Origin of the sequence: Paenibacillus wuxiensis (genome assembly GCF_040195695.1) — a bacterium.
Classification (GTDB): domain Bacteria; phylum Bacillota; class Bacilli; order Paenibacillales; family Paenibacillaceae; genus Paenibacillus_B; species Paenibacillus_B suaedae.
Genome location: NZ_JBEFZI010000010.1, coordinates 57,672 through 288,357, shown reverse-complemented (window position 1 = coordinate 288,357; position 230,686 = coordinate 57,672). Strand labels below are relative to the sequence as shown.

At 48.2% G+C, this 230,686-nt stretch carries 200 protein-coding genes, 1 tRNA gene, 1 pseudogene, 4 riboswitches and 1 other annotated feature; of the genes and pseudogenes, 45 read left to right on the top strand and 157 right to left on the bottom strand.

The window, feature by feature from the left end; all coding sequences use genetic code 11:
* Positions 1-11 precede the first annotated feature (11 nt).
* A complete protein-coding gene (locus ABN764_RS23605; RefSeq protein ID WP_065293526.1) occupies positions 12-620 on the bottom strand; it encodes a Maf family protein in 609 nt (202 codons plus the stop codon).
* Between the two features lie 280 nt (positions 621-900).
* A complete protein-coding gene (locus tag ABN764_RS23600) occupies positions 901-2,265 on the bottom strand; it encodes an SPOR domain-containing protein (RefSeq protein ID WP_446673265.1) in 1,365 nt (454 codons plus the stop codon).
* Between the two features lie 177 nt (positions 2,266-2,442).
* Here ABN764_RS23600 and ABN764_RS23595 point away from each other — a divergent pair, with 177 nt between their 5' ends.
* Positions 2,443-2,679 (top strand): hypothetical protein, encoded by a 237-nt coding sequence (locus ABN764_RS23595; RefSeq protein ID WP_021254213.1) that lies wholly within the window; start codon positions 2,443-2,445, stop codon positions 2,677-2,679.
* Positions 2,680-2,830: 151 nt separating this feature from the next.
* On the opposite strand, the gene murC is transcribed toward ABN764_RS23595, so the two are convergent.
* The 3 genes from murC to ABN764_RS23580 all read right to left on the bottom strand — a co-directional run bounded on the left by murC (position 2,831) and on the right by ABN764_RS23580 (position 8,324).
* Positions 2,831-4,201, bottom strand: coding sequence for a UDP-N-acetylmuramate--L-alanine ligase (gene murC / locus ABN764_RS23590; RefSeq protein ID WP_021254212.1), 1,371 nt, complete (start codon positions 4,199-4,201; stop codon positions 2,831-2,833).
* Between the two features lie 7 nt (positions 4,202-4,208).
* Entirely contained in the window at positions 4,209-5,594 is a 1,386-nt protein-coding gene (locus ABN764_RS23585) for a bifunctional folylpolyglutamate synthase/dihydrofolate synthase (protein WP_072731581.1), read from the bottom strand.
* 93 nt (positions 5,595-5,687) lie between these two features.
* The gene (locus tag ABN764_RS23580; protein WP_268627629.1) at positions 5,688-8,324 is read right to left on the bottom strand and encodes a valine--tRNA ligase; all 2,637 of its coding nucleotides are present in this window, start codon (positions 8,322-8,324) and stop codon (positions 5,688-5,690) included.
* A gap of 190 nt (positions 8,325-8,514) precedes the next feature.
* Positions 8,515-8,807 (bottom strand) — a binding site (T-box leader).
* Positions 8,808-8,971: 164 nt separating this feature from the next.
* On the opposite strand from ABN764_RS23580, the gene ABN764_RS23575 reads away from it, so the two are divergent.
* Positions 8,972-9,136: a YszA family small membrane protein gene (locus tag ABN764_RS23575; protein ID WP_162833933.1), complete on the top strand. Its 165-nt coding sequence runs from the start codon at positions 8,972-8,974 to the stop codon at positions 9,134-9,136.
* Positions 9,137-9,235: 99 nt separating this feature from the next.
* On the opposite strand, the gene ABN764_RS23570 is transcribed toward ABN764_RS23575, so the two are convergent.
* The 3 genes from ABN764_RS23570 to hemL all read right to left on the bottom strand — a co-directional run bounded on the left by ABN764_RS23570 (position 9,236) and on the right by hemL (position 13,257).
* On the bottom strand, positions 9,236-10,789 hold the full coding sequence (locus ABN764_RS23570; RefSeq protein WP_446673264.1) for a LysM peptidoglycan-binding domain-containing protein: 1,554 nt from the start codon (positions 10,787-10,789) through the stop codon (positions 9,236-9,238).
* A 143-nt stretch (positions 10,790-10,932) separates the two neighbouring features.
* Positions 10,933-11,820 (bottom strand): RluA family pseudouridine synthase, encoded by an 888-nt coding sequence (locus ABN764_RS23565; protein WP_446673263.1) that lies wholly within the window; start codon positions 11,818-11,820, stop codon positions 10,933-10,935.
* Positions 11,821-11,952: 132 nt separating this feature from the next.
* On the bottom strand, positions 11,953-13,257 hold the full coding sequence (gene hemL, locus ABN764_RS23560) for a glutamate-1-semialdehyde 2,1-aminomutase (protein ID WP_072731586.1): 1,305 nt from the start codon (positions 13,255-13,257) through the stop codon (positions 11,953-11,955).
* A gap of 78 nt (positions 13,258-13,335) precedes the next feature.
* On the opposite strand from hemL, the gene ABN764_RS23555 reads away from it, so the two are divergent.
* Positions 13,336-14,013 (top strand): Crp/Fnr family transcriptional regulator, encoded by a 678-nt coding sequence (locus ABN764_RS23555; protein WP_021252320.1) that lies wholly within the window; start codon positions 13,336-13,338, stop codon positions 14,011-14,013.
* A 116-nt stretch (positions 14,014-14,129) separates the two neighbouring features.
* Here ABN764_RS23555 and hemB read toward each other — a convergent pair whose 3' ends face one another.
* From hemB to ABN764_RS23490, 13 genes are all read right to left on the bottom strand, one after another.
* Positions 14,130-15,134, bottom strand: coding sequence for a porphobilinogen synthase (gene hemB, locus ABN764_RS23550; protein WP_446673262.1), 1,005 nt, complete (start codon positions 15,132-15,134; stop codon positions 14,130-14,132).
* Position 15,135: 1 nt separating this feature from the next.
* Positions 15,136-16,722: a uroporphyrinogen-III C-methyltransferase gene (cobA, locus tag ABN764_RS23545; RefSeq protein ID WP_446673261.1), complete on the bottom strand. Its 1,587-nt coding sequence runs from the start codon at positions 16,720-16,722 to the stop codon at positions 15,136-15,138.
* Between the two features lie 5 nt (positions 16,723-16,727).
* Positions 16,728-17,660: a hydroxymethylbilane synthase gene (gene hemC, locus ABN764_RS23540; protein ID WP_446673260.1), complete on the bottom strand. Its 933-nt coding sequence runs from the start codon at positions 17,658-17,660 to the stop codon at positions 16,728-16,730.
* 38 nt (positions 17,661-17,698) lie between these two features.
* Positions 17,699-18,343 (bottom strand): precorrin-2 dehydrogenase/sirohydrochlorin ferrochelatase family protein, encoded by a 645-nt coding sequence (locus tag ABN764_RS23535; RefSeq protein ID WP_174811001.1) that lies wholly within the window; start codon positions 18,341-18,343, stop codon positions 17,699-17,701.
* A gap of 3 nt (positions 18,344-18,346) precedes the next feature.
* The gene (gene ccsA, locus ABN764_RS23530; RefSeq protein ID WP_021252325.1) at positions 18,347-19,174 is read right to left on the bottom strand and encodes a cytochrome c biogenesis protein CcsA; all 828 of its coding nucleotides are present in this window, start codon (positions 19,172-19,174) and stop codon (positions 18,347-18,349) included.
* Between the two features lie 27 nt (positions 19,175-19,201).
* A complete protein-coding gene (hemA, locus tag ABN764_RS23525; RefSeq protein WP_174811270.1) occupies positions 19,202-20,587 on the bottom strand; it encodes a glutamyl-tRNA reductase in 1,386 nt (461 codons plus the stop codon).
* A 196-nt stretch (positions 20,588-20,783) separates the two neighbouring features.
* Positions 20,784-21,323, bottom strand: coding sequence for an S-adenosylmethionine decarboxylase (locus tag ABN764_RS23520; protein ID WP_446673259.1), 540 nt, complete (start codon positions 21,321-21,323; stop codon positions 20,784-20,786).
* A 151-nt stretch (positions 21,324-21,474) separates the two neighbouring features.
* Positions 21,475-21,873 carry an adenosylmethionine decarboxylase gene (gene speD, locus ABN764_RS23515; RefSeq protein ID WP_021252328.1) on the bottom strand — a complete coding sequence of 133 codons (399 nt, stop codon included), beginning with the start codon at positions 21,871-21,873 and terminating at the stop codon, positions 21,475-21,477.
* A gap of 338 nt (positions 21,874-22,211) precedes the next feature.
* Entirely contained in the window at positions 22,212-22,796 is a 585-nt protein-coding gene (locus ABN764_RS23510; protein ID WP_021252329.1) for a hypothetical protein, read from the bottom strand.
* Between the two features lie 157 nt (positions 22,797-22,953).
* The gene (gene yihA, locus ABN764_RS23505; protein ID WP_021252330.1) at positions 22,954-23,547 is read right to left on the bottom strand and encodes a ribosome biogenesis GTP-binding protein YihA/YsxC; all 594 of its coding nucleotides are present in this window, start codon (positions 23,545-23,547) and stop codon (positions 22,954-22,956) included.
* A 122-nt stretch (positions 23,548-23,669) separates the two neighbouring features.
* Positions 23,670-26,006 (bottom strand): endopeptidase La, encoded by a 2,337-nt coding sequence (gene lon, locus ABN764_RS23500; RefSeq protein ID WP_174808179.1) that lies wholly within the window; start codon positions 26,004-26,006, stop codon positions 23,670-23,672.
* A gap of 96 nt (positions 26,007-26,102) precedes the next feature.
* Complete coding sequence (gene lonB, locus ABN764_RS23495; RefSeq protein WP_446673258.1) at positions 26,103-27,839, bottom strand: ATP-dependent protease LonB; 1,737 nt, start codon at positions 27,837-27,839, stop codon at positions 26,103-26,105.
* A 102-nt stretch (positions 27,840-27,941) separates the two neighbouring features.
* Positions 27,942-29,357, bottom strand: coding sequence for an alanine/glycine:cation symporter family protein (locus ABN764_RS23490; protein ID WP_021252333.1), 1,416 nt, complete (start codon positions 29,355-29,357; stop codon positions 27,942-27,944).
* Positions 29,358-29,644: 287 nt separating this feature from the next.
* Between ABN764_RS23490 and ABN764_RS23485 the strand changes: the two genes are divergently transcribed.
* Complete coding sequence (locus ABN764_RS23485; protein WP_268627299.1) at positions 29,645-30,706, top strand: M23 family metallopeptidase; 1,062 nt, start codon at positions 29,645-29,647, stop codon at positions 30,704-30,706.
* Between the two features lie 27 nt (positions 30,707-30,733).
* On the top strand, positions 30,734-31,138 hold the full coding sequence (locus tag ABN764_RS23480) for a bactofilin family protein (RefSeq protein ID WP_268627300.1): 405 nt from the start codon (positions 30,734-30,736) through the stop codon (positions 31,136-31,138).
* Between the two features lie 116 nt (positions 31,139-31,254).
* On the opposite strand, the gene ispG is transcribed toward ABN764_RS23480, so the two are convergent.
* From ispG to ABN764_RS23455, 5 genes are all read right to left on the bottom strand, one after another.
* The gene (gene ispG / locus ABN764_RS23475; protein WP_021252336.1) at positions 31,255-32,352 is read right to left on the bottom strand and encodes a flavodoxin-dependent (E)-4-hydroxy-3-methylbut-2-enyl-diphosphate synthase; all 1,098 of its coding nucleotides are present in this window, start codon (positions 32,350-32,352) and stop codon (positions 31,255-31,257) included.
* A 43-nt stretch (positions 32,353-32,395) separates the two neighbouring features.
* Complete coding sequence (gene clpX, locus ABN764_RS23470; protein ID WP_021252337.1) at positions 32,396-33,643, bottom strand: ATP-dependent protease ATP-binding subunit ClpX; 1,248 nt, start codon at positions 33,641-33,643, stop codon at positions 32,396-32,398.
* 13 nt (positions 33,644-33,656) lie between these two features.
* A complete protein-coding gene (gene clpP, locus ABN764_RS23465) occupies positions 33,657-34,253 on the bottom strand; it encodes an ATP-dependent Clp endopeptidase proteolytic subunit ClpP (RefSeq protein ID WP_021252338.1) in 597 nt (198 codons plus the stop codon).
* 354 nt (positions 34,254-34,607) lie between these two features.
* Positions 34,608-35,894, bottom strand: a complete 1,287-nt coding sequence (gene tig / locus ABN764_RS23460; RefSeq protein ID WP_065292018.1) for a trigger factor — start codon at positions 35,892-35,894, stop codon at positions 34,608-34,610.
* Positions 35,895-36,066: 172 nt separating this feature from the next.
* Entirely contained in the window at positions 36,067-37,017 is a 951-nt protein-coding gene (locus ABN764_RS23455) for a hypothetical protein (RefSeq protein WP_268627301.1), read from the bottom strand.
* 258 nt (positions 37,018-37,275) lie between these two features.
* On the opposite strand from ABN764_RS23455, the gene ABN764_RS23450 reads away from it, so the two are divergent.
* Positions 37,276-37,352, top strand: a tRNA-Arg gene (locus ABN764_RS23450).
* 175 nt (positions 37,353-37,527) lie between these two features.
* Here ABN764_RS23450 and ABN764_RS23445 read toward each other — a convergent pair.
* The 3 genes from ABN764_RS23445 to ABN764_RS23435 form a co-directional block, all read right to left on the bottom strand.
* Entirely contained in the window at positions 37,528-37,656 is a 129-nt protein-coding gene (locus ABN764_RS23445; RefSeq protein ID WP_260612424.1) for a hypothetical protein, read from the bottom strand.
* Positions 37,657-37,752: 96 nt separating this feature from the next.
* Positions 37,753-38,103 carry a carboxypeptidase gene (locus tag ABN764_RS23440; RefSeq protein ID WP_315747169.1) on the bottom strand — a complete coding sequence of 117 codons (351 nt, stop codon included), beginning with the start codon at positions 38,101-38,103 and terminating at the stop codon, positions 37,753-37,755.
* A gap of 15 nt (positions 38,104-38,118) precedes the next feature.
* Entirely contained in the window at positions 38,119-38,421 is a 303-nt protein-coding gene (locus tag ABN764_RS23435; protein WP_021259076.1) for a hypothetical protein, read from the bottom strand.
* 216 nt (positions 38,422-38,637) lie between these two features.
* Here ABN764_RS23435 and asnB point away from each other — a divergent pair, with 216 nt between their 5' ends.
* Positions 38,638-40,485 carry an asparagine synthase (glutamine-hydrolyzing) gene (gene asnB / locus ABN764_RS23430; RefSeq protein ID WP_446673257.1) on the top strand — a complete coding sequence of 616 codons (1,848 nt, stop codon included), beginning with the start codon at positions 38,638-38,640 and terminating at the stop codon, positions 40,483-40,485.
* A 100-nt stretch (positions 40,486-40,585) separates the two neighbouring features.
* Here asnB and ABN764_RS23425 read toward each other — a convergent pair whose 3' ends face one another.
* The 4 genes from ABN764_RS23425 to ABN764_RS23410 all read right to left on the bottom strand — a co-directional run bounded on the left by ABN764_RS23425 (position 40,586) and on the right by ABN764_RS23410 (position 44,736).
* Entirely contained in the window at positions 40,586-41,893 is a 1,308-nt protein-coding gene (locus tag ABN764_RS23425) for a homocysteine synthase (RefSeq protein ID WP_174808175.1), read from the bottom strand.
* Positions 41,894-42,167: 274 nt separating this feature from the next.
* On the bottom strand, positions 42,168-42,827 hold the full coding sequence (locus ABN764_RS23420; protein WP_446673256.1) for an XTP/dITP diphosphatase: 660 nt from the start codon (positions 42,825-42,827) through the stop codon (positions 42,168-42,170).
* Positions 42,811-43,596, bottom strand: a complete 786-nt coding sequence (gene rph, locus ABN764_RS23415) for a ribonuclease PH (RefSeq protein WP_021252346.1) — start codon at positions 43,594-43,596, stop codon at positions 42,811-42,813. The genes ABN764_RS23420 and rph overlap by 17 nt, the downstream gene beginning before the upstream one ends.
* Positions 43,597-43,677: 81 nt before the next feature.
* Positions 43,678-44,736 (bottom strand): GerMN domain-containing protein, encoded by a 1,059-nt coding sequence (locus tag ABN764_RS23410; RefSeq protein WP_446673255.1) that lies wholly within the window; start codon positions 44,734-44,736, stop codon positions 43,678-43,680.
* Positions 44,737-45,006: 270 nt separating this feature from the next.
* Here ABN764_RS23410 and ABN764_RS23405 point away from each other — a divergent pair, with 270 nt between their 5' ends.
* Positions 45,007-45,552 (top strand): phosphatidylglycerophosphatase A family protein, encoded by a 546-nt coding sequence (locus ABN764_RS23405; protein WP_021252348.1) that lies wholly within the window; start codon positions 45,007-45,009, stop codon positions 45,550-45,552.
* A gap of 1 nt (position 45,553) precedes the next feature.
* Here ABN764_RS23405 and ABN764_RS23400 read toward each other — a convergent pair whose 3' ends face one another.
* From ABN764_RS23400 to ABN764_RS23360, 9 genes are all read right to left on the bottom strand, one after another.
* Positions 45,554-46,531, bottom strand: a complete 978-nt coding sequence (locus ABN764_RS23400) for an MBL fold metallo-hydrolase (protein ID WP_446673254.1) — start codon at positions 46,529-46,531, stop codon at positions 45,554-45,556.
* A gap of 94 nt (positions 46,532-46,625) precedes the next feature.
* Positions 46,626-47,363: a class I SAM-dependent methyltransferase gene (locus tag ABN764_RS23395; protein ID WP_036590195.1), complete on the bottom strand. Its 738-nt coding sequence runs from the start codon at positions 47,361-47,363 to the stop codon at positions 46,626-46,628.
* 202 nt (positions 47,364-47,565) lie between these two features.
* On the bottom strand, positions 47,566-48,726 hold the full coding sequence (locus ABN764_RS23390; RefSeq protein ID WP_446673253.1) for a glycosyl hydrolase family 8: 1,161 nt from the start codon (positions 48,724-48,726) through the stop codon (positions 47,566-47,568).
* A gap of 222 nt (positions 48,727-48,948) precedes the next feature.
* Positions 48,949-49,140 carry a hypothetical protein gene (locus ABN764_RS23385; RefSeq protein ID WP_446673252.1) on the bottom strand — a complete coding sequence of 64 codons (192 nt, stop codon included), beginning with the start codon at positions 49,138-49,140 and terminating at the stop codon, positions 48,949-48,951.
* Positions 49,141-49,172: 32 nt separating this feature from the next.
* Positions 49,173-50,225, bottom strand: coding sequence for a Gfo/Idh/MocA family protein (locus ABN764_RS23380; protein WP_446673251.1), 1,053 nt, complete (start codon positions 50,223-50,225; stop codon positions 49,173-49,175).
* An 86-nt stretch (positions 50,226-50,311) separates the two neighbouring features.
* Positions 50,312-51,031, bottom strand: coding sequence for a ThuA domain-containing protein (locus ABN764_RS23375; protein ID WP_446673250.1), 720 nt, complete (start codon positions 51,029-51,031; stop codon positions 50,312-50,314).
* A 168-nt stretch (positions 51,032-51,199) separates the two neighbouring features.
* Positions 51,200-52,168 (bottom strand): sugar phosphate isomerase/epimerase family protein, encoded by a 969-nt coding sequence (locus ABN764_RS23370; protein WP_021252354.1) that lies wholly within the window; start codon positions 52,166-52,168, stop codon positions 51,200-51,202.
* Between the two features lie 56 nt (positions 52,169-52,224).
* Entirely contained in the window at positions 52,225-53,307 is a 1,083-nt protein-coding gene (locus tag ABN764_RS23365; RefSeq protein WP_021252355.1) for a Gfo/Idh/MocA family protein, read from the bottom strand.
* A 102-nt stretch (positions 53,308-53,409) separates the two neighbouring features.
* The gene (locus ABN764_RS23360; protein ID WP_090513566.1) at positions 53,410-54,177 is read right to left on the bottom strand and encodes a sugar phosphate isomerase/epimerase family protein; all 768 of its coding nucleotides are present in this window, start codon (positions 54,175-54,177) and stop codon (positions 53,410-53,412) included.
* 201 nt (positions 54,178-54,378) lie between these two features.
* On the opposite strand from ABN764_RS23360, the gene ABN764_RS23355 reads away from it, so the two are divergent.
* The 4 genes from ABN764_RS23355 (at position 54,379) to nagA (ending at position 58,172) form a co-directional block, all read left to right on the top strand.
* Positions 54,379-55,248: a helix-turn-helix domain-containing protein gene (locus ABN764_RS23355; protein WP_446673249.1), complete on the top strand. Its 870-nt coding sequence runs from the start codon at positions 54,379-54,381 to the stop codon at positions 55,246-55,248.
* Positions 55,249-55,406: 158 nt separating this feature from the next.
* Positions 55,407-56,264 carry a MurR/RpiR family transcriptional regulator gene (locus ABN764_RS23350; RefSeq protein ID WP_021252358.1) on the top strand — a complete coding sequence of 286 codons (858 nt, stop codon included), beginning with the start codon at positions 55,407-55,409 and terminating at the stop codon, positions 56,262-56,264.
* An 8-nt stretch (positions 56,265-56,272) separates the two neighbouring features.
* Positions 56,273-57,001, top strand: a complete 729-nt coding sequence (gene nagB / locus ABN764_RS23345; protein ID WP_174807769.1) for a glucosamine-6-phosphate deaminase — start codon at positions 56,273-56,275, stop codon at positions 56,999-57,001.
* Entirely contained in the window at positions 56,994-58,172 is a 1,179-nt protein-coding gene (gene nagA, locus ABN764_RS23340; protein ID WP_021252360.1) for an N-acetylglucosamine-6-phosphate deacetylase, read from the top strand. The genes nagB and nagA overlap by 8 nt, the downstream gene beginning before the upstream one ends.
* A 289-nt stretch (positions 58,173-58,461) precedes the next feature.
* On the opposite strand, the gene ABN764_RS23335 is transcribed toward nagA, so the two are convergent.
* On the bottom strand, positions 58,462-58,686 hold the full coding sequence (locus ABN764_RS23335; RefSeq protein ID WP_005547175.1) for a helix-turn-helix domain-containing protein: 225 nt from the start codon (positions 58,684-58,686) through the stop codon (positions 58,462-58,464).
* Positions 58,687-58,926: 240 nt separating this feature from the next.
* Entirely contained in the window at positions 58,927-59,817 is an 891-nt protein-coding gene (locus tag ABN764_RS23330; RefSeq protein WP_446673248.1) for a YhcN/YlaJ family sporulation lipoprotein, read from the bottom strand.
* Between the two features lie 336 nt (positions 59,818-60,153).
* Here ABN764_RS23330 and ABN764_RS23325 point away from each other — a divergent pair, with 336 nt between their 5' ends.
* Positions 60,154-61,164: a ketoacyl-ACP synthase III gene (locus tag ABN764_RS23325; protein ID WP_251490003.1), complete on the top strand. Its 1,011-nt coding sequence runs from the start codon at positions 60,154-60,156 to the stop codon at positions 61,162-61,164.
* A gap of 225 nt (positions 61,165-61,389) precedes the next feature.
* On the opposite strand, the gene ABN764_RS23320 is transcribed toward ABN764_RS23325, so the two are convergent.
* From ABN764_RS23320 to ABN764_RS23275, 10 genes are all read right to left on the bottom strand, one after another.
* Positions 61,390-62,418 (bottom strand): DUF4340 domain-containing protein, encoded by a 1,029-nt coding sequence (locus ABN764_RS23320; RefSeq protein WP_446673277.1) that lies wholly within the window; start codon positions 62,416-62,418, stop codon positions 61,390-61,392.
* Between the two features lie 5 nt (positions 62,419-62,423).
* Entirely contained in the window at positions 62,424-63,812 is a 1,389-nt protein-coding gene (locus ABN764_RS23315; protein ID WP_446673247.1) for a GldG family protein, read from the bottom strand.
* A gap of 3 nt (positions 63,813-63,815) precedes the next feature.
* Entirely contained in the window at positions 63,816-64,523 is a 708-nt protein-coding gene (locus ABN764_RS23310; protein ID WP_446673246.1) for an ABC transporter permease subunit, read from the bottom strand.
* Positions 64,510-65,460, bottom strand: coding sequence for an ABC transporter ATP-binding protein (locus ABN764_RS23305; RefSeq protein WP_174810603.1), 951 nt, complete (start codon positions 65,458-65,460; stop codon positions 64,510-64,512). The genes ABN764_RS23310 and ABN764_RS23305 overlap by 14 nt, the downstream gene beginning before the upstream one ends.
* A gap of 236 nt (positions 65,461-65,696) precedes the next feature.
* On the bottom strand, positions 65,697-68,066 hold the full coding sequence (locus ABN764_RS23300) for a histidine kinase (protein WP_446673245.1): 2,370 nt from the start codon (positions 68,064-68,066) through the stop codon (positions 65,697-65,699).
* Positions 68,067-68,075: 9 nt separating this feature from the next.
* Positions 68,076-68,660, bottom strand: a complete 585-nt coding sequence (gene kdpC, locus ABN764_RS23295) for a potassium-transporting ATPase subunit KdpC (protein WP_446673244.1) — start codon at positions 68,658-68,660, stop codon at positions 68,076-68,078.
* 183 nt (positions 68,661-68,843) lie between these two features.
* Entirely contained in the window at positions 68,844-70,853 is a 2,010-nt protein-coding gene (kdpB, locus tag ABN764_RS23290) for a potassium-transporting ATPase subunit KdpB (protein WP_446673276.1), read from the bottom strand.
* Positions 70,854-70,947: 94 nt separating this feature from the next.
* On the bottom strand, positions 70,948-72,627 hold the full coding sequence (kdpA, locus tag ABN764_RS23285; protein WP_446673243.1) for a potassium-transporting ATPase subunit KdpA: 1,680 nt from the start codon (positions 72,625-72,627) through the stop codon (positions 70,948-70,950).
* A gap of 54 nt (positions 72,628-72,681) precedes the next feature.
* Positions 72,682-72,759, bottom strand: coding sequence for a K(+)-transporting ATPase subunit F (kdpF, locus tag ABN764_RS23280; RefSeq protein WP_227775128.1), 78 nt, complete (start codon positions 72,757-72,759; stop codon positions 72,682-72,684).
* A gap of 300 nt (positions 72,760-73,059) precedes the next feature.
* Positions 73,060-73,237, bottom strand: a riboswitch (cyclic di-AMP (ydaO/yuaA leader).
* A gap of 14 nt (positions 73,238-73,251) precedes the next feature.
* On the bottom strand, positions 73,252-73,659 hold the full coding sequence (locus ABN764_RS23275; protein ID WP_028533775.1) for a hypothetical protein: 408 nt from the start codon (positions 73,657-73,659) through the stop codon (positions 73,252-73,254).
* 70 nt (positions 73,660-73,729) lie between these two features.
* A riboswitch (cyclic di-AMP (ydaO/yuaA leader) is annotated at positions 73,730-73,919 on the bottom strand.
* Between the two features lie 376 nt (positions 73,920-74,295).
* Here ABN764_RS23275 and ABN764_RS23270 point away from each other — a divergent pair.
* Positions 74,296-74,688, top strand: a complete 393-nt coding sequence (locus ABN764_RS23270) for a hypothetical protein (protein WP_072731626.1) — start codon at positions 74,296-74,298, stop codon at positions 74,686-74,688.
* 193 nt (positions 74,689-74,881) lie between these two features.
* Here the strand turns inward: ABN764_RS23270 and ABN764_RS23265 are convergent, their stop codons facing one another.
* The 12 genes from ABN764_RS23265 to ABN764_RS23210 form a co-directional block, all read right to left on the bottom strand.
* A complete protein-coding gene (locus tag ABN764_RS23265) occupies positions 74,882-75,181 on the bottom strand; it encodes a hypothetical protein (protein WP_174811030.1) in 300 nt (99 codons plus the stop codon).
* Positions 75,174-75,479, bottom strand: a complete 306-nt coding sequence (locus tag ABN764_RS23260) for a hypothetical protein (RefSeq protein WP_174811029.1) — start codon at positions 75,477-75,479, stop codon at positions 75,174-75,176. The genes ABN764_RS23265 and ABN764_RS23260 overlap by 8 nt, the downstream gene beginning before the upstream one ends.
* Complete coding sequence (locus tag ABN764_RS23255) at positions 75,479-75,823, bottom strand: alpha-helical endospore appendage domain-containing protein (protein WP_065294202.1); 345 nt, start codon at positions 75,821-75,823, stop codon at positions 75,479-75,481. Before ABN764_RS23255 ends, ABN764_RS23260 begins: the two co-directional genes overlap by 1 nt.
* Positions 75,824-75,847: 24 nt before the next feature.
* The gene (locus ABN764_RS23250; RefSeq protein ID WP_174811028.1) at positions 75,848-76,135 is read right to left on the bottom strand and encodes a nucleoside-diphosphate sugar epimerase; all 288 of its coding nucleotides are present in this window, start codon (positions 76,133-76,135) and stop codon (positions 75,848-75,850) included.
* Between the two features lie 47 nt (positions 76,136-76,182).
* A complete protein-coding gene (locus ABN764_RS23245) occupies positions 76,183-77,565 on the bottom strand; it encodes a glycosyltransferase family 2 protein (RefSeq protein WP_174811027.1) in 1,383 nt (460 codons plus the stop codon).
* 62 nt (positions 77,566-77,627) lie between these two features.
* Complete coding sequence (locus tag ABN764_RS23240) at positions 77,628-78,737, bottom strand: GT-D fold domain-containing protein (protein WP_446673242.1); 1,110 nt, start codon at positions 78,735-78,737, stop codon at positions 77,628-77,630.
* Positions 78,738-78,802: 65 nt separating this feature from the next.
* Positions 78,803-79,795 (bottom strand): dTDP-glucose 4,6-dehydratase, encoded by a 993-nt coding sequence (rfbB, locus tag ABN764_RS23235; RefSeq protein WP_446673241.1) that lies wholly within the window; start codon positions 79,793-79,795, stop codon positions 78,803-78,805.
* Complete coding sequence (locus ABN764_RS23230; protein ID WP_072731633.1) at positions 79,792-80,523, bottom strand: sugar phosphate nucleotidyltransferase; 732 nt, start codon at positions 80,521-80,523, stop codon at positions 79,792-79,794. The genes rfbB and ABN764_RS23230 overlap by 4 nt, the downstream gene beginning before the upstream one ends.
* 122 nt (positions 80,524-80,645) lie before the next feature.
* A complete protein-coding gene (locus ABN764_RS23225; RefSeq protein ID WP_315747153.1) occupies positions 80,646-81,635 on the bottom strand; it encodes a glycosyltransferase family 2 protein in 990 nt (329 codons plus the stop codon).
* A gap of 195 nt (positions 81,636-81,830) precedes the next feature.
* Positions 81,831-82,661 (bottom strand): glycosyltransferase family 2 protein, encoded by an 831-nt coding sequence (locus ABN764_RS23220; RefSeq protein WP_446673240.1) that lies wholly within the window; start codon positions 82,659-82,661, stop codon positions 81,831-81,833.
* 203 nt (positions 82,662-82,864) lie between these two features.
* The gene (locus ABN764_RS23215; RefSeq protein ID WP_446673239.1) at positions 82,865-87,472 is read right to left on the bottom strand and encodes a WIAG-tail domain; all 4,608 of its coding nucleotides are present in this window, start codon (positions 87,470-87,472) and stop codon (positions 82,865-82,867) included.
* Between the two features lie 93 nt (positions 87,473-87,565).
* Positions 87,566-88,726 (bottom strand): glycosyltransferase family 4 protein, encoded by a 1,161-nt coding sequence (locus ABN764_RS23210; protein WP_446673238.1) that lies wholly within the window; start codon positions 88,724-88,726, stop codon positions 87,566-87,568.
* Between the two features lie 151 nt (positions 88,727-88,877).
* Between ABN764_RS23210 and ABN764_RS23205 the strand changes: the two genes are divergently transcribed.
* On the top strand, positions 88,878-89,975 hold the full coding sequence (locus ABN764_RS23205; RefSeq protein WP_446673237.1) for a YheC/YheD family endospore coat-associated protein: 1,098 nt from the start codon (positions 88,878-88,880) through the stop codon (positions 89,973-89,975).
* A gap of 160 nt (positions 89,976-90,135) precedes the next feature.
* A complete protein-coding gene (gene asd / locus ABN764_RS23200; protein ID WP_021252702.1) occupies positions 90,136-90,954 on the top strand; it encodes an archaetidylserine decarboxylase in 819 nt (272 codons plus the stop codon).
* 136 nt (positions 90,955-91,090) lie between these two features.
* Here asd and ABN764_RS23195 read toward each other — a convergent pair whose 3' ends face one another.
* From ABN764_RS23195 to ABN764_RS23170, 6 genes are all read right to left on the bottom strand, one after another.
* Complete coding sequence (locus ABN764_RS23195) at positions 91,091-92,419, bottom strand: Spo0E family sporulation regulatory protein-aspartic acid phosphatase (protein ID WP_446673236.1); 1,329 nt, start codon at positions 92,417-92,419, stop codon at positions 91,091-91,093.
* 82 nt (positions 92,420-92,501) lie between these two features.
* The gene (locus ABN764_RS23190) at positions 92,502-93,824 is read right to left on the bottom strand and encodes a Spo0E family sporulation regulatory protein-aspartic acid phosphatase (RefSeq protein WP_446673235.1); all 1,323 of its coding nucleotides are present in this window, start codon (positions 93,822-93,824) and stop codon (positions 92,502-92,504) included.
* Positions 93,825-93,874: 50 nt separating this feature from the next.
* Entirely contained in the window at positions 93,875-94,105 is a 231-nt protein-coding gene (locus ABN764_RS23185) for an aspartyl-phosphate phosphatase Spo0E family protein (RefSeq protein WP_021252699.1), read from the bottom strand.
* Positions 94,106-94,311: 206 nt separating this feature from the next.
* The gene (locus tag ABN764_RS23180) at positions 94,312-94,506 is read right to left on the bottom strand and encodes a hypothetical protein (RefSeq protein ID WP_044354291.1); all 195 of its coding nucleotides are present in this window, start codon (positions 94,504-94,506) and stop codon (positions 94,312-94,314) included.
* A gap of 13 nt (positions 94,507-94,519) precedes the next feature.
* Positions 94,520-95,785 carry a helix-turn-helix domain-containing protein gene (locus ABN764_RS23175; RefSeq protein ID WP_446673234.1) on the bottom strand — a complete coding sequence of 422 codons (1,266 nt, stop codon included), beginning with the start codon at positions 95,783-95,785 and terminating at the stop codon, positions 94,520-94,522.
* 285 nt (positions 95,786-96,070) lie between these two features.
* A complete protein-coding gene (locus ABN764_RS23170) occupies positions 96,071-96,856 on the bottom strand; it encodes a helix-turn-helix domain-containing protein (protein ID WP_028533760.1) in 786 nt (261 codons plus the stop codon).
* Between the two features lie 309 nt (positions 96,857-97,165).
* Here ABN764_RS23170 and ABN764_RS23165 point away from each other — a divergent pair, with 309 nt between their 5' ends.
* From ABN764_RS23165 to ABN764_RS23155, 3 genes are all read left to right on the top strand, one after another.
* Positions 97,166-98,461, top strand: a complete 1,296-nt coding sequence (locus ABN764_RS23165) for an aminotransferase class I/II-fold pyridoxal phosphate-dependent enzyme (RefSeq protein WP_021252696.1) — start codon at positions 97,166-97,168, stop codon at positions 98,459-98,461.
* A 236-nt stretch (positions 98,462-98,697) separates the two neighbouring features.
* Positions 98,698-100,893, top strand: coding sequence for an ABC transporter ATP-binding protein (locus ABN764_RS23160; RefSeq protein ID WP_446673233.1), 2,196 nt, complete (start codon positions 98,698-98,700; stop codon positions 100,891-100,893).
* Entirely contained in the window at positions 100,886-101,491 is a 606-nt protein-coding gene (locus ABN764_RS23155) for a DUF1854 domain-containing protein (protein WP_446673232.1), read from the top strand. Before ABN764_RS23160 ends, ABN764_RS23155 begins: the two co-directional genes overlap by 8 nt.
* Positions 101,492-101,570: 79 nt before the next feature.
* Here ABN764_RS23155 and ABN764_RS23150 read toward each other — a convergent pair whose 3' ends face one another.
* The 11 genes from ABN764_RS23150 to ABN764_RS23100 form a co-directional block, all read right to left on the bottom strand.
* Positions 101,571-102,581: a hypothetical protein gene (locus ABN764_RS23150; protein ID WP_446673231.1), complete on the bottom strand. Its 1,011-nt coding sequence runs from the start codon at positions 102,579-102,581 to the stop codon at positions 101,571-101,573.
* Positions 102,571-102,747 carry a GapA-binding peptide SR1P gene (locus ABN764_RS23145; protein ID WP_446673230.1) on the bottom strand — a complete coding sequence of 59 codons (177 nt, stop codon included), beginning with the start codon at positions 102,745-102,747 and terminating at the stop codon, positions 102,571-102,573. Before ABN764_RS23145 ends, ABN764_RS23150 begins: the two co-directional genes overlap by 11 nt.
* Positions 102,748-103,092: 345 nt before the next feature.
* Positions 103,093-104,358, bottom strand: a complete 1,266-nt coding sequence (locus ABN764_RS23140; RefSeq protein WP_446673229.1) for an ABC transporter permease — start codon at positions 104,356-104,358, stop codon at positions 103,093-103,095.
* Positions 104,355-105,140 carry an ABC transporter ATP-binding protein gene (locus tag ABN764_RS23135; RefSeq protein WP_446673228.1) on the bottom strand — a complete coding sequence of 262 codons (786 nt, stop codon included), beginning with the start codon at positions 105,138-105,140 and terminating at the stop codon, positions 104,355-104,357. The genes ABN764_RS23140 and ABN764_RS23135 overlap by 4 nt, the downstream gene beginning before the upstream one ends.
* Positions 105,141-105,306: 166 nt before the next feature.
* Positions 105,307-106,716, bottom strand: a complete 1,410-nt coding sequence (locus ABN764_RS23130; protein ID WP_446673275.1) for an ABC transporter substrate-binding protein — start codon at positions 106,714-106,716, stop codon at positions 105,307-105,309.
* 158 nt (positions 106,717-106,874) lie between these two features.
* Positions 106,875-108,200 carry an ABC transporter substrate-binding protein gene (locus ABN764_RS23125; RefSeq protein ID WP_446673227.1) on the bottom strand — a complete coding sequence of 442 codons (1,326 nt, stop codon included), beginning with the start codon at positions 108,198-108,200 and terminating at the stop codon, positions 106,875-106,877.
* 16 nt (positions 108,201-108,216) lie between these two features.
* Complete coding sequence (locus tag ABN764_RS23120; protein WP_446673226.1) at positions 108,217-109,599, bottom strand: ABC transporter substrate-binding protein; 1,383 nt, start codon at positions 109,597-109,599, stop codon at positions 108,217-108,219.
* 117 nt (positions 109,600-109,716) lie between these two features.
* Entirely contained in the window at positions 109,717-111,183 is a 1,467-nt protein-coding gene (locus ABN764_RS23115) for an ABC transporter substrate-binding protein (protein WP_446673225.1), read from the bottom strand.
* Between the two features lie 194 nt (positions 111,184-111,377).
* Complete coding sequence (locus tag ABN764_RS23110) at positions 111,378-112,763, bottom strand: ABC transporter substrate-binding protein (RefSeq protein ID WP_174810473.1); 1,386 nt, start codon at positions 112,761-112,763, stop codon at positions 111,378-111,380.
* Positions 112,764-112,953: 190 nt separating this feature from the next.
* A complete protein-coding gene (locus ABN764_RS23105; RefSeq protein ID WP_446673224.1) occupies positions 112,954-114,339 on the bottom strand; it encodes an ABC transporter substrate-binding protein in 1,386 nt (461 codons plus the stop codon).
* A gap of 264 nt (positions 114,340-114,603) precedes the next feature.
* A complete protein-coding gene (locus ABN764_RS23100) occupies positions 114,604-115,890 on the bottom strand; it encodes a DEAD/DEAH box helicase (RefSeq protein WP_446673223.1) in 1,287 nt (428 codons plus the stop codon).
* A gap of 172 nt (positions 115,891-116,062) precedes the next feature.
* On the opposite strand from ABN764_RS23100, the gene ABN764_RS23095 reads away from it, so the two are divergent.
* Positions 116,063-116,320, top strand: coding sequence for a DUF2573 family protein (locus tag ABN764_RS23095; protein ID WP_174809916.1), 258 nt, complete (start codon positions 116,063-116,065; stop codon positions 116,318-116,320).
* 147 nt (positions 116,321-116,467) lie between these two features.
* Here the strand turns inward: ABN764_RS23095 and ABN764_RS23090 are convergent, their stop codons facing one another.
* The 3 genes from ABN764_RS23090 to ABN764_RS23080 form a co-directional block, all read right to left on the bottom strand.
* Positions 116,468-117,244, bottom strand: coding sequence for an SDR family NAD(P)-dependent oxidoreductase (locus tag ABN764_RS23090; protein WP_065291526.1), 777 nt, complete (start codon positions 117,242-117,244; stop codon positions 116,468-116,470).
* 111 nt (positions 117,245-117,355) lie between these two features.
* Complete coding sequence (locus ABN764_RS23085; protein ID WP_021252682.1) at positions 117,356-117,808, bottom strand: chemotaxis protein CheX; 453 nt, start codon at positions 117,806-117,808, stop codon at positions 117,356-117,358.
* Between the two features lie 188 nt (positions 117,809-117,996).
* Entirely contained in the window at positions 117,997-118,371 is a 375-nt protein-coding gene (locus ABN764_RS23080) for a hypothetical protein (RefSeq protein ID WP_446673222.1), read from the bottom strand.
* Positions 118,372-118,837: 466 nt separating this feature from the next.
* Here ABN764_RS23080 and ABN764_RS23075 point away from each other — a divergent pair, with 466 nt between their 5' ends.
* Together ABN764_RS23075 and bluB are read left to right on the top strand one after the other, a co-directional pair.
* Positions 118,838-120,943 (top strand): acyltransferase family protein, encoded by a 2,106-nt coding sequence (locus ABN764_RS23075; RefSeq protein WP_446673221.1) that lies wholly within the window; start codon positions 118,838-118,840, stop codon positions 120,941-120,943.
* 283 nt (positions 120,944-121,226) lie between these two features.
* Positions 121,227-121,889, top strand: a complete 663-nt coding sequence (gene bluB, locus ABN764_RS23070) for a 5,6-dimethylbenzimidazole synthase (protein ID WP_174809918.1) — start codon at positions 121,227-121,229, stop codon at positions 121,887-121,889.
* Between the two features lie 103 nt (positions 121,890-121,992).
* Here bluB and ABN764_RS23065 read toward each other — a convergent pair whose 3' ends face one another.
* Positions 121,993-123,318: a glycoside hydrolase family 125 protein gene (locus ABN764_RS23065; protein ID WP_044357371.1), complete on the bottom strand. Its 1,326-nt coding sequence runs from the start codon at positions 123,316-123,318 to the stop codon at positions 121,993-121,995.
* Between the two features lie 313 nt (positions 123,319-123,631).
* Between ABN764_RS23065 and ABN764_RS23060 the strand changes: the two genes are divergently transcribed.
* Positions 123,632-124,591, top strand: a complete 960-nt coding sequence (locus ABN764_RS23060) for a zinc dependent phospholipase C family protein (RefSeq protein ID WP_446673220.1) — start codon at positions 123,632-123,634, stop codon at positions 124,589-124,591.
* Positions 124,592-124,653: 62 nt separating this feature from the next.
* Here the strand turns inward: ABN764_RS23060 and ABN764_RS23055 are convergent, their stop codons facing one another.
* Positions 124,654-126,222 carry a Ppx/GppA phosphatase family protein gene (locus ABN764_RS23055; RefSeq protein ID WP_446673219.1) on the bottom strand — a complete coding sequence of 523 codons (1,569 nt, stop codon included), beginning with the start codon at positions 126,220-126,222 and terminating at the stop codon, positions 124,654-124,656.
* Between the two features lie 398 nt (positions 126,223-126,620).
* On the opposite strand from ABN764_RS23055, the gene ABN764_RS23050 reads away from it, so the two are divergent.
* Both ABN764_RS23050 and ABN764_RS23045 read left to right on the top strand, forming a co-directional pair.
* Positions 126,621-128,168, top strand: a complete 1,548-nt coding sequence (locus ABN764_RS23050; RefSeq protein ID WP_446673218.1) for a Ppx/GppA phosphatase family protein — start codon at positions 126,621-126,623, stop codon at positions 128,166-128,168.
* 78 nt (positions 128,169-128,246) lie between these two features.
* Positions 128,247-130,379, top strand: a complete 2,133-nt coding sequence (locus tag ABN764_RS23045) for an RNA degradosome polyphosphate kinase (protein ID WP_446673217.1) — start codon at positions 128,247-128,249, stop codon at positions 130,377-130,379.
* 185 nt (positions 130,380-130,564) lie between these two features.
* Here ABN764_RS23045 and ABN764_RS23040 read toward each other — a convergent pair whose 3' ends face one another.
* A complete protein-coding gene (locus ABN764_RS23040; RefSeq protein WP_446673216.1) occupies positions 130,565-130,999 on the bottom strand; it encodes a helix-turn-helix transcriptional regulator in 435 nt (144 codons plus the stop codon).
* 147 nt (positions 131,000-131,146) lie between these two features.
* Here ABN764_RS23040 and ABN764_RS23035 point away from each other — a divergent pair, with 147 nt between their 5' ends.
* Complete coding sequence (locus ABN764_RS23035; RefSeq protein WP_446673215.1) at positions 131,147-131,998, top strand: hypothetical protein; 852 nt, start codon at positions 131,147-131,149, stop codon at positions 131,996-131,998.
* Between the two features lie 140 nt (positions 131,999-132,138).
* Here the strand turns inward: ABN764_RS23035 and ABN764_RS23030 are convergent, their stop codons facing one another.
* Positions 132,139-133,452, bottom strand: a complete 1,314-nt coding sequence (locus tag ABN764_RS23030; protein ID WP_315747135.1) for an MFS transporter — start codon at positions 133,450-133,452, stop codon at positions 132,139-132,141.
* A 324-nt stretch (positions 133,453-133,776) separates the two neighbouring features.
* On the opposite strand from ABN764_RS23030, the gene ABN764_RS23025 reads away from it, so the two are divergent.
* Both ABN764_RS23025 and ABN764_RS23020 read left to right on the top strand, forming a co-directional pair.
* Positions 133,777-134,679: a LysR family transcriptional regulator gene (locus ABN764_RS23025; protein ID WP_021252672.1), complete on the top strand. Its 903-nt coding sequence runs from the start codon at positions 133,777-133,779 to the stop codon at positions 134,677-134,679.
* A 57-nt stretch (positions 134,680-134,736) separates the two neighbouring features.
* On the top strand, positions 134,737-135,549 hold the full coding sequence (locus tag ABN764_RS23020) for a histidinol-phosphatase (protein ID WP_446673214.1): 813 nt from the start codon (positions 134,737-134,739) through the stop codon (positions 135,547-135,549).
* Between the two features lie 294 nt (positions 135,550-135,843).
* Here ABN764_RS23020 and ABN764_RS23015 read toward each other — a convergent pair whose 3' ends face one another.
* The 7 genes from ABN764_RS23015 to ABN764_RS22985 all read right to left on the bottom strand — a co-directional run bounded on the left by ABN764_RS23015 (position 135,844) and on the right by ABN764_RS22985 (position 142,893).
* Positions 135,844-136,926 carry a DMT family transporter gene (locus ABN764_RS23015; protein WP_446673213.1) on the bottom strand — a complete coding sequence of 361 codons (1,083 nt, stop codon included), beginning with the start codon at positions 136,924-136,926 and terminating at the stop codon, positions 135,844-135,846.
* Between the two features lie 88 nt (positions 136,927-137,014).
* Entirely contained in the window at positions 137,015-137,767 is a 753-nt protein-coding gene (locus tag ABN764_RS23010) for a metallophosphoesterase family protein (protein WP_065291538.1), read from the bottom strand.
* 144 nt (positions 137,768-137,911) lie between these two features.
* The gene (locus ABN764_RS23005) at positions 137,912-138,802 is read right to left on the bottom strand and encodes a metallophosphoesterase (protein WP_446673212.1); all 891 of its coding nucleotides are present in this window, start codon (positions 138,800-138,802) and stop codon (positions 137,912-137,914) included.
* A gap of 305 nt (positions 138,803-139,107) precedes the next feature.
* Complete coding sequence (locus tag ABN764_RS23000; protein ID WP_021252667.1) at positions 139,108-139,470, bottom strand: hypothetical protein; 363 nt, start codon at positions 139,468-139,470, stop codon at positions 139,108-139,110.
* Positions 139,471-139,680: 210 nt separating this feature from the next.
* Complete coding sequence (sdhB, locus tag ABN764_RS22995) at positions 139,681-140,445, bottom strand: succinate dehydrogenase iron-sulfur subunit (protein ID WP_021252666.1); 765 nt, start codon at positions 140,443-140,445, stop codon at positions 139,681-139,683.
* Between the two features lie 2 nt (positions 140,446-140,447).
* Positions 140,448-142,205, bottom strand: a complete 1,758-nt coding sequence (gene sdhA, locus ABN764_RS22990) for a succinate dehydrogenase flavoprotein subunit (protein ID WP_021252665.1) — start codon at positions 142,203-142,205, stop codon at positions 140,448-140,450.
* Positions 142,206-142,221: 16 nt separating this feature from the next.
* Positions 142,222-142,893 carry a succinate dehydrogenase cytochrome b558 subunit gene (locus tag ABN764_RS22985; RefSeq protein WP_021252664.1) on the bottom strand — a complete coding sequence of 224 codons (672 nt, stop codon included), beginning with the start codon at positions 142,891-142,893 and terminating at the stop codon, positions 142,222-142,224.
* A 329-nt stretch (positions 142,894-143,222) separates the two neighbouring features.
* Here ABN764_RS22985 and ABN764_RS22980 point away from each other — a divergent pair, with 329 nt between their 5' ends.
* A complete protein-coding gene (locus ABN764_RS22980) occupies positions 143,223-144,128 on the top strand; it encodes a LysR family transcriptional regulator (RefSeq protein ID WP_021252663.1) in 906 nt (301 codons plus the stop codon).
* A 108-nt stretch (positions 144,129-144,236) separates the two neighbouring features.
* A complete protein-coding gene (locus tag ABN764_RS22975) occupies positions 144,237-145,001 on the top strand; it encodes a hypothetical protein (RefSeq protein ID WP_446673211.1) in 765 nt (254 codons plus the stop codon).
* 91 nt (positions 145,002-145,092) lie between these two features.
* On the opposite strand, the gene ABN764_RS22970 is transcribed toward ABN764_RS22975, so the two are convergent.
* On the bottom strand, positions 145,093-145,776 hold the full coding sequence (locus ABN764_RS22970) for a potassium channel family protein (RefSeq protein ID WP_446673210.1): 684 nt from the start codon (positions 145,774-145,776) through the stop codon (positions 145,093-145,095).
* Between the two features lie 39 nt (positions 145,777-145,815).
* Entirely contained in the window at positions 145,816-147,174 is a 1,359-nt protein-coding gene (locus tag ABN764_RS22965) for a TrkH family potassium uptake protein (RefSeq protein WP_021252660.1), read from the bottom strand.
* A 59-nt stretch (positions 147,175-147,233) separates the two neighbouring features.
* Positions 147,234-147,392: riboswitch (cyclic di-AMP (ydaO/yuaA leader) on the bottom strand.
* A gap of 248 nt (positions 147,393-147,640) precedes the next feature.
* Here ABN764_RS22965 and ABN764_RS22960 point away from each other — a divergent pair.
* Positions 147,641-149,341: a CPBP family intramembrane glutamic endopeptidase gene (locus ABN764_RS22960; RefSeq protein WP_446673209.1), complete on the top strand. Its 1,701-nt coding sequence runs from the start codon at positions 147,641-147,643 to the stop codon at positions 149,339-149,341.
* 16 nt (positions 149,342-149,357) lie between these two features.
* Here ABN764_RS22960 and ABN764_RS22955 read toward each other — a convergent pair whose 3' ends face one another.
* From ABN764_RS22955 to ABN764_RS22910, 10 genes are all read right to left on the bottom strand, one after another.
* Positions 149,358-149,510, bottom strand: a complete 153-nt coding sequence (locus tag ABN764_RS22955; RefSeq protein WP_174811464.1) for a hypothetical protein — start codon at positions 149,508-149,510, stop codon at positions 149,358-149,360.
* 6 nt (positions 149,511-149,516) lie between these two features.
* Positions 149,517-150,788, bottom strand: coding sequence for an ABC transporter substrate-binding protein (locus tag ABN764_RS22950; protein ID WP_446673208.1), 1,272 nt, complete (start codon positions 150,786-150,788; stop codon positions 149,517-149,519).
* A gap of 138 nt (positions 150,789-150,926) precedes the next feature.
* Positions 150,927-152,171: a response regulator transcription factor gene (locus ABN764_RS22945; RefSeq protein WP_072730658.1), complete on the bottom strand. Its 1,245-nt coding sequence runs from the start codon at positions 152,169-152,171 to the stop codon at positions 150,927-150,929.
* Positions 152,152-153,906 carry a cache domain-containing sensor histidine kinase gene (locus ABN764_RS22940; protein ID WP_446673207.1) on the bottom strand — a complete coding sequence of 585 codons (1,755 nt, stop codon included), beginning with the start codon at positions 153,904-153,906 and terminating at the stop codon, positions 152,152-152,154. The genes ABN764_RS22945 and ABN764_RS22940 overlap by 20 nt, the downstream gene beginning before the upstream one ends.
* 246 nt (positions 153,907-154,152) lie before the next feature.
* Positions 154,153-155,907 carry an amylo-alpha-1,6-glucosidase gene (locus ABN764_RS22935; protein WP_446673206.1) on the bottom strand — a complete coding sequence of 585 codons (1,755 nt, stop codon included), beginning with the start codon at positions 155,905-155,907 and terminating at the stop codon, positions 154,153-154,155.
* A gap of 3 nt (positions 155,908-155,910) precedes the next feature.
* Positions 155,911-157,494 (bottom strand): aminomethyl-transferring glycine dehydrogenase subunit GcvPB, encoded by a 1,584-nt coding sequence (gene gcvPB / locus ABN764_RS22930; protein ID WP_446673205.1) that lies wholly within the window; start codon positions 157,492-157,494, stop codon positions 155,911-155,913.
* A gap of 6 nt (positions 157,495-157,500) precedes the next feature.
* Positions 157,501-158,976 (bottom strand): aminomethyl-transferring glycine dehydrogenase subunit GcvPA, encoded by a 1,476-nt coding sequence (gcvPA, locus tag ABN764_RS22925; protein ID WP_446673204.1) that lies wholly within the window; start codon positions 158,974-158,976, stop codon positions 157,501-157,503.
* A gap of 37 nt (positions 158,977-159,013) precedes the next feature.
* Entirely contained in the window at positions 159,014-159,796 is a 783-nt protein-coding gene (locus ABN764_RS22920) for an SDR family NAD(P)-dependent oxidoreductase (protein WP_446673203.1), read from the bottom strand.
* A gap of 39 nt (positions 159,797-159,835) precedes the next feature.
* Entirely contained in the window at positions 159,836-160,648 is an 813-nt protein-coding gene (locus tag ABN764_RS22915; protein WP_021252651.1) for a carbohydrate ABC transporter permease, read from the bottom strand.
* A 16-nt stretch (positions 160,649-160,664) separates the two neighbouring features.
* A complete protein-coding gene (locus tag ABN764_RS22910) occupies positions 160,665-161,585 on the bottom strand; it encodes a carbohydrate ABC transporter permease (RefSeq protein WP_065291550.1) in 921 nt (306 codons plus the stop codon).
* 806 nt (positions 161,586-162,391) lie between these two features.
* On the opposite strand from ABN764_RS22910, the gene ABN764_RS22905 reads away from it, so the two are divergent.
* On the top strand, positions 162,392-163,033 hold the full coding sequence (locus tag ABN764_RS22905; RefSeq protein ID WP_446673202.1) for a hypothetical protein: 642 nt from the start codon (positions 162,392-162,394) through the stop codon (positions 163,031-163,033).
* An 87-nt stretch (positions 163,034-163,120) separates the two neighbouring features.
* On the opposite strand, the pseudogene ABN764_RS22900 reads toward ABN764_RS22905, so the two are convergent.
* The 3 genes and pseudogenes from ABN764_RS22900 to trxA form a co-directional block, all read right to left on the bottom strand.
* Positions 163,121-163,426: pseudogene (locus tag ABN764_RS22900) on the bottom strand (phosphoenolpyruvate hydrolase family protein); the annotation flags it as partial.
* A gap of 109 nt (positions 163,427-163,535) precedes the next feature.
* Complete coding sequence (uvrC, locus tag ABN764_RS22895; protein WP_446673201.1) at positions 163,536-165,683, bottom strand: excinuclease ABC subunit UvrC; 2,148 nt, start codon at positions 165,681-165,683, stop codon at positions 163,536-163,538.
* Between the two features lie 189 nt (positions 165,684-165,872).
* Positions 165,873-166,193 (bottom strand): thioredoxin, encoded by a 321-nt coding sequence (gene trxA / locus ABN764_RS22890; RefSeq protein ID WP_005551049.1) that lies wholly within the window; start codon positions 166,191-166,193, stop codon positions 165,873-165,875.
* Positions 166,194-166,440: 247 nt separating this feature from the next.
* On the opposite strand from trxA, the gene ABN764_RS22885 reads away from it, so the two are divergent.
* Positions 166,441-166,590 (top strand): hypothetical protein, encoded by a 150-nt coding sequence (locus tag ABN764_RS22885; protein WP_005551050.1) that lies wholly within the window; start codon positions 166,441-166,443, stop codon positions 166,588-166,590.
* A gap of 158 nt (positions 166,591-166,748) precedes the next feature.
* On the opposite strand, the gene dnaI is transcribed toward ABN764_RS22885, so the two are convergent.
* The 6 genes from dnaI to ABN764_RS22855 all read right to left on the bottom strand — a co-directional run bounded on the left by dnaI (position 166,749) and on the right by ABN764_RS22855 (position 175,009).
* Positions 166,749-167,696, bottom strand: coding sequence for a primosomal protein DnaI (dnaI, locus tag ABN764_RS22880; protein ID WP_021258533.1), 948 nt, complete (start codon positions 167,694-167,696; stop codon positions 166,749-166,751).
* Between the two features lie 30 nt (positions 167,697-167,726).
* Entirely contained in the window at positions 167,727-169,241 is a 1,515-nt protein-coding gene (locus tag ABN764_RS22875) for a DnaD domain protein (RefSeq protein ID WP_446673200.1), read from the bottom strand.
* 274 nt (positions 169,242-169,515) lie between these two features.
* Positions 169,516-170,322, bottom strand: a complete 807-nt coding sequence (locus ABN764_RS22870; RefSeq protein ID WP_446673199.1) for a phosphotransferase — start codon at positions 170,320-170,322, stop codon at positions 169,516-169,518.
* Positions 170,323-170,408: 86 nt separating this feature from the next.
* Positions 170,409-172,253 (bottom strand): S9 family peptidase, encoded by a 1,845-nt coding sequence (locus ABN764_RS22865; RefSeq protein ID WP_446673274.1) that lies wholly within the window; start codon positions 172,251-172,253, stop codon positions 170,409-170,411.
* A gap of 242 nt (positions 172,254-172,495) precedes the next feature.
* Positions 172,496-174,235 (bottom strand): ribosomal protection-like ABC-F family protein, encoded by a 1,740-nt coding sequence (gene abc-f / locus ABN764_RS22860; protein ID WP_446673198.1) that lies wholly within the window; start codon positions 174,233-174,235, stop codon positions 172,496-172,498.
* Between the two features lie 480 nt (positions 174,236-174,715).
* Positions 174,716-175,009: a YuiB family protein gene (locus tag ABN764_RS22855; RefSeq protein WP_268626045.1), complete on the bottom strand. Its 294-nt coding sequence runs from the start codon at positions 175,007-175,009 to the stop codon at positions 174,716-174,718.
* A gap of 250 nt (positions 175,010-175,259) precedes the next feature.
* Here ABN764_RS22855 and hemQ point away from each other — a divergent pair, with 250 nt between their 5' ends.
* Positions 175,260-176,012 carry a hydrogen peroxide-dependent heme synthase gene (gene hemQ / locus ABN764_RS22850; protein ID WP_446673197.1) on the top strand — a complete coding sequence of 251 codons (753 nt, stop codon included), beginning with the start codon at positions 175,260-175,262 and terminating at the stop codon, positions 176,010-176,012.
* A 217-nt stretch (positions 176,013-176,229) separates the two neighbouring features.
* Here the strand turns inward: hemQ and ABN764_RS22845 are convergent, their stop codons facing one another.
* Complete coding sequence (locus tag ABN764_RS22845; RefSeq protein ID WP_021252640.1) at positions 176,230-177,426, bottom strand: NAD(P)/FAD-dependent oxidoreductase; 1,197 nt, start codon at positions 177,424-177,426, stop codon at positions 176,230-176,232.
* 515 nt (positions 177,427-177,941) lie between these two features.
* Here ABN764_RS22845 and ABN764_RS22840 point away from each other — a divergent pair.
* Together ABN764_RS22840 and ABN764_RS22835 are read left to right on the top strand one after the other, a co-directional pair.
* The gene (locus tag ABN764_RS22840) at positions 177,942-178,949 is read left to right on the top strand and encodes an NAD(P)/FAD-dependent oxidoreductase (RefSeq protein ID WP_175560775.1); all 1,008 of its coding nucleotides are present in this window, start codon (positions 177,942-177,944) and stop codon (positions 178,947-178,949) included.
* A gap of 63 nt (positions 178,950-179,012) precedes the next feature.
* Complete coding sequence (locus tag ABN764_RS22835) at positions 179,013-179,276, top strand: hypothetical protein (protein ID WP_139070670.1); 264 nt, start codon at positions 179,013-179,015, stop codon at positions 179,274-179,276.
* A gap of 20 nt (positions 179,277-179,296) precedes the next feature.
* On the opposite strand, the gene ABN764_RS22830 is transcribed toward ABN764_RS22835, so the two are convergent.
* A complete protein-coding gene (locus ABN764_RS22830) occupies positions 179,297-179,446 on the bottom strand; it encodes a sporulation histidine kinase inhibitor Sda (protein WP_028533731.1) in 150 nt (49 codons plus the stop codon).
* Positions 179,447-179,717: 271 nt separating this feature from the next.
* Positions 179,718-180,380, bottom strand: coding sequence for a YheC/YheD family protein (locus tag ABN764_RS22825; RefSeq protein WP_021252637.1), 663 nt, complete (start codon positions 180,378-180,380; stop codon positions 179,718-179,720).
* A gap of 197 nt (positions 180,381-180,577) precedes the next feature.
* On the opposite strand from ABN764_RS22825, the gene ABN764_RS22820 reads away from it, so the two are divergent.
* The 4 genes from ABN764_RS22820 (at position 180,578) to ABN764_RS22805 (ending at position 183,536) form a co-directional block, all read left to right on the top strand.
* Complete coding sequence (locus ABN764_RS22820; RefSeq protein ID WP_028533730.1) at positions 180,578-180,784, top strand: hypothetical protein; 207 nt, start codon at positions 180,578-180,580, stop codon at positions 180,782-180,784.
* 170 nt (positions 180,785-180,954) lie between these two features.
* A complete protein-coding gene (locus ABN764_RS22815; RefSeq protein WP_021252635.1) occupies positions 180,955-181,635 on the top strand; it encodes a response regulator transcription factor in 681 nt (226 codons plus the stop codon).
* Positions 181,632-183,026 carry a sensor histidine kinase gene (locus tag ABN764_RS22810; protein ID WP_446673196.1) on the top strand — a complete coding sequence of 465 codons (1,395 nt, stop codon included), beginning with the start codon at positions 181,632-181,634 and terminating at the stop codon, positions 183,024-183,026. Before ABN764_RS22815 ends, ABN764_RS22810 begins: the two co-directional genes overlap by 4 nt.
* Positions 183,027-183,137: 111 nt before the next feature.
* The gene (locus tag ABN764_RS22805; protein ID WP_021252633.1) at positions 183,138-183,536 is read left to right on the top strand and encodes a DUF2871 domain-containing protein; all 399 of its coding nucleotides are present in this window, start codon (positions 183,138-183,140) and stop codon (positions 183,534-183,536) included.
* Positions 183,537-183,672: 136 nt separating this feature from the next.
* On the opposite strand, the gene ABN764_RS22800 is transcribed toward ABN764_RS22805, so the two are convergent.
* Complete coding sequence (locus ABN764_RS22800; protein WP_028533728.1) at positions 183,673-183,894, bottom strand: hypothetical protein; 222 nt, start codon at positions 183,892-183,894, stop codon at positions 183,673-183,675.
* A 265-nt stretch (positions 183,895-184,159) separates the two neighbouring features.
* The gene (locus tag ABN764_RS22795) at positions 184,160-184,519 is read right to left on the bottom strand and encodes a HesB/IscA family protein (protein WP_021258546.1); all 360 of its coding nucleotides are present in this window, start codon (positions 184,517-184,519) and stop codon (positions 184,160-184,162) included.
* Between the two features lie 267 nt (positions 184,520-184,786).
* Here ABN764_RS22795 and mqnE point away from each other — a divergent pair, with 267 nt between their 5' ends.
* Positions 184,787-185,893, top strand: coding sequence for an aminofutalosine synthase MqnE (mqnE, locus tag ABN764_RS22790; RefSeq protein ID WP_021252630.1), 1,107 nt, complete (start codon positions 184,787-184,789; stop codon positions 185,891-185,893).
* A 239-nt stretch (positions 185,894-186,132) separates the two neighbouring features.
* On the top strand, positions 186,133-187,206 hold the full coding sequence (locus ABN764_RS22785) for an NAD(P)/FAD-dependent oxidoreductase (RefSeq protein ID WP_446673195.1): 1,074 nt from the start codon (positions 186,133-186,135) through the stop codon (positions 187,204-187,206).
* 45 nt (positions 187,207-187,251) lie between these two features.
* Here the strand turns inward: ABN764_RS22785 and ABN764_RS22780 are convergent, their stop codons facing one another.
* Entirely contained in the window at positions 187,252-187,506 is a 255-nt protein-coding gene (locus ABN764_RS22780; RefSeq protein WP_021252628.1) for a YuzB family protein, read from the bottom strand.
* A 91-nt stretch (positions 187,507-187,597) separates the two neighbouring features.
* On the opposite strand from ABN764_RS22780, the gene ABN764_RS22775 reads away from it, so the two are divergent.
* A complete protein-coding gene (locus ABN764_RS22775) occupies positions 187,598-187,843 on the top strand; it encodes a NifU family protein (protein ID WP_021252627.1) in 246 nt (81 codons plus the stop codon).
* Positions 187,844-188,040: 197 nt separating this feature from the next.
* Here the strand turns inward: ABN764_RS22775 and ABN764_RS22770 are convergent, their stop codons facing one another.
* The 10 genes from ABN764_RS22770 to ABN764_RS22725 all read right to left on the bottom strand — a co-directional run bounded on the left by ABN764_RS22770 (position 188,041) and on the right by ABN764_RS22725 (position 198,859).
* A complete protein-coding gene (locus ABN764_RS22770; protein WP_446673194.1) occupies positions 188,041-189,183 on the bottom strand; it encodes a glycerate kinase in 1,143 nt (380 codons plus the stop codon).
* Between the two features lie 135 nt (positions 189,184-189,318).
* Positions 189,319-190,587, bottom strand: a complete 1,269-nt coding sequence (locus tag ABN764_RS22765; RefSeq protein WP_021252625.1) for a GntP family permease — start codon at positions 190,585-190,587, stop codon at positions 189,319-189,321.
* A gap of 229 nt (positions 190,588-190,816) precedes the next feature.
* Positions 190,817-191,974: a sugar diacid recognition domain-containing protein gene (locus ABN764_RS22760; protein ID WP_072730675.1), complete on the bottom strand. Its 1,158-nt coding sequence runs from the start codon at positions 191,972-191,974 to the stop codon at positions 190,817-190,819.
* Between the two features lie 149 nt (positions 191,975-192,123).
* Complete coding sequence (locus ABN764_RS22755) at positions 192,124-192,906, bottom strand: SDR family oxidoreductase (RefSeq protein WP_021252623.1); 783 nt, start codon at positions 192,904-192,906, stop codon at positions 192,124-192,126.
* 237 nt (positions 192,907-193,143) lie between these two features.
* A complete protein-coding gene (locus ABN764_RS22750; protein ID WP_021252622.1) occupies positions 193,144-193,989 on the bottom strand; it encodes a MetQ/NlpA family ABC transporter substrate-binding protein in 846 nt (281 codons plus the stop codon).
* Positions 193,990-194,204: 215 nt separating this feature from the next.
* Positions 194,205-194,870 carry a methionine ABC transporter permease gene (locus ABN764_RS22745; protein ID WP_021252621.1) on the bottom strand — a complete coding sequence of 222 codons (666 nt, stop codon included), beginning with the start codon at positions 194,868-194,870 and terminating at the stop codon, positions 194,205-194,207.
* Positions 194,870-195,895 carry a methionine ABC transporter ATP-binding protein gene (locus ABN764_RS22740; RefSeq protein ID WP_021258552.1) on the bottom strand — a complete coding sequence of 342 codons (1,026 nt, stop codon included), beginning with the start codon at positions 195,893-195,895 and terminating at the stop codon, positions 194,870-194,872. The genes ABN764_RS22745 and ABN764_RS22740 overlap by 1 nt, the downstream gene beginning before the upstream one ends.
* Positions 195,896-195,922: 27 nt before the next feature.
* Complete coding sequence (locus ABN764_RS22735) at positions 195,923-196,057, bottom strand: hypothetical protein (protein WP_268626013.1); 135 nt, start codon at positions 196,055-196,057, stop codon at positions 195,923-195,925.
* A gap of 86 nt (positions 196,058-196,143) precedes the next feature.
* Positions 196,144-196,286: riboswitch (SAM riboswitch) on the bottom strand.
* A 78-nt stretch (positions 196,287-196,364) separates the two neighbouring features.
* A complete protein-coding gene (locus tag ABN764_RS22730) occupies positions 196,365-197,060 on the bottom strand; it encodes a Cthe_2314 family HEPN domain-containing protein (RefSeq protein WP_021258553.1) in 696 nt (231 codons plus the stop codon).
* A gap of 5 nt (positions 197,061-197,065) precedes the next feature.
* The gene (locus ABN764_RS22725) at positions 197,066-198,859 is read right to left on the bottom strand and encodes a UbiD family decarboxylase (RefSeq protein ID WP_072730678.1); all 1,794 of its coding nucleotides are present in this window, start codon (positions 198,857-198,859) and stop codon (positions 197,066-197,068) included.
* Between the two features lie 306 nt (positions 198,860-199,165).
* Between ABN764_RS22725 and ABN764_RS22720 the strand changes: the two genes are divergently transcribed.
* On the top strand, positions 199,166-199,300 hold the full coding sequence (locus ABN764_RS22720; protein WP_265332122.1) for a hypothetical protein: 135 nt from the start codon (positions 199,166-199,168) through the stop codon (positions 199,298-199,300).
* Positions 199,301-199,477: 177 nt separating this feature from the next.
* Here ABN764_RS22720 and ABN764_RS22715 read toward each other — a convergent pair whose 3' ends face one another.
* Together ABN764_RS22715 and ABN764_RS22710 are read right to left on the bottom strand one after the other, a co-directional pair.
* Entirely contained in the window at positions 199,478-200,404 is a 927-nt protein-coding gene (locus tag ABN764_RS22715; protein WP_268626015.1) for a COX15/CtaA family protein, read from the bottom strand.
* Positions 200,405-200,699: 295 nt separating this feature from the next.
* Entirely contained in the window at positions 200,700-201,038 is a 339-nt protein-coding gene (locus ABN764_RS22710; RefSeq protein ID WP_021252616.1) for a thioredoxin family protein, read from the bottom strand.
* A gap of 226 nt (positions 201,039-201,264) precedes the next feature.
* Here ABN764_RS22710 and ABN764_RS22705 point away from each other — a divergent pair, with 226 nt between their 5' ends.
* Positions 201,265-202,536 (top strand): DUF2515 family protein, encoded by a 1,272-nt coding sequence (locus ABN764_RS22705; RefSeq protein ID WP_268626016.1) that lies wholly within the window; start codon positions 201,265-201,267, stop codon positions 202,534-202,536.
* 73 nt (positions 202,537-202,609) lie between these two features.
* On the opposite strand, the gene ABN764_RS22700 is transcribed toward ABN764_RS22705, so the two are convergent.
* From ABN764_RS22700 to ABN764_RS22600, 21 genes are all read right to left on the bottom strand, one after another.
* Positions 202,610-204,847, bottom strand: coding sequence for a helix-turn-helix transcriptional regulator (locus ABN764_RS22700; RefSeq protein ID WP_446673193.1), 2,238 nt, complete (start codon positions 204,845-204,847; stop codon positions 202,610-202,612).
* Positions 204,848-204,965: 118 nt separating this feature from the next.
* Positions 204,966-206,615, bottom strand: coding sequence for an extracellular solute-binding protein (locus tag ABN764_RS22695; RefSeq protein WP_446673192.1), 1,650 nt, complete (start codon positions 206,613-206,615; stop codon positions 204,966-204,968).
* A gap of 196 nt (positions 206,616-206,811) precedes the next feature.
* Positions 206,812-207,720, bottom strand: coding sequence for a carbohydrate ABC transporter permease (locus ABN764_RS22690; protein WP_446673191.1), 909 nt, complete (start codon positions 207,718-207,720; stop codon positions 206,812-206,814).
* Positions 207,721-207,731: 11 nt separating this feature from the next.
* The gene (locus ABN764_RS22685; protein WP_446673190.1) at positions 207,732-208,721 is read right to left on the bottom strand and encodes an ABC transporter permease; all 990 of its coding nucleotides are present in this window, start codon (positions 208,719-208,721) and stop codon (positions 207,732-207,734) included.
* 252 nt (positions 208,722-208,973) lie between these two features.
* Positions 208,974-210,581 carry an acyl CoA:acetate/3-ketoacid CoA transferase gene (locus ABN764_RS22680; RefSeq protein WP_446673189.1) on the bottom strand — a complete coding sequence of 536 codons (1,608 nt, stop codon included), beginning with the start codon at positions 210,579-210,581 and terminating at the stop codon, positions 208,974-208,976.
* Positions 210,578-211,321 (bottom strand): 3-oxoacyl-ACP reductase FabG, encoded by a 744-nt coding sequence (fabG, locus tag ABN764_RS22675; RefSeq protein ID WP_036619097.1) that lies wholly within the window; start codon positions 211,319-211,321, stop codon positions 210,578-210,580. The genes ABN764_RS22680 and fabG overlap by 4 nt, the downstream gene beginning before the upstream one ends.
* A 25-nt stretch (positions 211,322-211,346) precedes the next feature.
* Positions 211,347-212,291, bottom strand: coding sequence for an intracellular short-chain-length polyhydroxyalkanoate depolymerase (gene phaZ / locus ABN764_RS22670; protein WP_174807898.1), 945 nt, complete (start codon positions 212,289-212,291; stop codon positions 211,347-211,349).
* A complete protein-coding gene (locus ABN764_RS22665; protein ID WP_174807899.1) occupies positions 212,288-213,349 on the bottom strand; it encodes a 3-oxoacyl-ACP synthase in 1,062 nt (353 codons plus the stop codon). Before ABN764_RS22665 ends, phaZ begins: the two co-directional genes overlap by 4 nt.
* Entirely contained in the window at positions 213,327-213,635 is a 309-nt protein-coding gene (locus ABN764_RS22660; RefSeq protein ID WP_028533714.1) for a hypothetical protein, read from the bottom strand. The genes ABN764_RS22665 and ABN764_RS22660 overlap by 23 nt, the downstream gene beginning before the upstream one ends.
* Entirely contained in the window at positions 213,632-214,648 is a 1,017-nt protein-coding gene (locus ABN764_RS22655) for a branched-chain amino acid ABC transporter permease (protein WP_028533713.1), read from the bottom strand. The genes ABN764_RS22660 and ABN764_RS22655 overlap by 4 nt, the downstream gene beginning before the upstream one ends.
* Positions 214,648-215,514: a branched-chain amino acid ABC transporter permease gene (locus tag ABN764_RS22650; protein ID WP_021252604.1), complete on the bottom strand. Its 867-nt coding sequence runs from the start codon at positions 215,512-215,514 to the stop codon at positions 214,648-214,650. The genes ABN764_RS22655 and ABN764_RS22650 overlap by 1 nt, the downstream gene beginning before the upstream one ends.
* 29 nt (positions 215,515-215,543) lie before the next feature.
* A complete protein-coding gene (locus ABN764_RS22645; RefSeq protein WP_142545981.1) occupies positions 215,544-216,248 on the bottom strand; it encodes an ABC transporter ATP-binding protein in 705 nt (234 codons plus the stop codon).
* Positions 216,226-217,092, bottom strand: a complete 867-nt coding sequence (locus ABN764_RS22640; protein WP_446673188.1) for an ABC transporter ATP-binding protein — start codon at positions 217,090-217,092, stop codon at positions 216,226-216,228. The genes ABN764_RS22645 and ABN764_RS22640 overlap by 23 nt, the downstream gene beginning before the upstream one ends.
* A 15-nt stretch (positions 217,093-217,107) precedes the next feature.
* On the bottom strand, positions 217,108-218,487 hold the full coding sequence (locus tag ABN764_RS22635; RefSeq protein ID WP_446673187.1) for a substrate-binding domain-containing protein: 1,380 nt from the start codon (positions 218,485-218,487) through the stop codon (positions 217,108-217,110).
* A gap of 139 nt (positions 218,488-218,626) precedes the next feature.
* A complete protein-coding gene (locus ABN764_RS22630; protein WP_174807900.1) occupies positions 218,627-221,983 on the bottom strand; it encodes an AfsR/SARP family transcriptional regulator in 3,357 nt (1,118 codons plus the stop codon).
* Positions 221,984-222,086: 103 nt separating this feature from the next.
* On the bottom strand, positions 222,087-223,751 hold the full coding sequence (locus ABN764_RS22625; protein WP_446673186.1) for an AMP-binding protein: 1,665 nt from the start codon (positions 223,749-223,751) through the stop codon (positions 222,087-222,089).
* On the bottom strand, positions 223,720-224,901 hold the full coding sequence (locus tag ABN764_RS22620) for an acetyl-CoA C-acetyltransferase (RefSeq protein ID WP_446673185.1): 1,182 nt from the start codon (positions 224,899-224,901) through the stop codon (positions 223,720-223,722). Before ABN764_RS22620 ends, ABN764_RS22625 begins: the two co-directional genes overlap by 32 nt.
* Before the next feature lie 340 nt (positions 224,902-225,241).
* Positions 225,242-227,221 carry a methyl-accepting chemotaxis protein gene (locus ABN764_RS22615; RefSeq protein WP_446673184.1) on the bottom strand — a complete coding sequence of 660 codons (1,980 nt, stop codon included), beginning with the start codon at positions 227,219-227,221 and terminating at the stop codon, positions 225,242-225,244.
* A gap of 269 nt (positions 227,222-227,490) precedes the next feature.
* The gene (locus ABN764_RS22610) at positions 227,491-229,161 is read right to left on the bottom strand and encodes a putative polysaccharide biosynthesis protein (RefSeq protein WP_446673183.1); all 1,671 of its coding nucleotides are present in this window, start codon (positions 229,159-229,161) and stop codon (positions 227,491-227,493) included.
* 139 nt (positions 229,162-229,300) lie between these two features.
* Positions 229,301-229,777 (bottom strand): DUF456 domain-containing protein, encoded by a 477-nt coding sequence (locus tag ABN764_RS22605; RefSeq protein WP_446673182.1) that lies wholly within the window; start codon positions 229,775-229,777, stop codon positions 229,301-229,303.
* Positions 229,778-229,822: 45 nt separating this feature from the next.
* Complete coding sequence (locus ABN764_RS22600) at positions 229,823-230,557, bottom strand: Cof-type HAD-IIB family hydrolase (protein WP_446673181.1); 735 nt, start codon at positions 230,555-230,557, stop codon at positions 229,823-229,825.
* Positions 230,558-230,686 lie beyond the last annotated feature (129 nt).

The window sequence follows — 230,686 nt, the reverse complement described above, 5'->3', positions numbered from 1 at the left end:
GGCAGCGCCCATTACGGGATGATAATGCCATACGAAGCCAGCATATCGCTAACAAGCGACAACGGCAATCCAACTACGTTGAAATAACAGCCTTCAATTTGCGTGACAAGTGTTGAGCCAATTCCTTGAATCCCATAGGCCCCTGCCTTGTCCATTGGTTCACCAGTTGCAACATAGCGATGTATCTGTTCATCTGTCCATGGCTTCATATGGACTGTGGTTACACCATGCGCAACTTCTGTATGTTCGTCCGCTGAATCAATCATCGCCACGCCGGTATACACCTTGTGCGATCTTCCCTGCAGCCTAGTCAACATACGAACCGCATCCTCTTCATTCACTGGCTTGCCCAGCACTTCGCCATCCAAGACGACAATGGTGTCTGAACCGATGACAATACCGTGCTCACCAGCCGCCTTGCGGACATCTGCTACCGCCTGTGCCTTGCGCAGTGCCAGCGTCTCAACAATACAGTCAGGATCCAGATTGGGATCCACTGTCTCGTCTGCATCGCTAGGATGTACGACATAAGGAAGACCGAGTGAACGGACAAGCTCTTGTCTCCGTGGTGAGGAGGAAGCCATTACGATCGTTGGTCGCTCGAATTTGGATATACTCATTTTCGTAGTCGCTCCTCGCCATTTTTTGACACTGTTCTATTATACGCGTAACTGGCTGTCGAAACAAACATTCAAATGATGATCTTTGCAAGATTTAGATGAACAATTTATGGTAATCTATGCAACGATCCCAAATTCATGCAGTTTTCTATCCTTCCCCTCACAACAATGCGAATGCAAGTTCTTATATACAAAACAGAGCCCCTTCAAAGAGCTACGCTCCTATCAAAAGACTCTGTTCCCAACAATATAATTGGCATGTGATCTATTCCGCTCTCAGCTACACCTTCATCGTACCCAACCAAACCGCCTCTGCATTCCGATAATGCATAACCGCCTGCTGGATACTCCATAAATGCGAGGACGAAGGCTGCTTATTATACTCATTCACTGCACTGATTGCTGTGTTCATGCTCTGAACCAGCTCCGTCCAAGCTTTCTTGGACTGGTCGGGAATCCCTTTTTGCACGTTGCTCATTTGCTGTGTCCACTTCTGATGCTCCTTCCGAAGCTGTTCCGTGATCTCTTGAGTGAATGCTTCGGTATTGATTTTTTCTAAATACGCAATCGATTGAGACATTAACCATTCATTCACCACGTCACTTTGGCCTAAAAATTGCTCCACGGAGGCTGAGTCACCTTGGAATGCCAACTTTGTAATCGCCGGACGGTTCAAGGTTCTCACATACAAGTCCACCTGCTTGTTCTTCAGCAACGCACTCAACCCCATCGCATCCTCCTTCGAAGGTGCGATCGCGGCATACACGCGATGCTGCTCTGACTTCTCCTCCATCGCAGCCAGCCCGAGTTCTCTCAGCTCCGTCGCTGCCTTCTGAGCCCCTTCTTCCTGAGCGAACACACCATATTGCAGCATGTAAAACACTTTCTCTGGAATATTCACATCCGTCACATACAGACCTGCTGCGGCTGCAGCCGAATTCCCTCCATTGCTAGTAGATGAGGACTTGCTTCCTGAATCCCCTGCCTTCAACGTCCCCTGTTCGTTCAATGCTGTGTCCTTAGATGCTGGCTCTCCACCTTTTCCTTGCTTATCATTCGCGAATACTGGAATAGCATCACTTGGATTAGGCATCGATACTTCGCCCTTGAATAGAGACAGAGCGAGAAATCCGAACAAGGCACCCGTTGCGAGCGCGCCCGCAACGGAAGCAACGACTCTCCACACCGGGGGCTTGCGAGAACGTGTATGAATACCATGCCATAACAACTCGCCTTGATCACTAAGTGAACTAGAGGCAGGATCTTCAATAGAGGTTGGGATCGCATAACCGTTCTTCGGAATGTCATATTCAGGCTGACGATCCGACTCCCGAATCCAGCGCTCCACTCGTTCATCTTCGCTCTCTACCTTTTCTTGTTCCCGGTCATTGTTCGGAGCATCTATTTCGACCTTTTCTATATGATGCCGATTCTCTATAGGAGTTGATTCACTATACTCTTCAAGTTCTGATACGCTCGCCTGCTCAACTGAAGCCCCATTCACAATCGTACCATCAGACATCTCCTCCCAATCTGTAAGCCGCTCTTTCTTCTTGCTCGCCTCTATGCCCTGAATCTCATGTTTATCCTTCACAGGCTGGGAATCATCGAATCGAAACGTCATCTTCGTTCGCATGTTGGTCATATCCGAACACCTACCTTGTCCTATTGGTTACTAGTAGATTTATGCTAGATTCGAATCCAATAGAACCTACCTTACAAATTATTGGCTAGAAAGTGCGTCCGTCCTCCTATATGCGTCCTATCAAATCTTGCAACGCTAGCATATGATATATAATCCCGCAGCAAAGGAGGGAATAGAATGAACAGCAAGAAAAGCAAGAAAAGTAACTTGCGTTTGACCCCAGCTGAGGTACGTCGATTCGTTAGACGAAATATCGGCCGTCGCGTGATTGTCGTTCTGTTTACTGGAGAAGTACTGGTTGGCAGAATCTTATCCTCGGGGCTTATCTCCTTCCGATTACGTGTACAGCGCCGGGGCTTTTTCTTTATTCGTCGTATTCTATTTGCAGCTGTAGTTGCTATTAGACTTGTGTAATCCACTCAGACAAAGACAATAAGTCAACAGAAAAAAAGATCGAGCGAAGGGCCAAAATCCTGACCCCCAGCTCGATCTTTTCTTGCTATTCTAGTTGTTTACAGACTTACATCCCATTGTGGGGAACATTGCTGACTCACTGCCAGAGATACTACGATTTCAGTGCCTCGGTTAAGTCACGCGCTGTCTTCCAAATATCACCTGCACCCATTGTGATTACCAAATCTCCGGACTTCACAATTGATTTCAGATGCTCTAATGCATCATTCTTATCCGCAATGTACTGTGCGTTGCTGTTGCTGTTTTCGCGAATCCGGTCAACCAGTTTCGAAGAGTGTACCCCTTCAATCGGCTTCTCCCCAGCTGGAGAGTAGATATCTGTCAGAATCAGTTCATCTGCACCCTCAAATGCCCGGCTGAACTGATCGAACAGGAAATAAGTCCGCGAATAACGCTGCGGCTGGAATACGGCAACAATACGACGGTTTGTTGCTTTGGCAGCAGTAAGTGTTGCCTCAATCTCCGTCGGATGGTGAGCATAGTCATCTACAACAAGTACGCCCTGCTCTTCCCCAATTACTTGGAAACGGCGCTTAGCGCCAATAAAGTCCACGATGGCAGCAGATGCCTGTTCAAACGGAATGCCTGCACGCATAGCAACAATAATGGTCGCCATTGCATTCAACACATTATGCGTACCTGGAATAGACAATTGTACTGTGCCAAGCGCCTTGCCTTGATGATTCATCGTAAAGGTCATGCCGCGATCTTCCGCGATAATCTCTGTAGCTGTATAATCAGCCGCTTGCTCAATGCCGTATGTCACAACACCTGCGCCCAAGTTTGGAAGCATAGAGCCAACAATTGGATCATCCGCACACACTACAGAGCATCCTTCCGGATTTACTTGTGACAGGAACTGTACATAAGCTTCCTTCAATCGCTCGAAATCCCCGCCATAATTCTCTAAATGATCTGCCTCTATGTTAAGTACAACCGCTATATGAGGGTGATAATTCAAGAAGGAGCCATCACTCTCATCCGCCTCAGCTACTACATATTCACTATTTCCTGCTTGGGCGTTCGTTCCTAGGTTCGTCACTTCGCCGCCAATAATATAAGTCGGATCTACGCCACAGCGTTCCATGACAAAAGCAATCATGGAAGATGTCGTCGTCTTCCCGTGAGCACCAGCTACAGCGATGCCTTTCTTAGCATTCAGCAAGCGCGCCAGCATCTGTGAGCGGTGAATGACTGGAATCCCTTGCTGTTCAGCTGCAACTCGCTCTACATTATCTTTCGGACAAGCCGTAGAGTATACTACTGTGTCTGCGTTCTGAACATAGGCAGGGTCATGCCCGATATGTACAGTCGCTCCCTTTTTGCGTAACTTTTCCGTCAAATCCTGTTCGGCCACATCGGACCCCGTGACGGTGTACCCCATTTCCAGCATGACACGAGCGATGGCGCTCATCCCATAGCCCCCGATGCCGATAAAATGAATATGTTCCGTCGTATTCAAAACGAACTCACCAACCCTTTTCAGATTCGGTCCGATGCAGAACGAAAGAACGCACGTCTGCAATCAGATATAATGTCCCCGTAACTACTGCTAAATCTCCTGGCTCTGTCATCGCTTGTAGCTGTTCCAAAGCCTTATGCCAATCCGGCTCTACAAGAATGGTTGGACATTGTATATCGCCCTCGCCCTCCATCACTTGCTCGGCAATATGTTTCAAGCTCTCCGCATCCATCTTCTTGCGGAAATCTGGTTCTGTAAAAATAACGGTATCTGCTAAAGGTAGTATATGTCGTAGAACATCGGGATGATGCTTTGTCGACAGCATACCCATCATAATATGAAGCCGTTCATACCGGTACGTATCGCGCAGCGCTTGTGCAAGCGTCGCTGCCCCCTCCGGATTATGCGCTCCATCGAGCAGCATGCGAGGCTTCTCGCATACCATCTCTAAGCGCCCTGGCCATGCTGCACGCTTCAGTCCTTCTTGCGTGGTAGCATCCTCTAACATGAAAGCCATATATTGTCGCAGCACTTCAAGCGCCATTAATGAGGCGGCCGCATTCTTCAACTGATGTGCCCCGTTCATCGTGAGCGACATTCCTTCCATCGAACGGAATGGGCCGAAGAATGTGAAGTTCTGTTCATTTTCAATCGCATGGAGCAGTTCCACCCGGAACTGTTCGTTCATGACATACAGCGTAGATTGGTTTTTCTCAGCAGCCTGCTTAATCACTTCAAGCGCCTCTGGCTGCTCCACCGTCGTCACCGCTGGCACCCCTGGTTTAATAATTCCTGCTTTCTCAGCAGCAATCTTCTCAATCGTATCCCCAAGTATGTCCATGTGATCATGGCCGATATTCGTAATAATCGATACGATCGGTGTCACGATGTTCGTTACATCAAGCCGTCCGCCAAGTCCTGTTTCCCATACGACGACATCCGGGAACGTCACTGTCGCATAGTACATAATGGCGAGCGCAGTTGATACTTCAAACGTCGTCGGCGAACCGAGCGGCGTTTGTGCGATTTCATCCACCAACGGCTTCAGCTTGTTCACAAGTTGAAGCAGCGTATCTTCAGGAATGTCCTCGTTGTTGTACTTTAAACGATTCGTATACTTTTCAATATAAGGAGAAGTAAATGTGCCGACATCATATCCGTTAGCAAGCAAGACACTTGTTAACATCGCACAGGTCGAGCCTTTACCATTTGTGCCCGCAACATGAATGAACTTCAAGCGACGGTGCGGAGAACCTAACCGCTCCATCAACAGTTCGATCCGATCCAATCCAGGACGGATTCCAAAAGGAATTAAAGAATTAATCCAATCAATTGCGTCTTCTACCCGAACAAAAGGAAAATCGGTTGCTTCCGTCTCGCTTGTCGTAGGCATAGTTCCTCATCCTTTATCAGATGTCATTAAACGACCGAACCGGCATGAGACAGCCCTCACGTCCGGATCGGTCGTACATATCGCACAGGTTGTTTACGCTTCTTTCAATTCGGTAATACGCGCCAATACTTTGTCTCTCTTCTCACTGTAATCACGCTGCTTGGCACGCTCTTCATCAATGACCGAAGCAGGCGCCTTCGCGATGAAACCTTGATTAGCAAGCTTCTTATCGACGCGCTCCACTTCTTTGTTCAAGTGCTCGACTTCTTTTTGAAGACGTGCAATCTCCTGATCAATGTCAAGAAGGCCAGCGAGCGGCAAGTACAACTCGGCTCCTGTCACAATAGCGGTCATCGCTTTGTTCGGAGCAGCAGCTTCTATGCTTACCTCCAGCTTCGAAGTACCGCAGAAGCGTTCCACGAACTCAAGGTTGTTCGTAATGTTCGCTTCTACCATTCGATCAGTCGGCTTCACAATCAATTCTACCTTCTTGCTCATCGGAACGTTCACTTCAGCACGAATATTGCGTACTGCGCGAATCATATCCATAAGAAGTGTCATCTCGCGAACCGCCTCAGGCGCTTCGAATTCAGCACGGTATACTGGCCATTCCGCAAGTGTTACCGTCTCGCCGGAGTGCGGCAGATGCTGCCAAATTTCCTCTGAGATGTACGGCATGAACGGATGGATCATGCGCATTGTATGGTCAAGCACGTAAGCCAAAACGGATTGCGTCTTCTTCTTCGCTTGCTCATTCGAGCCATACAAGCTAAGCTTCGCAAATTCAATATACCAATCGCACAGATCATCCCAGATGAAGTTATTGAGTACACGGCCTGTTTCTCCAAACTCATAAGCATCCATCAAGCGTGTAATTTCTCGGGCAGTCTCGTTCATACGGTGGAGAATCCAGCGGTCAGCTGTGCCCAATTCGCCTGTGATGTCGATATCCGCATAAGTGAACCCTTCCAAGTTCATCAGAGCAAAACGGGATGCATTCCAAATCTTATTGGCAAAATTGCGAGCCTGTTCTACACGTTCCCAGCGGAAGCGCAAGTCTTGGCCTGGTGTACTGCTCGTCGAAATCATGAAGCGCATTGCATCAGCACCGTACTTCTCGATAACTTCAAGCGGATCGACACCATTCCCAAGCGATTTGGACATTTTCTTACCATCAGCATCACGCACCAAGCCGTGCATCAGCACATCCTTGAACGGAATTTCGTCTGTAAATTCCAACGCCGTAAAGATCATGCGGGATACCCAGAAGTAAATGATGTCATAGCCTGTAACGAGTACATTCGTTGGATAGTAGCGCTTCAGATCTTCTGTCTGTTCCGGCCATCCAAGTGTGGAGAACGGCCACAATGCAGAGCTGAACCATGTATCGAGTACATCTTCATCCTGCTTCAAGTGGTTGCTTCCGCATGACGTACATGCAGTCGCGTCTTCTTCTGCAACATGAATGTGTCCGCAATCCTCACAGTACCATGCAGGGATGCGATGTCCCCACCATAGCTGGCGAGAAATACACCAGTCGCGTACATTCTCAATCCAATGCAAATATGTCTTCTCGAAGCGATCAGGCACAAAATTAACACCTTTGCCAGACTTCTGTGCTTCGATTGCACGCTCCGCGAGCGGCTTCATCTTCACGAACCATTGCGTAGACAAATACGGCTCTACAACTGCGCCGCTGCGCTCGCTGTGACCAACTTGATGCACATGATCTTCAATCTTGATCAGCACGCCTTGTTCTTGCAAATCCTTCACGATCTGCTTGCGGCAATCTGCACGATCAAGCCCTTGATATTGACCAGCCAGTTCGTTCATTTTACCGGACTCATCCATTACCGTAATTTGCGGCAGTTGATGGCGGAGTCCCATTTCGAAGTCATTCGGATCATGGGCTGGCGTAATCTTAACCGCACCACTTCCGAAGTCTTTATCTACATAATCATCAGCAATGACCGGAATCTCTCTGCCAACAATCGGCAGTACCAGCATTTTGCCAATCATATGCTTATAGCGCTCATCCTTAGGGTGTACAGCTACTGCTGTATCGCCAAGCATCGTCTCTGGACGTGTTGTCGCCACAGTGATTGTGCCGCTGCCATCCTTCAGAGGATATTGCAGGTGATAGAGATGCCCCTGCACTTCCTTATATTCAACTTCGATATCAGACAATGCCGTACGTGCTGCCGGATCCCAGTTGATAATATACTTACCGCGGTAGATGAGACCTTTCTCATAGAGCTTCACGAATACTTGGCGAACCGCACGAGACAGACCCTCGTCCAGCGTAAAGCGCTCACGGGAGAAGTCCAATGACAGTCCCATCTTCGCCCATTGCTCACGAATCGTATTCGCATACTTCTCTTTCCAATCCCATACACGCTCCAAGAATGCTTCACGCCCAAGATCATAGCGTGTGATTCCTTCTTCGCGCAGCTTCTGCTCTACCTTCGTCTGCGTTGCAATACCTGCATGGTCAGAACCTGGAAGCCACAAAGCATCATATCCTTGCATCCGCTTGAAACGAATCAAAATATCCTGCAATGTAAAGTCAAGTGCATGACCAATATGCAGCATACCCGTAACGTTCGGAGGCGGGATTACGATTGTGAACGGTTCAGCATCCTTGCGTTCACCTGCTTTAAAATACTCGCCTTTCATCCAGAAATCATACCATTTCTGCTCCGCTGCCTTCGGATCATACGTCGTAGGCATAGACAGTTGCTCTTGATTCTCTGTCAAGCAAATCCCTCCGTTACATAATCATGAGTATCTAATCGACAATGTTCAGCCTATATAATCGAAGCAAATCATACTGCTCGATCCATGCATGCTTCTCTAAGCGTATAGCTCGGTATTTGCAAGGACAATTCGCTTACGTAGGCAAATAAAAAAACCTTACGCCGCAAAGGACGAAAGGTTTAGCTTCCGTGGTACCACCTTTATTCCGCTCCCAGTAAAGATCCTTACATCTTACAGATCGTGTGAGCGGCACTTCAGTTGCAAATAACGGCTGCGGCCGGCCTATTCTAGCGTATCCGGAACATGATGAACATCGTGTTCATACATTACCGTGACACGTTCAAAAGGGCAACTCCCAGGTGACTTCAGCGCGGGACAATCCTGCAGGCGTTGCACCGTGTCGCTCTGCTCTCTGTAAGGGGCCAATCGCTTACTAATCCTGTTCATAGTCTTTCAATCAGATCTTTATAAAAATAAACAATAACATTTACGATATATTGTACCTTCGCATACCGAGCGAGTCAATAGACGAAGCACAAAAGGATACTAACAAATGCTTTCCCTATTAGTCATATCCTGTTTTTCATTTTTCATAACATGTACTATAGGAGGTGTTTTACATGGAACGGTGGTGGTGTCGTGTTCGAGGTTCCATTAAAGGGGTTCTTTTCCCCATCATTTGCTTGCAATTTGTTCGCACGTTGCTTCTGCCAACAGCATTTGACGTATTTTTGCTATTTGTATTATTCCTCATCTTCATTGGATTTTTGTGGGATGTATATTGAAGCTTGTACTCTTGTACAACTGCATGCAGACACAAAGAAACCCGTCGCTCATTGAGCCATACGGGTTTTTTGCCTATCTAATAGGAAATGGAGATATCGTTACGAGGTAGGAATATACAGAACTTGCCCTTCGGATATATCCGATTCCGCTAAGCGGTTGTAGAGCGCAATTTCTCTCGAGTTCATGCAATAGCGGTCAGCAATTGTATCGAGTGTTTCAGAACGCTGCACAATACACAAGCGCACCTTCTTGAAAGCCCGCTCATCATCAATACGCTGCAGGAATAGCGACTGCCACTTTACTTCCTCACCAGTTGTCTCCTCATTCATTGCTGCTAGCTGCGCTGCCTCTTCTTCCTTCTGGATACGTTCCAGTTCTTGAGACTCCCGCTTCTTCTGCAGCAACGAACTGAATCCAACTGGTTCCGCTGCTTCCGGCTCACTCGCTTTCGACTTGCCGATTGCAACCTTCATCTCCTGCTTGGCAGTTGCTGGAACATCCTCCGGCTCATTCAATGGAGCAGCTGCTTCAATATCGTCCCGCTCCACTTCCTGATTCGAGGCGAGCGATTCACCTTCACCCTCTGATTGAACAGCTGCATCTACTTCGATGGATTGCACACTTTCCTTTCTCGCAACAGGCTCATTCGTATTTGCTTCATTCGAGAGGGTCGGTGAATGAGACTCCAACTGAGTCATTTTCGCTTCTGGCTCGTGTTCTGCGCTATCCGTGGCAGCACTTGCTCTGCCCGGCGCTCGCCCTGCTTCGCCTTGCCCCTCGGCACTCTGAACCTCTAACCGCTCCTCCTCATCTCGCGTCTCTCTGGCCCACTGAGAACCACTCCATGTGAGCGGAATACGTTCAGATTGGGGAGAATCTCCATCAAATGCATCATGATTGGTCTGTGCAGGCAGCAGCCTCTCCCCTTCGAATTCGCGAACCTCCACGTCTTCAGCAGCTCGATCGAAGTTCTCTTCCAACTCTTCTTCTGCCTGATCCTCCATCTGTTCCTCTGCCTGTTCTTCTGTTTGTTCTTCTTGCTCCTGTTCCTCTGAAGCCCTAACAGGACTGAAATCTCTATAATCAGCTTCTGTTTCTACTTTCGATTCAGTCGCAACTTCCGATTCAGTTGCAACTTCTTCAGTCACATGCTCTGCTGATTTCGTGAACGCCGGTGTATATGTACCGTAGTCACGCAGCCACGCTGGCTCTTCCCCATCGTGCTCGAGCTCCGTTTGATGTACAACTGTAAATTGCTCCGGCTCCCAAGCCGCTGGCTCTATACTTTCCATTGAGATGCCGCGCAGCGATAAAATTCCTGTAATATTTAATGTACGTGTTGATAAAAGGTCTACATCGAAGTGCTCAATATCGACCGAAATATCATCCAAGCTGCGCACCCGATTTAAGGGGAGTGTGATTTCAACAGGGATCCAATGCTCAAGCGAATGACTGCTACGCAGTTCATCAGCACCTACATATGCCCCAGCCAGCAGCAAGCTGCCACGCACTGTCACCTGGTCACCAGCAGGAATGACCTGAATGTGCGGTGTCAACTCCACTTCTTCCAATTGATCAATGCCGACCACTTCGTCGGACAAGTGCACACGTTCATAAATATCAAAGCGCAATCCATATGATTCTTCGTTCACAGACCGCTCCTCCTCCCGCAGTTCATATGCCATCTTCCCTTGTGACCAGCGTACATGCGATATGGCAACGATGTTAAGCTACAGTCGCAAAGTCAGACTCGTATCACTACTTCATCTATATGGGAGGAAAGAGAGGAGCATGACTATATTTTTTGCCGCAAGCGCAACATGTCCTCAGGCCACGGGGCTTCTACAACAATCTGTTCTCCTGACAGCGGATGGATGAAGCGCAAACTCTCCCCATGAAGCGCTTGTCTGCTAATGAGCTTGCCATCGCCCCCATATTGCGTATCTCCCGCAAGCGGATGCCCCTTCGCACTCATATGCACCCGAATTTGATGTGTCCGCCCCGTCTCCAGCGTTAGGCGCACGAGGGACAGTTCTGAGCCGGGCTGCAGTGTTTCATAGTGGGTAATCGCAGGAGCTCCGCTATCGCTTACCCGATATTTGCCGCGATGATGACGATCCTTCCCTATTGGCGCATCTACCGTTCCAGAAGCCGGCGTCAGCGTTCCCTGAACAATCGCATGATAGATGCGCTCAATCTTCTTCTCGCGCATCATCTCATCCAGAATCACTTGTGTACACGGCTGCTTCGCGTACAGCACCGGCCCGGTTGTATCAACATCTAAGCGATGTATATGCAGCACCTTGGAAGCCTGCCCCGTCCATACATAGTGGCATGCCACAGCATGGGCAAGACTATCCCGCCTCTTATCCTGCTCCGGTGTCGTTGGATGAACCGCCATACCTGCAGGCTTATATACTACCAAGCAAGCATCATCTTCATACAGCACCTCGGCAGGTGCGTCAGCGGGCTCATAAGCATCCGATTCAGCAACAAACCATTTCACACGCAGCCTATCTCCTGCAGTGCGAATATCTCCCGCATGATTCATTCTATGAACGAATTTTTTTGGCAAACGCAGCTCGCTGATCAGCCATGCCAGTGTAGATTGTTCATCTTGAAGCGAAGCTTTGCCGGGCATGAATTCTATCCATTCTCCTTGGCGTCTCCAATATCGTGTCACGACGCATCTCCTCCGTTCCTATCCATTTCAAAGCCCGGCGCTCCACTTCTAACGCGGAATCGCCGGGCTCGTATTCGTCCTATTTATGTGTATAGATTGACCATACCATCCTATATTCAAGCCTGCATATACTTAGATTGATTTCTTTAGTGCAGCATAGTTGGCTTGGATTGTAAATTCAATGTCCTCATCGGTATGAGCCGCCGACACAAACATCCCCTCGAATTGCGAAGGCGCTACATTAACCCCTTCATCGAGTAGATGCTTAAAGTACGTACGGAACAGCTCTTGATTGGATGTGCGAGCCGTATCAAAATTCGTTACCGGCTCATTCGTAAAGAACGGGCATACCATCGAGCCAACACGGTTGATTGTACACGGCACTCCCAGTTCTTGCGCATTGCGGATAAAGCCTGCCTCAAGCTTGGCACCCTTACGATCCAATTCCGCATACACCTCCGGCGTAAGTAAAGACAATGTCGTATAACCGGCAGCCATCGCCAGTGGGTTGCCGCTAAGCGTACCTGCTTGATAGATCGGGCCACTCGGTGCAATTTGCTCCATGTACTCGCGTTTGCCTCCGTATGCACCTACTGGCAGTCCACCCCCGATAACCTTGCCGAAGCAAGTCAAGTCCGGTGTGACGCCAAACAACCCTTGCGCACAGCTGTAGCCCACACGGAATCCTGTCATAACCTCATCGAAAATAAGCAGACTTCCATATTGCTCCGTCAAATGCCGCAGGCCTTCCAAGAACCCTTCCTGAGGCGGTACAACCCCCATATTGCCTGCAACCGGCTCTACAATGACACAGGCAATATCTTCGCCATATCGATCAAAGGCCAGCTTCACTGCTTCCAGATCATTATACGGAACCGCAATCGTATTGCTGGCAACCCCTTCAGGCACCCCCGGGCTGTCTGGTAGTCCCAATGTCGCTACACCCGAACCAGCCTTGATGAGCAGGCTGTCTCCATGACCATGGTAGGAGCCCTCGAATTTCACAATCTTACTCCGCTTTGTAATACCGCGCGCCAATCGGATTGCACTCATCGTCGCTTCCGTTCCGGAATTCACCATACGAACGATGTCTACGGAAGGTACACGCTCACATACCAGTTTCGCCATAGCCGTCTCAATCTCCGTAGGCGCACCGAAGCTTGTCCCCTTCGCTGCCGTCTCTTGGATCGCACGCACAACTTCGGGATGCGCATGACCCATAATTAGCGGTCCCCATGAGCATACATAATCTACGAATACATTGCCATCGATATCATACAGCCGGGATCCTTCCGCCCGTTCAATATAAGCGGGTGTCAGACCGACGGATTTGAATGCGCGTACAGGGCTGTTCACACCGCCAGGTATGTATTTCTTCGCTTCTGCAAATGCTGCCTGCGAACGTGTGTCTACACGGCCAGATTTTTTTTCAGACATGTTGGTTGCTCCTTCTTATTTATTCCTCTGTTCTATGTTACACTAATAAAAAATCGGCTTGGCAAAGAGGGGAAAGTCATGATTGAATTGCTCAAACGCGTCCCACTGTTCTCTGATTTGACTGATGAACAGCTGGAAATCGTATCGTCCATCACATCCCGCCGGGAGTATGCCCCACATACGATCTTGTTCCAGCAGGGAGATCCAGGGCACACATTCTGCATCGTATTTCGCGGTGCCGTCAAAGTATACACATCCAACAAGAAAGGCCAGCAGAAGATCCTCTCTGTCTTTCAGAGCGGCGACAACTTCGGCGAGCTTGCGCTTATTGATGGCAAGCCGCGTTCTGCAACAGCAGAGACATTGGAGGATACGGTTCTCTTTACCGTCACATCCGAGAGCTTCCACTTACTGCTGCGCGCCCACTACGATATTGCGAAGCAGGTTATGATTCAACTATGCGGTCGACTGCGCTCGACGAACGGATATGTCTATGACTTAACGTTCTTAGATGCACCAAGCCGCATCGTAAAGAACATCGTTCGCATCGCTCAGCAGCAAGGCGAGCGCCGCGGAGATAAAATCTACATCCGTGCCGCCTTCGACGCTGATGCCATGTCAGGTCTTGCTGGCGTACATCGGAACGTATTAGAACAAGTGATTCGTGATCTCGAGCATCAGCGTATCCTGACGCTGCAGCCGACCGAATACACGCTGGACGTATCCCGACTGTTCCAGAGTCCTTACGTTAGCTAGCTCCATACATCGGGTAGACAAGCTCCCCGTCGGCACATTCAACGAACTTTGCCACGGGGAGTTTGCTATTTATACAGAAGTCGCTTCTTTTAAATCAAGCCCCACTGCAACAATTGTTACGCTCGCTCAGACAGCCAACGTGCAGCATCCTTCGCATGATACGTAATAATCATATCTGTTCCCGCGCGCTTCAGACCAAGCAGCAGTTCGCTCACAATAGCGCGTTCATCAACCCATCCAAGCTTGCTCGCTGCCTTCACCATAGAATACTCGCCGCTCACATTGTAAGCCACTAGCGGCAAATCGAATTGATCCTTCATCACACGGATAACATCCATGTATGCCATGGCTGGCTTCACCATAAGCATGTCCGCGCCTTCCAGAACGTCCTCTTCTGCTTCACGAATTGCTTCGCGCACATTGGCAGGATCCATCTGATAAGTCTTGCGATCACCGAATTGAGGCGCGGAATGAGCCGCATCTCGGAATGGACCATAGAATGCCGATGCATACTTCACCGAATAGGACATGATCGGCACATCATGATAACCTGCCTCATCAAGACCTGCACGAATCGCATGCACGAATCCATCCATCATATTGGATGGCGCTATAATATCAGCCCCCGCTTCTGCTTGAGACACCGCCGTACGCACTAAGTACTCGAGCGACTCGTCATTATCAATCTCGCCTACCTCGCATCCATTCACTTCATGCACATGAACCATTCCACAATGCCCATGATCGGTATATTGGCATAGACATGTATCCGCAATAATAAGCAGGTTAGGGTGAGCCGCCTTAATTCGTCTTGTCGCTTGTTGGACGATTCCATCCGCGTCGAATGCAGAGCTTCCGACAGCATCCTTCGAAGCTGGGACACCAAACAGCACAATAGCTGGTATACCCAATTGAACAATTTCGTCTATTTCTTCTTCCATACGGTCAAGGGAGAAATGATAAACTCCCGGCATGGAGCTAATCTCTTCCTTAATCTCCGTACCATGCGTCACAAATATAGGCATAATCAAGTCATTGACTGTCAATTCAGTCTCGCGAACCATATTGCGGAGAGCTGCCGTCTTCCGTAGGCGGCGTAATCTTGTAGTTGGAAATACCATGTTAGCAACCTCCTTGAATGTGTATATGCGCCTTGTCAGCACTGCTAAGTCTGCACATCTCGTCCACCATACTGTTAATGGTAGATCGTTCTGCGACTGCAGCAACCTGCAAGCCTGCATCACGCGCCGTGCGCGCTGTAATCTCCCCGATGCACACCACTTGAGCGCCACCAAGCTTCGCTACAGGGTCAGGAACCCCCATGCGTTCGAGTGCGGCGATCAGGTTCGTAACCGTCGAGGAACTTGTAAACGTAATCAGATGAATCGCGTTCTCTTCCAGCAATTCCACTAAATAAGGATCATCGTACTCCGGCAGCACGGTCTCGTACAAATCCACCTCATCCACAAGAAGGCCATGCTGCTGCAGCATCTCCTTCAGCCAAGGGCGCGCCAGATCACCCCTCGCAAGTAGCACGCGCTCTTCTGGCGAGATTAATGGACGAAGGGCATCCCATACCCCTTCTTGGCTATACTGAGCAGCAGATACATCTGGCTGCACTCCATATTCGCGAAGCGCTTCAGCAGTCTTGGGGCCTACCGTTACGATTCGTACATTCGCCCATTGGCGAATATCCTGCCCTTGCTCCTGCAAGTGTTGGAACCAATACTTGACGCCATTCACACTCGTCAGAACTAGCCATTGATATTGCTGTGCATGGATAAAAGCCTGATGAATCGCTTGCTGTTTCCCAAGAGAGACGGGTGCCCGCATCTCAATGACGGGATATTCATACGTCTCCCCTCCAAGCTGTTCAATGGGCTTAACAAGCTCGCTAGCCTGCGAACGGCTCCTCGTGACAAGTACTCTCTTACCGAACAGCGGGAGCTCCTCTGCCCAAGCTAGCTGTTCTCGCAGCTTCACAACATCCCCTACGACAATGACTGCCGGCGACTCGAAGCGAGCACGCTCTGCCTCATCCGCAATCGTCGCTAGAGTCCCTACGAGCGTGCGCTGCTCAGCCCTTGTTCCCCAGCGCACTAATGCAACAGGCGTATCCGCTGCCCGCCCATGACTCATCAATCGTTCGGCAATTACACGCAGCTTGCCGATACCCATAAGGAACAGCAAAGTTCCAGCACTTTGGGTCATCTGCTCCCACTCGATGAACTCATCCAACTTGTCCGGGTTCTCATGGCCTGTCACTACACAAAAGGAAGACGCATAATCCCTGTGAGTCACAGGGATGCCTGCATATGCAGGAACCGCAACAGCAGAGGTGACCCCTGGAACGATCTCATACGGAACTCCATGCTGCTTCAGTACAGCTGCTTCTTCTCCCACTCTTCCGAACACACAAGGATCGCCCCCCTTTAAGCGAACGACCTTGTTTCCTTCCTGTGCTAGATCAGCAAGCAATTGGTTAATATCCGCCTGCTTCATCGCATGTCGATCAGGCAGCTTGCCCACATAGATCCTACGAGCTCCCTGCTTCATATATCTGAGCAATTGAGGGCTAGAGAGACGATCATAGACAACAACATCCGCTTCCTGCAGACAATTCAAGCCTTTGACCGTTATCAACCCTACGTCACCTGGCCCAGCGCCTACCAGATAGACAATACCTATTTCAGAGGAATGCCGTTCCATTCATATCAGCCCCTTAATTGGGATAGCATTTGTTCCGCTCCTCGGTTCAGCAGCCGCTCAGCAACTGCAATGCCAAGTTCCTCTGGTTGTCCACCTTCCATTGTGTCACTCAAAATCATATTCTCTTCCGCAGATCCAACAAGACCTGTTAAGCGTATCGTGTCATCTGCCTTATGAAGCTCTGCATACGCTCCAATTGGCACTTGGCACCCGCCATTCAAGCGGCCTAAAAAAGCCCGCTCCGCCTGAACGGTACGAGCAGTATCTACATCGTGATAACGCGCAAGCAGCGACAATACTTCCTCATCATCTGCACGGCATTCAATCCCCAATGCCCCTTGCCCTACCGCTGGGAGACACAGTTCTGTCGGCAAATAGGATGTGATACGATCCTGCCATCCCATCCGATGAAGTCCTGCTGCAGCAAGAACGATTGCATCGAATCCTTCCGTCTCTAGCTTCTTCAACCGTGTATCAATATTGCCGCGCAATGGCTCGATCTGCAAATCCGGTCTATGCGCCTGCAATTGACAAGCTCTGCGCAGACTGCTCGTTCCTACCTTCGCACCTATAGGCAAATCCTCAATCGAGGTGCCAGACTTCATAATCAAGCAATCTCTTGGATCTTCCCGCTTGGGCACAGCGCCAACCGTCAGTCCATCCTGAAGTTCCCAAGGCATGTCCTTCATGCTGTGAACCGCGATATCCACTTCCTTATCAATTAACGCTTGTTCAATCTCCTTCACGAACAACCCTTTGCCTCCAACCTTGGACAAGGTGACGTCCAGGATGCGATCTCCTTTCGTTACGATCTTCTTAATTTCGAATCGGAACGGAAGGTTGTTCTCTTTGCAAATGGTCTCCAACGCCGCAATCACATGCCCGGTCTGCGTCAATGCCAAGGCGCTCTGCCTTGTCCCAACAATGATAGTACGCATCTAGTTGCCCCTCCTGCTTGCCTAAATTATTCATTCATTTATTGATATTGGGCGAGCCACGCCATGACCCAGTCCTCCCATTTGGGAAGTGTGACATTACATTCATAGGCCCGCCAGCATTCTTCTGCATAGTGCCGCATTGCTCGCTGGCGATCTACCGTGTCTGGCAGCACATCATGCGAAGCCTTGCGTGCGTGCAGCAGCATCTCTGCTACTTGCGCCAACTCATCATCCATTAACTTGGACAGCTTGGCTAATATGCTTCTCGTCAAGGTTGGACTAGCGCCGCCAGTCGATACAGCGAGATGGACATCTCCGTGCTGCACCGTCCCAGGATTGGCGAAGTCACTCTGTTCCGGACTATGAGCAATATTGATGAGCGCCCCATAGCGCCTTGCTTCCTCAGCTACTCGCTCATTCACTTCACAATGATCTGTCGCAGCAAATACAAGCAGCGCTCCAATGGCGTCCCCCTCTTCATACTCTCTTGCGATATGAACAATGCTGCCTTCATGGACAAAGTGCCAAAGCTCTGCAGTCAATACGGGACTGACCACTTTCACTTCAGCACCACTCGCCAGCAAGTGACGAACCTTGCGCGCAGCTACCTTGCCACCGCCAATCACCGTACATGGCTTGCCAACAAGCTTCAGCATAATCGGATACAGAGGGGAATCTCCCATTCGCTACACTCCAATCCAGCGATGAAATGTCGACAATGAATTCAATGCGAAATTGAGCATCATTACCGCATAACATCCTAAATTCAACAAAGAAAGTCGAAATCCTGTTGAATCATTACGCGAGCGTTTCACAATATAAGAGCCATAGAATAAAAGCGCTAATAACGTAAACCATATCTTAAAATCAATCAGCAATTCCGTACGATTGTCGAGCAGAATAGCCCCAACTGCTACGGCAAGCGACAGTAAAATCATCGGAATGCCAATTACGACAGCTAGAAACGAAAAGCGTTCAATTCGTTCAAGACTAGGCAAGCGCCGCACCGCGTCAGACCATTGCTTAGCCTTCAACTTATGATGGAGAAATACATACATGCCCGCGAATACGGCACTAATCGTTAAGGCCGCGAAACCAAAGGCTACAAGCGAGATATGGAAAGAGAGCAAATTACGCATCATCTCCCATTCCTTCATCGATGCAGGCATTGTCGGGTCGTTAAGCATGTTCACGAGCAATAAGGCAAACCCAATAAGATTGACGAAAAAAACGATAAATTCGATATGAAAGAACCTGCTAATGACAATGGATACGGTCACGAGGAACCATGAAAACAAAAACATAAATTCAAAACTACTAAAAACGGGCACATCCTGATGCCTCACCATTCTTACAATCAAGAAGATCGTCTGAAGTACCCATACAAAAGTAAGAAGCCCTGCGCCCATCCGCTTCGCTTTCCGATTGACTCCTACCACATCGGAAAAATAAAACAGAAGGCTCAGGGCGTATGTGTAGATAATCGCATCGTAAATCCAACTATTCGTAACCATCGATGCCTGCCGCCTCCTGTTCTTCCTCTACCATGTGACGGCTGCCCAAGACAGCACAGACTTCCCCCGCTCGGGTTCCGTATTTCGATTCACGGTGACTTGGGATGAGGGCTGTTCCTTGCCTCGCTCCTCCTTGCCACCCGCTTCTGGCTGCTCCAGTGCGAAAATTTGCGAAAATAACCGCAATGCCTCGTCCCCATTTTTCTCAGCGGCGAGCTCTTTAATTTGATTAATTGGGTCGTGCATCATTTGGTTCAACATGCTCTTCGTCAGACGGCGTATCAATTTTTCTTCCCGTTCAGACAGCTCGGGAAGCTTATTGAATAAGCTTTGCAGCGTATCCTGGTGGATACGTTCTGCTTTGGACTGTAAAGACCGAATCATCGGAGTTACACCCAGCATTTTGAGCCAATGACGATGCTCCTCGAGTTCATCTGCGATGAAAGCTTCGATCTTCGCCGCTTCCTTGCGGCGACGTGCCAGATTGCTCTCCACAATACCTTGAAGATCATCGATATCATATAAGAATACATTCGACACGTCACTAATCGCCGGATCCAAGTCACGCGGCACGGCAATGTCAATGAAGAACAGTGACCGAGATTTGCGCCTGCTCATCGCCCGCTTCACATCATCCGCTGTCAGTACATATTCCTTCGAACCCGTTGAGCTAATCACAATATCAGCCTCAACCAGCATCTGTTCGGCCGCATCAAGCGTACCTGCCCGGCCGTTAAACTGTTTCGCCAGCTCTTCCGCGCGAGATAGGGTACGGTTTGCTACCATTACCTCCGCAGCCCCGTTGGCATATAAGTGCTTCACAGTCAGCTCGCTCATTTTGCCTGCGCCTAGAATGAGTACCTTCTTTCCTTGGAACGATCCGAATATTCGCTTGCCAAGCTCCACTGCGGCATAGCTGACCGATACCGCATTTTCGTTAATGCTTGTTTCGGCATGTGCTCTCTTCGCGAGTGTTATCGCCTGCTTAAATACGGTATTCAGCCACGTCCCGGTTACCCCTTCATTTTGCGCGAACAAGAAGGCATTACGGATTTGGCCTAAAATTTGCGTTTCGCCGATGACCATGGAATCCAAGCCGCAGCTGACCCGGAACAAATGCTCGACAGCCTGATCATCTTCATATATATAGAGGTACGGTGTAAATTGCTGTCTGGAAATGCCGAACCACGTCTCCATAAAGCTGCGGATGAAGTGACCGCACATGTGCAATCTGTCGACAACCACATACAGTTCTGTGCGATTGCATGTCGACACCATCACGCATTCGAGCACGCTCTTCGTCTGTCTCAATTGTCTCAGCGCCTCTTGCCAATCACTTTCGGGCACCGCAAACTTCTCCCGAATTTCTACGGGCGCCGTACGATAGTTCATGCCGACGACGATGATGTGCATTCATTTCACCTGCTTTTCAAAATTTAGTACATTCTCAGATGATAATCATTATAACATAGATCAACAAGAACATTCGTTCGTAATTTGAAAATATTATGAAATGCATGTCAAATTTTAGTTTGTACGGGCTAACTGCACCTTATACTATCATTGCAACGCCCCAATGTCATTCTTTTTTTATGTACTTTTTGCCAGTTCACTTCGGTGTAAAATTAGATTCCAGCACTTCCTTCAAATCTTTGTCTGCGCTAACCAGTTCTTCACGCTTGGATGCGACCCATCCCCCGCTGCTGTTATAGGCGAGCGCATAGCTGTCATAGAGTCGGTTCATTGCCTCAGCGCTCATGCTGATCATCTCTTTTTCACTGTCCGTTAATGGGCGATCGCCATTTAACTGCATCAATGTGATGGTTTCTACAACCTTATTCAGACTTGGCAGCTCTGGCAGCTGCTTCTTCCCTGCCGCACGAACCAGTCTTTCATGTGCAAATGCTGCTGAATAAGCAACAAGCTTCAATTTTTGAAGTGGTTCTGTCGAGTCATATCGCGCCGCTTCCTGCAATGATCCTTTTAACAGGTTCGTTTGAAATTGAGCTACTTCGTACAGCATTTTAAGCGGATCGGACGCTTCTGCCTTCGGAGAGAATAAGTTGTACACTTGAATGGAAGGCCATATTAACAGCATGAACAACACAACCATCCATACGATACCGCCTCGAAATCGTCTAGGTCTCATCAGCATTCTCCTACTATATATGATTATGTATATAGCTTATGGAGCAACAAGTGGACAAATAACCGAGCTATGAGGTTGACTCTCTATAAGAATAAAAAAAGCCCGCTCCACCCTGTGCCAAGCACGAGGATGAGCGGGACTTTATTGTCGTTTATACCAATTCGGATACTTTCATATCCGGAGTAACCACTTGCAATTCGCCTAATCCGCGAATAAGTTTCTTCGCGTACGTTTTCTCCGGTTTCAACACAGAGACCAGGTAATCAATGGCTAGCTGCGGGTCTACTGTTTCTCCGCAAGTGTAACAATCGATTGCTGCAAATCCACGTTCAGGATAAGTGTGGATTGAAAGATGACTTTCTGACAACATAACTAGAACTGTTGCCCCTTGTGGGTCAAACTGTTTAGATTGAACAGACAAGACCGTTGCACCACACGCTTCAGCGGCTTCTACCAGTTGTGCTTCAAGCAATTGAGCATTGTTCAGCAAATCGAAGTCGACTCCCCACGTGTCAACAGCAACATGTCTTCCGAAAGTTGAGTATTCCATCTTTCGGTTCCCCCTTCCTAGGAATAAAATGTTTGAAAAAATAATTTCATCCGCTAGGACCTACGTCATTCACTTCCCGAGGGAAAAATCTCTCGCAACATGCAATGTCCTGAGTGAATCCTGGTTCCTATATTGTTTTCAACGAGATTAAAAATAACATCTTACTCACATAAATGCAACACTTTTTTATCCACTTATCCCCTGACTATTCCATTTTCCCTGTCTACTATATGGCGAAAGCCTCTAATAGGTGTCTAGTACGCCCGCCCAATATTCGCTGCAGAACAAAAAAAGAACTTAAGGCATACGCCTTAAGTTCTTTCATATTCAAGTGCCGCTCAGGCTTCCAAGATGAACAATTGCTTTGCCAGTGCTGTTAGCTGCTGATCTACAGCTTGAACCTCATCTGCTGACAGGCTTCGATTGCGCTTATCGAGCAAACTGTTGATGCGCTCCTTAATACTCGCAATTCGTATTTCTACATGTTCGTTACGGTACATGTTATGCAAGTCCTGCACCGTATCCTTATGTTCGAAAATAACGCGAGGCTCTTCCTTCTGCTCTACAATCTTGCGAACAGCCCCATCTGCGTAATAATAAGTGATTGTAAATCCCGCAAAAATCCGATTGACTACCGCTTCGCCACGGAATGTCGCCACAAGCTTATGCATCACTTGTGTCAATTTCGGATGAACCAAGCGGCAAGACGTTACACAGACATACCGATTGCCTTGTTTCTCGAACAGGAATATGATCTCATCACCCTGGCCGTCCTCAAGAACCACCTCTTGATTACCGTTTTCTAATACTTTCACCCGCCCCACAATAGATTGCTTCGCGAGCGATTGCACAAATCGGGTCAATTGAGCTTCCGTTAACTGTAAACTGGCTTTCACATACTCTGTGGCTAACCGCCGAGCCATAAAAACTCTCCTTACCTGTATTCAACATATAATATTTATACATGTTTATTATACTACAGGGAGAATATGAATTCCTGTTCATGAGCCGCCATTTTATGGTGCATTTCGCAAAAAAACGGACTGAGGCCGGAACTACCCCGCTTTTTATCCAACATGCTTACGAATTAACGCTTGCATGCTGATTAATAATGTCCCATAACTCTTCACGGCCTTGTCCTGTCTCCGCGGAGAACATGACAAACGGAGCATCCGATGACAACCCAAGGGTGGTACGAACTTGCTTCACATGCTTCGGAAGATGGTTTCTCGATATTTTATCTGCCTTCGTCGCAACCACACATACCGGGACGCCGTAATGCGTAAGCCAGTCATGCATCATGCAATCGTCTGCTGTAGGCGCATGGCGCAAATCAACAACCAGCAGCACAAGGCGAAGTGTCTCACGCTCTTGGAAGTACGCTTCAATCATGCGTCCCCACGCAGCGCGCTGCGTCTTCGATACCTTTGCATACCCGTATCCCGGTACGTCCACGAAATACATATTGTCATTAATGCGATAGTAGTTCAACTGCTGTGTCTTACCCGGCTGCGAGCTTGTACGCGCCAAGTTCTTGCGCATAATCATACGATTGATTAACGATGACTTCCCTACATTCGATCGGCCTGCCAGACCAATCTCCGGGAACCCGTCATCTGGATACTGTGCAGATCCAACAGCACTAATAATAAATTCAGCATTTGTTATTTTCATACGCGATTATCCTCACCTTACATTCTGTTCTGTCTATTGTACAATTGTACACGATTCCCGTCATTTCACAAAAAAAAGAAAAACGGATGCGCTGCACGCGCATCCGTCTTGTTGCTATGCCATTATGATGAAGTCGCCTCCAGCAACGCATGCTGCAGCACTTCATCCATATGAGCTACTGGTATAAAGGTCAGCTCCCGCCGTACTGTATCTGGGATATCCGCTAGATCGCGTTCATTGTCATGTGGGAACAGAACCGTCTTGATTCCTGCACGAAGCGCGGCCAGCGACTTCTCTTTCAATCCACCAATCGGGAGTACTCTCCCGCGCAATGTAATCTCACCGGTCATTGCAACATCCTTGGATACATATCGATTAGTGAACGCCGATACAAGTGCCGTCGCAATTGTGATTCCGGCGGAAGGGCCATCCTTCGGAATCGCTCCTTCAGGGACATGGACATGAATATCCAGCTTCTCATGGAAGTCGGGCTCCAATCCCCACTGCGCCGCCTTCGAGCGGATGTAGCTAAATGCAGCCTGTGCAGACTCCTTCATGACATCGCCTAGCTTGCCTGTCAATTGCAGCTTGCCGGAACCAGGAACAACGGTAACCTCAATATTAAGCGTATCCCCTCCCGCTTCGGTCCACGCAAGACCTGTCACCGTTCCTATCTGATCATCTTGTTCTGCCAGACCATAGCGATATCGAGCTACACCTAAATATTCGGATAATTGCTGGGCGTGAATCTGTATGTCTTCCACCTGTTCAGATACAATTCGCTTTGCAGCCTTGCGGCATAGCGCAGCCAATTGCTGTTCCAGTTGGCGAACTCCTGCTTCACGTGTATATTCACGAATCACTTTCAGAAGGCAGTCCTCTTGAACCGTCAGCTGATTCGCCTGCAATCCATGGGCTTCCTTCTGCTTCGGAAGCAGATGCCTGTTCGCGATTTCCAGCTTCTCAAGCTCCGTATATCCAGACAAGGACAGCAGTTCCATCCGATCCAGCAGCGGACGCGGTATATTGTGAACCGCATTGGCAGTTGTCACGAACAGAACCTTGGACAGATCGACCGGGAGCTCAACGAAATGATCACTGAATGCATTATTCTGTTCTGGATCCAATACCTCCAGCAGTGCAGACGCCGGATCCCCACGGAAGTCAGATGCCATCTTGTCGATTTCATCAAGCAGCATTACTGGGTTCATCGTGCCCGCATTTTTAAGCGCCTGAACAATTCGTCCTGGCATTGCACCTACATAGGTACGACGATGACCGCGAATCTCCGCCTCGTCACGCACCCCACCTAACGAGATACGAACAAATTTCCGTTCAAGCGATTTCGCAATTGACCTTGCAAGCGACGTTTTCCCGACACCCGGAGGGCCAACAAGGCATAGAATCGGCCCTTTCATTTCTTTGACTAGCTGCTGTACAGCCAAATATTCAAGGACACGTTCCTTCGGCTTCTCAAGTCCATAATGATCGGCCTCCAGAATGGATTCTGCCTTGCTCAGATCCAGATCATCCTCCGAGAGCTGAGCCCACGGAATCTGAAGCAGCCAATCGATATAGTTTCGAATCACTGAACCTTCTGCGGAAGAAGCCGGCATTTTCTCCAATCGATCGATTTCTTTGCCGATTTTCTCACGAACTTTATCCGGAGCCTCGAGCTCCTTCAATTGGGCACGCAGCTCCTCGGCCTCGCCCGTGCGGCCTTCTTTATCTCCCAATTCCTTCTGGATCGCCTTCATTTGCTCACGCAAATAGTATTCCTTCTGTGTCTTCTCCATCTGCTTCTTCACGCGCTGGCCAATCTTCTTCTCCATCTCCAGCACTTCGCTCTCATTATTGAGCAGCTCAAGCAGCTTATGCAGACGAGCTTTGCTATCCACCGTCTCCAGAAGCGCCTGTTTATCTTTGAGCTTGATGGACAAGTGGCTGGCGATTACATCCGCCATCCGACCCGGTTCTTCGATGTCCGTTACGGAAGCTAGTGTCTCTGGCGACACCTTCTTCGACATTTGCACATAGTTCTCGAACTGGGTCAATGCCATGCGCATGAGCGCTTCTGTCTCTGAAGGATCACCCGACGTCTCTTCATGCAATACATGCACCTGAACCTCATAGAACTCCTCATTAGGCACATATTCAACGATCTCAGCGCGCTCAACACCCTCAACAAGCACACGTATTGTGTTATTAGGCAGACGTAACATTTGACGAACCTTCGCTATCGTGCCTATACGGAAAATATCATCCTGAGAAGGCTCCTCGATGCTGACCTCTGACTGCGTGCACAACAGCAGCAATTGATCTTCCAGCATCGCATGTTCAAGTGCCCGTACCGACTTATCGCGCCCCACATCCAAGTTCAACACCATGCTCGGGTACACGAGCAAGCCTCGTAGCGGGAGCAGAGGCAGGCGGCGGTCTTTGTTCGATTTAAGCCCCATCGTTCGGCACCCCCATGGCTATCATGATCTATCTAGTACATTGCATCCAACATTTTATCAAATGTTCAAGTAAAACACCAATTTTCCACAGGCCGATCAGCTATAGCTGCTCCCATCAGAAGAACTGCTATTCTTCTCCGATCCTTCTGCATGCAGCAACGGCAGCGAGGTGCCCGCGGCACGTTCGAACGGTTGCGGCTTATGCTGTGCATCTCCCTTCCATTCACTGCCGAATGCATGTTGGAAGCCTTCCTCAATGTGTTCGACGGGTATGACTTGCACTCCATCCAAGCCTGCGAAGATATCCTGCCAATTCTCCTTCGGAATAAGCACGCGAGTTGCTCCTGCTTGAAAAGCCGCTTCCACCTTGGCAAGTACGCCGCCGACCGGCTTAATGCGCCCATGAAGACTGATTTCACCTGTCATCGCAAGCTTATTGTCCACAGGCCATCCATTCAATGCTGATGCGATGGCTATCGCCATTGCCATGCCCGCGGATGGACCATCTACTGGCGATCCGCCTGGGAAGTTAATGTGCAAATCGAAGTTGGATGTCTCATGTCCCAGGCTGCGAAGCACGGTCAATACGTTCTCAATAGACCCCTTCGCCATACTCTTGCGGCGCAGCGTTCGGCTTCCACCGCCCAGCTCTTCTTCCTCGACAACACCCGTAATTGTATACTTGCCGTGCCCACTCTTCACGCGGATCGCACTCACTTCAATTTCCAGCAGAGCTCCCATGCTAGGACCGTACACAGCCAAGCCATTCACGAGACCAACCTGTGGTTCTGCGGGAACTTTGCGATCAGGACGCGGAGCAATCTGGCTGCTGTTGGCAACCCATTCTACATCAGCCGCATCAATCGATGTCCGCCCTTCTGACATCACCAGTCCAGCCGACAGTTGGACAATATTCACCGCCTCACGCCCATTGGTCGCATACTTTTTCACCATATCTACCGCTTCTGGCGAGTGCGGGAAGCCAATTTTCTTCAGCCCATTTTCTGCAATAGCTCCGATTTCATCAGGAAGCAGCGGCCTGAAGTAGATTTCCATACAACGTGAACGAAGCGCTGGCGGGAGTTCTTGGGAAGAACGGGTCGTCGCTCCCACAAGCCTGAAGTCCGCAGGCAATCCATTTTGAAAAATATCGTGAATATACGAAGGTACATTCGAGTCTTCCGAATTGTAATAAGCGCTCTCCAAAAATACTTTACGATCTTCAAGTACCTTCAACAGTTTATTCATCTGTATCGGATGAAGCTCACCAATCTCATCAATAAACAGCATGCCCCCATGTGCCTTCGTCACCGCTCCCGGCTTCGGCTGTGGAATCCCAGCGACTCCCATCGCACCAGCACCTTGATAAATTGGATCATGAACCGAGCCTATTAATGGGTCGGCGATGCCACGTTCATCAAATCTTGCTGTCGTCGCATCGATTTCAGTGAACTTGGATTCCATTGTAAATGGCGAGCTTGCATTCTTCTTCGCTTCCTCCAGCACTACTCTCGCAGCAGCCGTCTTACCTACGCCTGGTGGGCCATAGATGATCACATGCTGCGGGTTCGAACTGCACAAAGCAGCTTTGAGCGCCTTCAATCCATCTTTCTGCCCAACAATATCACTCATGATCGCAGGTCTTGTCTTCTCTGCTAGCGGCTTCGTCAGGGAAATAGACCTTAGCTTGCGCAGCTTATCCATCTCCTTGCGCGATTCTCGATCAACAGCTGTGCGATTTCCTTTCTGACTGCGCAGCAGATTCCAGAAGTATATGCCAATAACTACGGCAAAGAACGCATTGATCAGCATCAATATTACGCTTAAATTCATCGTTTCATCCTCCCATAACGCCCTCGCAAGGACAAAAAAATCCGGCAAAGTTTACTACTTGGTAGTATTACCCTTTGCCGGATGCATTATAAGCGTATGTGATTATGAGTTATTATTTCTTTCCCAACATTCTGCATGCTTCAGTCCTGGAACAGAATCTGCATAGAAGACTGGCTCCTCGCCACGCTTACGCTGACCCATATAATCTTTCAAAGCCGCAAATGCCACTTTACCAAGCAGCATAATGGAAATGAGATTAATAAACGCCATGAAGCCCATGAACAAGTCTGCCAAATTCCATACTAGGGTCATCTTCGCAACAGAACCGAAGAGAACCATCGCTATGACACCTAGTCGATAGGCAAGCATCCAACCCTTTTTCTTCGTAATGAATTCGATGTTGCTTTGACCGTAATAGTAGTTTCCAATCAGCGAAGTAAATGCGAATAAAAAGACAGCTAAGCCAATAAAAATGTGCGCCCAATCTCCAACCTGAGCCGCAAGCGCATGTTGAGTCAATCGAATGCCGTTCTGCTCGCCCGTCGTTGAAATCCCGGAGAACAGGATAATGAACGCTGTTGACGAACAAACAAGCAATGTATCGACGAATACCCCAAACGACTGGATCAAACCTTGCTTGACTGGATGACTAACATGGGCTGTCGCCGCCGCATTGGGAGCACTACCCATTCCGGCCTCGTTCGAGAACAGACCGCGTTTAATCCCGTTCATCACCGCTGCGCCTACGCCGCCAGCCAGCGCCTCTCCAAATCCAAAGGCATTTTGAATAATAGAAGCAAACACGCCCGGAATTTCTCTAAAATTCACGAACATGACGAACAAGGCAATCGCTATATAGGCTAGCGCCATGATCGGAACTACAGTCGCAGAAACCTTAGCAACCCGCTGAACCCCACCGAATATCGTCGGGATGACAAGAACTGCCAAGATAACCCCCATCCAAATCGGATCCAAGTTAAATATATCCTGGAATGCAGCACTTGCTGTGTTGGCCTGTACAGAATTAAAAACGAATCCGAAACTGAAAATAATGAGGACTGCAAAAATAATGCCTAGCCAGCGTGCGTTCAACGCCCGTTCCATATAGTAAGCTGGGCCGCCTCTGAAATCCTTGCCATCGCGCACTTTATACACTTGTGCCAATGTGGATTCGACGAACCCCGAAGCCGCGCCAATAATGGCAATCATCCACATCCAGAATACAGCGCCAGGGCCACCTAACGAAATGGCAATAGCGACTCCGGCCAAATTCCCCGTACCAACACGCGAGGCCGTACTCATTGCGAATGCCTGGAAGGAGGAAACGCCTTGTTTCTCACCGGAAGACTTTCCTTTATCCCGCCCCAACATAAGACGGAATGTTTCTTTAATCGCGGAAAGCTGCACGAAGCCTGTTCGGAATGAAAAATATAATCCTGCTGTTATCAGGACAAATATAAGCATCAAATACCACAAATCATTAAACTTTCCGATCCAATCCTGAATTTGATCGATCAATATATCGCACCTCTCTTATTGTCTAGTCCTGTTGCACGCTATATGTTAACTTTGCTAACACGTACTATCTGATTGTAGCCTAAATCGCAGGCAATGGCAAAATGTTTTTTATCATTTTTCAATTTGTGATAAAATTTACCTTTTCGTTATTCGACACAAACCGATTTTTATGTCGAATCGTTGCATTATCTACTTACTTTTCACCGAAAATCATGTACAATAGGAATGTTATGTAAACGTTTCTAGCTTATTTTACCTTTGTGTCGTTAAGGAGGAATCCTTGAATTATGACGAAATCAAACGATCGCCACTGGACGTGGATGCTCATGCGAGGACCAAATCGGCCAGTTATTCAATACAGTATTCCAACTGTTGTGGTTAAACTTGTCATGTTTATTGTCATTGGCGGGATTAGCGCATTACTTTTATCGTTAGTCATTCAACGATTTACCATGCATGATATTGTTGCTCGTCATGAACAATTACAGCTTGAACTGCAGGAGAAGAATCAACTGTTAGCAGAGATGGACAAGCAATTATCCATTATTACCGCTTCTTCCAACGATATGAAACAGAAAATGGACAGAATCTCACAATGGGAACAGCAATTGCAATCCTATTTACAAGTCCCATCTGGCGCTAACCCTCCAAAGAATAGCAAGCTATCACCTGGCACGGGTAAGCCCAATTCTATGTCAACCAAGCGCGACACGGCATCCTTGCCTTTGCCGCTAGGTGGTGAGTATATTATGCTTCCTGCATCTAAGTTGTCGACGCTTCGTTCTGCCGCTACAGAAGTGAACAGCAGCGACCAAAAGCCTGTCTCACCACTTGAAGCATGGGAGAACGCGAATAAGCAGCTCCATCATATGAATAAGAAGTGGCAGGATTGGGAGCGAACAATGCCTCCTCTATTAAAGAATGCCGAAGCCTTCCAGCAGCAGTTGAACGCTACTCCAACCTTATGGCCAACAGGTAGCACACGAATCACCTCTCTTTTCGGAGAACGCAGTGATCCGTTTCAACGCAATGAAGCATTCCATGCTGGATTAGATATAGGCGGAGATACAGGCGATCCGGTCTACGCTACTGCCGAAGGGGTCGTCATTGATTCCGACAGGGATGAGCTGAAGGGGAATTATATCATCGTGAATCATGGCAGCGGACTTACTACACGTTACTTGCACCTAAGCGAGAGAGTTGTGGCCAGCGGAGATTCGGTGAAAAAAGGGACACTAATTGGCAAAATCGGTACAACAGGTCGGAGCACAGGACCTCATCTACATTTCGAAATTCGTAAGAACGGACAGCCTATTGATCCAATGACTTATGTAAACACTCCTGAATAAGATTTTTATATAAGAAAGGAGCACGATATGTTCGCCAAATCCTCTGGCAAAAAAATTAGCGGAACCGACACCTTAATTGGACAGGCTACTACATTTGAAGGAAAGCTTGTATGCGAAACTGACCTACGGATCGAGGGAACCATTACTGGTGATGTTCATTGCAGTCAGAACGTAATTATTGGAGAGTCGGGCAAAGCCTATTCCCATATTCAAGCTTCCAGCCTAGTTATCGCAGGGTTCATGCAAGGTGATGTCAACGTCACAGAAAGTGTCATCATCGAGAGCTCTGGCAGATTGGAAGGCAATGTATTGTGCCAATCCTTCATTATCAAAGAAGGCGGCAAATTTAATGGAAACAGCAAAATGCAGCAAAATGTTCCCTCACTAACCAATGCTCCTATCGCTGAGGTTACTAACTCGTCTGACACATGAACGAGATCATTGAATTAGAAACTTGGATACAGACAAAAAAAAACACCCACATGCGCCACTGCTGCATGTGGGTGTTCTTGTATCATACGATAACAAGATAGCTTCTTATATTTCGATTAGTGCTTACGCCCTGGAATCTGACCCGTACGCTCATATTCAGCGACGATATGGTCGATTTCCTTCTTCAACTCAGAGACAAGCTCTGCCTCCGGTACTTTACGAATCATTTCTCCGTAGCGGAACAACAGCCCTTCACCACGAGCTCCAGCGATGCCGATATCCGCTTCACGAGCCTCGCCCGGACCGTTTACCGCACAACCAAGCACCGATACCTTAATTGGAACTTTCACTTTGGAGATATACTCCTCTACTTCGTTCGCAATCGAGAATAAATCGATGTCAAGTCGACCGCATGTTGGACATGATACAAGTGTAGCTGCATTAGAAATCAAGCCGAAACACTTCAGCATCTCACGCGCAACCTTCACTTCTTCTACTGGATCCGCACTCAAGCTGACACGAACCGTCGAGCCAATTCCAAGTGATAACAAGGCTCCGAGCCCTGCCGCACTCTTAATCGTCCCTGAGAACAGTGTTCCAGCTTCTGTAATCCCTAAGTGAAGCGGGTACGGAATTACCTCAGCAGCCTTTGTATAAGCAGCGATGGCCATAGGCACATCTGATGCCTTCAACGAGACAATAATATCGTGGAAATCAAGTTCTTCTAAGATTCCGATATGGAATAGGGCACTTTCGACCATCGCCTCTGGCGTTGGATATCCATACTTCTCGAGCAGGTGGTTCTCCAGCGATCCTGCATTAACACCGATTCGAATCGGAATGCCGCGCTCTTTGCACGCCTTCACGACTGCTTCCACTTTCTCACGGCGCCCAATATTGCCCGGATTGATCCGAACCTTGTCAATACCGTTCTCAATCGCCTTCAAAGCGAGCCTGTAGTCAAAGTGAATGTCAGCAACGAGCGGAATCGAGATACGCTTCTTAATCTCCTTAATCGCATCCGCTGCTTCCTCATTGTTGACCGTAACCCGAACAAGCTGGCATCCAGCTTCTTCAAGTCGATGAATTTCCGCAACAGTGGCTTCTACATCTGCCGTCTTCGTCGTGCACATGCTCTGAATGACAACCTCATTGTTGCCGCCAATCGTTACATCGCCCACTTTTACAGCTCTAGTCTGATGTCGCAAATACATGATACATTCTCTCCCATGTCGGAAACGGACGGAAAAGCGCCTATTAGGCGCTTTCCTCTTGTTTCTTATCTGTCGTCAGTTCCGGAATCATTCGTTCTTTTACTACTTGCTCCGTAATGACACATGTTGTTACATCATCGCGCGATGGCACTTCATACATCACGTCAAGCATAATGCCCTCGATGATGGCACGCAATCCACGCGCTCCAGTGTTGCGCTTGATCGCTTCGCGAGCAATGGCTTCCAGTGCACCAGACTCGAAGTCAAGCTTCACATTGTCCATCTCAAGCAATTTCTGGTACTGCTTCGTCAGCGCATTCTTCGGCTCACTCAAGATACGAACCAATGTATGCTCATCAAGCGGCTCCAACGTCGAGATGACTGGAAGACGCCCAACAAATTCAGGAATAAGTCCGAATTTCAGCAAATCCTCCGGAAGTGTCATCGTCAAGTATTCGCCAGGCTTCAAATCCTTCTGACCACCATCAGCATTGAAGCCAATAATTTTCTTCCCTACACGACGCTTGATAATTTGCTCGAGTCCGTCAAACGCACCGCCGCAAATGAACAAGATGTTCGTCGTATCAATTTGAATAAATTCTTGGTGAGGATGCTTACGGCCACCTTGCGGTGGAACAGAAGCAACGGTTCCTTCCAAAATTTTCAGCAATGCCTGCTGTACCCCTTCGCCAGATACATCGCGTGTAATCGAAGGATTCTCGGATTTGCGAGCTACTTTATCGATTTCATCGATGTAAATAATACCGCGTTCCGCCTTCTCTACGTCATAGTCTGCCGCTTGGATCAGCTTCAGCAGAATATTTTCAACATCTTCGCCCACATAACCTGCTTCTGTAAGCGATGTGGCATCCGCAATTGCGAATGGCACGTTCAAGATTTTAGCCATGGTCTGCGCCAAGAGTGTCTTACCGGAACCAGTAGGCCCCACAAGCAAGATGTTACTCTTCTGCAGCTCAACATCCTCAATCTTGTTCTGGGTGTTAATCCGTTTGTAGTGGTTATATACCGCTACGGACAACGACTTTTTCGCTATTTCTTGACCAATGACATATTGATCCAGAATCGCACGAATTTCCTTCGGCTTCGGTATATCCTTCAGATCAACTTCCTCTTCGTGACCGAGCTCTTCCTCTACAATCTCATTGCACAGCTCGATGCACTCGTCACATATATATACGCCAGGACCGGCAACCAACTTGCGTACTTGCTCCTGCGACTTGCCGCAGAACGAGCACTTCAATTGCCCCTTCTCATCATTAAATTTAAACAATCGGTGTCCCCCCTTACTTGAGCCCCGGGCTTGCCGGATGTAAAACTTGGTCAACAAGACCGTATTCTTTCGCTTCATCAGCGCTCATGAAGTTGTCACGATCCGTATCGCGTTCAATCTTCTCAATCGGCTGACCTGTGCGATCCACATATATTTGGTTCAGCTTATGTCTTGTCTTCAAGATCCAGTCCGCATGAATCTTAATGTCGGACGCTTGACCGCGCACGCCACCCAGCGGCTGGTGAATCATGATCTCACTGTTCGGCAGAGCAATACGCTTGCCTGGCGCCCCAGCCGTCAGCAAGAGCGAACCCATACTTGCAGCCAAGCCTACGCAGATTGTAGATACGTCAGGTTTGATATGCTGCATCGTATCGTAAATTGCCATGCCGGCCGTAACTGAACCGCCCGGTGAGTTGATATACAAGAAAATGTCCTTCTCTGGATCATCTGCTTGAAGGAACAACAACTGCGCAATGACGCTGTTCGCTACGTCATCATCGATGGCGCTGCCCAGAAAGATAATGCGATCTTTCAGCAGACGCGAGTAAATATCATAAGAGCGTTCGCCGCGATTTGTCTGTTCGATGACCATCGGGATTAAATTCATGGTACCGACCTCTTTTCTTTACATAGCTTTACATTTCTATTCTAACATTTTCTGAACGTGGTGTCATTTTTACACCGATTACCATTATTCTATGTGCGGCAAATGCCCGTAATCCCTGCAAATAAGCTCTATATTCGTGACTTCTCGCGGGTCGGAATCGCCTAATATGTTACATACTGATTATGTACACCCAATTGCTGGGTGGTGAAACGTTATGTAGTAAATCAAGAACTTACAATCCAGCAAACTTTCACCAGACAGGTGGTAAAAAATAAGGCACGCCCTTAAAAAGTAACGTGCCTTATCCTGTTACGCCGCTCTCACATGCATGATGCAGTTGCAGCCGATATGCAATTAATTCTTGCTGTTGTCCACAATGAACTTAACTGTTTTGCGAAGAGCTGCCTCTTCACGCAAGTTTTCAATCGTGCCGTTCTTCTCCAAGATGGAGCGGATTTCGTCCGCAGAACGTTGGTAAGAAGCTGCCATTTTATCAAGCTCTTCTTGCAGCTCTTCTTCGGAAATTGTGATGTTCTCTTCTTTCGCGATTTGCTCAAGAACGAGGTTGTTTTTCACACGCTTGTCAGCCTCTTGTTGCATTTGCTCGCGCAAGTCTGCAATCGTTTGGCCAGACAATGTCAAGAACATATCCATGTTCATGCCTTGCATGCGAAGACGGTTGTCCAAGTCTTTAACCATGTGCTGAATTTCAGTCTCGATCATCGCACGTGGAATTTCTACTTCTGCATTTGCAGATGCTTTTTCAACGAGCTCAGCTTCACGAGCTGCTTCCAGTTCGCGTCCTTTGCGCTCTTTCAACTGTTTTGTAAGATCAGCTTTGTACTCATCCAAAGTTTCGAACTCGCTAACATCTTTAGCGAACTCATCATCAAGCTGTGGAAGCTGCTTGCGCTTGATTTCATGAACTTTCACTTTGAATGTTGCAGGCTTGCCAGCCAAGTTCTCTGCATGGTAGTGCTCAGGGAATGTAACTTCAACATCTTTGAAGTCGCCTGTTCCAAGGCCAACCAATTGATCTTCGAATCCAGGAATGAACGTGTTAGAGCCAAGCTCCAATGTGTAGCGCTCGCCTTTGCCGCCTTCAAATGCTTCGCCATCAACGAATCCTTCGAAGTCCATAACAACGCTGTCGCCTTTTTGTGCTGTTTCTTCGTCAACGATAACGAGTTCAGCATGACGCTCTTGCAGACGCTTCAATTCAGCGTCAAGCTCTTCTTCAGTAACTTCAGCTTCCTTAGCTTCCACTTCAAGACCTTTGTAGTCGCCAAGCTTCACTTCAGGTTTAACTGTTACTTTTGCTTTGAACTTGAACGTTTTGCCTTTTGCAAATTGTTCAACTTCGATTTCCGGCTGATCAACCGGTTGGATGTTTGTTTCTTTTACAGCTTGTGTGTAAACTTCGCCCAAGATGATGTCAATCGCATCTTGATACAAGCTTTCAACACCATATTTTGCTTCGAAAATTGGGCGAGGTACGCGACCTTTGCGGAAGCCAGGAACGTTAACACGCTTGGACACTTTTTTGAATGCCAAGTCCAATCCTTCTGCTACGCGATCTTCATTAACCTCTACTTCCAATACCCCAATGTTCTTCTCTATTTTTTCCCAAGTTGCTTTCATTTTATGCCTTCCCCTCCAAAAAAAGATCATGGCTAGAGTGTACCTAACATAACACGTCCAGAATAACCATTTTAGTATAGCCGACTACGATAACTTTTTCAAGGAGGGCGTCATTCCCACATTCGGCCTTCTACGAAAGCGCTATCGACCGTTCATTGCTTAGCCTCAGATCCTATGACTGTACGCGCAATGATCGATTTAAGGATCGGAGCGCTAGCTCATATTGCACACGCAGTTCATTCGTGATACCGTACAGCTGCTTCACTTCCACTTCTTCGTCGACACGCAGCATTCGAGCCACGATGAAATGCAGCGCCGCCGCCCAAGCGTTCGAATCCTCTTGCCCATGCCCGCACAACTGTTCATAGGATGGAGAACCGTATATATGCTTCAAATACTGCTGCCATATCTCCTGAGCAAAATAAGCGAGAGAAGGCTCTCTTACAGAAGCAGCCTCGTTCACACGCACCGCTGGTGCCTTGGCGGCCTCTGGGAACCCCGAATTATCAAGCGGAGTATCCTCTATTTGTACGACCAGCGACTCCTGCCCGCGAGGGAAGCGGATTTCTCCATGCATTCCCCGTCTCTTCATAACTTGAAGAATTCCGAATTGAAGCAAGGAGTTAAGGTTCTCCTCTTTGAGCAGTTTAGCCAAAGCTTCATCAACACCCGGATCTTCTGCTGCTGCAAGCTGCTCAAGAATAAGGAGCTTGCGGTCATCCATCTCTCCCTCTACAAGGGTAGCAAACAATCGCTCTGTATATTGTCCGTCCGCATTCAGCTTCTGCTGGAATTGGCGTCGCAGGATATCTTGTTCGGTCTCTTCAGTCTCCTCTTCCGGTGTGGACTCCGGCCAACTGGCTATTCCCTCAGCCATATTCAAATCACGAGCAGCACGTTCTGCCTCCGGGAACGCCGACACGAGCCATTGCAGCAGCGCGTCCCACTCTTCCCGAATCCGTTCGTCCTCACCATCACATGTCAGCAGGAATTGAAGAAGGGCAATTGCTTCGCCGTAACGCTCAGATTCCAGCATCCGTGTCAGCTCAATTTGGTAGTAATCATGAGTTTTCGGAAACAGGATGACATTATTCTTTGCCGGCTCTTTGTAATCTTCTGTCATACGAACACCTGCTTTCTGTACTGCGCCTATGTATTACGATAATCTCTCCTATGTATGCAGCTCGTTCTCCCTCAATTAGGTGAGCTTCTTATATGATGCATTATATCATATTCACTCTTTATCCTGCGCGGTCACCATATGTGCTTTCCTGATACTCGAACTGTAAAAGATATGTAAATTAATATTTTTTCATTTTCCTATTGCTAAGAGTCAATTTCTTTGATACAATCATTTATGTTCTAAATTTAACTTATTCATGTCCCAGTAGCTCAGCTGGATAGAGCAACGGCCTTCTAAGCCGTCGGTCGGGGGTTCGAATCCCTCCTGGGACGCCATTCATTTGCTTACTAATATACATGAACATGCCTCACAGAACCTTTTATTGGTTGGTGAGGCTTTTTTTCCCACTCACATCGATCCCAGAATACCTCTGCATGAGAGGCTCTGCTTATCGCAGAGCCTTGTATAATTGCCGCCCTCTTTTGATACAGAACTTACTTATTTACTTATTTACTTATTGTGAAACTCCCAATGGTTCTTCTCGCCTGGATGCTTGAAGTTTTTCGATAGTACGGCATCCGCATGTTTCTTCTGATGGGCATATTTATTGCCCTTGTTTTGCTTGAATTGCTCTGACATCGTTTCTCACCTCCCTTCATCGTTCCTTGATCATTTCTTTCCACGAAGCCGATGATAAGAAAGCGAACCATTTCCGCTGCATGATAACGGATAGCATTACGTGTCTAATTGAAACAACTCATCCACCGCTGCTCGAACTTCTGTGGAACCTAAGACAGCATCAACAATCGAATCGCGATCACTGCAGCTGATTTCGTTATTGCTTATAATGAATTCCTCCGCAGCAATTTCCTCGAAGGCGTTATGCAAATTGTTGTCATACCAATCTGCTTCATAATGCGCATCATTGTGCAGCAGGCGAACAATTTCATAGCCGCCATTACGTACAGGGGCGACATATGCCAGCAGCGGTGTCTGCTTCTCATCATCCGGGATGAGGCCAATCTCGGCGCACAACCGCCCTTCGATTTCTACAGGACGACGAAATTTTGCAGCTTTAAATTCCATTATGGTCATCTCTCCTCACTTCAACATTTGCTCCACAAATCGCTTTGTTTCAGAAGTCCCGATTGCGTATATGTAGGCATATACTCTGTTCAAGTGGAGCTGATAAGGGACGTTAATCCTATCATTCGTTTGGTTCGTCACTAACATGATGTTATCCCACATTCCATCTGTCTCAGCGTCATCCACTTCATTCAGCAGCCTTTGCAGCTTGTCCCTCTCTGCCTCATTCGCGTAGACAACGAATTCATAATTCCCTGCATCTTGTTCTGCCACAACAGAACGCTGCTGCACGGATACATAATAAGGTTGTCGCTCCATTCAGCCCCTCCTTTTCTCCTTGGAGCCAATGCTTCTTTTAGTCCTGCTTTTCATGCAGCTTTAGTTCTGCTTATATGTGAAGCTTTTTTTATCATCTCCCGATGGACATACATCTTATGCCGATTTGCGCATACCCATGGTATTATCTCAATCTTCCAGCATGCCGGTGCTCGTTCTTCCGGATGGACAGATTGGTGCGGAAAGGATGAACGTAACATGTGTGGAATTACAGGATGGATTGACTGGAACCGTGATTTGACCCAATGTTCTGGCGTTGTCGAACAAATGACCGCAACATTATCCTCTCGTGGGCCGGATGCGAAGGGAACATGGTTAACCAGTTCATGTGCGCTGGGGCACCGGCGCTTATCTGTCATTGATCCCGCGAATGGCGCCCAGCCGATGATTCGGCACACGGAGCAAGGGGTGTTTGCCATTGTATATAATGGCGAACTGTACAATATGATGGAATTAAGAACGGAATTAATCAGCCGCGGGCATTCATTTGTCACGCAGTGTGATACGGAAGTGCTGCTTGTTGCCTATTTGGAGTGGAAAGAGGCTTGTGTTGAACGATTTAACGGTATCTTTTCCTTTGCAATATGGGATGAAACGGAAAGACATCTGTTCATAGCTCGTGATCGGCTCGGGGTGAAGCCATTGTTCTATTCACAGGGCGAGGGCTGGTTCGCATTCGGTTCTGAGCCTAAATCATTGCTTGCTCACCCGGACATCGAACCGGTTATCGGGCTGGAGGGAGCCGCTGAATTATGGATGATTGGTCCCGCTCGAACCCCGGGACACGGTATATACCAAGCGCTATCAGAACTGCGGCCAGGCCACACCTTGAAGTACAGTCCGGATGGTCTTAGAATTCATTGCTACTGGAAGCTGGAGAGCATCCCGCATGAAGAGGACGCCGAGCAGACAGCTAGACATGTGCGTGAGCTGCTGGAGGATACCGTTAAGCGGCAGCTCATCTCTGATGTACCCGTCTGCACCTTGTTATCTGGCGGGCTGGACTCCAGTGCGCTGACGGCCCTTACCGTTCAACATTACGAGCGGCATAATCTTGGCCAAGTGCATACGTACTCGGTCGATTATGTTGATAACGATCTGTACTTCCAATCCCATGCATTTCAGCCCAATGCCGATGAGCCCTGGATTTACCGTATGGTGGAGGAACTTGGCACAACCCATCATTGGATCAAATTCGATACCCCTGAGCTTGTCGCCTCCCTAGAACAGGCTGTGAAGGTTCGTGATTTGCCAGGCATGACCGATATTGATGGTTCTCTCCTCTTATTCTGTAAGGAAATCAAGCAAGGCGCCACTGTCGCTCTCTCCGGCGAGGCGGCCGATGAAGTATTCGGCGGATATCCTTGGTTCCATCGAGAAGATGCCCTGAATGCCGGTACCTTCCCGTGGGCACTAGCTACCCCACTGCGTTCCAGCCTCCTGAAGCCTGAAGTCGCTTCCTTGCTTCGCGCAGAGCAGTACGTAGCCGATCGGTATGCAGATGCCGTTCGCGAAGTCCCTGTGCTGCCTGGCGAAGATGCACAAGCCGCCAAGATGCGGGTCATGTCCTATCTCAATATTACCCGCTTCATGCCTACCTTGCTGGATCGCAAGGACAGAATGAGCATGGGGGTAGGATTAGAAGTTCGTGTACCTTATACAGACCACCGCCTCGTCCAGTATGTATTCAACATTCCATGGAGCATTAAGACATATGGTGGGCGAGAGAAGGGTCTGCTTCGCAAAGCACTTGAAGGCGTATTGCCGGAAGATGTGCTGTACCGCAAGAAGAGCCCTTATCCGAAAACCCACAATCCGAACTACTTGAATACCGTTCGTCGTCTTGCATTGGAGCGGCTGGATGACACATCATCCCCACTCCATCAATTTGTGAATGTGGAGCGAATCCGCAGTATCGCAGCCTCCGAGGAAGCGAGCTCGAACTTTCCTTGGTTCGGTCAACTGATGTCCGGCCCTCAATTATTTGCTTATTTGCTTCAAATGGACACTTGGCTGCGAGAATACCGCATTCGTGTAGCATGGTAACCTGAAACCTGAAGCCCACAAGAGCTCCTTCATCCAATAAAAAGAAGACACACGGGATACGCAGCAGCGTATCCCGTGTGTCTTTGTTTTTTATGGCTTCTTATTTGACAGCAGCAGGCTGACTTGCACGGATCGCCTGATCCAAATCAAATAATATATCGTCAATGGATTCCGTACCGATAGATAAACGAATAAGTCCTGGATTTACACCTGCAGCAATTTGCTCATCTTCACTCAATTGCTGATGCGTTGTGCTGGCAGGATGGATAATGAGCGACTTCGAATCACCAACATTCGCAAGATGAGAGAAGAGCTTGACGTGATTGATCACTTGGCGTCCTGCTTCGATTCCGCCCTTAATCTCAAATGTTAAGATGGCACCCTGGCCCTTCGGCAAATACTTCTGTGCAAGCTCATAAGATGAATGGCTTGACAAACCACTGTAGCTGACCGACTGTACACCTTCATGTGCTTCAAGGAACTGAGCAACCTTCAATGCATTCTCACTATGGCGCTCCATACGCAGGTGAAGCGTCTCTAGCCCTTGAAGAAGCAGGAATGCGTTGAATGGAGAAATGGCAGCACCCATATCGCGCAGCAATTGCACACGGGCCTTAATAATGTATGCGATTGATCCAACAGCATCCGTATATACAACCCCATGATAGCTAGGATCCGGTTCTGTCAATCCCGGGAACTTATCATTGGCAGCCCAATCGAACTTGCCTCCATCTACGATTACCCCGCCAATCGAGGTGCCATGACCGCCAATGAACTTCGTTGCGGAATGAACTACAATATCCGCACCATGCTCAAGGGGGCGAAGCAGGAATGGGCTTGGGAATGTATTGTCTACGATGAGCGGAATACCATGATCATGTGCGATATCGGCTACTGCCTCAATATCGAGAACATCGCCCCTAGGGTTGCCGATGACCTCCGCATACAGCGCCTTCGTCTTGCTCGTAATCGCCTTGCGGAAGTTTTCCGGATCGCTGGAATCAACGAACCTAACCGTAATGCCGAGCTTCGCTAATGTTGTTGAGAACAGATTATACGTTCCGCCATACAGACTCGTCGCAGAGACAATCTCATCCCCTGCTCCCGCGATATTCAATATAGCGTACGTAATCGCAGCCTGACCAGAGGCAGTGGCCAGCGCCGCTGCACCGCCTTCCAAGGCAGCGACTCGCTTCTCAAACACATCTGTTGTAGGATTCATCAACCGTGTATAAATGTTGCCAAATTCCTTCAGAGCAAATAAGTCCGCAGCATGATCAGTATCCTTGAACGCGTAAGACGTTGTCTGATACAGCGGAACCGCGCGGGACAACGTAGTCGGGTCAACCTCCTGTCCTGCATGCACAGCTAAAGTTTCCAATCCGAATTCACGTGGATCTTTACTCATCTTCAACCAATCCTCCTTCGCCTTATTGCACATTATTTTCTCATATTTTTCCGTTGTTGGAAAGTATAAATCCTGAGTATTTTGATATGAAAAAAAGGACAACTTAACTAACTATGTAGTCAGGTGCCCTCCGATGCTTGTTATCCCGTTGTAAATAGGTTAAAAATGCTTCTGTGCGTTTGTTCTCTACAAGAGGAACATACATTATGCAGCTATGTAACATGCAGTAATCAGGATTCAGCATGCGGATCAAGATGCATCTTGCGGCTACCCGCTATACTTCCGCTTGCTCCGCCTTCATCACTTCAAGCAGCTTGCGAATCGCGTTGCCGCGATGGCTAATGCTCTGCTTCTGCTCTGGAGACAGCTCCGCCATCGTCTTGCCGTATGCAGGAACATAGAAGAGCGGATCGTAGCCAAATCCATGCTCTCCACGCGCTTCATCAATGATGAATCCATCACATGTGCCCGTGACATCGACATACCGCTTCTCTGCTGGATCATACAGCACGAGGCAGCAGACGAATTGAGCCGCACTCCGTACATGCTCTGCTACTTCTCCCAGCTCCTCATATTCTGTACGAGATTTCGGCAGCTTCTCCAATTCTTCGAGAAGCTTGGCATTGTTCGCCTTCGTATCGCCATGCCCACCAGCATATCGTGCAGAATACACGCCGGGGGCACCCTCTAAGCGATCCACACAAAGTCCTGAATCATCAGCAAGAACAGGAAGTTGAATCGCTTCAGCGACTTCCTGCGCCTTCTTCAGCGCGTTTGCCTTGAATGTATCTCCGTCTTCTACTACTTCAGGCAATTGCGGATAGTCTGCCATGCTGAGCACACGCTTGCCAAGCGAGGCGAAAGCAAGCTGAAATTCCTTCAGCTTGCCTTGGTTGCTCGTCGCAATAATGATCGTATCACTTGCTAGATGCATGACCGGCTGCCTCCCCACGCTCCAATGCTGCCCGTGCAGCGATCTTGTCTGCAATCGGGCCGAGTGCTTCCTTCTGCATCTCAACAAGCTCCAAGATCCCTTTCTCCGCGCTAGCAAGGAGTTGGTTAAGCTCTTCACGTGAGAACGGACTCTCTTCCCCCGTACCTTGTACTTCAACGAACTTGCCTTGTCCTGTCATCACAACATTCATATCGACCTTCGCTGAAGAATCTTCTTCGTAATTCAAGTCAAGAAGCGTATTTCCTTGAATGACACCAACGCTAACCGATGCAAGGAAATCTGTAATCGGGTATTTATTCAATGAATGCTGGTTCGCCACTTTATGAATCGCCATTGCCATCGCAATAAAGGAACCGGTGATGGAAGTGGTTCGTGTACCACCATCAGCCTGAATAACGTCGCAATCAAGCGTAATTGTTCTCTCACCTAATGCATGCAAATCAACAACCGAGCGTAGAGCCCGACCAATCAGCCGTTGAATTTCCATCGTACGACCGGTTAACTTGCCCCGGTTCGCTTCACGCTGGTTGCGTGTCTGCGTTGCACGTGGGAGCATCGAATACTCTGCTGTAATCCAGCCCTTGCCTTGCCCCTTCATAAAAGGAGGAACTTTCTCGTCAACCGTAGCCGTGCACAGCACCTTCGTGTCGCCTACTTCGATGAATACAGATCCTTCTGCGTACTTGTTTGTGTTTGTTCGAATCGTAACCGGGCGGAGTTCATCCGCCTTGCGTCCGTTGCTTCTCATTTAATAGTGCCTCCTACATTTCCACTGTCGTCCGTAAAAAGTAACATCCCCTATTCTACCAAAGAGCTTGGCGAAAAGCATCTATCCTTTCCAAGCCATATTTACAACAGGCCGCGTGACCGGCTCCGAATAGTTTATCTTGTCTGTTCCTTGAATATCCATATTGCCGTTTATTTTCAACTGAACCTTCTTCACACCTTGCCGTTCAGTAAGCGATAGAACAACCGCCTTCACCAATTCTGCTGGAACTTGATCCCCTTTTTCGAACATCGTATCAGCGAGATCCACTGTTAGTGTATCGCCATTAGACGTAATATCATTAATTTTCGTTTCTTTGGTCATGACCATGTTCATCGCTTTCTTATTCAACGGCCCGGATATCATCTGTTCCAGTGTTGCTCTCACTGAATCCGATGATGGCTCAACCAGTCTAGTCACAGGAATAAAATAGGCCTTCCCCTCTTCACTGTAACTGGAAAAATACAACGTAACCGGCATGGAGCGCAGATAATTGACCGACAAATCCTTCTCTAAATTAATTCCTAATTGTCTGGAAAGCGGCGTATCCATTGGGGTGTGGTCTACTGGCATCTCAGACAGCTTCTTAGAATCCATCCATAATTGCACCTGATCTACATTCGGCAGAGAAGTAAGCGTCCACGTGATAGACTCCATCACCTTACGCTCATCGTTCTTGTCGTAAGTGGCAAACTCCTTCGATAATTCCACAAATGCAGTCCTCTGCTCCGGCTTGAGCGTTACCTTCAAGCTCGTCCCCTTCGGCAGCGTGGCCGTAAAGCCTGGAGGCAGCATTCCCTTATGCACCCCGTCCTTCACCAGCATCTCCAGTGACGCCTGCGCCACTACCGCCGGATCCTCGGAAGTCCATTGATACGATATTGGAGCCAAGTAGCCATGGCGATCCTGTGCATATATCGTCATATTCGCTTGCTGCTGCGCTGCATCCATTGGATTAACAGTTAATTCGCTCTTACCATCTGCTGCAGTCATCATCTTAGCCTCAACATCTGCTGGCGGCGGATCGATCGCACCGCTCGTGCCATTGCAAGCTGTTAATAGCAAGGGCAGCGTCAGTACTGCTGCCAGTACACCTTGTCGGAAATATTGTGTCCGCACCATAGGCGAAGCAACCTCCTCTATGCATCTATCGTGTGATCAGCGGGAGCCTGTCTATTATGTAAAGCGGCATAAGGCGTCCCTTCGTCATACACCTATATATACGAGAGGGCTGTCCAAAACATGACGAGGTTTCTATATTGCAACGAGAAAATACAAGAGAAAGAGAGTAAGGAAAGCAGGGATTGGGTATATCATTGTCGTATACTTTCCTCATGCAATGGTGCAAAATGATAGGTATAGGAATGATGACAAGAGATAGAGGTGACTTCCGTGACAGATCATAAACATACTGCCAAGGCGTATAGCCTAGACAGTGAGAAAGTCGAAGCTGAGACACGCGAGTGGCTGCGCAAACGGGGAGTTCGCGTAGAAGAAATTGCAGAGTTGGTCATGTTCTTGCAACAAAAATATTTCCCTGAATTGACAATCGACTATTGTATCTACAATGTGGAGCAGGTGCTGCGAAAGCGCGAAGTTCAAAATGCGGTTCTGACCGGTATCCAGCTTGATATCATGGCAGAAGAGGGCAAGCTCACACCTGCGCTGCAGGAAATGATTGAGAATGACGAGGGACTGTACGGTGTGGATGAAATTCTAGCCTTCTCCATTGTTAATGTATATGGAAGCATCGGATTCACCAATTACGGATATGTCGATAAACTGAAGCCAGGAGTCTTGGAACGATTAAACAATAAGGATAGCGGGCAGATCCATACGTTCCTTGATGATATCGTAGGCGCCATTGCCGCTGCGGCAAGCAGTCGAATTGCTCACCGCAAGCAGGCGGAACGCGAGCAAGAAATGCAATCTTTGTAGTTTATGATGACTTCCACAGCATGAACTCGCCAGCAGCAGAAGTAGTCATCGCTAAGCCGCGCCGTTGAAGTTCGACGAGATGAGCTAGAGTCTCGCCCATTGCAAAGCGGAATTGGTGCACAGTTAGACGTTCCAGCGTACCGAAGCTGGCACAGCACAGCTCGTAGGCTGTCATCGGCTTGTGGAGCACGTCCTGCATCTCCTGCAGACGTGCTTCATGATGCTGGATTAACTCTTCCGCACGACTCCTGAAATGTTGGAATGGATGCCGATGCCCTGGAAGCGCCAGTTCTACATCCAGAGCAGCAAGACGCTCAAGCCCGATGAGGAAGGACTGCAGTGGCTCGGGATCACTATTCGGCATGAAGCTGACATTCGGCGTTATTTGCGGCAGAACGTGATCACCGCACAATATTATGCGCTCTTCCGCATGATAGAAACTCATCTGGCCTGGAGCGTGCCCTCCTGTCTCAAGTGCCTGCCAAGCATCATCCCCTAGCGTCACCAAATCTCCATCCCTAATGAACGATATTTCGGGCAGCGGGGTTACCTGGGGAATGAAGCTATCCATATGAACTCCGATGGATTCCACTACCGCTATCGGCGCCCCATGCTTACGGTACAACTGCTGCATGTCCACAGTCATAGGAGATCTCCCATCCCACAGTCTCTCAACGTGATTCCAGCCTATTTCCGACAACCATACGGGTAAGGACAACTGCTGCTGAAGCCAGCCGGCAATCCCGCTATGATCTGGATGGTAATGCGTCAGCACAATGGAAGCCGTGTTGCCAGCATGAATGTCCATTTCCCCCATTAAGCTGACCCATGCACTCTCTGTCTCATTGTTACGAAGCCCCGGATCAATGATAGTCCAGCCTGCTGAGCCATGAAGCAAATAGGTATTCACCCACCGAAGTGAGTTAGGGAGCGGCATTCTGGCTACATAAATATTCGCATTCACCTGCTGCAACTTCATTACTTGTTCCCCCTCATCCACAGATTGAGTCACATTTAATCATCTATACCGGTCTAATGCACCCATGTTATCGCTGCCAATTGCTAGTTCGGACTTACTCCGGACGTGTTCCAACCATGATGAGTCGAGAAGAAACGGCTTCATTGTATAAGGAACCATCATACCCACCATATACCTTCTCCATTTGCAACCCTGCCTCTTCAATCATATGATGGAAATCGCCTAATTCATACAGTCTAACACGCTCCTCATAATGGCGCTGTTCCCCTGTGCCCTCATCCGTCAATGTAATTTCCTTCTTCACGAATCCATTCTCAATATGCCGCTTCTCTTGAATCCATGTCCCTTTATCTTGGCGCTCAGATACTGGAACCAGATGCTGCATAACATAGCTCGGATTTAAGAAGTCTATAATAAATTGCCCGCCCGGCCGGAGCACCCGATGAATTTCATGGAATACCTGGCCGTTGTCTTCATCTGCTTGGAAATATCCAAAAGACGTAAATAAATTCACAACGGCATCAAACGCCCCCTCCACTGGCAGCTCTCTCATGTCCCCTGCCAAGAAGGTTACGACATGCTCTTCATCCAACTTCGCCGCCTCTCGTAGAAGCACCTCAGACAAATCTACTCCTGTCACCTTGTACCCAGCTTCCGCGAGCGCCAGTGAGTGCCTGCCCATCCCACAGCATAGATCCAGCACAGAGGCTGCTTCGGGCAGCTCCAGCCACTTCATCATCCGATGCACTTCTTGTGCGGCCCCTTGAAAATCACGATGTTTATATACAACCAAATAGTCGCGACCGAAACTCCGCTCGTACCATTCTTTCATACCTGTCACCTCAATTTATTTCTCCATTTCATTGTATCGAGTTAGGATCTAAAAGCAATGTTTCCTACAGCATTACCTATTTCTATTATGTAAAAGGACCGCCCAACAGATAAGTGACTATCTGCCAGGGCAGTCCCTTTCCTATAACCTAAACCAGTTCATCTATCATTGAATCTACTTGTGGATTTCGTTTCCGTTTACTTCACTTTCCCTTGATTTCATTCTTCTTGCTCCCTACAGGATTGACTTCCGTCAACAATACTTGCAGCTGGTCGAATGAGAAGGCACTATTGTCCTTCTCTTCAACGAAACCGCCGAAATTCGGCGAGGAGGAACGCTGCACGGCAAATGCATACATTCTCCGCTTCAATTGCTCCGCAAGTCCATGCTCATTCTTCAGCTGGAGGATCCGAACAGCAAGCGCATAAACTGATGGAGATTCAAAGGTTTCTCGGACACTCCCATCCTCTGCGTATACACTCGGGATCTTCCCTTTGTGGAGGCTCCATTCCTGTTTCAGAAATCGGATTGTCGCACTTACATCCTCGCCTTCTTCCGCCAAGTACAACGCAGTGTATAAGGAATCGATCATATTGATGGATCCCGTTGAGGAATAACCTTGATCAGGTGTCCAGTACGTCTTGAACAACCCGTTCCCAAGCGAGCCCTTCTTCATTAGCTGCAAACTGTTATTCCGAACCGTCTCCCACTTCTTATCGAACACAGCCAGCATTCCCATCGTATGAATATCCATATAGGAGATCGTTGCACGGTCTGAGCGGGATTTATACTTCCAATCATAATGGTCGAACATGTAGTCCTTGCTCACATTGCCATCCAACAGCGTCTTGCTGATTTCCTTCGCGATCCGTCTTGCTTCCTCGACCCCCCATAATTGATCCGCATCGAGCAGTGCCCGAGCAATACGCAGATCATCGACCGCCGCATTAACGTCAGTCTGTTCATGCTTAGGGGAGTAGCGCCAGCGGACGTAGCCTTTCTCAGCTAATAGACGCCGCTGCAAGAACGCGAGCTGATTATCGAACAGGTTACGATTGTTCATCTGTACTGCATACAACATCATCAGCCCTGTTGATTCTGAGAGCATCTGATGATTGGCTGCTTGATGCTCTGACTCGGGCAAGTCGTCACGCAAATTCGTAAAGATTCCGCCATCGCTGCTCATCATGTGTTTCGCGACAAACAACAGGAGCGGCGATTGCTGCTCCGTTAGCTGCAGAGGAACAGCAGCAACCTGTTTCGTGTCTGAATACCACATATCCGCAGCAACCCATATTAATACAATGAATAAGGCGCCCCCTATGATTTTTACACCTATCGATCGATTTCTCTTCAAATTCATTGGAGATGGCTCCTCCCTTAGTTTCCGTTATTTCCTTCTCCGCTGAATCGCTCTCCATATAAGTACAGTGATTGCAAATAGCGCACTCCAAAGACAGCCTCTATCTCAAATCGAACCCAGATCTGATCGTCAGTACGGAACGATTTGCATTCCAAGGAGATGGCATTATATGAATGCATCCATCCTTCTCAGGATGCCATACTTTCCCCGCTAGTGTCCACCCTACGGCGGGCCGGTGAAGATAAAATGCTTGTCCTGCTGCTGGGCAAACTGGAACTCCGACGCCTTCACGGCAAAATAGGCAACACGGCTTCCCGGCAATTGACGCAAGTTGTCACACCATGAACCAAACGTAATTTTTAGGATGTGCTTGTTGAACACAAAAAAACCTGAGAACAAATGAGCGTACAGCACATTTGTTCTCAGGTTTACATCAGCATGAATGGCTATAGAGACAATCTTACTTCTTGGCCAAGCTTCGCCGATTCATAAATCGCATTTAGTATGCGGATCATGTCTACACCCTGTTCTGGTGTGAATATCGGATCAGCTTTTCCTAATATCACATCGACAAAGTGATCCACATTCTCCTTATGTCCTGATCCGTCTGTAAATCCTTCCGGCTTCATGTTCATATGCTTGCCAGCTGCAACTGTGAACATCTGAAGCTCATTATCATGCAGGCTGAAGCCAGCTTGTGTCCCGCGCAGCTCCACGAACGATTGTTCCTTCTCGATATGTGAAGCCCAGCTTACTTCCAGCTGGAGCGTCGCCCCATTGTCAAAGCGAATGAATCCAGTTGCCAAATCTTCCACATTGAACGTATCCCGACTCCCTGATGGAGCAGCCTTATCCATGAAATGGCCGTATGTCGCTCCTGATACTGCAACTGGCTTCGGATTGCCCATCAGCCAGATGGCCAAGTCGATCATATGCACACCCAAATCGATCAGAGGCCCTCCTCCAGATTTGGATTTGGTTGTGAACCAGCCTCCTGCACCTGGAATGCCATATCTGCGCACCCAGCCGCATCTTCCCGTGTATATCTGCCCCATCTGTCCTTCATCAATGTACTGTTTTAGAAATTGAGAACGCGAGCGGAAGCGATTATTCCGCATGACCATCAGCACTTTGCCCGACTTCTCGGCAGCCTGCTGCATACGTACCGCATCTTCTGGATTCGTCGCATCAGGCTTCTCGCAGAATACGTGCAACCCTTTTTCTAAGGCAGCAATCGCAACTGGAGCGTGCAAATAGTTCGGGGAGCAAATATCTACAATATCCAACTCCTCGTGTTCAAGCATCTCCTGCCAGTCTTCATAGACTCGAACCTGACCAATTTGATCCGCAACTTCGCAAGCAGATGGCTTATGCGGATCGCATACAGCGACGATCTGAACATGCGGATTTGAGAGAAATGCAGGCATATGCGCCCCACGGAATATGTTGCCTGTTGAAACAACTCCGACGCGTAATGGTTGTGATTTAAATGATGTCATGTTTATACCCACTCTTTCTTTCAAATTACATTAGGCTGTATGATGATATCTCAACGAAATCCGTGCATGTTGTCTAACTTGTCCCATTAATTCAATGGTTCAAGCGGCTGAGCGTTGCCATACTTCGGATATGTGCGTTCCGACGGCTTAGCCCACTTCACCGCATTGGCGATGACACGACGGATTTGCTCATTGTAATAGGTCGGATATGTCTCATGGCCTGGACGGAAGTAGAAGACTTTGCCCATGCCGCGCTGATAGCAGCAGCCGCTGCGGAATACTTCTCCGCCAGTAAACCAGCTGACGAATACAAGCTCATCCGGTGCCGGAATGTCGAAGTGCTCGCCGTACATTTCTTCCGCTTCAAGCTCAATATACTCCCCAATTCCTTCTGCGATCGGGTGCCCTGGAGCTACGACCCACAACCGTTCCTTGTCGTTCGCTTCACGCCATTTCAAATCACAGCCGGTTCCCATAAGCTTTTTGAAAATTTTCGAGAAATGACCGGAATGAAGTACAATTAGCCCCATCCCGTGGAGCACGCGTTGATAGACACGCTCTACAATCGCCTCGTCCACCTCTTCGTGTGCCTTATGCCCCCACCAAATCAATACGTCTGTCTCATTCAATACTTCCTCAGTCAACCCATGTTCAGGCATATCGAGCGTTGCATAGCGCACATGAAACTCCTGACCCAGTCCCTCGCCGATCGCTGTATGAATCCCTTGCGGATAAATATCAGATACGGTCTTGTTGTGTTGTTCATGTCTGTATTCATTCCAGATCGTTACGTTTTGTTTTGTCATCGCTGCATGCTCCTTTGTCCATTCATATAGATAAGCTCATTACTGATATCATCTTATTTAGTCATCTTATTTAGAAAAGCAATCGCACCTTCCATTCATCCATCGATGCACGAGAACGAGGAAGATGCGATGCCTATATCACGTTACTTGGCGTGCATGATTTGAGGCCTAGACCCACCACATCTCGCCAATCGGTTCCTTCATTAAGATCGGCTTCAAATTCTCAACAGCTTTCGTGAAGCCCTCATCGACGGACATCAATCCATCCTCATGCTCTATGCTCACAACATAGTCATAACCGACAAGGCGAAGGGCACTAATTATATCAGCCCACGTCTTCGTATCATGACCATAACCAACAGTGCGGAACTGCCAAGCGCGATCCAACATCATCGTATAAGACTGCATATCTGTTATCCCGTGCTTATGGATGTTCACAGGATCAATGGTCGTATCCTTGGCATGGAAGTGATGAATGGCATTCGCCTGCCCCAGAATACGGATTGCCTGTACCGGATCTATGCCTTGCCACCACATATGGCTCGGGTCAAGGTTCGCTCCGATTGCCTCGCCTGCCGCTTCGCGGAGACGAAGCATCGTACCTGGCGAGTGAACGGAGAAGCCGCCGTGCAGCTCGAGTCCGATCTTCAAGCCGCGTTCAGTGGCTAACTTGCCCACCTCTGTCCAGTATGGAATAACCTTTTCCTTCCACTGCCAGTCCAGAATTTCCTGATAATCTGTAGGCCATGGTGCCACAGGCCAGTTCGGGTATTTCGCGCCTTCATGGTCACCCGGGCAGCCGGAGAAGCCGTTCACAACTGGCACTTCCAGCTTTGCAGCGAGATCCAGCGTCGCCATGAAATCTTCATGATACTGCTTCGCAATATCCTTCTGTGGGTGAAGCGGATTGCCGTGACAGCTTAGCGCACTAATCGTCAGGCCTCGGGAAGCAACAGCTTCCTTAAATGCCTTAAGCTTCGCCTCACTAGCTAACAGTTCATGCGGGTTGCAATGCTTCGCGCCTGGATACCCGCCAGTCCCTATCTCAACAGCTTCCACACCTTTAGCTGCTACTGTATCCAATGCCTCTTCTAATGGCAATTGTCCGTACAGAACTAAGAATACGCCTAATTTCATGAATGTTCTTTGCCTCCTTCGGTACGATTCATGTGCATTCGTGCTGCTTATTCCGATTAGTCAAAGTAAATTGCTTTGCCTGTGCGCGAGGATTCGTAAATAGCTTCCAAAATCTCAGAAACGACGCACGCTTGTTCCGGCGTAATGATTGGCGTCTTGTCATTTTCAATCGCATCAATCCACATATGCATCTCTACATCTGGCGGATTATCAGAATCACCTTCATAGAAATCAACGCCACTTGCAGTCAAATGGAATTTTTGATCGTACAGTTGGCCGTGTCTTTCCCCGTTAATCGTCAAGCCGTCATTCATATCTGCGCCGCCTTCTGTACCGCATAGCGTGCACTTCGCTTCGATATTGGATGTTACGTTAAGCGCCCAGCTGGATTCCAAAATAACTGTTGCTCCGTTCTTCATCACAATCATCCCGAACGCGGAATCTTCAACCGTGAACTTCGCTGGATCCCATGAACCCCAAGCGTTTGCTGCATTCTCACGGCCGCTCAACTTATGATAAGCCTTGCCAAGCACGATATGCGGCTCGTAGTTGTCCATCATCCACAACGTCATATCCAGCGAGTGTGTACCGATATCGATAAGCGGGCCTCCGCCTTGCTTCTCTTCATCCAGGAACACGCCCCATGTAGGAACCGCGCGGCGACGAATCGCATGCGCTTTGGCGAAATAAATCTCACCCAAGGTGCCCTCTTCACACAGCTTCTTCAAATAGCGGCTGTCACTGCGGAAGCGGTTATTGTAGCCTACTGTAAGCTTCTTGCCTGTACGCTTCGCCACTTCAACCATGCGGCGTGCATCTTCCGCCTTCTTCGCCATTGGCTTCTCACACAATACATGCTTATCGCTCTCCAGCGAAGCAATTGTAATCTCTGCATGGGAATCATTCGGCGTACATACATGAACGATGTCGATGCTCTTATCTTCCAATACAGCCTTATAATCGGTATAGACTTTAGCATCCGGTGTGCCGTACTTTTCCTTCGCCTCAACCGCACGCTCCTCAACAATGTCGCAGAATGCTACCATTTCAACATTTTTCAGCTTGGCCAAGCTAGGCATGTGCTTGGCATTGGCAATGCCGCCGCATCCGATAATCGCAATTTTATATACTTTTGACATGAATCTATTCCTCCCGAGTTTAGATTGATGGTGTAGGTCATGTATTCAACCGTACTATGTGTAGAGGTCGTACCTCTTGAAGTTTTCTCTTGAAGTCTTCTATTAAAGTCCGAGATTGTCCTTAATCCATTGACGGCTTCCGCGCACGCTATCAAGTGGTGCACGCTGACAATCATCCTGCTCTACGATAAGCCATTCCGTTCCTGCTTCTCGAGCAGCTTGAGCTACACCCACTAAATCGAGTTCACCCTGACCAAGCTCCATTGTCATTGGCTTGCCGTCTCCATCATATTTGAGATCCTTATAATGAATGAACGGAACACGACCTGAATATTGAGCGATTACTTCCAACGGGTTGAAACCACCATGCTTCACCCAACAAACATCCAGTTCCGCGAAGAGACTGTCTTCAGGCAGCTTGCCGAACAGCAAATCAAAAACCGTCTCCCGCCCAATCTTAGCTTCAAATTCATATCCATGATTGTGATAGCCCAGCTTAATTCCATGCGCTGCAAGTCGCTCTGCAACAGCTGCAAGCGCGCGAACCGACTCTTCCAAGATGTCTTCATCGGCTTCGTGCAGCTTCGGAATTCCCGGACAAATAATGTTCCGGTTGCCAATGGCAAGATTCATTTCAATTTGCTCATCTAGGTGTTCAGTCAATTGCTCGATGCTGACATGAGACCCGGCCGCCTTCAAATTCAGGCGCTTCAGTTCACCTGCTAATTTCTCCGGCGCCAATCCGCCGTAGCCGGCAAATTCTACACCTTCATAGCCCATAGCCGCCACTTGCTCCAGTGTTCCGATAAAGTCTTTTTGCATCTCATCGCGCAATGTATAAAGCTGTACTCCAATTTTCAATGGATCCACCTCATTTTGTATAAATCGTTATGAACGATTATGATATCGGCTTACTTTTTGAAAAGGTTTTCAATGAACTGATTTCATTGTGCCACATTGCTTTCGGGGTGTGAATGAAGGATATCCTTTTAACATGAACAATCTTGCTATCTTTGCTATACTCTTTGTAAAGAGCGTAGACACCTATATATGGACATGATGGAGGAGAATATGTCGCAATCTGCTATCAATCAAGAAGAATTTACGATTATGTACTCCGGGCATGCGAGACACACGAAGCCATTCACTCTCGTCATCCCCAAGCTGGAGCATTACCTCATTCGCATACAATTGGAAGGCAATGCTCATGTCTGGATGAATGATCAATATACGGAAATTACACCTGGCGATATGCTCATGCTGTCACCGGGCTCTCATTATGATTTGAAAATAGGGTACCGCCACCCCGAATCAGGCATCCCTCACAAAAAAGTGCACAGCCTCGACTACTACTTCATATTGAATGGTCCATGGATACAAGCGTGGTGGAACCAGATTACCACTCACGGCAAGGTAGACATCGGAATCGACGATCGTCTTCTGTCGATATGGCGGGAGATTATGCAGGAGCAGCGCCTCTATGGAAGCCACAACATGAACGATATTGTTAGACACCTAAGCTTTGCTTACTTCCGCATGTTGGAGAGAACCTTAAATGAACGCGCACATCCCTCTTATTTGAATCGCAATCGCAGTGAGCAGGTCGCCCATCAAATGAAGCATTATATTGAAATGAATGTTACGGAGCCGTTTACGCTGCAGGATGTTGCAACCCGCGTGCAGCTAAGTGTGTCCAGAGCATCACATATTTTCAAGGAAACATTCCATCAATCCGTCATGGACTATGCCATCCAACTCCGATTGACGATGGCTTGCGAACGGATTTTGCATGGGTATATGCCGCTGGAGCAAATTGCTGAAATGTGTGGATTTCAAAGTTACTCCTATTTCCATCGAACGTTCAAAACTCGCCTTGGCATAGCGCCACGTGATTTCCGGGAGCAGCGGCAGCTGGACAACCATGCGGATTCGAGCAATTGACGGTCGCGAAATGATTTGTGAGGAAATTGTGGTATTTTGCATAATCAGCTTGTGTTTCTGCTGTGGATTGACTATGATGATATTGAAATAATTTTCATCAAGATTAGATATATGGTTAAAATTATTTTCACCATTTTTCACGTAAGAGGATGATATTTTTGTCGAGCATTTTGCATGCGATCCGCCAGCAGGTTCAAGATTTTCACCCGCAGGAGCGCAAAGTGGCGGACTATATTTTGCAGTTTCCGGGCAATGTAGTGACGATGGGCATCACAGAGCTGGCTGAACAATCCGGCACTTCACCCGCAACCGTCACTAGATTTTGTAAAACCCTTCATTTCCGTGGATTCCCGGACTTCAAGACGAAGCTGGCGGCCGACATGGCACAGCAGTCCACACCACTATCCTATCAGGACATTATCGCAGGTAACCCGCTGCGCGATATTATTACGGCCATCGAGTCCAATCATATACGCTCGATATCCGACACGACGCGGCTATTAGACATGGTTACGCTGGAGCGGGCAATGCATGCTTTTCAGCAGGCAAGACAGATTGATCTGTACGGAATGGCAACGTCCGGTATCGTAGCATTGGACTTCTACCAGAAGCTGATTCGTGTTGGCAAACGCGCGACCTGCTTCTCCGATCCGCATATGCAGATTACATCCGCCGCCAACTTGAATGAGCTTGATGTGGCGTTCGCCATCTCCTATTCTGGAGAGACACCAGAGACGATCGATGCGCTACAATGCGCCAAGGAGCGCGGCGCGACCACCATCTCACTAACGAAGGTTGGTTCAAATCGCCTTGCTAGTCTTGCTGATATTCATTTATCTGCTTCTTCTCTCGAAGAAGGCATGCGTCGCGGTGACATGGCTTCCCGTATCGCACAGCTCCATATAATTGATATTTTGTTCGCGGGAATGGTCACGGAGCAGTTCGATGATCATATTCCGAAGCTAGAGCAGTCGTATCGCATGGTACGCAAGTACCGTAAAGATAAAGGGAGGTAACTCAGTTCATGAACATCTTAACGTTCCAAACAAACGAGGAATTAAACCAAATCGCTGCAGGCATCTTTGCAAGCCTCATCCAGACAAAGCCTAATGCCGTACTAGGCTTGGCAACTGGCAGTACGCCAATCGGCATCTACCAAGAGCTGATTCGCCTGAATGAGAAAAAGTATGTAAGCTTCAAAAATGTTCGTTCCTTCAACCTGGACGAATACGTTGGTCTGCCTGAAGGCCATCCAGAATCGTACATGTCGTTCATGAACAAGCAATTGTTCGATCATATCGATATCAATAAAGAGAACACTCGTGTACCAAACGGCAATGCAGCCGACTTGGAACAAGAGTGCAAGCAATATGATGAGATGCTCTCTGATGCATCCATCGACCTGCAGCTGCTTGGCCTTGGCCACAATGGTCACATTGGCTTCAACGAACCAGACCAAAATCTGCATGCAGGCACACATCTTGTCCAATTGAAAGAAGAGACTCGCCAAGCGAACAAGCGCTTCTTCGATTCCATTGATGAAGTGCCAACACAAGCGGTAACAATGGGCGTTGGCTCGATCTTGAAGGCTAAAATGATTATGCTCGTTGTTCGCGGTGCGGACAAGGCTGACATTGTTCATCGCGCTTTGACTGGCCCGGTTACAACAGAAATTCCGGCATCATTGTTGCAAACTCATCCGAATGTAGTAGTTTTGCTTGACAAGGAGGCGGCACAACATTTCCATGGCTAATTCAACGTTTACCCTAACCAATGCAAATGTCGTAACACCGAACGGCGTATTGTATGATGGAGTCGTTCGGGTAGAAGATGGCCTTATTTCCTTTATTGGAAAGTGGTCAGAATTGGCACAGCCTGAGCAGGATGCTTGGGGCAAGGAAGCAGTAGACGCTAAGGGCGGCTGGGTGCTACCAGGCTTTGTCGATCTGCATATTCATGGCGGCTTCGGCGCAGACTTCATGGATGCAAATGCCGAATCTTACGATAAAATTACGAAGTTCCATATGGAGCACGGTACAACTGCTATGCTCGCTACTTCGATGACACAATCTCATGAAGCACTGGATCGTGTTATGGTAGCGGTTGATGCCTACATCAAGCAAGGCATGAAGTATACTCAATTGGCAGGCGTTCACTTGGAAGGTCCGTTCGTGAATCCGAAGTACAAGGGCGCACAGAACGATATCTACATGATCGATCCTCAAATCGACTGGTTCGAGGATTGGCATGCACGCTTCCCTGGCCTGATGAAGCAAGTGAGCTTAGCGCCTGAGCGTAACAACGCTACGGAAGCCATCCGCTGGCTTCGCGCTCACGACGTAAATGCTGCTGCAGCACATACAGCAGCTACGTACGATCAAGTGACGGCCGCAGCCAATGCTGGTCTGAACCAAGCGGTTCACACGTTCAACGCAATGACTCCAATCCACCATCGTGATCCAGGTGTAGCCGGAGCCGTGCTTACCGATGACCGCATTACAGCTGAGATTATCTCCGACGGAATTCACGTACACCCTGCTTGCATCAAGATGCTGAGCCGTACGAAAGCTTCCGGCAAGCTCGTAATGATTACAGACGCGATGTCCGCAGCTGGTATGCCTGATGGACAGTATGATCTTGGCGGTCTCGCTGTAACGATGAAGGAAGGCGTATGCCGTTTGACTGACGGCGGTTCGCTCGCAGGCAGTACGCTTACGATGATTCAGGCTGTGAAGAATATGATTCAATTTACAGGACTCCCGCTGCATGAAGTATCACGCCTTGCAAGCTTGAATCCTGCGAAGCAAATTGGAATCGACGGCTATACAGGCAGCATCGAAGTTGGCAAGCAAGCTGACTTGGTATGGACAGATGCTGATCTGAACATTGAACGCGTATGGGTAAAAGGCAGCACGCATATGTAAGCAGCTGTTGTTATCATACCTTGTTTACAACCATATCCGCATAAAAAAGAATGGCTTTCCGAAACGATACCTGCATCGTATTCGGGAAGCCATTTGTTGATTGCAGGGCATGACCATCGGAACAAAAAATAAAGCGTACTTGCCACGATGCTCGTTCTATGCAGCATGGGTATACGCTCGAATCTATCCGAGTCTGTCATCCGGACCTACTCATCAAAGACCTTCCTTCCCACATCAACCGATGTGTTCCAGAAGGCTGAATTGTCAGGGCGATGGGCTTAGCTTATTGTTAGATTTTTAACTCCCCAAGCTTGATTAGCTCGACTACCGCTTGCGAACGACCTTTTACATTCAATTTCTGCATCACATTCGAAATATGATTTCGAACGGTTTTCTCACTAATGAACAATTGTTGTGCAATATCACGGGTCGTTTTGTCCTGAACTAATAATTCAAAAACTTCGCGCTCACGATTAGTCAGTAGAAACTTATTTTTGTGATCGCTACCCTTCAAGTGTCACCCCTCCTTGCCCGAGTTTTTGTAATTTAACAAGGTTTAGGGATACAGTCAAATTTATACTATGAAGGGCCATTACACTTGGTGCGGTAATGCGCAAAAATGGGCTAACTAACGTGTTTGTTTGGCTAAAACAGTATAATTCCTTATGTTCGTCAAATGCTACCCTTATCCGAGTATGTAAACAGGACTCCGCCCTCAACAGAGTGAGGAATGAAGTCCGTTCGAAGCCTGAAATTAACGAGTTCCTGTTGTTCCTGTTCCTGGAGCCATATTGTGCAAGCGAGTTGGATGATTGTACGATTGATTTGTTACATTGGTTGGGAACAAACGGTACACCATCTCAGAGAATTCATTAGCAAATCCTGCAATCGGGTGGCCTGCACCTGCTTGCTTGCTGTACTCATTCATGCGGTTGACGAAGTCTGGGTTGGCAGATACATACACATTATTGCAGCTCGGGTCTTCCTTCTTCACCGCGTTGGCAATATGTGCCTTCAAGTCACCAGATATGTTATCATTCACATTAGATGTACCATCATAAGAACCGAGGCTGCCAGCAGAGTATGGCCGTGGTCCATGTCCAGGCTTAACGCTCTTGCTGTGAACTCCTTTAGATGTATGATCGGTCACAACAGCAACATAAGCATTGTTGTTGTTCGTCATCATGACATGTGCCGACTTCACACCCTTAATGGAAGCGATTTTTTTGGCCAGTTTTTGGTTCATTTCCAGCTTGTTCGCGGAATGAGTGCCGTAGCGCCCTCCGTTAAAGGCATTGTTACCATACGAACCATTGTAACCATAAGTACCATACTGTCCATACGTACCATTGTTGAAATTATTGGTGCGGTAACCTCCATCATAACCGTAACCGCGTGTATAACCATCTGGGCTGAACTGATTCATGTTATAGGAACGTAGTCCATCACCCGAGAAGTTCGTATTGTAGCGGTTCGCGTTATAACGATGATCCGTTCCGAGCGGTCTTACACCATCATTGCCATAATTCATATTATGCTGACGCACACTCTTCGTGGACATATTGTCCCGATTTCCACAACCTGTAAGCCCCATTGTCATCACTAATGCTGCCGTCAACGTTAGCAAAACTGCTTTTGCTCGCATCAATGTTCCTCCTTGTTCAGTTCATAATTGAGGTGCCAACAATGTTAGCATGCGCTGACCGCCTGATGTTATGCCGATAGGTTTTTCCGATACTTCCACTCCTTGCATCTTGTTATCAGCTTGTCCTAAAAAGAATGACGAATTCCCCAATCGTGCAAATTACAAAAGCATGGATTGACAATTTTTTACCGGACGTATTATCATATTAGTATTAGACTATAGTACCAGGTACTAATTTAAATTATATACACTAATTTTTGTTTAGGCGTTCATTCATCTCGATTTACTTGGATCGCACGCTCCCTTTCGGTCCGAACATAAAGAAGGAGGATAAGCATGCAAACGGTGAAACTGCACACCAAAGCGCAAATTACAGCATTCGGCACCTATGTGCCTGAGCGCCGCTTAACAAATGAGGATCTGTCGCACATGGTTGATACGAACCATGAATGGATTGTTCAACGAACGGGCATGATTGAACGACGGATTGTAGATGAAGGAACATATGCCAGCGATCTTGCGTTCGAAGCTGCTAAGAATCTGGCAGACACGTACCATGTTAATCTGCAAACGGTTGATGCAGTACTTGTAGCAACATCAACACCAGATGCTTTCTTCCCAAGCACGGCTGGCATCATTCAAGGAAGACTTGGCATCCCTCAAGCAATGGCGCTTGATATATCGAATGCATGTGCAGGATTTGTTAGTGCCATGCAATTGGCGATAGGACTCATTGATGCTGGTATGCATCGCAAAGTATTAGTAATTGGAACCGAAGTGCTGACCCGCACGGTTGATTACACGGATCGCAGCACTTGCATCTTATTCGGAGATGGGGCTGGAGCGATTCTTCTAGAAGCTGGGACTGCTGAGCAGCAATCTTGTTTCCTTGCTTCTGGATCATTAACGACAGGAGACTTAGGCGGGATCTTGCATCGCAAGGCTGTCGCCGATCGGATTGGCGATGTGGAGATGAAACCTGACAGCACGTTAGTTCAAAATGGGCGCGAAGTCCTTAAGTGGGCGCTCCGCCAAGTTCCGGTAGGCATTCAGCAATTGCTTCAAGACACTGGCTACACGACAGAGCAAATTGACATCTTTGTGCCACACAGCGCTAATCTACGGATGATTGAGTCCATATGTGAACGAAGTGGGATTCCGCTTGAGCGCACGCTTACTAGTGTCCAATATTATGGTAATACATCTGCAGCCAGTATTCCGCTGGCGATAGCGGGAGGATTAGCAGACGGCCGTCTGAAACCGGGAGCACTCACTTTACTGTATGGATTCGGCGGCGGATTCTCGCAATCGATCTTGCTGCTGCGCTGGCCGGATTTACAAGCATAATGCTCGGATTGGGCATCTCTATGATTCACCTAATTCTCTTATAACTCCTACACAATGGAACCAGAGGGTGTCCCTAATTTTGAATGAGCATGCATAAAAAGACGCTTCCATCTCCACCAATACAGTGGTTCCGGAAGCGTCTTTGTTCATCTTGCAGGACTAGCTCACATTTCTTGGGACAGACCCACATGCATTCTTACTTATATACATGAACACGTACAAACTCTATTTACCTGTTGCAGATGCACTATTTCCTTCAATTTCCCATTCTTTGATCGCTTCATCAAGCTTCGCCTTCGGGACAGCATATGCCCATTGCCCATCTTGAGGGATTATCCATATCTTCTCTCCGATCACGTATCCTTCAAATATCCTCTTCTCCGTAGCATTGATGGCATCCGGCTTCAATGAGAGTTCCAGCTTCCAACCTGGCTCGTGAGATGATCCTGCCAATAACTCCTTCTTCTGCTTCGGCAGTTCGGTTGTCGACCAATCTCGGAATTGATTGATGAGCACATTAGCTTTATCTTCCGTAATAGACTTGTCCTGAAGCCGCCAATTCATCTCTGTTTGATTGCCTGAATCTGAATTCCCTGCTGAAGATTCTCCCTCACTCACATTCGTTGGAACGGATCCTGGATCATCATTTGAACTTAGGTTATATGTTTTTCCCGCATAACTCCAACTGAATTGTTCCACCCGTTCAATTGGGAATGTTATCGGTTCCTTCAACACAAAATCATACGCGCTCCGCTTCAATCCCGACCATTCAGTAGCAGGGACTTGATATACCTTGTTATTGTCATCTACCATTGCATAGTAAGTGCCTGAAATCGGGGTTTCATTGCCGATCTTAAGATTATGTCTTATCCCGTTAGCACCAGTTGCCTGGAATACCCACGTTGGCTTATCCAAGCCATATTTCCCAAGGTTCGCTGACTCTCCCTCAACGATCGAATCTGCCTTCGCCTTTGTCACTATAGAGATCCAGTCATTAATCGGATACGAATTGAGCGGATACGGACGCGGCTCTAACATCTCCCACTGTTCGCCCTTCTTATGAAGCGATACTCGGGAACCTTCCCCCACTATCATAATAGAATCAATATCCTGCGCTTGCATCGTTATGAGCGGCACGGCCTCCGTATTCTCCTGTTTGGTGCGGAAGAAATCGTGTGTAGAGGCGTACACATAACCGGCTATGAATACAATCAATAGTAGAAAGGTTGGGATGAGCCTTCTCATCTGTCTCATATTATTCACGACGCCCGTCTCCTTCTCCACCATAATGCTGCCCCTATACCAAGCAATAGCACCGGGAAGCCGATAACAGTCGTCCATAGAATTGCCTTGCCCTGTCCAGGAGTCAGGTATGCAATTTGATAGGCATCATTCTCCCGTGGCCTGATCGTCACTTGTTCTTGATTCCCCTGGAGCCAGTTCATGCTATTCAGCGCGAAGTCCCGATTACCCTGCGTATATAGATTCTGATCTTCGATATAACTCGATCCACCAATAATAACTGCCTTTGGCTTCCCCTCTGTTGTCGTTACGGCTACCCCCAGCGTTAATGGTCCAGCAAGATCCTTATCGTCGCGTTCGCTTCCCTCTTGCATTAGCCTTGGAATATCTGTCTCCCCATAAGAAGTTGTAGAAGTCTTCAAGATCGGCTCCACTGACAGCTTATCGGTAGAAGAAGCTTCTAAAGGCAGCCCCAACGTCAGCAAAGTAAGCAAATTATACTGCGACAGCTTGGATGTTAGTTCATGCTCTCCGTATTCAGGCACAATCGTAAATGGATCATACAATGTGCTCTTCTTCTGCTCGACTGCGACTGCATGCTTGTTCGTCACACCAAGATGCTTGAGCAAGCTGTCAATGTTCTTCCAAGATTTCGACATGTCTGGATTGAAGCCAAGCGCAATGTACAACTTTCCCTTGTCATCCACATACTGTTGCAGAAGCTTCGCTTCCTTATCCATAATATCTTTGTTGGCGCCTAGTATCATGACCATGTCCGCATCCTGTGGGACTGCACCTTCTCGATATAAATTCAGCTCTTTGACTTGGATATTGTCCTCTTCCAAGCTGGAGCGGAGGGCAGTTACTTGCGACAACGGCAGCTCTTCATGGCCAGACAATACGTAAGCTGTTGCTTTGCGCTCAGATGTTAGGCTTCTAAGTGCTTGGGTCATTTTTTCCTCGCCACTAAAACGATAAGCCCCATAGTCCTCTCCACCACTGAACATCTCATACAGTCCAACCGTCTTGCGCTTCGTTCCGCGCTCGAACACAAGGGAGCTCCCCGCTAAGCCATATTGCTGTGCTAGGGAGGGTTCCTTCATTAAATCAATTTGTTCGACCTTAATATGTTTATTTCGCAGTGCATACTGTTCTGCCATGTCAGCAACTTCCCTAATTAGCACAGGATCATCCTGCGGCGTATAGAACAGCTTCACATTGACCTTATCTTCGACCGAAGTCAGAGCGGCAATCGTTTGTTCCGATAGCGTGAAAGACTTATTCTTCGTGAAGTCCCACTGCCACCCCGTCATCGATTGTAGAAAATAGGTCAACAACACAAAAATTCCGAGGACAGCGACTGATCGTACTGCCGCATTCGTTCTTCGCAGCCACTTGTTCATCATTCGTTACCTCCACCGTTTTCTTTCAAGTACTTGGATACTCAGCACGACAAATACAATCGCGAGTGTTAGGAAAAAGAGTACGTCCGGCCCATTCAGTACCCCTTTCATAAAGGACTGCAATCGATTGTTCATCGAAAATGGAGCAATCCAATCACCGACGGCAGAAGAAGGAATGGCATCCAGCAGCCAGAACATGAGCAGGATCACGAATGCAGCGATGGCGGTTACCATCTGATGCTCAGACAGTGCAGATGCAAATAAGCCAATAGAAGCCATTGCAATCGTAAGCAGCAGCAATCCGAGTACAGAAGTCAGCAGCACACGCATATCCAATGTTCCGAAGAACGACATGACGAATGGATACACCAAGCTAAACCCGACAAGCACAACCATCAAGACACATGCTGCAACATATTTGCCAAGAACAATCTCGCTCAGACGGGCAGGCGAAGTAAGCAGCAGCTCATCGGTACCGTGGCGGAATTCATCTGCGAACAGTCGCATCGTCAACAAGGGAATGATAAAAATATACATAAATGTGGTATTGCCCGTCACAAGCCGGAAATCAACGATACTAGGCTGGAACAATACAAAATTCAAATAAAACATAATCCCTGAAATCAACACATACACCGAGAAAGCTGCATAAGATGTCGGCGATGTGAAATATGCGAGCATTTCTTTGCGAAATATCGCGCTAAATCTGCGCATCACCAGACTCCTCCTCTGTTGTCAATCTCGTAAATACATCCTCCAGACTTGTCGATTCCCGCTTCATCTCTAACAGGGGATACCCTGCATTAGCCAAAGTGAAAAAAAGAGCTTCCCTTATATCCGCCTGCTCCTTCGCAGTAACCTGGAGATGAACCTCTTGATCATTGCTTTCAGATTCGATGTGGGCGATCTCGGGAATAACCGTTATCGCTTCAACCACCTCAGCAGCTGTTCCCTTCACAATGAGATGCAGCTTCGATTCTTGACCAAGCGCGGTTCCCAATTGTTCAGGCAGCTCGTCAAGCACAATTTGCCCTTGATGAATAATAATGACCCGGTTGCATAGTGTGTTCACTTCCGGGAGAATATGTGTACTGAGCAATACCGTATGCTGCTCCCCGAGCTCTCGAATGAGCTGGCGTATTTCCACGATCTGATTCGGGTCTAGCCCTGATGTAGGCTCGTCCAGCACAAGCAGATCCGGCTTGTGAATGATGGCTTGCGCAAGTCCTAGCCGCTGCTTGTAGCCCTTGGATAGCCCCCGAATCGCCTGATTTTCTCTGCCTTGCAAGCCCAATCTGTCTACCATTTCACTAATTCGCACGCTTCGTTCTCGTACCGATACACCTCTTATATCCGCCACAAAACGCAAATACGACTTCACCGTCATATCTGGGTACAGCGGCGGGCTTTCCGGCAAATAACCAATCTTGCTTCTGGCCGTACCCCCATGGTCTGCCATGGAAATGCCATCAATGGAGATGCTCCCGCTTGTCGGATGCAAATATCCCGTAATCATCCGCATCGTTGTCGTCTTCCCCGCACCGTTAGGGCCTAGAAAGCCCACAACTTCGCCGCGCGCCATAGAGAAGTCAATATGCTGAACACCACGACGCTCGCTGTACAGCTTACTGACGTCCTTCACTTCTAACATCTGTATCCCCCTTGTCCAGACTTCATCCAAGACATACCTCACCCATGTTAACTAAGTAAGTCTGTATGAATCGCTATACTCATGTTAACGATTCAACTCTAAATCAAGCTGAAAAGAGGCTGAAAGGTAACTTAAAAACCCGTGTCTAATTTGTGAACAAAAAAAATCATAGCCCGGCAAGGCTATGATTCATGGCATTGATATAAAAATAGATAAATAGAGGGATAGATAAGAGGTCATCGCACTCGCAAGTCCTCCCATTCAGAGAGAACTAGCACATCCATATGCCTCGCATGACGTACCAACGCCTTCATAGCTCCTAACCTGCCCAAGCGGCGTACACGACTCGGCATCCCTACGATGATTTGGCTTGCCCGCAGTTGATCTGCTACATGCACAGCCGTACTGGCCCATCTTCTGCGTGCAACTGCCTCATATTCCTGGTACGTACCGCCAAGCCGTTCGGTCAATGCCTGCACAGCGGCCATCTCCTTCTCCATATCTGCCGTCTTTCCTCTTCTTCTCCATGGAGCAATAGGCAGATGTACCACATGCATAGGCGCCTTCAAGCGATGGGCTATGCGGAAGCCATGGCGCACCAATCTCTCGGGCCGCACGCAAGAGTCGATACATACGAATATCACTTCCTGCCTCCGCCACGGTCCACGGAACAGTGCTCTTCGTTCCCATGACTCCAATCGCTCATCCACATCGTCAGCAACCTCGCGCAGTGCAAGCTCCCGCAGGCCAATCAGATTCGGCGTACGGAAGAAATTCGACAAGGCTTGATCTACCTTATCCGCCTTGTAGATCAACCCAGCGCGCATTCGTTCCTGGATCGTCTGCGGCGTTACATCAATCAATTGAATCTCCCGCGCCTGCCGAAGCACGATATCCGGAACTGTCTCACGCACGCGTACTCCTGTTACATGCTCTACTGCATCATTCAAGCTTTCAATATGCTGGACATTGACCGTCGTCACGACGGATATCCCCGCCTCAAGCAAACATAAGACATCTTCATATCGCTTGGCTCGAATACTTCCCGGCACATTCGTATGCGCCAGCTCATCGACAAGTACAACCTCTGCATGAATGCGGAGCAGCTCCCCCGTATCCATCTCCTCCAGCATCTTGCCATTATACGCAATGCGCTTGCGAGGAATAACCGGAAGCCCTCCTACTTGACCGGCTGTCTCCGCTCTCCCGTGCGTTTCCAGCAAGCCAATGACGACGTCAACGCCCTGCTCTCGCAAGCGGTTGCCTTCCTGAAGCATATGATAGGTTTTCCCTACCCCGGGTGCCGCACCAATAATCACTTTCAGCTTCCCTCGCTTCAGTCCGGCTGCCTTCTCTTGAACCCGCTGTTCCGTCACCCGCTTAAATGGCGTCTCAGCCTCAGCTCCGCCGGATAGGCGGGCAGGCAGTATCCGCTCCCCCTCTGCAATCGAGTGATCGGCAATGAGGAACAAGTCCGTCATCTCGATACGTTTCAGCAGAGCTCCAATCAGCGAACCTTTCAACAGCTCCTGCCACCGCGTCTGACGAGAATGGCCGAGTACGAAGCGGGTTATCCCATGCATCTTCGCATATTCAGCCAGTGCAGATGCCATATCGCGGCGCGATCGGGAAGCAATCTCCTCCCATACCGCTTCCGTCTTCATCGCCATCTTCTTCAGCGAGCGGCGGAATGCAGCCTGCTCCGTCGTCAATTCCATATCTGGCTGAACAAAGGTCACAATATACAGTTCACCGTTAAGCCGCTTCGCAATTTGCTGCCCTCTTCGAATATGAATCGATCCATTCCAGCCGTATTGTGCAAGAACAAGAATCCGTTCGGAAGCTCCCGAAGGGCCTGTAAGGCCCATCTCATTCCGATGCTGCTCAAGTGAGCCGTTGACATGCTCCGCCATCGTGCGGAGCGCGAGCTCGCGCAATATACTTATACGGCTTCGCTCTTCCGCTCGATGCTTCCGCGAATGCTTAGCTCGACTGAACTGCCCCTGCATTCTACGCTCCATTAAAGACTCTGCAGACACATCAAGGAGGCGGACTTCGTCTGCCTCCTTCAATGCCTCACTTGGTATCGTCCATTCGCTGACGACGCCGGTCATTTTCTTTGCCGCAGCTTGAACACTTTCCTCTTCATAAGCATTCATCGTCGCAATTACGTTCATGCCCCGTTTCAACAATTCTCTTACATCTTCCAGCCTCGTTGAACGTAAGGCTTCCGGTCGATTACGATGAGCAAGTCCATCAATAAGCACCACATCCGGCATCCGAACTGTAATGGCCTCCACATCGATGTCGTAACGATCCTGTCCATCCCTCTGCCATGCGATCATCGGAATGGCTTGAATGGGGGAAGAATCAATGCCAACGTGCAGCCCAGCCTCATTCCATATTTCCTGCGTCGGCAGCACTGTGCCGTACACCACATCCAGCCCTTGCTTGGTACAATTCACCCCTTCCAGCAGCAGCTGTGTCGTCTTGCCCGCCCCACTGGCAACAGCCATAAGAATCCGCAGCCTTCCCCGCTTCATCTGCTCAAGCATTCGCAATATCATTTCCGGCGATTGCCTACGGTACTCATCCCCTTCATTCACAGCCGACACCTAACCTTTCATTTCGTGCTGTACTTCCAGGTTCAGCAACAATACATTGATGCGCTGTTGACCGAATACTCCCAAGTCTCTTCCTTCTGTATATTTCGAAATCAACTGTTCAAGTCGTTCCTTCGAGATTCCGCTAGCCTTCGCTACACGAGGCAGCTGTACACGTGCCGCCTCCGGTGTAATGTGCGGATCCAGTCCCGAGGCAGAGTTGGTCAGCAAATCCTGTGGAATCCGCTTCACATCCGCATCTGGATTCTCCTTGCCCCATTCCTCAACTGACTTCTCAACTCTCTCTTTAAGCGCTGGATTCGAAGGAGCGTAGTTCGGCGAACCAGAGCCAGCAGCATCGTTCCCGATGCTAGATATTCGCCCATGGAAATATTGCGGTTCTGTAAATGTCTGTCCGATCAACTTCGAACCCAGCAACTCCCCCTTCTCATTGTATACCATGCTGCCGTTCGCTTGATTCGGCATTACCGCCTGTGCAAGCCCCGTCATCGCAAATGGATAAGCAAGGCCGCACAGCAGCAGCAAGCCGATTGTCGTCCGCACCATCGCTCCACCAATATTCATACGCTCTGTCATGTTCGTTCATCCTCTCTTCTTCCTTGCTTGAACCCGATATGATTATTTCAACAATCTTCTCTATCTACATACCAACCATTAGCGTTATTTCAGTTATTGCCGCTAATTACAATTTGGGACAGCTACTCAGCTATTACAGTTAAGGTTGTTATTCGGCTATTTGCAGTTACAATTGTTGCAAGGTTACACTAAAATGCCCACAATTAGATCGATCAGCTTAATGCCGACGAACGGAGCTACTAATCCGCCCAAGCCGTATACGAACAGGTTGCGCTGCAGCAGCTTAGCCGAAGACATCGGCTTATACGCCACGCCTTTGACCGCCAGCGGAATTAATAACGGAATGATGATGGCATTAAAAATGAGCGCCGACAAAATGGCCGATACGGGCGAATGCAAGCCCATAATATTCAGGGCTGACATCTGCGGAATGGCAATCATGAACATTGCTGGAATGATAGCAAAGTATTTCGCCACATCGTTCGCAATACTGAATGTCGTCAATGCGCCGCGCGTCATGAGAAGCTGCTTGCCGATCGATACCACCTCAATGACCTTCGTCGGATCAGAATCGAGATCGACCATATTTGCCGCTTCCTTCGCTGCTGCCGTACCGCTGTTCATCGCGATGCCGACATCCGCCTGTGCCAGTGCCGGAGCATCATTCGTACCGTCTCCAGTCATTGCTACCAGCTTCCCTGCCGCCTGCTCCTTGCGAATCAGAGCCAGCTTATCTTCTGGCTTGCTCTCTGCGATGAAGTCATCTACCCCCGCTTCCCGAGCAATGGTTGCTGCCGTCAGTGGATTATCCCCTGTACACATGACGGTGCGAATGCCCATGCGGCGAAGCTGTTCGAACCGTTCCCGCATGCCTGGCTTCACCGTATCCTTCAAGTAGATCAGCCCATAAATATCGCGTCCGAAGGCCACAGCCAGCGGCGTTCCGCCAGCAGAAGCAATCGCATCTGAATTGGCATCCAAATCCTGCGGAACGGTACCTCCCTGGGCGATAACCCAGCGTTTCACCGCATCAACAGCCCCTTTGCGCACGCTGCGCCCATCCTTCAGGTCAACACCGCTCATGCGTGTTTCCGCTTTGAACGGGATGAATTCCCCTTGTATAGCAAGTTCTGCTTCATACTTAATTCCTGCCTTGGATACCCAATCCACGACAGAGCGACCTTCAGGTGTCTCATCATGATGAGAGGCAACAGCTGCCCACTGAGACAATGTGTTTACATTCGTTCCTTGCACCGGAATGAGTTCATGAGCCAAGCGATTCCCGAACGTAATGGTTCCCGTCTTATCTAGAATAATTGTATGAATATCCCCGCAGGCTTCAACCGCCTTACCTGACGTTGCAATGACATTGAACCGAGTTACGCGGTCCATACCTGCAATACCGATCGCGGACAGCAACCCCCCAATCGTAGTAGGAATCAAGCAGACCAGCAGGGCAATTAGCACCGCCGCATTCAATTCGACCTGCAAATAATGACTGAATACAGGCAAGGTCACAACGACAACCAAGAAGATAAGCGTCAAGCTGACAAGTACAGTATGAAGAGCAAGCTCATTCGGAGTCTTCTTGCGCTGCGCGCCTTCAACTAATGAAATCATTCGATCCAAGAACGATTCTCCCGGATCGCTTGTAATCCGAATACGAATCTCATCACTAATTACCTTCGTTCCAGCAGTTACCGAGCAGAAATCCCCGCCTGCTTCTTTCAATACTGGCGCAGACTCCCCAGTAATCGCTGATTCATCCACAGAGGCCAATCCGGAGATGACCTCGCCATCGCCAGGAATCGTCTCCCCTTCACTAACGACTACGACATCACCCTTACGGAGCTCGGATGAGGATACGCGAACCGTTCCACCTTCGGTTATCTTGTTCGCCCACAAATCCCGCTTCGCCTGCTTCAACGAATCCGCCTGTGCCTTGCCGCGACCTTCAGCGAGAGCCTCAGCAAAGTTCGCGAACCAAACCGTAATGAATAAGATGAAGCTGACCGCGCCGTTGAACCAACGTGGCATTGGCGAACCAAAGGCATCCGGCACGAACGTAAGCAGCAGTGTAATAACGAAGCCAACCTCGCAAATAAACATCATCGGGTTTTTAACCATCTGGCGCGGATCGAACTTCCGCAGCGCATCGATCGATGCTGCCCGCATTAAGCTGCCTTGGAACATGCTCCGTTCCTTGTCTTGATGTGTATGCGTACGCGCCGGTTCAAATGGCGCAGGTGTTTTCATCTGTTTTTCCGTCTTCATTTTCCGTTCCCCCTTATTTCCACAACGTCAGATGTTCTGCGACCGGACCGAGCACGACTACCGGGAAGAACGTCAGAGCACCCACAATAAGTACTGTGCCGACAAATACGATACCGAACAGCGCCGTATTCGTCTGGAACGTACCACTTGTGTTCGGAATTGGCTGCTTCTTCGCCATCGATCCTGCTACGGCAAGGAGCGTAACGAGCGATACGTAGCGCCCTAAGAACATGACAATACCTGTGGAAATGTTCCAAAACGGCGTTGCATCTCCCAACCCTTCAAACCCGGATCCATTGTTCGCCGCAGATGATGTAAACTCATATAATGCTTGCGACAATCCGTGGAATCCTGGATTGGACAGGGTGTCCGCCTGTGTAGCAACTGCAATTGCAGTCGGTACTAGAATCAATATCGGATGCACCAGCAAGGTAACCGCCAGCAGTTTCATCTCCTTACTTTCCAGCTTGCGGCCCAAAAATTCAGGTGTCCGTCCGACCATGAGACCGGATAGGAATACGGCGATCATGACGTACAGCAGCACGTTCATAAATCCAGCACCGACGCCGCCGAATACGGTATTCAGCATCATATTCGCCATCGGGATCAAGCCACCGAGTGGTGTCAGCGTGTCATGCATATTATTGACTCCGCCCGTCTCCGATGCAGTCGTAACGACCGAATACAGTGACGATTGCACAACGCCAATGCGCACTTCCTTCCCTTCCATGCTGCCTGTTCCACTTAATCCTGCTGCGTTCAGCACAGGATTGCCCATATGTTCGGCCGTAAGCGATGATCCGAGCATAATGAGGAACAAGATCGCCATGGAGACGAACAGCACTCGCCCTTCCTTCTTGTTGCCGACCATGCGGCTGTAGGCAAACGGCAGCCCCGTGCATAGCATCAGCATGAGTAAAATATGAATTAAATTCGTCACACCGTTCGGATTCTCGTATGGATGTGCGGAGTTCGCTCCAAAGTGGCCGCCGCCATTGTTGCCAAGCTCCTTAATCGACATCATAGCTCCTACAGGGCCGAGAGGAATGTGCTGCTCTGCTCCTTCAACGGTTACTGCACTTTCCATTGGACTTAGGGATTGCGGAACCCCATTCCAGATGAACAGTACACTGGCAACGATCGCAATTGGCAGGAAAATGCGCGTAATCGAACGCACAAGGTCTGCCAAAAAGTTGCCGAGCGGCTTACCAGTCAAACCGCGAATAATCGCCATTACTGCCGCAAGCGCAGTAGCAGGTGACGTAAACATCAAGAAAATAATGCCCGTCATTTGTGACAGCGGAGACAGTCCACTTTCACCGCTATAGTGCTGCAAGTTCGTATTCGCCATGAAGCTGATCGCCGTATTGAATGCTACTCCCGGTTCCATGCCAGGAATGCCATTCGGATTGAGCGGCAATACCCCTTGAAGGCGGAATATTGCATACGTCACCACAATCATTAGCACGTTCGTGGCAACTGCTGTAAAGGCGTATGCCTTCCAGCTTTGCGATTGATCCTTAATGCCGAAACACTTAAATAAAATACGATCTATCGGACCAAATACAAGATCCAGCGGTCTTGGAGCTCCGCTATTATCAAACACCCCTGCCATATATATTCCGATCGGACGCGCTATCGCCAAGGCAAGCAATAAGGTAATTCCAATGGCGATCCATTCGATTGCACTCATTGTTCCGTTCCACCCTTCTCTAATGTACAAATATCAACAATCACTCTGCCCAAACTAAAATCGTTCCGGCTTGACTAAGGCATATAACAAATAAATGAACAGCGCCGTAATCAAGGTGAATAACACGATCATCATGAGCGATCACCCCGTTCATCCACTTCCGCCTTGCACCAATGGAGAATGCCCATTACGCTTAGTCCAAGCAGTGCGAGAAGAATCATCATGACTGCATCAAACATAGTCCCTTCCTCCTCCTGAATAAGGTTCTCATCTCTCCAGGCAATGCTGCCGCGATCCCGCCCCTACCAAGACTTCTCGCTCTGTAGGAACGCGCAGGCAACACAAAAAGCCACACGGAAAGAGGGACCCTTTCCGTGTGGCTTCACTCACGCATCGTCAAATAAACGTGCGAATGTTCCACGACGAAATAAAGGCTGCCTCCTTGGACGCTTACGAGGTTAGCTGACGGATTCGGGCGCGAAGAGTCGCCCTACCAGCCAGGAACAGATTCCTGTGCCGGATTCACCCCTTGCGCGAACTGCAGATGTACAGCTGGCGCACTAACATTGGTTCCCCCGTTCCCATGAATGGGATTCAGCGGTGAGCATTGCCTATATGGATAAATTAGATGATATCTGATAGTAAAAATGAAACTTGATCCGATTGCGTATAAATGACGTAATTTGCACCAAGCAATCGGTAGATCGACTGCGGATGATGACGCTTCGTCACGATTGTGATCGGATCCGTCGTCCATTGCCGGCATATTTGAAGCAGCCGGCAGGAAAGCGCAAAGCTCTGTTCAAACACATAGATTCGGCCAATCGGGACATGAGGGACGGCCCACGCCTTCGGCTCCGTCGTATTGATTCGGCATATGGAATGAACGCCAATACCTTCCAATCGCTTTGCCAATCGCCCATTATGGGCAATTCCCGCCACCGAATATCCTGCTCCTTTCAACTGACGTATGAATTCAATCCCCGTCTCACAGCCTGCGAACACTGTAATGACCCGGTCCGCATCGTACATATCCAGTTCCTCCTGTTCATCTGTCCGAAGCCCTACTTGCAAGAAAGAGGTGCGTCGCCATATGATCAGGCGCGCCTCTCCCGTACGCTTACGAGGTTAGCTGACGGATTCGGGCGCGAAGAGTCGCCCTACCAGCCAGGACAGTAATCCTGTGCCGGATTCACCCCATGCGAACGGTGGCTGCTGACTGTCCACTCAGCTCCATTCACTTGATTGGTTCCCCCGCTTCCGCTTCCTGCGGAATTCAGCGATTGAGACGCAACGGATAACGTTGTTGTTGCTGAACTGAATCTTACGCCTTTCCCCCTCCTGCTGTAAATGAAATGAAAACCATAATTTCTCCATTTCCGGGCAATTGTGATCAACTAATCCCATCTTATCTCTCATTACAGCATCATTACCTCGCAATTTCTCAACTTTGCTTATGCGGCGATGATTTCATGAGAAAAACAAAGAAATTTAAATAAATACCTGTATGTAAACGCTTTGTTTGACCATTTGTTTGGATTTCCTGGATTGGATTCTATTTACAATCTCTATTCCAAAAGGTAGGATACGCACAACAACTGAGACGCTGCTTGCAATCGATTTTGATCTGCACGGCAGATATTGCATCTCATCGAGAGGAGGCACGATATGCAAGACCTAGAACTTGCACAATTACTAAGTCACAAGCTATCTGAACACTGGGGAAAATGGAGCGAGCAGCATGGAGACAGAATCGTTCAACCAGAAGAGATGGACGTTCATCTTGCTTCCGACCTGGTTTATATTCGACTTCAACCGCGTGAACAGCTACTCGACAGTGCGGAACACAACTATAGCGGCAGCACTCGTCTACGAGCTCACAAGGCGATCTCCCAATGGGAAGTGCAGCAGCGTGGAATCATGTGGGATACGATCATTCCTCGTGCATGGGGAGTAAGCGTTATGCGCATGTGGCTCGATCTACCTCTGGTAGGCGGAACCACGCTTGACGTCATACAACTGGAGCCACATTCAAGCAGGAAGCTATGTCTCTCCCCTTGAAACCAATTTATAGAGAGCTGTAAACGAAAATCAAGTTTCTGACGATGCGCAGGCATACAACTGCGCATCGTTCTACCCCGTTTACCCAAACGTGATACTTGTTCAAGTTCCTTCTTGCCCGAATCCTATCACTCGATAGCCATTAAAAAACAGCCCTCCTCTTGCCCATGCAAGTGTCAGACTGTTCACTTCGTTATGCTTGATTGGCATAGGACAGTTGATGTGCATCTTCATATCCTTTCGCATACCCCACCCGATATCCATCTTGATATGCAGGATGCTGAATGCGATGATGAGTCGAATGTGTTGAGGCAAATTGCTTCGTTGTACGCCGACGATCGGGCTGCTTCACAATCTGAAGACGGCGTTGCGATTTCCGTTGCGCAACCTGCTTGCCCGCTTTCCTTACGCTTCCCGTTGATCCAATGCCGCTCACCAACTTCTGCTGTCCTATTTGCCGCCGGGATCTCCGTGCTCGCTTCAGCTTATTCACTTGCAACTTCTCCCTCCTCCACTCTCATCTCCTCGAATTGACAATCCGGATGCAGCCATGGAGGCGCAGCTGTGCCTGTCTTGTGAATACGGGTCTGAAAACCTGTGACCATGCCGCATAGTGCAAGCTGATACATGGACAACAGACGAATATTGTCCTTGAGCAATTTCGTTGCAGCATCTGAATGTGCTGTGAGGTCAGCCATTTGATTCAACATACGTGCCAATGCGGATTGGCTCTGCACAATAGCCTTGATCATTTCAATCTGCACCTGCTGCTCCTCGTGCGCTGCAGCCATTACATTTTGTCTCCTATTCCGAACTCTCCATTCAACATGCCCCCTCCGAGGCTATCCCCGTAACCCTCGGATTCCTCACGCCGGAGCAGTACCTTCATATTGTGGGACAGACTGACTTGCAGCTTCGTCAAACTCTCGATTACTTCAACCACTTGCGCATGCACGTCAAGAGGTTCGACAATCTGTTCCCGATGATTCGTGAACGAATGCTCTGTCATATGATTCAACGTCCAGTTGCGCATCTTCTCGGCCTCTACTGCTTTAGCTTCTAGGATCTTCGCTACATTGCCCTGCATCTTGGCCATAGCCTCCAGAATGCCGTGATAGGACTGTTCTCTATTCATGCAGATCCCCCCCTTGCATGCGCATTATTCCTCTGCATCATCCGAAATCTCCTTCAACACATACTGCAGCTGTTCCGCCATCGCTTCCTCTAGCTCTGCGATTCCGTTCAGATAAGCTACGATACTTTTCGTTAATGCCTGGGAGTATTCCTTATAATCGTTCTCCCCCCCGAATTGAGGGTCAACATCCGGCAGTGCATGCACGATTTGCGCCATGCGAGCCGCTACATGCCGCTCTGCGTCAAGCACGCGCGCCATATGCCGCTGCGTATATGACATTTGACCAATCATGTCCGTGATAAAATGTTGCAATATTCTCCCCTCCCAAGCACAAGGCCTAGCTTCCATTCTTCAATTCCTCAAATGTGATAGGAATGAATGACCGGGTGCGCCATAATTGGCAACTGTTCCGTAAGGTCGCTTCTCTCTTGTTCCGTACGGATTGCTACCTTATCAGCGAATCCCCAGCGGTTCAGCGCATGATCACTAACAAGCTCTCTGCATGCTTCACCCTCACGACGATAATACTTTCCTAGTTCCGTTTTAAATACAGCACCGTCAGGAATCTTTCCCTCTGTTGCATGCTGTTTACTCCATTTCTCCGCAACCGCAGCAGCCTCAATTGGTACTCCTGTTGGCCAGCCTCGCAATTCAAGCTGACTTACCCTTACAATCGGGATACGCAACTCCCCTTGAACTGGACGTTTTGCCCCATTTTCAATCCAATAATTTGCATCGTTTAGTCCAGTAACTGCCACCTGAGACGGATAAAATGCCTGACATTGCCGGCCCGCAAGCATCCCATGCTGCGTACGAATACGCTGAAGCCAATCATAAGCATTGCCCCACTTCTCTTGAAAGAAAGCCGCATGCTTATCCTGACTAGATTGAGTGTGACCGTCCTGCTCCTGCAGGCTTGCTTGGAACGAGCGATGGATAAATACGTCCCTCGATACGATAAGCTTGAGCCCTAGCAGCCGCATGCGCAAATGATAATCTTCATCTGCAAATCCGCTATTCTCAAATCGCTCATCAAAGTATCCATTCGCTTCAAATGTGCTGCGGCGCATAAGGCGGCACACATGGAACAAACGATCTGTGCTATGCCACCGGCTTGCATCTGGGATATTATATTCAGCAGCAAAGTCATACATATCTTGGACATGTTCGTAAGGCACAGGTATCTGCTGCTCGCCGTCAACACGGTTCGACACTGATCCAACCATACCAAATTCTATGTTGCTGTGTAAGCAATTCAGCATACCGGACAACCACTTCGGCGTTACGAGCGTATCACTGTTCAATATGCATATCGTGCTGCCTTTGGACATCATCAATCCAGTATTGATTGCACTTGCCAGACCTCGATTGGTCTCATGGCTGTGATATCTAATCTGTCCGCTAAGCCTTTGCAGATAGGCCAGCGTATCATCGGTGGAGGCATCATCAACAACGATCACTTCGATTGGTCTGTCCGTATTCGAGAAAATACTGTCCAAGCACTGCTCCAGCTGATTCCGTTGATTATAAACAGGTAAAATGATGCTCGTTCCGTCGAATGGGGTGCCATACCGTTCTTGACCTGCCTGAAAGCCTCTGACATAACCTAACGAATAACCATGATCGAATCGGTCTTGCCTTCGGTCACCCTTGCCCTTCCCTGATAGCTGGTGTGTGCTGTTTGATGTTCGAGCTCCTGCCCTCCGCGTCTTCTGCAGTACCGGCCGACGATGTCGAGTCATTAACGTGTCACACCTCCCCTTCCCCTTAATGCAAGTTCACACTACCGAATCCAATCTCAACTTCATATTGCAATGACTCCATCCGCGATCTTATTCGCTAAATGGCCGAAATCAATGGCCACTTTGTTGTATCGCTCTGCTATTTGCTGTGCCAGGATGACCGCTGGAATTCCTGCCGCTACCAAAGCGATATCAAATTCATATCGGGACACCTCATCTAGAATGCGTGGGATATCCGTTGTCCCCCGAACAGGAGCAATTGTACCGGTTACTGTAATTCCTCGCTTCCTCAACATGGATGCTAATCCCACGGCGGCATTGCCCACAGTCAATACGCGGCGCCTTCTAAGCAAGCCATACAGGTGTCCCTGCAATGCAATAGCGTAATTCACTGTCGAAACGGTCAGCCTCATATCACCCATGTGTATGCCATGTGCACGAAGCACCGGCAAGAGGAGGCCATGGAAATTCGGAGAACGGAAGGTAGGTACACCGACAAATGACGCTTTGCGCACAGCTTCAGCCAATTGTTCCCGGCAATTATGATCAGGAATTTCAAGTCCTGCATAGGCCAGGAAATCGCCATGTCTACGCACGAGTTCAGTCGAAACGACTTTATCATGTGCCAAGGCGAACATCTCTCCATCACCAAGTCGGACAAGGGACATCGGTCTTCGCTCTTCCAGCGCCTTATGAAGCTCTGCGCATACTGCCTCCGGTTCTATGAACGACTGCAACTGATGCCGGAACTGTTCGAAGCCTGCAGTGATGACGTCTTCTACGGATATATCAGGGAGATACGTATTCTCAGGCAATAAATTCGCCAGAATCAACTCGCCTCCCTCATACCTTCCATGACGGTATCCATCTTCAAAGCTAAGCCGCTTCTCATCCTCCAGATTGGGGATGGTTGGAATGAATTGATGAATAACAGGGTCGTTTTTTCCTAGCTTCGGCAGCCTCGACTGCTTCGATAGCTTCGATAGCCTCGATCTCAGAACCCCCTTTTTCCGTAACCCTCTTCGCGCCCCTTTGCGTCTCAGACTGCCCACTCGACCATTCTTTGTTCGCAATCGCTTGCCAAGCGGGCGACGCTTTCTTTTGCGTGGAGTACGAATAGAAGCTGTAGTTAGAATAAGCAGCGGCCTCTTGCGGCCCACAGTCGTACTCATGCCTTCACCTTCCCTTGTCATCATGCAGTTATCTGCCTATAAAGCCTATATGCCTGAAGCCTGAATCAGCGTGCGCCTAAATAAGCGCCGGTCCGAACCCTCTCCCACCAAGTTCGGTTGGATACATACCAATCGATCGTTTCCTGCATCCCTTGCTCCAGATTGACGGTTGGGCGCCATCCCAACTCACGCTCACTTTTTGCTGGGTCAATGGCATAACGCTTGTCGTGTCCAGGACGATCTGAGGTAAAGGAGATGAGTGATTCCGGTTTATCCAGCACTTGAAGAATCATCTTCACGATGTCAATATTCGTACGCTCATTATGCCCGCCAATGTTATAGACTTCCCCTGCCTTGCCCGCTCTCAATGCCGCATCAATTGCCGCACAATGGTCTGTAACATACAGCCAATCCCGTACGTACATCCCATCACCATATACAGGAATCGGTTCATCATGCAATGCACGCAGGATAATCGTCGGAATAAGCTTCTCTGGGAACTGTCTTGGTCCATAATTATTGGAGCATCGAGTAATTACAACAGGCATTCCATACGTATGTGCATAAGCTCGCACAAGCAAGTCAGATCCCGCTTTCGATGCAGAATAGGGGCTGTTCGGCGCCAATGGAGACTCTTCTGTGAAATAACCTGTATTGCCTAGCGATCCATATACTTCATCCGTAGATACATGAATGAACTTCGAGATCTGGTGACGCTTCGCAGCTTCCAGCAGCTGAAGTGTTCCAAATACATTCGCACGAACAAATGCCTCTGGATCAGAAATGCTGCGATCAACATGGGACTCGGCCGCGAAATGGACAACCGCATCATACGCCGTCTCCGCAAAGATCTGTTCGAGACGCGCCTGATCTGTAATGTCCGCTTTAATAAAACGATAACGACCGGATGTTACAACGTCCCCCACATTATCTGGGTTGCCAGCGTAAGTGAGTGCATCCAAATTCGTAATGCGCAATCCCTCATATTGAGAGAGCATATATAAAATAAAGTTGCTCCCGATAAATCCCATGCCGCCGGTTACGAGCAAATGCGTCACAACCGCACCTCCCACAATTGCTGCGAAGCCTCTGATAAGGAATCGAATGTACCCGCATCGATCCACCATTGCTGAAGCGTATTGTATTGCAGCTTGCCAGCTTGCGCGTAGCAGTTGTTCACGTCGGTAATTTCCAGTTCCCCTCGCGCGGATGGCTCAATTGCACGAATATGTTCGAACACCTGAGTATCGTACATGTATATGCCAGTAACACAATAGGATGATGGGGGGCTTTTTGGCTTTTCTACAATGCATGCTATTCGATCTTGATGCTCTCTATCGAATTTAGGGACGCCGTATCGATGCGGATCCTTGACTTTTTTGAGCAGAATACGGGCCTCTCCAGCATCTTGTTGATGAAACGCTTCTACATAAGGGGTTAAATTGTCCAAAAATAAGTTGTCGCCCAGCAACACAACAAACTTCTCATCCCGCGTCAAATAGGGCTCTGCCAATGACAGCGCCTGCGCGATGCCCCCTGCTTCATCTTGAATTGCATACGTTATGCGCACCCCCATAGACTGGCCGCTGCCGTAATACTCGGTATACAACGAAGCAGACATTTTACCAATCACCATGAAAATGTCGGTTATGCCCGCTGAGCGCAATCGTTCTATCCCATAGCTAACCATAGGATGTTTGCCTACAGGTATTAAGTGCTTATTCATTAGCTTGGTCAGTGGATAGAGACGGGTTCCAGTCCCCCCAGCCAATATGATGCCCTTCATGACGTACATCCTCCCTACATGAACATATGCGTTCGATACTTGATCTCGCACATTTATCCGTTACTTGCGCGCATTATATGTTGAAATGATCATACTGGTGTGTGGATACGGATATGATTTCTTCAACCAACATTTCTTCCCCTTGCAATGCGCTCTCGCTCCACGTTGTCTGTCTGAACTGTATCCCTCTCCATCATTAGCGCCTGAAAGGCTTCCATGTGATCGCCAAGAATTAATGTGGCAACCGGATTGCTTGCTCCGACATTCGTTTGTCTAATTCGGTTATTATGAATGACGTCCACGACCTGTACGGCCTGAACATGGAGCCCCCGTACGATAGCAAGTGCCTGCGCCTTGGGTGGAACACAGAGCGCCTCTTCACCCACCGTCTCGATGGCATGGCGGCTAAGGGCATGCGGAACTGCTGTCATTGAGTTCGCATACAGATCTTCTCTCCCCAAGCAGCGATTGAGCCATTGCTTGCAGTGCGTAATTCCATCCTGCTGTCCGAAATGATGAAGTAATGGAGTAATATTATTCAGTGCAACATCGACCCCCGTCTCAATTGCCCATATGAACGGAGCCAAATTATCAGCAGATACTGGAAAGTCCCCATCCATAAACAATACAATATCAGCGTCCGACAGCCTTGCCCCTATTGAGCGGCCTATATCGTGCCCTAGCGGATCGGTATAATGAACAATGGTTGCCTCCTGGGCCTGCTCTTTGGCGACCTGCAGCGTACCGTCTTTGGAACCATTGATAATGACAAAGAGATCATTTAGCGACAATTGCTGCAATTGCTGCAGAACAGCTCCAATGCTTCTCTCCTCATTGCATGCGCTGAGCACGACGTCTACACGCTTCGTTGTCGGCACAAGCACCGCATCTGCAGCCTGAGGGAAACGACTCTGTACGAACCCGTCTCGGAACGATTCAGCCATAGCCCTTATCCACTCAAAGTGCCGCAGGATGGGGCGATAAGGCTCCATAAACGATGCAAACCGCCTCTGCATCTCATTCTTGACGATTGGGCGCGGGACTTCTGTCGACACTTCTTGTTGCATAGCGTATTCGATGCCTTGCACCTGTCCAGCCCTTGAGGCCTCCATGCACATTTCCCGTGGGACGCGGGGAACAGCCGTGATGCTAACCTTCGGAGCAATTGGGCGAGGCTTCCTCCTCGTCCTCCGTTGGGATTTCCGCTGGCGGATTTTTTTGCGTCGCCGCCGACTGGCCACGCTGAATACTTGCCGGGTTCTACGCCGTATCTTGATGCGCCGTTGTCGCTTTCTCCTTAGTTTCACTTAATTCACCCGCCATCGTTGTCTAGTCAAGTCAGTATGTCCACCACGATCTCCAGCCTGTTCGAGCAGCCAGCAAACTGCCCGCATATGATCGTCATTGATGAGCTGTTCTAATGGATCCGCTATGTGCCCTTTGGTGCGAATTCGGTTCAATTTCCCTACATCGATGGAAGGAGCGGTCGTGACAACGAGCCCTTTGTTGATGGCCATGGCCTGTGCGAGCGGCGGTACGGACAACGCATCCGCTCCGATAACTTCCAATCCCCGACGGCTAATGACGTGGGGCACCGCTGTCATTGATGCCCCCTTCAAGTCAGGACGTGATAGCAGCGCGTTAAGCGCATGCTTGGCCAAGACGACCTGATGCACTTCATGGCGATTCACAGGTCCTGAATAGTCATTAAGTACAATGTCTTTGCCTTCTTCAACCTTCCGTATATAAGGTCTGAGCTTCGAGGATGCGATCACCATATCGCCATCCAAGAATAATAAAATATTCCCCCGAGCTGCCTGTGCCCCAACGGTTCGCCCTATGTCATGCCCTAATGGCTGATCATATCGGAGCACCCGGGCTCCCATTGACTCAGCAATCCGATCTGATCCGTCTGTACTGCCGTTCGATACCACGATAACTTCTGTCCTTGGATGGACTCGGGCAGCCTGTTCAATGACTTTTGACAGCGTGCGGCGTTCATTTAAGACAGGAATGATCACGGATAAGACCGGATAAGAATGTGCAGGTATTTTTAGCTTGGGACTCCATCTGCGCATTCTCCGTTTACGCTTTTTTGTAGAACGGAGCCGACGCCGACGCAGTTTCACTCTCCGCAATTCGCTTCACCCCCTAGGACAGTTATGCCTGTGTAACCACCACATTGTATGTGCCTACCTGATAAGTTGTAACGGCATCTGTACATACACGAGGGATTAGCGGGGATAAACGGCTGAAATACGTGGGTGAATAACCGCCAGAGCCATGTTGGCACTGACGGTTACCCATAATCACGAATCGTTATTTGCGAAGTGTTCTTGAGCTATCCAATTACGATCCACGACACGAATCCTTCCGGTTGTGGACCGATGCGTATACGGATAATTTCAATGACGACATGATCCGCGAACTGCGACTTCAGAACTGCATAACAAGAAGAATGGTTGGTCATTGCGACAAATACATAGTTTTCATGCGGATAAGCTTCTTCGAATTGTATCGTTAACTCAATCTTCTCATCTAGTTCACGGAAAGCGAAAGACGACATCCCGAATTGCTGCAGTGCAGAGGTTCTCGCCGATGTAGTACGAATAGACGAGAACGTACAATGTTCTGGCGTTATTGCCCCAAGGCTCACATGCTCCGAGCCTATCGCTCCTTGGCTCACGTGCTCCGCTGTTATTGCCCCTTGACTCACATGCTCCGAGCTTATCGCTCCTTGACTCACGTGCTCTGAGCTTATTGCCCCGTGGCTCACGTGCTCCGATGTTATCGCCCCATGGCTCACATGCTCAGAACTTATTGCTCCTTGGCTGATATGCTCCGCTGTTATCGCCCCGTGGCTCACATGCTCCGAGCCTATCGCTCCTTGGCTCACGTGCTCCGCAGCTATTGCCCCTTGACTCACATGCTCCGAGCTTATCGCTCCTTGGCTCACGTGCTCCGCAGTTATCGCTCCTTGGCTCACGTGCTCCGCTGTTATTGCCCCTTGACTCACATGCTCCGAGCTTATCGCTCCTTGGCTCACGTGCTCCGCTGTTATTGCCCCTTGACTCACATGCTCCGAGCTTATCGCTCCTTGGCTCACATGCTCCGCTGTTATTGCCCCTTGACTCACATGCTCCGCTGTTATTGCCCCTTGACTCACATGCTCCGAGCTTATCGCTCCTTGGCTCACGTGCTCCGAGCTTATTGCCCCTTGACTCACATGCTCCGCTGTTATTGCCCCTTGACTCACATGCTCCGAGCTTATTGCCCCTTGACTCACATGCTCCGAGCTTATTGCCCCGTGGCTCACGTGCTCCGCTGTTATGGCCCCGTGGCTCACGTGCTCTGAGCTTATCGCTCCTTGGCTTACGTGCTCCGCTGTTATTGCCCCTTGACTCACATGCTCCGCTGTTATGGCTCCTTGGCTCACGTGCTCCGAGCTTATTGCCCCTTGACTCACATGCTCCGCTGTTATGGCTCCTTGGCTCACGTGCTCCGAGCTTATTGCTCTGTGGCTTACGTGCTCCGAGCTTATTGCCCCGTGGCTCACATGCTCCGCTGTTATGGCTCCTTGGCTCACGTGCTCCGAGCTTATTGCCCCTTGACTCACATGCTCCGCTGTTATGGCTCCTTGGCTCACGTGCTCCGAGCTTATTGCCCCTTGACTCACATGCTCCGAGCTTATTGCTCCTTGGCTCACGTGCTCCGAGCTTATTGCCCCTTGACTCACATGCTCCGCTGTTATTGCCCCTTGACTCACATGCTCCGAGCTTATTGCCCCTTGACTCACATGCTCCGAGCTTATTGCCCCTTGACTCACATGCTCCGAGCTTATTGCTCCTTGGCTCACATGCTCCGCTGTTATTGCCCCTTGACTCACATGCTCTGCTGTTATTGCCCCTTGACTCACATGCTCCGAGCTTATCGCTCCTTGGCTAATGTGCTGAGCTTGGATACACTCCGGCTGCACATGAATCGATTCTACACTCTCCGGGGCAAGATGATGCCCATGCACAGCATTTGCTGCGATATGCTCCTCATCAATCGAGCCGCTGGCCATATGCTGGCTGTTTATTTCTCCTGCCGCCAGATGAGATCCATGGATAGCTGCTACTGATATATGTTTTGCATGGATAGCGTTGGGCCCTATATGGTCTTTCGTTACAGCAAATGGTTCAAGTTGAGACGATCCAATGATTATGGGCTCTGCTGGTGGGGGATTGACGAGATTATTCAACATCGTAAACAATTCATCATCGAGATGTTCAATACGAACTGCCCCAGATGCCAAGTGTTCGTCCGCAACAGCCTGTGGCTGAATATGTGTCCCTTCCACTGACCCTGGAGCCAGCTTGGAGGCCGTTACTGACTGTTCTGCAAGCTGATAGGTGTCAATCGCCTGCGCTTCTACATGCTTGCCTGATACCAATCCGGGAGCAAGATGCTCCGCATCAACAGCTTGATAGGCAATTGCTTCCGAGCTTACTGCACCTTTTGTCAAATGGATGGATTCTACACTGCCCGCTGCTAATTTCTCAGAAGTAACACTCTTATTCGCAAGCTTGCTGGATGTAACCGACATATCACTTAACTTGTCGCTGGATACACTCTCTGGGGACAACTTGAGGGATGTAACCACATGATCAGCCAAGTGATGGGAGTATATGGAGGATGAACCTATGTGTCTGTCTCGTACAGCATGCGGAGCAATCTTCTCACTCGTTACCGCTTCTTGCTTCAGCATAGCCGCATCAATCGATTGAGCTCGGATATGTTCGTCGCTAATTGCTCCAGGTGAAATATGTTCATCCTTGATGGAGTACAGTTCTATTTCCTTGGCCCCTACTGCACCCGCACTGATGTGACGGGAAGTTACGCTATCGTCAGCCAATATCTCAGCCGTCACACTTTGATTCGTCAGCTTTTGACGAGTAACCGCCTCATCAGCGAGCTGCAAAGAGGTAACGCTGTGTACACCCAACTTGCTTGTTGTCACTGCCTCATCTACGAGATGCGCTGTGTTAACAGCATTCGCGTCTAAATGTCGCCCTTGTACTGCGCCTGAAGTAATCGTACGCTTATCAATTGCCCCGTCCTGCACATGCCGATTTGCAATGCTATCTTGCTCAATATGCTCCCCGCCGATCGCCTCTTCCTGAATATGAAGACCGACTATGGCAAGTGGTGCGATCTGCTGCGTACTTATTGCATGCTTGACAACATGACGAGACTGAATCATGGAATCTGCAATTTTTTGCGAAGTAATACTCTGATCGGCGATTTTGGAGGAAGTGACGGCTTGATCTATCAACTTCGCTGTTGCGACTGATTGATCCGCTAATTTATCTGTCGTTACAGCCTGTTCGTGCAAATGCCAGCTATGAATTTCTCCTTCGCGCACATGCTTCTGATGGACCGCTTCCTTCTGCAAATGGGCAGATTGAACTGTTTCTGCTGCAAGATGGATCGAATGAATTGATTGAGGCTGTAGATGATAGCTGCTAATCATATTCGGGGTAAGATGTGAGCCTTCAATTTGGTTGGAACCAATATGCCGACTCTCAACAGCACGTTCAGCGATGATACGACTCACAATAATTTCATCAGCTAAATGGTCGCTAACAATGCTAGAGGGGGCTATTTTATCGCTCGTTACAGCATGATTCCGCAGCTTCGAATTCGTGACTACATCATCACTAAGCTTGGATGTGTCCACAGCGCCATTGGCCAAGTTTTCCGTATGGATCGCACCGCTGCGTATCTTTTCAGAGGTTATGGATTGGTCTTGAATCAATTCATTCGAGATGATTAGTTCGCTCAAATGCTTCGTATGAATAGAGCCTTCCGCTAATTTATCAGAATCGATCGTCTTATCAGCCAGCTTCTCGGAGGTTATACTGCCGTCCTTAATTTTGCCTCCTGTAATAGAACGATCTCGAATTTTACTGCCTGAAATCGCATTGCGAATGAGGTGCTCACCCATAATCGAATCAGGAGCGATCTTCCCGCCAGTGATCGCTTCATCTGCAATTTTAATCGATGTGACAGAATGATCCTTTAGCGCATCAGAATCAATGCTCTCACGTTTAATCTTGGATCCGCTTATCGAATACGCAGCCAGTTTCTCATTGGTAACAGCCTCATCCACGATATCATCGGTATATACAATCGCTTTTGGCCGGAAAATGCTTCTCTTCTCGAAAAGCCGTTTTTCCTTCTCTGCCTGCACAGCTATTACTGCATCAACGTCTACCTTCTGCTCTGTTTGCTCAAGCGCATTGTTTTCAAGCATATGGAGTGCGTCCATAGAGGAAGCATCAACTGAGGAAGCTTCAACCTCTACATCTTGGGACACCGTTCCTCTAATAGGCTTTGATGGATTTTTAGTCTTCTTCTTTTCTGTGCGGGTTGCTTTCGAAAGCTTGCTATCTGCTTGCTTCGATGAAGGTGCGTTTACGCCAGTGAGTGTGGAAGCTTCGACTTCCGAATCTTGAGTGGACTGCGCCTTCTGCTCGCTATGCTCAATGTCTGGGGATATAGTGAATGGAGGTACAGGCGTTGGTATGTTCTCTTCTCTACTTACATGGGCATCCAAAGATGGTGTCTTCGACTTCGAAGAACCTTCACCTGCTGTGGGCTGCTTCATGGCAACATTGCCTCTCTTTGCCTGCTGAAGAGCCAGCTTTGCTTGTTTCATCAGATGGTTCATTTCTTCCTGTGCTGTCGCAAACGCATTGATGTTAGCTTTCTTGGACTGTGCAACACTATCGGGCTTAGATTTAGATAGTTGATCCAAATTGGTCTCAGATTTCGATAATTGATCCAAACTAGGCTTAGATTTCGATAATCGATCCAACATTTTCAGTTCCGACCTATTCGGATTATCTACATAATAGGAAGGCCTCTTTCCTTTCGGGGACAAGCTCCCTTTTTTCTTTTTCACGCTGCACTCTCTCCTTTCCGATGGGCTTCTACCTACACCTAATCCATCATATGCACCCAGTGCTCTCCCCGACACTCGCCTATACGTATGAATCTATTGCTCTGCAGGAGCTCCTATTCCGTTAGCCCACCGCTCGGCTGTTTTGTCCCATGTAAAATGATTCTGTACATGTTCCACAGCCGCTTCCCCCATTCTCTTTCTTCGTTCATCATCATCCAATAACCGGTTTAGTTCATTCGCAAGCCGTATGCTTAGCCGAAACGGCCGCACGAGCACGCCTGTAATCCCGTCTGCAACAACCTCTTGAATGCCTCCGACACGTGTTGCAAGTACAGGAACTCCAGAAGCCATCGCTTCCACATTGACTAAACCGAATGCCTCCTTCTCGACCGAAGGCATGACTACAACATCCGCTAGCAAATACCAATCCGGTATTTGTTCATGGGATACATAAGGGACGAATCTAACGTGCTTCGGATACACTCTGCCCAAACGCTCAAGCTTACGCACATAGACGGTTCTCCGTGCAGATCCATAAAACGCGCTGCCGACGATGACAAATAGCGCCTTAGGCTGCCTCGCAATGACACGCGGAATGGCCTTCAATAAATGATGAACTCCCTTTAAGGGAATAAGACGCCCGACATATAGAATGATTTTGCGATCCGCCCAACCTAGCATGTCCTTGCCTGCTTCAGAACGCTGCATTCCTTCTTCCGTCCATTTAGAGCGGAATCGCTCTTGGTCAACTCCTAATGTATTCACTACGATTCGCGAAGCACAACTTGGACAGACTGCTGCAACTTTGCGATATAAATAGCGGCTGTTGACGAAAATCCGATCTGCCGCTCGAAGTGATGACCTTAATAATTTCAGGGGAATATGCTTGCGGCTCATGAAGGTGACGGAGTGAAGATTCAATATGATTTGGGCATTGGGAAAGGAACGCTTGATAGGGAGAACAAATCGGGGACGGTTCTCAATTTGAATCGTATCAGGCATGAACTGAGCCATGCTGCGAATAACCCCCTGCACGTACATCCGTGCATGGTTCGCTCGAATTCGAACACAAGGAACACCCCGAACCGTGTCTATCTCTTCCTGGCCGCTCCACAGTCTTGCATAAATTCGTGCATCTATTCGCTGAGCAGCCTTGCTTACCACATGCTCCACGACTCGCTCAACGGAACTGCTCGATCCAGAAGGAATCGGGAATGTTCCTGGCGTAATGACAGCCACCTTCTGAAGATGCATTTCGTTCCTCCTCATCTGCTTAGCCAAGCATCAAATTTAGTCATTATGCCTTCATCCACTCGTCCATACCGCCAATACTGGACATACATACGATGCATTATCGCCGATGGCTATTTGTATATCGCATTTTTGCCCCTAAGGAGGTATGACCATGTCCGATAATCGAATCGGCATTTTGTTCAATGCTCCCTTGCTGCGTGGACTCATCCGTGGCAAGACGAAGCACGAAGCTATCCTGTTCTATGAAGAAGCTGCGCGTCAGAACGGAATCATCCCTTGCTTCTTCCGAATTGAAGATGTAAATACCCGTCGAATGGAAGTAGCCGCGTATGTAAAAGGGCCGACTGGCTATGTTCGCCGACGCATGCCTATTCCACGAGTCATTCATAACCGAGCGATTTATTTGCGTCCCACTTCACGCGCGCGTATCCGCACTCTGGTTCAAGCGAATATTATCTTATTCAACGAGGTCAATCGATACGGCAAAATGAGCATTCACAACGTACTCAAGGCAGATCATATGATCGCCCCACATTTGCCCGACACAACCCTCGCAACTCGTTCTTCTATCGCCAGACTCATGGAACGCTATGACGCGATTGTACTGAAGCCTAATAACAGCAGCATAGGACGAGGGCTCACCAAAATTGAGCGAACAAGCAAAGGGTGGAGAACGACCTACATGCTGCGAACGTCAACAGGGGGCCGTAAGTGGAGAACCGTCGAGATGCCTGAGGGGAAATTGCCCGCATCCGTGAAGTCCCAAATGCTGAAGAAGGCCTTTTTGGTTCAACAGCTCTTGCCGCTCGTTTGCTATAAGGGTAGACCCTTCGATCTGCGTGTATCCGTACAACGAGACGGAACCGGAGAATGGAAAATCACAGGAATCGTGGGCAAGGTTGCACCATCGCATACATTCGTCACGAACGTAGCTCAAGGCGGAACAGTCTATCCATTTGAACTGCTGGCAGCTTCTGCACTGCCTTATATTCCGCTTGATATCCTTCGCCAACGAATCAGCCGCTTCTCCTTAGATGTCGCTTCACGGCTATCACACACCCTGCCCCATCTTGCAGACTTAGGACTAGATATCGGGATCTCTCCTGATGGAATTCCTTTATTTATCGAATGCAATGGACGAGATCAACGTTACAGTTTTCGTGAGGCTAATTTACTTGAATGTTGGAGAGCAACCTATGTGAATCCCATTGCCTATGGCGCATCTCTGCTTCGTCAAGCAAGTCAATAACCCTCTTTATTCTTAGCGTTGTGTAGGATCATATTGAAAATGATGGCGTTCTGTGTCAAGATAGTCCACAGGAAACATGCTTCTTATTCTGTTTCTTGAGGCTGAAAAATACAGGACGCCCTTCATTCAGGTGTCTTATAAACCAGGTGATTAATTAACAATGAAAAAAAGATTTTTACGGCTACTAACTGAATTATCCTCACGCAAGTGGGTATCTCGCATCGCAGGCCGCTTCGCCAACTCCGGATTAAGCCGCCGATTTATTCCAACCTTTGCGAAGACGTACAATATCCGTGTTGAGGAAGCTGAGAAGCCTATGGATCAATACGGGACTTTGAATGAATTCTTCACTCGCAAGCTTAAGCCAGATATGCGTCCTATTTCTGCTGCAGAAGACCAGCTTGCTAGCCCTGTAGATGCAGTGATTACAGGTATGGGGCCAATTCAGGAAGGCAGTATATTTAATGTGAAGGGGCAGGATTATACTCTCGATGAGATGCTGAACCACTCTCCTCATCGACAAAAATATAGTCATGGCTATTGCTTCGTGCTGTATTTAAGTCCTTCCGATTATCATCGTATTCACGCCCCCGTTACGGGGACCACTGTGGAGAGCGAACATGTGCCTGGGCGTGTCTATCCAGTAAATGATTTTGGTCTGCATCATATGCCGCGTGTACTTAGCCGCAACGAACGACTTATCACGTACATACGACATGGACAAGGTGAAGTAGCGGTTGTGAAAGTTGGGGCACTCAATGTGAGCAGCATCCGTTATTCGGATGATAAAGTGAAGTCCAGCTACGAGAAGGGGCAGGATCTTGCCTATTTTGAATTCGGATCAACCGTTGTGCTGCTGACAGAAACGAATACATTCGAGCCCCTGGAGGGATTAGCGCTCGGCGCCAAGGTTAGAATGGGAGATTGCTTGGGGACGTTCCATGCGAAGACTGAACGCGTACAGAAGACACAGAGCTAACCCTACTTGCGTTCAATAGCATCTTACTGAAAAGGGGCTTTTCCATAGGCCATGAACCATGGCAATTGGAAAAGCCCCTTTTTCTGTGCTCATTTTCTCAGGCACCGACTACTAAAGAAAAGCGCTATAACTTTCTTTAAGTAGTTAACACTGCTCTTTTTAAAATGCTCTTTTTCTGAAATTCCACAATATAACCGTCCAGCTCTTGACTAAGTCGAACGACAGTAGCATCTGTCAGATTCCGGCCATCCGCTACAGCACTGATCATGTTCAATCGTGTCTGCTCCAATTGTCTCAGCAAGGCCTCATCCGTTTCCGTTAATCTAGTGAACATGGATATCCCCTTTTTGAAATAATCGATAGCTTCTTTCTGTCTATTTATTCCGCTCATAACTTTCCCTTTGTTAATGTAATAGTTTGCAAGTTCATTGATTTTCATAGGATTGGAGAAGTCTTCTTCCAGATAGTCTGATTCACCTTGGAGCAAATGTTGTGCTGCATCTATATCTCGTTGTTGAAGATAGATATGAAGTAGTGAGTTTACAATATTTAATTTGTAAGTCGATGACTCCATACACAGCTGCAAATGGTAGATAGCTGATTCCGTTTCTCCCCGTTGCTCATGAAGCTGGGCCTGCATAAAAGTTACATGATCCTTCAGGAACGGGAAGCGTGTCAATCGAATACGATTGAGGTACTTCTCTGCCAATTCAAATTGAGATTTATAATAGTAAGAAGAACTAATCAGTAAAATGGAGTAAGCTTTATAGGTGCTCTCTGTCTTATCACAGGCCAGCAGTAGTTTACCGAATTCAATACTGTCATTATACTTGCGCAGTGTATAAGCGTGAACACTTAACTTGTAATATAGAATAACACGATCTTCGCAGGTCAGATTTTCAGCATAGGCAAGTACCTGCTTCCCCGAATGATAGGTCTCCTCCATTTTACTGAAATCATCCCGTTCCACTAAATACCGATAGAACAATCCTTTTGCAACATATGTCTGCCAGCCTTGCCTTTGGGCATATATGATTGCATCATCCATTAATTCTAGCCGAGACTCTAAGCTGCCTGATCCTTGCTGTACGATGCTTAATATCTTCCCAAAACGCACTTTAGAATTCTCGTCCTGAGAGGCCATTAGATGAACCATTACTTCTCTAGCCAGTGAGATATCGTCTTCAGACGACACGAGTTGTTGCAGCAGACAGAACCATATCTCCGATTGAATCTTTGTAGCGGCAAGAGCAGTTACGACTTCATGAGCAGGTATATGTAAAATAGAGAAAATAGATTGCAGGATCGCATAATCACGTGGAGCTCCGCCATATTCCAGGAACAAAATTCTCTTTTTAGTTACGCCAGTCCTGTTCGCAAGTTCCTGCTGGGATATATTCCATTCATGTCGATATGAGCGAATCAACTCTCCCAAGTTCTGATTTATCGTCTTTGCATCCCCCATGCATGTATCCTCCATTACACTTGCTATGCATCGTGAATCTCAAACTTGACACAACAAGGGTTAATCGCGCTTATTTTTCTTATTAATCTCTTAATAGAGAACTTTTCAATATCCCCTTTTTCTGTATTTCAACGATATAGATATCAAGCTCTTGACTGAGCTGCACAACAGAGGCGTCTGTTAAGTTCTGTCCTGTTTTGGCCGCATTGATCATACTCAACCGTGTGAGCTCCATCTTTCGTAACAAAGCTTCATCAGCTTCGGTCAGTTCAACAAACATGCTTACACTTTGGATGTAACAATCAATGGCTTCACTGTTTTTCCCCCATCGATGCATCCATTTCCCTTTATTGATGAAATAATAGGCGTGTCCTTTTATAGAGATTGGGTTAGTGTATTTTAAATTGAGGTATTCATGCTCACGTTGAAGTAATTGAATGGCAGAAGAACTATCGTTTTTGAAGTAGTATACTTCTAGAAGTGAATTTACAATATTCATTTTATAAGAGCATGTATTCAAACATTGGAGCAATAATGAGATTGCTATTTCCGTATTTCCTTTTCTTTCGTGCAGTTTTGCGGTCAAAAAATCAACATTCTCTTGCACAAAGGGATAGTCCATATTACTAAAAATCTTTAAATATTTCTCACTTTCTTCACATTGATCTAGATAATAATAAGAAGAACAAATAAGTAATGTGGAATACCCTCTATACACACTTCTATCTTTATCTTCAATTATGGATTTTTTGCAATATGTAATGGTGTCGTTAAACCAGCGCAAATTATAGGCATGAACGCCTAACTTATAATAGAAAACCACTCGATCATCACAAGGGAGAAGCTCGACGTAGTGAAGCACAGACTGTCCGGATTTGAACGTTTCCTCCATCCTACCGAAATCGTCCCGTTCCACTAAATACCGATAAAACAATCCTTTTGCAACCAAGCTCTGTAAATCTCGTAATCTAGCATAGGAAATCACATTGTCCAGTAACTCAATCCGCAGCTCTATGCTGCCTTTCCATTGTTGAACCATTTGATATAGCCTCAGCAGCAAATCTTCACAGTCCTCATCACAGCAAGCCAATACGTGTACAACAATGTCTTCGCATAAACGCCTATCCTGACTAGGCAAGGATGCCTCTAATAGCGACAGCCATAATTCTGTACTAACTTCTTCTGTCACAAGATAAGCCACTATTTCGGCCATCGGGATATGCAGCACTGCAAGAAGTGACTTCAGCACTGCATGTTCTAATGGAATTTCCCCTTTTTCAATTGCGATAACACTGTCATGGTCTATACCTGCTTCTTTTGCAAAATCCTGCTGGGTCTTATTCTCCCTATTCCGGTAACATCGTATTAGTTCCCCTAGTTTCTCATACTCCATAACGGAACGCATGTATGTTTCCTCCGCCTACAGGATATCAGTCATACATTGGCCACTAGCTCTTATCCAGCAATATCAATTTCCAAGATCGCCTTTTTCAGCAGTCTTTTCTTTTGGATTTCAACCAAATACTCATCGAGCCTCTGACTAAGTTCAATGACCTCTACGTCAGTGAAAGTTTTGCCCTCTTCGAGTGCTTCCTGCAACTGTTCACGAGCTTTTTCGATTTCGTCCAGCAGTATTTCATCAGATAAACTGATTTCATTAGTTGGGATATCAAAGTAAAACCTCATCTTGTTAGCCTCCCTTTTAATGAGATTCTATATTATAGTGATTGTTTCTATTATCCGACAATTATGTATCATTGTCATTATATAACATTCTGCTTGTTTCACTATGTTTCTCTAAAATAAGATATATTCGACGCTGTTCAACATTTGTTGCGATGCATAGTAGACGACAAAAAAAGGACGCTAGAGTTAGCGTCCTTAATTAATTGCTACCAAGCTATTTCTGCATCCTTTCCTCCCGAGAACATATAAAACTGATCACTCTGGTAAACGGCCTCATTACTGTATGATTGAACATTCTTTCGAACATCATTTTTCGCTTGGTACCCATTTGTAAGTGTAGGCATTAGAAGAAGTGAGGCCACAACAAATGGTACGAATAACTTAATTAATTTTTGTTTCAATGATTTTTCCTCCTTATTTTTTTAAGTCAGCAAATAAAATATTTACTTGTTTCATCAGGTCAAGATCGTTACTAAAAGATCCAATTAGACAAAAAATATGTTCCAAGCACTCGTAAATTTTTTTATGTTCGCTCAATTCCACAAACATAGTAGCACTTGTAATAAAATTCTGAATTGCTTCTCTTACATCACCTGTATCACACAAATATTTTCCTTTATTCAAAAAATAATGTGCACGTCCAGAAACAATAATCGGACTTTCAGAGTGTTGAACTAAATACTCTGATTCACGTTTAATCAGTTCAGTTGCTGAATCAATATCATTATGCAAACGATATATTTCTAACAGCGAGTTCACAGCATTTAATCTATAGGATGGAAGTTCTAAGCAATCCTTAAATTGTTGAATTGCCAAGCGAATATTCCCTTTTTTCTCATTCAATCTAGCAGTCATATAGTCTACATTTTTCTGCACGAAAGGAAAGCTGAACAAACTAAATGTTCTCAAATATTTTTCCGCCATATCATATTGCTCAAGTTCAAAATATGACGAACAAATCGCTAAAGTAGAGTATGCGCTAAAACTACTTTCCACATCTTCTTGAACGACTGCATTTTTACATAACTCTATACATTCATTGTACAGGCCCAAATTAAACGCATGAACGCCAAGCTTGTAATATAAAGTGGCTTTCTCCTCACGAGATAGAAATTCGACATAATGGAGCACATACTGTCCGGATTGATAAGTTGCCTCCATCTTCGAAAAATCGTCCCGCTCAATTAAATACTTATGTAAAGTTCCTCTCGCAACGAAGCGTTGAATTCCATGACTTCGTGCATAGGTAATAACGATGTTCAGTAATGAGAGCTTCAGCTCATTATCGTTCGATATTTCCTGAACTATTTGAAAAAGCTTGCCTAGCAGAACTTCGCTCTCTTCATTGCGGGATGCTAATAGATAGGAAGCGATTTCAGCTGACAAGGAGTAATCCCCACTCGATGTTGAATTATGCAATAATCCGAACCAAGTGTCTGAACGATGGTCAGTCAAGGACAAAGCATCAATCACTTCGCGCAAGGGCACGTTCAGAACGGAAATAATGGGTTGTATGGTCGCGTAATCAGGCCGTTTAATGTCCCCATTCTCAATCTTGGAGATGCTACCTCGGTTAATTCTTGTCAACTCCGCCAGCTTCGCCTGCGTCATTGACCGTTCATACCGATAACGTTGAATTAATTCTCCTAATGTCGAATAAACAGCACTGATGGAACCCACTCCATCACCTCCTTATTATGGAATTAATTGTCTTAATTCTATCATTATATATATCTCTTGTAAATCCCTCACATTCCAACAAAATGAATATTTATTCGACTCGCACTTTCTACTATTAAAAGTAAACTAGTGAACACCTTTTGTCGATAACCTCGTGCTGAATTTATCGTTCCTTAACAATTCTAATCATTATGTAGGCAGATAAGGTTGTCGTTTTAGAGCAAAACCATATCTAACAAAAAAGCTGCCCGGACAATAGTGCCCAGAGCAGCTTGTATGATCCTTTTATCGAATTTCGGACGGGCTCCGTCCTGTATATTGCTTAAACTGGCGGCTGAAGAAGAAAATATCCCTGTATCCTAATGCATCCGCCACTTCCGTCACATTCATTCCAGCATGATGCAGCAGATGCTCCGCTCGTTCAATTCGGGAACGAATAATATACGTCTGCACAGACATCCCGATCAGTTCCTTGAACTTCACTGAGAAATAACGCGGGGACAACTGCGCTCGCTTCGCCAAATGCTGAATACGATGATTGGCACCCGGATTTTGCCTGATATAATTCGCAATTTCATGGATGGATTCCGCAAGCTGATGACTCGTCTTCCGTTCATCCGGCTCTTCCTTGTCTGCGCGCAGCAGATGAATCATCAACTGCTTCAGTACAAGCTGAGCTTCAATCTCTGCACCATACGTATCCCGCAAAAACAAGCGCACATATCTGGCAAGCAAATGTTCGAAGTCAACCGTTTCGTGCAGTTCTCGATAGGACATGGGAATGTCCGACAATGATGCATCCACATCAAAATGAATATAAGTTAATGTCAGCGGCTTTTGCGGATTATGTGTTGCGGATGTGTGATCCCCCGGACGGAATAAGAAGCAGCTGCCTTTGCGAATCTCATAGACTTCGCCATTCAGCGTCAGCTCCCCCTCCCCACTCCATACATAGAACAGGTCATAGTTCGGCATTGGCTTCTCTCGCTTCTGCCATTTCCAGTTCGGTTCACATGTAATCTTCGCGCAAGCCGGCTTCAGAATGTACTGCGTCGGCGATGCTTGTAACACGGTAGTGCCCCCTTCTTTCTCTCTAACATGGTCTCTTCTCCATCATAATTAAGTCAATTTCATGTAGGATTGCTCGAAAAATTTGCACTATTTCACTATAGTACCATCACTTTTGCAAAATTTGAACCTCATTCTTTACTCATCAAATATTAGGCGTATCGTTTTTGTATGCCGCTTATAGGTAATGATAACCAATTCATCGTGACGAATGAAGAGCCATAATGCTATAATGAAGAAAGTATTTCAAGGGCGTATTCCATGCATGCATGGAATGGGCCCTCTTACAATGATGGTGGAAGGATGGACGCCATGAATCAACTGGCTCAACAATTGAACGAAACAATTCAACAGCACAATCCCAACATTTATGCCATGCTCTCCCGGCTCGCGCAGCAAATCTACTTCCCGAAGGAAGGCATACTGAGCCAATCAGCAGAAGCCAAAAGCAAGGCCAAGGCATTCAATGCCACAATTGGCATCGCTACGGAAGGCAATACCCCAATGCACCTCAGCGTCATTCAGGATACGTTGTCTGCCTATGACCCTGCTGATATCTATCCCTATGCACCGCCAGCAGGCAAGCCTGAACTGCGCAAAGCATGGAAAGAAAAAATGCTTACGGAGAACCCATCGCTTAGCAATGTAACAATCAGCAATCCGATTGTGACGAATGCATTGACGCATGGACTCAGCATCGTTGCGGATCTGTTCGCGGACGAGGGCGATGTTGTGGTGCTTCCAGAGAAGAACTGGGAGAACTACGAGCTCACGTTCGGCATTCGCCGCAATGCAGAGATGGTCTACTATCCGTTATATAATGACAATTGGAAATTCAATAGTGCAGGACTTCGCGATGCCTTGCTTGCCAATAAGGACAAGGGTAAGGCAATCGTTGTCTTGAACTTCCCGAATAACCCAACTGGCTATACACCTGGAAGAGAAGAAGGCGAGCAGATCGCTGCGGCCTTGCTTGAAGCAGCAGAAGCAGGCATGCGTCTCGTCGTGGTAACAGATGATGCTTACTTCGGTCTCTTCTTCGAAGACTCCATGCATGAATCCTTATTTGGCAAATTGGCTTCCATTCATCCTAACATCCTGCCAATTAAGGTCGATGGAGCTACGAAGGAAGAGTATGTATGGGGATTCCGCGTAGGTTTCATCACGTACGCAGCTGAGTCCGAAGCACTGCTCGCTGCCTTGGAGCAGAAGACAATCGGAATCATTCGGGCTACCATATCCAGTGGCCCTCATCCTTCGCAGACGTTCGTGCTCCATGCGCTGAACTCTCCAGAGTACGGAGCGCAGAAGCAAGCCAAGTTCAATCTGATGAAGGCGCGTGCGAACAAAGTGAAGGAGCTGCTTGACAGCGGCAAGTACGGAGATGTGCTAAGCTATTATCCATTCAACTCCGGATATTTCATGTGCTTGAAGCTTCAAAATGTACATGCCGAAACCTTGCGCACACACTTGCTCGAGCAGTATGGTGTCGGCACAATTGCTCTTGGCGATACCGATCTGCGTGTTGCGTTCTCCTGTATTGAGGAGAACCAATTAGAGCAATTATTTGATACAATCTATCAAGGGATTCTTGATCTGACGAAATAGCACCCTGTGCTTGTTCGTGCAATTCAGCAGCCCTATTATCGTGCAACGAACAATTGTCGCCTAAGGAGTAGAACACTGCTCCTTAGGCGGCTCTTTTTATTTCAGATCCGATCTCTGTGCTATCTTGAATCTTTCCTCCAACATTATGCAGCTATACGATATCCCCCTCCCCTAACACAAGTTTGTATGTTACAATTTCCCAATATTAATAATTCTTATAGAAAAGGGGGATATCCTTGCGTTTTATCGAATCACCGCCATTCGCGACCGCAGGCATGACCACGGCTGAACTGCTCTTCTGCGGGAGAGCCGATATTCAGGACGATGCTACATTATCTGAACGCTGGCTGCTGATTTCCCAAGATGAAATCTTCATATGCACCTCTTCCGGAAAATTAGAAAAACGCATTTTTGTAAGCGTTGTCAAAAGGTGCCGAACGAATGATGCGATAGGCAGCTCGCAGCTCATCGCAGATACTGAGCACGGTTCGATCGTACTGGTTCGATACACATCGATGGAAAATGTGAAGTTCGCGTTCGCTTGCCGACTGATCCAAGCAATCATTCAGGGAGATGAGCTGCCGCTTCCATCCGTGGATGACATGCCGCGGCGGTGCTCCAAATGTGGGGCACGACTCGTTAACCAGAACGAAAGCTGCCTACGCTGCACCGATAAGGGCAAGGCATTCAGGAGAGTGCTGGACTACGCGAAGCCTTTTAAGAAATGGATGTCGGTTGCCTCATTGCTCGTCATCGCCACAACGTTAATTGAACTTATCCCTCCTTACCTCACGAAAATTATCGTCGATGATGTCCTGCAGACGACACATCCCGCCGCATCCCTGCTCGCACTCGTACTGATGCTTGGTCTTGTTCAGCTCACACTTTCTGTCATGACGACCGTTCGCGGCTATATCAGCGTACATACCGGCAGTAAGCTTATGCATAATATCCGTGAGGATGTATATGGTTCTCTGATGAAGCTGTCGCTCGGATTTTTTGATCGCCGCCAAACTTCACAGTTCATTGGGCGAGTCAACCATGATGCCGACGCACTCAGTCAATTTTTGAACGATGGCGTCGTATGGGTTACCAGCCAGATTCTGCTCATCATCTCCATTTTCACCATGATGGCTTCACTCAATTGGCAGCTTACTTTGCTAGCACTCGTCCCAGCTCCCATTGTCATCTTCTTCTCTTTTGTCATCTGGCCATTCATTCATCAGCGCTGGTACATCCACTGGAGAGCGCTTAATCGCATCAACACGATTGTAGGCGATACACTCCAAGGCATTCGCGTCGTAAAAGCATTCGGACAAGAGAGCACAGAAAGAAGTCGTTACCATGAGGCAAATGAAGTGTTAATGAAGCAGTCCATTCGTGTAGACGGACTTTGGGCGGGTGTATTCCCCTTGTTCTCCCTTGTGACACAATCTGGTTTGCTGCTCGTCTGGTTCGTTGGGGGTCAATCCGTACTTGGTCAACATATGACACTTGGAACGCTTATGGCGTTCATTGGTTACTTGAGTATGTTCTTTGGCCCATTGAAATGGTTCAGTCAAGCCGTAAACTGGACCAGCCGGGCGTTTGCTGCCGCAGGCCGCATATTTGAAATTATCGATATGAAGCCAGAGGTACCGGATTGCGATCAAGCAATGCGGCTCCCCTCTGTACGCGGAGCCGTACAATTCGAGAATATTAGCTATGGTTACGAGAAGCATCGTCCCGTATTGAAGGAGCTTACGCTTGCTGTACAGCCTGGGGAAATGATCGGTATCGTTGGTCATTCAGGAGCAGGGAAGTCCACGCTCATTCATCTGCTCTGCCGTTTCTATGATCCTGACAGCGGCCTCATTCGCATCGACGGGATCGATATTAGAGACATGAAACAGGAGAGCTTGCGTCAGCATATTGGAGTCGTTCTTCAGGAAACCTTTCTATTCGATGGTTCTGTAGCCCAGAACATTGCTTATGCGAAGCCTGACGCATCTCCGGAGGAGATTATGCGTGCCGCCAAGATAGCGAATGCACATGACTTCATCATCCGAATGCCCGATGGTTATGATACTCGGGTCGGCGAACGCGGAGCACGATTATCTGGCGGTGAGAAGCAGCGGATTGCCATTGCACGCGCAATTCTCCATGATCCGGCAATCCTGATTCTCGACGAAGCTACCGCTTCTGTCGATACCGCCACAGAGCGCCAGATTCAAGAAGCGATGATGAGACTCATTCGTGGGCGCACGACCTTTGCTATTGCTCATCGGCTGTCTACGCTCCGCCACGCCACTCGTATTATTGTCCTGGATCAAGGCAGGCTCGTGGAAGTCGGTTCCCACGATCAGCTTCTCTCGCAGAATGGAGTATACGCGAAGCTTGTGCAGGCTCAACAGGAAATGTCTGAAATGAAAGGGGAGTATCTCTTTGCCTGATGTACATGTCCAAGAACCGCTCCATCAAGCCGAGCTGGAAGAACATATCCGCAACCAGTCAGCGAACAACACTAACGATCATGAGCAGTCCGCCACTTCCATAAGCGCATTTGCGGAAGATATCCGCTATTTTCCTCCCGCCGTATCCTTTCGCCACAGTGAAGGAGGCCTGCTGGAGCTTAGGGATGGAGATACGGTAACAACGGAAGTATCAATTTATCGGGCATTTCCATTCTCTCACGCCTTATGCTACTTATCTGTACGAGATCGTGATGGCAAGGAAATTGGCATTGTACGCGACTTGCAGCAGCTGGATTCCAGCAGTCAAGACGCTATTCAGCTTGAGCTGAAGCGTCGGTATTTCATTCCTAGAGTGGAGAGTATCGTGAGCATACATGAGAAGAACAATGTGTGGAAATGGGAGGTTATCACTGATAGAGGAACAATGAGGCTCGAGCTGGAAACTTTGCATGAGCACGTCCAGCCTTCACCAGAAGGGGGAATGATTCTGCTCGACAGCTTCGGACGACGCTGTATCGTGCCTCCGATCTCTGAACTAGACACAGGAAGCAAGCGATGTCTGAACCGGTTGTTCTAAATTCAAATAAAGCCAGTGCCGGCAGCTTCCACACCGTCACTGGCTTTTCCACCGTTCGAGCTATATTATGAACGATCATCTAGAAATGATCGTTTTCATTCGTCGGCTTCCCTCCCCGACTCATCCAAACGAAATCAACTTCTTCCCAGTCCATATCGATTTCCGGTAAGACGAACTGCCCGCCCAATCCACCAAGCCTTCCAGATTGTGACGTATTCTCCCAAGTGCTAACCGCATGCTCTATTCGGATCCCGACAATCGGGTAACTACGTGTGGCGTGAACACCAAGAATTTGCTCGGCAGCCAGACGGACGCAGCCGACATGCTGCTTCCAGCTCCCCGCTTCATACGGCAGCAGCACCGTTAATTGAATATCATACCCTTGATTCGCCAAGCGCTGCTCAGCCCGGAACAAGGCTTCTGCCTGCATATCGATCCATTCCACAACTGCGCTCGACAGCATGCATTTGTCCCCGTTTCCGGAATGAAGCCACTGCTTCCATTGCTTAAGCTTCAACCACTGCTGATGCAGACGGTGCCGTTCCACTGATAGATCGGAATCGGCCGCAAAGCGCTGAACTACTCCCATTCGCAACTCCAAATCAGCTATACTCGGCAACAGCTGTATAATTGGGGCATCGAGTAAACGCACATATCCATGTATAGCAGCATGTCGATGAAGGACAGCCAACATATGTTCATATTCGGCCGTCATCAGCGGAAGCAGCTTCTGAAGCGCTGAATCACGTTCTCCCGCCGTTCCAGCAAGCAGCATCTCACGAATGAGACGAACACGTTCCGACTTCATTAATAAGCTATGACTTGGCGCCAGCAGCAACTTGTGATACCCTGCTTCTGCAGCAGCCTGCACTTCTGCAGAACTGCCGCACTGCGCAACATGCAGGCCATTTGATTGAGGCGAATAAGGGACGAAGTTCTTGTATTCCGTCTCCCGCCATAATGTGCCCACATGATGAATATGCTGCTGATGCATTTCGATAATCTGTATGCCAGCCGTACTGTTGGAATGGCCATGACGCTGGACAGCCGTCTTATCCCACTGCTCCGCCTGATTCGAACTAAGCTTCAATGTACAGTACCTCTCTCTCCATCACTGCTGCTTGCTCTCTACAATCACGCTTATTGCACTCCACATAGTACACCATGACTTTTTCCGTATCTTGCTCGGCAATTATCCGATCGCACCTCTTGCATATGATTGCCCCAAGCAATAGCTGACGACGTTCTTGCTCCATCGGACATTCACCTCTCCCTTCATCTGCATGACGGGCATCCCCTGCCGAATTCAATTGGCTGCATATTTGATGATGATAGCGGATTCAGCCATCCCATTACCATAACTATGACGTCACAATGTATCGTATTCTTGTCGCTGCTTGTACGACTAGACACGAAATAAAGAATTAGTGCATATGCATGAACTGCTTGTGAAACATACTGACAGAAAAAAAGACAAGGAAGCAGATAAAGCATCTCTCCCTTGTCCCGTATAGACAATTGCAGTTATTTAATTCGTTCATACGCTTCGAAATGTTATTCTAGGAACCCTTTATGTTGTAATCTTTATGCTTCCTATTCGATTAATCTTCATCATCCTTGCGCGGCTTCGAACGTTTCCATCTAGTCAACAAGACGATAGCCACACCCGATCCGATCACGGCTAGCTTGAATGAGACCGATAATGGCCCGACTGCAATTGGCAGCAGCAGAGCGAAGGCTGCCAGCGCATGCGCAACGGTACTGGCATATAATGCCGCTTCATGACGTGCATGCACGGGAAGTGGGTAAACTTCCTGCCACACATCATGTCGATGGAAGGCAAACACAGCCCCCATCTGTGTGCCTGCAACGAATACAACTGCTGCATACAGCAGGAGACTCCACTCTGTAGCATTTGTCCAATATAAAAGCACAGCGCCAATGATGACCAGCCTCAATAAGATGCCCAGCAGCTCACTTCGCACCAACGTCTTCATTAACAAATAACGATAGGCAAATGGTTTCCGCAATGCAAATCGATTGCCTATGAAATTGAGCCACGGTCTCGCATATCGACGTTCGTCTGTTGCTGGCAGATCCACGAATCCACTCAAAAACAAATAAACTCGTCCCTCATGCGCTTTCTCCGCTTCGAAATGCGCCTCCCATGGAAAACGCAGCGTTCTCCCTGTAACCAACCAGCCTATGTACACCAACCCACTCACACCGATGACAAGAAGCGCAGCAGGCATATTGAGCCACAGCCAACAAGCCGTTGCTCCCCAAGCCCATAGATAACGCACGTAGCGGGCAGCAATTCGACGGCGATTGTCACTATAGTGACGCTCCTTCCAAGCGCCAAATGCAGCAACCGCCTTGAGCATCAACAATAGGATTAAAGTAAAGATGAAGTTCTTCGGGTTATCCTCTGCACGGCTGTATAACGGCCACAATACACACCACACAGCAATAAGGAGTACTGTTCGCGGCCATAGGCTATAGCGTACGCTTCTCTTCATATAGCCGGACATTCGATGCTCAATGCGCAGCAGAAAGGCAAGATCGGCCGGCCGCAGCAGCGTGCGATAGGTCGTATAGGCAACTGCGGGCGCTACCAGCAGCAGGGCAACCTCCTTAATCGGAAAAGCAGGCGGAATGTGCTCGATGAAGGAAGCATATAACGCCGTCCCTGCCACGAGCACGAATAGCATGAGTGCCCCGAGTCCGCTCTGTATGACGTAGCGCATATAAGGCATGACCTTACCCCAGAATTCACGCTTGCGGCTTGCCCATAGCTCCTCAGGATGTAGAAGCACCTCTGTCAGACTACTGACGGTGGATGCCTCCTTCATTCGGGTCTGTGTCATCGCTGTACACCATCCACAGAACCAGTGATGCGCTCATCGCTAACCCACGCATAGAACAGCTCCTCCAGCCGCTCTTCCGCCCGCTTGCCTGACTGGGTCTCGTATTGATCGTGCATTCCATGCACCGTGCCCGCTCCGAGAACTTTACCATGATGCAGAAGCACGAACGAATCACAGTAATGCTCAATCGTCGACAAAATGTGAGAGCTCACCAGCAATGATGCGCCCTCTGCCTGCACTTGCTTCATATATTGGAGCAGTGATCGAATACCGAGCGGATCAAGTCCAAGGAAAGGCTCATCAATAATATATAAAGGCGGCCGAACAGCAAACGCGCACATGAGCATCGTCTTCTGCCGCATCCCCTTCGATAAATGCTGTGCAGCTTTATCCAGGTGTGCGGTCATATGGAACATTTCCGCAAGCTCCCGTACCCTCTTCTCAAATACCCCTTGTTCGACGCCGTATGCAGTAGCCGTCCATACCAGATGCTCGCGCACCGTCAGCGCATCATATAGAATCGGCGACTCCGGTACATACGCAATAGCAGCACGATACGCTTCCGCATCCTCCGCCAGCGTCTTCCCATGTATGGCAACGCTTCCTGCTTGCGGCTCAAGCAGTCCTAATATATGCTTCATCGTCGTACTCTTCCCTGCGCCGTTCAATCCAATGAGGCCAACCATTTCGCCTGCATTCACTTGCAAGGAGATATCATGCAGCACAGGTCTGCCTGTACTGTAACCGCCAGTTAGTCTATCAATCTTCAATAAAGGCTTCATGCCTCTTCACCTCACTGTTCTCATTATATCGAACAACCTGACAGGAAGCGAATGGATATCCTCTAATCACGGCCTTACATTTCTGTAACAATAAGAGCGTTCTGTATGAACAATAAAAAGCCGTCTTTTCAGACGGCTTGTTCACACAAGAATCCTATTAATTTCATCAACCCGACTTTCCGTTTTCAGTAGAACTTGATTCTTTGCCCTTCTCTTTAGCCTTGCGCGCTTTTTCGTCTTCATGCGCTTTCGTTAACGCCGCCTGCCCCTTGGCTTCCAGTTCTGCAACAGCCTCATCCACGGATTTCTTTTTCTCAATTACGGATTCGAGGGCTTGCTGAACCATACCGTCATAGGTGCTATAAAAATCTCTAGGAACATGTCTGTTCCACCAGCCATAAGCCGAGAAGGATTTTGGCTTCAGCATATAGAGCGGATCCGAACTCTTGCCTGCAATATCCTTCTTATACTTCATTCGTGTCGGCAAGCTTCCCATCATGGAACGCGAGGCTGCCTTGGCCATTTCATTGCCGTTGACAAATTTGACGAACTCCCACGCTGCGCGCTTATTCGCTGAGTCCGCAGACACTGTATAAATTTCAGATAAATTCACATAAGCAGATTCGTCTGGAGACGAAGGGTCGATCGGACCTGTGACGAAGTTCCAGGCAAACTTCTTCGCCTTCTTGTCGTAGGTCGGACGATTATCAATCTCTTGCGCGAGCCAAGTACCACTCATCATCATTGCTGCCTTCCCTTGAACGAACAAGTTATTATTCATAAATTGCGCTTCTTCGCCCTTCGGCGGCATATATACAGCCTTGCTTCGCAGCGCATCCGTTGCCAGTGTAAAGGCCTGTTTCCAGCCATCAGCGTTAATCAGCAGCTTTTCACCCTTCGCATCAAATTGCTTCAAAGATGACGAGCTAACAATATCTTGAAACAGATTGCTCATGTTCCCATACTCCTGATAATACCCGTAGACCTGATCCTCACCGGAACCAATGCCACTGAATCGTCTGGCCAAATCCAAGACATCCTTCCAGCTCATCTTGTTGTTCGGCAATTCAATATGATGCTCCTTGAATAAGTCTTCATTGTAATACAAGACTCGCGTATAAAAGGAAGGAGCGAGGCCATACAACTTGCCGCCCCCCTTGCTTTTAATACGCTCGATAAGGCCTGGCATAAAATCTTCTAAATCGAACTTTTCTTGTGCAATGATATCATCTAGGCTGTACAGCTTCCCGTCTTCGGCAAAGGTCTCAAATATATCCTCGCTCAGAAGCATAACGTCTGGCTTATGTTTCTCTACCATTTTCTTAAGTGCTTCTTGATAGTCGTCGCTCGAATTGAGCTCCTCCATACCAACGACTTCAAATTCGATATCCGGGAATTTAATATTGAAGTAGTTTCCATACTGCCTATAGAATGATTCCTCACTATAATAAAGAACTTTAATCTTTCCCTTTCCTTCCTCTAGCGGCTCAAGCACCGGCTTGTCCCCAAGACAACCGCTTACGAGCAACATGGCTGCAAGCAGTAAAGCACTCAACTTCCAGAATTTCCATCTCACCAACACACGACCTCCCACCCTCTATTTTCCAATATGATTTAGTATATCTACCAAACCTCCAATATTCAAACAATTGCGTCACAAGATAAGGCGAATATCAGATTTCTATCAAAAAAGCCGCTGCATCCATGTGCAAAAAGACTATCCCTATTCCTGTATTATTTTTTTATCTTATCCAGTGCCTCCTGACCCTTCACCTGCAGTTCATCAAGCAGTTCATCAATAGATTTCCCGTTGGCAAGCACAGCCTGCAGTCCATCCCGCAATAACGGAGTGAGGGCGGAGTTGAGCTCCATGGGAACACGTTGATTGTCCCATATGAAGCGATGATGCGAATTCAGCTTCAATGCATACAAAGGCTCTGTACTTCTCCCGTTCCATTTCTTCATATACTGCATCCGAGTCGGCAGCTTAGAAGGCCTCATATCGGGAGCACTCTTCGTTAACTCCTTGCTATTCATGAATTTAATGAATTCCCATGCCGTACGTTTATTAACCGAATCAGCGGGGATTGCACATATCTCCTCCAGATGTGCATATGCGGATTCCTCTGGGTAATTCGGATTAATGGGAGCAGTGACCATTCCCCAATTCATCTTCTTCATATTGGTATTGATTTGACGCCTTTCCATTTCATTTGCTCCTGAGATCCCGGTAAGCAGCATCGCCGACTTATCCTGTAAAAATGCCTCTTCACTGGATATCTTAAGAGCTTGACTTGCCTGATCTGCAAATACAGCACCACTACGGATCATATCCACTGTCATCGTCATAACCTGCTTCCAACTATCGGAATGAATTTGCAGCTTGCTGCCTGTTGGGTCAGTTAGTTGCAAAGAGGATGCCTTAGCTATCTCCCCAAACAGCAAATGGGCATTCGTGAATCCAAATGACAACCCATACTGTCCAGTTCTGCCTTCCGATGCAGGTTGTCCAAAACGGGCAGCTAGTTGAAGCACTTCCGGCCAAGTCATCTTGTCCTTGGGAAGATCCACATGATTCGCTTTAAATAGATCCTCGTTGTAATAAAGAACAAAAGTACTAAAGAAAGGAGCTAGACCATAAAGCTTTCCTCCTCCTTTATCCCGAAGCGATTCAATTACACCAGGCATAAAGCCGCTTAAGTCGTACTGCTCTTGCTTCATAATTTCATCCAAGCTGTATAACTGCCCCGTGTGTAGAAAATTGTCAAACAGTTCTTCGTTCAAGAACAGCACATCAGGTTTGTTCTCCTTAATAAACTGCTCCATCTTCTGATCCGATCTGTCCATCACATTATTTTGTATCGTAAATAAATTCGTGGTGCTGACAACTTCTATTTCGATATCCGGGTAGAGGAATTGAAAATAATCGCCGTAATCATTGAAGAATTGATCTTCATCATCATATACAACTCGTAATTTTCCTTTACCGTCCTTAAGCGGTGCAAGAACAGGCTTTTCGCCATAGCACCCGCTCATAAGCAGTAAAATGACAACTAGCAACCCTATTGATATCCGTTTAATGTTGGCCCCCTCCATTCTGACTTGCTCGGGCCTGCATCAATAATTCGTTCCCCTTGATGTCCAATTCATTAATTCCTTGCTCCACGGTCACGTCTTTGCGAATCATGCGAGTTAGGACTTGATTTAACAACTTGTCAAAAGGTTCTGTAAAAGAGTCTGGCACATTCACAGGGTATGGCCGTGAATCACGTTCCTGACTCATACGCAGCTTATAGAACGTTTCAAGCTTGTTATAATCCTTAGTTTTCTTGGACAAACCGCGAGACAACATTTCGAAAGGGAAATTTCGCAACCCCCTCTCTACTTTTTCTGGGCCATTTGAGAACTTAATAAATTCCCATGCTTCCCGCTTATGTTCCGCCTCGATAGGAATTGCCATAATATTAGGGATCTGAATATAAGGGGTCTCTCCAGGCCGAAATGGATCGATTGGTGCTGTAACCACGCCCCAATCAAAGGCATGATTGTTGCCTCCTTGAATATTTCTCCTCTGTAAACTAAACACACTCATGTTCCAATCCAACTTCATTGCCGCACGTCCAGCTAGAAATAAATCCGACCGTTCTTCCTTGATCACTCCATTATTAGCAATTGAGAATTGGGGACGTATATCCCTGTTCTGAATCGCCTCAACGGTCTGGCTGAATACTCGTTTCCAAGACTCCGATTGGATCAACATTCGCTCCCCTTTGGAATCAACGAGTTTTAGGCCCAAGTTCGTAGAAATATCAAATATAGCAGCCTCAATATCCCACACATAGAGACCACTTACTTCATCATTTGAGGATCCCTCATTGCGGAACCGTGCGGCTAATTTCAACACGTCATCCCACGTCATTCCATCATGCGGCAGTTCCACACCGTATTGGTGAAATAAATCTGCATTATAAAATAACACTTTGCCCATAAAAGAGGGCGCTAAGCCATACAAGGCGCCCCCACTCTTCTTACGGATCCAATCGATGAGACCTGGAAGAAACGTATCCACATCGAACTGCTCTTGGCGTATTATCGGCTCCAAATTGTACAGCTTGCGCTCGACAGCTAGTCGTTCATAGGCATCAGGCGACAGAAAGACAACATCTGGTCTAACCCGACTGATGTTCGCTTCCAGAGCCACAATGCTGTCAAGATTCGATGAATATCGTTCATCAAACGGAATTAACTCTATATCAACATTGGAATATTGAATTCCAAATAATCCCCCATAGTAATTCCTAAAAGACATTCTATCCATATTGGTTAGAATTCTAAGTGTAACTTCCTTCTTCTTGTCCAAATCTTCCAGAAGCGGTTTTTCCGAACTGCATCCTGCCATCATCATCGCAAGTACTAACATAGACACTATGGCACGCGTTAATACTTTAGACATAGACATTACGTTCTTCCCCTTCACCTCTGCAGCATCCCTTCAAACGATCAGTACCTATTCTCACCACAAGAAGGAATGGAGAATAGGTACTGTAACGTCATATATCTATATCATTTGGACAGGTTAGCCACCTGATTTAGTGGATCCAGTGGATTCTGTAGAGCCTGTAGACTCTGTTTTCGTCGAAGACGAATCTCCTTTTTTCTCTTTCGCTAGACGCGCCTTCTCTGCCTCTTTCGCCTTTATCAATTCGGCTTGCCCCTTTGTTTCCAATTCAGCTACCGCTTCGTCTAACGACTTCTTATTGTCGACGATATCCTGCAACGCTTTCCGCAGCAATTGGTTATAAGGCTCGTAAAATTCCATAGGAATATTTTTGTTGTAGCGCTCAGCGGTAGACTTCGGTTTCAGCAAGTAGAACGGTTCCGTGCTTCTGCCGTCGATTTCCTTGAAATATTGATTGCGGGTCGGAATTTGTCCACTTAGCGCTCGGGAAGAAGCCTTCGCCATTTCTGTACCATTGACGAACTTAACGAATTCCCACGCCGCTCGCTTATTTGGAGAATCTGCGGATATCGCGTAAATTTCAGATAAAAACACATTGCCAGACTCATCAGGTGTTGCTGGATCTACCGGTGCCGTGACGATATCCCAATCGATTTGCTTCGCTTCCTTGTCATAACGATGTCGATCCTTAATTTGACGCGCAAACCACGTGCTCTCAATCATCATTGCCGCCTTGCCTCTCATGAACATATCATTACCGAACCGCATCATTTGTCCATTCTCACCATTATCTCGTGGTGGGACATAGACGGCCTTCGACCGTATCGCATCGGTAGCAAGGGTGATGGCCTTCTTCCAACCGTCCGAATTAATAAGCAGCTTCTCGCCCTTCTGGTCTACCAATTTCAAGCCAGAGGTAGAGGCAATGTTGTCCATCACACGATCAACATCTCCATAGTCTTGGTACAATCCAAAGATTTGATTGTCTCCTGAACCGATACCCGTAAAGCGCTTCGACAGATCGATGACCTCCTGCCAGCTCATCTTATTGCGCGGGGGCTCGATATTGTGCTCCTTGAACAAAGCGCGGTTGAAGTACAGTACATTCGTATAGAAAGATGGAGCAAGTCCATACAACGTACCGTTCCCTTTCGCACGAATCATATCAATAAGACCTGGCATATAGCCTTCCAAATCAAATTTCTCCTGTGCAATGATCTCCTCTATGTTGTACAACTTCCCGTCCTTCGCATAGGTTTCATACATGGTGTCATTCAAGAACAAGACGTCAGGCTTATGCTTATCAAGAAACTTTTTCATTTCTGCTTCATAATCAAACGGCTCATTATCCTTCCGATTTGCGTACATATCTTCTGAGTTCACAACCTCGAATTCAATATCCGGAAATTTCACATTAAAATAATTGCCATACTGTTGATAGAATGATTCCTCGTTATAGTAGAGAACCTTAATTTTGCCTTTTCCCTCATCAAGCTGCTCCAACACGGGCTTCTCTCCGAGACACCCGCTTAACATAGAAGTAATCGTTAGTAGAAATATGACGAGCTTCCATTTCGTCTTCACACACAACTCTCCTTCCTATTTTTCCAAATATCAACAATAAGTATATAGATCATTTTTCCATCATTCAACAATAGAATTGATTTTATGTGAAAGAAATCAATTTTCCCCGCTACTTCCATCCGATCTATAAGTGAATAAAAAAATCCACCATAGAAGGTTCTATGATGGATCTGTAATGAATCTTGATTCAGATTCTATTGTTTTTTATCTTTTGATTTGGCCTTTTGTTCTTCATTCGCTTTATTAAGCATTTGCTGCCCCTTCGTTTCCAATTCAGCTACAGCTTCATCCACCGTCTTCTTATTATCGACTACCGCTTGTAGCGACGTATTTACCAATGGCATGAAGCCCTCATGGAATTTCTCTGGAATTTTACTATTCCAAAAGCCTGATGAGGATGCACCCAATTTAGGTTTCAATAGGTAAAATGGCTCTGTGCTGCGGCCATCAATCTCCTTGAAATAGTCCTTACGTGTTGGAATACGGCCAGTCATGGAACGTGCAGAAGCCTTCGCCATTTCAGGCCCATTTATGAACTTGACGAATTCCCAGGCCGCACGCTTATTTGGGGAATCAGCTGCAACCCCATAAATATCAGATAAGCCCACATTACTTGATTCGTCAGGACTCGAAGGATCGATTGGTGCTGTTACGATGTCCCAATTGATTTCTTTTACCTTCTTATCATAACGAGGGCGATCCCTGAGTTGCTGTGCAAACCAAGTCCCCTCCGTTACCATCGCCGCCTTACCCTGGAAGAACGGATCATCCGACATACTTCTTTGCTCGGAAGATGGAATGCCAATCGATTTGTCGCGCACGGCATCTGTTGCCATCTTAATTGCCTTCTTCCATCCATCCGAATTAATAAGCAGCTTCTCGCCCTTCGTATCGAATAGATTCAATGCAGAGGATGAGACGATTTGATTCACGGCAGATCGTATGTCTCCATAGGGTTGATAATATCCATAGACTTGATTGTCTCCCGAACCGATAGAAGTAAATCGCTTGGACAAGTCGATAATCTCCTGCCAGCTCATCTTGTTGCTCGGCGGCTCTACATTATGCTCCTTAAATAGATCTCGATTATAGTACAGTACATTCGTATAGAAGGACGGCGCCAATCCATATAGAGTACCGTTCCCCTTGGAGCGGATCATATCAATTAGGCCTGGCATGTAGCCTTCCAAATCAAATTTTTCTTGGCTAATAATTTGATCAAGACCATACAGCTTTCCACTTTGCGCATACTTTTCGAACAGCTTATCGTTTAAGAGAAGCACATCCGGCTTATTTTTTTCTATGAACTTTTCCATTTCTTCATCATAATCAAATGGTTCGCCATCCTGATTGTTGGCATACAGTTCTTGATAGCTAACGACTTCAAATTCGATATCCGGGTATTTAATATTGAAATAATTTCCATACTCACTATAGAAAGATTCCTCGTTATAACTAACGACCTTAATCTTACCTTTCCCTTCTTCCAGCTGCTCTAGCACCGGTTTTTCCCCGAGACAGCCACTCATTAAAGCTACTACTGTAAGCAGCAGCACCCCTATTTTCCACTTTGACGCCAACTCATTCTCCCCTTCCTATTTGTCGCACAACAAACAAGATATATGCTCATTTGTACATACCCCTATCTAATTAGACGATATTACCAGCCATTTAGTTTCCTAGATTCAAGATTTTAGACATATTTTTCTCGCTCCCTGCCTAATAAATGGAGGTATAAACAGAATAATAAAGGGTATACGGTGGCAGTTTCTATTTTTGATCTTTTGATTTGTCCTTTTGCTCTTCATTCGCTTTATTCAATAATTGTTGGCCCTTCGCTTCCAGTTCAGCCACGGCCTCATCCACCGTTTTCTTATTATCAACTACCGCCTTTAGCGACTCATCAACCAATGGCATGAACCCCTCATTGAATTTCTCTGGAGCTTTAGTATCCCAAAATCCTGAAGAGTATGTACCCAATTTAGGCTTCAACAGGTAGAATGACTCGGTGCTGCGGCCATCAATCTCCTTAAAATAGTCCTTGCGTGTTGGGATAGTGCCATTCATTGAACGTGCAGAAGCCTTCGCCATTTCAGGTCCATTCACGAACTTGACGAATTCCCAAGCCGCACGCTTATTCGGGGAATCAGCAGCAACCCCATAAATTTCAGATAAGCTCACGTTGCTCGATTCATCAGGACTCGAAGGATCGATTGGCGCTGTTACGATGTCCCAATTGATTTCTTTTAGCTTCTTATCATAACGAGGGCGATCCCTGAGTTGCTGTGCAAACCAAGTCCCCTGCTTTACCATTGCTGCCTTACCTTGGAAGAACGGCTCATCCATCCCACCGTTTCTCTGCTCGGAAGATGGATTACCAATCGATTTGTCTCGCACAGCATCCGTTGCCATCTTAATTGCCTTCTTCCATCCATCTGAATTAATAAGCAGCTTCTCGCTCTTCGTATCGAACAGGTTCAATCCAGCGGATGAGACGATTTGACCCACGACAGACCGTAAACCTCCATGGGATTGATAAAATCCATAGACTTGGTTGTCTCCCGAACCGATCGAAGTAAATCGCTTGGACAAGTCGATAACTTCCTGCCAGCTCATCTTGTTGCGAGGTGGCTCAATATTATGCTCCTTAAATAAATCTCGATTATAGTACAGCACGTTCGTATAGAAGGACGGTGCCAATCCATATAGAGTACCATTCCCCTTGGAGCGAATCAGATCGATCAGGCCAGGCATATAGCCTTCAAGATCGAATTTTTCCTGGCTAATAATTTGATCAAGGCCGTACAGTTTGCCATTTTGCGCGTACTTCTCGAACTGTGTATCGCTTAAAAGAAGCACATCAGGCTTGTTTTTTTCTATAAACTTGTCCATCTCTTCTTCATAATCTAATGGTTCACCATCCTGATTATTGGCATCCAGTTCTTGATAGCTTACGACTTCAAATTCGATATCTGGATACTTAATATTAAAATAATTGCCGTACTCATTATAAAAATAATCCTCGTTATAACTAACGACCTTGATCTTGCCTTTACCCTCTTCGAGCTGCTCCAGCACCGGCTTTTCACCAAGACAACCACTCATTAAAGCCACTACCGTAAGCAGCAGCACCCCTATTTTCCACTTTGATGCCACTTTCTGCTCCCCTTCCTCTCTCACCGCACACATTATATTTATATATGTACATATATTAGGTATCTATTTAATTAGACGATGAAGCCTAGGGTATGGTTTCCTAGATTTGATAATATATCCATAATTCCCCCTAAACTCTGCCTAGTAGATGAAAGAAACCACCTGTAACACGGAAGTGAAAACTCACTTATCAATTGTCAAACAAAAAACCGCCGCAGATTCAACATCTACGGCGATCCCGTGGTAACCCTCAAGTCAATTCGATTATTGGCGCTTCTTCTCTTTCAACCATTTCGGTGCGCCTTTATCCTTGTCCTTGCCAGAACGCTTGTCCTTTGACGGCGGGCGATACCCAGCCGACGACTTGCTTGACGCATGATTGGCAGCTGGCTTCGTCTTCGGACGACGTGATGCATCATTCGGCTCGAAGATGCGACCGTTGTAGAATTCGCGCTCATGGATAACGATTCCGAGCTCACGTTCGAATTTACGCATAATGAACTGCTCACGATGAGAGATCAGGTTGACGGACACACCTTGACGTCCCATGCGACCTGTTCGCCCTGCACGATGAACATAATGTTCCGCATTCAATGCAGGCTGAGCACTGAAGATATACGGCAGATCCGGTATATCTAATCCACGTGCAGCTACATCTGTAGCTAACAGCAACTGGAACTGTCCCTCACGGAAGCGGCGCAGGACATTCACCCGCTCCTGCTTCGGCGCATCTCCGTATAACGAAGCAACTGACAAGTTCGCATAGCCCAGCTTCTGCTCCCATTCAGCAATCTCTGATGAGTCATTGATGAATACGATTGCCTGCTTGGGATTCCAATGACGAACGAGACGACGCAGCATATCAATCTTATCGCGCTCCTCGCATACAAATACAAGATGCTCAATCGTATCCGCTATCCGCTTCTCAGGTTCAATGCCAATGTTAACTGGATCTTGCATCCATCGTTCTGCAAGAGCCTTCACCTCAGCAGGCAAGGTAGCGGAGAAGAACAGGAGCTGACGATCACGCAGCGCGCTGCGCATAATCGAATCAGTATCGCTCGCACCGCCCTTCTGCAGTACATGATCGACCTCGTCCACGACGATGGTGCGCACCTCGTGCATCTTCAACTTGCGCATCTCAATCAACTCATGAATCCGGCCCGGAGTACCAATGACAAGCTGCGGGTGAAGCTTCAACTTCTCTACCTGGCGCTTCAATGCCGCACCGCCTATCAGCGACGCAATTTGAATGCTGCTGCCCTCACTGTAATATTCCGCTTCCCGAACAATTTGCATCGCAAGTTCTTGGGTAGGCGCTATAATCACGGCCTGTGTTGATCGTGCATCTTGCTGAATCCGGGTTAGGACAGGAAGCAAATACGCAATCGTCTTGCCCGTACCCGTCTGTGATTGTGCAAGGACGTCGCGTCCTTCCAATGCAGCAGGAATTGCCGCAGCCTGCACGGGTGATGGCTCCGTAATATGTCTGGCCTCCAGCCGAAGCTTCAGCTCTTCTCGTATTGCAAATGTGTCAAATGTTGTACTCAACTTGTATCGTTCCTCTCTATGGAAGGCGCTGATTCATGACAAATGAACATACCTTCCCATTGTTCGCTGTACCCATTATATCGAAAAGAAGTCTTCACTCCAACTTTCCAAATGATTGCTCGTTATGATAGCCTAAACATGCACATCCAAAAAAGTAAGGAGGTATCTGCAAATGACCAACAACCTATCCGCTTCATTCGATGCGCTTCTGGAGAAATATGCCGATCTGCTTACCGGACACACTGATGCTGCAACGGTAGAAAAAGTGAAAATGTGGGCGCTCTATAATCATATGCACAAAACAATGCCCAACTTAACCCGTCATTGGAACAATGCCAATCCAGAGGGCAAGGCAGCCGTTCGTGCACTGTTCGAGGAAATTAAGCAAATGAATGAGGCTCACCGTGCCAATGAAGGCGACGAGCAGTAAGACGAGTAGTATTTGAAGCATGCCAATCGTGCTCAGCACACAAAAAGTCCGCCTTCTCCTGATCCCAATCGAACAGGAGTGGGCGGACTTCGCCATGCCAACCATCGGATTCGCCAATGGTTGCCTATCCTAACAACATCCACATGTTTATTTCTTATTCAACATTTTAGCCGCAATCCGGTTCGATATTCTCGGAAACAACCCATACAGCCGCCCTCCGAGCGCACCAATCCACGGCAGATCCACTTCCTGCTTGCGAGTCTCCATCACCCGAACAATATGCCGCGCGACCTTCTCTGGCTCCATCATGAACCAACGAATATTATTTACATATTGTCCGCTTGGATCCGCCTGCTCGAAGAATGGTGTATTCACAGGTCCTGGATTCACTGCAGATACAGCAACACCTGTCCCTGCCAGCTCCATGCGCAGTGCATTCGTAAAGCCCAGCACCGCGTGCTTCGTTGCCGTATAGCCAGCAGACTTCGGAGACCCAACCTTGCCTGCCATAGAAGCTACATTGATGATATGCCCTTCTCCCCGGGCCAGCATATGAGGCAGAACCGCCTTCGTGCAGCGCACCGTTCCCATGTAATTCACATCCATCATCGCGGCGAACTGCGAGGATGGCATATCTACAGTCCGTTCAAACAAGCCGAAACCTGCATTATTCACCAAGATATCGATACGCCCATACTTCTCCATCACAGTGGAAATTCCGCGCGTCACATCCTCATCCTTCGTTACATCCATCGTATAGACAGCAGGTGAAGGCGTCATTGAGACAGCCGCGACTTCCAACTTCTCTATGGAGCGCGCCGTTAAGATCGGAACGGCTCCCTTCGCAGCAGCTGCTTGAGCTGTCCAAGCCCCAATTCCGCTCGAGGCTCCAGTGATAAGCACAATCTTGCCCTTCAGTTCCATTGATTTACTCCTTTACCCTCCAATCCGCACCATGTCTAACTTATGTACAAAGCAGGTGCAGTTGTTCAGAACTGCGTAGCCGCATTAGGATACAACGTCGACTCTATCACTTTAGCCGATATGCATAAGTACATCAAATCGACCGATTCCATCCAATAATAACGGTACAGCCAAGACCTCTTGAATAGGACCAGGATGATCAGCCGATATGAGCAGCTGGGGAGGTGTTATATCAACGCTGATTCCCTGATTGTACATCAGTGACGTTGCGTTGCCACTAATCATGTTGCCTAGCTCTGAAATGGCGCTCTCACCGATAGCATCAAGGGATGCAAGAGGAGATCCCCCCATCATAGCCGATGCCATTTTCAACGCCACGTCTTCGTTCAAGCCAAATGCCACCTGTCCGGACAACTGCCCCGTCAGTCCGACCTGGATGCGAAAATCATGCGTACCGCTCCAACTTAACATTTGAAGCTCTCCCCGACTGGGACGGACTTGCACAATTTGTTCAATAACTGTGCTTGCCGATTGCAAAAAAGGTTGAATCCATTCGGCTCTCATCTCAGCTATCTTTTCCCCTTTCCGACATTAATGGAGTATATTCGACATATTCCGAACGTCCTATACTTCCACTTTTCTATGCCTATTATACTGAAAACGGTTCAGCCAAGCACTATATGATTTATCATTTTCACAAGAAAAACATATCCAGATTAAGTTTTTGAGTATAAAGAACTACTTCTTTGGGTTTAATTCGACATCTTTCTCCTTTTTTTCTTCTTTGCATTGTCTGCTGCAGGAAACAGCTCTTTTCTATTAGTAGGTAGTCTGCCTTCTCTTCGGATTATTTGATCCTTAATCAATGGATAATATGATCTTTCCAAACTGCCCCGGTTACCAACTACGACGATACAGCCATAAGGTGCGATTATTTTTAGATCAGTCTCCAAATTCACATTCGCCAAAAATTCGATGATTACATCGGATCCTCTCTCGTGTGTCAAAGACATAATTTTATCCATAAAAGCTTCTGTGATGTGATCGAGTACAGTAAGGCCCCTGAAGCTTGAATTATCAACAAATGAACGTAAATGCATACCAGATCCATTGACCGGAACAGACATTGAAAACATTTCCACTGTCGCTTGCAACAACTCTAGTCACTAGCTTGCGTAACAAGTGTTGGGACAGATTGCTGTAACCTTACCATGAATCCGAAAAATTACAAAATTGAATAAAATATGTAATAGATCTGTAACGAGTACATATGTGCTTTTTCGATATAGTAAGAGAGGTTATTCGAACTTTGATATTTGTATACACGGTTAGGAGATATAGGCACAAGGAACGAGTAAGAGAATATCTGACACTCACACCCCTTCATCCTCTTCGCTACGAACACGGTTCAACGCAAGCAGGACTCACCTGAAACCTTTACCAGTTTATTATCCAAATCAATCATGTTCCCCTACATCTCAAGAAAGGACATCAAGACTACAATGAAATGGTTATGCATGAGACTTCATCCGAATAACGATTCAGTAGTACGGTTATTCGTCGTGGTCACACCACATATAGGGGGCGTCCAATATGCATGAGCTTCGACGTAACAATAGACGCTACATGCCCGCCCTGGATGGCCTGAGAGCAATTGCTGTTCTGGCCGTCATCGCCTATCACCTGAATCTTGGCTGGGCTCAAGGAGGCTTTTTAGGTGTCGGCATTTTCTTCGTCTTGTCCGGTTACCTTGTAACGGATTTACTGCTTGCCACAAGGCAGCAGCGAGGTGCAATTGATCTGTATACGTTCTGGGTACACAGGGTGCGCAGGCTTGTTCCCGCCATTCTCGTTATGCTGCTGTTCAGCGTTGCTTGGCTAACCATTTTCGATCCTGCGCGCTTGACCAAACTACGAGGGGATATATGGTCAACCTTCGTGTACGGGAACAACTGGTATCTCATTTTTCACAATGTTTCTTACTTTGACAGCTTTGGTTCGCCCTCCCCATACCTTCATTTATGGTCTCTTGCCGTTGAAGGGCAATTTTATCTGGTGTGGCCTGTACTGCTCATTATTGGATTAAAACTTGCGCCACGGCGAGGTCAGCTTCTGCTTGGAATTGCAGCGGCAGCAGCGGCTTCTGCATTGGCAATGGCATGGCTGTATGAGCCAGGCACTGATCCAAGCCGTGTATATTACGGTACAGACACGCGGGTATTCGCTCTTCTCATTGGAGCTGCACTTGCAGTCGTATGGCCCAGCAGACGTCTTGTCTCAAACACAGATCATAAGGCAGGCTTAAGCCTTGACCTAATAGGGGCTCTCGGATTAGGCGCTATGCTCTATATGATTGTAGAAGTAAGTGAATACGATGATTTTCTATATCAAGGGGGATTCGTGCTGCTCTCTATTGTGAGCGCACTTACGATTGCGGCGCTTGCACATCCAGCAAGCCGCTTGAGTAAGCTGCTCAGCTGGGGGCCGCTCGTATGGATCGGCAAGCGATCATATGGCATTTATTTGTGGCATTATCCGGTCATAATTCTCACTAATCCTGAAGTCAATACGAGTGGATTTGATGGGACGCGCGCCATGCTGCAGGTCACCGCGAGCGTGCTGCTCGCCGCCTTGTCGTGGAAGTATATCGAACAGCCGATCCAGCGCGGCTGTCTTTCTTATCTATGGCTCAAGCTACGCGATCCCTATTCTTGGCATCGGCTGTCATGGAAGTACTGGTCCATTTCTGCCTGCTGTGTCCTGCTGCTTACTCTGTTCTACGCTGGCATGAGCGGTCGTTCATTAGTGGATGCCGCCCAAGTAAAATCAGGAGAACCTGATGCAAGCAATCAGCTTGTCATCACGAAAGACAATCAAGGAGCCGCATCTAAGGCTCACCAAACCGAACATATCGGCTCCCATGTAGTTAAGGATACGACACCTAAGAAGCCGAAGCGCTCTGATGCTGCTTCTGATCCCATCAAGAAGCCCGGCAGTTCAGGTGCCGATGACCCGTTAGAATCTAGCTCAACTGCCAAGGGAGGCGGGCAGCCTAAAAGCAAGCAAACACAACAGCCGAATCAGCCGTCTCACACAGACCGCGCATCCGACAAGAAGCAGAACTGGTCTATTTCTGCAATTGGTGATTCAGTCATGCTCGATGTTGCTCCCTATCTGAGCAAGCAACTCCCTGGTACTGTTGTCGATGCGAAGATTGGAAGGCAGATGTCCGCAGCCAGCGATATTATTCAGGGGTTGAAGCAGAACGGCAAGCTCGGCAGATATGTCATCATCGCACTTGGAACAAACGGCATATTTGGTGAAAAGCAGTTAAACAAACTGATCGAATCCCTTTCTGATGTTGAGCATATTATTTTCGTCAATACGCGCATGCCAGAGAAATGGGAGGGTAAGGTCAATGCGTTGTTAGCGAAAATGGCTGCTGCCCATTCCAACATTACATTGGTCGATTGGTACAACGCCACTGAAGACCATGACGATTATTTCGAGCTGGATGGCACTCATCTCGTACCTAAGGGCGCCAAAGCATATGCCGCCCTAGTGGCAGATGCTGTTCAGTCTCTATCTGAAGTTAAAAAAGAGCAGCCTGCTCGTCAACCAGGATCAGAACACAGTTCTGGCAAGGAGTCTGTGACACCACCACCTAGTGGGAAAACACCCGCAACAAAACATTCATAACGAAAAACATGCTTGATCCTATATAAAAAATGTTCTAATTGTTTTATCTAATACTTAAGCCAATTATTTACTATCATCTGTAATATTGCCTATTACGATTGCTGCAGGGTCTTGCCACATGTATGTAGGGCAGGCCCTTTTTCTTTCCCAACAAGAGTTCCCTTCATACCTTGCCCCGATTCGCAGCATGAATAACTTGTACGTTATAATAAACATATGAGGGAAACAGTCAATAGTATGACATGCCTTTGAAATACAAGAAAAAGGAGTGTAACTCATGACAATGAATAAACTATCCGAACAAGAAAAAGAAGGCGTTTACAAGGCGATATACAATCGCCGCGATATTCGTACATTCCTTCAACAGCCCGTGTCTGATGAGCTGCTGGTCAAACTGCTGGAGGCTGCCCATCACGGGCCATCGGTGGGCTTTATGCAGCCGTGGAACTTTATCGTCATCAAAGACGCGGAGACCAAGGCGAAGTTGGCAGAAGTGGTAGATCGCGAGCGTCGTGCGCTGGCGATTCACTATGAAGGCACAGATCGCGACACCAAGTTTATGGAGATTAAAATTCAAGGCATTCTGGAGGCCCCTGTTACGATTTGCATTACATGCGATCCTTCGCGTGGCGGCGACCATGTTCTCGGTCGCAACTCAATTCCCGAGACCGACATTATGTCTGTCAGCTGCGCAATTCAAAATATGTGGCTCGCCGCATACGCTGAGGGCTTGGCAATGGGCTGGGTTAGCTTCTATAAGAAGCCGGATATCCGGCGGATTCTGAACATCCCGCTTCATATTGATCCAACAGCCCTTATCTCTATTGGTTATACAGAGGATTATCCGGAGCGGCCGCTGCTCGAAGCCTACAACTGGGAGAAGCGGAAAGTATTAAGCCAGCTCGTCTATGACAATACATGGGGCACTTCTTCCAATCTGCTGTAAATCTACGATAAGCAAGCTTCCTAAACTCAACAACAAAGCCGTCCACCTCCCTAGGGAGATGGACGGCTGCTTCTCATCTTCGCACTTCGTAATTGATCTACCTTTATTTATCCAACAGCCCGCGATGCATGGCCTTCCACACAAGCTGCGAGAACAGACTGTTCGACCAAGCGAACCATGGACGTGTAAATACATTCGGATCATCCGCGAGGAAGCCCTCATGCATGAAGCCTGTATCCGCATCTGTTGCTTCCAGCATATCAATCATTGCGAGCATTTCTTCATCGCTTGCTGCCGTTAATCCTTGCATGGACAACGCCATGTGCCATACATAGCCGTCTGGCGTATGCGGGCTGCCGATTCCTTTGGCAACCTTGCCTTCGAAGTAGTACGGATTCTCTTTGCTCAAAATAAATTTACGCGTATTTTCATAAATCGGATCACTTGCATCCGCATATCCAATATAAGGGATGGACAGCAAGCTTGGCGTTCCTGCATCATCCAAGAGGCAGTAGTTGCCGAAGCCATCTGTTTCATACACATAAATCTTGCCGTATGTCGGATGGTTGTGAACCCCGTACAACTGGATGCCGTGATTGATTTCCTCTTCCAGCTTCGCCATTTCGCTAACGAACTCTTCGTCACGGAAGCCGTACTTTGCAATTTCCTGCATTTGACGCAAGCTGACAACCGCGAACATATTAGAAGGAATGCTGTAGTGGAAGTCGCATGCATCATCACTTGGACGGAATCCGGACCAAGTCATTCCTGTGTAATTTACAGGCATTCCCTTGCCGTCGTTGCGGATTGTATCAATCGCTGGACAGTTCACACGTGTGAAGCGGTATTGCGATTGCTCGAAGTGATGTTGTTCTGTCTTCCATACGTCCACAATTTTGCGCATAGCGGACTTGAAGTTCGTATCGAAAATATCGGTACGTCCTGTCTCTTTCCAATACATATATGCGAGGCGAATCGAGAAGCACATCGAATCCAGCTCATACTTGCGTTCCCAAACCCATGGGGACATCTCGGTCTGGTCATTCGCATCCCAGTGCCAGTCATTCGCAGTCTCGTTGAACGCGTTTGCATATGGGTCAATATTAATATAGAACATGTGACGCTTGATCAAACCACCGATAATGCGCTGCAAATCCTTGTCATCCTTAGCGAAAGGAACGTAATGAATCACCTGTTCCACCGAGTCGCGCAGCCACATTGCGGGAATATCTCCGGTCAAGACGAATGTTGTCCCGTCATCCAGCAATTTTGTCGTTGTTTCCAACGTGTTCGGGAAGCAGTTCTTGAACAGCTTCAACAACTTAGGACGATGCGCCAGCTTCTGTTCCGCTTCTTCCATAACGCGGACGACTGCTTTTGGCAAGTCAAATGCAGGTACATCGATTTTAGGCAAACGAAATTGTTCCATGTTATTATCCTCCACCTGTTCTCCACATGATGTAATTATCTCTCTTGTCACACTTCGGCAGGCCCGTTGTGGGCTTGTCCCCCGTGGCTCCTTACAGTGTACATGCAAACGCTTCATCTTGCTAGACAGATCGAGAAACTTTATCATGTTGCACAAAAATGTTCCACATCAAGATAGCAAAGGAGTTCCCATTTCATACCCATAAAGGATTGACATTCCTCTTTATTTCAGGTGAACTGGTAGATAGGCATCTCAATTGCGGCAGCTTCACACGCAGCTGCATAAGAGATGCTCCGTAACGAGGAGGGGAACAATGCCCAACGTATGGACACATTTACTATTCGGCCAAGAGGCGCTTGACAATGCTGGCATCGCCCATTGGATATCGCCCGACTCCCAGAAGCGCATGTTCAATATGGGGTGCCAGGGGCCGGATTTTCTATTCTATCATCAATTCCTGCCATGGCAGCGCAATAAAATAATGAACGAGCTTGGAAGCGCCATGCACAATAAGCAATGCGGTCCATTCCTGCTCGACTTGATCGATTCCATACCCAAAGGAGATATGCTCTCTCGCGTATACGCCCTCGGATTTCTGCTGCATCATATCCTTGATCGGAACATGCATCCTTATGTATTCGTGCGTTCAGGATTCCGCAAATGGGATCACCAGCGGTTCGAGGTATTGATGGATACCCACGTGCTGCGCGCCAAGCGCAATATCGCGACATGGAATACACCGGTATGGAAAGAAATCGATACGGGCGGACAGTTCCCGAAAGCAATGGTCAGTACACTGCATGCCTTAACGGGCCGATACTACCCTGAACTATCCAACCGAGTGGATACACGCTATTGGAACGACGCCAATCGAGCTATGGTGCGCGCACAGAAGCTATTCCATGACCCGTCCGGGATCAAGCAGCTTCTGACATTCAAACAAATCGAACCGTTTGTATACAAACGGACACCACCAGCCTATGATGTGTTGAATGAAGCACGAAGACCATGGCCTGATCCGACGGGTACAGGAGAAATTCGATCCACGAGTATATGGGATATGTGGGAAGAAGCCCGTGAAGATGCGGCGCGTGCTGTATCGGCTGCCGCTGCCTACTGGAACATCAAGGAGGAAGCGAATCCAGATCCGCGTTCTGTTGCTAACGCGTATGAGTCTCTTCGAACAGCAATTGGCAACCGCTCTTATGAGACTGGCCTTCCTCTGGAGCAGGATCGCCCCATCATCATCGAAGACCCCATTTGGGATGCGTAAATAACAAGGCTCTCTGAAGGAGAACAGCGATGTCCTCTGCCTCAGAGAGCCTTTTCTATTCGTTACCGTGATTGCGTAACATTCGCGACAATGACAAGATCCCGCTTGAAACGCTTGCGGAATGCCGTGCGAACCGCATAGGCTTCCGATACTTCAAGCAGTGGCGGTGTCGAGGCGCGCACGTGAAACACAACTTCCTGCTCTTCAATATCACAGGCCACCAATTCTACATCTGAGGCTGCTCCGCGATTGAAGCTTATCGCAAGCCGCAGCAATAGGCTAAGTGAGCGCACACCTTCTTTGTCTCCGGGAAGGAATAGCGCCTCATATTCACTCCACGCTTCGCCTGCCTTCAGCTTCTGATCAGCTGAGGCGATGAACGCACTGAGCACGAGCTCGCGAGGAGTCAGACCATATAAATCTGAATGGAGCAGCATATATAGCGCATGCCGTTCTCGTTCAAGCGGAGAAATGACGACTCCACAATCATGCAGCATCGCGCTCGTGTGCATGATCTGCGACCAGTCCCCTCCCAGTTCCATTAGTGCTCCCATATCTTCTACCAGTCGATTGAATAGGACATGGACTCGCTTGGCATGATCTCGCTGCAACCGAAACCGCCGCATCATATTCGAGATGGACAAAGACAGAGGATCATCGATCATCAGCCCTTCCCCCTGAAGCAAATCGAATAGAACACCTTCCCGAACACCCTTGGCGCTTACCGTCAATATAGGCATATCCAATCGTTCCATCACATACGTAATGAACGTAAAGGCTCCCATAAAGATGTCCGCCCGATCCTTGGATAACCCTTGAATCTTCTCTCTTTCCTCCAGCGACAACGGTCTCAGCTTCTCATGCCACTGTTCAACGTGTTCCCGGCTCAGCACGTAATGATGGAGCGAAGCAAGTGGAACCTTGGCCTGAGCCTTATCCATCTTCGCAATTGTCCGTATCGTTCCGCCCACACCAATAAGCGGATATCCCTCTGCTTGCTGCAGCCACTCAATCTGCCCCAGAAGCTTCCCCATATCGGCAGCAAGCCGCTGCCCCTCCTCTACTTCAAGCGCCTCTCTGACATGATATTGGCCTGCCAGCGTTAGCGCTCCAATCGGAATGCTGATGCTCTCCTTCAAGGTCCGATCCTGAATGAGCACCATCTCCAAGGAGCCGCCTCCGATGTCGACCAGCAGCGCATCCTTGACATTCATGGTCGATACGACTGCCAGATAGTCCAAATAAGCCTCCGACTCTCCGCTAATTACTCGCACAGACAATTGTGTTGCACCTAGAATGCGGCTTAGGATTAATGCCCGGTTCGTCGCTTTGCGCAGTGCAGCCGTGGCAACCGCGATGATCTCACATGACTCATAACGGCTGCACAACTGCTTAAATAATAAGAGCGTTGAAATTAATTTATCAATTTTATATTCCGGAATCGCTCCATCTTCATCGTACTCATCACCAAGACGAACGACTTCCTTCCATTGGTCTACAATTTGAAATGTCAGATCCTCGCGAATTTCCGCAATCATAAGACGTACCGAATTGGAACCGATATCTACAATGCCCTGATGGCGATTCTGAGTCGGAACCTTGGTTTCTAGCGGCTTCTTAGGTCGCATCATATGGCATACTCTCCTTCCTTACTCATCGCAATACGTTGTGTGCACAGCATCCATCATCCACCTACGTCCGCGAAGAACAGCCTGCTGAGCTTATCATTGCTTACATTCCAAAAAAAGAGTGACATCTTTTGAAATGCTTGCAATATCTTTTCATTTTGCCATGCCCTGTATGAAAACTCCATCCGAAAGCGCGTAACATAATGTTAATCTTTTGTAAATCTATGACCTGTACCTGTCAAATCCATTACTCTAGCAGTAGACAGCAATGCCCAGTCTATTGGAAGCAGTATTCACACCATAAGCTGTGTTCATTCCTGCCCGTAAATCGCGAGCGATATAGGTGTGAAGGCATACATGCCGTCTATTTCATTCACTTGTAACGAAAGACAGGGGATATTATGGACAAACCGCTTATTGCCGCAGGCATCGACATTGGTTCGAATGCAATTAAAATGCTTATTGCCGAGCTTGCCGAACCAGGGCAGCTTCGCATTCTTGAGGATGTTAAGCTTACATCCCCGATCGGCGACGATACCTTCACCCATGGTCAGATCCATTCTAAAGCCACGTTCGAAGTATGCCGCGCGATGAAGCAAATGTCGCAGCTCATGAAAGATTACAAAGTGAAAACGTATCGCGCCTGTGCGACGAGCGGGGTTAGAGAGGCAAGCAATCGCGGGTACTTTCTAGATAACCTTCGCCGTTACACGGACATGGACATCGAGCTGGTTGATAGCTCTGTCGAACGATATTTGACCTATGTCGGACTGAATATCGGCGTTGAACAAATGCCGCAGCTGCGTGAGGAAGGACTGCTGGTCGTCGAAATTGGCAGCGCCGGTGTCCAGCTAAGCGTATATGCATCTGGAAGATTGCAATTTTCCGAATATGTTCGCATCGGTATTTTGAAGCTGAAGGAAGTGCTTGAGTCCTTGCGGGGCGAGTCGCTGCATTATTCCAACGTTCTTCAGCAATATATTGAAAGTCAACTGGACATGCTGCGTCGCCGTATGTCTTCCTATACCATCAATCATCTAATTGTCCTCGGCGGAGAAGCCTCCACCTTGGCGAACAAACATGGAGAGCGAGGGACAAGCTCAGTCGGCAGCTTACCACTGCGATCCATCACAAGAACAACACTCCAGCGCCATTTGTTCGAATGGATGCAAGCAGACACTGCAGAGCTATCGCACAAATTCCATATTGATGAAGAACGCGCCTCTCAGCTCATCCCAACAGCTATTATTATGTCAGAGCTGCTCAAAGCAACGGCAGCAGAGCGATTGCTTCTGCCGGATGTCTCCTTACGGCACGGCGTCCTTCATGAGATGTCACTCTCAGCACATGATCAGTCTGCTTCGCTGCAAGCGTTGTATATCGAAGATATGACGGCGTCCGCCTTCCATGCTGCCGAACGCGTTCAGCTTGATATGGAGCACTCCAGACAGGTTCGAAGACTCGCTAGCAAGCTCTTTGATCGCTTGAACAGCTTATTTCGCATGGATCCATCTCGCAAACTATGCTTGGAGCTGGCCGCTATCTTGCATGATATCGGCAAGACCATATCTCAGGAGGGCCATGCTGCCAATTCCTACCATATGATTAAAGCGATGGACTGGCTGGGTCTGTCTGAGAAGGACAAGGAGCTTGTCGCAAGTATGGCACTATACCATCCGCGCAGTGCTCAAGTGCCTCTAAGATCGGATATGAGTGAACAGGAGCAGTTGGTACTGTCCAAGCTCACCTCTATCCTCAAGCTGGCCGATGCGCTTGATATTGCCCACCAGCAGAAAGTTAAAGATTTCACCATCCATATTAAAAAAGGCACTTACATTACGATGATTCCTACCTATGAGGGCAGCTTGGAGCTGGAACGGTGGGCCTTCCAACATGAAAGCTCATTCTTCGAGCAAGTGAGCGGGTATCCGATCCTATTAAAAGGATAGCATCCTTCTCATCTTCCCAATGACCTTATTTGTCATGCTGAGCTACAATCGTTCATTGTGTATAAAAGGAGAGGTTTCATGATGGCTCGAACATTTATTAACCGCGAATGGAGCCTATTGGCTTTTCATCGAAGAGTTCTTGAAGAAGCGTATGACAAATCGAACCCGTTGTTAGAAAGGCTGAAATTCCTAGCCATAAGCAGCTCCAATATGGACGAATTGTTCATGGTGCGTGCTGCGTCCGTCATTGATCAAATGATCGCAGGTTATGACAAGCGTGACCGATCAGGCTGCACACCGCATGATACGCTCGAAGGCATCAAGTCTGGCGCTGCCGCAATGGTCGAGAAGCAAGCCTACATATACGGTCAGCTTCGGAGGAAGCTGCGCCAGCACAACATTGTAATCAAGCGGCCGCATCGATTGTCGATGAATGAGAAGCACTATCTTCGCAGCTACTTTATGGAGCAGTTGTTCCCTGTGCTCACTCCGATGGTCGTGGATCAAAGCCGGCCGTTCCCGCTCATTCAGAACAAGAGCTTGAATATTGGATTGATCGTCCGCAATACGGACGAGGAGGAAGATGTGTTCGCGACAGTAGGAGTGCCTGAAGTATTGCCTAGACTCGTACGGCTACAGACAGGTACGGACAAGCAGGAGTTCATCCTGCTCGAAGACGTCATCAAGCTGCATATGGACATCTTGTTCCATGGCTATGACATTGTCGATATGAAGGCTTACCGCATAACGCGCAATGCGGATCTGGACATAGATGAGGAAGGCGCAGAGGATCTGCTCAAGGAGATTGAGGAATCGCTCAAAATGCGGAAATGGGGGAATGTGGTTCGGATTGAGGCGGAGGAAGGCATTAGTCATGAACTGCTTCAAATGATCACACAGGATGGAGAAGACGAGCCGCTCGGTGGCGTGTACGAAATCGCCGGCCCTATCGACTATACATTCCTGTTCAAGCTGATCCAGCTCGTTCAGAAGCCAGGGCTTCTCTATCCAAGCCATCAGCCGCATCAGCCCCTTCAGGACGGGGAGGATATATTCAACTGGATTCGCCATCAAGATCGTCTGCTGCATCATCCCTTCGACAGCTTCGATACTGTCGTTCAGCTTGTAAGAGCAGCCGCACAGGATCAAGACGTATTGGCCATTAAGCAAACGCTGTATCGGGTATCTGGCAATTCCCCGATCATTGAAGCTTTAATCGCAGCTGCAGAGAATAAAAAACAGGTTACGGTACTCGTGGAGCTGAAGGCCCGCTTCGATGAGGAGAACAATATTCACTGGGCGAAGCGGCTGGAGCAAGCCGGCTGCCATGTTATCTATGGATTGATAGGATTGAAGACCCACTTGAAAACACTGCTCATCGTTCGACGCGAAGAGGATGGTATCCGCAGATACGTTCATCTGGGCACAGGCAATTATAATGATGTGACAGCCAAGCTGTACACGGATATGGGGCTGCTGACCGTCAATCCCCAGATTGGCAGCGACGCCTCAGTGCTGTTCAATATGCTCTCTGGCTTCACCGTGCCATCCAGCTTAAATCAATTATGCGTTGCTCCTTTGTTTTTGCGCCATAAGCTGGAGCAATATATCGAATATGAGATTGAGGCTGCGCGGAAAGGCCGCAAAGCGCACATCATTCTCAAAATGAATGCGCTGGTGGATGAAAAGCTCATTTCACTGCTGTATAAAGCTTCGAAAGCCAGCGTACGCATTGAGCTCATCGTACGAGGCGTATGCTGCCTCCGCCCAGGTGTGCCGAATATGAGTGAGAATATAACGGTACGAAGCATAGTTGGGCGATTTCTGGAGCATACCCGCATCTTCTACTTCGAGCATGGCGGCAAGAACAAGGTACTGCTGAGCAGTGCGGACTGGATGCCGCGCAACCTCGATCGCCGTGTCGAGGCCATGTTCCCAATTGAGCATTCGGAGCTGAAGCAGCAGATTATTCAAATCCTTCATTGCTATTTGGCAGATCAAGCGAAAAGTCGATTCTTGCAGCCTGACGGCACGTACCGCAAGAAAGCTGCAAAAGGCATGCAGAAAATGCACGCGCAGGAACAACTGCTGAAGCGAGCTGGGGATCGAGCTGAGAAATCAATGAGCCCGGCCACCCTTCCCTTTCAGCCGCGAACACATTCAACAGATGAGCAGGCAATGAATGAAGTAGCCGCAACGTCACAATTCTAGAAAAAGGCCTATTCGTATTGGAGAGCGATCCTACGAGCTTATGTCGGGCGCTCTCCTTTTTTATCGAACGAGCAGGCAATTCTATCGAGTTATGTTGGAGCAGCAATCGGAACATACAATTTGACTTCGCAGTAATGATCATTAGCTACTGAGACGTCAATCGATTCAAAGAAGAAGGAATCCGCTCAACTAAATAGAAGGCCGGCTTCAACACGAATCCTGTCTCGAAAAACGATGCCATTGTCCAATTGTATAAATTCGGCGATGTTTATTTTTTCAGTAAGATTAACAGTAAAGCACCCTTTTCTGAACTTAGATGGCGTCAGCCCATATTCACTTACAAAAGCCCGTATATAAGACTGTTCGTATTCGAAGCCATATTCCTGCGCGATATGTAGAATAGGATAGTTGCTATGCAGCAGCATATCCAGACTAGAGGCCAGTCTTCTCGCCCTTACATAATCCATCAACGGACGGCGTGCAGCAGCACTCATCGCCCGATGCAAATGGTATTTCGATATATAGCAAGCATCCGCAATCTCATCCAATGTTATTTTTCTGGACAGATTGCTCTCTATGAATTCCGTCGCTTTATAGATACTACTCACCAGGTTATCCATGGATCATTCTCTTTCTGCGATTTATCGTTTCATCCCCTGTTAAACCTAGACGCTAGATTGACTCCCCTAAATTGAGCAAGATTCGTTCATTTCCTTACACGGCTATCTCTTAGAATGTAATAAAATATTGGTAATGGGGTGACATTCATGAACGTGCAGGAACTGGCCAAGTATTATAAGATTGGGAACTTCCCCCCACATCTCGAACAGTATCTCCCTACAGCCTTACGCTCACAACTTCAAGAAATGAACACTGAAGAAATCGAAAGCTTATTAAATCAAATCATGCGAAGTCCAATTGACCTATCTCGCCAATGGAGTCATGAATTAGTCGAATTTTATTACTCTGCAGCTTGGTACCATTTACTTGTTGAGCTGGGCATCCAATCCCATGCATCCCTATACGAAATAGCTGCAGGTGATACGGTATGTATTCCAAGAGCACTACATGCGTTCTCCAATGGTGCAACGTATGTGACAGCAAATCTGAATAAAGAGCTATCTCAGCAGTTCATGCAAAAAACGGCTGACTTGGACATCCAAGTCAAAATTATTGAAGATAACGGGAACAATTTATTGCAGTATTATGAGCCTCATTCTTTCGAAGTCATTTCTTTCCATCATGCGATTAATGATATTATACAGACGATAATTGCAGATATCGAGGGTATCGATACCGTCAACAATAATTGGTGGGATATCGAGCCTCAATTACTTCAAGCTGTGATGAGCTATCACAATCGAGGAGAACTACGAAAGGCAGCCTTTGAGCCATTCATCAACATTATCGATACTTGCATGAAACTATTGAAAAAAGGGGGCTATCTCATTTTTGACAACTGCACCTATGCTGGATATGAGCAAATGGGGTATTCTTCAGAGTTCCACAGTGCATATATTCAATTGGTCAGAGAGTGGGTTGCTGAGTCGAACTTGGGACTGAAAGAGGTTGAGTTGGAAGCGTATGACAAGCAATGGTGGATGATTATGACAACGTAAGCATGGCTCCTTCTATTGAACGGGTAATCCTTTATCCAATGAATACGTAGTCTCTAACACCGAGATAACGCAAAAAGAAAGACCCTATCCGGTACCCCTCTGCGCAAAGCAGTACGAACATACGGATTAGGGTCTTTCTATTAATGGACAGGTATCCCCTTGCCCCCTGATGCATTTGTATTCCAAGTGTCCTCCTCCATCGCTGCTTCCTTGCGCCCTTTCTCAATATCTACGAATGCAAGCAAAATAATCCCGATAATGAAGAAGGCCAGGATAGACAAGATTGCCAGGCGTGTAGAACCGGTCATTAAGCCTACCATGCCAAAGACGGCCGGACCGATGGAAGCAGACACTTTGCTCGATAAACTGAGGAACCCGAAAAATTCAGATGCGCGGCTAATCGGCACCATCTGACTGTAAACAGAACGCGCTACTGCCTGACTTCCCCCTTGCACCATGCCAACAAGGAAGGCCAGGATGTAGAAATGAAGCGCTGTTGTCATAAAATAACCAAAGAACACGATGACGATATACGTACTAAGTGATACGTACAAGGAACGCTTAGAACCTAACCTGCGGGCGAACTTCGCAAACAAGTAGGTGAACGGGATTCCGACGAACTGGGTAATAAGCAGCGCAATAATGAGATGGCTCGTCTGAATGCCCATCCCAGCACCATATATCGCCGCCATTCCGATAATCGTGGAGATGCCGTCATTGAAAAACCAGAAGGACACCATATACTTCAATAGCTCAGGGTAATGCTTCACCCGCCTAATCGTTTGAGCTAGCCGGCCGAAACCTTGCTTCGTGTAATAAGACACCGATTGCCGATCTGTACGCACAGGATCCTGCAAGTGGCGGAATATTGGCAATGAGAAGAGCAGCCACCATATTCCTACGGACAAAAATACGGTCTGCGTGGCAACGAGCTTATTCGGAAACCCTAGCATCTCCCATTTCTCAAGCATGACAATGTTGACCGCCAGCAGCACACCGCCACCGATGTATCCGTACATATACCCTTTGGCAGATATTTCGTCCCGCTCATCTGGTGCTGCAATCTCGGGCAGGAGAGAGTCATAAAACGTATTGCCTCCAGAAAAGCCTATCGTTGCCAAAATAAACAGTACCGATACATACAGCCAATCTCCATTTCCCGCGAAGAACAGAAGCATACAAGCCACCGAGCCGCAAATCGCAAAGACGCGCAAAAATGCCATCTTGCGGCGTGATAGATCAGCCATTGCTCCCAATATCGGAGACAGCAGTGCGACAAGGATCATGCCGATCGTCTGTGTAAAAGCCCAATAGCTCGTCGCCTCATGATTCGGAAGTCCTGAAGCAGCCACAGACTGATAAAAGATAGGGAGAACTGCCGCCAACATCGTTGTCGCAAAAGCGGAATTCGCCCAATCATACATCATCCAACTGCGAACCTGTTTCGAACGCATTGTTTTCCCCCTAAGCTATAACGTAACGTTGTCGAGAACGTCTTCATTTCATTGTGCGGCATGGCCTGCGCGGCGGTCAACTATTTCAATTATTAAGTTTTCATATAAGCTGCCGCATTGGTAAACATTGCTCATCGGCATAGCTTCCTTAACTAATCTAATGTATAATGAGAAAAACATTTTATTAGTACAACAAAAGCGATAAATTGTATTGAAGCTCCGTTCTCACACCCTATTTCGGATTTTACATATTCACCACCGTGTACACATCTCACACCATATTTTAGTCCTATGTCAAAATAGGCAAGAAAGGGGGAAACAGTCATGAATTTAAGCCAGTTGGAAACACTAATTACCATTTCCAAGACGATGAGCTTCCGCAAGGCAGGCGAATTGCTTAACCTGACTCAACCTGCCGTGTCCGCTCAGATCAAAAGCTTGGAGGATGAGTTCAAAACAGTGCTTATTGACCGCAACCAACCTGTCACCCTGACAGACAGCGGCAAAGTATTTTTAGAGCATGCAACGCGCATCTTAGATATCGTCGACGAAGTTAAACAGAAGCTGAGTGATTTGAACCAAATTCCGCAAGGGCATATTGTTCTAGGTACAACGACTTCGATTGCTATTCAAATCCTGCCGCGGATTCTTTCCTATTTTCAGGATCAATTTCCACTCATTAAGACGACCATTATGTCCATGTCATCCTCACAGATCATGGCCCATATCGAGAATGGCACCGTTGATATTGGCATCGGATATTTGAACGAACCGAATCCGAATCTGAATACGTCTGTGCTCTACTACGATTCGTTCGAACTCGTCGTCTGTCCAGACCATCCGCTGGCCAAGCATGAGCATGCAACGGTTGATATGCTGAAGGAAGTTCCGCTCATTCTATTGTCGCCTGATACTGTAGGCCGCAGGTTCGCCGAAGAAACCTTCCGCCAATACAATATCACTCCTCATATCGTTATGGAGTTATCCAGCAGTGAGGAAGTGAAGCGGATGGCCGAGTTGAATCTTGGAGCGGGTATCATCTCCAAGCTATCGGTCAGCAGTGAATTGCGTCGCGGCACGCTGAAGATCGTTCAAATTCATGAACTCGAAACCGCTCATCCTGTTGGGGTTATGTATCGCTCAGGCCGTTACTTGAATTCTGCCATGCAGCAATTTTTAAATGATGTGAAGGGCATGCCTGAAACCCAGTTCATCGGTTCCGAGTAACGATACCGCTCACTTCGTAGATATGACACTACCACTCAATGAACAGGAGGGGAAGCTATGAAATTCGATTTGCACACTCATCATTTTCGCTGCGGTCATGCAGATGGCAACATCCGTGAGTATATTGAGGCAGGGATCGCCCATGGACTTCACGTTATTGGCATATCCGATCACACGCCCTATTTTGGCCAGGATGAAGATCATCCGCATCCGAATATTACGATGGCCAAAAGCGATTTCCACAACTATGTAGACGAGGTGCTGCGCCTCAAAAAGGAATACGAAGGCCGCATCGACGTGCTGCTGGGCATCGAGTCAGATTATTTCCCTGAACATGCGGAAACCTATCGTAAGACGTTAGCACAGTATCCATTTGACTACATTATTGGCTCCGTTCACAGCACAAATGGCGTCAGCATTTTCAATAAAAACAGATGGAAGAAGCTAAACGCTGAGCAGCAAATTGCTGAAAAACGGACCTATTATGAGATGATTCGTGACTCTGCTCGCACAGGCATGTTTCAAATTTTAGGCCATATTGACGCCATGAAGGGCAACTATCCCCCGTTCTCGGACATTCAAGCCCCTGACATTATCGACGATACCTTGAAGGTCATTGCAGAATGCGGCGTTGCCATCGAAATCAATACATCCGGGAAAACAAAGCTGAGCGGCGGCTGGTATCCAGCGGACGCCATCTTGGAACGTGCCCTTCATTTCGGAGTCGAAGTTAGCTTTGGCTCGGATGCGCATAAGCCTTCCCGCGTCGGCGAGGACTGGGAGGATGTCCGCTCTCGGCTGAAGGAAATCGGATTTACGTACTGGGTGTATTATAAAGAGAAGCAGAAACAGGTCGTACCCATTGAATAACTTGTCAGGAGGCACGACCATAGTTCGATTATTATAGTTATATATCACGCGCAACATAAAGATGCTTCTGGGGCATAAGGAACTTCATCGGGATACGAAGTTCATGCAGTGCTCTAGCTGCATCTTTCTTTTATGATACGGAGTTAAGGACAAAAAAAAGGGACCTGTATCTCACAGATCCGTCTCAAGGGATATATATTCATCAAAAGGGGGTCTTGTTATTAATATACCCTCTGTACATTAACCAACGTTAACAGGAATATTACCATTGTGTAACAAATTATTAAGCCTGTGTTAAACCGACCTCTGAACTGCCTTGCGAGCAGACTTCTCTGCAGAAGATCGATTCACCACAATGATCCCTGCAACAACAAGGCCAAGTGCTGCCAATGTCCCACCATTCCAAGATTCATTCAACAGCCATGCGGATAATAGTACTCCAAACAACGGAATGAGGAAGAGGAACATCGATACTTTCCCTACCTGATTATATTTCATAATCAAATTCCACAAGCTGAATCCCGCTGCCGACAAGAAGGCCAGATAGAGGAGCAGCAGCAAGGATGAGACATCCCATTGAAAGGGAGCGAAACCTGCACGCCATGCACCTACCAGAATAAGCCCAATTCCCCCTAGAGCCATCTGGCGTCCAGTCAGCCACAATACCGGCAAATCACGCGACTCATGGCGCGCCAGCACATTCCCTATCGCACCGAACAATGCCGATAATATCAGGCACACATCACCAATGCCAAATGACATACCTGCGCCGCCTGTATTACTGAAGGTTACAATAATAACGCCCGCGAATCCCAAGCCTAATCCGAGTATCTTGCCGAATGTGAAGCTTTCACTGCGATCAACCATCCGTGCAATGACCATTTGGAAGAAGGAGGTTGCGCCAGTAATAATCGCGCCTTTCATTCCGGTACTTAAGCTTAGGCCTATATAGAAGAAAATATACTGCAAAAAAGTCTGTATGACTGCAAGACGTGTGACTCGCCAGCCAACACGCCGAGACTGACCGTAATGAACCCCATCAGCTCGCGTTCCACGATTCATGCAAGCAGTCAATAGAATGAGCATAAGTCCAGCCAAAGCAAATCGATATCCTGCAAATACCCATTGTTCATAAGCCGCGTCCGAGCCAATCTTGAGTGCTTCATACCCGAGCTTAATCGCCGGCATCGCGCTTCCCCACAACAATGTAGCAATGATCGCACTTACGGTCATGCCTACAGGGTGAGTGAACCATTTCTGCGCTGTCACTGATGTATCCACCTTTCGTGCGGCTTCCGCCGCCTCTTGTCCATAATGCTGCGAGTCGATCATGCTCTGATCCGCTTCGCTCACATTAAGTTCTAGTTGAATGTGCAACAATAATGCCGCCCTAATTAGGGCGGCATCGTCATTGACCTATTCTATCCTAGCATGAATGTACGCTGACAACAATCATTTCCAGTAATTATTCTTCGTTCTGTTGCAGCCCGCGATATACCCCGGTACGCAGCTCTCGCACGTACGGCTTCACTCCAGGCATATCACTCATTTCCGCAGCTCGAACAGCCTGCTCAATATCATAGGGAACTCGGTGGAAATGTATAGAGAACTCACTTTGCTGAACTTGCCCGAAATAGCCCTCCAGCATCACATAAGAGGCTTGCGTCATGTCCAGCGGGTTGCCAACACTACCGCAATTCACTAACGTATTCCCTCTAAAATGCTGCAAGAATGCATTATGAATGTCCCCATAAATGACCACGTCTGGTGATTGGCATGGATGGAGCGGTTCCGTCAATGATGCAGTGAAATCGAACATGGCCAGACGCTTTTCCGGAGCATCCCATGGTTGCACACGAGTGAACACACTCTGTGGGGAAGCATGGAACAGGCGAATATGACGCCCACTCATATTGAAGTCATAAGAGAAAGGAAGCCGTTCCAGACGGGCTAACCGCTCTGAACCAAGCCGCTGTGCATGCCAGCGGAATTGCTCGTCATCTTCAATCTGCCGAACAAGCTCATCCCAATTCCCTTTGACGATGACATCGCAATATTCAAACAACATATCAACAACTTCTACGGGGTTTGGCCCTTTCCCCACTAAATCGCCTAGGCAGTATATTTTATCAGCGCCTTGTCGCTGAATATCATTAAGCACGGCTTCTAGCGCCTGTAAATTCCCATGTATATCGGAAATGATAGCTATAGACTGCATGTCGCTTCGTCTCCTCCCTAATATCAGCATTATACACCCTAAGGGGATAAGCCGAATACTACTGATCATCACGAATAGCCATGTGACCCTACTCCTACTAATATATCTTTGCTATGCCTCAAACGGGCTACTTATGCATAAACCTTATCCAATTGATCGCAAGGTAAGCAAGGTCCATTCCGGCGGGCACAGCAAGCGAACGGGCAGAAACGTCGTCCCCAATCCTCTGCTCGTATAAATGTGAAGTGGGCGATCCGGTCTATCTACACGCTCTAGCATGTATAATCCATCTGGGTACCGCTCACCTAAAGTTGGAAGGAACAAGGGGCCCAACAGTGGCACACGAACCTGACCTCCATGACTATGACCAGACAATTGAAGATCAACTTGATAGTTAAGGGCAACCGTTCCCCAATCCGGTTCATGGGCGAGCAGAATACAACACATCTTACCCGATATCCCTTGCATAGCACGCGTCATATCAGGAATCCCTTCCAATGCGTCGTCGATTCCCGCCAGAACGAGCACTTCATGATTCCGCCTGAGTATCACATTGTCATTCCGCAGCACGCGGATTCCTGCCGTTTGCAGCGCATTCTCCACAGCTTTTGCGCCTCTTCCCCGATAGTCATGATTGCCAAGCACAGCATAGGAACCATATGGTGCACGCAGTTGGCGGAGGATTGGTACAATCTCGGCTGGAACCACATCCCCATTATCAACGATATCTCCTGTAATGCATATCACATCCGGTTGATTGGCTTGTACATCTTGGACAATGCTCGCAAGCTTCGATTCACTTAGATGATGTCCGTAATGGATATCTGATATATGCGCTATGGTCAGCCCATTGAAGGAAGCCGGCAGTGCGTGAATATCCAGCTCAAGCTTACGCTGCCGAATATTATTAGGCTCAATGTATCTGGCATAGCCCCCAACCGCCATAGGCATTGTTATTACTGCCCCTACCATCATGCGCAGTAAACGCCGTCTTCCCGGATTCGCAACTGAATTCGGATTCGTGTCTCTCGTCATTGGAGATTTTATAGCTATCCCCTACCTTTACCTCTTGCATTCAGTAAACGCCGATTCCTATGTATGACTATCCTGTCTCGTCCTTTTATTATGAATCAGCTCGGTATTCAATGCAAATCCTAGTGAGGGTCGATTTATCCATGTTCCCATTCGTTTGGAGTAAAGAGCCTGTTTGGCTATCAGAGCGTATTGTGTCACATCACACTATTCCTATTTCGCTTCTTCTATACAACAACTGCCGACCACTATAATAGGGCCGGCAGTCCATTGCCTGTATCAATCTCCACGAATTGATTGCGCTTCCATTATCCTGGTGAATAATACTCCACATACGGCTGAGCCGCATGCTCGATTAGCGAATCTAAACGCTTACAAAACATTGAAACACTCGTTCTCCAACGCTGAAGCCTTTCCCTCTCCATGATGGAAGGCCCAATTCCGAAATGCTCCTCCATGCATTGTTCCAGCGCCTCTTCCGTCATCTTCATGTCCGAGTTGGCAGCACTAAGCTTGACTATGTACGCGGTAAGGCAATCGTATTCATCGTCCGGCGCCCCAAGCGCCCGCAGTCCTAGTGGATCCCACTCGTCCACCAGCAGTTTCACCTTACTGAAGAGGCTGTTCTCGTACCAGCTGTTCGTGTCCTGTATTGGCAAATGGACTATCAACTCGGCACCCCCTAGTCATCTTCACAAGCTTCCAGCGCACATTCAAGTTGTTAACCAATACTATAATCGAAAATTCAGTTGTGGAATACAAATTTTTCTTAAAAATTTTTTGCTTCGCTTTGACTTGTTTCACGCTCATAACGTCATACGTGGATATCCGAATTATCTGGTACAAAAAAGCGCCCCTATTCGGGGCGCTCCTACCTTACTTTATTGCATAAACCAGCGTTTGAACATCAGCTTCGTTGTGTCTTTATTCATCTCAGCAATAGATGTCGTAAGCGGAATTTCCTTCGGACAAGAACGGACACAGTTCTGGGAATTGCCGCACCCTTCAATACCGCCGTCCTCAAGCAATTGTTCCAAGCGCTCGTCCTTATTCATTTCTCCTGTCGGATGCGCATTGAACAGTCGAACCTGCGAGATCGGAGCAGGCCCGATGAAGCTCGTCTTCTCATTTACATTCGGACAGGCTTCCAGGCAGACACCACAGGTCATACACTTCGACAATTCATACGCCCATTGTCGCTTCGTCTCTGCCATACGAGGCCCAGGCCCGAGGTCATACGTACCGTCAATCGGAATCCATGCCTTGACTTTCTTCAACGCATCGAACATACGCTGACGGTTGATCACGAGGTCACGAACAACTGGGAACGTCTTCATTGGAGCAATTCGAATCGGCTGTTCGAGCTTATCGATCAACGCGGAGCAAGCCTGTCTCGGCTTGCCGTTAATGACCATAGAACAAGCTCCGCACACTTCTTCAAGACAGTTCGATTCCCAGCATACCGGAGCAGTTGATTTACCAGCTGCATCCACAGGATTCCGTTGGATTTCCATTAATGCGCTAATGACGTTCATATTCGGGCGATATGGGATCTCGAATTCTTCCGTGTACGGCTGCGCGTCCGGCGCATCCTGACGCGTCACGATCAACTTGACTTTTTTGGATTGTGCCACAGCTTCCGCCATCGTTATTCCCCTTTCTTCTTGTTCGCCGTATAGTCACGCTTGCGCGGTTTGATAAGCGATACATCCACGTCTTCGTATGAAATTTCAGGTCCCTCTGGGGACCATGACGCAATTGTCGTCTTCAGGAACTGCTCATCATTGCGATCCGGGAAATCAGGCTTGTAATGTGCCCCACGGCTTTCGTTGCGAAGCAGCGCACTCTTCGTCATGGCTTCCGACAGCTCCAGCATATTCCACAACTGACGAGTGAAGGCTACCCCTTGGTTGCTCCAGCGAGCCGTATCCGTCATGTTGATTTTGCTGTAACGCTGCTTCAATTCCTTAATCTTGTTGATTGTATCTTCCAGCTTGTTATTGTAGCGAACGACAGTCATATTGTTGGTCATCCATTCGCCCAGTTCCTTATGGATGACGTACGCATTTTCCGTACCGTCCATCTTGAGCAAGTCCTCATACTGGGACGTTCTCAGCTTTGCTTCACGTTCAAATACGCTTGCCGATACATCCTCTGTCGCTTTGCTCAAGCCACGGACATACTCTACTGCTTTAGGTCCGGACACCATGCCGCCGAAGATCGCTGACAACAGCGAGTTCGCTCCAAGACGGTTCGCTCCGTGGTACTGGTATTCACACTCACCTGCTGCGAACAAGCCCTTGATATTTGTCATCTGGTTGTAGTCGACCCACATGCCGCCCATTGAGTAATGCACCGCAGGGAAGATTTTCATTGGTATCTTGCGCGGGTCGTCACCCATGAATTTTTCATAAATTTCAATAATGCCACCGAGCTTCACGTCCAGCTCCTTCGGATCTTTATGCGACAGATCGAGATAGACCATGTTCTCGCCATTGATGCCCAGCTTCTCATCTACGCACACATGGAAGATTTCGCGAGTCGCAATATCACGCGGAACGAGGTTCCCGTAAGCCGGATATTTCTCTTCAAGGAAGTACCATGGCTTGCCGTCCTTATACGTCCAGATACGACCGCCCTCACCGCGAGCCGATTCAGACATAAGACGGAGCTTGTCATCTCCCGGGATGGCTGTCGGGTGAATTTGAATGAATTCCCCATTCGCATAACGAACGCCTTGTTGATACACTGCGCTGGCCGCAGTCCCGGTATTAATGACCGAGTTCGTTGTTTTGCCGAAGACAATCCCTGGTCCGCCTGTCGCCAAAATAACAGCATCCGCAGCGAAGTGCGTAATGTTCATGCTGCGCAAGTCCTGCGCTGTAATGCCTCGGCATACGCCTTCATCATCCACGATGGCAGAGAGGAATTCCCAATGCTCATACTTCGTTACAAGCCCCTCTGCCTCCCAGCGGCGCACTTGCTCATCAAGCGCATACAGCAGCTGCTGGCCCGTTGTAGCTCCAGCAAAAGCTGTGCGGTGATATTGCGTCCCGCCGAAGCGGCGGAAGTCAAGCAAGCCCTCTGGCGTACGGCTGAACATAACGCCCATACGATCCATCAAGTGGATGATGCCAGGCGCTGCTTCACACATCGCTTTTACAGGAGGCTGGTTCGCCAGGAAGTCTCCCCCATATACCGTGTCATCGAAGTGCTCCCAAGGGGAATCTCCTTCACCCTTCGTATTTACCGCGCCGTTAATTCCGCCCTGCGCACAGACGGAGTGAGAACGTTTCACAGGAACTAAAGAAAAAAGGTCGACGTGAACGCCTGCTTCCGCTGCTTTGATCGTTGCCATTAGACCAGCAAGTCCTCCGCCAACGACGATAATGTTCTGTTTTGCCATAATGCGTCACCCTCCCTTAACCGATGAATGGAATAATAGATTGAACTGCTTCCGCTGCTTGGAACTCTGCAGAGCGGAATCCGATTAACGACAATGTGAACATGACTGCCATAATAATGAACAAGCCCATGCAGATTTTTGCGGATACATTTTGTGCGCGTGGTCCAACCGTAATGCCCCAACTTACGAGGAAAGCCCACAATCCGTTCGTAAAATGATAGGATGCAGAAATCGCACCGACCAAATATATGATAAACATAACTGGAGAAGTAATTATGTCGTGCATGTATGTGCCTAGCTGCTCATGCGTAATATTGCCAGTCGCAATTTGAACACGCGTTTCGTACACATGCCATGTGACAAATACGAATGTAATGACCCCTGTTATCCGCTGCATCAAGAAAGCTACGTTACGGCCGTAATTATAATTGCCTACGTTGTTCTTGGATGTGTACGCAATGTACAACCCGTATACGCCGTGATACAGAAGCGGAAGCCAGATGCCGAACAATTCTAGGAAAAATATAAGCGGCAATTCATTCAAAAATTTGACACTGCCCTGAAATGCTTCCTTCCCGCCTTCGAACGCAGCGTAGTTCGTAAGCATGTGCTCGACAATGAAGAATCCGAGCGGAATAATTCCAAGAAGCGAGTGCAGCTTGCGCGAGTAAAAATATCCTCGTTTCATAAGCGTGCCGGTTCCCCTTTCCATTTGTGTCCCAGTAGATTTTGGTAATAAACATCCTCATTTTACCTGTGCATGTCGAAAGCGTCAATAATTTGTCACAACGAAAAACCACTGCCATGACGCAGTTGTTACCGCTTTCGACAACATTCGCGGTTCTTCCTGCAAACCGCTCTTCTGTAGTTATGTGAACAACTTGTGACACTACCATGTTACTCCGAATCCCCTTATAATGGAATTGCAATGTTTTTATATCTTTTATAACTAAAACGCATAAGAAGCCATTCATTTTACGCTTAGCTCATCATTCATATCGTAGGAGGCTATGAAATATGCTCGATTTGTTAGAATCATTCGCAGCGGTTGTGGAACTGACGAGCTTGAATCAAGCAGCAAAGCGGTTGAATATCTCTCAGCCGGCCCTATCCAGGCAAGTAGCGAAGCTTGAGGAAGAACTGGGTGTAGAGCTGTTTATCCGGAATGGCAAGCGGCTGGAGCTAACTCGCGTTGGCCAGCTTACGTACGAATTTGCGATCGATATTCGCAATCGCCAGCTCGGTTTCTTGAAGTCCATTGCATCCTTCAAGGCGGAAGGTCAATCGTCCATCACCATTGGGGCCAGCTTAACCACACTGCAGACGACACTGCCGCTGTTCATCTCCTCCTTCGTCGAGAAGCATCCTGACGCAAGACTCAAGGCTGTGACCGGCAAGACGCATGAAATCATCTCGCTTGTCCGCGAACAATCCATTGATCTTGGCATCGTCGCCGATGCGATTCGTGAGCCTGGACTGATGTGCATTCCATTGTTCGCGGATCATCTTCAGCTGGTGCTGCCACGCCGTCATCCACTTGCCAGCATCCGCAATTGGACGATGTCCCGCTTGGACGGTCTGCCTATGCTTCTCTTCTCTAAGGGAACCTGGTATCGCAAGCTCATCGATGATCTATTCCGCCGATATCGCATCATGCCTGATATTCGCATGGAGATCGATTCCTTCGAAGCGATAGTTCGCTTGCTCACGACCTGTCATGCAGCTGCTTTGCTGCCACGCTCCTATCTTCGGTTGGAATGGCTCAAGGATAACGATCTGATTGCCGTTCCCCTGAAGGAATTGAAGCAAACCGAACGTGTAACTTCCATTGTATATGGGGAGCAAGCACTGCTGAGTCCTGTCGCTACGCAGTTTATTGAGGAAATTATGGAAGCAGCATCATTATCACAGCTAGGGAAATAGTCATGGATAGAAAGGAAAAAGAAGGATTACACTCGTTTGCTGTCGAATAAAGTAAGCTTAGACAAAAAACATTCTCAACTAGGGGAGAATAAGGAGGAAATGGAAACCATGGTTGTATGTAATCGTTGTGGCAAGCCAATCAACGACAATGAATCCCATCAATGCAGTACAGGGTCTGTCCCACCGCAGCATGCTGGTTCCGCAGCAGAGGCATCTGTACAGCAAGTATCCGCCACTGCTGAGACAGCGTCTCACAAGACACCAGGCAGCACAGTGCCTGAATGGGCCAAGTCAATTGACAGCAAGAATATCCTTCAACTGCTGAAGAATCCGGCAAGTGCTCGCAATCTTACTGTCTCCGATTGGGTGTATGCGGTCATTGCCGCGTTAGTCTCCGCACTGGGGTTTGCCTTGTTCGGCTACACGCTCTTTGGAAGCTTGTTCGCTTCACTAATGAGTCCACTTAGCATATTAGGCGGTTCAAGTTCACTGACCCCGCCATTTAGCTTTTTCATTCAATTGTTTATTTATCAGATTATTGGATTGGCCGCACTCTTTATTAGTATTTGGTTCATTAGCCGCTGGAAGGGCAGCAAGCCGCTTGACTTGAAGACGACATTTGTCCAATTGGCTGCTATGCAAATGCCTTTTGGCTTAGGATTTGTGCTCGCATTCCTTCTCGCGATCATTGGATTCAGTTCATTATCTGTTGCAGTAGCAGCTTTCACTTGGTTCGTATCCGTTATTCTGGTCACGACCGAAGCAATGGAGCAGACTGAAGTAGCACGTCCGAATCGCTTTCTATTCATCGCAGCAAGCATGGGTGCCTACTTCTTCCTGACTTATATCGTATTCAAAATTGTAGTCATGTAAAGCCATTTACATAAGCAATAAGCCTGCAGCTCGCTTCTCTATACAAGCGACAACTGCAGGCTTATTTATGACCTTCCACGCAAGGGATTCTTTACGATTTTCTATCGTTCCCCTTCAACATAAATGCTTCTTCAAAATCTTCGATTTGCGTATTCGTACCAATCATAACCATAATATCTTTCTCATCAAGCACATCTTCGGCTGATGGTGCAATAATCATACCTTTCGGCTTATTCAGGGCCACGATGCTGCACCCGAACTTAGCTCTTGGATTCACATCCTTGAGCGCCATGCCTTGCATGCAGCCAGGCACGCTCAGCTCTGCAATGGTATATTCCTTGGACAATTCAATGTAATCCAGCAAGTTCGGTGATACAAGTTGATGAGCTACGCGAATGCCCATATCCCGCTCCGGGTAAATAACCCTGTCCACACCGATCCGCTCCAGAACACGTCCATGCAATTCGGAAAGTGCTTTGGCGACAACCTTCTTCACGCCAAGTTCCTTCATCTGAATACTGACCAGAATGCTCGTCTGAATATCGTCACCAATGGCTACGATCGCGCAATCGAAGTTACGTATGCCGAGTGAGCGCAGCACCTCTTCATCTGATGCGTCCGCTACAACTGCATGGGTTACGAAGCCCATAACATCCCCAATTACTTCCTCATCTTTATCAATGCCTAGCACCTGATGTCCGAGCTTGACCAGCTCCTTCGCGAGACTCGAACCGAAACGGCCCATCCCGATCACTGCAAACTGCTGCAACTCCATATCCCTGTATACTCCTTCGTCCGTTACAATCTAACTTGCTTATCCTATCGTTATTTTCCCTTCTGGGTGTCGGTATAATTCCCGCTCATTTTTCGGGCCTAACGCATAAGCCAACGTTAATGGCCCAAGACGGCCTGCAAACATCGTCAGGCTCAGCAGCACTTTTCCGATATCTGATAAATCCGCCGTCAATCCCATTGATAGCCCTACCGTTCCGAAGGCCGATGTTGTATCGAATAATATCATCAGGAAGCTATGATCTTCTGTTGTCGACAATATCATCGATACGATAATGACCAAGAACAATGACAGCAACGTTAGCGTAACTGCTTTGAAGATACGATCCTTGGCGAGTCGATACCGGTAAATGACGATATCTTCTTTCCCGCGAATCATAGCAAATACAGCTCCAATGAGAATGGCGAACGTCGTCGTCTTAATACCACCACCAGTGGATCCTGGTGATGCCCCGATGAACATCAAAAGAACCATAAAAAATTGCGAGGCTTGGCGCATGGCTCCGATGTCAATCGTATTCGCTCCAGCGGTACGCGGGCTGACAGATTGGAACAGGGATGCCCAGAACTTCTCCCAACCATTCAAACTGCCTAACGTGCGTGTATTGGTAAATTCAAATATAAATATAACGACCGTTCCGATTACAATGAGCAATCCCGTCATCGTTAACACGATCTTCGTATGCAGAGACAACTTGCGAGTACGCTTATATTCCACCAAATCGGACAAGACGATAAATCCAATCCCGCCAAGGATAATAAGCAGCATCGATACCAGGTTAATAATAGGGTCTCCGACATAGCTGGTTAAGCTCGAAAACGGCCCACTGACAGAGCCGAATAAATCAAAGCCTGCGTTATTGAAAAAAGAAACAGCATGGAAGATACCGAAATAAATGGCCTTGCCTAGCGGAAGATCAAATGCCCATCGCACGGAGAACAGTACAGCTGCCGTCCCCTCGATACATACCGCGAACAAGATCACTTTACGGATAAGGCGCACGATGCCTTCCATGCTGCCCTGATTAAGCGCTTCTTGCAATATAAGCCTTTCCTTCAGCGATATCTTCTTCTTCAGTGCTAATGCAAACAGCGTTGCCATTGTCATGAATCCAAGCCCACCAATTTGAATAAGCAGCATGATGACCACCTGCCCGAATACGGTAAAATGAGTGCCCGTATCCACCACAATGAGCCCCGTCACACAAGTTGCTGACGTTGACGTGAACAAAGCATCGAGGAATGGCAGCGGAATCCCATCCGCATTTGATATCGGAAGCATGAGTAGAAATGCGCCCAATAATACAATTGCTGCAAACCCTACAACCAGAATTCGCGGTGGTGTCAGATTAAATCGAATGGCCTTTTTTGTTCCCTCCACGGGAGTCACCTCTTTTTTTCCCCACGAAAAAAAGCACTGGAAATCCAATGCTATCGCTGGTATCCTGACGTACATGCCTACGAGGTTAGCTGTCGGATTCGGGCACGTTCAGGCTGCCCTAATCGCAAGTGGATTCTATGCATCCACAACTGCGATATTCACCCCATTTATCGGGTCCCCCGCTTTCGTTCATTCACGAAACTCGGCTTGTATGCAATTCATAACGAGATTATATACGTTTCCCCTGCAGCATACAAAGTCAAGGAATGAACAAATTAACCAGAATAAGACGAAAAACTTGAAGAAATAGCGCTTACAATCCCCCATTTTCTTCAATTGTATTCAAAACACTCATTTTCGCTAGGTGTTTCTTCATTTTCTCTGCTGGACTTTACAAAGTTGAAGTGGATAAAATGAACAAATAAGCAACCATACGCTAAATGTGTGATGGAATGGAGGTTCCAACATGTCCTATGTATCCAAGCCGCTTCTTCTTTCTTCTGTGGCCGGATTTCTATTATTCCTCATTGTTCAGGTATTCATTCCCTTTCAGCAGACAGAAGCCATGATGGAATCAGCAGCCAGCCAATCCATCTTAACCAAAGAGAAAGCAGCGCAAAAGGCACTCACATTTGTACAGGACTTAAAACAGTTCCATATTTCAATTACACCTGAAGAAGATACTGCTCCAACCGTCATTTATCGCAGTCAATCAACGGTTTCCGGCTACATGAGCAAGGAGAAGCTGACCGCTTCATTTCAGAAATGGGAACCATCCAGTCCCTATGATACTTTTCAGGTATTATTGAATATGAATCGGGCTGGAAAATCCGGTGTCATGCGCATTGACGTTCACATGACAAGCGGTCGTATTATTGGATTCGAATGGGAGGAAAAGCCTCCTATCACCTCCGACATTAGCGGGGTTACGGGAAATCATGTGGATATGGCGTCAGCAGAAGATGCGGAGACTGCCTTGGGTCCAGTGAACCGCAAGAAGCTTGCTGATACACTCTTGAAGCACATGGGATGGAATCCTACCCAATTAAAACTAATCGCATCATCGGCGGAGCTAGACACGGTAGAGTATAACGTGCCTGAAGCACGGCTTGGTGAAGCCGCATTGAACGTGAAGGCCGTCTTCTCCCAAGATCGCATTGTCATGCTGAAGCCCTACTGGGTTATCCCGAACAGCTATCTAGCTGAAGAACTGCATCAAACGAAGACTGCATCGTCCATTTACAATATCGGCTATATGTGGATGACGATCCTACTAAGTGCATGTTCACTGATCGCTTGCATCGTCTACCGTCATGGCCTGAAGTTCGGATCGAAGACATTGTTCGCCCTTACTGCCGTCTCATGCGGAATTTCTCTGCTGCATCTATGGAACGTGCTTCCGGGTCTCTTCGCTCTGGAACTCCGTACCCCTGTGGACTCGGTGAATATGGGGCTGTCCTTTGCCATTCAAGGCGCAATTACAGTAATTCAAGGCGTTATCCTCTACTTCTCTCTCCATGCGGGAAAGCGAGCATGGGAGTTGTCTGCGTACAGAGATGTTCTGCCTACCTGGAGTGATCGCGCATTTGGCGGCAAGCTCATACAAGCATTATGGATCGGAATCGCGTACACAGGCGTATTGCTCGGCATGCAAACGGTTATATTTTTCATTTTGGAATCAGGGTTTCATGCGTGGTCATCGACCGATGCCTCACAATCTCCGCTCAACCTGCGAATTGCACCACTGTTCCCTCTTCTAGCTTGGGTTGCAGCTATTTCGGAGGAAGGGATATACCGCTTGTTCGGGGTTGGACTGCTGAACCGATTGTTCCGCAACCCATGGTTAGCCGGGATTATCCCTACCCTTGTATGGGCGTTCGGACATGTCACCTATCCGATCTATCCGTATTACTCTCGTCCGGTAGAGCTCCTGTTTATCGGCATGTTCTTCCTGTTCATTATGCTGAAGCATGGCTGGTGGACGGCCATGTTCGCTCACCTTATGCTCGACAACTTCTTAATGTCCCTGTCATTCATGCTTGATGGAACAATAGTCGGTTTCCTAATCGGTCTTGTGTACTTCCTTTCTCCAATTGGGATTGTATATGCGCTCGCGAAGATTCATCGCAACCAAGATCACGCTAGAGCGATCACGACATGGACATAAACATAAACACCATTGATTACAGTTGAATCCATTTGTTCGTACAGTAATAGAACGAGTACATGAGCATATCTCCATACCCTATCATTTTGAAAAGCCAAGGGCCGTTCATATCGAAGGACGCATGTACGTAATGCGCCTCATCGAAGGAACGGCCCCGTTTATTTCTCATTATTACTTATTTCTTCTCAATAAATTTTTTCGCTTCCTTCACTGCCGTATCTAGCGCTTTCTGTGCATCTTCACCCAGCATGACTGAATCAACTGCAGTAGACAGGTGACGGTTCATCTGGTTCCAGTTGCTGTTCAGCAAGAAGGCTGGCGTGTTGTCGGAACGCTCCAGCATGCGATAGAACGGTGCGTACAGCTCGGATGTATCCAGCTTCATTTCTTGCACGACGCTCTTACGAATCGGCAGGTCAGCATCGCTCTTCATTTTGACGGCTTCTTCCGAAATAAAGAACTTCACGAACTCCCATGCCAGATCCTTCTGCTTCGATTGCTTCGCAATCGATACTGCACTTACCGAAATTACGCCTTTCACAGGCTTGCCAGGGAACGCTGGCATTTCAACAGTACCGAAATCAACCTTCGCTTCCTTAAACCCGTCTAGCGGCCATACACCGCTCTCCCACATTCCGATTTTACCAGCTTTGAAGATGTCGTTACCGCCAAGCTGCGTTTTTCCTCCTACGAGGACTCCGTATCCGTCCTTCACCATATTCCCGAACATCTGAACAGCCGCTACCGTATCCGGCCCGTTCATAATGCCTTCAATCGTCTTGCCGTCTTCGCTGATGAAGCTGCCCCCATTACTCCAGATGAATCCTTGCAGGTCATACGGGTCGTTCTCAGCACGGACACCGAATCCATACTGCTTCTTCGATTTATCTGTCAGCTTCGTTGCAATATCCTTGAAGTCATCCCACGTCCAGCCATCTTTCGGATATGGGACTCCCATTGCGTCGAACACTTTCTTGTTGTAATACATAGCCCGTGTCGTGAAGCCCGCAGGCATACCATACGTCTTGCCATCTACCTTCACATAATTGAACAAGCCATCATATATATCGTCTAATTTCAGGCGTGCATCTTTCTCCGTAAAGGCATCCAGCGGCTCCAAGTTCGAATGGTATGTTGGGAAATCCCACATCAACATCACATCAGGCGGGTTGCTCGCACCGAACGATGCCGCCAGCTTCTGATCGAAGCCGTCTGCATAAGGTTCAATTTGTACTTTGACGCCTGTATGGGATTTTTCGAACGCCTTCGCGATATTTTCTTGAACCTTCAGCTTCTCTCCAGTATCCCATGTTGCAAAACGCAAAACGGTTTGTTTCCCCTTGTCTTCCCCCGAGGAGGAACCTTGTTCTCCAGATCCTCCGCCACAGCCAGCAAGCATAAGTGCAAAGACCGTTAACAGAATAACCAATCTTGACATTCTCTTCATCTTGCTCATTCCCCCCAAATGGTTGCATCTCAAACATACCTTCACTTTAAAGACAATAAAGCGTTTTCAAAACGGCGAATTGTTCCGAATATGGGGTGATTTTGTTCGGTGAAAGGGCGTAATATCGTACGCCCTTCGTCATTTTTGAGCAAAATGTTCTCCCTTTTGTCCGCTTCGGTATTGACTCGGTGTCATTCCACAGCAGCGTTTGAACCATTTGCTAACATATTTTCCATCCACCATGCCGATCCGCTCAGCGATATCCTGCAGCGTCATCGTTGTATTCAGAAGCAAATCCTGCGCTGTCTTAAGCCGCATACGGTATAAGAAGGAGACAAAATTCTCTCCGGTTACCTTCTTAAATAAAGTACTGAAATGACTTCGACTCAATCCAACTCGATGTGCTACATCACTGACGGACCAAGGCTCACTCACATTCTCTGCTACCAAGAGCACCGATCGCATCACCGTTTCCGGCCATGAATTGACTCGCAGCTCAAATTTGCGCTCCAACTCCGCCGCTCGGTGCAGCTCCTGAACCGCCTCCAGCCAGCCGTCCATGCCCTTTAACGGGCCACGACTGCTCCAATGCAGCTGCGGACAAGATGCTTTGCTCTCTTTCAACAGCCGTTCCACCTTCAGGCGAGCTGTAGGACGATAGAAATAGAAACATCGTTCTACACCGCAGGGAATATAGGCGCACGGGCCTTCCGTTTCTTGCAGCAGCTTATCGCCAAGATACTTCCAGTACTCCCCTCCACGGTTGGATGATTTGATAGCGGCAGGAAGCGATTGCTCGGAACTGTCGAATATTTTAACCAATATAATCTCATGAGGTTCATTCAACCAATACCATTGCGTCTCCCAGCGCAGTTTCAGCTCGCCTTGGAAGTTGTTGCGGAAGCCGCATAACCAGGCATAGAACGCCGCATTCCACTGTGCATCCTCTTCGTTAGAATTTGCAGTGCGAACCGCTGGAGGAGGCTCCGAATTCCCAGCCAGCTCCTCCCCGAACTTTTGAAGATAATAATCCAGTTCCTCATCTTCGAAAGCCGTTTTCAACAAATAGCCGGAAGCCCCAAGCATCATTCCCTTTTGTGCATATTCGAAATCTCGATGACAGCTCAGCAGCAAGACCCGAGTATGCGGCGACTTTTCCTTCACTCGCTTGGCGAGTTCAATTCCATCCATCTCCGGCATCACGATATCTGTAATGACAACCTCCGGCTCATGGAGAAGGAATGCTTCCCATGCCTTCTGACCATTTGGGGCATCGGCTACGACTACCATGTTGAATCTGCTCCAATTTACCGTTGCCATCAAGCCTCTGCGAACAATGCTCTCATCATCCGCGATTAGTACTTTAATAGGGTTGTCTGTCATCGGATTCCTCCTCCTTTTTGGGCCAGCGTATCGCAATCGTTGTACCGCTTCCTAACTGGGATTCGATGCTTAATCCATATTCGGAACCAAAGTGCAGCTTGAACTTCTGATCCACATTGTACATCCCGAGACCATGTCTCTGATTGTGGTCTTTCGGAGCTTGCAGCAGAGAGATTCGACGCTCTTCGCTCATCCCTTTACCATTGTCCGATAAGGTTAAATGCAGCTCTGACCCGGTATCTACTAGGCGGAGTGCAATTGTGCCATACCCATCCTCGAAGGCGTAGAAAAAGATATTCTCAAACAGCGGCTGCAAGCTCATACGCGGGATGACTGCTGCCAGCGCACTTGGAGCAATTTCAGACTCATATATAAATTCACCTTCATAACGAACCTGCTGGATTTGCAGAAAATGATCAATAAGCTCCAGCTCTTTCGATATCGGAACCAGTTCACGCGTCACGTCTAAGTTGGCTTCTAACACGATCGTTAAGTGAGCGATCATTTTCCTTATATCATCATTGCCCTGCAGCCTAGCCTTCCACTGTATGGAGTTCAACGTATTGAACAATAAATGGGGATTGATCTGATAATGAAATGCTCGCAATTCGGCTTCCTTCTTGAGCTGCTCCTTAGCCGCTATCTCCTTCACAAGCTCTTCGATCTGTCCGATCATCTTATTGAAGCTATTCGCAAGCGTCCCCAGCTCATCCTCATCCTGAACTTGGATTCGGGTCTTCAAGCGACCAGCTCCTGCGGAGTTCATCGATTCCTTGATCCGCTTAATCCTGCCCGTTACACGAGTGGAGAACAAGTAGGCGAGCAGAAGAGCGAGAAAGCCTGACAAGCCTAAACCAAGTAAGGTATAAGACTTGATAACACTTGATGGCTGATTAAAATATTCATAGGGCAGTCTAGCTTCTATCGTCCAATCATTTATTTTCAAGTTCTGCTTCCACACGATATCATTTTCTTGCGCAGTATAATTGCCCGGCGAGTGATAGATCGTCTGACCACTTGCACTTTGCACCGTCACAATCGACTTCGTATCCTGTTCGAACATACGGAACAGTTCGATCAGCTTATCTGCCTTCATTTCAATAAGGATTTTGCTGTCCTGCAAGGGCCCTGCCTGATTGCGGATTGGCACAACCAAGCCAAGCAGCTTCTGATCCGGTGTATCCTTCTCATCGCGATAATGCAGTGGAGGGTAGAATCCTGCCCAATACTCTCCTGCATGATCGGCAGGTATCCGCTTCCACCATGGCTGTTCAACCAGAACATCCACATTCAAGATGCTGTCCCCGTAATAATAGCCAGATTTCGTAATAATGAATATCCCGCGATCATGCAGCCTTTTAAGCGCTTTCAAGAAATCTTCCATGTTGTTCTTATCCTGCACTTGCGAATACGTCTTCGGAATCTCCGCATTGATGACACTCTTATATGGATTAAGCAAATATGAATAAATATAACCCGCAATCATGCTCATCTGATTTAATTCCGTATCCAGCTGATACTGCAGCTGATTAACACTGTTCTGACCGTATTTGCCGAACTGCTCTTGCAGAAGGCGTGAGGATTGTTGATAGGATAGCACGCCCTGAATCATGAGCGGAAGCAGTGATGCTGCCAAGAAGAACAGCACGAGCTTTAAGCGAAGGCTTCGCCTCGGATTGGGCGGTATATTGGCCATCCATTGCTGTAGCCGATGCAAGACACCCGATTGTGTCACATGGGTTAATCCAGTAAGAGTTTCACGTGGCGGTGCGATAGGAATCATCCCCTGTTGCTTATTGGACTAGTCATGATGCTGCGAAGCGTTGATGTATCAGAAGTGTAACATAACCAATTTTAATCTGACAATGGAGACGGAAGCACCGATTTGTCCTCATCGAGACATCGAATAGGCGGGAAGATCACAAAGATAACAAAACAGCTCCCTTACGCGCTAAGCGGCAGGGAGCCTGTTCCACCTCGTCTATTGAGCTGGCTGCATTACATATTCATTCGCTAGTATGAGGAACACACTCGACGTCCACGTAAATGCCCGATCGCGAAGTCCGCACCCTGTCTGTGCATCAAAATTCTCTGCCATGCCGCTGCAAGCAGCCATGCGGCAGAATCGCGTCGCTGCTTCTTGTGCCACTCCCCGCTCCCCACTGCGCTGCAATCCGTCGATCAGCAGCATCATGACTGGAGCCCAGATTGGCCCAAGCCAATAGCCGTCCGGTTCATAGAACGGACTGTTCAAGCTTTCTGTGGCGAATCCATTCGGACTGAAGAACCGCTCTTCATCGGCAATTGCCTTCACAAGCGCTTGGCGCACCGATTCCGGCAGACGATCACCTAGTAGGATCGGCATAAACGGAATCAAGCTATCTCCTTGCGCCGGCTCATGTGTGCCTGAACGAACCGCCTTGAACTGGTCGCCATGCCAGAAATGCTCCAACATGCGTCCGAGCAGGCTATCCGCAGCATTGCGCCACTCCTGCGCCTCGTATGGCTTGCCCAATTGATCGGCAATCTCCGCCAGAACCTCGAATTGGATAGTTAAATAAGCAGATAAATCCGGACTCTCGATAGGTCCCACACTGCGGAAAATCGTGCTATTATCCCAGCCGCTGTCATTGCCATGATTGTACTGAGGTATCCCGTCCCGATCATCATCACGGCAATTCATCCACCATTTGCTCCACTGTGCAAGCGGTCCGTAGATTTCACGCAAGCGATCGGCATGGCTGAACCACTCATTGCGTTCCATCATCCATCGCAGCGTCCAGCCATGGATAGGCGGCTTGCAGCAATTCCACAAGGCGTACTTGTCATTGACGAAGTCCGGAAGCTGACCAGATTCATCCTGCTTGTCGAACATGATCATGAACTGATCCCAAGCCAGCTCTGGCTGATTCGCCGCGAGCGCCATTGCATTAAAGCAATGATCCCAGCTCCAAATGTTCGTCATCCAATTTTTCGACATGTACATCGCGGGACGAGTCAAATGTCCGGCCACTGGCACCACACAGGACCATGTGATGTATGCGGCCAAGATACGCGCCTCATCCAACTCTTCCAAGGCAGCAGGCAGACTCTTATCGAGCCATACAGCAAATTCCTTCTCCACGCTGGCAGCAGCCTCGTCGAAGGAAACCAGCGACTCGAATGGACGAATGGATGGCGGCTCTATCCGATACTCTTCAAGCATGAGCTCTGCTTCAGCTGCTTTGTCTTGGTTACCCCCACCTGGGAAGCATTCCACCACCGCATATTTGCATCTGGAACGTTCCCATGGAGCATCGACCGTAAGCTTCCCTTGAAGCGAAGTCAACATAAAGCGCATTTCCGTAGTAAAATGATTCACCTCGTAACGTCCATCCTGACGTGGAAGCACATAATCATAAGTACCCGCAACTAATGTCAGACGGATTCCCGCTTCGCGCACACGTATCCGTATCGCTTCCGGATCCGACAGGCATAGTTCCGCCTTCCCTTGTCCGCCTTCTCCAATAAGGGCTAAGGAGGATGGCGCGCTATGAACTGAATAAGGTACAACCTCGCCGCCAGCTACCAGCTCTAGGCGGAATACTGCACCGCTCGTCTCGTCACCACCGCGAACGGTGCGCAAATACAAGCCTTCCTCTCGGTTGCCATTCTGCGGCAAATGCGATACCGTCAGAAAAGATCCAAATCGGCTAAATGGAATGTGCTGAATATCAAATGTAATCATTGCCGACATCCTTTACTCCTTATCCGGCAGGCCATTCGCCTGTCCCGTCTTCTTCAAGTAAGCTCGCCATGTAATGCACCATTCAGCCGGTTCATCCAGCGATTCCTCGATATTCCGATGTACCGTGCTGTGATGTGGTGCTGACTTGACGATCTCCGGTACGCTGCGAGCTTCTTCTGCAATATGGGCTAACGCTTGAATATACTCATCCAAGTCATCCTTGGAGTATGATTCCGTTGGTTCCAAGGTGAATGGCTGAGGTACAATATAAGGATGATGACTCGTCCAGTAATGCAAGCCGAAATCACACATTCTGCGCTGAATGTCTTCGGTCGTTACTCCTGTCTCACGCGTCAGCTGCTCCCAGCTATAGCGTACCTGCTCAAGCCGTCCCCCTTTGACATAAGGAGCGCTTGCGCCAGAAATCTGTAATATTTTATGGTACAAATAGTTATTGTTCAATACCGCAATTTCCGCAACATCCCGCAGCCCTCTTGCCCCCAAGCTGCGAATCCAAGCATACGCCCGCACAATCGTCTGCGCAACACCATGGAAGCTTCTGACCTTGCCAATGCTCAGCTCTTGATTCGAGCGCAGCACGAATTGATCGCCATCGCGCTCAACAATAGGGCCTGGTAAAAATGGCTTCAGCTGCTCCGTAACGCCCAGAGCCCCTGCCGCAGGGCCGCCGCACATATGAGGCGCCGCGAACGTCTTGTGCAGATTGAAGAAGCACATATCAAATCCCGCTTCCTTCGCACGAGCGATGCCAAGAAGGCCGTTCGCGTTAGCTTGGTCGTAATAGCAAATGCCTCCTGCCGCATGTACAATGTCCGTGAACTCTTTAATGCGTGAATTAAAGATCCCTGTATCTTCAGGATTCGCTACCACGAAGCCTGCTGTTCGATTCGATACCGCCTGCTTGAGCTTCTCAATATCCGGGAATCCATCCTCGTCCGGATGCAGAGTAATGATCTTATATCCCTTCACCGCTGCGGTTGCTGCTTGAGAAGGATGAGAGAAGATCGTTGTAATAATCTCATCACGCTGCTCCCCTTCTCCATTCGCCTCATGATACGCACGTACGATGGAGGCCATTGCGAACAATGCTTGTGTTCCGCTTCCAGGCTGGAAGGAGAAGGCGTCCATGCCCGAAATCTCACGCATTGCCTCATCCAGTCGATAGGTGATTTCCAGCATGCCCTGTACCGTGCTGACATCCTGCAGCGGATGAAGCTCCGTCAGCTGCGGATTGCGAACAAGCAGCTCATTGACGCGCGGAATGTATTTCATCGTGCAGGTTCCCTGACCGATTTCTACATTTAGATCGCTGCCGAGTGTCTCCTGCGACAAGCGCAAATAATGGCGAAGCACCTTGGCCTGACCGATCTCAGGCAGCTGCGGCGCTTTGGCTCGCTGCATCGAGGCTGGAATGCTTGATACGACATCACCAACAGCTTCGACAAGCTCCTGCTCCGCTTCTGGAACGAGAACGCCTCGCTCCCCTTCTCGATGCAGTTCAAATATTACCGGTTCATCCCATTTCGCTTGATGAAATTGTCTAACTGTACGATCCTTCCGAACGATTTGTTGCATCGCTTGTCACACCCCCTCTGCCATATTCACTGTCTCCGAAACCCCTGCTGCAGCTACTCCTGCAAGCGAACCATTGTCCTGCTCAGCATCCGCACTCAGCACAGCTCGAAGCTCTTCCACCAGATGATCAATCTGTTCCTTCGATATGACCTCAGTGACACAGAACAACGCGCTCTGTCCAAGTTCAGGGAACGTACTGGACAAATCCAGACCGCCAAAGATGTTCTTAGTAAGCAAGTATTCATTGATCTCACTCACCGTCCGGCCTGTTGCGGTAAAGTCAATGACGAACTCCTTGAAGAAGGAATTTGCATAACGCAGATTTACGCCAGGCAACGCGTTCAATGCATTCGCTGCATAGCGGGACTTCTGCATAATCGTCTCGCCAACTTCGCGCATGCCATGTGGGCCAAGCAAGGCCAAATATACGCCTGCCGTAATCCCCCATAGTGCCGTCTGTGTCCCTACAGACTCCTTGCCCTGCTCGCGCTGTGCGAAGGAGGTACGTTCATAGGCAACGTCACCGAAGCCATACTCGCCTTCTACAACGGTCGGCACGATTCCGAACAGGCGGGATGGGTACTCCATGACAAACCGTTCATCATCATGAGTTGCGATAAATCCTGACTGGCCACCTCCGTAGTTCATACGAATACCGAGCGGCTGCAAATCGCCACATACGATATCTGCGCCATAGCCGCTTGGCGGCGTCAGTACCCCAAGTGATATCGGATCAACGCCTACTACGCTGATGGACCCATATTCATGAGCTAAGCGGCTAATTTCCTCGCCTTGCTGCTCAATGACACCGAAATAATTCGGATTTTCTATATAGACAGCTGCTGTCTGATCCGACAGCTTGCTCTTTAGATCGTTCAAATCCAGAAGCCCGCTATCCGACTCGGCTTGAACTGTGATGACTCGGATTTTTGGATGCAAATAATTTTCAATAATCATGCGCTTATCAGGGCAGAGAATCTCCGGCACGAGCACCTCTGTACGCCCTGTCATTCTGGCAGCCATCCGAAGTGCGGTCGAAGCAGCCTGCGGCCAGTCGAATGTCGGTACGTTGACAACATCCATATCAACCAGTTCAGCGACAAGACTCTGGTATTCGAACAAGGCCTGGAATCGCCCATGATCCTCGTAAGGCTCTCCCGCGTAGGCTGTTACGAATTCCGATCGTTGATTGATCTCATCGCATACAGCAGGCACGAAGTGCTGCCAGCAGCCTCCACCTAAGAAACTAGTTGCCTGCGAGGTACTCACATTAATCGAAAGCAGTCGTTCAATATGACGCTTCAGCTCATACTCATTCAATGCAGGCTGCAGCTCCATCTCTGACTGCATACGCAAATGCTTCGGAATATCCCGATACAACTCGTCGATATTCGAAATGCCGATCTCCTGCATCATCTGCGCTTTAACTTCCGGAACCGTGTTCGGAATATAAGGGTGCACATTTGATTGACGTTCCTTCATGACCTACGTTCTCTCCCTTCATTATTCGGATCAAGTGTTACGCCAGTCCTCCGCCATCTACGACCAACACACTGCCGCTAACCCACTGGGACAGATCACTAGCCAAGAACAGCACGGCGTTCGCAATATCCTGCGGTGTACCGATTCGCTCTAAAGGTCTGCCTACCGCAGAGGAAGCAAGGAATGCCCCTTCTTCAACAGCCAGCTGTACCGCCTCTTCACGCAGCAGCGGCGTATCTGTATCGCCCGGACATACGCAGTTGACACGGATATTGTCCTTGCCGAAGTCGATTGCCATCGCCTTGGTCAAGTTCACAACCCCTGCCTTCGCAGCACAATACGCAGCAGCTTGGTCGCCGCCCTTCAAACCCCATCCGGAGCCGGTATTAATGATGCTTCCGCCTCCTCCAGCAGCCATTACCGGAATCGCGTATTTAGACAGCAGGTATGCCCCCTTCAGGGACACGTCTATGACCAAATCCCAATCCTGCTCTTCCAGCTCAACAACCGTCTTACGGCGAATGACGCCTGCATTATTAAACAAAATATCAACGCCCCCGTACCACTCCTGCGTCATGCGAACTGCCCGCTCACAGTCTTCGGCCTTCGTTACATTGCAGGACACAAACTGTGCTTCTCCGCCAACATTCCGAATCTCCTCGACCGTCTCCTGCCCTTGCTTCTCCCCAATATCAGCGATGACTACATTCGCTCCGAAGCGCGCCAAGCATTGTGCCGTAGCGCGTCCGATACCGGATGCTCCTCCTGTAATGATCGCTGTCTTGCCTTTCAAGCCGAATACATCTATCTGCTGCGTCATTCATTATCCCTCCGTTATCTTCGTTCTGTGCTCAAGTTGTTAGCCCTTCATGCCTGTTGTTGCAATTCCCGTTACGATATAACGCTGTGCTGCAAAGAAGATCGCAAGCGGCGGCAAGCAAATCATGCTCGTCACGGCCATGATCGCATCCATCTTCACCTCATACATCCCTTTGAACTGAGACAAGCCCAGCGTCAGCGTGTACTTGCTCTGATCGTTCAAGAAAATGAGCGGACCCAAATAGTCGTTCCATGTGCCGAGGAAGTTGAACACCGCAACCAGAATCAGTGCTGGAGCCATGAGCGGCACAATGAGACGTATGAACGATTGCAGCGGATTCGCACCATCGATGCGGGCTGCTTCCTCTAGTTCCGGCGGAATCGTCATAATGAACTGACGAAGCAGGAAAATATAGAATGCTGAACCGAAGAAAGAAGGAACAATCAACGGCTTCAACGTATTGATCCAACCAAGTGCATTAAACTCCATATACAGCGGAATCATCGTCACTTCCCAAGGGATCATCATGGATGCAAGCAAAATAATGAATAATACTTTGCTTCCCTTGAACCGGAATCTGGCGAATCCATAAGCAACCAGTGCTGAGGATACTACCTGGCCAATAAGTGACATAACCGATACAATCAATGAATTTTGTAAGAACACGTCAAACGGCTGTGAATTCCATGCTTTCGCAAAGTTGCCGAAATTCAAGGTGCTCGGAATCCATTGCGGTGGGAACAAGAACAATTCTTCGGGCGACTTCAATGATGTTGAGAGCATCCAATAGAAGGGCGCCAAGAACAACACGGTAAAAAAGATGAGCAGTGCGTAAGTTATTATTTTTTTCATCAGGATCTCCTCCTCCTCAGCCTTTGCCGCCCTTCATTTCACCTTCGTAATACACCCATGCCGACGAAGAGCGGAACACGAGCATCGTCAGAACAAGCACAATCGCGAACATGAACCATGCGTTCGCAGAAGCGTAGCCCATCTTGGAATATTTGAAGGCATTTTCGTACATATACATCGCATAGAAATACGTGGAATTGAGCGGGCCTCCACCCGTCAACACCAAAGCGAGCGTCAATTGTTGGAACGCAGAAATAATCGTTGTAATCAGGTTAAATAAGATGGTCGGGCTAAGCATAGGGAGCGTAATCCGGAAAAATTGCGATACCGTCCCTGCACCATCAATGGCAGATGCCTCATACAGCTCACGAGGGATGTTCTTCAACCCTGCCAAGAAAATGAGCATCATGGAACCCTGTCCCCACAGGCTGGCGAACACCATCGCTACTAGAGACCATTTTGGGTCGTTCAGCCAGTTCGGCCCTTCTACCCCGATCAGCGACAAGGCATAGTTCAAAATTCCATATTCTCCGTCGTATACCCACGACCAAATCATCGCCAGCGCAACACCGGAAATAACGGAAGGTACATAGAATGCCGTCCTGAAGAATCCACTTCCGCGTACATTGCGATTCAACAGGATTGCAAGTCCAAGCGCAATTAGAATGTTAACGGGCACAAATATAATGGCGAACTTCACCGTAACCGTCAGTGATGTCCAGAATAACGGATCATCCGTGAACATGTTAATAAAGTTATCCAAACCGACAAACGTCTTCTCCCCAACAATTGGCCAATCAAAGAAGCTGATAATGAAAGAAAAAATGAGTGGACCGAGGGTGAATGCGAGAAAGCCGATTATCCATGGCATAATGAATAAGTAAGGCACGGCTGAATGCATGCGAAGCGAAAACGATCGTTTTTTTCTCATTTCCATAGGGGCTTCGTTCCTTTCTTTGTTGTTCGTGATCATAGGTTGCAGTGCAACAGGCGCTGCCGTACGATGATGTTGAGACTGGATGATCGGCTCTTTTCTATAGCACAGCCCTAATTGATGGGCACATCGTAGGTATCATTGTAGATGAGATGTAAGCGTTTTTACACGGAAGGCTGTTTCTCATTAGGGGGGACTTTGTTTGAATATCTTCTCACTGGAAAGGAAGCAAGGGGGATTTTTGTTTGTTCCATGACGTAATTTTGTTCGATAGGAAAAAAAGCAGACTATTGCGAGGATAAGTAAGCAATATATTCCACAGTAATGAATGTTTTCGCAAATGCAAGCGTTAATAACGCTTGTTGCGAAAAAAGGCCCGGTCAAGGTTTATCCTTGCCAGGCCTTTTTTATGTCGCGCAATATCATTTTGGCTCTCTCTTAATGAAGAACGATGCGATAATCAAAACGATGGCGAGCCCAATTTCAATATTGAACATCGTCCAGAAACTATCGTTAATATAGTAGAAAGGTTGGTTTATTGCGCTTTTCGTATCTTTCAGCGTGCTCATGTATACGTAATCATTCCAAAACATAACCAGCAACAGATGCGTAAAAGCCCCATATAGAAGCGCTACTCCACACTTAAAAATAAAATCGCCTCCCCCAAATTACGATTGAAAATCTTGTCCCGTTCCAACTTCGATGATTAAAATGATTTTTTTGATGATAATCTCAAAAAGAATATAGCATATTTTCCCAATACGTGATAGAGTAAATATATTCCAAATATAAGGAGGTTAAATCAAAAAATGAGAAAAATGATTCTTTTATCCCTCTCATTTACCCTGTTTCTTGGCATGTTCGCCGTCCCCCTGAACAACAACGCATTCGCCAGCGAAATGAATGTGAACATGACTCAGCCTGATAAGATTGAATATATCACAAGCCAAAATGGAAAAATCATCCCGGTTATTTACATCAGCGATCCGGTTAAAGCTCACAAATATATGGAGCAGCATGGACTTAAAAAAGAAGATCGTTTTCAAGTGAACAACTTTGCATTTGCTTCAGGGTATTCATATGTTGGATATGGCGGTACATTCAATTATGACTACAAAGTGGACTATACTGAAAATAGAACAAAGAAAGATTTCGTATGGAAGCGCACAGTGACTAGGAAGTCTACTGGAAAAACAACAGTCTCCGTAGGGGCTGATTTCGCTAAATTTTTTAAAGCCTCTGTCAATAAGGAATGGGGAAAAGAAATGTCCTATGAAGATAAATTTGAAGTAGAAATCCCGCCGAACAAGCAAGGAGAAATTTGGACATGGAATGTTGCCGAAAGCTATAATTTCAAATCTGGGAACAATCAATTTAGTGCAATAAGACCAACAGATAACTTCGGTAATAGTATTTTGATTACTAACTTTAGGGATCCGGTTAACGGTTAGTTGAATTTTTAAGGATTATAAATTCGAGAAACATGTAACAGCATTGCGGGACAAGCCCAGCAATGCTGTTTTTCTTTATTACAATTTCTACTTCACATTTTTGAACGCCTCGGCTTGCTGGCGGATGCCCACCTCGGCAGCGAACCACTCGCTCCTCCGACTCCGCAATCCAACCACCGTGGCAAATGACCAAAATATCAGGATTCACCGAAACGGCTCGCGTAAGCGATCGCCTGAATTCTCTTGGAGCAATCGTCAAGAGAGCGTAGTCTTGGTGCCGTTCGTCCCTTCCGTTAAGCCTATATGTGTAACCAAAATATCTGCGCCCGCTTTAGCCATCTTCAGCGCCTGTTCCTCATCGAACACATATGGAGTCGTAAACATACCCAACTGCACGATTCCAGGGCCAAGCGTATGTCCATTACGTCAACCGGAACTGTCGGAACCCGCTCGAAGAAAAGAAGTCTTGCAGCAAAGGCCTGCAAGGCTTCCAGCGTTCCTATTATTCATCATTGTTTTCGTCATTCTTCTCATCGGCAGCCTCCAGGTCTGGGGCATCCGGCTCGGCTTCCTGCGGTTCCTTCTCTTGCTGGAGAGCGGCCAAGATCGTATTCGCCAACTTCTCCCCAATCCCTGCCTCGCGCAATTCCTCAATCGATGCTTCCCGAATCTTCTTCAATGATCCGAAATGCTTCAACAGATGTTTGCGCCGCTTCTCGCCTATACCTGGGATCGAATCGAGCGCTGATGCGACCATTGACTTCGCACGACGCTCCCGATGGAACGAGATTGCGAAGCGGTGAACTTCCTCCTGAATGCGCTGCAGCATATAGAATTCTTGGCTGTCTCGTCCAAGTGCCACAATTTCAGGCGGATCACCCGCCATCAATTGCGCTGTCTTATGCTTATTGTCCTTCACGAGACCGCACACTGGTATCGTCAATCCAAGCTCGTTCTCCAGCACATCAAGTGCAGCGGACATCTGGCCTTTCCCTCCGTCCACAATAATCAGATCAGGCATGTCGAGCTGCTCTTTCAAGACCCGCTCATACCGTCTGCGGATGACCTCGCGCATCGTTTCATAATCATCCGGCCCTTGCACTGTGCGTACCTTGTACTTCCGGTATTCTTTCTTCGCGGGCTTGCCATCGATGAAGACCACCATAGCCGATACTGGGTCTGAGCCTTGAATATTCGAGTTGTCAAAAGCCTCAATACGGCGGGCATTGTCGATGCCAAGCGCTTCTCCGAGTCGTTCAGCAGCACGCAACGTACGATCCTCATTGCGTTCCTGCATCTTGAACTTCTCATCGAGTGCAACACGCGCATTTTCCATCGCCATCGAAATCATCTGCTTCTTCAGCCCTCGCCTCGGAATGTGCACTTTGACGTTCAGCCACTGCTGAAGCTCCTCAGCACCCGCTATACTGCCATCCGAGCCGCCATCTACTTCCTCATCGATCGACTCCGTCTGTATAGGTTCATGCTCATCCTGAATTGCAGCATCTTGCGCATTCTCATCAGCATCAGGGTCTATGCTACCCACGTCCTTCTCTTCTCCATCATCCTCGTGAGAGGATAGTACAAGTCGATCCGAGTCAGGGAGCAGTATTTCCTTCGGCAGCGCAGGGTTCTCACTATAATATTGAGTAACGAACGACATAAAGTCCGCATAAGGTTCCCCGTAGAACGGGAACTTTGTTGCATGCCGTTCGATCATTTTCCCTTGTCGCACATATAGAATTTGAACGCACATCCAGCCTTTATCTACGGCAAAGCCAAATACGTCGCGATCAAGCTGATCAGACGTATTAATGTTCTGCTTCTCCATAATGGCACGAATCGCGATCAACTGATCCCGATATTCCTTGGCACGCTCGAATTGCATCTCTTCAGCGGCTTCTTCCATTTTCCGCTGCAGTTCCTTCTTAATCTCCTCATGTCCACCACTTAAGAACTTCGCGATCTCCTGCACCATCTCTTCATACTGTGCCTCCGTTACCTCGTATACACAAGGCGCAAGGCATTGTCCAATATGGTGGTACAAACACACTCGATCCGGCAATGTATTGCACTTGCGAAGCGGATATAAGCGATCAAGCAGTTTCTTCGTCTGCGTTGCAGCGAAGGAGTTCGGGTATGGGCCGAAATACTTCGCTTTGTCCTTCAGCACACGACGTGTAACCTCAAGCCGTGGATGGCGCTCATTCGTAATTTTAATATATGGGAACGTCTTATCATCCTTGAGCAGCACATTATATCTAGGATGATGCTGCTTGATCAGATTACATTCCAAAATGAGGGCTTCCATGTTACTGGAAGTGACGATATATTCAAAGTCGCGAATTTCCGAGACCAGCCGCTGCGTCTTGCCGTCATGGCTGCCATTAAAATAAGAACGCACCCGGTTCTTCAACACTTTGGCCTTACCGACATAAATAATGGTTCCCTCATGGTTCTTCATGAGATAGCATCCTGGCGAATCAGGAAGCAATGCCAGCTTATTGCGGATTCGTTCCAATGCCTGTTCCCGTTCTGCAAGTTCCTCTGGCGACAGCTCCTGCTGCTCGTCCGTTGAATAACGTTCGTTCCAACGCTCCTTCCAGCGAACTGCCCGCCAATTGGATTGGTTGTTGTCTATTTCGCTCATCGTCCTCCCCCTTTCTTCTATAATACGAATATATGATCCTATTGTATACGAGCGGAGACATAAGAAAAAGCCCTCCCACAACGGGAAGGGCTGGCAATCTATAGCTTGCGATTCGACACATCAAGCTCATTCAAGCTGTTCCGTAACAGAACAGACCTTCTATAGTTTGTCCTCTGTGGACAAACTCGATTATTGATGCTTGCTGATCAAGTTCTTCAATGCATCCTTGGAGTTCAAGCCTACAACCTTATCAACAGGTTGGCCATCCTTGAACACGATGATTGTAGGGATGCTCATTACGCCAAAGCGAGATGCGGATTCAGGGTTCTCATCCACGTTCACTTTTGCAACAGTCGCTTGACCGTTTACTTCGCTTTCCAATTCATCAAGAATAGGAGCAAGCATTTTACAAGGGCCGCACCATGGCGCCCAAAAATCGACCAATACAACGCCTTGCTGACCTTCAACTTCAGTCTTGAACGTTTGGTCGGATACGTTAACGATAGCCATATTTGGTTCCTCCTTTATGTGAGAAGCTTACAATTTGAGTCAACATGTAAAGTATACCACAGTTCAAGGTTTTATGTGAAATTCGCACCTCATTTTTGCATCCAATTTGTCACATCCTAAGAGAGCGCTGTCTTTACAGTAACGACGCAGTTCGGTATACTAAAAACGATAAGAAATTGGGTGAAAATACCTGTCGCTGCCATGACATACGTCATTGCAACAGACATGTAAGATAGGAGGCCCCTTGATGGAAGCGAGAGCAATTGATCCGCGTGAGCATGTGAACGAGGAACCACGCAACGATTTCTCCGATCTGATGTTCGGGTTCGGTGCAATGGCCGGATTTATGACGGTTGTCTTCTTCGGCATGGTTATCGTGAAGTTCATCATCTCCTAACCCTGGCTACGGTGCGTTCCCTTCGTGGAACGCACCACAGTGGTATCCACAGCTCGTGAAATAAGCCCGGCTCGCACTAGATGCGACCGGGCTTTATTGTAATTTGTATGGAGCCACTGAAACAAGGCTCGTATACAACACTCATTGGATATTCATCTTTACTTTCCACGCTTGTTCCGACCTTGTACGTGCACCTCTTTGACAAATGGAGCGATCCGATTCATCAGTCGCTCGGCCTTATGGACATCCTCACCTTCACGCGTGAAGCTAAAGTGCTTCTGCAAGGCTTCCATATCATAATTCGACGTATAGAACGTAGGCTTGCGGTTCATCCGATAATTCAAGATCGAGCCAAGCACATGATCCCGAACCCATGGCGTTATATTCTCAGCACCAATATCATCGAACACGAGCAGATCGGTTTCCTTCATCATCTCAATGGTCTCCCGCAGCCTTTGCGGCTCCTGGAACATCGACTTGAGCTCTTCCACGAACTCAGGCATATACACGATAACCCCCGTATAATTGGCACGGGCAAGCTCATACAATACATAGCTCATCAAGAAGGTCTTGCCGGTTCCGAACGATCCTACGAGATACAGTCCCTCTGGCATTAAGCCTTCGCTCTTCGTCTTCTCAATATATTCAATGATGCTTAAAACAGCAGGCGTCCGTTCAATATCATTCTCCAGTATTTCGGATGCCGAATACCCCCGCTTCAATGCAGTCTCGTCCACATAGAAGGAGCGTACTCGATTATGAATCGCCTGCTGGCGTTCACTTGCCAGCAGCTTCTTGCAGGGCACCTTCCGATCATAGATATAATTGTGCCCATTCAAGTTGTCAGCGCTCAACATCGTGTAATGTCCATGGAAGTCATTTGGGCATTGATCCAAGCCCGGACAATGGGAACAATGATCATATTCCGTTACATACTGATACAGCTTGTTCATATTGATGCGAAGGTCGCGTTCCGTCAGCTCTGGATACTTGGAGCGAAATTGCATGACCTGCGGATCAGTAAGCAGCTTTTCAATTTTTTGTTCCGCATGAGCTCTGCGGGCATTAACCGGCAATTGCTTCAATATATCTCCGATTGATTCCATACTTCGCACCTCCATTCTGATCTAGCTCTATTATACGCGCCCTTCATCCAAACGTCGCGCTAACTCACGTGCGCGCTCCAGCTCCTCAGGCGACAATCCTGATCCAGCTCCCGCTCCACTAGGCTGCACGACCGGAATCGAAGGCTTGGCGGCTTTGTTATTATAACGGTTGCGCGAACGAGGCTGTCTGCTTGCATCTGCACGAGAGGCTTGTGTTCGGCCTGCCCCATTCACCTGCGTCTGCTCACGCGTATACGTAACTGCTTGTTCATACGTACGAATCTGCTTGACCAGCATATTGGACACAATCGCCTCAACAAAGTTCCGGTTCAATCTGTGCTCCGATCCACTTACCAGCATCGTCATCAAATAATGAATAAGAACATTGATAACCTCATCAGGCATCTTATAATTCAAGTCCATCTTGGTAAACATATCAAGGAATGAGTCCGGAACAGCACCCGGGAAGAACTTCTCAAGCAGCTGCGTATACGGTGTATTGCGAAGCAGCATATTGTATTGATGAATATCGCATTTATCACGGAATTGCGGCGGCACTTCTACATAGAATTCCATTTGCACCGCGACTTCCTCTTCATGATCTTCCTTCACTTGCTCCTTCTGCTCAATTCGATGCTGCACTCGCTCACGATGTTCGCTTCTTCGCTTGTTCTGACGGAAGTGAAGGTGGGCCCGGTGCTGAAGTTCCTCCAGTGCAACTACCCCATCCTGCGAGAAGACACCGTCTTCATCCAGCAAGCGGCACAGTTCCTGAAGAGTCAGCTCGAACTTGCGGACAACGTAATTAATTGTGCCCATACTTTCTTTATTGTATCGAAGTTGTTCTACGAACTTCCGATTATAGGATTGCTTCGGGAACCGCATAATAATATCTGCATAATTGATGTCAACGGATTCTGGATCGGAATCTGAAATTGTCGTTCGGCTCGGGGCTACTTCTTGAAGCGCCTGTTCCAGCTCGAAATCAATGACGTGCGTATTTAGTCGGAACAGTTCATAGAAAGGAACAGATATGTTCTCCCGCTGCATATTGGAAGCGACTCCTTCATATGGATCATCCGTCGTAAACTGCTGGCGCAAGGATAGCACCGCATATTTGCCGACCTTATCCCGTAAGAGAAGCGTCAAATGCTGTGTCTCGAAAAATTCCTTCGGAGACAGCGGACACTGCATCTCATACTCATACATACAATCATCCATATCAGGCAGCATCACTCTTGACGTGTTCAACAAACCTACAGCTTCAAGCTTGGAGGCTTGCTCTATGAAATACGTACGCCCCTTCTCACTTGGCTCCAATCCAAGAAGCAGGAACAACCGGCGCTGCGCATCTATTGCTGAATACCCCGTCTTGTCCGATGCTACATGCTGGCAGAGAAGCTGATACATGCCGATCGCAAATGCCCCCACCATTGGCTGATACACATGGGACAGCATCTTCTGATCCAACTCGCTTAAGCTAAATTCCCGGTAAGTCACATAACGATGATGTTCTGTAAAATGGTGCATATTCGACATCCGCATCGTCGTATCTTTCTCTCCTTCCGCTCTTATCAGTCCACCTATTGTAACATAAATGGGGTCTGCTCGTCCGACAAAATCGTGGTAAAAAAGACACGCTATACCGATCGCAAACCGCATCAAAAAAAGCGCAGAGAGCAAGTTATATGCTCATCTGCGCAGGTCGAAATATGAATATATTCTATTCATGATTCATGATTGTCTGCTCAAACAAAATCACGTTAAAAGGCGATCGATCACTTTCAATGAACGCTCCTGAATTGTGTAATTACTTTATTCAATCCGATATCCAATCATCGAAATGATCGGATACAAACTGAATTTCGCTTTCATAATGCGCTAAATGTCCTTCTTCCACCATTTTTTGAAAGGCAGGATTTCCATCAGCGGCCCCCGTTCTCAATGTATGGCACAGCGCAGTCAAACGCTCAATAACCCACCGCCGCAAATCGTTAGGCACCGGACTCCCATACGCTTCAAAAAACAAATGAATTCGCCGACGACGCTCTACAGCGTGTATATCTGCTTGGTATGCTACTGTATTACCAATACAATGATCCGGCGCGAAACTGGAAAGCGGAACCGATGTGTATAGAGAATACGCAATGTCCCACATACGCGGACCAGGTCCGGCCATGTCAAAATCAATTAGCGCCACAGGCGCCTCCTGTTGAAAGACTACATTATACAATGCAGCATCATTATGACAGATTACTTCATGCTCGCCTTCATCAGGATAGCTTAGCTGCCATTTACCCCCTGTTAGGAAAGCGAACCCTTCTGTCGCATCATGGAACTGGCGCTGAAGACGCGCCAAGCCTACAAGCGTCTCGTCCGACCACATGTATGGTTCAAGGTCAGGGTAGTTGTTCCCTGGAACTTCTCCAGAAATAAATGACAAGATTTCACGATCAGAGTCATCAATTCCGAGAAATCTGGGCGCCCCCTCAAAACCTTGCTGCTCCAAATGTAGCAGCAGTTCATGTACAAACGAACTCCAATAGCCTGTGGGGCGGCGAACCGTGTTCGCCATGCGCACAATATGATTCACATTGCCGCCTGTTAATACTTCTTCCTGAGTCACTTGCCTCTAACCTCATTTCTAGTACGCTGCACATTGATGTAAACCATCCGTTATAATAGATGGCAATGACCGCTATTCACGTTCTGCTAATCGACATTTCCTCCGGCAACCGCTGACACCGCTTCTTGTTCATGATGCCGCTTCAGGAATTCGACGATGCCTCGATAGACACGCATCTCATTCTCTTTCTTAGAAAATCCATGTCCTTCATCATCCAGTACAATATATTCCACCTCGCGCCCAAGCTGGCGAAGTTTCTCAACAATCTGATCAGACTCTTCCTTCACAACGCGAGGATCATTCGCCCCTTGAATAACCAGCATCGGATTCGTCATGCTCTCCAAGTACGTAATCGGAGAATCAGTGATGAAGCGTTCCTTATCCTGTTCCGGATCCCCTACCCATTGCTTCATAATCGGCTTCCAATGATCCGGTACGGAATGATAGAACGTGAATAAGTTGCTGACACCGAAAATATCGACAGCAGCTCGGAAGTACTCAGCATGTCGTCCAGCTAGCAGAAGCGTCATATAACCTCCATAGCTGCCACCTACCACGAAGAGGCGCTCTTTCGAAGAGATGCCCTGCTCGAACAACCACTCCATCCCTGCCACACAATCGAGACGCGGCCCTTCACCCCAGTCGCCTTCGACAAGCTTGACGAAGGAACTGCCGTAGCCCGTGCTGCCGCGGAAGTTCGGTGCAAATACATGGTACCCTTGTGCAAGGAAGTATTGGAACATACTGCGGAAAAAGCGGCGTTCTGCGGACTGAGGCCCGCCATGCGGCCAGAAGATCGTATAGCCGTTCGCCAGTTCATCCTTCGCACGGAACAACAGAGCCTCAATCTCCATCCCATCGAAGGAGGAATAGGCCACAACCTCAGGATCAACTAATTGCTCAGATGTCAGACCAACCGGCATATTTTGCGTAAGCTGAACCCAAGTTGTGCCTTCTTCCAGCTTATAGATATTGGTCGGAGTAACCGCACCACGATTGAGGATGTACAAGGCTCCCGACTTCGCAACATGAAGCTGATTCAAAATTGGCGTCGGCATCTCGATTGCCTCTGGCGTGCCTGTATCAAGAGGAATACGGTACAATCTATCCTCTACTCCGACCTCTGTCACGAGATAAAGCGTCCGTGTATCCTTATGCCACTTGAGTTCCATGCCGCTCTCATGCTCAATTCGGCACAATTCAGCATATTGCTGAGTAGGAATATGGTAGGTAGCCACATAAGCGAACTCTGCCTTGTAGTCTGTCAAAAAGGCGACCGTATCCTCATCGACAAAGACCGCGCTCAAGCTCAGGTGCACCTCATCCGCCCCAGCTTGAGGAACAAGAGGGAAGTCCCCCTCTTCCGTGTGTACGTAGCAAACTTGATAGGTGTTTCCGTAAGACTTGGCATACACGAACCGCTTCTCACTCGGACTTACTGACTCCAGCTGATGCAGAGCATCCTGCCCCTCAATAAGCAGATCATCCTGCTTCGTACGGAGATTGTATACACGAGCATTCAAAAAGGACGGGTTATTCCGGCTCGTGCAATAATAGACACGCTCCCCGTCATCAGACAAATGTGCAAAATAGAACTTATCTTTTTCATCTGCCTCAAGCAACGGCAGCGGATTTCCTCCCTCTGTCGGAAGCGCATACATATGATAGTTCTCATCGCCGTCTCTGTCGAAGCTGCACAGGATATGGCGCTGCTGCGGATCAATCGAGATAAAATTGCTTACTTGATTGTTATAAGTTAATGGATATGGGAAAGATGGCTTGTCTTGGTTCAAATCTATGGCCCACAAGTTGTAATGACCATTCAAGTTACTGCTGAATATAAGCCTTGTCTCGTCCAGGCTCACCGTGAACTGGCGGATGACTGTCGATTGAAAATATTGTTCAACATCAGGTGTTGGAAATTGCAACAACATGCTTCTTCCTCCTTATTTGCCCAAACATTGGGTCGAATAGTATGTGAATGTACGAGATGTATAATAGTTCCATCATAACGTTTTCATTGATCGCGGTAAAGTCCCGTCCATAGCACGCACAAGCCGCAGCACCTCCTTGCAGGTACTGCGGCGGTTCTGGTTGCGTATGCTTCACTGCATTGGCATAGGATAGTAAAGTCATGCCCGATTAGCGAATTACGGACTGTTAAGCTCCTTGCTTATTGCTGCTTGCGCCGCTTAAGCAGCTCCGTATATTGCCGCTCTAGCTCTTCGATGTTGTCCCCCTTGCGCGGAGCAGACAAACGTCCAATCAAATCTGCCCATTCCAGATCCAGCTTCAATCGCTCCTCAGCCGACATCGATGTGAGCGATTGTTCATTTTTTAGAGCTTCCTGTGCAAGTACAAATTCTGAAGAGCCTCCTGCCTCAGCAGGTCGAGGGCGCTGTCGCTCACGAAATGCTTCAATCGTCATCCATTCCAGCTCGCCGTCACGGAACACAATCGTATGGGTAGCCGTTCGATTCAGCAGCATGCGATCATGCGTCGCGAATAGGATCGTCCCCGGATACTCAAGCAGTACACGCTCCAGTTCCTCGCGCGTGTCGATATCCAAATAGTTCGTCGGCTCATCAAGCAGCAGCATATTTGATTCGCTCATGAACAGTTTGGCGAGCTGTGTCTTCACCTTCTCGCCCCCACTTAGCTGCCATACCGGCTTTAACGCTTCATCCCGGCGCAGTCTAAGCCTAGCCAAAACCGTCCGCACCATCGTCTGATCATAGGCGCTCGACTTCAATACATTATCCAGTACACTGGCCTGCAGATCTAAGGCATACAGCTTCTGATCGAAATACGCCATTCGCGCACTAGGAGAGAAGCGAATTCGCCCTTCCCCCATCGTCACATCTCGCTCTCCTGCAGATCTCAGCTCATAGGCCTCCACCAATCGACGGAGTAAGGTTGTCTTCCCAGTTCCATTCGAACCGACTAAGGCGACACGCATATTCGGCCGAATGCTGAAGGAACTGCTCTGTAACAACTCACGGTCGCCTGCACGCAGCGCTAGCCCTTGAACCTCCACAGCCTGCTTGCTGCGAATCGGAGCATGGCATTCCGCATTGAACAACACCTGCACCTGCTCGAATGGCTTTTCCACGACCTCCAGCTGATCAAGGCGCTTCTCTATCGCCTTAACCGTCTTCTCTACCTTCGCCTGCTTGCGATTGAAGTGTGGTCGCGCAAGCCTCATTTCCTTACTCGTCAACCCCTTCTTAGGCCTGCTGACCTTACTTGCCTGTTCCTTCTTCTCTACAATCGCTTCCTGCAATCGGCCTCTCTCCGCGACATAATTGTCATACGAGCGTTGGTGCTCCAGCCGCAGTCTCTCCTTTTCCCTGCGATAGTCCTCATATCCACCAGTAAAGACATGAATCTGTTCGTTCTCCACTTCCCAGATTCTCGTTGCCACATGATTGAGCAGCGTTCGGTCATGGGAAATGAACAATAACGCGCCTGTTCTGGAATATTCGATCATTCGATCCTCAAGCCACTCCATTCCTTCCACATCCAAATGGCTTGTCGGTTCATCGAGCATCAACAGTCCTGCACCTGCGTTCATGGCCTCATTCAATCGGCGCTTCGTCCGTTCGCCGCCACTTAATGTCACTTCCTCTGCTTCTTCCTCCCGCACATCATCTAGTTGTGGCACGAAGGATGTTACCACATTGCAGACTACGTTTCCTTCATCCGGCTCTACCATGCCAGCCAATATACGCTGCAATGTCGTCTTCCCGACTCCGTTGGCGCCAATAAGTCCGATTCGATCTCCTGCATAAATGCGAAGAGAACCGCCAGTGCGGAACAAGCGGCGATCAGCTACATAGGCTGCCAATTGGTGGGCTTCCAATACAAGATGGCCCGATTTATTTTTGAATTGTGCTATATGGTTGTTAGTCATAAAAAAACCTCCCTGGATAACCCAGAGAGGATAGTGTGCATACGGCTGCAAGCCTGCGCTTCACTTATGAAATGGAATCGAACAAGTATGCTATGCACGTGTCTATACACATATGCTACAGCAATCCGTTCTAAGCAGTGATGCATCACTTCCTGTATCTCCTCATTCAAAATTGACACTGAGGTAGTGAGTACAAGTGCAGCACCGTGCGTTATTCCTTTACAAAATAAGTGATAAATGATGCAAGCTATAAATATAAAGGCCGATATCAATCTGCGAAAATGGGCAGACCTATCCTCTCTGAACGTACATTTTGAAATATAAAGCTGTCAAAATGACTTCTATCAGATCAGATTAGTTCTCCATCGCAGTAGATACCTTGCCCTTTCATTCGAATAAAATCTTACGCATCGAAAAGTTCTGATGCGATCTGTATCATTGTATGCCAATTTACTCAAATTTATCAAGTACCATTTTACATTAAAACATCTGATACCCGCTCTTGCGCAAGAAATGAATCGTCTTTCCGCTAATATATGCCCCTGCAAGTCCAGCTATCGCCGTTAAATATCCCTGCAAGCCAATGCCCGCCAAATTGTCCATAATCGATACATCCTGCTTCCACAGCATAATGACCATTGCTGGCAGCAATACGATTAAATAGATGCCGATCGGGAACCACGTTGTCTTCATCAGCATGTTCAGAATAAATCCTATGCCGAACATCATCACGAAGAATAGCACCATTAATATGAAGACCATTATCCAGCCCAACATGTTGCAACCCGCCTCCTGCTTCGCTTCGTACAATCTATTATTATCCAATTAAATATCCATATTTCGCTAATTCCTGAATAGTCTTAGTGTACTTGTACCAGGGCCAAAAATCAACGAACATTCAGTGACATTTATCACCTCTTAGTTGAATGCACTGCAAATAATAGCTACAATGGCTTTAGTATGGCGATTTACACAAAAGTGGTTGTGGTACACAATCTTTTACGATAACGGAGGATAACGCGATATGAATGAAGCAGCTTTAACGCTCGACGGTTGGTATGCACTCCATGATTTCCGCACGATCAACTGGGCTCAATGGAAAAAGGCGGACGATGAAGAGCGTGCACATGCGCTTGAGGAATTGCAGACGTTATGGTCGGAATGGTCCGAAACGGAAGCAGATAAGAAGGGCAGCACTGTCGTATACAGCATCGTAGGCCAAAAAGCCGACTTTGTCATTTTCCACCTTCGTGAAACACTCGAAGAGCTTAACGCGCTAGAAAATGCGCTGAATAAAACGTCTTTCGCTCAATTTACAACACCAACCTATTCCTACGTCAGCATCGTTGAACTAAGCAATTATATGGCTAAGCCAGGATCGACAGAAGATCCAATGGAAAATCCGGAAATTATCGCGCGTCTGAAGCCAACCTTGCCGCAGAGCAAGCACATCTGCTTCTATCCAATGAACAAGAAGCGTGACTTGGCCGACAACTGGTACATGCTGTCCATGGAGGAGCGCCGCAATATGATGCGCAGCCATGGCATGATCGGACGAGGCTACGCGGGTAAAGTGAAGCAAATCATCACAGGCTCGGTAGGTCTGGATGATTGGGAATGGGGCGTTACGTTATTCAGTGACGATCCGCTTCAGTTCAAGAAGCTCATTTATGAAATGCGCTTCGACGAAGTGAGCGCCCGCTTCGGCGAGTTCGGCTCCTTCTATGTAGGCAACCTGCTTACACCAGATACCTTGAATGATATGATGAAAATTTAAGATAAGATTTTTAAGATTCATCCATATGGAATGCCAATTCTGGCATCGAAAGGCCTGTATGATTGCGATCATGCAGGCCTTTTGCGTCTCTGCTTGTCATATGGCAGCAAACAAAAAGCCGCTGGTATCCCCGATTAAAGAACGAAGATGCAGCGGCATATATTTGATTTAACACTATGATCTTAACCAATCAACCGTAAAACTGGTCACATTCTTCTTACAGGAATTTACCTTTGCGAAGAGCAAGAGAAATTCCGCCAATGATGAACAACCAACGGATATCGATGACTTTTTTCAATTGAGCAGCCCAGAAGCCTTTCAACTTCTTCTTACCCACTACGCCGATCGCTTCGCCTTTACCCAAGGAAGCAACTGTACCTTTGTTGTGGTACTCGAACTTCTTAAGCGGCTGGTTGCGAATTGAAGCAACGATGTTGCTCGCGCATACCGGACCTTGCTGCATCGCCATTTGCGCTGTAGGCGGATATGGACGATCAATTGCCGGATTAATCATGAGCGAGTTGTCCCCAATAATGAAGACATTATCATGACCTGGCGCTCTCAAGAATTCATCAACCTTCACACGACCGCGCATTGCCTCGAATCCTGCTTGCTCGATGAGACGGTTACCACGAATACCACCTGTCCATACAACCGTAGAAGACTTGATTTCTTCTCCAGTTGCAAGTAGAACACCTTCAGGTGTGCATTCCTTGATCGCTGTTGCCAGCTTAAATGTAACGCCTTTTTTCTTCAATACATTCATTGCATATTCAACAAGCTCAGGATCGAAGCCTGGAAGTGCTGTTGGCGCCGCTTCCACGTTATAAATATTGACCAATTTTGGATCGACATCAAACTGCTTGCACAGCATAGGAATGCGATCGGACAATTCACCGATGAACTCGATGCCTGTGAAGCCTGCGCCACCTACAACGAAATTCAGACGATCAGCACGAGTCTCATCTTGCTTATATAGAGCAAATTGATGTTCGATATGCTCACGGATTACGCGAACAGAGTTGATGCTGCGAATGCTGAACGCATACTCGCCAAGTCCAGGAATACCGAATGTTTCAGGCTCCCCACCAACACCAATCACCAAGTAATCATAAGACAAAGTTCCGTCCTCAAGAATGACTTTCTTATCTTGAATACGAATTTCCTTCACCGAAGATTTCACAAAGTCAATTTTGAACTCATCGATCAACTTCGAGATAGACACTCGAGCATTCTCATAGGAATCCGTACCAGCAGCAGGCATATGCAAATGAGTTGTGAAGTAATGATAGTCATGTTTGCTGACTAATGTTACGTCTGCTTCATTATAGTTTAATTCTTTCTGAAGACGTTGCGCTGCCATGATGCCACCGTAACCCGCGCCTAGGATTACGATTTTAGGAATGTTACTCATCTTTCATTAGCTCCTTCCAAATCGGGTCAATCATTTTGTGTTGGTAATAACATGTTACAACTTGAATATGAATACCCTTGTTCTAGAAACCCGCGTATATACATCAATCTTGTGAAGTTGTGAAAAACCCCACAAAAAACAACAAACGAAATCTAGGTACCTATACATTATACAACTGGTAATCATTTTTATTATGGTCTAAATGATTGAAAGTAACTCATTCAGATAGATCCATAATCACGTGCACATCGCATTATGCCCAACATCGACAAATTGTCGACAATTTACAAACAATTCAACTGCAATGATATCGAGTTTCCAATTAAATTACAAGCACCTTTTTTGTAGAACAATGTATGAAAGCGTTTAATTTTGATAATTTTCACATTTATATCGAAATCCCTGGAAAATGTACGGTTTCCTTCTTGTCGAGCACCGTTTATAATGATAGATGTGCCAAAACACACAATGACCATGATCACATGGTCAGACATCGCCATTGGAGGTGCTCTGCCTTGAATTCACAACTTGTATCACAACAAGATGTAGTAGATATTTTAATTATTGGGGGCGGGCCTGCCGGCATGTTCGCTGCATTCTATGGCGGCATGCGACAAGCTTCCGTTCGTCTTATTGAAAGCATGCCTCAATTAGGAGGCCAATTAGCAGCATTATACCCGGAAAAGTACATCTATGACGTTGCCGGATTCCCGAAAGTAACAGCGCAAGAACTTGTTGATTCCTTGAAAAAGCAAATGGAACATTTCAATCCTGATGTTCGCTTGGAAGAGAAGGTTCAGGGAGTAGAGAAGCTCGACGAGCGTCTATTCGCCGTTACTACAGATAAAAGCGTTCATCACGCAAAATCCGTTATCGTAACAGCTGGTGTAGGTGCATTCGAACCACGCCGCTTGGAGCTGCCTGAAGCAGCCCAATACGAGAAATCGAACCTGCACTACTTCGTTAGCGATCTGCAGCAGTTCAAAGGCCAGCGCGTGCTGATCAGCGGCGGCGGAGACTCTGCTGTCGATTGGGCACTCATGCTGGAGCCTATTGCTGAACAAGTTACACTTATTCATCGCCGCGACAAATTCCGCGCGCATGAACATAGTGTTGAGCAATTGATGAATTCCAAGGTTCAAGTGATTACGCCTACAGAAATTACCGCTTTGCATGGTGATTCTAGTCGAATTGAGCGCGTAACACTGACTAACACCAAATCAAAAGAAGCAATGGATATCGATGTCGATGCAGTTATCGTCAACTTCGGCTTCGTGTCCTCCCTCGGACCAATATCTGAATGGGGCCTTAACATCGAGGGCGGTTCCATCGTTGTTGATTCTCGTATGGAGACGAACATTCCAGGCTTGTTCGCTGCTGGCGACATTACGACTTACCCAGGCAAGCTGAAGCTCATCGCTGTCGGTTTTGGCGAGGCACCAACTGCTATCAATAACGCTAAGGTGTATATTGATCCATCAGCTAAGCTGTCTCCTGGACACAGCAGCAGCATGAAAATGTAACTAAATAAACGAAAGAAAGGGTATCCTATCTCCAACATCTTTTTCTAACGGAGGAGGATACCCTTGTTTCATGTTTGTCCACTATGCAACGGCATGATCAGTCCCGAATTTCAATGTCCGAACTGTTTGAACCCAACCACTGACAGCGGCAAACTGGAAGATTATGTTGGACCTTACGCCCCATATCAGCCAGACGATTCCGTATCCCATCAAACGATGCTGGATGATAGTTCTGTATCTAGTTCTGTATCCATGCAGTGCCTGCATATAATCTATTGTGAGCACTGCCACGCAACCACTTATGTGAACGGACTGGCTTGGGAGTAAAGCCTCGGCATGCCGGTCATCTATGTGCACACCGGTATTCGGAAGAGGGTCGGACAAAGGCAGCGCCTTTTCATTTCCTCAAGCAGCAACGCGATGAATTCTTCATCCAATCGGAGCCTGATTGCCTGCTCATAGGAATCAATAAGCAGTTCATCGGAAAGCAAAGCCATCTGCATCACAACCTTTCCTAAACTTTCCTGCCGCATTCATCATATCACGGCCTCAGAAAGCAGAACAAGCGTTCCAATATCCACAGGCGTTTGTGGAAAAATTGTGAATAATTTGTTGATAAACGTCAAAAAACGCTATCTATCAGTGGGGATGATGTGGATATAATTATTCACATCTTTTTGGATTGTTTTTCTAATAAAAATGTTTAATCATTTTCCAATCTCTAGTAAATCTAATCTATCAAATCCCACTTCCAACGTAGATTGCCCCTTACTGCGGTCTTGTGTTCACCTCGAATATCCAGATATGACCGGAGCGATCAATGCCATAATCGAAGCCTAACTGGCCAATCCCCGGATATTTCCTCTCTAATAGCGATGTGCAGATCCGTGTCAAATATCTCATCTTACTCTTCTTGGCGCGGACGCTCTGTCCAGAGAGCGATCTTGCAATTCCTTGTGCTGCGGTTACCATCGTACCTCCTTTGCACAAGTTCGTCACGAACAAGCCTCTTCTCGCCAAGCGCCCAACCATCGAGCGTACACCCCATTTGCCATTTGACTTCACTACTTTAACCCGGTAATCGATCGGTCTTCCATTAATCGTAGCTAGATGAATTCCCCGTTGAATCAGGTAGGTACGCTTCTTTTTCGTACTGGACAATGATCGCACCATGGCATCGAAATCTCCAAAGCTGCGTGTATTGGCCTGATACGTATATCGATAAGTCGATCCGCTCTTCGTTACTTTAATAACACCGGCACCGCCAGAACCAACGACAGGCTTGATGACGACGAAGCCGTGTATGTTTAACATTTCATGGAGATTAGACGTATTGTATATACGCGTTGCCGGAATATGCCCTGCTACACGTGAATCCGATATTAGCGCCGCGGTTTTCAACCATTTGCTGGCTAACTGTCTGCCTTCCATTCGCCACTCCCCTTTCGTCCTTAATACTTATACATACTCATGGCTCCCATCCGATTCTTGTATGATTGTCCATGGCATGTGCCTGATTTGCACAAGACTAGATCAAGTTGGACGCATAGTGCTTGTCTTTTTCAAGATTGGGATGGTATCGTATAAGGGATAATAATGGATGGATATAAAGGATGGGAGCGACCGTCATGTCAACTGCAGCTGTATATGAAGCGTTGTACTGGATTGCGATCGTATCTATGTCTGTCGTACTCGTGCTTGCCAATGTAGGTATACTTGCGATCGGTTTTCAATTTTGGAGAAAGCATAGACGGGTACTTGGGACAGCGTGTTGGCTGTTTTCAGTATTTTGTTTTTATTTGATCTCCATCATGATCAACAAGACGTTCTTATAATTGTCAGTTCTGATCATCTAGGAAGACTTGATCGACTCCCGCAAGACGGACAATGGGGCAAAATCCTTGGACTTCGCGCTTGGCGCCTGCTCCAGGGATTTTTGTTTTTGTGCTTCTCCCCTCATACTTAGACCTGATCACTCCCCACCTTGGAATGGAGGTAAATCGCATTGATCATTCATGTACTCGTTGCGGATGATGACCCGAATATTGTAACGATGCTGCGGCTTGTGCTCGAATCTGAGCAGTATCATGTGTTCGACGCGAGTGATGGACAAGCTGCAGCACAACTATTGGAGCAGGAAACCATTCATATTGCGATCGTAGATGTCATGATGCCGCTGAAGGATGGCTGGACATTATGCGCCGAAATTAGACAGCAATATGATATCCCGGTGATTATGCTCACCGCGCTCGGTGAACTTGAAGATAAGGAGCAAGGCTTCGCAGCCGGCACCGATGACTATATGGTGAAGCCCTTCGAGCCGAAGGAGCTGCTATTCCGCATGAAGGCGCTGCTTCGGAGGTATCAGATCGTATCTGACAGCCTCATACGCCTTGGTGCAACAACTATCGACCGCAAGAGCTATACCGTTGCAGCCTCCGGCGAAGAACTGACTCTTCCCCGCAAGGAGTTTGAGCTATTAGCGCAGCTTGCTTCCTATCCAGGGCGCATCTTCACACGCGAACAGCTGCTGGCTTGGATATGGGGTACTGACTACGAAGGGGACAGCCGAACCATTGACGTGCATATTAAGCGTCTTCGGGAGCGTTTTCCTGAGAATGCAAGTGGATTCCGAATCACTACAATCCGAGGCCTTGGCTACAAATTGGAGGTTCTTGAACCTTGAAGTCACTGTATACCCGAATCGTGTTTTTCTCAGCTGTAATCGTATTCATCAGCTTCGTATGCGGCGTCTTTCTTGCGAATATCGCGCACAATCAAGCGATCTCCAGTCATTACGAGCAGAAGATGGAGAAGGTTGGGCAAGCGCTGGCGCGCATGAACAACATGTTATCGTCTGGTGAAGACACGGCTGACGAAGCGTTAACGAATCTCGCTGAACTGGGCTATCAGCTGTACCTTATCGCTCCTGATCATCATGTGAAGACATTCGGCAGACCATTCAAGCATGCTGATCTTGCTCCTGAAGCGATTGACAGCGTTCTTCAAGGGAATACGTATCGCGGCATGCTTCAGCAAAGAGCATGGAGCAGCTTCTTCGTCCCCGCTATATTCGAGAATCGACTTGCCTTGAGCCACGGTATCCCGCTCACAGTTAATGGCGTGCAGCACGCTCTGTTCATTCGCCCAGATATGGTGCAGCAGACTGAAGAAGTTCGTGTTCTCATTGCGGTACTACTCGTCTCTACCTTCGTTATCAGCCTAGTGCTCATTTCCGTGAAGACACGCTATCTCGTTAAGCCGCTGCAGCGGTTAACCCGAGCCACTATGGAACTGGAAAAAGGCAATTACGAAGTTAAGCTGGATCTCCACCGCAATGATGAAATTGGTGAGCTTGCAAGACGATTCACCGTAATGGCTGAAGCTCTTGGGCAACTGGACGCCGTACAGAAGCAGTTCGTCGCGAATGTGTCCCATGAGATTCAATCTCCCTTGACTTCGATCCAAGGATTAGCGCAGCAGCTCATGGATCACCCGCTGCCGCCCGAACAAGAACGACGCTATTTGCACATCATTGCGGATGAGTCGCGGCGGTTATCCGGGATAAGTCGGCAATTGCTGACGCTCGCCTCCTTGGAGCGAGGAAGCGAGATGATGAAGCAAGCCTCTATCCGACTGGATGAACAGCTGCGAGAAGTCATCATCCTACTTGAGCCGCAATGGAACGTGAAAGACATCGAACTGGATCTTCAGCTTGATAGCGTGATGTTAACGGGAGATACAGGATTACTGTATCAAGTATGGACAAATCTGCTAACGAATGCGATTAAATTCACTGCGTCGCAAGGAACCATCGGGATACAATGCAAACAACAAGGAGAAGACATTATCGTAGTTGTATCTGACACGGGGATAGGTATTCCAGAGGATGTACTGCCACATATCTTCGAGCGATTTTACAAATACAGTGAGCTTGCTGAACCAGGACAGAGCCAGCATGGAACAGGGCTTGGCTTAGCCATCGTAAAGCGAATCATTGAATTGCACAACGGAACGATCCGCGTGTCTAGCGAAGTAGGACAAGGAACCATATTTACGATCCGATTCCCTAAATAGCGTATAAGCAGAACATGACCCCGTTGTCATGTTCTGTTCATATTGGGTTCATACAACTGCGGTACACTCCTATCATCCATGCGAATGACGAAACAAAGGAGAGAGTTTACTGTGAAAAAACTGTATTACACTTCGTTCTTCTATGCCATTCTTGGCCTCATATCGGGTATCTTTTACCGGGAGTTCACCAAAATAAATGATTTCACAGCTTACACAGCATTAAAACCGCTGCACACCCATATTCTCGTTCTCGGCTTCCTGTTCTTCCTGCTTCTCACCTTGCTTGCGAAGCAGTTCCGCGTGCATGAAGTCCGTTCATTCAAAGGTTGGTACTATGTATATAATATCGGTCTGATGCTAAGTCTTGCAGCGATGACGGTTCGCGGCATCCTTCAGGTTAACGGAACAGATATGAAAGGCTTGAGCCACATGGCAGGTCTTGGTCATGCAATCCTCGGAGCAAGCATCATTTGGTTCATGATCTTGCTAGGCAAACGAGTGAAGGAATAAACTGACCCTAACAGGCATATCCGAAGGCTGCACCTGCTCTTCTTATAAGAGTAAGGGCAGCCTTCTTCAGTTGAGCAGAATAGATGGCTGCACAGCTTCTGTGTTCTGTGTTCAATTCGTTCTATCCCCACGCAAATTAACAGCTGCCTGAACTCTCAATAACGGTAGCTCCCGTGGTTCCAGCATGGTACGTATTGTTGTGATTCTGGGCATCCCTCGTTGAATCTTGACGGGAATCATAGCAAGTCCCATGCCACCCTCCTGGACATTCCGAGCAATACGCTCTATAAGACACCAGCAGTGTACGGTCTACATCAGTGGATTGCTGTACTTGATGTGCATCATGATGTTCATTCATAGGTATCACCTCCTGCTCGTTATAAGGTTCGCCGAAACAATTTGCAGTATGATTAGAAATATTAGGATTAGCGCTATAGACGCTAAAAACAGCAAAAAAACCTCTTACAAGATAGCGATGCTCAACTCTACCGTAATAAGAGGTCTTCTATATTTCATTATCATCTAATCACGAAGTCTAATCGCAATTATCGAATCGAATGGAATCAGAATGTATCATTCATCTATATAATCTATATATAAGGTATCATGCAAATAGGTGGAGACTAGTCGTCGCACTTCTCCGCTTTTCCCTCATTTGTTGCTGTACGGAAGCTGGAGCCGCAGCCGCAAGTTGCTACCGCATTCGGGTTGTCGATCGTGAAGCCGCCAGACATGCCGGATTCCTTGTAGTCGATTGTAAGTCCACTCAGATGAGGAACACTTTCCTTATCGATGACGACCTTCATGCCGCCAATCTCCAAATGCACATCTTCCTCAGTCTCTTCATCGTCAAATCCCATACCATAAGAGAATCCACTGCAACCGCCTGGACGAACACCGACGCGCAGGAACATATTTTCATTTTCCTCTTGCGCAATCATTTCCTTTATCTTCTCAATCGCTTCATCGCTGATTGTAATCATTCTAATCACCCTCCTCGTATTACTAAGTATAACCATCCCCTTCGGCATATACAAGAGAACATCGCTGCTGGTAATTTGCACCTTTACTTCCTGTAGACGTATTGCCCCACCTCTTATGCGAATGTATAATGGAACTGACATCAATTAATGTGATTCGTTTCACTGCAATCTCCGACGGAACTTATCCGCCGCGGAGTTTTTTATTTGTCAACAACAGCATATTGTGCTGAATTGTAAAAAGATACCTTACCTGAAGGGGGCCTGTGTATGACTACAGTCATGACGCGTCATGCCGATCCACGTATGGCCGAAATCGCAGATAAAGTCGAACGCGGTGAGCGCCTGACGCTTGAGGATGGCGTTTACTTGTATGAAACGGACGACCTGTTGACCTTGGGTCAATTGGCAAATCTTGCGAACATGCGCAAGAACGGCAAAAATGTTTATTTTATTGAAAATATGTCCCTATACTTCACGAACGTATGCGAAGCGCACTGCGCATTCTGCAACTTCCGTAAAGATCAAGGAGACGAAGGTGCTTATACATTATCCGGTCAAGAAATGATTGACTTCGTAGATCAGCACATCCATCCGGGCGTACGCGAGTTCCATATCGTTGGCGGACACAACCCGCATGTACCGTTCTCTTATTATGTAGATTCGCTTCGTGCACTGAACGAGAAGTATCCAGACGTCACACTTAAGGCGTACACAGCAGCTGAAATTGATTTCTTCACACGCATCAGCGGCTTGAGCATTGAAGAGGTGCTTAAAGAGCTAATGAATGCCGGACTGGAATCTCTGACAGGTGGAGGAGCAGAAATTCTATCCGATGAATATCGGAAGAAGATGCGTGTCGAGAAAGCTGGCGTTGAGCGCTATCTCGAAGTTCACCGTACGGCACATCAACTTGGCATGAAGACACATACAACGATGCTGTACGGCGCAATCGAATCGCATGAGGATCGTATTCGCCATATGATCTCGATCCGCGAACTTCAAGATGAGACGAATGGCTTCCAAGTATTCATCCCATTGTCTATGCAGCCGAAGAGTCCTAAAGCCAGCATCAAGCGCCGCAACTCCGCGTATGAAGACTTGAAGACAATTGCGATCAGCCGCCTTATGCTGGACAACATTCAACATATTAAAGCGTACTTCATCAATATCGGAACCCAGTTGACACAAGTTGCACTTACGTTCGGTGCTTCCGACGTGCACGGCACGCTTGTGAAGGAACGCATTAGTCATGCAGCCGGCGCGCTTACACCGGAAGGTTTGACGCGCGATGAACTCGTATGGCTCATTAAGGGAGCAGGCCGTACGCCAATCGAACGCGATACGTTCTACAATCCGATAAAGATATATGAGTAATGTCGATGTAATTGATCATTGAGCATAGTAGAGAGATAGAGGTAATGCATGACCCTATTGGATAATACAACAGAGAATCAGCAACCGAGGGCACGATTCATAACACCGAAGACATGGCTTCCAGCTGGCTTCACGGAATCGCGTCCCAGGCAAATGAGTGGAGCCATACGACGTAATCGCCGCTTGCGGCGCAGCACCTACCATCTTAATTTTTCGGCAACATGGGGGGAGTCGAACAGATGAAACGATACGTCATACTCGGTGGCGGCTACGGAGGATTGGCCATCATTAGTCGGTTGTTGGAGGGCGAGCTGCCTTCCGATGTACAACTTGTATTAGTTGACCGCATGCCTTATCAAGGCCTCAAGACGGAATATTATGCACTAGCAGCCGGAACGGTGTCTGATATGGACATTCGCGTGTCCTTCCCAGATGATCCGCGCGTGCACCTTCATTATGGGAATGTACAATTCATTGATTTGGACGGGCAGATTGTCCACTTCACAGATGGAGATGCACTCGCCTATGATCATCTAGTCATCGGTCTGGGTTGCACGGATAAGTATCATGGCATTCCAGGCGCCGAGCAGTTCGGCAACAGCATTCAATCACTCGCCAGTACAAGACGCACCTATCAATTGCTAAATGACATCCGTCCATACGGACACGTAAGCATTGTGGGCGGTGGGCTTAGCGGTGTTGAAATGGCGGCAGAGCTGCGTGAGAGCCGACCTGATCTCAATATCCGGATTCTGGATCGGGGATCGCGCGTGCTATCTGCGTTCCCGGAGAAGCTCTCTCACTTTGTCTCTGGCTGGTTCCTTGAGCACCATATTGAGCTTCGTTCTTTTGTGAATGTGAGCCACCTCGAGGATGGAGTCATCTATAACCGGAAAGAAGACATTGAAGAAGAGATTTTGTCGGACGTTACCGTATGGACTGCCGGCATTCAGCCTGTTGCTCCGGTACAGCAGCTCCAAGTTGCGAAGGATCCACAGGGCCGTGTCATCATTAACGAATATCATCACATTCCCGAATATCCGAATGTTTTCGTTGTAGGAGATTGCGCAAGCCTCCCGTTCTCGCCTAGCGCACAAGCAGCAGGCGCCCAAGGGGAGCAGATTGCGGATGTCATTCGGGCGAGATGGAACGGGGAAACTCCTCGCTTAGGTAAAATTAAGCTGAAGGGCGTGCTTGGTGCATTAGGCAAAAAATCCGGCTTCGGCGTTGTTGGCAAGCGTGCCGTTGTAGGGTATGTGCCTCGCGTCATTAAGAGCGGTGTATTATGGATGTCTAAGAACCATTTCGGATAATACCTGCAATCATTCTATGATTAACAAAACATGGGAGCAGCGGCATCAATCGATGTCCAGCTGCTCCCATGCTTTTATTTCCTCTATTTTGATCATAATTTTGTCATATAACTCATCTGCCGTTTCCCCAGCAACGATTTCACCATTTACTAATGCAAACGGAAACATGTAGCACTCCCCGCAATTCCCTAGACAGCCATACTCCAGCACGTCATACTCCGGGTTGCCTTCTAGGCGCTTCATGACATTATCTGTCCCGTGATGCATATTATTCACACAAAATTCTATGATTGGCCGCATTGACATTATCCCCCGCTTTCATGTTGCGCCTTTGAATTCGGATAGCTTTATAATATAATAAAATCAGCATGGATGAAAGGAGTTGTCATAGATGAGTGAAAATGCACAAAGCACAGTTTACGATGAAGTGCTGGAAGTGTTGGATAAACTGCGCCCGTTCTTGCAGCGCGATGGCGGCGACGTTGAATTGGTTGATGTTGAAGACGGCATCGTTAAGCTTCGCCTGATGGGCGCTTGCGGCAGCTGCCCAAGCTCCACGATCACATTGAAAGCGGGTATTGAGCGCGCTTTGGTGGAAGAAGTGGAAGGCATTACAGAAGTCGTACAAGTATTCTAAATTGAATAATTGGACTTCATAAGAAGGAAGGCTGTCACCAGCAGTTGAATCTGCCGGGGACAGCCTTTTTTCAATCCCGAATCATTTCATTGCGTTAACTTATCACTGCTAAATAATAGGTACAGCGACATTGCTGGATAGCTGCTACTGCTGCGGCTGCTTCGCTTAACTGCAGCTTGTTCCCCATCATTCTTCCGTTATTTCAACTGAATTCCAAGCTTCAAGGCCATGCCGATATTATAAGCAGTTCGCTCCATATTGTCAGCAGCTTGTCCTAAGGCCTCCTCCAATGTCGTAACTCCCGGAACAATCGTGAACACCATATCGATACCGTGCTCATGAACCACTTCATGTCCAGCTGCAAGCGTACCCGCAATACCGATAACTGGTACTCCATGCAGCTTCGCCGTCTTCGCTACGCCGATTGGCGTCTTGCCGTAAATGGTCTGCCCGTCAATCTTGCCTTCACCGGTAATGACCACATCAGCATCAACTGCATGATCTGCTAAGCCGGTTGCGTCGATGACAATATCTACTCCTCGCTTCAATTCAGCTTGCAGGAAAGCCACCACGCCTGCCCCAAGCCCTCCGGCCGCCCCCGCGCCTGGCATATGGGCGACATCACAACCGACGTCCTCCCGTAGCTTCGCCGCGTAGTGCGCCAAGTTCGCATCCAGCTGCTTCACCATCTCCGGCGTAGCTCCCTTCTGGGGGCCAAATACTGCCGATGCTCCCCGCTCTCCGATAAGCGGGTTGTCGACATCGCAAGCCGCGACGAATTTCACCTTCGCAAGCCGAGGGTCAACACCGCTCAAATCGATATGTGCAATGCGGCCGACCTCTCCGCCTCCATAACCGATTTCCGTTCCATCCTCAGTTAACAGCCGTACACCTAGCGCTTGAGCCATCCCAGCGCCGCCATCATTCGTAGCGCTGCCTCCAAGCCCCAGGATAATCGTCTCTACCCCCTCATTCAATGCGGATAGGATTAGCTCTCCCATCCCCCGCGTCGTCGTAACGAGCGGATTCCGCTGTGCCGGTGGAACAAGCGCCAGTCCCGATGCCGCAGCCATCTCAATAACTGCGGATTTGCCATCACCTAAGACGCCATAGAACCCTTCCACAGGTGTTCCAAGCGGCCCTGTTACTGTCGTCCGTACAATTCGGCCGCTTGTCGCATCTACAAGCGACTGCACGGTCCCTTCTCCGCCATCTGCCATCGGTACATATACGAGTTCCGCCTCCGGGAATACCCGCCCCAAGCCGCGGCCAATCGCCTGACATGCTTCCCACGCAGACAAACTTTCTTTAAAAGAGTCTGGAGCAATTACGAATTTCATACTGATCCACTCCTATCCATGCAATCTGACTTTCTCTCTTTCTCGCCGAGTTGTGCATTAGCTGTTTCAAAGTTATACCTGACTTGCGAAATTTACGGCCTTGTCCCAGCACATTGTATTGTCCTTGTCCTTGGCTTACAAGAACCAGCCGAAGACACCGAATACGAGCGTAGATACAATAGCGAGCACGAGACCGATTAGCGTTTCATAGGGGATTAGACGAAGACGTTCCTTCATCGCCATATTCACGCTGCCGCCAGTGGCATGGAAGAAGCTGCCGTGCGGCATATGGTCGAACACCGTAGCACCCGCATGTATCATTGCTGCTGCCCCTAAGGATGCGACGCCAAGCTCCATAATGGTCGAACCGAATACCGAGCTTGCTACCGCAGTACCTGCAGTTGTGGACGCTGTCGCCAGAGACATCAAGGCACCACTGATTGGTGCAAGTAAATAGGCTGGCAAGCCTGAAGCCGTCAGGCCATCGATAATAACATCCTTCAACTGTGAGTTCGAAATAATTCCAGCAAGTGTCCCCGTCCCGATAAGCATGACGGCAACACCCGTCATTTTGCCAAGTCCAGAGGTTGCATATCGGTTAATCTGTGTAATGCGTCCCATACAGAGTGCCCCTACTAAACCACCAACAGGGAGAGCGATAATGGGGTCAATGGCGATGCCTGCAATCGGGCGCAAGGCCAGCAATGCAATTGCTGTTATTGGCGCCATCATTGCAGCAAGAAAGCTAGGAAGCTGCTCCTTGCTATCCTCCACCTGCTCTACACCTGCTACCTTCGTTCCTTTATGAGACAACTTTTTCGCAATCCAATACGTTACGAACAAACCAATCAAAGCTGGGATAATTCCTGCTGCCATTATCGAAGTCAACGGGATATGGAAAGCATCCGCCGCAGAAATCGCGTTCGGGTTCGGCGACATAATGTTTCCTGCCTTGCCTCCCCCAATCATAGCGAGCAATATCGCCATACGGGACAAGTCTGCACGCTGCGCAATTGCAAGTGCGATTGGAGCCACCGTAATGACCGCCACGTCGATAAATACACCAACAGCTGTCAACACCATCGTTGCAAAAGCTAGTGCGAACAATGCGCGAGTCTCGCCTACCTTGCGTACTAATGTCTCTGCAATCGTCTTCGCTCCGCCTGATTCAATCAATACGCCTGCAAGAACACCTGCTGCTAATATTCGCAGCACTGCTGGAATCATCGTCTTGGCTCCATCCATCATTAGCGTTACGGAGTCAATTAAACCAATTCCTCCGACTACGCCGCCTACCAGCGCGCCAATCATCATACCGTACGCCGGTGGGACTTTTCGTAAAATAAGCACGATAGCAACCACTAAAGCCGCCAGTGCACCAAGTACAGATACCGTTACTGTCATAGTCCCCATCCTCCTTGAAGATGCAGTGTGTCGTTGTTGTACCTTTACTTTACCTCCAATATGAAAGCGCTTCATCATGCATAAACATGAAATGAAGCGCTTTAAAAAGTGCATTTTTTGTTCAATTGCACAATACAAGATCCATCAACCTTTGTCTTGCTGCTATCAGGCCGGTATGTGAAATAGGATACATGCAATAGACATGCTCAGCCTTTCCGTTGTTAACTGGCTAAGACTCATTACTGCGCAGCATCGCGTGAATCCACCACGCCGACATTAACGTAAACAAATCGCGAAAGCTCTTGGGATCCTTGCCTGTCACATCCGCAATCCGCTGAAGACGATAACGGAGCGTGTTGCGATGGATGGCCAGCCGCTGTGCAATCCGCTGCTGCTCGCCGCTCTCCTCATAATACACCTGCAGAGTCTGCCTCAATTCCCCGCTCCGATCCTCTTGGATGAATCGCTGCCACATCTGCTCCATTTCATCCGTAACCCAGCTGCGGCCCACATTCGCCAGCACCGTCTCATTTGGCATATCCTCACTATAATAGACCGTATGCTCAGGAAGGATTGCTTGACCCGCGCGCATCGTATCTTGAGCAGAGCGATAGGATGCGATGAGCCCATCGATTCCTGAATAAGCCTTGCCCACCGCGATACGAAGAGGTGCGATCTGCTTCTCTTCCAGCAACTTCCGAATTTGCCGTATTCCCTCGCATATATCCATATTCGGCTTCCGTGGGTGCAAATGCGGCTTGAATAGGACGATTTGCCGCGTATTCCGTATCGCGATAAGATCAATTGTCGGCCGCCCTTCCAACAGTTCTACAACTCTGCGCAGTGTAGGCACTGAATCCGCATCCTGTTCATCCGTAAGCTCCAGAATACAAGCAACACGAGGCTTGTCCGGCTTCAGGCCTATTTGTTCCGCCTGCAGGCGAAGCATGGCTTGATCTCCCGGTTCCGCATGAATGACCGATAAGAGGAAATCCTCCTTCATCCGCTTATCCCAGCGCGCCTTTTCCAACAAATCCGCCTGCTCCAAATACATCTCAGCTGTCATCTTGACAAGTTCCCCATACTTCGTCACTTCAGCAGGATCTCCCGTAATCCCGATAACACCGACAACTTCTCCGCGAAATTGAATAACAAGATTCGTCCCCGGCATAACACCATGAAGATTGCGTGCACTCTCTTTATCGATCTCGAACCTTCCCTTGCGCTCAATGGCAATGAGTGCCCCTTCATGCTTTTGATTAATGCGGGACAGGTCGCCCGAGCCAATGATCCGCCCACGCTCATCCATCACATTTACATTGTACCCAATGACCTGCATCGTCCGTGAGACGATTGCTTGCGCCAATTGCTTGGTCAGCCAACTCATATCTTCATACCACCTATCACGCGAAATCAGAAAGAGTTTAGGACATCCCGCATCCCGTCCATCCTTCTTCTCCAAAATATGAAAACGCCCTCGTTCCAACAGGGCACAGCAACCGCTGTGTCTGTCAGCCGACGGGCGTACATGCAGCATTAGGATTTCGAGCTAATCGTTGTACGAATAGGATCGAGTCCGCCTGAGACATTAATAATATTACCAGTTATAAAGTCAGAAGCATCCTCACATAGGAAGCGGATGACTCGTGTCACATCTTCACCACTGCCGGGACGGCCGCGCGGCGTTTCGTCATCGGTTAGATGAAGTACATCCTCGATTTTTCGCTCCTTGTTGTCACCACGAATATCGCCAGGGCAAATCATATTCACCGTAATGCCATTCTGTGCTTCCTCTACCGCCAGTGTCTTCGTGAAAGACACTAGTCCCACCTTGGCTGCGGCATACACCGCCCGATGCGGCCAAGAACGCGCCTCAGACGCATGGCCGAAGCCATAATGAATAATGCGCCCCCATCCCTTCTTCCGCATCGATCCGAGCAGCAAATGATCGAGCAGTATGACACCACTTAGATTCCCATTCAATAAATACATAATGTCCTCTTCCGAGTAATCCGCGAACAATCTCCGCTCTCTGATGAACGGCCCAGCATTGTTCACCACAATATCAGCCATACCGATGCGTTCATTCATTTCAGTAACGAGCCGCTTCACTTCCTCTGGCTTGGAAATATCCGCGCGAATGGCAATACACCGTATTCCCGTCTTCTCGAGCTGGAGCCGCAGTGCTTCAGCCTCTGCCTCGCTATGTACATAATTTAAGACAATATCATGCCCGGCTTCGGCCAATGTCATAGCTGTCATCTTCCCGAGGCCTTTGGCGCTCCCCGTAATAAGAGCAATTTTACGCTGCTGTTCCACGTCGTAATCCTCCTTTTGAGCGCTTCAAAGAACTTCCACGTTCAGTATAAGATATTTGCCTTGGCAGAACAACTTTGCATTGGACACTGATGTAGACAGACTGTCCGCTCCGCAATGCAATGCACTTGAATCCCTTCCACCTAGATTACAAAGAAAAAAGCCCTAGCAGCAAGCTCCACCTTTCTTATCGAAAGGCAGCTTGCCTCTAGGGCTTCTCTCATTGAAAGTATTCTACAATTAAAATGCAGGTACGATCGAACCTTGGTATTTATCTTCAATAAATTTCTTCACATCGTCAGACTGCAAAGCTGCAAGCAATTTCTTCACAGCATCACTATCCTTGTTGTCCTCGCGAGCCGTCAAGATGTTCGCATACGGAGAATCCTTATCTTCAATGAACAACGCATCCTTCGTAGGATTCAAGTTCGCTTGCAGTGCATAGTTCGTATTGATAAGCGAGAAGTCAACTTCATCCAGCGTACGAGGCAGCATTGCAGCTTCCAGCTCTTTGAACTTCAAGTTCTTCGGATTCTCAGCAATGTCGTTAACCGTTGCTTCCAGACCTACGCCATCCTTCAACTTAATAATGCCCTGCTTCTCCAGCAAGAGCAGCGCACGTCCGCCATTTGTTGCATCGTTCGGAATCGATACCGTTGCGCCATCTGCAATTTCACTAACCGACTTAATCTTCTTGGAGTAACCTCCGAAAGGCTCAACGTGAATATTGCCTACAGTTACAAGGTTGTATCCCTTCGTCTTCACTTCATTGTCCAAGTACGGCTTATGTTGGAAGAAGTTCGCATCAAGCTGCTTCTCGTGTACTTGTACGTTCGGCTGAACATAATCCGTGAACTCCTTAACTTCCAACTCAATCCCTTGCTCAGCCAGCTTCGGCTTGATATGATTCAGTATTTCTGCATGAGGCACCGGTGTTGCACCTACGACAAGCTTCACTTTTTCTGTGCCAGACTTGCCTGCCTCACCAGATGCGTTCGTGTTATCGCCTGCTGTATTTTTGTTGCCGCAAGCAGCGAGTACCGCTACGAGTGTAATAAGCGTTAATACAAAAGTCCACTTTTTCATGTCATTCACTACTCCTTCCAAGATCCCCATTTTAATTGATGAATATTTGTAAGTTGAAGCTCCTAAGAGCGTGCTTCCTATGCCTATTAGGTTTTGATTCAAATGATCATTTCATCCAACTCGTAACTACCGATAATTCCAATTGAATTACTGGGATTATATCATATTTTGTGCTGCCGTCAACCATGAAATGACCGACTCAGCACAATATTTTTTTATTTTCTTGTATAGCGGCGAACAAATGCATCGCCAATCCATTGCAGCACCTGTACGAGTATAACCATAATAACGATCGCCACGATCATCATTTCAATCTCATACCGATGGTATCCGTAGCGAATCGCTAGGTCACCGAGACCGCCGCCGCCAATGAGACCTGACATCGCTGTATACGATACGAGCGTAACCGCCGTTATCGTCGTCCCTGCAATCAAGCCTGGCATCGCTTCGGGCAGCAGAACCTTATATACAATCTGCCAAGTGGATGCTCCCATTGCCTGTGCTGCCTCAATAACGCCCCGATCAACCTCACGCAATGACGTCTCCACGAGACGAGCGAAGAATGGTGCAGCCGCGATAACGAGCGGCGGGATTGTTCCTTCTACACCGATAGATGTGCCTACTACAATTCGTGTAATCGGTATGATCGCAATCATTAGAATAACGAACGGTACTGAACGCAGCACGTTCACAATGAATGACAAGATACTATATACGATCTTCCCAGCTCTGCTACCCGTGCGCCCAGTTAAATACAAGAGCACGCCTAGCGGCAAGCCAACAAGGAAGGTGAATAGTACAGAGAACAGCATCATCTGCAATGTTTCTCCAGTAGCCGAAGACACATCGCTCCAATTGACAGTAGAGAAATCGAAATTCATCACGCAATCACCTCCACTTCAAGACCCTGCGCCCGGAGAGAAGATAATGATTGCTCTACAGCACTTGTGTCGCCATCTAGACGAACGACCAATTGGCCGTAAGGAGTATCCTTCATCCGAGAGATCGTTCCCTGCAGTATTGCGAAGCTGACGCCCGCTTCCGTAAGGACACGATGCAGCACCGGCTCATACGTGACATCACCCAAATAGTTGATCTTCACAACACGGGAATGCTCAGCAGCCTGGCTCTTGAATGCCGCCCAAGGCTGAATATCCGCATCGCTGCGCTCTTCAAGAATGAATTCGCGCGTTACCGGATGCTGAGGCTTCAAGAACACGTCTACAACCTTGCCTGCCTCAGCAATCTTCCCGCCATGAATAACGGCAACTTTGTCGCATATCGCTTGGATGACGTGCATCTCATGGGTGATTAGCACGATCGTAATTCCGAACTTGCGGTTAATATCGAGCAGCAGCTCCAAGATCGCATTCGTCGTCTGCGGATCTAGCGCCGAGGTTGCTTCATCACAGAGCAGCACCTTCGGATCATTCGCAAGCGCACGCGCAATCCCTACGCGCTGCTTTTGTCCACCGGACAATTGAGCCGGGTATTTATGCTTGTGTTCTTCCAAACCAACAAGCCTAATCAACTCATTTACTTTCTTCTCTACTTTATCCTTGGATGTTCCCGCCAGGCGCATCGGAAATGCAATATTGTCATATACCGTTGCTGAACTGAGCAGGTTAAAATGCTGAAAAATCATCCCGATTTTACGCCGCTGCTGCTGTAGCGCCGACTTCGACAGCTTCGTTAAGTTAACGCCGTCTACCTCAACTACGCCTGCCGTAGGCCGCTCAAGCAGGTTAATGCTGCGCAGCAGCGTACTCTTCCCTGCACCTGAATGGCCGATAATGCCATAAATCTCGCCAGATTCAACCGACAGACTCACATCATCCAGTGCCAGCAGCCCTTGCACCTTGCCGTTAGCACCATATTGCTTACTTATATGTTCCAACCGAATCAACGGAATCGTCACCTTCCTTCATGCTAGCTACATTCTAGAATAGATAGGCACTACAGCCTTATCTTCATCTATTCGTATGCTGTATCCTCTCAATAACTGTCGCCAAATATACCACATTGCCTTGGCTGCCTTCACTTCTCCATTTTGGGGCCGCTCGTTCATGCAAAAAGCCCCCTCTTGGCAGATGCCAAAAGGGGGCGAACGTTCGGTATTCTGTGAAGAAACCAGATGAAAAATCGACTCTCCCTTTCTTATCTGCCAGAACATTACGTTCTGAAGGAATTAGCACCATTGACATCTTGCAATCACATAACTTATTGTTATGCATCCGGGTTGCAAGATCGGTTGCCGGGCTTCGCAGGGCCTGTCCCTCCGCCACTCTTGATAAGAAAACAGTTATGAAATTTAAATTGAGTATAATGCAGCAGGTGAAAGTTGTCAATTAACTTTTATTCCCTTTTCAATTCCATTACTTGACGGGAAGCAGTCGAAACACATGGATCAATGCGCCACACACCATCTCCAGACCATGCTGCAAATCTGCCACATTGGCCTGAATATCCTCAAGCTTAATTTTGTCATTCAAGCTGCGATGCCGCTGCCATAAATCATCCTGCATTTCTGGGTTCATATGATGAATCTCCATATTGCGTCGCTTGCGCAGCCGCTGAAGCGCATCTTCATGCTGCTCCTTCAATGCCAGCAGGGCATGTTCCAATTCAGGATGCTGTCCCTTGAAGCGCAATTGGCGAAGCACCGTAAAGTAAGAGAAATGATGCTTCACCCTCTCGGTCTCCAAGGACAGCACTGTATTCAGCAGCGTTCCAAGCTTGTCCAAAATCGAGAACACGCGAATAAATCCATTTTTATAAAAATAGACGTACCGGTAATAATCATCCTGCTCCGATTCAGACATCTCGGCCTCATAATGCTTCGACACACGATCGGCGAACTTGTCAGACGCATATACGCTTTGTTCCAGTTCATCCAAGGAGGTCTTCAGTCCGACTGTCCATACTTCTATCTTGCGCCAGAAGTGATCGGGATCGCCTGTCCCCTCCATGCGACTGCGTATTGCTTCCAAATAATTGTCCATCCCCGCCATTGCATCCTTCAACGTTCCGCTGTCAACACGGGGCGGCTCCCCGAACAAGCTGCGCAGCATGGAACTCACCCCCGCTTAAATCCGTTTGGGAAATAGTCTTTCCAACGGCGGTCGACCAATTCCACAATATCCTCACGCGGGAATAACTCATCTGGGTAGCCTGGCTTCATGCGGGCATCGATAACAATTGGCAATTTATACGAGAGATGGTGATTACGGACTTCCATTGCCGCGTATATATCTGATGCGGGGTTAAATCGCGTAAACACCGTCCACAAGAACGACAACTGCGTATTGGCAACCTGAGCGTCGTCAACGAGGAAGACGAGCGGCCACTTCGTCTCTTGTGCAGCAAGACGATGTAGCAATCGTTCCGCCAGCTGTGGTTCTGCTTCATACGAAGCACCTGACATTGTCAAGCAGCCACGGCAAAATACAGCCACATCGTTAATCTCATCGATCGGGCCTTCTTCGTACACGCCAGGCAATTCACGGACTACATCGCCCACACCGAGCAATATCCCCTTGCTGCCATGGTTCAGCTTATGCCCCGTATAGTCAAGTGTGTCATGGGACGTATTATTAATCACATACAGATCCGTCTCTGGCTTGAAGCGCTCTAGCACCGCTTCCGTAAGCTCTGCAAAGTTCTCTAAGTCAACCGGCTGATCCGTCAACATCAAGAACTTCGTCAAGCTAAGCTGCCCTTCGCCAAGAATACGGAAGCCAGACAGAAGCGCCTCACGAGAGTAGCTCTCACGTACAACAGCTGCGGCAAGCGAGTGAACGCCTGTTTCTGGATATGGATGTACCTTGCGTACCGCCGGCATCACCATCGGGAACGCTGGCGACAACAATCTAACCAGGTACTCGCCCAAATAGTAGTCTTCCTGACGCGGCTTGCCCACGATTGTAGCTGGGTAGATTGCATTCTTGCGGTGGTACATGTGCTTCACATTCAGGAACGGGAACTCATGCGCCCATGAGTAATAGCCGTAGTGGTCGCCAAATGGCCCTTCCATGCGGCGCTCATGTGGTGGAACGTACCCTTGGATAACGAATTCTGCTTCCGCTGGGATGCGATGTCCTTCGAATCCGCTATCTACCACTGGAAGACGCTCACCCATGACGAATGAGGCCATCAACAGCTCAGGGAGCTTCTCCGGCAGTGGAGCGATCGCAGCCGCAATCAGCGCTGGCGGCCCGCCCACGATGACGGATACCGGAAGCGCTTCATTGCGCAGCTCGGCCTCATGATGATGGAGGCCACCGCCCTTTTGAATTTGCCAATGCACACCTGTCGTGCTGTCATCGTAAATTTGAATTCGGTACATACCGAGATTGTGATCAGCGCTCTTCAGCTCCGGATGTTCGGTATAGACCAGTGGAAGCGTAATAAATGGACCTCCGTCCAGCTGCCAGCTCGTCAATGCCGGCAAGCCCTGCATCGGCTTGTCTGTACGCTTCACCTGCATAATTGGAGCTTGCGAAGAAGATACATCCTTCATGCCAACCTTCATAAGGCTAAGGAGCTCTTTCACCGTCGAACGCTCTTGCCACAGCTTCTTCGGCGATGGAGGCATTAGACGGTTTACGGCCTCTACGCACTTATTCGCGAGCTGCTCAGGACGCGTTCCGAAGGCCATATCCACCCGGCGCATCGTACCGAACAGGTTCGTCGTCACTGCAAAGGGGCTGCCCTTCACATTGGTGAATAGAAGCGCAGGACCTCCCTCTTCAATGACGCGTCGATGAATTTCTGCAATTTCCAAATACGGATCAACTTCCGCTTCAATAACGACGAGGTCATTCTCACGCTTCAGCGTGTCGACAAAGTCGCGTATATTCGTAAATGACAACTACGAGCCCTCCTTGAAAAAAATAAGCGTATCTGTGTTGCTGTACATGAACAGTTACATGGATGCCGCAGGATGTCTGCAATAATTTGCGTTCACAAGCGGGCATTGATGACAAACGAAAACTTCCTCTTCTGTAGTATAGCTGTTTTTTTGATGAACCTAAAGCCTGACCGAGCAGACAACTTACGACATTATTACGACATTGTAAGATAGCCGTAAGCCGATTACATGGTACGAGCAGAATGTCTACAGGTATAATGAGGTCATCAAAGGGAACACATCAAAAATAATTGGAGGTAGAATGATATGAAAAACAACAATCAAGTTATCGTACGCAAGCCGTGGAATGTTCGCTGGTTGGCAGCAGCAAAGGCTGCCGCATCTATCGTATTGCTCGGTGCGCACTCGAATGAAACACAGCAAGTAAAGGAAGGCGCCTAATCCAATGAATGTTTCTCAGAGAAAAAGAAGCAGCTCGCTTGCCTCTCGTTGACAATCTCCCATTGTCCAACAGTAAGCGATCTGCTTCTTTATTTATAACCACTGATTCCATTCTATAACTCAAACTCAATCTTCTTCGGTTCTTCTTCCCACCATCACAGCCAAGAAAAACGATCCTTATTTTTGCCGCAGCTGCCAGACACGGATGCTCATGTAACAGAGTACACTGAACAGTCCACAAATCAATACCGTATGTAATAAGCTTGCAAATAGGAATAAGTCAGGATTCGTGATCGTACTCGCAACGACCGCGCCGCTTGCAATCTGTGCTGCACATAGGATAAGCGCCCAAATGCCGCACAACTGAATCTCGCGATTGTCCTTGTGGTTGTGGTAAGCAAAATGGGACATAATCGCGATTACAACAAATAATAGTGCTGCTGCCACACGATGCATGAAGGCAATTCCCGTCCCCCCCGACAGCTCCGGAATCAACTCCCCGTTGCACAGCGGCCAGCCCATGCATGCCCCTGAAGAGTCCGTGTGCCTAACAAATGCCCCTACGTATATTACGATATACGTATATAGAAGTGTGAACCATACCCCATACCTAAATTCTGCACGAACGGAGTTTACAACAGATGCAGAATCGATGCCGCGTTCGTAGCGCCGTGCCACTACACTCATCATGAAGGAAGAAGCGAACGCCAGCAGCGAGAATCCGAAGTGAAGCGCCATAACAGGCGGAGACTGGGTAAAGACTACCGCAAGCGCTCCCATAATTGCTTGTATAATAGTAAATAATAAGGTGAGAGAAGAGTAATATAGAGCCTCACGATGATGCTTCGCATAGCGAAGAACGTAGATGAACAAGGCCAGAACAAGCAATCCTACAACACCCGTCACAGATCGATGAGAATATTCGATCATGGATTCGATCGTATATGCCGGAACAAACTTGCCATTGCATAGTGGCCAATCCGTGCCGCAGCCACTTCCGGAGCCTGTCTTCGTTACAAGCGCCCCGTTTAACACTACGATAAACATACCGATGCAAACCGCGTAAGATAACCGCCTCAATATCCGGTAGATGTTCGCGTTCACTAGTTTCACCTGACCCGTTGTTCAATTTTTTGCCATTACAAATTATGAAAACAGTTCCAATCGTCCTCCATTATACAAGATTTCCTAGCTGAGTGTACGGCTAATTTGTGACAAATATTACATCTTTCACTTCCAAATCGATGCATCAGCCCCCTTACCTCATGTACAAGATTGACTTCAGATAATATCGGCTTGCTTCGGATGTACATCGTTCTGCACTCCCTTTCAAGGCAATAAAAAAACCGCCCCACCAGCGGGACGGTTCTCATATGTGCATCGAGTGGCTATTCACTTATTATACAGCTGCAGATACTGCAATTGCCCGATCAACGAACTGCTCGATTTCAGGACGAGTCTTGCGCAGCTTGTTCACGAAGCGAATGGTTTCCTTGCCGCCCTTGAAGGCTACGAAGCTTGGAATACCAAGAATGTGGTATTGCTGTGCAACATCAAGGAGTTTCTCCGAATCGATTTCAACGAATGTCACCTTACCTGCATAATTCGTCTCCAATTCAGGCATGAAAGGATCGATGAAGTGGCAATCTGGGCACCAGGATGTCTTAAATATCGCTACAACTGGCTCCTCTTGTGCAATGATCTCATTGAACCGCTCAACAGTTTCTATTCTTTCCATACACGCTTCACTCCCTACTAAGTTCACAGAATCTAACATGGAACTTCTCTTATCCAACATCCAGCAGATGTAGTCTGATACTTCTGCTTTCTTGAACTTATAACATTTGGAGAATGGAAAAGTCAAACCCCACACATGAACGTCTACGGCTGTTTTTGGGCATACTATGAAGAAAATCAATGAATTCGGTCACGTATCGTCGTCTCGAAATGGAGGAGAACAATCGATGCTGTCCAATCTGTCCAAGCGCATGCGCCACGCGATACAGCTGATGCGCCACTCGTTCGATACGGCATATAGTGTCGTCCGTTCAACTTGGAATGAACTTTATCAACAACTCTTACAATGGCGGGAACGCCCGTCGTTTGATTGGAATCGCGCCGCAGCGAAACGTGCGGAAGAGCAGGCCAGCCGACTGCTGAATGAGAAAGTACGTCAACAAGGAACAACCAGCAGCTTTCGAGAGCGAGGAGATACGGAATTCTCAGCCGAGGAATGGCGGATCATCCGGCAAATTCAGAGCTCTGTTCGCACAGCCAATCGCAACAATATTACACGCACCGCAGCCTATGCGCGAATCTATCAGTCGTATCCAGAGCTGCATTGGGCCCTGCTCGCGCATATGGTCTCACGAAATGGCGGCTGGAGTATGACTGATTTGCAGGGAGAATGGCTGCCCCGCATTATGAGTGCGAACCATAGATTATGGACCTACCGAGTGCTGGAACGATCGAATGCACTCATATTCCATGATGCCTATCCGCAGCTGCTGCTGTATGCAGCCAGCCGCCGAGCAGGCAAGAGCCTGTTCCACTTGCTTCCTGCATTTGGCGTATCTGCCTTCATGACCCCATTCTGGGATGGCTTCTGGGTACAACAGACAAGTTCGCTGCTCACGACAGCACTTATCATTAACGAACAGAACGTCATTGAAGGCAGAGTCATGCGCAATCCCACCTACCGGGCGCATGTGCTTAATGAATGGGATTTCCAATTGCATGGTTGGCTGCAGATGAATCAAGTCATTTTCCCGCTTGGTGTTCCATCTCCACGAGAGGAAGAAGCAATTCCGCTCGTTGGGCTTAATTTAGAGAACTTTACTGACTTAGATGAACGCATAGCATTTGGAGAGAAGCTGTATGCGCTGTTGTTCCACACGCCCCATATTTATAATCATGCTGTTCGTTTCATGCGCGCGGCCCCTCATACGGGATCGAGAGCAGACTATTGGCCGCACCGCTTTGTGAAGCAGGCGATCCCGCCTGATCGAACCGAACTTTCTGTTACATACCGGGCCTATAGTCCGGCCTTAACTGATGTCTGGAAGGACGAGCCGGCACGGCAAATTGAAGAAGGCGATTGGTTCATAGATGAGCGAATGTATCGGCATCTCCAGCCGATTTCAGCTCCTTTGCAGGCTGACATGACCAGCTCTCATGATCGGTTGTGGCGGGAGACCGCCTCGCTCGCTGGGTTCATTCATCCGAGCAAGGGATAACGAAGCAGATTTTATAAAATTTCAGTCAAAGAAGGACACTTCTCCAGTAAGTGTCCTTAGTGTCCTTCTTCATTCAGCCTGCCGATTCCATGTATTCATCCGGCTTAATGCCTTCATATCGTGTAAACGCACGTTTGAACGAATATACGTTTTCGTAACCCACTCGGCGTGCGATGTCATCAATGCCGCATTCCTTTCCTCGCAGCAATTCCTTAGCCATTTCAATACGAAGCCGACATAAATAATCGTAGAAATTGATTCCAGTGACTTCCTTAAATAGTTTAGACGCTTTGGAGACCGACATCTGGAAGATTTCAGCAAGCTGTTTTAAGGATACGTCGGCACTCGTGTAATTTTGGTTTACGTACTGCAGCAACTGACTTCCAGCTTCAATCGTCGATGACGTATTGGAGTACCGATTTCGCTCGCATAGTAACGTTCCCACTTCAAACACATAGCCCCACATTTCCTCCGTATTTTTGCCCTTTGCTCTATTGGTAAATTGTTTCGCGTAAATGCCCGTATCGAGATTGAGTTCATGCAGCACTCTTAGCAGCGTTTCCATCAATAATGAAACGAGTCTGATCGTACTTGCTTCAGACAGGTTTCGTTTCCCGTTTTCCGCGCTGATTTCGTAGAGAATCTGCATCGAGGTATCCAGGTTCCCTATCTTCAAGTTATTAATCAACTGAACCTCCCAATCTGTCGGATAATAATAGTCAACGATGCTTGGAATGGACTCCTCCGGCGCGACCCGTAGATGTTCCCGTGAAAACAACGTATACTGCAAACTTTCATTAGCCGTATAGTACGACTTACTAATGCCAACGAGCCCCTTCTCCATCGTTCCATACAAGACAATAGGCTGGAAACCACATGCACGTTCAATTTCTTCCGTAATTCCGACAGCAATTTGTTCCATCATGCCATCATCTCCAAATCGGTTTGTGGAGGATAGGATCAACGCTTTGTCCGCATTCGTCACTTCGAATAGCTCATAGTCCAGCCGATGACAGTTCATCACTTTTTCGATGATAACCATCGTCATCATCTCGATTTTCCGGATCTTATCCAGATCGGAGAAATCACGAATGGCATGAAAGCTGATCAACATCGTGCAATAATGCATTTCCTCGGTATAGCCGATACCAAATTTCTTCAACCCGTTCAAGTGCTGATCATCTGCGAAATACCCTTTAAGCAGCTGGAGGAACAAATTCGACTTCGCCGCTTTTTCGTAGTCATGCATGGATTGTTGAAGCACCTGATTTTCACTCAACAGCCGCTCGAACGATTCCTCAATGTAATTATATTCAGAGCCGGATACGGGACTATTATTGCCCTCCTCATAACGAATCCCAGCGGAAAGTTTGTGAAGCAAGATGCCAAGAGGTCGGTAACTGACCTTGGCCAGCACAAAAGCCGACAACGTGCCGACCGCAATGGAGATCAAGATAGCCAGCAGTGAACTGAATAAGTTATTGATACCGATGACACTGTTATCGAAGTAAGAGATTTTATATTGCAGACTGCTCTCTTGGGAAGGCACAACAAGCTCATAGGTCTGCTCATTTTCCTGAACCCCGTTATCCGGATTCCGGCTCTGCTTGAAAATAGGCGTCCCATGCGTCGTAATTAAGATGTCTTTGGATTCCACACTCCCGAAACGACGCATGTATTCCGAGAAGTAATCGCTGTCAATAAATAGAGCCAGTACCGCCCGCGGGTGATTGACCACCTCCAGACTTTGAAGGACAGGAATAACCCTCTTACTGCTGCCCCACAAATTGACCGTTGCTGGTGCCATTACTTTGAAATACTGTTGCTCCCGAAGAGCACTTTGCATCATTTGCCGTGTATCTCCATCAAATATAGCAATATTAGAGAAGAAGTGGTCTTCCGAAAATGTCCCCCAAGTTGATAACATCTGTTGTTTATCTGGAAAAATGACTGTGCCGAAAGATAGCACATTTGTAGAATTAATTGAATTTTCGAAATTTCTTCGGATTTCGAGCATCTTCAACAGATCAAATTCATCATCATAAACATCCGTATTCTGCATCATTTTCCGAAGCCATGATTCAATGCTAATCATCTTCGCTATATTTTTGAGCTCATTCAATTTATTGTCCACAACCGCCGCAATCCGATTTGCATCCGATACATGCTTCTCATGCAGCTTCTGACGTTCCTCCATGATGTTCCGCTGTACATTTAAGGTGCTGAACACGATGATGGGGATGATCAAAATCGCAGTATAGGACAGAAAGATCTTTCGAAACGTGCCGCTCCCAAAGCTCCAATGTCGCATAGTCCGCACCTCCTTCGTTTTGAAGACCACTTCGCATGATGAAGCAATATGAAGAAAACGGCGAACTCCTCTAAGGAAGCCGAGGTGAACGCCAATTTTCCAGATTATTGGTGCAATGTTACTGGATGCTGTTGTATCTATCGAGCAGCTGCTGATCAATCTTCATTAATTCATCAAGCCCAAGCTTTTTCAGCTCGGAGATATATTGATCCCAATCGTCAAGCGATTTTTGGCCTAGAGCAAGCTTGGTTGCAAGTTCCTGAGAGTACGTGTTCAAGTTGGTTAAGATTTTTGTTTTCTTCTCGAGCTGCTGATCATCAGGAATAGCCAGATAGTTCAGGTTCATATTCACAAAATATGGTTTGTAATTTAAAATATTCAGCTCATGATCGGCTTTTGCTTTGGGCACACCAGAGAGCTCGAATTCCAGATTGGCGAATTGAACACGTGGAAAAACCGTGTCCCCGAATAACGGACGCCCAGTAATTTGACCCGATTTAGCCAACTCTTCGTCTGAGCCATTATTAATAAATACCTTTGCGCCGTTGCTGTCCTTCTTGTAAGTTTGCCCTTCGATTCCCCAATACAGAAGATCTGCATATTTTTCCGAGTAAATCGTATCGAAAAACTTGATGGCTGCTTCCACGTCCTTGCAATCTTTTGTAATTGCATACTTCTGCCACACAAGGAATGGAGGTTCCAACTGTGCTGCCGGAGTGACACCGTCGACCGCCTTGAGCGGCATCAATGGGAGGAACTCCCCTCCGCCGTTAATGGTAGGCTCCTGATAGGTCTCCAGATTATAATCACTCAATGAAGCAACCTGGTTTTCGGTCATTTTTTGTTGCTTTTGCTCCCCTGTCGCCCCAATCAGGCTTGTGTCGAGAATGCCCTCTTTCGTTAACTGCTGCAAGTAGCGGAAGTAATCTTTAATTCCGTCTTGATACCAAGGGGATACTACTTTCTTATTCTCAACATCCACTGCCGTGATATCTGTACCAAGCCCGAACCATTGCGCGATAGCGCCTTCAAATTTGCTTGGATCATACACGAGCACTTCGTTTTGCTTCCCATCTCCGTTGGCATCCTTTTCCCGGAATGTCTTCAACGTTTGCAAATATTCTGCGGCTGTGTTTGGAACCGGGAGCTTCAGCTTATCAAGCCAGTCTTTACGAAGCAGCATCGTCAATGCAACCGGTGCTGGCGTTTTACCCTGATATGTTTTTTTGTGAAGATTGCTGAACCAGTACATTTTGCCGTCAGGCGATGTTGTCGTCTTTTTGGCGTATGGGAATTCTTCATTGTACATTTTCTTAATGTTGCCGTTGCTGTACTTCTCGATCAGTGGATTCAGATCAAGCAGGACGCCCTGCTTCGCCAAATTCAACACTGTCGTATTATCTAGTGCCGAAATGTTTACGATGTCTGGAAGCGAGGAACCAGACGCCATTCTCGTTTGAACGACCACTTTATATTGCTCGCCTGGAACCATCTCGTAGTCCAATTGCAACCCGGCATCTGTGAGCATCTTATCGACTTCTTTCCATACCGGATATTTATCTCTCTCATCGAATTTGATATATTTGTTCGAACCTTGCGGCCCAAGCAGTTTTAACTTTTTGACTTCGGTAGAAGCAGATCCTCCTGCTTCCTCCTTCTTGTTATTGCCGCTGTTGGCGTTGTTGCTGGAGGTGCTGCATGCCGTGATCGACCCAATCACGAGAATTGCCGTTAATACGGAGATCAGTGTTCTTTTCCATTGTTTCATTTTTAGATTCCCCCTCGAATCGACAAAAACGAATTTCAAAATGATTTCACCGAAATCTGTCCCTTGTAGCTGAAATGCTAAAATCTTATCCCAAGATATGTTGCAAACGCTTTCAAATTGTCAAAAACATTTTTTCTAGTCCATACCGCAATTCCCTTCGACGTTAATTCGATCTTTTCCCTCAAAGAGTATAGTCCTACTCTTTTAAAGAACCCAGAAGCGCTCCCTTGATGAAATACTTTTGAAAAAATGGATACGTAAATATGACAGGCAATGCCGTAAAAACGATAATCGCGTATTTTAACTGGATGTTGGTCAACATGTTCGCCACCGCATTTTTGGTATCTTCCAGCGATAACATCTTTAGATCCACCGACTGTTGAACGACGACACGGTATAGATACATTTGCAGCGGATGAAGCTTTTCGTTCGGCAGATAGACAAGCGCGTCGAACCAGCTGTTCCAAATGCCGACAATCGAATAAATCGCAATAACAGCAAGAATCGGCTTGGAAATCGGCAATATAATCTTGAACAGCAGCTGCAGATGGGAGGCACCGTCGATAAAAGCCGATTCCTTCAGACCATCTGGAATCGTCATAAAAAACGTCCTAACGAGGATAATATTCCAAATACTGACCATCCCGGGGATAATAACTGCAAACATGGTATTATACATCCCGAGCTTATTCACGAGCAGGTAGGAGGGAATTAATCCACCCCCGAAATACATCGGAATTAGTAGAAATACAACGATCCATTTTCGCCCCTTTAGATTGCGTACCGTTAACGGGTATGCACCCAATACAGCCATTAAGCAGTTCAAAAGCGTACCTGCGGCGACGTAAATCAAAGTGTTCGAATACGCCCACCACATTTTCGCATCTCTTACGATCAATTCATATGAGCTTAGGTTAAAGCCTTTCGGAAACCAAACAACATTCATGGCGGCTACTTCCGAAGGCGAACTGATCGACATGATGATGACGAAATAAAACGGATACAGGGTGATTAGGCAAATGACGAGTGCGATCGCGTACAAGATAATGTCGACCACGACAGAGCCTTCCCTGATCTTGTTCGGATTTTTCCTGACCGAGCCCATTGTACTCCTCCTTACCACAAGGCATAATCTGAATATTTACGGCTTAGCGTATTTGCGAAATACAGCAGCGTGAAGTTGATGACCGATATGAACAGCCCAACTGCAGTCCCTAAGCTGAATTGTCCGCCAAGCAAGCCATCGCGGTACAAATAGGTGCCAATGACATCCGCCGTTTCATATACCATTGGATTATAGATCAACAAAATAAACTCGCTGTTCGCTGAAAACAGACTGCCAATCGCGAATATAAGCAGGAATAAGATGGTCGGACGAATGGATGGCAACGAAATATGGAGGATTTGTTTAAGGCGGTTGGCTCCGTCCATCTTGGCAGCTTCATATAAATGAGGATCAACAGAGGACATGGCTGCCAAATACAAAATACTGCTCCAGCCAAATGATTTCCATATGCTCGTAATCGTATAAATGGTCGGAAAATACCCCGCTTCCGTGTTTATCGCGACCGGTGTCCCGCCGAACATCTTCACGATGGTATTAATGATTCCATCTGTATTGATGAATGACAACACCATGCCCGCAACGACGACGTTCGAAATAAAGTGAGGCAAGTAGCTTGCGGTCTGTACGTACTTCTTGAAGATGCCACTCTTCAGTTCGTTAAGCAGTACCGCAAACAGAATGGGCACCCAGAAGCCAAACACCAGAAAATAAAAGCTGAGCAAGAACGTATTACGCATCAATCTTCCAAAATACGGGCCATTAAAAAATTCAATAAAGTGTTTAAAACCTACCCAATTCGTATCTGTTAATGAGAAAAAAGGTTTTCCCGGGAAATAATCTTGAAATGCGATGATTATCCCGTACATCGGAATATAACTGAAGATAAAAATATGAAGTAGAACGGGAAGCATTATAAGGTAGAGTTGAGCATTTTCACGCAAGTGAAATGATCGGCGCCCCCCCGGTTGACTGTTCGTCTTCATGATCTTCCCCTTTCCATATCGATTGCGGTAATTTTTGGGCCCCTTCCGCAATTTCATGATAATCTCGCCCGGTTTTGTAAGGCAAGCAACATTTTTTGATAGCGCTCACAATATTTTCGCTGCATTGAAATTCACCTCGAACAGCCATTGCAGACGCAGGTGATGGAGGCGAAGCAGCAATAAAACAAAAGGTCGAGTTAGGGTACAAACGTACCCCTTACTCGACCTTTCTCATTACCAGTATCATCTTACAGCCAGTAAATCAGCTTCAGCTTATGAGACAGTCTCTATGACAGTCCATGACAATCCCTATCGGAACAGATCTTCCTCCATCCACTTCAGCTGTGGACTGATGCGAGGCACGATGTCCATATTGGCTAGAATGTCTGCTTCTAGCGATAGTCCCTGTGCCATTTCGATAAGTTCAAGTTCCCCTGCATGCAGCTGGAATACTGCGCGCTCTGTCACATACAGCACTTCGATGCCACGTCGCTGTGCATAATCTGCGCAGAAGGTAAGTTGCTCTACCTGCCGAACGAACTTCCGGAAGCGTCCCTCTTGAAGGATGCGAAGGCCCCCATCAGCCATCTCCATCTTCAGACCGCCAGCCGTAAAGGTGGAGCAGAAGACAAGCTTCTTCGCATTTTGGCTTATATTAATGAAGCCGCCGCAGCCTGTCAGCTTGCCCCCGTACAGACTCACATTCACGTCTCCTCTGCCGTCTGCCTCTGCCATCCCCAGACAAGCCACATCAATCCCTCCTCCATCGAAGAAGTCGAATTGAGCTGGCTGATCAAGAATAGCCTCTGCAAACGCAGATGCGCCGAAGCTTAGCCCGCGTGCAGGTATGCCACCAACAGGGCCGGATTCAAGCAGCAGCGTCATATCTGTTCGTCCTGCTTCAAATGCTGCATATCCGACTCCCTCAGGCAGACCGATACCGAGATTAACAACACTGCGTGAGGGAATTTCCTTGAGGGCTCGCCGAGCAATGACTAGCCGCTCATCTCTTGCCATTGGAGGCACATCTGCGGTGGACGATTCCTGCTGTATCTCCCCAGCATATGCGGGGTTGTATACCTCTGCGAACGTCATTGTATGCTCCTCCGGCCTAGCGACAACGATAGCATCGACCAGCATGCCTGGGATGACTACCTGCTTCGAATGCATGGTTCCGTGCGGCACGATGCGCTCTACCTGCGCAATCACAATTCCTCCGCTGTTCCTCGCTGCTTGAGCAAGTGCCAGCATTTCTAACGTTACTGCCTCTCGCTCCATGGAGATATTGCCGCGCTCATCCGCAGTCGTGCCGCGCACGAAAGCGCAATGAATCGGAAAAGCTCGATAATAGAGCTGCTCTCGGCCTCCAAGCTGCACCAACTCTACAAGCTCTTCCACCGTGCTTGCATTCAGCCTGCCCCCTCCATTCCTCGGATCGACAAAGGTATGAAGGCCGACATGGGTCAATGTCCCCAATCGGCCTGCAGCAATATCACGATAGAGATGTACAATCACACCCTGCGGAAAGTTGTAGGCTTCAATCCGGTTATCGAGCGCAAGCGCGCCCAAACGCGGAGCAAGTCCCCAATGACCTCCAATGACTCGCTTCACCATGCCTTCATAGGCAAGATGGTTCACGCCGCGAACAACGCCATCCCCTTGTCCGGCTGCATACACAACTGTAAGCCCTGTCGGCGCCGCCTCTTTCAAGAAACGGCGCTCCAACGCTGACGTAAGTGCTTCTGGGTGAGCACATCCAACGAAGCCTCCCACAGCAACCGTTGCATCATTCGCAATTAGCGCCACCGCTTCATCCGCGCTCATGACCTGAGCGCAGCGGCGCGGGACAAGCGGTTGATTCAGCCGCTGATCGAATCCGCTATCCACAGTGCTGTGACGAGCATCTAGTCCATTCAAATGGACAACCCTCCGTTCACTTCCAGCACTGTTCCATTTATATAATCAGCTGCATCCGAAGCGAGGAATAAATACGCTTGTGCAACTTCATCCGGCCGTCCTAATCGGCGCAGCGGTACTTTTTCACGCATGCTGTCAATAATCTTGTCCGGCATCTTGGCCACCATCTCTGTTGCGATGAAGCCTGGGGCAACCGCGTTCACACAGATCCCCTTATATCCTAGCTCCCGAGCCCATGTACGCGTCATGCCAATGACGCCTGCTTTGGTCGCAGCATAGTTCGTCTGTCCAATATTGCCTTGAACGCCAACAATCGATGAAGTATTAATGATTTTACCCTTGCCTTGCGCCGCCATATAAGGAGCTGCAAGACGCGTGCATAGAAACACTCCATTCAAGTTCACATTGATTACATCCTGCCATTGCTCTGGGGTCATCTTCAGCAGCATTGCATCACGTGTAATTCCAGCATTGTTGATCAGAATGTCGATACCGCTAAATGTTGCAACCGTCTGCTCCATCAGTTGCCGCACGCTTTCTTCATCCGCTACATTCGTCTTCACGAATAACGCGCGATCACGCTGTTCACTTGCCAGCTCATCGATCACTTGCTGTCCCGCCGTCTCATTGAAGTCAGCGATGACAACATTCGCCTCTGCCTCAAGAAATAAGTGTACCGCTGCAAGCCCTATGCCGCTTGCTCCGCCTGTAATGATTGCCGTTTTCCCTGTAAGCTTCATCGTCATCGTCTTCCCCTGTCTCCCTTCAATCTGTATGGCCGGCCGATGCAGTTGACCCGCTAGGGGCTGCTTCTGATGAATCTCTCCCCAAGAAGGACTCGATTACATGCAGCAGCTGCGAAAGATCGTCAACTAAGGGTGAGTGACCGCATCCTGTCAATGGAACGAACTCCGCAATGTCTCCCAGATCAGCCAGCGTCTCTCTCGTCATCGCCTCAGTAATAACTAAATCCTGCATGCCCCGCAGAACCAAAACGGGGGCTTTTATTCGTTTCACAGCCCCGCTTCCCGGAGATGCTTCATGATCAAATACACTCACGTTAAACGTGTTCAGCGCATGATACACATCCATCAGATTTCGCTGCGTCAAAATATCGTCTATATAGGTTTCGTATCTTGCCTCTTCCGGTTGATTTCGATCATAGATAACGGCCTCATACAATTGCTTCATAAACCGGCGATCCCGACGTATGTTTGCAGATTCGATGAGGGTATTGCGAGCCAATGATCGAATACCTTCGATGGTCGTAATCCGGCGCGTAACATCTGGCAGGCCGTTCGATCCGTCCTCATAAAATGGGTAACCACGAGTCGAGACGCTTGCCAGTAGCACCAGCCGTGTTACCTCATCAGGATAAGCGGCTGTATACTCCATTGCCACCCCGCCGCCAGTCGACCAACCAATGAGGGTGAAACGAGTTAGTCCGAGTAAATCGACCCATTGCTTCACATCTGCAGTGAAATCAGATAAGGATTCAATCGGCGTATGATAGGTAGAAATACCAAATCCACGCAGGTCGACCGCATACAGCTTATACCGAGCATCCATCTGTTCCAGCACGACGTCCCAATGACAGGACGAATTCATGTTGCCATGAATCAGCACAACTACCTCATCGCCGCCATCACGTTCGCGGTATCCGAGTGTTTCCCCATTTGGCAATTCAACAGATTTTACATGAATCTTCATGCTTCGTCCCCCCATCTTAAGGTGAGTGCGCCCCACGCATACCCGATGCCCGCAGCTGCTAATACAACAATGCTGCCCGGTTGAATCAACTTCCGTCTTACGCCTAATTCCAGACATAGAATCGGATCGAATTGACCGATATGACCATAGTCCTCTAAATAAACGGAACGTTCTTCAGGAATCCCTAAGGAGCGCAGCACGTATTCATGTGCGGATCGCTTCATATGAAGCAAGCCGATAAAGTCAATATCCGGGATCGTATATCCACTACCCTGAATGGATTGTTCCACCACCTGAGAGAATCGCTGCATCGACACCGCATCCAGTCGCGACTTCATCCGTTCTGGATCTGGGACTCGGAAGCAAGCCTGACCTTGCGCCAGAAGCTCTGCCGTCAACGGCTGCTTCGTCCCCCCTGCTTGAATGATGACATCCTGCGCAAATGATCCGTCCGTAATAATTGCCGAATCCAGTACCTCTGGATATGAAGGGCCAGCCCCACGCTGGAGCAGCATCGCCCCGCCGCCAGCACCCAAGTTCGCCATGAAGCGAGTGTTCGGATCCGTTAAGTCAATCAGGTCGCCGTTGCGATAGCCGCCAGCAAGCAGCACAGTGCGAATACGAGAATCCCCCAACATCATCGACTTCGCTGTCCGAACAGCCATAATTGCCGTACAGCATCGGGAGCCCATATCGAAGCCCCACCCATTTACAGCTCCAATCTCATGCTGCAGTTGAAGAGCCGCCGTCCATACCGGGTATTCCTTGTATTCTTCACCGATATATATAATGAGATCAATTTCCTCAGGCGCGATCTGGGCACGACGAATCGCTTCCTTCGCTGCTGCAACCCCCATCGCGCAGGGATGATCATCAGGCCCTGGGACAGGCTTCTGCCGGATGCCCAGCTTCGACTCCACAATATCCTGAGGAATGCCTGACGCTTCTGCAATATCGCCGCTAGTCATTTTCTGATCAGGGATGTAAGTTCCTACGGACAACAGACGGACGATCGACTGTTCATTCTTTTCTCTTTCATTCATTCCGTTCTCGTTCATGCGCGTCATTCCCCCGCTTCATCATCAGCTGCATATAGCCAACCGCTTCCTCCCATGAAGCAACGGTCTGCTCTTCCTGGCCCTGTACATAGGTAATTCGGATTCGCCAATCGTCCAATCCCTCGGTCTCCTGCCGTATCCGGCAGCGGACGACAAAGGAACCGACCACAGAGGTATCCTCAACCAAATGATGTCGATTGTCCTGATTTCGACTGTCATGAGCCTCCAAGTGCACATCCTCTTCCAAGTGCTCCGCAGCCGAGTCCTTCTGCCTGCGAGAAGTCATCCTGCCTCCTCCTTCCCATGCCGTGATGCTGTCTCCGTAGGAGACGAAGAGGCTCTCCTTCCTCTCCGCTTCATCCACCACATTCGGAGCGTTCCGGTTATGCCTGCTGGGAAGATGAGCACGACGACAATGTAGAGAAGGCCAAAGAAAATAATCCATCTCTCGAATATGGGGTGGAACTTAGCCAGCTCAGTTAGGCCATGGTGCGCCCATTCAATAATCGCTGAGCCAATAATCGCCCCAAATAGCGTCCCAACGCCGCCAATAATCGTCATCAGAAGCGCGTTCAAGGTCATATCCATCGCGAACACCGTCGTATTGACGAATCGCAGTGTCAGCACATACATGGATCCGCTAATGCTGGCGACTACACCTGCGACTACACTTGCAAACACCTTGTAGTGGATGATCTCATAGCCGAGCGAAGCGGTTCGCTGCTCATTTTCACGTATCGCCATCAACACACGACCGACGGGGGATTGCGTGAACCTTCTGAGCAGCATATAGATGACAACCATCACAGCGAGCGATACCATGTACAGCACCGTCCGATCCTTTAGCTCCGAGGGAATCGGGAACGTGAAGCCGTCATTTCCTCGCGTCAGAGACCTCCACTTCTCCGCCAAGACAAGCAGCAATCCGGAAAAGGCCAACGTAAGCATTGCGTAAAAGTGATTCTTCAAACGCAAAGACAACATGCCTACCAGATAGCTGAGCAGCGCCGACAAAATCACACCTGCTGCAATCGACAGCAGCAAGACTCCGATGTTGGCCCCCATCCGATCAAGCATGACACCAGTTGCGTACGCGCCAATACCGAAGAACATACAATGACCGAATGAGACAATGCCTGTATAACCGAGCAAAATGTCGTAACTCATCGCAAAAACAGCGAAGATGCAAATTTGCGTCATAATAATGAGGAAGCTGCGCGAGTCATTGATCCACGGCAGCACGGCAAGTCCAATGACGAGCAGAAGGAACCATTTCGTTCCGATGTTTATATGTCTCATTACGCTCCCCCCTTCGCCCCGAACAAGCCTGAAGGCTTAATGAGAAGGACAACCACCATCAACAGCATATTGCCTGCAAGCGACAAGTCCGGCACATAATAGGCCATAAATGCTCCCGACAAGCCAACTAACAGTGCAGCCAGTGCAGAGCCTTGGATGCTCCCCATGCCGCCAATGACAACGACGATGAAGGCAAGAATGGCAAATTGCATGCCCATTTCGGCAAAGATCACTCCTGAGTATGGAGCAAGCAGTACGCCTCCCAGTGCCGCCAGACCTGCCCCAACCATAAATACAAGCGTGAATACACGCCGAATCGGAATGCCTAGCGCTTGAACCATTTCCGGATTCATAACGCCTGCGCGCACGATTAGACCAATCTTCGTACGCTTCAATATGAACAATAATCCGCCGTACACGAGCACACCAATTACGATGATGAAGATTCGGTATTTAATTAGAATCACTCCGCCAACTTCCCAGCTTCCGCTGAGTATAGGCGGGGCATCCGCCTTAAGTGGATTCGGGCCGAATACAACTTTGAGCAATTCACTTAACACGAGCATAACGCCTAGCGTGACCAGAATCTGCTGCACATGATTGCCGTACACGGGCCGAATGACAATGCGTTCCATCATGAAGCCAAGCAGCATTCCAACAAGAATTGCCCCCACAATCGCCAAGACGAATGAGCCCGTTGCCGCATACAACCACACCCCGCTATAGGCACCCCAGGCAAACAAGCCGCCGTGCGCGAAGTTGAGCACGCTCATAAGTCCGAATATAAGTGTCAGCCCCGACGCGAGCAGGAAGACGAGCATTCCGGTCGCAAGCCCATTAACAATCAGATTGATGAACCCGTTCAATACATACTCCCTCCTCTTTGGCGCATCGGTTACGCAATGCCCAAATACTTCCGCCGTGTCTCCTCGTCATAACGCAGTTCATCCATCGTTCCTGCCTTCACGACGCGCCCTTCGTCCATCATGTAGTACGCGCTTCCAATGCGGCTCGCCATAAGGAAGTTCTGCTCAACTAGGAGCACGGTCGTCTTCTCCTTCATCTGCTGGATAGCTTCCATCAGCTTCTCCACCATAATCGGGGCAAGCCCTTTGCTAGGTTCATCGATGAGGAGCAATTCATTGTCGTTCACATATGCCCGGGAGATCGCCAGCATCTGCTTCTGCCCTCCACTCAAGAGCCCACTCTTGCGGTTCCAGAAGCGGCGCAGATCTGGGAACAGCTCCATTGTCCATTCCAGCCGAGCAGCAGCCTCTTCGCTATTCCCTCTCATCGCAATACGCATCGTTTCTCCTACCGTTAGATCCGTGAAGATTCCCTGATCCTCTGGAACATACCCGACCCCTTTGCGAGCAATGAGATGCGTCGGAAGCTGATCCAATCGTTCTCCCTTATAGTGGATTTCTCCCTTGGATGCCGGATTCAATCCCATAATGGAACGCAGTGTCGTCGTCTTGCCCGCCCCATTGCGGCCAAGCAGTACGGTAATCCCACCAGCCTCCACTTGGAAGGTGACCCCTTGCAAAATGTGAAACTGTCCGATATACGTCTCAATTTCATTCACCTGCAGCAGCGTCATCATACAACCCTCCCAAGTAAGCAGACTGTACCAATTCATTATTCATAATTTCATCCGGATGACCATCTGCTAGCAGCTTCCCATTAAACAGAACGGCGATCGTATCGGATAAATCCAGAACCATCTCCATCTTGTGCTCAATGAGTACTATCGTTCGATCTTTGGCATCCTTCACCCGACGGATCACTTCCATAATCGCTGGAACCTCTTCCACCGATATGCCAGCCGTCGGTTCATCGAGCAGAAGAAGCGACGGCTGGAGCGCCAGCAGCATCGCTAGCTCCAGCTTGCGCTTCTCTCCATGCGCCAAGTGCTTCGCTGTAGCACCGCCTCTTCCTCCAAGCAGCACCATATCGAGCCAATGCTCCGCTTCTTCTTCAAACTGACGATACGCTCGCAGTGATCGATACCAATTCATGCGAACACCATGTCTGGATTGGACAGCAAGCCGTACATTCTCCATCACCGTCAGATTGGGGAATACATTCGTGATCTGAAAGGATCGCCCCATCCCTAGCCTTGTCCGTTCGAATGGGGGCAGCAACGTCACGTCGCGCCCCTCGAATTGGACCTGGCCAGAAGTTGGCCGCAGCTCGCCGCTTAACAAGTTGAACAAGGTCGTCTTACCTGCACCATTTGGGCCAATGATTGACTTGAAGCGATTACGCTCAACGGTGAGGTTCACTTCCTGCACTGCGATATGTCCGCCGAACGCAATCGTCAAATCTGTTGTGCTCAAAATCTTATCCACCGCTTGGGACGAATGGGAGCGGCGAGCTCTATTCGTCCCCTGTTCAATCGGCAGCGACTCGGCCGTCCTGAGGTTGTTCTCCGCTCCGCTCATGTCCCGACCTCCTAGTTAACGTTTGTTGTGAATCGGCGGTGCCGTCTCTTCTGGCGACAGTTCACGGATAAGTACAGGAACCGGATAATCGGTACCATCCTTCTTCTCCAGCTTCACCGCATACATCGTCTGCAGTGCTTGGTGATCCTCCGCTCGGAACGTCATCTTGCCCTTCGGCGCATCAAATGTCATTCCTTCCATCGCTGCAATCAGCTTGTCGGCAGTCGTATCCCCGCCCGTCTTCTTCACCGCTTCCACGATCGCGATCGCTGCTGACATGCCTCCAGGTGTGAACAAATCTGGCAAATCTCCATTGAATCGCTTCGTATGTTCTGCTACGAGCCATTTATTCACATCATTGCTCGGAAGTGAATGGTAGTACACCGAGAAGCCTTCCATCCCCTCCAGCTCCTGCATTGTCTTCAGAGCCGCGATATCCGGAGCTCCAGTAGACAGTTTGATGCCTTGCTCCGTTACCTTCATATCCTTAAGCTGCTTCCACGGCGTATTCGCTCCCGCCCATACTACGAACAAGTAATCCGGTTTTGCACTTACAATTTTCTGAATGTTCGCGGTAAAATCCGTTGCAGTAGCGTCCGCGTACTGCTCTTCTACAATTTCTGCACCAAGCTTGATCGCTGCTTCCTTGAACGCCTTAATGCCATCGCGGCCGAACGCGCCATCCGGTGCGAACGTTGCAATCTTAACGCCCTGCTTCGCTATCGCCGCCGCGCCTGCAACCGCGTCCTGCGAGGAATTGCGTGCAGTGCGGAATACGTATTTGTTCCACAACTCGCCTGTAATGCTATCCGCAACAGCCGGCTCGACGACCATAATCTTCTCGTATTCCTCAGCAAGCGGAAGAACCGCTAATGTATCCCCTGAGCTGGATGAACCAACAAGGAAATCAACCTTATCGGTTTCAAGCAGCTTGGTTGCCTTCTTAACGGCTACGTCCGGCTTCGTTTCCGTATCTTCTACAATGAATTCAACTGGCCGTCCATCAATCGTCTTCGTACCTTGTGTGGCATAGTCGATGCCAAGCTCGAATCCGCGAACCGTCTGTTTGCCGTAACTTTCAAGCGCCCCCGACATGGAAGCAAGCACTCCGATCTTGATTGGCGTCTTATCTCCATCGGACGATTTCTTCTCTTCCGTTCGATTATTCTTGTTCTCTGTCGATGCTGCACCATTGTTCTCTTGCTTCGCGGAGTTCCCTCCCGCATCACTTCCACTGCTTCCACAAGCAGCTGTCAGCAGCAGGAGCAAGGACATGAAGCTGAGCAGCAATAGTCTTGACATCTGTATGCGAACCGCCCGTTGCTTATCATGGCTGCGATGCAATTGTTGCTTCTGATTGCTTGTTTCACGAATAAATAACTGTGTCATAGACACCAAAAACCCCCTTACGAATCATTTCCCATTCATCATAAGAGGGTATAGTTACAAATGAGTTGCATCGGTTAGGAAACCGCAGCACGACATACTGCCAGCTTAATCAACAGATAAGCCAACATTCCGCAGCAGTACCCTCTTACTCGTCATCACTCAGTATTACACTCGATATGTCCCGAACAAGTTCTCGGATATCCTTCATCGGCTCGATCCCTAGCTCTTCCTCCAACGCCTTTCGGCATTTGTTGTACCAGCGCAAAGCTTGATTGCGATTGTTCATTTGAAGATGACAAGCAATCAGGATTCGGTACGCCTCTTCCCAGCAGCGATCTTTCGCTACAATCGATTCCGCCCAGCGGATCGCCTTGTCGAAGGTATTCATAGCCGCATAGTGGCAAGACAATCTCTCTGCTCCACGCATGAACAACACTTGCAAGCGTTCCCGTTCCTCAATGCACCAATCCTCGTAACGGCGTTCAGGCATATAGTCGCCTTCATAGATAAGGAGCCCTTCTTCCAGCAGTTTTATTGCCTGCTCCACATCGCCAGCTTCAAGCCCTTGTTCGATCGCCATCTCGAAGCGATTGGCGTCGAGCACCCAGCCTGCAGTCGGATTCAATTGATAGGTGGTTCCCCGTCTAATGATGTAATAAGGGTTCGAACGAACACGACGATGCGGTTCCAAGGCCGTATTCAAGGCATTTAGCGCCACCTTGAAGTCTCGATTGGCCGCCTTCTCCTCTGATTGAGGAAACAGAGAATCCAGCAGTTCTTCCTTCGTCAACGAACGAGTCCGTCTAGTCACCAGAAGCTGGAACAGCTCTTTTGCCTTGCCACGCTGCCAGTCTTTGTCCGACAACTCGATATCGCCAAGCTGGACGACAAAATTCCCAAGCGTATGTATATACAAGGTATATCCAGGGTGGTACGTAAGCTGATCTAGTCCTAATTCCGTAAGCATCGTCGATGCGTAGGAACGGCAAATATCAAGTCGTACCGCTTCAATAAGCAGCGGAATGAGCTGCTGCGTGTCGCTCGGCCCGAACAATGTACGCCGCGTGATCAGGAACGAGTAGCCTTCCCGCTCCGTCCGCGCCAAAAAGCGCTCCATCGCAACCGCGAACTTGCTGTCCTGCTCTGTCCGATAGGCGCATAATGCGAGCCACATCTCAACAGCAGCGCTGCCGAATCCATCACCGCAAGCGAGGAAACGTTCACTACATTCACGGAATACATCCTCGGCTTCGGCATACCGATTCGCGTTGAACAGTGCAATGCCCATGCTCAGCCTAATTAGCGAGGTGAGCCAGCCATCATTCGCGAATTGCGTCTTCTCCCAAGCACTATGCCCGTATCGTAGAGCCGTATCCGTTGAACGAGCTCTGCCGAAGAGCAAGCAGAGTCCCATATATGGCTCAGCGCTGCCGCGCTTCACTTCCAGCCGTTCCATGATTGACAGCGCCGCCTGATAGCAATCAGCAGCTACCTTCGCATCATACTTCCCAGTCAGCTGCGCAGCATGGCCCATTCGCATCCATCCGCAAGCCTCTACGAAGGGCGCCTTGAGGCGAATGCCCTGCATCATTCCCGCTTCTGCCGCCTCCTTCGCCGCAACTGGCTCTCCGCACATACTGCTGATAAGCGAGAGCAGCAGATCAATCTCGCGGTGCGAGCGGGATAATGTCTTGGAATGGTAGCTAAGCCCGCGGAAGAGCGAACCCTGTTCCTGTTCCATCATCTGAGCATGCATTAGCTTCGACTTCGCCTTGTGCAGTCTGCCGGTGCGGAGGAACAACCGCGCTTCAAGCAGCCAGTCTCTTCCCTCTGCGTGAATATGAATAGCCCGATCGTACCAGAGCTGCGCTTCTGTTCCTCTGCCCGCATTAAGCATATTTTCAGCCATCAATGTATATAAGCGGCCAAGACGCTCACGCTCGCCCGTTCGAACCCTTCCACCTGATTCATAGCTTGAATGCCGCAAGTTAACGCTTTCAATTCGATCTACATGCATGATCCGGCCTCCATAGAGCGACTCTGCAATTGCAATCGCACGCTCCAGCAGAGGCTCTGCCTTGCCAGGTTGTATCGTATCCAGAAATAAGAGAGCTTGCCCTTCAAGGGCCATCATCTGAACAATGCGATTGCTGGCACTATCTGCTTCATATTCGGCTATGCGGTATTGGGCTGACGCCTCTTCATACTGGCAGCGATAACGCATAATATCCCCATGCAGCACATGCAAATATGGGTATCTTCGCTTCGTACGCTCTGGAATCTCCAGCAAGGAGGCATGGACGAATTCCAAATGACCGCCCTGTATCAACTCTTCGCCCCCATCCTGCAGCAGCAGTGCCGTCTCTTCGCCATCCTGCAGCACCATCGCCTGTGCCATCGCCAGATCATAGCGGCCGCGCGATGCGAAAATGTGAATGGCCTGCTTCGCCAAAGACACGTAACGATCATGCTGTCTTCTCAACTGATCGAGCAGGAATTCACGGAACAGGGCATGATAGCGGAACTGCTTGTCATCGACTGCTGACAAGAAGCCGCTGCCGCACAGCTCAAACAACAGGGCATGTGAACCGCTTCGTCCGCATACGGCATCACACCAGTCACCGGTAAGCTCGTCAAAGATACTCGTCTCCAACATGAAGGAGCGCATCGACAAAGATTGCTTCTGGAACAGCTCCAATGCCAGAAACTGAAACAACTCCTCCATCGTATCTCTTGGCGCCCGCAGAAGTTCTTCTAGCGAGCCATTGGAGGACAGCAGCCGCTGCCATATAAGCTGTACCGCAATAATCCAGCCTTCCGTCTGCTTATAGATACGCTCAAGCTGCTGCTTCGTAAGCGGGTACCCGTAATAATCGCTGTACAACACTTCAATTTCTTCTTCATTGAATGCAAGCTCTTCCTTGCCAATTTCCAGTACATGGCCTCGAATGCGCAGTGCAGCTAGACCATCCCACTGAGGCTTGGCGCGTGAGGAAATGACGATGCCCATCTTGTCGCAATCAGGCAAATAGGACACAACATACTGCATCCATTCGTCAATGCTTGTAGTCGGTTCGACGAGGTGGTAATCATCAATGATTAATATCGTCCGTTCTGAAAGCGATACCAACTCATTCAAAAATAAGTCTGCCAAGGCAATGATATCTTCACTGCTGTTCCGATTTCCACCGCTGTGCAGCTCAGCAAGCAGCGATTCCCCAAAATCGGGAACCGATTGCCGCAACGTATAAATGATATGGGATACAAATGGGATAAAGTCATTGTCTTGGGGAGATGCTCCGTACCATGCATACGTCATGTCCGAGGAGCGCAAATAGGCGGACAGCGCCGTCGTCTTGCCGAATCCCGGACCAGAGGTCAATATGGTGAGCGGGAAATCTGTAATGCGGGTTAGCACTTTAGCAAGACGAGGACGGTGGAGCAGCTGCTTCTTCAAAGGGGGCGGCATTAATTTCATTTTAAGCACGCGGCCTTCTTTCATGCAGAACCTCCGATTCCTCTATTTTCCAATGTTGTCCTGTATATTGTATCATAGTTATACCTGCCTCAAGCACTTTTACAAAAAAATGAGCGGCTGACCTCGGTCAACCGCTAAACCATACTTTCATTGCTTTTTTGTCCAGCTTGCCCACTACTGTCTTTGGAAGCTCTTCAGTGAGAATAAAACGCTTGGGCACTTTATACTTCCCGATCCTCGCTTGACAGTATTGCTTGAGCTCTTCTTCCGTCAAGGAGGAGATCTCTCCTGTACTGACAGCAGCAACGACAACTTCGCCCCACTTCGAATCTGCTATGCCAAGCACAGCCGCTTCCAACACCTTCGGATGACTCTCAAGAATATGCTCCACTTCAAGTGGATATACATTCTCTCCTCCGGTAATTATCATATCTTTCTTCCGGCCAACAATATAGTAATAGCCGTCCTCGTCCCTTCGAGCCAGATCCCCCGTCAACAACCATCCATCCTGCATCGTCTCTTCCGTCGCCTGCGGATTGTTCCAATAATGCGAGAACAAATGACCTCCCCGAAGCGCCAGCTCTCCGACTTGACCTGCTGCCAGCATGCGCCCGTCAGATCCAATAACCCTTGCCTCTCCGAGCAGCATCGGCACACCTACCGATCCGGGCTTCATTCTAGCCGCTTCCGGCTCGATTATGAAATTGTTTGGACCAGACTCTGTCGCGCCGTACCCTTCCTTGAAAGGCAAGCCTCTAACATGAAATGCTTCATATACGGATAATGGACACGGGGCACCTCCCGAGAGAAAGGTTCGCATATCCGGAAACATATCATTTCTAAATGAATCGCACTGCACGAGCAGATGATACATCGTCGGCACCATTAACACAATCGTACAACGTTCTTCCCGAAGGAGTCGGATCATGTCATCCGCTTGGAAATTGCGCACGAGCACGACCGTTCCCCCAGCCATAAGTACAGGGAATGTCAGTGCATTAATGCCTCCAGTATGGAACATAGGCAAGATCGTCGGCGTAACGTCCGATTCGTTCAACTGCCAGCTAATTACCGTGTTCGCCGCATTCCAGAATACAGAGCCATGCGACAGGACAACCCCCTTCGGTTTCCCTGTCGTTCCCCCGGTATAGATCATGAGCCATGGATCATCGAGGCAGATTGCTTCCTGTGCCAATATGTCACGAGGTTGTGCAAGCTCATCTGCCGTTGCCCCGGCTGCAATCTCAGCAGATGCATCCTCGATTGCATTGACTGTCGAACTCTCCGGCTGTTCACATTGGGTCTCCGCCTGTTCATGCAGCAGCGCAGACACATCCAATACTTCTACGCTTCTTTCTTGTAATGCTTCAGATAGAGCAGCAAGCGAAGGAACCGTTCGATCATAAAGCAGCACCTTCGGCGAACAGTCCCGTACAATTTCATGCAGCTCTGCTTCCGCGAGCCTCCAATTCATTGGGGCGGCAATCGCGCTCAACAGTCTGCAGGCAAGCAGTGCATCCAGCATCTCAGCCTGATTTAGCAGCAGTACAGCAACCCGATCCCCAGCGCTAACACCATGATGCTGCAGTACAAACGCCAACTTCCTTGCACGGCATGCAAGCTCTCGATACGTGTATCGATTCCCTGTATGAGCGTCTACGACCGCGACTTTATCCGGCGTCTTCTCGCAGCGATGCTCGAACCAGTATGCAGCACTGTCCACCGTTTCAAAGCTTCGCCATGAATGCTGTCGTTCCGAATCAGCCCCGCTCGACGATGACAGCGACACCATGACCGCCTCCTACACAGAGCGCAGCCGCGCCGTATTTCACCTTTCTCCGCTCCATCTCGTGAAGCAGTGTCACAAGCACTCTTGTCCCGCTGGCACCAATCGGATGTCCGAGCGCAATCGCGCCTCCGTTCACATTGACGATCTCTGTATCAATGCCCAGTTCCTCGGTAACAGCCAGCGCCTGTGCCGCAAAAGCTTCATTGATTTCGAACAGTTCAATATCCTGCATGCGCAGGCCTGCCCTGTCAGCAGCCTTCCGCAGCGCAGATACAGGTCCGAGTCCCATCCATTCCGGCTCCACGCCTACTGCTGCATAACCGCGCATCACCGCGAGTGGTGATAAATTACGCTTCACAGCTGCTTCCGAGCTGCACAAGACAACAGCAGCTGCCCCATCATTAATCCCGGACGAATTGCCCGCTGTAACCGTGCCATTGCTAAGGAAGGCAGGTTTCAGTTTGCTTAAATTGTCCATGGTCATGCCATGGCGAGGGTGCTCATCCGTATCCACCGTCCGGAATGCCCCCTTGCGTTCAGGTACTCGGATTGGAACGAGCTCAGCTTCGAATCTTCCTTCACGCATCGCTGATTCCGCACGTTGTTGGCTCTTTAGTGCAAATGCGTCCTGCATGTCACGTGTGATATGATAGCGTTCCGCTAATTTCTCTGCGGTAATGCCCATTGGCTGCTGTAGAAAGGCACAGGTCAGTCCATCATGCAGTACAGTATCCAACAGCTCCCCGTGACCGTACTTATATCCCTGTCTTGCCTGCTTGAGTATATAGGGAGATTGGGTCATATTCTCCATTCCGCCAGATACGACGATATCTGCATCACCCGTCCTGATGTTCTGTGTCCCCAGCATGACAGCCTGCAGCCCTGATCCACAGACTAGGTTGACCCCCGTCGCTGGTGCATGGATAGGGATGCCCGCCTGTAAAGCCGCTTGTCGTGCCCCATTTTGCCCAACTCCAGCTTGCAGCACCTGTCCCATCCATACTTGATCCACATGTTCTCCCATGATGCCAGCGCGGCTGCAGGCCTCTTGAATAGCAGCTGTGCCCAGTTCCACTGCAGTCACATCCCGATAATTGCCTTGAAATGAACCGATTGGCGTGCGTGCCGCACCCATTATCCACACTTCATTCATCTATTCCACCCCACGTTCAGGATTTATGGCTGCCGCTTGCAGATATGTCCTGCAATGTTCAGAGGCTAACCCCTTCCCCAAATGCCCGTTCACCCGCAAGCCTGTATATCCACCATTTCCAGTAAACGCGATGACAGTTGCAAATCAGTTGCATAACGGTACAGACATGAACGCACTCCATGACCTTGCTCTTCACAAGGGCTATTTCGAAATAGATGCAACCGAGAAGAAGTGAACCGATTGGACAACAAAAAAGCACTCGAACCGCGACGCGGTTCAAGTGCTCTCCGTAATTTGTATATCTTTATTGCATCCGTAACGCCGCACCTAGCAAGGCAAGCTATGCCTTGAACTTCGCAGACAACTGCTGCAAATCATCAGCAATGGTAGCCAAGTGGTTCGCGTACGAAGCCATTTCCTGCATAGCAGCATTTTGCTGTTCACCCGCTGCCGCCACATTTTCCATTTCAAGCAGCGTTGTATTCGTCATTTCACTCGCTTCATCGAACGAAGTGATCATCGTACCATTGGCACTAGTGAGTTGAGTGCTCATTTGTGCAATATGACTCAGTTGTACGTTCATTTCATCAACTGCCGCGAACATGTCGGCGAAGCTGCTCGTCACCGTCTTCGTCACCTGCTGACCTTCCTCTACCGAGGCCGAACCGTTCTGCATTGCTGTCCATACCGCTTCGGAACGTTCGTGAATGTGCTGAATCATGCCTGTAATTTGTCCAGCCGCTTCATTCGTCTGCTCTGCCAGCTTGCGAACCTCATCAGCTACAACCGCAAATCCACGTCCATGCTCGCCCGCATGTGCAGCTTCAATCGCTGCATTCAGTGCGAGCAGCTTCGTTTGTGCAGACAATTCTTGAATGAATACGACGATCCGGCGAATATGCTGGGACTGCTCAATCAACTGCTCCGTTTCCTTGGTCGCCAGCTCTGTATGTTCTGTAATTGCATTCATTTGCGAGCGTACACTGCTCAACGCCTGCTCTCCTCGTACTGCCCATTCACTCATATCATTAGCAGCCTCAGAGGACAGATTAACCAGTTCGGTAACTTCCTTCAACTGGCGGCCAGACTGATGCGCATCAGAGCGAACCGCTTTGAGACGATCATTAAGGAGCGATGATTGTGCAGACACCTCCTGGTAAGAGGCAGCAACCTGCTGCAGAGACGCTACATTCTCTTCTGTATTAGCGGAGAGCTCCTCAGCAGAAGCTGCAACCGTCTCAGACACTTCGCGAATGCGAAGCAGAACATCAGTCAAGGACTGTGCCATCGTGTTGGAGTTTTTCTCCAAGCGTCCAATCTCATCGCTGCGATCCGACTCCGGAATCCGTTCTGTGAAGTCACCTGCAGCAATCCGTTCCGTCAGCTGCTGCACGCGGAGAACAGGACGAATAATGCTCTTTACAAACCGCCATAAAAATAGTCCCATTAATGCGATAAGAACGACTAGGAAGATGGATGCGACAATAAAAATGTAGTTGGCTTGACTGTTGATTTCCGACAAGGCGATGACCGAGACGATGCTCAATCCCATTTTGTTGCGTTTGTCGTAACTGACGAACTCATTTCGTCCTGCCGCATTCGACTTATATGAGCCGTTGTCTTTCGCTGTGGCAAGCTCTCCGTACGTAGCTTCGTCCAGAACCGTCCCCTGCTTGTATACCGGATGCGTTACGACCTGATTATCCTTGTCAACCAGGCTGATATAACCGCTTTTCCCTACTTTGTATTTCTCTACAGCCTTGTTAATCCGATCGATTGCCACATCAATGGCAACAACTCCATTCTTCCCTGGGAGCTCTTTAGCGAACGTAACTACCAAATCATTCGTTATCGCATCGCGATACGGCTTCGTCACAATTACTTTCCCTGCACTTTTCTTTGCCTGCTGATACCAGTCCCGCTTCATCGCATCAATCGTCTCATCACTGTCATTAGAACTGTGTATGTATTGATTATCTACAAAGACATATGCCGCATATATATTCTCAATATCTTTGGCAATCTCCAGCATCCGATCATGGATCCAGTCCTTTTGTTGCGAATTCTTACTAATGCTGTCAGCCAGGCTGTTTACCGTATAGGCATTTGAATCATACATGTCATCCAGCATACCGACAATGGATTGGGTAGCCCCATTCACTTGATTGTAGACCATGTCTTTCGTATTGCTTGCTGCCGTACCTGTCAGGATAATGATAAGAATAATCGTAGGAACGACAATAAATAACGCAAGTAAGCATATTATTTTCTTTTGTAAGGATTGTTGTATTCCTGTAGTCCACTGAATAAACCTCTTCATGTTGACACCCCTTTGCTTGCCAAGTCTCGTTGCCAAAATACGTTTGGTATATCGGTATAAAACGGTAAAAGTTTATACATTGTTACAAAATCAACATATGGTAATTAACACCATATCATCCTTGTATCCTCCCGTATCGCTTCCTTTCCCTTGTGCACCCTGGTGTACGACAAAAAAAGCTCCATGAAGGAAGTGCATCGCTTGTGCTTCCTTCGTGGAGCTTGTCAATTTTTTTATTCTCACTACGCTATAAATAGCGCGTATGTGAATTAACCACGTTCTCCCTGCAATCGCATCAATGGACGCAGTACCTTCTGAACCGCACGCGGATAACCCGACAGCTCATCATATCGAATAACGCGGAAAGCAACCAGCCCAACAACGAACAGAGCTACTACCCCCACACCTACAACACCTGCCGTGAACATGAAGGCAAGCTTGGCCGGCAAGATGCCCACTAATTGCTCGCCCAACCATTCGCAGCCATATCCTACGCCACCCGACAGCACGATGGTCATCAGGAAGCCTATCCAGCGATTGCCTAGTACCGAGAACGGAACAACCTTCTTCATGACACGAAGATTGAGCCATGTAATAAGCAGGAAGCTTAATGCTGTTCCTCCAATAATGCCGTAAATACCAAAGAAGTGAACAAGCGAGAAGCTGGCAATAAGCTTAATAATAATACCTAATGTTACACTGATCATGGCAATATAAGGTTTGCCAAGTCCAATTAGAATCGAGCTTGACGTCATCATCGTAATTTGGAATATCGTACCGAGCGTCAACGCTGCAATAATGCCTGCACCGTCCAACGTACTGAACAAGAAACCGTTCACGGAATATGCTGCAACCGCTAGAGCCAATACGATCGGCATGCCACTCAATACGGAAATACGCATTGCCATTGTAGTCTGCCGCTTCAAGTGAACCATATCCCGCTTCGCAAAGGCGGCGGAAATGACCGGGATGAGCGACGTGCTTAACGCAATCGCCAGAATTGGCGGAATGCCAGCGATCGATTGTGCACGCTGACCAAGGATACCATACAGATGCTTCGCCTCATCTACCCCAACTTCCGGTGAGAGAAGTGGAATCGTGATGGACGTATCAATAAAGTTAACAGCCGGTACGGCAAGTGAAGACAATACAATCGGTACGGACATCGCGAAGATTGAACGGAAAATATCGCTGAGCGGTACTTTCTTCGCACCCCTGCGGCGTGCGCGTACTCCAGCTTCCCGATCTGCCTGACGGAGCTTACGCAAGTAATAGATCATAATAATGAATGCGCCGACACTCCCTAGCACACCGCCGAAGGAAGCACCCGCTGCGATCCACTCTTGGTTCTGCCGCGTGCTCATCAAGATATAGGCAAGTCCGATCGCCGTAAGAACACGTAAAACCTGCTCTACGATCTGCGATACACCGCTTGCCTGCATCATATTGCGCCCTTGCGTATACCCGCGCATCATGGCAATGACCGGGAACAACAGCAGCGCAGGTGCTAATGCACGAATAGCAAGTGCAGCCTCAGGCAGCTGAATCATATCCGCATACACACCTGCGAACGCGATGAGCAGCAAGGTTGTAATCACACCGGATATGAGTCCGAACAGCAGCGCAGCATAATAGACCCGCTCCGCTTCGCGCACCTTATTCAGCGCGTAGCGTTCGGATACCATCTTGCTTAATGTACTCGGAATACCTGCTGTCGCTATTGCAAGTATCATCAAATAGACTGTCTGTGAGGCAGCAAAAGAGGCATTACCCACAGAACCGAGCATATGCTCAAGCGGAACGCGCTGAAAGAGCCCTAAGACGCGAGCGACGAGGGTAGCCGCTGCAATAATGAGCGTTCCTTTAATAAATGATTCCTTTGCCAAACGTTTCCCTTCTTTCTGTATGCTAGCCCGTATCCTAATATCCCGTCCGAACATACTACATTCAATTCAATTCTATTCATCATGGCAAAAGCCACCGTATTTTCTCCAAAGAGCAGGAAGCCGCTCCATAAGACAGCCCTAGTCTATATCAGACCGTCAGACCGTCTTATGGACACCTTTTCTATTAAAACATTTACAACCAAAGGAAGAACAGGACAATCATCACGATTTGCAGCGCAAATTTTACGACAATGCTCGTAAATAGTCCGACAACCGCACCAATGGCCGATTTTGTCGATTTATCCATACTCGCTCCTGTCATAATTTCCCCGATAAACGCGCCTAAGAGAGGCCCAAGTATAAGACCGAACGCCGGAATGACGAACGGACCGATGATGACCCCTATTGTACTCCCGATGATCGAAGCCTTAGAGCCTCCGAATCGCTTGACGCCCCAGGCATTGACCACGTAATCGGCAATAAACAGCACAGCTACAATAATCGTCTGAATCGCCCAGAACCAGAACCCGAAGGGTTCAAAGCTAATGCATAATCCATACACAAAGAAAGCTGCATAGATTGCCAACGCACCTGGTAAAATCGGATAGATAGCCCCAGCCATACCGACAAGAAACAGGACTATCACACTAATCCAACCGAAAATAACCATCCGTTCCACCACCTTGCACGAGAATAAACGCTCGTGAACAATCGATTACAGCATATACTCCCTAATGACCTGGGCAACACCATGCTCGTTGTTCGTTCGTACGACGATGTCCGCAGCCTGCTTCACTTCGTCCTGCGCATTCCCCATAGCTACACCAAGCCCTGCCGCTTGAATCGCGGCCATATCATTCAAGCTGTCGCCTACAGCAACCACTTGCGACATCTCGCAGCCAATAAGCTCGCATACAGTTTGTATTCCCGTTGCCTTGTTGACTCCTCCAGGATTAATCTCAATATTATGTGGCGAGGAATTGGTCAATTCCAATCCGCCCATGGCGCGCAGTTCGCGCCACAGAATTTCGCGCACACGATCATCCTTCGTAAAGTAGCCGAACTTCAGCCATTCCTCAGCCTCGATATCGGCTCCCCAATTCTCTTTGTTGTACAATCGTTCCGTCGAATAAGCCCAGAACCACACATTATGCTCCTCGGACATCGCGTGCATGCGCTTCACTGCCTCGCGATCCAAGAGATGACGCAAGTGCAGCTCACGTGTATTCTTCCACACTTCACTCCCATTGACTGTTATCATTGGAGCATTCAATCCGAGTTCTTCCGCATAAGGAAGTGCATTGACGAACGCGCGGCCAGTGGAGAAGATGACCGTAATTCCCGCATCGCAAGCACTGCGGATGGCATCAGCATTTTCCTTGGAAATGCGCTGATCATCATTCAATACCGTTCCATCCATATCGAGAGCCAACAACTTATATTTACTCATCTCATCCGTCACTCCTGTCTCTGATGCGTTCCGCTTCAGACGAGTTGTGATTCGTTATTTGTCGAAGCTTGTAACACTCATTGTCAATCATTGTCGTGCACAAATTTGCATAACGCCATTGTATCATAT

What these genes read in the sequence shown, in the direction of transcription:
- ABN764_RS23605 (WP_065293526.1), bottom strand. Translation starts at nt 620, where the DNA reads ATGAGTATATCCAAATTCGAGCGACCAACGATCGTAATGGCTTCCTCC.
- ABN764_RS23600 (WP_446673265.1), bottom strand. Translation starts at nt 2,265, where the DNA reads ATGACCAACATGCGAACGAAGATGACGTTTCGATTCGATGATTCCCAG.
- ABN764_RS23595 (WP_021254213.1), top strand. Translation starts at nt 2,443, where the DNA reads ATGAACAGCAAGAAAAGCAAGAAAAGTAACTTGCGTTTGACCCCAGCT.
- ABN764_RS23585 (WP_072731581.1), bottom strand. Translation starts at nt 5,594, where the DNA reads ATGCCTACGACAAGCGAGACGGAAGCAACCGATTTTCCTTTTGTTCGG.
- ABN764_RS23580 (WP_268627629.1), bottom strand. Translation starts at nt 8,324, where the DNA reads ATGCCTACGACGTATGATCCGAAGGCAGCGGAGCAGAAATGGTATGAT.
- ABN764_RS23575 (WP_162833933.1), top strand. Translation starts at nt 8,972, where the DNA reads ATGGAACGGTGGTGGTGTCGTGTTCGAGGTTCCATTAAAGGGGTTCTT.
- hemL (WP_072731586.1), bottom strand. Translation starts at nt 13,257, where the DNA reads ATGTCTGAAAAAAAATCTGGCCGTGTAGACACACGTTCGCAGGCAGCA.
- ABN764_RS23555 (WP_021252320.1), top strand. Translation starts at nt 13,336, where the DNA reads ATGATTGAATTGCTCAAACGCGTCCCACTGTTCTCTGATTTGACTGAT.
- hemB (WP_446673262.1), bottom strand. Translation starts at nt 15,134, where the DNA reads ATGGTATTTCCAACTACAAGATTACGCCGCCTACGGAAGACGGCAGCT.
- cobA (WP_446673261.1), bottom strand. Translation starts at nt 16,722, where the DNA reads ATGGAACGGCATTCCTCTGAAATAGGTATTGTCTATCTGGTAGGCGCT.
- hemC (WP_446673260.1), bottom strand. Translation starts at nt 17,660, where the DNA reads ATGCGTACTATCATTGTTGGGACAAGGCAGAGCGCCTTGGCATTGACG.
- ABN764_RS23535 (WP_174811001.1), bottom strand. Translation starts at nt 18,343, where the DNA reads ATGGGAGATTCCCCTCTGTATCCGATTATGCTGAAGCTTGTTGGCAAG.
- ccsA (WP_021252325.1), bottom strand. Translation starts at nt 19,174, where the DNA reads ATGGTTACGAATAGTTGGATTTACGATGCGATTATCTACACATACGCC.
- hemA (WP_174811270.1), bottom strand. Translation starts at nt 20,587, where the DNA reads ATGCACATCATCGTCGTCGGCATGAACTATCGTACGGCGCCCGTAGAA.
- ABN764_RS23520 (WP_446673259.1), bottom strand. Translation starts at nt 21,323, where the DNA reads ATGAGACCTAGACGATTTCGAGGCGGTATCGTATGGATGGTTGTGTTG.
- speD (WP_021252328.1), bottom strand. Translation starts at nt 21,873, where the DNA reads ATGGAATACTCAACTTTCGGAAGACATGTTGCTGTTGACACGTGGGGA.
- ABN764_RS23510 (WP_021252329.1), bottom strand. Translation starts at nt 22,796, where the DNA reads ATGGCTCGGCGGTTAGCCACAGAGTATGTGAAAGCCAGTTTACAGTTA.
- yihA (WP_021252330.1), bottom strand. Translation starts at nt 23,547, where the DNA reads ATGAAAATAACAAATGCTGAATTTATTATTAGTGCTGTTGGATCTGCA.
- lon (WP_174808179.1), bottom strand. Translation starts at nt 26,006, where the DNA reads ATGGGGCTTAAATCGAACAAAGACCGCCGCCTGCCTCTGCTCCCGCTA.
- lonB (WP_446673258.1), bottom strand. Translation starts at nt 27,839, where the DNA reads ATGAATTTAAGCGTAATATTGATGCTGATCAATGCGTTCTTTGCCGTA.
- ABN764_RS23485 (WP_268627299.1), top strand. Translation starts at nt 29,645, where the DNA reads ATGACGAAATCAAACGATCGCCACTGGACGTGGATGCTCATGCGAGGA.
- ABN764_RS23480 (WP_268627300.1), top strand. Translation starts at nt 30,734, where the DNA reads ATGTTCGCCAAATCCTCTGGCAAAAAAATTAGCGGAACCGACACCTTA.
- ispG (WP_021252336.1), bottom strand. Translation starts at nt 32,352, where the DNA reads ATGTATTTGCGACATCAGACTAGAGCTGTAAAAGTGGGCGATGTAACG.
- clpP (WP_021252338.1), bottom strand. Translation starts at nt 34,253, where the DNA reads ATGAATTTAATCCCGATGGTCATCGAACAGACAAATCGCGGCGAACGC.
- tig (WP_065292018.1), bottom strand. Translation starts at nt 35,894, where the DNA reads ATGAAAGCAACTTGGGAAAAAATAGAGAAGAACATTGGGGTATTGGAA.
- ABN764_RS23455 (WP_268627301.1), bottom strand. Translation starts at nt 37,017, where the DNA reads ATGACAGAAGATTACAAAGAGCCGGCAAAGAATAATGTCATCCTGTTT.
- ABN764_RS23445 (WP_260612424.1), bottom strand. Translation starts at nt 37,656, where the DNA reads ATGTCAGAGCAATTCAAGCAAAACAAGGGCAATAAATATGCCCATCAG.
- ABN764_RS23440 (WP_315747169.1), bottom strand. Translation starts at nt 38,103, where the DNA reads ATGGAATTTAAAGCTGCAAAATTTCGTCGTCCTGTAGAAATCGAAGGG.
- ABN764_RS23435 (WP_021259076.1), bottom strand. Translation starts at nt 38,421, where the DNA reads ATGGAGCGACAACCTTATTATGTATCCGTGCAGCAGCGTTCTGTTGTG.
- asnB (WP_446673257.1), top strand. Translation starts at nt 38,638, where the DNA reads ATGTGTGGAATTACAGGATGGATTGACTGGAACCGTGATTTGACCCAA.
- ABN764_RS23425 (WP_174808175.1), bottom strand. Translation starts at nt 41,893, where the DNA reads ATGAGTAAAGATCCACGTGAATTCGGATTGGAAACTTTAGCTGTGCAT.
- ABN764_RS23420 (WP_446673256.1), bottom strand. Translation starts at nt 42,827, where the DNA reads ATGCATCTAGCAAGTGATACGATCATTATTGCGACGAGCAACCAAGGC.
- rph (WP_021252346.1), bottom strand. Translation starts at nt 43,596, where the DNA reads ATGAGAAGCAACGGACGCAAGGCGGATGAACTCCGCCCGGTTACGATT.
- ABN764_RS23410 (WP_446673255.1), bottom strand. Translation starts at nt 44,736, where the DNA reads ATGGTGCGGACACAATATTTCCGACAAGGTGTACTGGCAGCAGTACTG.
- ABN764_RS23400 (WP_446673254.1), bottom strand. Translation starts at nt 46,531, where the DNA reads ATGAAGTTGCAGCAGGTGAATGCGAATATTTATGTAGCCAGAATGCCG.
- ABN764_RS23395 (WP_036590195.1), bottom strand. Translation starts at nt 47,363, where the DNA reads ATGAAAGAATGGTACGAGCGGAGTTTCGGTCGCGACTATTTGGTTGTA.
- ABN764_RS23390 (WP_446673253.1), bottom strand. Translation starts at nt 48,726, where the DNA reads ATGAATTTGAAGAGAAATCGATCGATAGGTGTAAAAATCATAGGGGGC.
- ABN764_RS23380 (WP_446673251.1), bottom strand. Translation starts at nt 50,225, where the DNA reads ATGACATCATTTAAATCACAACCATTACGCGTCGGAGTTGTTTCAACA.
- ABN764_RS23375 (WP_446673250.1), bottom strand. Translation starts at nt 51,031, where the DNA reads ATGACAAAACAAAACGTAACGATCTGGAATGAATACAGACATGAACAA.
- ABN764_RS23370 (WP_021252354.1), bottom strand. Translation starts at nt 52,168, where the DNA reads ATGAAATTAGGCGTATTCTTAGTTCTGTACGGACAATTGCCATTAGAA.
- ABN764_RS23365 (WP_021252355.1), bottom strand. Translation starts at nt 53,307, where the DNA reads ATGTCAAAAGTATATAAAATTGCGATTATCGGATGCGGCGGCATTGCC.
- ABN764_RS23355 (WP_446673249.1), top strand. Translation starts at nt 54,379, where the DNA reads ATGTCGCAATCTGCTATCAATCAAGAAGAATTTACGATTATGTACTCC.
- nagB (WP_174807769.1), top strand. Translation starts at nt 56,273, where the DNA reads ATGAACATCTTAACGTTCCAAACAAACGAGGAATTAAACCAAATCGCT.
- nagA (WP_021252360.1), top strand. Translation starts at nt 56,994, where the DNA reads ATGGCTAATTCAACGTTTACCCTAACCAATGCAAATGTCGTAACACCG.
- ABN764_RS23330 (WP_446673248.1), bottom strand. Translation starts at nt 59,817, where the DNA reads ATGCGAGCAAAAGCAGTTTTGCTAACGTTGACGGCAGCATTAGTGATG.
- ABN764_RS23325 (WP_251490003.1), top strand. Translation starts at nt 60,154, where the DNA reads ATGCAAACGGTGAAACTGCACACCAAAGCGCAAATTACAGCATTCGGC.
- ABN764_RS23320 (WP_446673277.1), bottom strand. Translation starts at nt 62,418, where the DNA reads ATGAGACAGATGAGAAGGCTCATCCCAACCTTTCTACTATTGATTGTA.
- ABN764_RS23315 (WP_446673247.1), bottom strand. Translation starts at nt 63,812, where the DNA reads ATGATGAACAAGTGGCTGCGAAGAACGAATGCGGCAGTACGATCAGTC.
- ABN764_RS23310 (WP_446673246.1), bottom strand. Translation starts at nt 64,523, where the DNA reads ATGCGCAGATTTAGCGCGATATTTCGCAAAGAAATGCTCGCATATTTC.
- ABN764_RS23305 (WP_174810603.1), bottom strand. Translation starts at nt 65,460, where the DNA reads ATGTTAGAAGTGAAGGACGTCAGTAAGCTGTACAGCGAGCGTCGTGGT.
- kdpC (WP_446673244.1), bottom strand. Translation starts at nt 68,660, where the DNA reads ATGACAGAGCGTATGAATATTGGTGGAGCGATGGTGCGGACGACAATC.
- kdpB (WP_446673276.1), bottom strand. Translation starts at nt 70,853, where the DNA reads ATGTTCCAAGGCAGCTTAATGCGGGCAGCATCGATCGATGCGCTGCGG.
- kdpA (WP_446673243.1), bottom strand. Translation starts at nt 72,627, where the DNA reads ATGAGTGCAATCGAATGGATCGCCATTGGAATTACCTTATTGCTTGCC.
- kdpF (WP_227775128.1), bottom strand. Translation starts at nt 72,759, where the DNA reads ATGATCGTGTTATTCACCTTGATTACGGCGCTGTTCATTTATTTGTTA.
- ABN764_RS23275 (WP_028533775.1), bottom strand. Translation starts at nt 73,659, where the DNA reads ATGTACGATGCGGACCGGGTCATTACAGTGTTCGCAGGCTGTGAGACG.
- ABN764_RS23270 (WP_072731626.1), top strand. Translation starts at nt 74,296, where the DNA reads ATGCAAGACCTAGAACTTGCACAATTACTAAGTCACAAGCTATCTGAA.
- ABN764_RS23260 (WP_174811029.1), bottom strand. Translation starts at nt 75,479, where the DNA reads ATGGCTGCAGCGCACGAGGAGCAGCAGGTGCAGATTGAAATGATCAAG.
- ABN764_RS23255 (WP_065294202.1), bottom strand. Translation starts at nt 75,823, where the DNA reads ATGAATAGAGAACAGTCCTATCACGGCATTCTGGAGGCTATGGCCAAG.
- ABN764_RS23245 (WP_174811027.1), bottom strand. Translation starts at nt 77,565, where the DNA reads ATGACTCGACATCGTCGGCCGGTACTGCAGAAGACGCGGAGGGCAGGA.
- ABN764_RS23240 (WP_446673242.1), bottom strand. Translation starts at nt 78,737, where the DNA reads ATGAGTACGACTGTGGGCCGCAAGAGGCCGCTGCTTATTCTAACTACA.
- ABN764_RS23230 (WP_072731633.1), bottom strand. Translation starts at nt 80,523, where the DNA reads ATGAAGGGCATCATATTGGCTGGGGGGACTGGAACCCGTCTCTATCCA.
- ABN764_RS23225 (WP_315747153.1), bottom strand. Translation starts at nt 81,635, where the DNA reads ATGGAGGCCTCAAGGGCTGGACAGGTGCAAGGCATCGAATACGCTATG.
- ABN764_RS23210 (WP_446673238.1), bottom strand. Translation starts at nt 88,726, where the DNA reads ATGCATCTTCAGAAGGTGGCTGTCATTACGCCAGGAACATTCCCGATT.
- ABN764_RS23205 (WP_446673237.1), top strand. Translation starts at nt 88,878, where the DNA reads ATGTCCGATAATCGAATCGGCATTTTGTTCAATGCTCCCTTGCTGCGT.
- asd (WP_021252702.1), top strand. Translation starts at nt 90,136, where the DNA reads ATGAAAAAAAGATTTTTACGGCTACTAACTGAATTATCCTCACGCAAG.
- ABN764_RS23195 (WP_446673236.1), bottom strand. Translation starts at nt 92,419, where the DNA reads ATGGGGGATGCAAAGACGATAAATCAGAACTTGGGAGAGTTGATTCGC.
- ABN764_RS23190 (WP_446673235.1), bottom strand. Translation starts at nt 93,824, where the DNA reads ATGCGTTCCGTTATGGAGTATGAGAAACTAGGGGAACTAATACGATGT.
- ABN764_RS23185 (WP_021252699.1), bottom strand. Translation starts at nt 94,105, where the DNA reads ATGAGGTTTTACTTTGATATCCCAACTAATGAAATCAGTTTATCTGAT.
- ABN764_RS23165 (WP_021252696.1), top strand. Translation starts at nt 97,166, where the DNA reads ATGAATCAACTGGCTCAACAATTGAACGAAACAATTCAACAGCACAAT.
- ABN764_RS23145 (WP_446673230.1), bottom strand. Translation starts at nt 102,747, where the DNA reads ATGGAGCAAGAACGTCGTCAGCTATTGCTTGGGGCAATCATATGCAAG.
- ABN764_RS23140 (WP_446673229.1), bottom strand. Translation starts at nt 104,358, where the DNA reads ATGACACAGACCCGAATGAAGGAGGCATCCACCGTCAGTAGTCTGACA.
- ABN764_RS23135 (WP_446673228.1), bottom strand. Translation starts at nt 105,140, where the DNA reads ATGAAGCCTTTATTGAAGATTGATAGACTAACTGGCGGTTACAGTACA.
- ABN764_RS23120 (WP_446673226.1), bottom strand. Translation starts at nt 109,599, where the DNA reads ATGTCTATGTCTAAAGTATTAACGCGTGCCATAGTGTCTATGTTAGTA.
- ABN764_RS23095 (WP_174809916.1), top strand. Translation starts at nt 116,063, where the DNA reads ATGACCAACAACCTATCCGCTTCATTCGATGCGCTTCTGGAGAAATAT.
- ABN764_RS23090 (WP_065291526.1), bottom strand. Translation starts at nt 117,244, where the DNA reads ATGGAACTGAAGGGCAAGATTGTGCTTATCACTGGAGCCTCGAGCGGA.
- ABN764_RS23085 (WP_021252682.1), bottom strand. Translation starts at nt 117,808, where the DNA reads ATGAGAGCCGAATGGATTCAACCTTTTTTGCAATCGGCAAGCACAGTT.
- ABN764_RS23080 (WP_446673222.1), bottom strand. Translation starts at nt 118,371, where the DNA reads ATGTCTGTTCCGGTCAATGGATCTGGTATGCATTTACGTTCATTTGTT.
- ABN764_RS23075 (WP_446673221.1), top strand. Translation starts at nt 118,838, where the DNA reads ATGCATGAGCTTCGACGTAACAATAGACGCTACATGCCCGCCCTGGAT.
- bluB (WP_174809918.1), top strand. Translation starts at nt 121,227, where the DNA reads ATGAATAAACTATCCGAACAAGAAAAAGAAGGCGTTTACAAGGCGATA.
- ABN764_RS23065 (WP_044357371.1), bottom strand. Translation starts at nt 123,318, where the DNA reads ATGGAACAATTTCGTTTGCCTAAAATCGATGTACCTGCATTTGACTTG.
- ABN764_RS23060 (WP_446673220.1), top strand. Translation starts at nt 123,632, where the DNA reads ATGCCCAACGTATGGACACATTTACTATTCGGCCAAGAGGCGCTTGAC.
- ABN764_RS23055 (WP_446673219.1), bottom strand. Translation starts at nt 126,222, where the DNA reads ATGATGCGACCTAAGAAGCCGCTAGAAACCAAGGTTCCGACTCAGAAT.
- ABN764_RS23050 (WP_446673218.1), top strand. Translation starts at nt 126,621, where the DNA reads ATGGACAAACCGCTTATTGCCGCAGGCATCGACATTGGTTCGAATGCA.
- ABN764_RS23045 (WP_446673217.1), top strand. Translation starts at nt 128,247, where the DNA reads ATGATGGCTCGAACATTTATTAACCGCGAATGGAGCCTATTGGCTTTT.
- ABN764_RS23040 (WP_446673216.1), bottom strand. Translation starts at nt 130,999, where the DNA reads ATGGATAACCTGGTGAGTAGTATCTATAAAGCGACGGAATTCATAGAG.
- ABN764_RS23035 (WP_446673215.1), top strand. Translation starts at nt 131,147, where the DNA reads ATGAACGTGCAGGAACTGGCCAAGTATTATAAGATTGGGAACTTCCCC.
- ABN764_RS23030 (WP_315747135.1), bottom strand. Translation starts at nt 133,452, where the DNA reads ATGCGTTCGAAACAGGTTCGCAGTTGGATGATGTATGATTGGGCGAAT.
- ABN764_RS23025 (WP_021252672.1), top strand. Translation starts at nt 133,777, where the DNA reads ATGAATTTAAGCCAGTTGGAAACACTAATTACCATTTCCAAGACGATG.
- ABN764_RS23020 (WP_446673214.1), top strand. Translation starts at nt 134,737, where the DNA reads ATGAAATTCGATTTGCACACTCATCATTTTCGCTGCGGTCATGCAGAT.
- ABN764_RS23010 (WP_065291538.1), bottom strand. Translation starts at nt 137,767, where the DNA reads ATGCAGTCTATAGCTATCATTTCCGATATACATGGGAATTTACAGGCG.
- ABN764_RS23005 (WP_446673212.1), bottom strand. Translation starts at nt 138,802, where the DNA reads ATGACGAGAGACACGAATCCGAATTCAGTTGCGAATCCGGGAAGACGG.
- sdhB (WP_021252666.1), bottom strand. Translation starts at nt 140,445, where the DNA reads ATGGCGGAAGCTGTGGCACAATCCAAAAAAGTCAAGTTGATCGTGACG.
- sdhA (WP_021252665.1), bottom strand. Translation starts at nt 142,205, where the DNA reads ATGGCAAAACAGAACATTATCGTCGTTGGCGGAGGACTTGCTGGTCTA.
- ABN764_RS22985 (WP_021252664.1), bottom strand. Translation starts at nt 142,893, where the DNA reads ATGAAACGAGGATATTTTTACTCGCGCAAGCTGCACTCGCTTCTTGGA.
- ABN764_RS22980 (WP_021252663.1), top strand. Translation starts at nt 143,223, where the DNA reads ATGCTCGATTTGTTAGAATCATTCGCAGCGGTTGTGGAACTGACGAGC.
- ABN764_RS22975 (WP_446673211.1), top strand. Translation starts at nt 144,237, where the DNA reads ATGGTTGTATGTAATCGTTGTGGCAAGCCAATCAACGACAATGAATCC.
- ABN764_RS22970 (WP_446673210.1), bottom strand. Translation starts at nt 145,776, where the DNA reads ATGGAGTTGCAGCAGTTTGCAGTGATCGGGATGGGCCGTTTCGGTTCG.
- ABN764_RS22960 (WP_446673209.1), top strand. Translation starts at nt 147,641, where the DNA reads ATGTCCTATGTATCCAAGCCGCTTCTTCTTTCTTCTGTGGCCGGATTT.
- ABN764_RS22955 (WP_174811464.1), bottom strand. Translation starts at nt 149,510, where the DNA reads ATGAGAAATAAACGGGGCCGTTCCTTCGATGAGGCGCATTACGTACAT.
- ABN764_RS22950 (WP_446673208.1), bottom strand. Translation starts at nt 150,788, where the DNA reads ATGAAGAGAATGTCAAGATTGGTTATTCTGTTAACGGTCTTTGCACTT.
- ABN764_RS22945 (WP_072730658.1), bottom strand. Translation starts at nt 152,171, where the DNA reads ATGACAGACAACCCTATTAAAGTACTAATCGCGGATGATGAGAGCATT.
- ABN764_RS22935 (WP_446673206.1), bottom strand. Translation starts at nt 155,907, where the DNA reads ATGTCGGCAATGATTACATTTGATATTCAGCACATTCCATTTAGCCGA.
- gcvPB (WP_446673205.1), bottom strand. Translation starts at nt 157,494, where the DNA reads ATGCAACAAATCGTTCGGAAGGATCGTACAGTTAGACAATTTCATCAA.
- gcvPA (WP_446673204.1), bottom strand. Translation starts at nt 158,976, where the DNA reads ATGAAGGAACGTCAATCAAATGTGCACCCTTATATTCCGAACACGGTT.
- ABN764_RS22920 (WP_446673203.1), bottom strand. Translation starts at nt 159,796, where the DNA reads ATGACGCAGCAGATAGATGTATTCGGCTTGAAAGGCAAGACAGCGATC.
- ABN764_RS22915 (WP_021252651.1), bottom strand. Translation starts at nt 160,648, where the DNA reads ATGAAAAAAATAATAACTTACGCACTGCTCATCTTTTTTACCGTGTTG.
- ABN764_RS22910 (WP_065291550.1), bottom strand. Translation starts at nt 161,585, where the DNA reads ATGGAAATGAGAAAAAAACGATCGTTTTCGCTTCGCATGCATTCAGCC.
- ABN764_RS22905 (WP_446673202.1), top strand. Translation starts at nt 162,392, where the DNA reads ATGAGAAAAATGATTCTTTTATCCCTCTCATTTACCCTGTTTCTTGGC.
- uvrC (WP_446673201.1), bottom strand. Translation starts at nt 165,683, where the DNA reads ATGAGCGAAATAGACAACAACCAATCCAATTGGCGGGCAGTTCGCTGG.
- trxA (WP_005551049.1), bottom strand. Translation starts at nt 166,193, where the DNA reads ATGGCTATCGTTAACGTATCCGACCAAACGTTCAAGACTGAAGTTGAA.
- ABN764_RS22885 (WP_005551050.1), top strand. Translation starts at nt 166,441, where the DNA reads ATGGAAGCGAGAGCAATTGATCCGCGTGAGCATGTGAACGAGGAACCA.
- dnaI (WP_021258533.1), bottom strand. Translation starts at nt 167,696, where the DNA reads ATGGAATCAATCGGAGATATATTGAAGCAATTGCCGGTTAATGCCCGC.
- ABN764_RS22875 (WP_446673200.1), bottom strand. Translation starts at nt 169,241, where the DNA reads ATGCGGATGTCGAATATGCACCATTTTACAGAACATCATCGTTATGTG.
- abc-f (WP_446673198.1), bottom strand. Translation starts at nt 174,235, where the DNA reads ATGACTAACAACCATATAGCACAATTCAAAAATAAATCGGGCCATCTT.
- hemQ (WP_446673197.1), top strand. Translation starts at nt 175,260, where the DNA reads ATGAATGAAGCAGCTTTAACGCTCGACGGTTGGTATGCACTCCATGAT.
- ABN764_RS22845 (WP_021252640.1), bottom strand. Translation starts at nt 177,426, where the DNA reads ATGAGTAACATTCCTAAAATCGTAATCCTAGGCGCGGGTTACGGTGGC.
- ABN764_RS22830 (WP_028533731.1), bottom strand. Translation starts at nt 179,446, where the DNA reads ATGGCTTTGCTTTCCGATGAACTGCTTATTGATTCCTATGAGCAGGCA.
- ABN764_RS22825 (WP_021252637.1), bottom strand. Translation starts at nt 180,380, where the DNA reads ATGGAAGGCAGACAGTTAGCCAGCAAATGGTTGAAAACCGCGGCGCTA.
- ABN764_RS22820 (WP_028533730.1), top strand. Translation starts at nt 180,578, where the DNA reads ATGTCAACTGCAGCTGTATATGAAGCGTTGTACTGGATTGCGATCGTA.
- ABN764_RS22800 (WP_028533728.1), bottom strand. Translation starts at nt 183,894, where the DNA reads ATGAATGAACATCATGATGCACATCAAGTACAGCAATCCACTGATGTA.
- ABN764_RS22795 (WP_021258546.1), bottom strand. Translation starts at nt 184,519, where the DNA reads ATGATTACAATCAGCGATGAAGCGATTGAGAAGATAAAGGAAATGATT.
- mqnE (WP_021252630.1), top strand. Translation starts at nt 184,787, where the DNA reads ATGACTACAGTCATGACGCGTCATGCCGATCCACGTATGGCCGAAATC.
- ABN764_RS22785 (WP_446673195.1), top strand. Translation starts at nt 186,133, where the DNA reads ATGAAACGATACGTCATACTCGGTGGCGGCTACGGAGGATTGGCCATC.
- ABN764_RS22780 (WP_021252628.1), bottom strand. Translation starts at nt 187,506, where the DNA reads ATGCGGCCAATCATAGAATTTTGTGTGAATAATATGCATCACGGGACA.
- ABN764_RS22775 (WP_021252627.1), top strand. Translation starts at nt 187,598, where the DNA reads ATGAGTGAAAATGCACAAAGCACAGTTTACGATGAAGTGCTGGAAGTG.
- ABN764_RS22770 (WP_446673194.1), bottom strand. Translation starts at nt 189,183, where the DNA reads ATGAAATTCGTAATTGCTCCAGACTCTTTTAAAGAAAGTTTGTCTGCG.
- ABN764_RS22765 (WP_021252625.1), bottom strand. Translation starts at nt 190,587, where the DNA reads ATGACAGTAACGGTATCTGTACTTGGTGCACTGGCGGCTTTAGTGGTT.
- ABN764_RS22760 (WP_072730675.1), bottom strand. Translation starts at nt 191,974, where the DNA reads ATGAGTTGGCTGACCAAGCAATTGGCGCAAGCAATCGTCTCACGGACG.
- ABN764_RS22750 (WP_021252622.1), bottom strand. Translation starts at nt 193,989, where the DNA reads ATGAAAAAGTGGACTTTTGTATTAACGCTTATTACACTCGTAGCGGTA.
- ABN764_RS22745 (WP_021252621.1), bottom strand. Translation starts at nt 194,870, where the DNA reads ATGAATTTCGATTTCTCTACTGTCAATTGGAGCGATGTGTCTTCGGCT.
- ABN764_RS22735 (WP_268626013.1), bottom strand. Translation starts at nt 196,057, where the DNA reads ATGAACGAGCGGCCCCAAAATGGAGAAGTGAAGGCAGCCAAGGCAATG.
- ABN764_RS22730 (WP_021258553.1), bottom strand. Translation starts at nt 197,060, where the DNA reads ATGCTGCGCAGCTTGTTCGGGGAGCCGCCCCGTGTTGACAGCGGAACG.
- ABN764_RS22720 (WP_265332122.1), top strand. Translation starts at nt 199,166, where the DNA reads ATGAAAAACAACAATCAAGTTATCGTACGCAAGCCGTGGAATGTTCGC.
- ABN764_RS22710 (WP_021252616.1), bottom strand. Translation starts at nt 201,038, where the DNA reads ATGGAAAGAATAGAAACTGTTGAGCGGTTCAATGAGATCATTGCACAA.
- ABN764_RS22705 (WP_268626016.1), top strand. Translation starts at nt 201,265, where the DNA reads ATGCTGTCCAATCTGTCCAAGCGCATGCGCCACGCGATACAGCTGATG.
- ABN764_RS22700 (WP_446673193.1), bottom strand. Translation starts at nt 204,847, where the DNA reads ATGCGACATTGGAGCTTTGGGAGCGGCACGTTTCGAAAGATCTTTCTG.
- ABN764_RS22695 (WP_446673192.1), bottom strand. Translation starts at nt 206,615, where the DNA reads ATGAAACAATGGAAAAGAACACTGATCTCCGTATTAACGGCAATTCTC.
- ABN764_RS22690 (WP_446673191.1), bottom strand. Translation starts at nt 207,720, where the DNA reads ATGGGCTCGGTCAGGAAAAATCCGAACAAGATCAGGGAAGGCTCTGTC.
- ABN764_RS22685 (WP_446673190.1), bottom strand. Translation starts at nt 208,721, where the DNA reads ATGAAATTGCGGAAGGGGCCCAAAAATTACCGCAATCGATATGGAAAG.
- fabG (WP_036619097.1), bottom strand. Translation starts at nt 211,321, where the DNA reads ATGAAGCTTACAGGGAAAACGGCAATCATTACAGGCGGAGCAAGCGGC.
- phaZ (WP_174807898.1), bottom strand. Translation starts at nt 212,291, where the DNA reads ATGAAGATTCATGTAAAATCTGTTGAATTGCCAAATGGGGAAACACTC.
- ABN764_RS22665 (WP_174807899.1), bottom strand. Translation starts at nt 213,349, where the DNA reads ATGAACGAGAACGGAATGAATGAAAGAGAAAAGAATGAACAGTCGATC.
- ABN764_RS22660 (WP_028533714.1), bottom strand. Translation starts at nt 213,635, where the DNA reads ATGACTTCTCGCAGGCAGAAGGACTCGGCTGCGGAGCACTTGGAAGAG.
- ABN764_RS22655 (WP_028533713.1), bottom strand. Translation starts at nt 214,648, where the DNA reads ATGAGACATATAAACATCGGAACGAAATGGTTCCTTCTGCTCGTCATT.
- ABN764_RS22645 (WP_142545981.1), bottom strand. Translation starts at nt 216,248, where the DNA reads ATGACGCTGCTGCAGGTGAATGAAATTGAGACGTATATCGGACAGTTT.
- ABN764_RS22640 (WP_446673188.1), bottom strand. Translation starts at nt 217,092, where the DNA reads ATGAGCGGAGCGGAGAACAACCTCAGGACGGCCGAGTCGCTGCCGATT.
- ABN764_RS22630 (WP_174807900.1), bottom strand. Translation starts at nt 221,983, where the DNA reads ATGAAAGAAGGCCGCGTGCTTAAAATGAAATTAATGCCGCCCCCTTTG.
- ABN764_RS22625 (WP_446673186.1), bottom strand. Translation starts at nt 223,751, where the DNA reads ATGGTGTCGCTGTCATCGTCGAGCGGGGCTGATTCGGAACGACAGCAT.
- ABN764_RS22620 (WP_446673185.1), bottom strand. Translation starts at nt 224,901, where the DNA reads ATGAATGAAGTGTGGATAATGGGTGCGGCACGCACGCCAATCGGTTCA.
- ABN764_RS22615 (WP_446673184.1), bottom strand. Translation starts at nt 227,221, where the DNA reads ATGAAGAGGTTTATTCAGTGGACTACAGGAATACAACAATCCTTACAA.
- ABN764_RS22610 (WP_446673183.1), bottom strand. Translation starts at nt 229,161, where the DNA reads ATGTTCGGACGGGATATTAGGATACGGGCTAGCATACAGAAAGAAGGG.
- ABN764_RS22605 (WP_446673182.1), bottom strand. Translation starts at nt 229,777, where the DNA reads ATGGTTATTTTCGGTTGGATTAGTGTGATAGTCCTGTTTCTTGTCGGT.
- ABN764_RS22600 (WP_446673181.1), bottom strand. Translation starts at nt 230,557, where the DNA reads ATGAGTAAATATAAGTTGTTGGCTCTCGATATGGATGGAACGGTATTG.